We start from the raw sequence: 230,686 nt of genomic DNA on the forward strand, positions 1-230,686 counted from the left end.
ACTTTGCAGGTAAAACACAAAACTTTGGTGATAAAAACAATGTTGATGCTTTAAAAGAACAGGAAGCTATTAACAATGCCACCAGCTAATATTTAACCGCATATGAAATATTTATCTTTAACTGTTGCCTTTTTGCTAGTTGGCTTATTTGCCAGCGCACAGGTACTGCCGTCATTCCAGCTGGGTGTTAAAGCTGGTGCAAATTTTTCGAAATTTGATAGTGAAAACACTTTTAACAGTAACAACCGCACTGGTTTTTATGGTGGCCTTTGGGCCAGGGTAGGTGCAGCAGGCGTTTATTTTCAACCTGAGCTTTACTTATCAGGAAAAAAAGCAGATTTGGTAAGTGATGCAACAGGAGAGGTAAATAAGGTGCGTTTTACGAGCTTGGACGTGCCTTTACTGGTGGGTACTAAATTTGGTGCCGCTGGTGTAGGCCTTCGTTTAAACACCGGACCAATGTTTTCATTGATATTGGACGAAAACCAAAGTTTTGGTCAGGCAGCAGGAAACGTTTTCCGTGCCGACTTTAAAAATCAGGCTTTAGCCTGGCAGTTTGGAGCAGGTTTAGACCTTAAAAAACTAAGTTTTGATGCACGTTATGAACTGGGCTTATCAAAAATAAACAAATCAGGTTATCCTGGTACCAAGTTAAATTTATTTACAATTGGTTTGGGTTATAGAATTTTATAATAAAAATCAATAAAAGCAGAAAGGTGTTCGTTTGTTAAATGAACACCTTTTTTTATGCCTGAGATTTTTTGTGCGCATCTGCTATGGAGATTCTTTACAGATTAATTTGCTTTTTTTAAATAGTTACTTATATTTGTATCGCAAACGATATAATCGTATGCGATAAAAATTAATTTGAAATATATGAAAACGTTATATGAAACAAGCGCTACAGTAACTGGCGGGCGTAATGGAAAAATAACAAGTGAAAATGGTGTTTTAGAACTTGAAGTGAGAATGCCAAAAGAACTGGGCGGTACTAGCGATGGGTTTACTAATCCAGAACAGCTTTTTGCTGCGGGTTATGCAGCTTGCTTTGATAGTGCATTAAACCTGGTGATGCATCAGGAAAAGGTTAAACCTGAACAGCCATCGTCAGTTAAAGCAAATGTATCGCTACATGCTGATGAAAAAGGTGGCTTCAAATTAGGCGTATCTTTACAAGTGAACATCCCTGGAATAGAGACCACGCTGGCTCAACAACTGATAGAAAAAGCACATGCAATATGTCCATACTCAAATGCCACACGTGGAAACATTGATGTTAAATTAGAAGTAATTTAATTATTGAATTAAGCACAGGCGTGAGCGCAGATGGAGATGCCCTTCATTTTAACCATAGTGGAGAAATCTTTAAATAACTTAAAGATTTCTCTGCGCTGTTCCAGTTAAAATAAAACCGATTTTAGTGTTCAACAGCAAATTCGGATAAAATGATTTAATTAGCTGAATATTTATTGATAAAAACAGTGTGATGGAAATAGATGAGTCTTTAAAACTGGAAAATCAGTTGTGTTTTCCGCTTTATGCTGCTTCGAGGTTGGTTACCAAATGTTATCAGCCCGTGCTTGATACCCTGGGCATCACCTACCCACAATATCTGGTTTTAATGGTGTTGTGGGAAAATGATTCCGTTAATTTAAGCCTGCTTGCTGAGAAATTAATGCTGCAATCGAATACCTTAACCCCATTGCTTAAGCGGATGCAGGAAACTGGTCTTGTAGCGCGAGTGAGATCGTTAAAAGATGAGCGAAGCATCGTCATATCACTTACAGAAAAGGGAAAGGCATTAAAAGAAAAAGCCCCGGCTTTACGTGCTCAGCTTGGAGAACAGCTTGGGATAAGCCCTGAAGAAATTATCCAGTTAAAAAGCCTGCTTGATAAATTGATCCAAAACCTGGCGGTATAACGCCAGTTAGTCTTCTTCTTTTTCCTGTTCGATTTCGGTCAGTTCATAAGCAAAAGACCCATTTTTTGGTACAATAGGCGTGGCACGTCCAACGCTTAATGCTTTTATAAAGGAAGCGCCAAAATAGAATATCAGTGAAGAGTAGAATACAAAAAGCATAATCACGATAATGGATCCTGCTGATCCATAAATGTTGCTGATGTTGCTTAGCGGCAGTAAAATCCTTAAGATATACTTTCCGGCAGTGAACAGGCATCCTGTTAACAAACCTCCTGAAATGGCTGCCCGCCAGGTAGGGCGACCATTGGTCAGATACCTGAAAAGTATGGTAAACCAGGTGGTTACGATGATTACAAAAACCAATTGATTAATAACCGAAGTTAAAATTAAACCAAAAGAAGGGGCTCCGTTTTTCAGAAAAGCACCGATATAGGCCTGCACACTATCGGCCAGCAGGCCTATAAAAAATAATATTCCAGCCAATAAAATAATGGTGACAGAGATCGCTCTTGATTTAAGGGTATTAATGATCCCTTTTTTGTCTTTCTGGCCAATATTCCAGATCTGCTCTAAGGAGTTCTTTATTACGTTAAATAGCGTGGTAGCTACAAAAAGAAAAAAGATAAAACTAAACAAGGTAACATACCAGGCTTGATCGATGCCCCGGATGTTTCTTAAGGTAGTTCTGATCTGTAAAATACTTTCATTGTCCAGAATATTCGCTAAACGCTCGAACAGGTGTGTAGCCAATAGTCTTCTATCGGTAAACATACCGAAAAGCCTGATCAGGATAATTAATATTGGAGGTAAAGCGAAATTGGTAAAAAAAGCAGTAGCACCGGCCAACCGTAAGGGATCATTTTGCTGAAATAAATTAAATGCTTTTCTTATGGTCGAGAAAAAAAACTTCAGATCTGGTATTATCGATGGCATTACTCCTGCGTTAAACTCAAAAGGCCGAAAATAGCAAAAATACTTTATTCAGCCTTTTTATGATTGTAAAGATTCTAGTTCGTTTTAGTGAAAACCATTAAGGTTTTATCGCCATTTAACAGTTGTAGCTTATTGTCGGTTATTTTAGCACCATTAACCTGGTTAAGGGCATGTAAATAAGCACGTTCAGCCGCATCAGTGTCCTGACAGAACATTTTTGTGCTGAAAACATTTTTAACGGTTATTTTATTGTCTGCTATTTCTCCTTGTCCGCCGTAACTGTTGCAGAACGATTTTCCGCTGATTTTAAGGCTGTCAGCAAAGTTTAACGTTGCTTTAGCAGTTGAGGGTAAAGTTAATCCCGGCAATGCTGTTAATTCCCATTGGGTATTGGTAAAACTTGCCGGATCTAATTTTTCTTTGCAAGAACTCAATAATAAGATCAATATTCCACAGTAGATAAGGTTTTTCATAACAAAAGGTTTATATTATTTTCTTTTTATCATCAAAAACTAAACCAATAAAAGGTAAATCCGTTTTAGATAAAGCTAAACTGATTTTTCAATTTTCATCCAGTGGTGTTTTGTACCATCATGGTCGAAAATGGAAATCCGTTTTAGCCCCACTTTTTCCAGCACACGGATAGATCCCAGGTTATTAATATCTGCAATACCAATTAGCTCAATTAACTTTAGCTCATTAAAACCATAATCTCGCGCAGCTTTTGCCGTTTCTGTGGCATAACCTTTTCCCCAGAACCGTTTGATAAACCGGTATCCCAGATCGTAATAATTAACATGGTTATTGGTCGTTTCTTTTATGAGTTTTAAACCAGACCACCCTACAAAATCACCTGTTGCTTTTTCGATCACCGCCCATCTCCCAATGCCATTTTCTACATATTGTTTTCTGATAAACTCAATTTCCAGCATACTTTGCTCAATTGACTTTACGGGTCTTTTACCAAGATAAAGTTGAACATCTGGGTCGCTGTTCATTTCAAACATACCCTCCGCGTCAGCGGGCATCAATTCGCGTAAAATTAAACGTTCGGTTTCAGCAAAAATCTTCATACCATGCTCCTTTTTTGATCAAAATTAAGATAAAGTTATGTAAGATGGATGATGTAAGATGGATCATGGAATAATGTTGCGACGTTCTGCAATATTAAGGGGGGACGGGATATTGGCATTTGTTCCTGCAAATCCAATCGAATTTGTGCAGCGGTTTGAGAATGAAAGTTGGGACATAACGACGGAGTATGGACATGAATACTTTTGATCCTATGACCGCTGTGCGTTCGCGCGCTGAATTTGGTGGTGAAAAATTAAGATCAAAATTTCCGGAAAAATTGTCTCAATGCTACTTTAAGTCGAATTTTAAATTTAAGCACTAATTTTCTGTAGGATTTAATTACAGAAAAGCAATAAAGATTTTAAATTAGCGCAAAATATAAATAGCTAAACCATGAAAATTACGCTTTATGCACTCTTACTATCCGTTGTTTTATTTGGCTGCGGAGGCAACCCGGAAAAAACTTTTAAAGCACGCGCATTTGCTGCAGGTGATGATTTTAACGTATTTCCAAAATCAGCAAAAAACATTTTAACCATAGTAAAAACTGATTCCGGGAAAATAGCTGCTGCGGATCGTTTTATCATTAAATCTAAGGATACAGCCGTTATCATAGACGACGCGCCAAATGCTGAAACCAAGAAATTTAAAACAGCATCATTTATCAATACACAAAAAACAGCTGTATTGGTTCAGAGCGACAATGGAAAGGATAAGATGGATCCTTTTTACATCATTTATATAAATGGTGGGAAAACGGAAGTAGTGAGCCTGAACAAGCCTTCAAAAGGTGCTGAAGATAAAAAATATACAAACGGATTGGAAGAGTTAACCAGAAGCAATTGGTTGGTGAACAACGATTTTTTGATCACCACCATCAATTCAAGGGTTTACCCGGTTAAGCGCCAGAAAGAAGATGAGCGTATCCAGGGGAAATTCTTTATGTATTCCAGCGATAAAACTACATTGGCATTTTTGACGGCAAATGCTTTATACCAGGTAAATACTAAAACCGGAGAAACTTTTAACCTGCCCCTGCCTGCATCATTAACCAGTCAGCCTGAAACCTTGGTAGCAAATATCCAAAGAGACTATACTTGGGTGCCAAATGAGCACGGAACCTCTTTTTTAAAGAAAAATGCTGACGACGACCGCATTGTGGATATTAGTGAGTTCAAACGTTAAGATTGTATAAATTATTAACAACGATTGTAAATGTACCTTTAACTCCAATCAAAAATTTGTTATTGGGCCTTTTGAACAATTTTTCCACCGAAACAAAAAGCCTTTTATTATACACTTGCTATTGATCAATTTATAATAAAACTAGTCATTGCGAGGATGAACGACGAAGCAATCTTCATGATAGAGATTGCTTCTCCTATTATATATCAATCTTTTGCTGTAAGTTTTTGTTTTTTTACAGGCTAATTGTCATGCTGATCAGATAGCTGTCAGATTCATTTTACAATTAGCGCTAGCGTTTTCAATTGTCTCGTAGCTACTGCCTGGTCAGCATATTTTTTATAGAACAGAACCCTGAAATAAATTCAGGGTGACGATCGGAAATTAAAAAAGTTCATAAAAAATCTCAAGATCTGATGATTAATTCAAGTGAGGTTATATACCTAAACCACTATTGTTCTAAAGGTGAGGTTTATCCGGGGCTTACTTACCTTTTTGGTTGTAGGTAATCTGTGGAGCCAGTTGGTTTGCGTTTCATCTTTCATCACCAGTAAACTTCCATTTTCTAAAAACAGGGTTATTGTTTCTTTGGTTTTTTTATGTTTAAATAAAAATCTCCGCTCTGCACCAAAACTTAGCGATGCAATGGCAGCATCTTTTGCCAGGGCCTTTTCGTCATCACTATGGTAAGCCATGCCTTCATCACCATTGTGGTATAAATTAAGTAGACAAGAATTAAACGTTGTACCTGTTTGTTCCTCTGATATCTTTTTTAGCGCTAATAACTCCTTTGTCCATCTTAAGGCAGTTTTCGATTGATTGGAATAGGTATAAGAATAGGCTTCATCTCCGTACCAGGCTACTTTTCTTTTAGTAATGATGTGTTTGCCCATGATAAAGGCTTCATCGTTCTTCCATTCAATCGTTTTGATCAGCGCATCAAAATAATGATCGGCTTCTGGCTGCCGGAATAATTTGCCATAATAATTCACTGTTCCATCATATGGGAGCAGGTTTTTGTTAATATCTATTGTGGTATTGAATAAATCCATTTTTTATATTTTTTTAAGCAATGCCCACACGGGCGATAGCCCATGTTGAGTGCTTCTGCTTCAGAACGGAAAAATACGCGGTTTTCTTTCTTCATCCGCTTTCCCGATCTGCATTTAAGTAGTCCGTAAATTTTCAACCTGGCATTTCCGCCGAAGCAAATATGTTTGTTTTTAACATACTTTTTGAACTCTTCAGTTGAAATATCGATATGTTTAATCATTCGTGATCATAATTCGTTTTTGCTGCTTCCCAGCCAATCATTGCTGTTTTTCGGTTTACTCCCCAATGGTAGCCACCCAAGGCCCCGCCTGATTGTATTACCCGGTGGCAGGGAATGAGAAAAGCCACCGGGTTATCGCCAATGGCAGTACCCACCGCCCTTGATGCATTTGGGTTTTGCAGTTGTTTCGCAAGGTTGCCATAAGTGGCTAGTTTACCCATGGGGATTTTTAATAAAGCCTCCCAAACCTTTAACTGGAAGTCGGTACCTTTTAAATGTAGTTTAATCTGTTGCATTTTGCTCCAATCGTGACCGAAAATATATAAAGCATTTTGCTGCTCTTTATCCAATATCTGTTGGTATTGAGCTGCTGGGAACTGGCACTGCAGATTTGCAAAAGCAACATTTTCATCATCATAAAAAGCGATATGGCAAATCCCTTTTGTGGTACTGGCTACGATGATATTCCCGAACGGACTTTCTGCAAAACTATAATTGATACAAAGCTTTTCGCCACCGTTTTTATATTCGCCAGGTGTCATCCCTTCGATATTGACAAAGAGATCGTGCAGCCTGCCCGTTCCAGATAAGCCGGTTGCCAATGCGGTATCGAATAAACTTTGGTTTTCTTTCAGCATTTCTTTGGCATAACCAATGCTGATATATTGTAAAAAACGTTTAGGGGTGGTGCCCGCCCATTCGCAGAATAACCTTTGGAAATGATAGGGACTTAAGTTTACCTTTTCTGCAATTTCTTCTAAACCGGGCTGTGTTTTAAAATTTGTTTTGATATAGTTTATGGCTTCAGCTATCCGGTTGAAATTGATTTCTTCTTGTGCTTTCATGGTATTGAGTAATTTACATCCCAAAAGTAGTTTGGAAAAAACAGGCAAACCACCCGAAACTTGCTAAGTTTAACCAGATTTTGATCGCCTGTTTATTTAATTCCGTTGCCAATTAATTTCTCTGCCCTTGTAAGATCTGTATTTCCGTTGATGTCTATCTGAAGAAAGTAGGGCGCTAGCCATTGTTGGGTTTTCTGGGCCTGTTTATTTACGGCTACATCCCAGGGTGCATAAATCCTGATTCCTCTTTTACCTGCTATGCCATTTGCAGTGATAATTTTATGCTGTACCAAAATTGCTTTTGGAAAAATAAACTGTCCGGATCGTCCGGCATCATTAACAGATATAATCAGCAGGTCAAATTCATCCTGATCAGTAAAAGGAGCCGTAATTCCTGCTTCATTTCGTTTCCAGATAGTTACAAACTGCCCCGCTTTGGTTGGGGTGATTTTAGAAAGTCGGTGTTTGATTTTCAGACCATTTAATTCAAAAGTACAGGCGGCATATTCCAGACTTTCATTTTCTATTTGTAGGTTACTTATTTGATAACCCAGTGGATCGTATACTAAATCGGATGCCGTTCTTAATAGAGATGAAATGCGGTTTGTAACAGTTTCTAATTGCATATGGTTTCCATAGCTTGGTAAGCGAAACTTATTGCTCTTCAATAACAGATTGTCCTGTCGATTGATCTCCTGAGGTCCATTGCCAGGTTTCATGAAGTCTGATTTTGCCATTAGCCAATAACTCTGGCTTTGACCTACATATTCCGGTCATTAATTCACCTTGTTTGTTTACCTGGTGATAGCGCATTTCGATGTTCCCATCCTGATCGACCAATCCAATCAAATGACCAGAAATAATTTTTCCACCCTCATATTCAGCCGTTAGTATATTTCCCTTCTGTTTATACCTGAAAATGGTTTCATCCGATGTTTCGCCATTTTCCGAATTGGTTACAGGTTTAAAAATCTTATTGTCGTAATTTATCATGAGTTGATAAAACTAAGCATCTCCGTTTGAATAAAAAAATCCCAACAGGACTCCGCAAAACTTAAGCCTTTAGCTAAATAGCTTAGCTCAGGCTTTCTTCTCTTTTGACCAACAGATAACTCTCCTCATTTAACCATAAGTAACCATATTCATAACAGAAAACATAGCTATTGCCATTTTGGGTTTCGTACCTGGAGGTATGAAATTCAAAATTAAATCCCGCCGAAACCAGCTTTTTACGGATGACCTTTGTTTTACCGTTTGGATTTAGTGCAGCAAGAATAGCACGATTCTTTTTTAGAATGTTATTTACCCTTTTAATCACGAGATTATCCTCGAAATTTAAACGATTGTTGTAATTGCTGCGGCAAGAATCATCGCAGTATTTTTTATCGGCCCTACCTTTTAGCGGGCTTCCGCAGTCTAAGCATAAACGTTCCATAATAATCGCTTTTTTTATTATGGGATGATGATCTAAGTTATAAAATAAAATAATGAATAAAAAATAAAATGCTGTAGTGCAGCTTAGAGTGTGCATTATCCGATTATAAACGTTTATAAACGGCTATAAATGTTTAACATCCGACTAATTTTTGATGCTGTTTGCAACTTTGTCCTGTCGGTCATCGAGGTGATGACTGTTCGTTAAACATTTAGAAACTTAAAATTTAAAAATCATGGAAAGTGCAGTTAACAAAGTAGTATTAAGTGGATTTGCAGGAGCAGATGCAGAGGTTAAAAATTTCGGAAGTCAAAAATTAGCAAAGGTTAACCTGGCTATAAATGAAAACTACAGAAATTCATCCGGTGAGGAAGTAAAAAGAGTGCAGTGGTTTAATTTGATTTTCTGGAACGCAAAAGCCGAACTGGCAGAAGCGCAGGTTAAAAAGGGTACCGCTTTAACTATCGAAGGTAGGTTACAAACGAATAGTTATGATGGTGCAGACGGGAAAAAACGCTACGCCATCGAAATAGTTGTTGGTGATATCGTAATTAAAGAAAAAGAAAAGAAAGAGATATTTTAGCTAAAGGAAGAATCGCATCATATGGATGAACAATTTATATGATGCGATTTAATCATTACAACCGGATAGAAAGGCCTGTATAAAAATTAATGCCTGTGGCCGGGTTAAAATATCTTCCATTTGCGGCATTTAAGTCATTACCTAAACTATATTGTACATTCAGCAGATTGTTTACTCCCGCAAAAAGGTCTAGACTGATTTTGTTGATGTTTAAATTTCTGATGCCTAATTTGCTTTCAACCAAATGATATCTCTTTGCAAAAACGGTGTTGGCATCATTCAAAGGGATTGAAGAAGTATAATTATGCTGTACAAAAAGGTAAATTGTTTTTGGAAAGTTAAACTCTAAACTATTGATCAGGACATTTTCTGGAACCCCGGTAAGTTTGTTGCCATCAAACATGTTTATGCCACTTGTGAAATTCTCAAATCTAAAATGGCTGTAAGTGTAATTGGTTCTCCAATGTAAACCTGTTAAAAAGGATGCGTTATTGCTGATTATCCAAATGGCCGTTTCCAGTTCAATTCCTCGCTGCCTGGTTCCGCCGGCATTGGTAAAATATTCGGTATCATTTTGATTTAACCTTCTAACGATAGCATCTTTTAATTGGTAGCTGAATAGGTTTCCGCTAGCGTAGAAGCGATTGTTTTTGGTTTTATAACGCGTACCTAATTCGTAATTCCAGCCAAATTCTGCCTGAAGGTCATTATTGATATTGTTATCTGAGGCCCTGACTTCTGCAATGGTTGGTGGCGAATAACCTTTACTGATTGAAGCTCTGGCCGAAAAATCAGACGTGATGAGATAGGATACCGCTGCCTTTGGCATAAACTGGGCATCGAACTTTCTTTGTTTTGAGGCAATAACAACCGGGAAATAACTCTCGTAATGGTATCTGTAGAAATTTAAACTCGAAGCAAGCTCAATCAGTAATTTATTTTTGATATCGAAGTTTAACCTCAGGTAAGCAAAATCCTGACCAGCTTTTAACCGGTCTGAAGCCTGCATTGCGGTAGCTTCACCAGCATTGTTATTAAAATTTTTAATCTGGCTTTTAGTGCCTGAACTTTCTAACCCAATCTGAGCGTTAAGCCTTATGTTTTCTTTAACCTCTGCATAATCCAGAAATGTTCTTAATCCGACTGTACTTTCATAACGTTGTTCGTAATTGGTAATAAAAGGGTTCTTGAAATCGGTATAGGAGGTAAATAAAGCAATGACGTGTTTCAATCGCTTGCTGATTTGATAAGCATTAGATATTCCCCCGAAAATGGTTTTATTATAAATAGCAGCTCGTTGCGAAATGGCTCCAGGTAATGTGGAGGTTGCCGGACGGGCCAGTCTGGGATTTTGATCTGATTGCAAAGCCGTTAATCCACCTGGTGTTTGGTACTTTAAATCGCTATAAAAAGCAAAAGCCTTTAAACTACCGGCATTGTTATAATTCCATTGCTGCAAGGTTTGAAGATATTTTCTATCCATTGCACTGTTCTCCCGATAGCCGTCACTTCTCTGGTATCCTTCGCTAAAACTGAAGCTGTATTTTTTGTATTGCCGTTTGATGGACGCTGTTTGATGGAAGAAGCCGTAAGAACCGCCTGTAGCTGAAAAATTAATTTCATTGCGATTTATAATGGACGGATTAATTAAAATGGCACCGCCGGTATTTGCACCAAAAATATTGGCTTCCGGACCTTTATAGATTTCCATCATTCCTATTGCAGAAGCATCTAAAGCATTTAAGTACGTATTTCCACCTGCGTCAGTTAAAGGAAAATCATCAATGTAAATTTTAATATTTCGTATGCCGAAAGGGGAGCGAAGTAAACTGCCACGGAGCGATAGGCGATAGCTGCCTGGCGAGCGTTCTTCCATACGTACTCCGGGAACCGTATTTAACATACTCACCAATGAGTTGTTGGGTTGATTTTTTATCAGGCTGCTGTCTATCAGGTTTACAGCTGATACTGATCTGAGTAAAGTTTGGTTATTATAATAACCTTTTACGGTAACTTCTTCGAGTTTTTTGATGGAATCGGGTTTGATGGTCTGCGCAAAGGCTGTAGAAAAAAGCAGGATAAACAGTAAGGTAAAGTTCGATTTCAAAATGTAAGAAGGTTTATTGAGCCACAGATTATTGAATAAAATTACTTTATATTCTGCTAATCTGTGGCTAATTTTAAATTATTTCGCCTCTACTTTCCAAATTACACCGCTAACATCATCTGCAACCAGCAAAGCACCATCAGGTGTTAGGGTAACGCCAACCGGGCGGCCATAAACTTCTGCCTTATCCTTGTCGGCGATAAAACAGGTTAAAAAATCTTCCATTTTTCCAATTGGTTTTCCATCTTTAAAAGGTACGAAAGCTACCTTATAACCGGAAATAGCAGACCGGTTCCACGAGCCATGTTGGCCTATAAATGCACCTCCCTGATATTTCTGCGGAAACTTTTTACCTTTATAGAAGGCCAGTCCTAAGGATGCGGTATGCGCACCAACCGCAACATCCGGAGCAATAGCTTTTTTTACCATTTCCGGGTTTTGGCCTTTTAAGCGAGGATCTTCATGTTGGCCATAATAAGAATACGGCCAGCCGTAAAATGCGCCTTGTTTAACACTCGTGATGTAGTCCGGAACCAGATCGTCGCCTAATCCATCGCGTTCGTTAACCGCTGTCCAAAGCATATTTGTGGATGGTGCCCAATCTATACCCACCGGATTTCGCAAACCACTGGCATAAATTTTTTCACCGGTTCCATCTGGGTTAATTTCTAAGATATTGGCTCTTCTTACTTCGTTTTCCATCCCGTTTTCGCCAACATTACTGCCCGATCCAACAGTTACGTAAATCTTACTGTTATCGGCATTGGCAATCAGGTTTCTTGTCCAGTGGTTGTTGTAACCACCTGCCGGGAGACTCAGGATCTTTTTACCTGTTGCCGTAATTTTGGTGTCTCCGGTTTTATAAGGGTATTGCCACAAACCATCGGTATTGGCTACATAAAATGAATTGCCTATAATCAGCATGCCGAAGGGTTGGTTCAAACCATTTAAAAAAGTTGTTACCATTTCGGCTTTACCATCTTTATTCTCATCGCGGTACAGCAGAATAGTGTTGGCACTTTTTCCTGGTACTTCTGATTTTGCTTTACCTGTTACCGTATTGGCCACTGCTTCAGCGGTACTTCTTTCTGAATTGGATAGGACTACCAATACATCACCATTGGGCGCTATATAGGTATTGCGCGGACTTTTAATGTTGGCTGCAAATTTGGTTACCGTAAAGCCTGCTGGTGCAACAGGTGTTTTTCCGTCCGGCCAGCCAATTACCTTGCTGAATTTGTTTTTTGCGGCATTGGTATCCGGAGCTGGCAAATCTACTGCTCCGGCTTTGGTGGTTACAGTGGTATCTTCTCCCTGTTTTTGAGATTTAGAATTGGATTGGCATCCAAATAGGAAGGCAGTAGAAAGCACTGATGCGTAAAAAATCTTATTTTTCATGTTATCCGTTTTTTGATTAAGAACTTATCTTAAAAAATATAACATCGAAAACGGAGAGATGTTTTTAGCGCTGGCATAATTGCCGCAAGGCCAAAATAATAAAAGGAAAGCACCCGGGAGCACCTTCCTGGAGAGCGCATATTATTTCCCCTGTTTTAATGCTATAATGATAGCAGGGAAGTATTTTTATAGTCCTTTAAATTAATTTCTTGATTGATCTAGAAAAATCAGGTCATCAAACGATGATATAATTTGAGCTTGTGGGAGCGAAGTAAAGGAATTTGATCATAAATTTTCCAGCGTTAATTTGAAAGCGATTCATTAGAACTAAATTACAGTATTACACCTAATTTTTTAGTTAAATTTTGTTAATCGTTTTTAACGCTGGATTGGTTCCGCTGATCTTTATTTGACCAGATTTTCCAGTAATTTCTGTTCAATGTCTTTGGCGTTTAGTATCAGCGCAGAAAATTGCGGATCGGATTTTACCAGTAAGAATTTCCCATTAGAAAGCACAATGGCTGAGGTACCGCAGGAAGTAGGCTCTTTAAACAATAATTTTCTCAGAAAGCCTGAATCGGTTTCTATTTCCAAACCCTTGGATTTAATAGGACTGAAACTTTTTCCTTCCTCCCGGTACTGGTAAATGGCAACTTTTGGTCTGGCCTCTGCTTTTTCCTGAATGTTCTTTTGAAAGGCCCATCTTACATTATTCAGGAATTCTGCGTTTTGGTAACTGAGGTCGTTCCAACAGTCGTCTTTATTAAAATCGTACTTAATAATAATGGTGTCTTTTAAAGTGAGCCTTTCATTTTGTTTTAAAAAAGTATGCAGCGAATCAATCTGTGCCTCGGATAATGTACCCGCCTGATAACGTTTATTTTCGTCAAGATATAATTTAGGCGAACAGGCATATATAAAAACGGAAAGAAAGATCAGATTAAATACCTGGAGTTTAATTTTAGAGATACGTTTCATTTGTGCGCATATTAGTAATGTCGAATAAATTTAGAACTAAAAAATTATTAGACGATATTTTTCATTACAAAATTTCGTCATTTCGACTGAAGCGCAGCGAAATGGAGAAATCCGCTTATATAGATATCTCGACTACATTGCACTCCACTACCATTGAGATTCCATTAGCTTATTCGTCATTCCCGCGCAGGCGGGAACCTTAAAGCTTATTGCATTAAGATTCCCAATCGTGTTGGGAATGACGACCCCTCGCGGATATCAATTCTCTAAAATCCAACCGTCATCCATGTTTCTTTATGAAATAAATTGAAACTCAGCATTGAAGATACCTTAAGTAAATCAGCTAAATTGTGGTTTAACCTCAACCTTTCAGAATCTTCGCTTTCTCCGTATCAAATTCTTCCTGTGATAAAATTCCGGCATCCAGTAACTCTTTTAAATCCAATAAGGCCTGTTTTTTGGTTGCCATATCATTTTTTGGAATTTCAACACTATTTTCTGTTGATTTTATATTTGAAGTCTCAATATTTGGATTAGCCGCGGGCCCGTATTTCAAGAGGAGCTCGGTGATTTCATTAAAGCCTTTAATGTTCGAATAATCAATGGCCTTTTGCTCTTTCACATTTACGATGGAGGGGTTGGCAGATTTTTCGAGCAAAAACTTAACGGCATCTTTTTTACCATTTGCTGCAGCATAATGTAAAGCGGTGTTGCCGCTTTCATCCTGGATATTCACGTTTGCACCTTTTTCTATCAGCAGCTTTAACATACTTAAATGGCCACTCTTAGCGGCTACATGCAGCATGCTTTCGCCTCCGTAATTGTAGTTATTATCAAAAGAGAAACTGGCCGAAATGGAAATGTTGTTAGCTGTTTCTACCCACTCCAGATACGAATACATGGAATCATCGTTGCCTGAAATTGGTTTGGCATAATTTACATCCACACCATTTTCCAAAAATAAATCGACAATCTCTTTTTGGTTATTGGCACAGGCATACCAGATTGGCGATAAGCCATTTTTTGAAGAAACAAATACATCTGCTCCTTTTTCTACCAATGTTTTGGTCAGCATGCGGTTGGCATCGTAACAGGCAAGCAATAGTGCCGATTCGCCATTGTGGTTTACCTGGTTGATGTTGGCACCTTTATCGAGGATCAATTCAACCATTGGGGTGTTTTTAGATTTGACTGCAAAAATCAGCGGTGAATCGCCATTTTTATTGGTGGTATTGATATTGGCGCCAAATTCCAGTAGTTTCTGAACCACTTCTTTATTTCTCCAGGCAGATGCGAGAAGCAGGGGCGTTTCTGCCTCGTTATTTTCACTGTCCACATCCAGGCCTTTATCAAGCAACTTTTCTAAAACTTCAATCTGGCCGTTTTGGGCAGTTAAGTGTAATAAACTATTGCCTTTAAGGTCTTTAATATCAACCCTTGCACCTTTATCCAATAAATAAAGCGCCGTTTGTTTCTGTTTTTGCAGACAGGCAAAATAAAAGGGTGTTTCACCGTCATGGTCTTCGTAATCTAAATCTGCACCTCGTTCGATTAACATTTTTACCAGATCCAAGTATCCATGATGTGCAGCGTAATGAAGTGCCGTCCGGCCTTTTTCATCCGTGTAACCTACTTCTACTTCATTATTGGATAATAAGAGTTCGGCTATTTTCCTTTTGCCGCTTTCGCAGGCAATTATAAATGACATCGACATATTTTAAGATTGTTTCATGAGCAGTTCAACAGTTTTTATTTTCAGGTTATCATCTGAAGCCAGCATTAAAGCCGTTTGATCCTTATCGTTGCTTAACATCGTATCTGCTCCGTTTTCGATCAGGAGTTTCACTTTACGATAGGTTTCTTTTGCTTTTTCGGCTTCATAATTGACATTGTAAGCGCAAACTTTATGTAGCAAAGTATTTCCCTGATCATCAGTTCTGTTGATATCTACCTGTCCACTTTCTAACACTGCTTCTAGAATATTGGCCTGTTTTTCGGCAATTACATCCAATGGAGTTTTATCAGCACTGTACCAGGTACTGTTTTGGTATAGATCGGCCCCATCGCCAAGCAATTTTTTAAGGAAGTTGATGCTGCTTTCACTGTTCGACATCATACGCACGTATTCAAACAACAATGTTTCCCCTTTTTTGTTAACCTGATCAAACGCTGGGGAATCAAAATTGCGCAGGGTGTCGTACATACTTTCACTTTGAGCATGTGCCACGGCATAAAAGAAAGCTGAATTACCGTCGCGATCGATATGGTTCGGGTCTGCACCGTTTTCTAACAAGTGTTCGATTAAATTCTTCTTGTTAAACTTTATCGCAATAATCAAAGGCGTTTCCTGTACAATATTGCCTTCATTAATATCAACACCTTCGTTAAGCAGAATATCGATGTACCCTTTAATTAAATCGGTGGTTTGTTCTTCATTCAGGTTATACCTGCGCAGATTGCTTTTTACGACCTGGTGGATGTAGTTTTCTTCCGCATTGTTTTTAAAATTAGTCGTGCAGCCTGCATCAATACATGCTTTTATTACGCCTAAACCAACGCCATTTTCGAAGAGATAACCCAATAAGGTTTTCGCATTTACTTCATCGTTCAGGTTATCGAAGTGACTAATAAATTCGTTGAAGAAGGCAATGTCTTCCTCTTCGTTGCCGAGATTGCGAACAATACTCTGGAAAATACTTTTGTCAAAATTGTCGAATTCATAAATGTCGGTTTCGATGGTCTTATCTTTAACCATCATATTCAGGATTTCGTATTGTTTTTCTTTGATGAGGTTGTCGAAAATTGATGATTTCTGATAATCCTGCAGGTTTTTGGAGAGTTTTTCGCCGTTTTTCATCAAGTTTTTAGCTTCATCAAATTTTCGGGCATTTAACTGTTGATCTAAGGTAGTTTCGGTCATTTCAATTAAAATTTTTAAAATAGATAGATATATGCGCTTCTCGCTACAAAAGTTTAGCCAAAGAATTTGTGTAATCTAAAACTATCGGGAATGTTGCAGTGAATCAGAATGATAAAAAATGTCTTGTTAGCTGCTTAGTTTTTGGAAAGTAATTGAAGTGTTCTATAGGTTAATTTCTTCCTGCTCTGCCTACTGGCGTGAAAAATGGCATCTGTTCGATCAGGTTTAGCTTGGTCGTTTTACTGCTACTAGGCTGGTTTTCCGTGCCACAGGCCCAAGTTTATAGCCCTGATCGGAGCGGGCATCCTGAATTTTTCCATCGGGATAAAGCGGAGAGCAAAGAATAATGGTAAAAGAAGCGAATGGCCTTGCGCTACAAACGATTTACCTTCATTAACATTTTACATTTATTTTTTTGGAAAGCAATTGCAGTATTCCATAGGTTAATTTCCCCCTGCTCTACCTGCTGCCATGAAAAATGGCATTCGTCCGATCAGGTTTAGTTAAGGTAGTTTTCTGCTACGATGTTAATTTTCCGTGCCATAGGCCCCGGTTTATAGCCCTGATCGGAGCGGCATCCCCGATTTTCATCGGGATAAAGCGGAGAGCAGGAGTAACGATAAAAAAAGCGAATTACCCTGCGCTCCAAAACAATTTACCGTCATTAACATTTTATAAAGCAAATATATCTTAATCAGAAATACATAAAAAAGTGGACGGCCCTGTGCTCCAAAACAATTTACCTTGATTAATATTTTACTAAGGGAATAATGCATCTACCTCATAAATAACATTACTGTGTTCCTTAATTCATTCGATTCTTTTATCTTTAGGCGATTTTAAAAAGATTGATTTAAACCAGTCTAATAATTAAACTTAATAAGCAAAATCAATATAACATGTCAAATACATCAAAAATTATCTACACCAAAACCGATGAGGCGCCAATGTTGGCAACCTACTCACTTTTACCTATCGTACAAGCTTTTACCGCTTCAGCGGGTATTGATGTAGAAACCAGAGATATTTCTTTAGCAGGAAGAATTTTGGCCAACTTTCCGGAGTATTTAAAAGACGATCAAAAAATTGGTGATGCGCTGGCAGAACTTGGTACTTTAGCTACCACTCCAGAGGCAAACATTATCAAATTGCCCAATATTTCTGCTTCTATCCCACAATTGGTAGGCGCAATTACGGAGCTTCAGGCGCAGGGCTTTGCTATTCCAAATTACCCTGATAATGCACAGAGCGACGAAGAAAAAGCGATTAAAGCTAAATATGCAAAAGTTTTAGGCTCGGCTGTAAACCCGGTTTTACGTGAGGGTAACTCTGACCGTAGGGCACCTAAAGCGGTTAAAAACTACGCTAAACAAAACCCGCACTCCATGGGCAAATGGTCAGCAGATTCGAAAACCAAAGTAGTCAGCATGACTGAAGGCGATTTTTATGGTTCGGAGAAATCTACCACTGTTGCTGAAGCAAGCCAGTTTAAAATAGAATTTGTAGCTACTGATGGTACGGTAACCGAATTAAAAGGCTTATCCCCACTAAAGGCAGGAGAGGTGATTGATAGTTCTGCATTGAGCTTATCGGCATTGAAAACTTTTGTGGCCAAAGAAATTGCTGAAGCTAAAGCTGAAGGTGTTTTATTATCGGCGCACTTAAAAGCAACCATGATGAAGGTTTCCGATCCGATTATTTTCGGAGCCATTGTAGAAGTTTATTTCGCAGCTGTATTTACCAAATATGCAGACCTTTTTAAGGAACTAAATATCGATACCCGCAATGGTTTAGGTGATGTTTATGCAAAAATTGCAGGCAACCCTAAACAGGCAGAAGTTGAAGCCGCTTTGGCACAGGCCATTGAAAATGGACCAGCCTTAGCCATGGTAAACTCTGATAAAGGCATTACGAACCTGCACGTGCCAAGTGATGTGATTGTAGATGCTTCTATGCCGGCCATGATCCGTACATCGGGACAGATGTGGAACAAGGAGGGCAAACCTCAGGACACGATCGCTTTAATTCCAGACCGTTCTTACGCTGGTGTTTACACGGCAACCATTGATGACTGTAAAGCTAACGGAGCATTTGATGTAACTACCATTGGTTCGGTACCAAATGTTGGTTTAATGGCGCAAAAAGCTGAAGAATATGGTTCACATGATAAAACTTTCCAGGCTACAGGGGCAGGGATTATCCGTGTTACTGATGCTGATGGCAAGGTGTTTTTCGATCAGAAAGTAGAAAAAGGCGATATCTTCCGTATGTGCCAAACCAAGGATGCACCGATCCAGGATTGGGTAAAATTAGCGGTAAACAGGGCGCGTTTATCAGAAACGCCTGCGGTTTTCTGGTTAGATGAGCAAAGAGCGCACGACAGAGAGATTATTGCAAAAGTAAATACCTATTTAAAAGATCACGATACTACAGGTTTAGACATCCGCATTCTGGCTCCTATCGAAGCTACTAAATTTACTTTGGAGCGTATCCGCAAAGGTTTAGATACCATATCGGTTACGGGTAATGTTTTGCGTGATTATTTGACAGATTTATTCCCGATTTTAGAACTGGGAACATCTGCTAAAATGTTATCTATTGTACCTTTAATGAACGGTGGTGGTTTGTTCGAAACCGGTGCCGGTGGTTCTGCTCCAAAACATATTGAGCAGTTTATTGAGGAAGGTTATTTGCGTTGGGATTCGCTAGGGGAGTTCCTGGCACTTCAGGCTTCTTTAGAGCATTTATCGCAAACCCAAAACAATGCAAAAGCGCAGGTATTGGCAGATGCCCTGGATGAGGCAAATGCTAAATTTTTGGCAACTGATAAATCGCCGGGCAGAAAATTAGGAACCATCGATAACCGTGGTTCTCACTTCTATTTAGCCTTATATTGGGCCGAAGCATTAGCTGCACAAAGCAAAGATGCTGATCTGAAAGCCAGATTTGCGCCATTAGCCAAAACCCTGTTGGAAAAAGAGGCGAAAATTAACGAAGAATTGATCGGTGCACAAGGTAAACCTCAAAACATTGGCGGTTACTATAACCCTGATGATGAATTGGCAAGTAAAGCCATGCGTCCAAGTGAAACATTAAATGCGTCTTTAGCTAGTTTATAAGCTAAGTGGTTCACTTTAATGTGCTTCTTTAATTGAGAGTTGACAACTCCTGAAATATTTAGCGTCCTGATGTAAAAAATCGGGACGCTTTTTTTATGATGTATTATTTCCAATTTTTATTCATTTCGCTGGAATTTTATGATTCTTATTCATTTGGAAAGCAGTGGCAGAAGCATTTGGGTTACAGTAGTCCCGCTCCCGCTTCTGCTCCCGATGAAGGATCGGTAGCATCCCGCTTTGATCGGGTTTAGGTGGATGGGACAGCGATACTATTTATGTAGATGTAGACCGAAAAGAAAATCATTTACCATCACCAGGCCAGAAATAAATGGCAAAAAAGAATATAGAAGAGGCAATAGAGAAAAAGAAAAGTAGAAATGAAGTGTTACCGGCATCTTCAGTGTTATCATAAATGATTAATCCATCCGAGTTGATCTGATAGACTTTAACATCATCAGATAAAAGACTTTTCTTTAGTAAAAGACTGAGATTTTTTGAAGTTTTTAAAGCCTCATTCACCGCATCCAATTCGTTTCTACTGTCGTGGATCTTTTCTAGTCTTTGGTTAATTTTAAACGATTGCCTGTTATTTTTTAGTTTAAAACTTAACACGGAAAATTTGTTGGTATCAGCTTCGGAAGAACGGCTTCTTGGAATTATTACGGTTTCAATATCAACCATTGAATGCTCAAGAATGCCGTTGGTTTCTTTAAGTAAGCTCCTGGAAAAAAGAATGTCAACCAAAAGGTAAATGGAGAAAATTAAAGTAACGAAACCTGGTATTAAAGCCCTGAGATTTTTCAATGTTGTAGCGTATCTTTTATTAGCATTTTTACCGTAAATTTAGTAGGATAATCTAACTTACCAAATGGAATTTTCAGGCACTTGGCCTGCGTGAGGAATAGGAACGGAAAGCCCGCAGCCCGGTTTTTTCATCGGGCGAGGACTTGCAGTGTATAGCCCGGCCCTTGCGCAGCCTGGGGCACGCCCTGATCATAACAAAATTCTTTTACGAAGAAAAACCTTATCTACACCGCTTTGTTATAACATTATAAATTATAGGAGACCAATACTATGGCCATTAACGAAAATAAAGGATCGCAGGATAAAATACACAGCACTACCGAAAATAGTGAAATTAACAAAGAGAATCTTGCTTATGATGAAAGTAAGCAGAGTTATGAGCTTGATGTTAAGGGAACGGATAAAGAATATGATCATCCGATGGGATATGAAACTGTTGCTGCAGGTGCAAGAGATGACGATTCTACTTATGATGAAGCAAACCCTTATGTTGGGGATGAGTATGCCCGGAATGAGGACATAGCTGAAGATAATTTAGAAGAACTAGGTATGCATGTAGATAACGGGGAGAGTGTAAAACTTAGTGCAGAAGATGAAATTCTTGCACGTACACCCGAAGATAACCGTGATGATCTGGATGAAGAAGGTTATCCGGTTAATGATGCGCCAAAAGATTAATTAAGAGTTTTCGGTTGGCAGTTTTAATTCAGCTGCCAACTGAAAATTACTAACTGAAAACTGCCTAAGGATTAATATCTAAATTAAATCTTCTCCTCAGTTCGTCCAATTTGGGATTTTTATTGACCAGGTAATCATACTTTTCGCGGTTACCGTAGAGCCTGTTTTCTATCTTCCGTTCGGTTAATTTATAAGTAACTTCGATACCAAAATTTCTAAGTTCGTTCCGTAAGAAATTTAAAAGTTCAACAGATTCTTGTTGTACCAGATGTTCCTGTGTTTTACTCTCTACCGAAATTTCGATGAGCTCAGGATTTAAAAGTTTTGGCGCAAAATTATTTAAGATCGTGAAAAGGTTAATCTTATCGGCAGCCTTCATTTTCTGCGTAAAGGCATTCCATACTTCCAGCAAACGGTCGTAACTAAAAGGCTCCCTTGCTTCTCCGGTTGCTTTTTTCGGTCCCTTATCTTCTTCTTCCTGTGCTATGCGATCAAAATCGTTCAAAGAAGGAATGAGCATACTTGTTGCTTTTGCCTTGGGTATATTGATGCTGATGGAAGTGGTGGATGGTGGGGGATTACTCACTCTCGGGCTTTCCTTTGCTTTTTCTTCTACAGGGATACTGGGCTGTACAGAGATATTAACAGCAGGTGCCGGTACAGAAATAGTCTTTTCACTTTCAGCCTTTAGCTTTGTACTTTCAGCTTGCTCAGCTACGACATTAGTTTTTTTTTTATCCTGATCTCCGTCAGTTGCTGTGTGATTAGGGCTTAAAGGTTGTTGTGCTAAATGGACGACAGATCGGATATGGCACATTTTAATCAATGCCAGCTCTACCTGTAAACGCTGATTTTTAGAGTTTTTATAGTTTAAATCGCAGGTGTTGGCTAAATTCAGCGCGGTTAACAGAAATGATAATTCGGTTTGCCTGCACTGATCAAGATATTTTTGTTTAATATTTTCGCTAACTTCTAACAATTTAATGGTAGCGGCATCTTTACCCACCAATAAATTACGGAAGTGACTGGCTAAGCCATTGATGAAGTTGTTGCCATCAAAGCCATTATTCAGAATTTCGTCGAAAAGGAGCAATGTCTGACTCACTTCTGCTGCGGTTAAATAGGAAGTAAGCTTGAAAAAATAGTCGTAATCTAAAATATTGAGGTTGTCGATTACCGCTTTATACGTAATGTTCTTGTTTGCATAACTGGCAATCTGATCGAACATGGAAAGCGCATCACGCAATCCACCATCTGCTTTTTGGGCAATAATATGCAAACCGTCACTTTCGAAAGCTATATTTTCGCGCTGGGCTATAGTTGACAGATGGTTTGCAATATCTTCTACCTGGATGCGGTTGAAATCAAAAATCTGGCAACGTGATAAAATGGTTGGCAGGATTTTATGTTTCTCGGTCGTAGCCAGGATAAAAATAGCATAAGAAGGCGGTTCTTCCAATGTTTTCAGAAAGGCATTAAATGCACTTTGCGATAACATATGAACCTCATCAATAATATAGATTTTATACTTTCCGGCTTGTGGCGGTATACGTACCTGCTCAATTAAACTGCGGATATCATCAACAGAATTATTTGAAGCCGCATCTAATTCGTGAACATTAAAAGAATGTCCGTTCTGGAAAGAAAGGCAGTTATCGCATTGGCCGCAGGCTTCCATATCCGCTGTAGGATTGGTACAGTTAATGGTTTTGGCCAGGATCCGTGCGCAGGTGGTTTTACCCACTCCACGTGGCCCGCAAAATAGAAATGCCTGGGCAAGCTGATTGTTTTTAATGGCATTTTTTAACGTGCCGGTAATATGCTGCTGACCAACAACGGTTTCGAAGGTGGCTGGGCGGTATTTACGGGCAGAAACGATAAAATTTTCCATCGGCACGAAAATAGGAAAAATTTAGGTGTTGTAAGATTGAAAAGTTGGAATGTGGAAAAGTTGAAATATTGCAATCGGTTACAAAAGATGAAGTAACATTTGATAAGAGATTTAATCTAACCGTAAACTTTTATATATGAGAATATTAATTTTTATCAGCATCATTTTATTTTCGTTTACAGGCGCTTCGATGGCACAGGTTGATACAATAAATGCCCGAAACCATAAATTGCTGATAAATAATCTGAAAGAAGGAAAAAACACCTACCTGGTTTATATGACCGATTCTCTTGAAACAAAGCGCACTATTGGAGATATTTGGGAAAGAACTAGCACTTTTAAAAAAAGAGATCAAACTGAAGTTGTAGAATTTAGATGGAATTGGCTCCATAACGATTCCCTTATCGCTCAAATAACGAATATATGCGAGCGAAAAACAATGTCTCCAATTTATCATTGTGCCAATTATAAACGCAGGGGTATTTTTGCTTACGATTTTAAAAATGGCCTGATGCAGCCATCTGATACGGTTAAAAATAATGATGCCATCAAAAAAGGTCCGGTTAAATTGGATATTCCGGTCATTTCATGGGAACAGGACCTAGAAACCTATGCCTTATTACCAATTAAAAAGGTTGGTCAGCAATTTGATATTTCCTTTTTTGATACCAATGAAAAATCGGCAACCTACCATCGTTATGAAGTGGTTGGTAAAGATGAACTGAAATTAAATGCAGATCTCACCGCCAAATGCTGGCTTTTGAAAATTAATTACAGCCAGGACAGTTATGCCATTTTCTGGCTAACCGAGAAATCAAAAGAGGTGATTAAAATGAAAGAATATTATAAAGGTAACTATCGTATAAAGGTGAAACAATATTAATATTTTAACGATGTAGATTGTAAAACTGTTTATAGCTGGTTTCAAATGCATTAAAGCTGCCGTAAGTAATTGCGATGGCTTTTTCAGTTTCATAACCTTGTGCAGTTAGCCTGACGATGTTTTTTAACGCGGTGGTGCTTTTGTTTTTAACGAAATAATAAATCATGCTATAGGCCGTATTATAATTGTCGTCAATCCCATGGCCATAAAAAGTGGCATCATAGATCCTGAAAAATGTTTTTAGCCTGTCGGTATCCTTATACGCTAAACCTGCTTTTATGCTTTTAATCCGGTTGCCCTGAGGATAGGCGTATAGGTTTCCTTCACTGTCAAAATCCAGGGTTTCAAAAAACTCAGCTAAGCCCTCATTTAACCATTTTGGTGCTTTTTGGTAATTGAACTGGAAAATACTATGACTGGCCTCGTGCAGGGCCACGGGAATAAAATCGCCACTCTTCATAATAAAAGCCTGGTTTATTGCCGGAACGTAGAATCCGGTTGATAATGGCGCGTTATACTTATTTTTTTCTATGCGGTAATCTTTTGATTTTCCATAAAGATTGATTTTAACAGGGGCCGTAATGTTATTGCTGGTTTCGAAAATTTCGTTGCAGAACATGCGCTCGTAAGCAATCAGTTTTTCGATCTTCTTCTGCTCGCTATCGCTTATTTTGCAGTTCATCGTATTAATTTCCACGTATTGGGCAAAGGAGAAGAAACTGATCAGGCTGGCTGCTATTAATAATAGGATTTTGTTCATGTTGAGGAAGTGTAGCCTAATATATTACATAATCGACTATTTCAATCCATTTTTGTACAAAAATATTAATGATGTTTTTCCTGCCAAAAATTAAATCTATCTTTGAAAAAATGATCTTTATGAAACGCCAAACGCTCATCCCTTTCATTTTATCCTGCTTATTGCTAATTGTATGTTCCTGTAAAAAGGATCCGGTTGATGATTTTAAAAGTAAAATTATTGGCGATTGGAAATATGAAAAATTGGTGGAGAAAAACTATGATTATACAGGTAAATTGCTAAATGAAACAACCACGTTGGCAAAAAGAGGGGAGTATTACCACTTTAACAAGGATGGGAAAGCAATTCAATATTTTGATCAGATTTCTAACGATACTTATACCATCATTTCAGAAAGCAGATTTGAACTTAAAACGGGTTTGGTAAACCCATGCAGATTAGTCAGTATCGATAAAAATACTTTTGTCTTTATTGTTGAAGGGCCTAAGCGGGATCAGTTAGATTATAAAGAATATACCCATTATTTGAAGAAATAAATCACTATTTAATTACCGCTTTCAGTTCATTTCTGTACTCCGAAGCACTTTTTCCTGTAAACTCCTTAAATAATTTGTTAAAATGGCTAAAGTTGTTGAAACCGCTTTCGTAGGAGATATTGGTGATGCTGGTTTGTTTTTCGGCCAAAAGTTTAGAGGCATGCACCACGCGATATTCGTTTACGAAATGTGTAAATGTTTTCTTTGTAATCTTTTTAAAGTAGCGGCAAAAGGACGGAACAGTCATGCTCGACATTTCTGCTACATACTTTAAGCTGATTTGCTCCTGGAAGTGATCTTTTACATAATTAAAAATCATATTGATGCGGTCGTTATCCTGCACCTGCATTTCCATTGAAAAACCATCGGCGTTTAATATTTTATAATCTCTGGCCAGTTCGAGTTCTTTTAAAACACGCAATAAGGTTAAAAGCCGATCGAAAGGTGATTGCTCGTCCATCATTTCTATCCGGTGGCCAACTGCCAGCATGGTTTCCCTGCCAAAAGCTATTCCGGCCTTCGCTTTATTAAACAGTTCCTGTATACCTCTGATCTCCTGCAGGCCCAGAAAAATACTACCCAAAAAATCGGGTTTCATCTGGATGACGGTCTCATTTTTATTGCCGGTATTGCTGTCGGTAAAGCCACAATGGGGAAGGTTGCTGCCAATTAAGATCAAGTCGCCTTCCGTGTAATAGGACACATGACTGCCGATCTGCCTTTTTCCGGCACCGCCATTCACAAACACCATTTCAATTTCAGGGTGGTAATGCCAAAGGTGGGCCATGTTATTGGCATTTTCCACGTATTTAGAATAATAGAATGAACTTCCGAAAGAAGGCTCAACAACCTCAAAACTTGGTTTCATATTTTACTAAATTATTTCACCAAAATACATAAAAAATATGCTTTATTGAGTGTTTTGTAAAAATAGGAAGATATCGTGGGTAATATAGCATAGATATTGGAAAATATGCAATCAACTATATGTCCAATGCCTCCTTACCTTAGTAGTGTCATATAATGATTAACTCTTTAAAGATATTGGTTATGAAAAAGTTCTTAAAAATCGGTTTAATAGCAGCGTTGTTTTTTACTGCTACGGGTGTACACGCTAACGATGGTGATTTTACTTTAAAAGTAAAAGGTGAAAAGGAAAAATTTATTCGTTTTTCTGTTGATAAAGCAGAAAATATCAATTTATCGCTGATTGATGCGTATGATGAAGTATTGTTTGAAGAAACCATTCATGCTTCAGCCGCTTCCAGCAAAATCTATGATCTGAACGAACTTCCTGACGGGAAGTATACGCTTAAGGCAGCATCGGATGCAAAGGTTGCTAAATATAATATTGTGATTAAAAATGGTGAAGCAATTGTTTCTGAGCCAAAGATATCTAACGTGTTTAAGCCTGTTTATACTAAAAAAGATCAGGTAATTACGCTTAATCTTGAAAACCTGGAAAACAATCCGGTAGAAGTTAGTGTGTATAACGAATACAATGATGTGGTTTATAATGAGGTGTTCAAGGATAAATCACAACTGGTAAAAAAATTCAATATCAGCAAAACTGATTCTAAAGAATTAACTTTTGTGGTTAAATACAACGATGATAGTTTTGTAAAAACGATAGAAACCTACTAAAACTCTTTACAGCTAATTGATCCAGGGAGATTGTCGGATAGACGAACTCCCTTTTTTATGTTAAATGGGTGATGGAGGATGGGTGATGTAGGATGGATGATGTAAGATGGATGATGTAAGATGGATGATGTAGGATGGATGATGTAAGATGGGTGATGTAGGATGGATGATGTAAGATGGGTGATGTAATGGTCACGGTTTTATTTCATTTTCCATCTTCCGTTTTCATTCTCTCTTATTGTATTTGGTACATAAAATCTAATTAATCATTTGATTTTAAGAAAAATATTGTTACTTTTGCATCCCCGTAATATACCTCGGGATTAAAAAATTAAAAACATAATTTATAACAATGAATCAGTACGAAACTGTTATCGTTCTAACCCCGTTGTTATCTGAAGAGGCTGCGAAAGAGGCATTAGCTAAATTCAAAGCAGTTCTAACTGATAACGGAGCCGAAATTATCCAGGAAGATAATTGGGGTTTGAGAAAATTAGCGTATCCAATTGAGAAAAAATCAAACGGATTCTTCAACTTAACTGAATACAAAGCTTCAGGAGATTTGATCGCAAAATTAGAGCTTGAATTAAAACGCGATGAGCGTGTGTTACGTTTCTTAACAATCCGTTTAGATAAACACGCTGTTGCTTACAATGAGAAAAAGCGTAGTGGTGCTTTTAACAAAAAAACTAAGGAGGTTGCAGCGTAATGGCAAGAGAACAAATACAATACGTAACTGCCCCTAAAGTAGAGGATAACCGTAAAAAATATTGCCGTTTCAAGAAAAACGGAATTAAATACATCGATTATAAGGATGCAAACTTCCTGTTGAAATTTATTAACGATCAGGGTAAGTTATTACCACGCCGTTTAACTGGTACTTCGTTAAAATTCCAGCGTAAAGTGGCTCAGGCCGTTAAACGTGCCCGTCATATCGGTTTGTTACCTTTCGTTGCTGATCAATTAAAATAGGAGGCTAGAGATATGGAAATTATTTTAAAACAAGATATTAAAGGCCTTGGTGAGAAAGATGATGTAGTTACAGTAAAGCCAGGTTTTGGCCGTAACTATTTAATCCCTCAAGGATTTGCAGCACTGGCTACTTCTTCTGCTAAAAAAGTATTGGCAGAAAACTTAAAGCAAGCTGCTTTTAAACAAGATAAAATTAAGAAAGATGCCGAAGGTGTGGCTGAGCGTTTAGCTGATGTTAAACTTTCAATCGGTGCCAAAGCAGGCGAAAGCGGAAAAATCTTCGGAGCGGTTAATACCATCCAGATTGCTGAAGCATTAAAAGCACAAGGCTTTGATGTAGACCGTCGTCGTATTACTTTCGAAACTGAACCTAAATTTGTTGGCGAATATGTAGCTAACTTAAACTTACACAAAGAAGTTAAAGTTCAGGTTCCTTTCGAAGTAATTGCTGAATAAGCATTCTTTAATCAATAAGAAAGGCCTCTTGATCAAATCGAGAGGCCTTTCTTATTGGATGTAAGAGTTAAGAATGTAAGATGGATGATGGTGAAGATTAAGTGAGCAATAATTACTTATCTATTAAGTTTTATTCAATAAATTGTTTAAACTTAACTACATCTTCCATTTTCCATCACACATCATCCTTCCTTTTATCCTTTCGGTGTAGTAGGCCTTATTTCTACCTTGCTAGGCAGTGTTCTTGCCGGCATAGCCAATAAATCAACAATCAGTTTGCCCATGTCCTCCGGCTGGATTTTCCAGGCATCATCTTCAGCATTGGGCTGATGGTCGTTGAAGTGGCTCGCTACCGATCCCGGCATAATGGTACTCACCTTTACTCCATATTTTCTTAAATCAAGCATAACCGATTGCGTAAAACCTGTTAAGCCAAATTTACTGGCATTATAAGCCGATCCTCCGGCAAAAAAGTTTGTGCCTGCCAGGCTGGAAATGGTAAAAATATGTCCTTTGGTCTTTTTGATTTCATCAACCGTAGCTTTAATGCTGTAGAAAACACCTGTTAAATTGGTATCAATGGTTTCTTTCCATAGCTGAATGTCCAATTCATCAACTGGTGCAAAATGACCAATTCCTGCATTGGCAATGAGTACATCCAATTGTCCCCATTTTTCGATGATCAGATTCACAGCATCCTGCTGAGATTTAAAATCAGCAACATCTGCTTCTATAGCCAACACATCACCATGTACCACCAACTGAGCTGCAGCCTGGTTTGCGCCGGCCATTGTTCTGCTTGTAATGGCTACTTTATAGCCTTCTTTTAAAAGTGATTCGGCAATACCGAAACCTATTCCTTTGCTTCCGCCTGTAATTAATGCAACTTTCATGTTCTCTTAACGTATATGTGTTAAAAATGTTTACTTAGATTTTGAAGCGGATGGTACAGGGAGCTGTTTGATTTCGATATCTTTAAAATCAACAGGCTGCCCTTCGCTTTGTAGGGCAATAAAACCAGATTTAAGCGCTTTACCATCTATTTTAATTTTTGGGTCGAAACGGTTAGCCACATCTCCGCCAATTTGGGGCTTGCTATATTGTAATACCGTATCGCCATTGATAATGTGGGTAACCAGTGAATCGCCTAATACAATCAGTTCTGCGAATACCCACTGGTCCCCGTCATAGGTTTTAGATTTGGAGTCCAGGCAATGTCCGTCATACAACTTTCCTTTGTAAAAAATATCGGTACCTGGTGAACACATATTTCCTGTTGGGCGGGGTTTGCCATCACTTAAGCCACCTAAAAACTGCATTTCAATAGATATTGGCCAATCCTGTTCTTTAGGCATTGTTTTCGGATCCTGCGAATGGAACATTACACCGCTGTTGCGTAGCGTATAACTCGGTGCACCTTTTTGCAACTCGCCTACGAAACGGTATTTTAACTTTAAATGATAATAAGAAAACGGTGTTTTATAATAGAGATGTCCGAACTGATCATTAAAATCGCCATATTGATCATATCGCACTTGAATAATGCCATCTTCAACCCTAAAAGTATTACCGTAATTTACATTGTAATCGTGGTGGTGGATTTTAACATTCCAATCCTTAATGTCTTTCCCATTAAAAAGTGTGATCCACTTTTCTGATTGGTTATTGATGTTTTTAGTGGTGCTGCAGCCCCAAAAACAAAGGGCAAGCAATAGGTAGCTTAGTTTTTTCATCTATTTAATTATGGTTGGTTCCGCTATCTGGTTTTTGTGTGGTTTAGGAAATTGAGAATGGTTAATTCACTGTCCCGGACTAAAATACATAAACAAACTTATTTATCAGATATAAGTTGAGTCCGGTATGAAATAATTGCCGTCATGTGCGGTTGCTGATGATTAATACCGGCGTAATTAAGGCCATTATTAGCGCTGGCATTTCCGTCTCTTTAATTACCTTTGCTCCCATGGCAAAAACACGGGCAACCAGAACCAAAAGCAAAGCAAAACATCCCCTGCTAAAGCGGATTACTGATGTGGCTACAAAAGTATTTATATATTTTTTATTGGTTTCTGTGTTTTGGGTTATTGCGCTTCGTTTCATCAATCCGCCCATCACTCTTTTAATGGTGCTGCGGAACATTGAACGTAAAGCAGATGGAAAACCTTTTAAAACAGAAAAAAAATGGGTGAAATTTGATGATATTTCTGATAATATGAAAAGGGCGGCGGTTTCTGCCGAAGATCAGCTTTTTTTAACGCATATCGGTTTTGATATGAAAGCCATTGAAAAAGCTTTTGCCAGTAACGCCAAAGGAAAAAAGATAAAGGGCGGAAGCACCATTTCGCAACAAACTGCTAAAAATGTTTTTTTATGGCCTGGCCGGTCGTGGATCAGAAAAGGTTTTGAAGCCTACTTTACTTTATTGATAGAGTTGTTCTGGAGCAAAGAAAGGATATTGGAAGTTTACCTCAATGTAATTGAAATGGGCGATGGAATTTATGGTGCCGAGGCCGCTGCCCAGGAGTATTATGGCAAATCATGCACGAAATTAACCAAGAAACAAGCCGCTTTAATTGCTTCCTGTTTTCCAAACCCCAGGAGGTGGACGCCCAAAAATGCAACCCCATACATCAGGCACCGCCAATATCTGATCTTAAGAAATATGAACAGGTTGGGGCCGCTGGATTTTTAGTCAACAGTCCAAAGTCCTTAGTCTTCAGCCCATTTATCGACTAAGGACTCTGGATTTCAGACTTGGGACTAATACTAATCATGATCTTTGTTCCACCTGATTTTTATTCCGCCTTTTTCGTCGTCAACGGCTTTCAAGTGCAATACGATACCACGCATACGGGCTTCTCTTTTTTCTGCCCGGGTTAGGTTTTCATCGCCCTTTGGATTTCGCAGTGGAATGTCCATTTGTACATTTGTGCCATTTCCTAATGCATAAGTGCCTTTTACGTTAAAATTTAAGGCGCTGGAGTTGATCTGCATCGGACTGATGTCTACCTTGTCACCGCGGATGTTTAGGGTTCCATCAAGGTTTTTGATTTCAACATTTGATAGGTTCCTGTTGGCAAAAGCAAATTTCCCTACCTTCACCATCGGCTCGAAATTAACCAGGGCAGCATTGTTTAGGTTGAACACGACTTTACCATTGATTGATCGTGGAAGAATTTTTCCTGCGTGCGATATCCTGCCCGAAATGTCGACCAACGATGATAAATAACCTTTTAAATTTTTATTGGTAATGGTATTTTGACCAAAGTTATCAAAAGAATAAAAAAAGTCTTTCACACTTACATGACTGATCCTTGAATTGACCTTAAAACTATTTGATGCCGTTTCCTGCATAATACTTCCATTTAACGATAACTGACCCCCTGCATGCATTACACTAATTTTATTAAAAAATATACCTCCACCGCGTAAAGAAATGTCGGCATCAAGGTTTTTGGCCAGAAAATGATCATAAATGGCCTTATCAACCGTTAAACGAATGTTCATTTTAGAAAGTTCCAGCACATTGCTCAGCTCCTTTGAAACGACTTGCTTATTGCTGCTGGATTTTTTCTTTGCTGTTCTTGGTCCCAGAAAAGGTAAAAACTCTTTGAGGTAGAGTTGGGGGCTCGACATTTTTAAGTTCACCAATATTTTTTCGGGAGCCGTATAATACAGGTTGGCAAAATTGGCAATGCTACAGCTTACATTGAGCTCACTTTTGCCCAATTGGAAATGGCCGTTCTGTATGGATAAATCATTTTGGTTAAAATTGATGTTTAAGGCGCTTTTTACCAGGTGCAGCTTCCTGGGAATATAAAGGATATCAGCGTCGGCAATTTGTATTTTACCCGAAACAACTGGTTTGGTGAACCTGAAGTTATCAATATCAGCCTTGCAATATAACCTTAAGTTGGCTGTTCCGTTTTTAAATTCAAAGTCGTTTGTGCCAAATGAATTGTTTAAATTGGTTAGCGGAAATTGCGAGGTGACCAATCCGGTGGCAATCGGACGAGCTAAATTATTTACCGTGAAGGTGTCTATTTTAAGCGGCGCATTGAAATATTTTGCCGTGAGCCTATGGAATTTGATGGACGAGTTTTCGTCGCCAATAATGCCGCCAACGGTATCACGATTAGTAAAGGATCCATCAAAATTACAGGCTGTTAATTTGCCTGCCGGAATAGAAACCACATTATCCCTCACGGTTATGCCAACATTAATCAAAGGATCTCCATATTTTCCTGATCCGTCGTCAACGATATTTCCCCTGATATTGATCGGTTTTTCAATGCCAAATTTTAGAAGTTTTGAGGAGATGTTAGGTGATAACAGTAAGGCAACATCTCTGAATAAAATATCATCAACAGCAATGCTAATAGCAAAAGCAGATTTAGCCAATTCTATTTTGGCGCCGATTTTAAAAGGGTGACCACCAATGTTCAGGATTTCGGGACTCAATATAATCGCATCCAGATCGCGGCTATAATGCGCCTTTAAGATACCCTCCAAAGTTTTATCTTTCAAAAAGCTACCTTTACGGGTATTAAAGGCAAAGCTGTTTACTTTGGTCAGTAACTTAATTTTACCTGTCCAGCCACTATCCGGGTATTCCATTCTGCCCTGGATCTGATCGATGTTAAAATTGAACAGCTTATACCTTTTTTTGTTGTCTAATATCAGACTCACCCGGTTAAAATCAATTTTTTTAACTTCCAGAGCGGAAGATTTTGGTGATGATTTTTTATCGGGTTTAGGCTTGCTTTTGAAAATGCTGGTGTTGCTATAACCTGTAGAGTCGGTATAGATATAAATGGAAGCATTATTAATGGCAATTTGTTTAATATTGATATTACCCACAATAAGGGAGAGTATATTTAATGATACATCAATATCCTGTGCCTTTAACAGATCGTGTTTGTGCTGCGCCCATAGGCTATCTCTTAACAAAACGCCATTTAATGAAACAGAAACACCCGGAAAGCTTTTCAAAAGCGTAGGCTCCATGCTGGTGGCGGTAATCTGGCCGTTTAAATTTTTATTCAGTTGCGAAAGGATAGAAGCCAATACTTCTTTTTTATTTCTGCTGATGTAAAAAGCGCCTGCCAGCCAGGTTAAGATAACCAGGATAACTAAAACCGATATGATTTTTAAAGAGATTTTGATCCAGCGCTTCATACACATGATTTGATTTAACCAATATAATGTTTTTTGCTAGCTAATTGTTTGGCCCACAATAAAAAATAGCTGCAATATAAAAATCTCCGGTAAATCAGTTAGCCTAAAAGCGATTCCAGATCTGGGTGGTATTGCGAAGTCAGAAAATGTGTAATGGTAAAATCGGCCAATCGGTGTTTATAAAAGGGGTCTTCCATCAGAATTTTCTTTAATTCAGCCTCATCTTTAGCCAGGGCCAAAATAATTCCGCCAGTACGGGGCACCTTTCTGCCCGAAGCCACAAAAATATTTTTCTTATAGTATTTCTTTAAATATTGCACATGCGCTTCCATATGCGCATCTAACTCGGTTAGCGGAACAATATATTTAAGATCTACAATAAACACAGGCTTATAATAAATGTGCAAAAACAGTAGAATGCCAGCTGTTTTTAAAAGGAACTTCCCACTTCGTTTCAAGCTCATCCAGGTTTTGAACCATATTGTTAAATACAATCGTTTCTGGTGTTACCTGTTTTATGATTACCAAAGTTTCAAAATCCTCCTTGTTGTTTACCACCACTTCTCCATTTACTTTATAAGCAATGTTGAAACGGTTAAAAAGATCTATATGGTATTTCTGTTCAATTTCTTTAATTAAGCGAACGGAGCTATCAATAGAACAACCGGTAACGCCCGCCTGACTTTCATCAACGGTTAGGATGATAAAAAAGCCATAGCGTATTTCTGCTTTTGCAAGCAGTTCGTTGCCATGTGCTTTCCATTGGTTGGTAAAAGCTGCCAACATATTTAAGATCTCAGTTTCTTCAGTAGAAGTAAATTTGCGATCGCTTTGGTATATCCAAACTCTTGATTGTGGAGAAAAACTCATATACAAATTTACGATTTTAATTAAATTGCTGTGTTTAAAACGCTAACCCGATGAAAAAGTTTACACGCTGCTTGAAAATATCCCTACTTTCGGCTTTTTGTATGTTTTTATGTGCTTTTTCCGACCCCGAATCCATGGAACAGTGTGCCAGCTATCTCCAAAAAACATTTACTGATCATTATGATAACAGCCAGGAAAGTGATCGGATAAAACGCTATGAGCTAAATGTTACCAACAATGGCTTTTGCCGTTATAAACGATATTTTAATAACGGTAAAACGGAGTATTTCGCATTCAAGCTGTCGAAATTTAAAGATATGGACTATTATGGTACAACCACTTCGGGTAAATTGTATATCCATACCAAAGGTGATGATGTGATTGTGCAGACTTATAAAGACAGGGGAGGAGATGTAGATTCGATGGCTACACAGATAATAATTCCTTTAAAAAATATGGAGGCTGAAGATTTAAACCTCATTCGTGATAATCTGAATAAAATTAATGCAGAGGTTTCGATTCTTCAAAGGCCATAGATAGAGAATTAATATTTGGGATATGGCAATTGCTTTCCAAGAATAAGCAAGATTGCATGGTGATATAAAGATTTTGGTTGCTTTTGGAGCGCAATGTCATTCGCTTTTTTTAAAGTTATTCCTGCGCTCCGCTTTATCCCCGATGAAGGATCGGGGGATGCCGCTCCGATCAGGGCTAGAAACCCGGGCCTGGTGCCTGGAAAACCAGCCTGGTAGCAGGAAATGACAAGCTAAACCTGACCGGACGGAGGCTGTTTTTTATAGCAGGAGGTCGCGCATGAAGATTTTAACCTGTTGAATACTGCAATTGCTTTCTGAAAAATAAGAAACGGTTTTATAGTGATGTTATTTTAGGCATACTGCTTCATTAAAATTCAGTTAAATTTAAAACAGAAAAATTTCGAAGAATAAGTTAAAAGACTTATATTCAGCTATATTTAAACCATCTCATCTTGAAACGTAGAAATTTTATTTATTTAACCGGTGTAGGCGCTGCTGCGGCCATGCTCCCAGCCATTCCGGTTTTTGGGAAAGAGATTTCCCCCGAGCAGGCTTTAGAACATATTGATCCTGCGGCTAAAAAAATCATGTCGGATGTAGCCTTAAATGCGGCACGATCAAAAGGAGCAACTTATACCGATGTACGTATAGGCAGGTATCTGAACCAATATGTGGTTACACGTGAAGATAAAGTAGAGAATATTGTGAATACCGAATCATATGGCATCGGTATCAGGGTAATTTCGAACGGAAGCTGGGGATTTGCAGCAACGGATAAACTGGATAAAGACAGTATCGCCAAAGCTGCTGAACTTGCGGTAACTATTGCCAAAGAAAATGCCCGTTTGTTAAGGGAGCCTGTAAAGCTGGCACCGCAAAAAGGATACGGTGAGGTAAGCTGGAAAGCACCAATTGAGAAAAACACTTTTGAGGTACCTGTAAAGGAAAAGGTAGATTTATTGCTGGCAGTGAATGATGCGGCCCTGAAGGGCGGTGCAGACTACATTAACTCCATCTTATTTGCGGTAAACGAACAAAAATATTTTGCTTCCACTGATGGTTCTTATATCGATCAGGATATCCATCGCATCTGGCCAACTTTCTTTATCACTAAAATAGATAAGGAAAGTGGTAAGTTCGAAACCAGGAATGCCCTAAGTGCGCCTACAGGTAAAGGCTACGAATATTTAAATGCAAGGCCTGAGGATAAGATACAAACGGCTTCCGGTACATTGTATAAAGGCAGGTACGATATGCTTGAAGATGCTAAACAGGCTGCGAGGCAGGTAGGTGAAAAGATGAAGGCAAAATCGGTAGAGCCGGGTAAGTATGATCTGGTATTGGATCCTTCACATTTATGGCTAACCATTCACGAATCATGTGGTCACCCTACAGAGCTCGACCGTGTATTGGGCTATGAAGCCAATTATGCGGGAACCAGTTTCCTGACTTTGGATAAATGGGAATCTAAAAAATTTAATTACGGCAGTAAAGAAGTGAATATCACCGCAGATAAGACCGAAGTTGGCTCTTTAGGCGCTGTTGGTTATGATGATGAAGGGGTGAAATGTGGAAAATGGGATATCATTAAAGACGGTATCCTGGTGAATTACCAGGCGATCAGAGATCAGGCACATATATTAGGCTTAAATGCGTCGCAGGGATGTTGTTATGCCGATAACTGGAGCAGTGTTCAGTTTCAGCGTATGGCCAATATTTCATTACAGCCAGGTAAGGTTAAATTGAGTATAGCCGATCAGATCAAAAATGTGGAAAAAGGTATTTACATTGTTGGCGACGGATCTTTTTCTATCGATCAGCAGCGTTATAATTTTCAGTTCGGCGGTCAGCTTTATTACGAAATTAAAGCCGGCAAAATTGTTGGCATGCTTAAAGATGTGGCTTATCAGGCCAATACGCAGGAATTCTGGAATTCGTGTGTGGCCATTTGCGATCAGAGCGATTACCGCCTGGGCGGCTCGTTCTTTGATGGTAAGGGCCAGCCTGGACAGGTAAGTGCTGTATCTCACGGATCGGCAACCACGCGTTTTAATAAAGTTAATGTAATCAATACCGCAAGAAAAATCTGATAGAAATTATGCCAATCTTAACCAAAGCAGAAGCAAGGGCACTTTTGACCAAAGTACTTTCTTACTCTAAAGCAGAACAATGTGAAGTAAATTTAAATTGTTCAGATAGCGGCAACCTGAGGTATGCCAGAAACGCGGTTTCTACCAGTGGTGGAATTAGTGCCAATAGTTTGGTGGTAAGTGCAGCCTTCGGGAAAAAGCTGGGTACAGCAACCATTAACGAATTTGATGATGTTTCATTAGAAAAAGTAGTGCGCAGGGCGGAAGAACTTGCGCAGCTTGCACCGGAAAACCCTGAATTTATGCCTTTTCTCGGGCCTCAGGAATATGGTCCCGATTCACCCACATTTTCTCCTGCTACGGCGGCTGTTACGCCAAAGGATAGAGCCGATGCCGTACAGGCGAGTTTAAAACAGGCTATGGATAACAAACTGAATGCTGCAGGTTTTTTGTCGAACAGCGTGGGTTGCTCGGCAATAATGAACAGTAAGGGTTTATTTGCCTATAATACTTCAACTGACGTTGCTTTTAACATTACGGTGAGGACTGATGATGGCAAAGGCTCAGGTTATGCCACAAGGGGATATAACGATTTCAGTAAGCTGAATGCAAAGGCCGATACCGCTGTTGCCGCCAAAAAAGCAATGTCATCAGTAACCGCAAAAGCGATAGAACCAGGTAAATACACCGTTATCTTAGAACCAACTGCTGTAGCGGTGATGTTGGAGAACTTATTTTATTCATTAGATGCCAGACAAGCAGATGAAGGGCGGAGCTTTATGAGTAAAACCGGAGGGAAGACGAAATTAGGAGAACAGCTGGTCGATGAGCGGGTGAACATTTATTCTGATCCCTGGAATCCTGAGCTTCCGACTTCAACATGGGCTGGAGATGGGCGGCCACAGGAGAAAGTAAACTGGATAGAAAAAGGAGTAGTTAAAAATTTATACAGCTCGAGATACTGGGCACAAAAAACCGGAATCAAAGCAATACCCACTCCTGGCAGCGCCATTATGAAAGGTGGAACCAAAACATTGGAAGAACTGATCAAAGGAACAGAAAAAGGTATTTTGGTTACGCGTTTATGGTATATCCGTACGGTAGATCCACAAACCTTGTTATTAACCGGGCTAACCAGAGATGGCACTTTTTTTATCGAAAATGGAGAAATCAAGTTTCCGGTCAAGAATTTTCGTTTCAATGAAAGTCCGATTATTATGCTGAATAACCTGGATGAAATCGGAATAGCCGAAAGAACAGTAAGTGCCGAATCGGAAGCAAACTATCTGTTGCCGCCATTGAGAATAAGGGATTTTACTTTTACGTCTTTGTCTGATGCGGTATAGCAAATTATAACTGTGAGTTTATAAAAGAGCTTGTATCATTCATCTCGATTTGTTATCCAGAGGGGGAATTTATGATATTGAAGATTAATATGGTTACAGGAGCATTCAACTATATTGATCTACTCAAAAAATCGTCATTGCGAGAAGGCTTTTTCAGACTACGAAGCAATCTTTCATGCTGGCGATCCTTGCTGCAAAGATTGCTTCGTCGTTCCTTCTCGCAATGACGAAATTTCTAAGAAATTTGTAATTGATAGCTTATCGAAAGCGCTGTTGGCTACAGATTAAAGCGTTTCGATACATTCGTCAAGCTCAGTACAGGTTTAGCTCAACCTGACAGATTGAAGCGGAAATAACGCTTATGATACCACTTTTATTAAGTGAGTTTAAAACGATCGTTACAAGCCGTTTGCCCTTGCCGTAATTTCTGCAATGTCTAGTACCTTAACTTCCTGTTCTTTATCTTTTAATTTAATACCATCGCTGAGCATTGTCATACAGAATGGACAGCCAGCTGCAATAAATTGTGGATTGGTTTCAAGCGCTTCGTCAATACGTTCAACATTGATGTCTTTATTTCCTTTTTCGGGTTCTTTGAACATTTGTGCACCACCTGCACCGCAGCATAAACCATTGCTTTTGCAGCGTTTCATTTCTACTAATTGCGCATCAAGTACTTCCAAAGCTTTTCTTGGAGCTTCGTAAATTCCGTTCCCGCGGCCCAAATAACAAGGATCGTGATAAGTGATTTTTTTACCTTTGAAACTTTCGCCTCCTTCAGCTTTCAGTTTGCCCTCGTTAATTAAGTCTTGGATAAGTTGTGTATGGTGGATCACTTCATAAGCGCCGCCTAAACCCGGATATTCATTTTTAATGGTATTGAAACAATGCGGACAGCCGGTTACGATTTTTTTGATGTTATAAGCATTTAATACCTCAATATTGGTCATGGCTTGCATCTGGAAAAGGAATTCGTTCCCCGCTCTTTTGGCAGGATCTCCTGTGCAACTTTCTTCTGTTCCTAAAACCGCATATTTGATACCTACATGATGTAAGATCTTGCAAATGTCGCGGGTAATTTTCTGTGCTCTTTCATCGTAGCTTCCAGCACAACCTACCCAAAATAATATTTCCGGTTCTTCACCTGCGGCCATTAACTCGGCCATTGTAGGGACTTTAAATTCCATTTGTCTATATCTAGTATCTGGTATCAAGTATGAAGTATCGGGTATCAAGACTTGATATAATTATTTTAATTCATTGCCAACTGCTAACTTTCTTTTGCCCAGTTAAAGCGATCAGCAGGGGAGTATTTCCAGGGTGCCTGGTTATTCTCGATATTGCCTAACATCGCGTTAATACTTCCGGGTGCCTGCGATTCTTCCATCACCGCAAAACGGCGCAGTTCCGTAATAATCTGTAAAGGATCAATATTTACCGGGCAAGCCTCAACGCAGGCATTACAGCTGGTACAGGCCCAGATTTCTTCTCTGCTGATGTAATCGTCCAGTAATGACTTTCCGTCCTGATGTTCTGCACCATGTTTATCAATATTCTGGCCCACTTCGGTAATCCGGTCGCGGGTGTCCATCATTATTTTCCTTGGCGATAAAAGTTTACCTGTAATATTTGCAGGGCATACAGAAGTACATCGTCCGCATTCGGTACAGGTATAAGCGTTCATCAGGTTTACCCAGCTTAAATCGGTTACATCTTTTGCGCCAAACTTACCGGGTTCAGCCTCGGCCGGAACAAAAGAAGGATCGAGCATGGCTTTTACCTCATTGGTAACTGAGGCCATATTGGTAAACTCACCTTTAGGTTCCAGATTGGAAAAATAGGTGTTTGGAAAGGCGAAGAGGATATGAAAATGTTTGGAGTAGGGCAGGTAATTTAAGAAAGCCAGAATACCAATGATATGGAACCACCAGCAGCTGCGCTCTACAATAACCAGCGTACTTTCTGATGATGGCAGGATGTTTATTAAATACTGGCTTACGGGAAATGCACCGGCATTAACATAATGACTGGCCCCCATCAGCTGTAGTTTTGCATCGGCTGCATTCATAAACAAAAAAGCACTCATTAACAAAATCTCGGTGATGAGGATATAGTTGGCATCAGACTTTGGCCAGCTTTTCATCTCTACACCACTAAAGCGTTTAAGTTTTAGAATGTTCCTTCGGACAAGAAAAATAGCACAGGAAACCCAAACCGTAAGGGCCAGGATTTCGAAAGAGCCAATCAGGAAGTTATACAAGCCGCCCAGGCCATTAAAAATACGGTGTGTGCCAAATAATCCATCAATCATGATTTCCAAAACTTCGATGTTGATAATGACAAAGCCGATGTAAACAAAAAAGTGGAGAAAGGCCGGGATAGGGCGAACAACCATTTTAGATTGCCCGAAAGCCACCCGGATCATGGTCATTAATCTTTTTTGCGGTTGATCTTGTCGATTTACCGGTTTGCCTAAGCGGATATTGCGAATTATTTTACGCAGGTTAACTGTAAACAGCGCAATTGCTGCAAGTGTAAGTACTAGAAAAAGGATCTGTGCTACCATGCAATATTAGATTGTCATGCTAAAATAGGATATTAATCCAAATAAATTGCTATGCATGCATAAAAAAATAATAAAAAATATTTGTTTGTATTCATTCTAAGAAACGATGGTAAATTGCTTTTTGAAAAATAAAAAATTAATTAATTGATAATCAGCGTTACAATGAAATAATCAAAAAAAAATTTTGCTTTTGAAAAAAGAACGCTACATTTGCAAACCCAAACGGATGGTGCCATAGCTCAGTCGGTAGAGCAAAGGACTGAAAATCCTTGTGTCCCTGGTTCGAATCCAGGTGGCACCACTTCCAAAAGCCTTTCAGCAATGAGAGGCTTTTTTGGTTTTCAGCTGTTTTTTAAAATGCTCGGTGTTTAGCGGAACCAGTAGGTGTCTTATACAAATAGTTTAAAAAAAAATAATGGATCTTTCTGCTTATCAAAAAGTTGACACGTTATCGCTGCATTGATAGAAAAAAAACTGAAATCCTTTTTTGGATTTGAGAAAAAGAACACTACATTTGCAAACCCAAACGGATGGTGCCATAGCTCAGTCGGTAGAGCAAAGGACTGAAAATCCTTGTGTCCCTGGTTCGAATCCAGGTGGCACCACTTCCAAAAGCCTTTCAGCAATGAAAGGCTTTTTTGGTTTAATGAGATTCTTAAGTCTTATGTTTCAGCATGTTATTTATTTTCGGCAATTTCTTTCACTTTAGCTAAAGCTTTGGGCCACGTTTCCTGAAAATATGCTGTCCATTCTTTAACGATATCCATATCAATCAGTAGTTCGGTTTGTCCACCTTTTTCATTTAAGGTATAGTTTTCGAATGATTCGCCCCAGTTATGCAGTTCTTCTTGGCCATCTTTAATTTCGCCGATATGTTTGATGGACAGGTATTGACCGGGTATATTTTCGTGGATCACCGCAACCATGCCATTTCCTTTCCCATCACTAAAAATTGCCCTGCTTCCTTTTTTCCAGTCGGTTTCCACCTGCGATCCTTCAGCAAATACCGCAGTCCATTCAGGGTAAGTTTTTACACCAAAAAGCACATCCCAAACTTTCTCTCCTGGAGCGTTAATTGTAGTTTTAAATTTAATTTTTTCCATGAGGTTGAATTTAAGTTACCGTTATTCTTCACTAAAATTAATTAGGAACTATATTAATGTTGTTGATTATTAATTTGTTATAACAAATTTGCAAATGATCTGATTGATTAAAGCGGTGTAAAGGCGACAATTTATGGGGGCATAAGGGTTAACATCCGGATACTTTTTAAAATATCTTTTGAAATTTAATAAATATTACAATGAAAAGTAATTTAATCGGTAGATTTACGTACTTCATTACGCAGGCATAGGCATGCCATATTAGAATGTGATTGAGTTTAGAATAGATAAAACTTTATTTTCAAACAACTTTACCATTGCCTGATACGTATATTGAACATTATACTACAATAATTTCTATGAGAAATAAGAAATTCATTTACCTGGTAACACTGGGTTTTTTAAGTTTTGGGGCGATCAGCGGCTGCAAAAAGAGCAATACAGTACCTGAAACCGAAGTCCCGCCTGTTGTAACAACGCCCAGCGGAACGCGGGATGAACTGACCAAAGATTCTATTTTTTTATACGGAAAAGAGCTTTATTACTGGAATACTTCGCTGCCCACCTATGAAGTATTTAACCCAAGGAGATTTAGTTCGAATGAAGCAGAACTATACGCCATGACACAGTATTCCTTGGATCCGGCAACAGGAAAGCCATATGAATATGTGAGTACTTCTGGTGAACCTAAATATTCGTTCTTCGATTACACGGCAGCTACAACAGGAAAAACAGGGTCGCTTAAAGCCGATGTAAACGGTTCTGCCAATGATTATGGTTTTTCTGTTCAGTACAACTACAATAGTACCACAGATCTGATGGTGAAATATGTTTATCCAAACTCACCTGCCGCACTGCAGGGTTTAACGCGTGGCTGTAGAATAACCAGTGTGAACGGAAGAACCGATCTGACTTACCCTGGCGCAGTTAATTTTTTAAATAACGCAATTTTTGGTACAAATGCTACGGTTACTTTAGCTTTTAATGATATTGCCGGTAACCCTAAAACAGCCGTTATATCAAGCGGTATATACACGGTTAACCCGATATTGTTTACAAATGTTTATACAGTTGGTACGAAAAAAGTGGGTTACATCGTATTTAATAGTTTTACCAATAATGCTTCTTCCGCAATAAGTGCAGTTTTTTCTAATTTTGCAACCCAGGGCGTTAGTGAAGTAGTTGTTGATTTACGCTATAATGGCGGGGGCTATGTTTCAACAGCTATTGAAATGATCAATCTGATGGCCCCGGCAGGAGAAAACGGTAATACGATGTTTACTTCTTATTACAACAATTACCTGCAAAACATTACTACTGCCCAACGTAAAACCTCTGTCTTGGCACACCAGCCCTTATTAGACGATGCGGGTAAATTACAGACTTTTACTACGGGCGTAAATGGAAAGTATGCTACTTATGCAGATTTAAATTATTCGCCAACAGCAGCCGATAATGTAGAGAAATTTGCAAAATCTGGCGGCTTAACATTAAACAGGGTTTATTTTATTGTAACGGGCGCAACTGCATCTGCCAGCGAGCTAACCATTAATAGCTTAAAACCGGTAATGGATGTCAAGTTAATTGGCAGAACAACGTATGGTAAGCCTGTGGGTTTCTTCCCCATCAGAATAGATAAGGTAGATATGTATATTCCTGAGTTTGAAACCAAAAACAAACTTGGTATTGGCGGTTATTATTCTGGCCTTACAGTTGATAAAGAATCGCCAGAGGATTTAAGCAAAACATGGGGCGATGAAACCGAGACCTTGCTGAATTACGCATTGACATATGCTAAGAATGGTAATTTTGTAACTACCGTGAAAAAAACATCCAGTTTGAGTACATCAACCACAGCAGTACCAAAATTATCGATCGATCAGTTAAGGGAGCTTGACGAAAAACTGGATCCCAATGGTTTTAAGGGAATGGTTATGACACCTCATAAGAGATTTTAATGAAGCTTTTTGATGAGCATAAGTGGGTTTTGTAAAATAAAATGTCACGTTGAGCCTGTCGAAACGCTTTTGATAACATGATCGAAAGTCCTTCGACAAGCTCAGGATGACACTATTCTTATTACAATATTCTAATTTTTGTTATATTAATGCTTATTTATAACAGTATTTTACTGCTGATATCTTTATTAATCGTAATGTAACCCGGATATTTAACAGGTGTATTGCCCAGCATAAAGGTTGGTTTTATTTTTATGGTCAATAACCCTAATTTTTCATCTTTTGATGATGATCCTTTTTTTGCCGCCTTGATAATATCATTAAAAACGTTACCATTAGAAATCAATCCGTAGATATTGCTCGTTAACTGCACTGGAACAGTAACGGTTTGACCTTGCGCAATGCTTACGTTCTGATTGACAATACCTTCTGCAAGATCGGTGTTGTTAACTAATATCTTATATTCAAACTGATTAATCGCTGCTAAATTGCCCGATGGGTTGGTGATTTCTAAATTCAGGTTCGCTTTTAAAGGAATGTCTTTTCTTAACAAGCCTAGTGCAACACCTGGCAAACTCGTTAAACTAAAGCTTTGCTGATCCATTAATGTTTTAACATCAGTGCCTGCAATCGATATCTGTTTTACTCCGGTAATCTTATAGGTGCAGTCTTCCAGCGCTTTAATCTGCTGCGCCTGCCTGTTTATGCCACAGCCAAAAATGCTTATGGTAAACAAAAAAAGCAATAGTTTCTTTTTCATATCATTCATAACGCCAAAATACCAAAACTATTTCAGCTGCAATATGCGTTTAACCAAAATTAACTTAGGCGCTCGGTGTTGTGGTTTCAATATCGTCCCGTTTATCATCGTCATCGGTTTTACTTTCTTCAGCAGGTTTTGCTGTTGCCTCTGCTTTTTCAACCTGATTGTTAGATTTTGCTTTTTCCTGATCTTCTGCTTCACCGGCTTTTTGTGCCGACTCATTTGGTTGAGCTGTTTCCTTTTCTGTTGATGGTGTTACGGTTTCTATTTCCAGCTGTACATTATCTGTTGGTTTTGGATGATCGTTGCCCAGTGTTGTCTCTTTTTGGTTTTCTTCGTTTTCCATGGTATAAATGTATTTTTAATATTGATAATGGAATTTAATTGTATTTTGTTTGCATTTATTTTAAAACAATGGGTTGTTTTTTAATTTTGAATAAAATGATAAGATATGTCCATTACCCTTAGGAAAATAACTGCGAAAGATAATATGGCTACCGCTTCTATGATTAGAGCGGTTTTAAGAGAATTTAAAGTAGATAAGCCAGGTACCGTTTATACCGACCCAACAACCGACGATTTGTCGGCACTTTTTGAACACCCTAAATCTGCTTATTGGTTAGCCGAAGAGGAAGGGGTTATTATTGGTGGCTGCGGAATTTATCCAACAGCTGGCTTGCCGGAAGGTTGTGTTGAACTTGTTAAATTTTATGCCCTTCCGGCTTCGCGTGGTAAAGGCATTGGCAAAATGCTGATGGAAAAAAGCATCGCATCTGCGCAGCAGTTTGGTTATAATGAAATTTATCTGGAGTCTTTTCCGGAACTTGCCAAAGCCATTACCATGTACGAAAAGGCTGGGTTTAAAAAACTCGATGGTCCGCTGGGCAATTCTGGTCACTATGCCTGTAATATTTGGATGTTACTGGTTTTATAACTGGTTTAATTGACGAAACCGGTCAATCGGTTAACTGCAGAAATCCAGCTCAGTTAACCGATTTTATTTTACTTTTATTTTTAATTTTTGCCTACCCTGTTTTCTTCATCGCTTGTTCCGGTTTGTCTTTTACGGGCAGTTTTGATTTTCATATTCCCGAATTTATAGGTGAAACTTAGGTTTACCCTGCGGCTTTCCCATTCATTTTGCCAGTAAGTTTTAATGTTATTGTATTCGAGGTTGGCCCTAAATTTACTCGTATTAAAAATATCGTTTACTTTTAGTGCCAGTGTGGCATTTTTGTTCCAGAATAATTTTTTAACGCCAACGTTGAGCTGATAACTTTCTAAGTTGCGGAAAAGACCGTTAACGGATGGCGAATCGTAAAAGGCGTAAGCTGATAAACTATAGTTTCTAGGCAAAGTAATGGTATTATCCATAACTACTGACCAGTTCCAGGAGAAAGCATTGAAACCGCTTCCCTGTACAGCTGATTGGGTCCGGTTAAATCCTGCTGAAACTTCGGTGCTGTTGTTCCACCATTTGGTTACATCAAAAGGACTTCCCGTGGCCATGTAAAAGTTTGTGGTGCGGTTTAGGTTTTCCGGTCTGGAAATACTTTCTTTTGTACTATTGTTCTGATAAACCACTTCCGATATCGAACCATTGTTTACGGAATAACTTAAAGTCAATACCCTGAAGTTCTTAATCGAATAATTAAATTCGAAACTATTCGCATATGATGGTTGTAGCAAAGGATTTCCTTGCAGAGCAGTGTATGGATCGGAATAAAAGGTAAACGGATTTAAGCTGCTGTAAGATGGTCTGTTGATACTCTTGCGGTATGCGGCGGTGATGAGGTTGTTCGAGTCGACTTTTAAAGAAACAAAAAGTGTTGGGAAAAGCTTCCAGTATTTGCGGTCAATTAAGGTATTCGTACCTGATGAGCTGCCATTACCTAGAGTTTGTTCTGCACGTAAACCCGCTTTAATCTGTATATTTTTAAAACTTTGGTCGAGGGAAAGATAACCTGCATTAATATTTTCGTTGTATATAAAAGCATTGGTTCTCCCCGGATCGTTAACCCAACCTGCTGTTTTTAAAGAGTCGAAGCGTACATCGCTCTGCGATTTTACCCAGCTGCTTTTCCACCCGGTTTCCATTTTTAGTGTTTTTGAGAAATTTAAGCTATAATCAGCCTTGATAGAATAGATAGAAACATTTCCCATGCCTTTATTGCGTAAATCGATAGGATTCCCGATCAACTGGTCGTTTGCGTCGAGGTAATTATTAGTAAAAGTTTCGTTTTTGCTGTTATCGTATTGAACATAATCTGCATCAAACCCCAATTCTCCGCCCAGCGTATCGGTTTTGAAACGGTAGTTGAGGTTAAAGGCATGGTTTTTCTCTGTATTACTTTGTGGATTAAACATGGATGTTCCGCCCATTTTTATGCCGGCCGCATTATAATTTACCGAGTTGCTGTTTACCTTTGTTTCTTCAGGAGCGGTAAAGCCTTTTACCATTACCCCTAAGGTATGTTTCTCGTTGATAAAATAATCGGCGCCTGTAGAATAATTTAAGCTGTTGGTTATCGGGTGCCAGAAATTAATCTGGTTATACTGCTCAACCCCAATGGTTCTGTTTAATGTTAACCTGTTGTATGAGTTGAAATGTCCGGCGTCTAAACGTACATAAGTACTCACCTTACCGATATTATAATTCAGGTTGGTACCTGCGTAAACTTTTTCATAACGGCCATAACCACCTCCCATATTCATGTTTCCGTTAAATCCCTGCATTTTGTTTCTTTTAAGTTTAATGTTGATGATCCCTGCTGTACCCGCGGCATCAAAAGAAGATGGAGGGTTAGAAATCAATTCTATTTTGCTTAATACAGATCCGGGCAGCGATTTTAAGTAGGTGGTTAACTCCAGGCCCGTCATATAGCTCATCTTACCATCAATCATTACATTAATTCCTTTTTTACCTTTCAGTACAATGTTATCGTCTTTATCCAGTTTTACACCGGGCGATCTGCTGATTACTTCCAGTGCATTATCACCTGCAGTATTCATTTTTTCTACGTTTACAATCACCCGGTCTGCCTTCTGGTCTATTACAGGCATTTTTGATACAATATTTACTTCTTTCAGGTTTTGAGACTGATCTGCCAGTATAATTAATGGGACTTTTACGGCCATATCTTTTACTTCAAATGGTGCAGACTGGTTTTTTTCGAAGCCCATCATTAAGGCCTTAATGAGGTACCTGCCAGGTTTAATATTGCTGAATTCGTATACACCTTGTTGATTGGTAACCTGTAAAGCAACTGAAACCGAATCGGGTAAGTGGATTAATGCAACGGATGCATAATCGAGTGTTTTATTTCTTTTGTCGGTAATGGTTCCAGATACTTTAATGTTTTGAGCAAGCGCAGTTTGAAAATTAAAAATAAGCAGGGCAAAAAGAATGGATTTAAATAAAGGATTCATCATCGTGTTGGTTTTTAATATTGACGATTCAAAGATGATGTGGTTGCGTCACCCTAAAAATTATATGATCCCAACCCTTTAAAATATTATCCCAATCCATTTTTAAAGTATAATTGGCGTTCATCCTTAAAATGTAGCGGTTGGGATAATTATTTGCCCGTTTGGAATAAGAAAATAGGCATTGAAAAAAGCTTTGTCTAGTTTTGGACTATGAAAACAATTAAAATCATTTCTATTCATATTCTTGGCTGGTTGCTTGTTTTGGGCTATTTTTATGGTGGTCATTTAATTGATGGCACAACCTTCAGACAATCTGCTTTTAGCATTTCTATGAATTTTATACAGGTGATAGAATTCTACATTTGTTATGCATGGGTATATCCAAGGTTTTTGAAAAGAAACAAATTACCCCAGTTAATAGGCGGTATTTTATTTACCATGGCCGTTTTTACATCACTTCGGTATTTAATAGAAGAGATTCTCTATAGAAAATGGTTTGGTTTTCATAATTATGATGATGGTGTAACGGCATGGAACTATATATCTGATAATATTTATTGGAGTTTAGCTTTTATTGTGGTACCAGCTGCGGCATATGGAATTGAACAGAGCTTTAAATCAGAACAGGCTAACCGTAAACTGAAGGAGGAAGTGGTTAAGGCCGAACTTTCATTTTTGAAATCGCAGATCAATCCACACTTCCTGTATAATACTTTAAATTATGTTTATTCGCTGGCTATTCCCGTTTCAGATCAGTTGGCCAATGCTGTTTTGCGTTTGTCAGACCTGATGCGTTATACCTTGAACGATAGCCCGGATGGTAAAGTAAGTCTGAGTAAGGAATTGGAATATTTAGAGAGTTATGTAGCACTTTTTAAAATGCGTTTTGAACCCAAGTTTTACGTCGATTTTATAACAGAGGGAATTGCTGATCAAAAAATAGCTTCGCTGGTATTGATCCCGTTTGTTGAAAATGCTTTTAAACATGGTGTGGTCAATGATGAAACTCAGCCAGTGCGCATTAAGCTGAAAGTGCAGAGTAAAAGATTAAGTTTCGAGGTGAGCAATAAGATCAGTCATGCACAGAAAGACCACTCCAGCGGTGTGGGTATGGTGAATATCCACCGAAGGTTAGAACTGATCTATCCTGAAAGACACGAGTTATTAATTTCCAACAACGGTAATACTTATAAAAGTACTTTGATTTTAAATCTCTGATGGATAATTTGTATCATTGAAATATTTTAGTTTCCCAAACGCAAATGATAAACACTAACCCATAACCTTCACCTATGATCCGTTGCCTTGCCGTTGATGATGAGTCTTATGCCTCAGATATTATTGCTGCCTTTATCAATAAAACCCCATTTTTAGATTTGGTTGGAACCACTACCAACGCTTTTGAAGCACTTAATCTGGTTCAGGAGGGTAAAGTGGATCTTGTTTTTTTAGATATACAGATGCCTGAGTTAACGGGGATTCAGTTTTTGAAAATCTGTGGTGGTAAGTGCAAGGTAATCCTCACTACAGCGTATCCTGAATATGCTTTAGAAGGTTTTGATCTGGATGTGGTAGATTATTTGCTTAAACCAATTTCTTACGAGCGTTTTTATAAAGCAGCTACGAAAGCGCAACAGATTCTAATGCCCGTAATGCCTGTTCAACAAGAAATGGTGGTGCAGCCGGTAGCCCAGGTAAACGATTTTATTTTCATTAAAGGCGATACCAAAAACAAGTTTATTAAAGTTGATTATGAAGATATTCTCTATATAGAGGGCTTGAAAAATTATGTTTCGGTTTATACGGGCACACAAAGGATTGTCACTTACCAGGCACTGCGTGAGCTGGAAACAGAACTGCCTCAGCCACCTTTTTACCGCGTCCATAAATCCTATATCATTTCTCTGGAAAAGATCAAAATGATTGATGGAAATACGGTTTATATTGGTGATCAATCTATCCCCATTGGCGAAACCTATAAAGAAGAGTTTTTTAAAGTGGTGAGGGAAGGGAAGAAGAATAATTAATCGATTTCTTCAGTTTTCAGTTTGCGATTTTCGGTTAACCGATTTAAACAATTAACCGATTCAACAATCTATTCAGTTTTCAGTTTGCAATTTTCAGTTAACCAATTAACCGATTAAACAATCTGTGCATAAATTCTCCCCAATATTTCTTCCGTTTTTTTTAAGTTTGCTGCATCAAGTTTAAATTAAATACCACCATGCAAGAAACAAATTCGCTCAACCAGGTTGCAGAATTTCACACTACGTTTAAACATCCCATTTTGGAAAATCCGATAATTCCTTCAAAGCAGCGGGCAAATTTGCGTATTTCGCTTTTAGCGGAAGAGTTGAAAGAATTGCAGGAGGCCGTAGAAAATGATGACCTGGTAGAAGTTGCGGATGCCCTTTGCGATTTGCAATATGTTTTGGCAGGTGCCATTCACGAGTTTGGCCTGGGTGGAAAATTTAAAACTTTATTTGACGAAGTTCATCGCTCTAACATGAGCAAAGCCTGTAAAACGGTAGAAGAGGCCGAACAAACCATCCGGTTCTATTTAGATAAAGACGGAACCGAATCTTATTACAAAGAAATAGATGGACTATTTTTGGTATTCAGAAAGTCTGACGATAAGACTTTAAAATCGATCAATTATTCTCCTGCAGATTTAAAATCGCATTTGGTTTAACCCATAAATAAGCTCGAATTGAAAAGGCTAAAACAAATTGTAAACGAGCTTAAATTAACACAGGCAACGCCTGATGCAGCTTTAATGCGTGAGTTTATTTTTTACTCCCCAAAAATGCCACTACGCCTGCATCAGGAACAGCTTATTGCTGCATCAAAACAGTTTAGCCTTCCCGTTTTTGATACCTATTTTACCAATGCCAACGTAACGATTAACTGTTTTAGCTGGGGAAATGGAAAAAGAAAAGTATTGCTTACGCATGGCTGGGCCTCAAAAGCTTTAGATTTTTATGAGCTGATTGTCGAACTCCGGAAAATAGAAGACCTGGAGATCATTGCTTTTGATGCACCTGGTAACGGAAGTTCGATCTCCGAATTTTCTAACCTGATGTTATATGCCGATTCGGTAAAATCGATTGCTTTAAATTATGCACAACCCGATGTCCTGATTGGACATTCACTTGGTGGTATGGCCAATGTTGTTGCTTTGCAGGCGCTTGGTTCAAAGCCTTATCTGCTCATTAGCATTGCACCATTAATCAGGCTGAAAGAGAATTTTGAGCAAAGTTTAGACACGGTAAATATTGCAACTAAAGATCAGGAGGTGTTTTTTAGTAACTTTGCCAAAGAATTTCCTGTTCCTGCCGATCATTTTAACCTGACTGAACTTTATCAGTTAAGTGCCGATTTAGATCATTTTCTGATTTATGATCCTGCAGATCATATTTCACCATATTTATATCTAAAAGAATTTTTAGCTAAGAATCCTGCAATAAGCGCCAAATCATTTGAAGAAGTCGGGCATTATAAAATTCTAAAATCTGCTGATGTAATTGAAGATATCGTGCAGCGAATTTCTGCAATTCCAATGCCTTAAATCGCCATTGTGATGAAGCATAGGGTAGACCTGTTCTTCACATGATAACATCTGTCGCGCCCGGTAAAAAAAATCTTCCCGTCCATATCAACTAAATTGTGTATAAAAAATCAAAATGGAGTTTTAGCTAAAACTTATTAATGATTACTTTTATCATTCAACTATTTCAGTTTAAATGAGTGAACAGGTAACGGCGTATACAGTATCAGAAGAAAATCCTTACGATTATATTTTAAAGGATTTTAACCTGAAAGATCTGAGCCAGATTGTTATCCTCAAACACTTAAGCGGATTGATCCATACGGATGTTAAGGGTTTTTATCAGCTCTTTCCGGAACAAATTGAGATCGATTTTGCAGCTTTTAGCGATGAAGCTTCCGGATTGCCTTTTCCAGTTGTTCAGGTGCAGCAAAATGAAAATGCTGTTAAACTCTGCTGCCGTTGCGCTACACCCAAAAACAAGCTATGCGAGCACCAGGCGAGGGTTTTGTACAATATCCTTCAACGCCAGGATCTGCTTATTTTTTTCGACAGTAACCTGCGGAAACAAAAGCTTGCCAAAATTGCAATCGATTATGGATTGGAAAAAGAAGATCATCTTGATCTGCTGTTTAATCTCCGTTACGAAAATGGCCAGGTTGCAATCCGGCCGAAAATGGGTAACCTCCAGCCATTCAACAAAGAAGCCCGGCAAAATTTACAGGAACTTTTATTCCCGGCAAATCAATCCAAAGCAAAAGTGCCCATCAAAAGCGAACCAGATAACATGATCCTGGTTTTTGGGCAGCACCGTTATTACAACCATTTAACGGTAGAATTATTCGAAGCTAAAATCACCAAAAATGGTCAGGTTAAAAATCCTGTAAAAGGAATCAACCCGGCTGATTTACTATTTAAAACCAATGATAACGATCAGGTAAAGTTTTATAGTGGCATTGCCACTTTTCAGCAGAACTATCATCAGGATCAAAGCGAGGCAGAAATTGAAGCTTTAAAAGCGATCGTGAAAAATCCTCAACACATTCCTTTTTATTTGCAGGATAGTAAGCAGTCTGGACCTATTCAGGCCTCCACCATTACCGCGGTTGATGCACATCTGCTGGAAGTAGATTTACACCTTTCGGTAAACCAACGTGATGATTATTACGAAATTACAGGCCGGTTGATTATTGAAGGAAAATCATACGAGCTGGATAGCCTGGTATTGGTACACCAGTATTTTGTTAAACTTCACCATCAACTTTATTTAATCGGCCGGCTGGATTTTTTGCGGGTAATCGGGTTTTTCAAAAAACAGAGTAATAGGTTAATCCTGCATAAAACTAAATACCACGAATTTCAAAAGCTTATTCTGGTACCTCTGGAGGGCAGTATTCATGTGGATTATTCTTATTTAAAACCTGCTACCAAAAGCCAGATCGAAGAAAAAGGTTTTGATCTCGAAAACGAGCAATTAATTTATCTTTCAGAATCTGAAGATTATATTTTCCTTACCCCGGTCATGCGATATGGGAACCTGGAAATTCCTGTATTGTCTAAAAAACAGATTCAGGCTCAGGATAAACTGGGCAATCTTTTTACCCTGCATCGTGATGAAGCGGCTGAGTTGCAGTTTATCGGAAACATTTTAAAACAACACCCATATTTCTACGATCAGGAAACCAACGATTCTTTTTATCTGCACCGCAAACGGTTTCTGGAAGAAGCCTGGTTCCTGGATGCTTTTGAAGTATGGCGGAATAAAGGCATTCATATTTTAGGGTTCAACCAGCTCAAAAACAATAAACGGAGTGAATTTCAGGCTAAAATTAACATCGAGGTAATCAGCGGAACAGATTGGTTCGAAACCAAAGTAAAAGTGAAGTTTGGAAAACAACAGGTGGCACTAAAACATCTCCATAAATCGATCAGGAACAAAAGTAAGTTTGTAACACTTGATGACGGAACTCAAGGCATGCTGCCCCAGGAGTGGATCGAAAAATTTGCCGCTTATTTTAGTGCTGGCGAGGTAACTGAGGATGCCATTCTGACGCCAAAAATTAAGTTTGCTTCTATAAACGAACTTTACGAAGATGCTTTGCTGGATGGTGATGTAAAAAATGAATTAAAACTGTACCAGCAGAAATTTGAAGGAACCGGCGCTATCCAGGAGGTTGAGGTACCAAAAGGCTTAACCGCAACTTTGCGTCATTACCAGAAAGATGGCTTAAACTGGCTCAACTTTTTAGATGACTTTAACTTTGGTGCCTGTTTGGCCGATGATATGGGATTGGGTAAAACCATCCAGGTTTTGGCTTTCATTTTATCACAGCGTGAAAAAGTAAAACACAATACCAATCTGGTGGTGGTGCCCGCATCGTTAATATTTAACTGGAAGGCCGAAGTAGAGCAATTTGCACCATCTATAAAAGTAAAAACCATTTATGCCGGCGAACGGACTAAAACAACTGATACTTTTGATGATTACGAAATTATTTTAACCTCATACGGAACCTTGCTTTCTGATATCCGTTTTTTAAAAGATTATCGCTTTAACTATATCTTTTTAGATGAATCGCAGCTGATCAAGAACCCAGATTCGCAGCGTTACAAGGCCGTTAGGATGCTTCAGTCACGAAATAAAGTAGCGATGACGGGAACGCCGGTTGAGAATAATACTTTTGATTTATATGGGCAGCTGTCATTTGCTTGTCCGGGTTTGTTTGGTAGTAAACAGCAGTTTGCCGATTTATATTCTACACCGATCGATCAGTTTAAAGATAGTAGAAGGGCAGAAGAGCTTCAAAAAAAAATAAGGCCGTTTGTGCTCCGCAGAACGAAAGAACAGGTAGCGAAAGAGCTTCCCGATAAAACTGAAATCATACTTTATTGCGAAATGGGAGCGGAACAGCGCGAAGTATACGAAGCGAACAAAAAGGAAATTCAGGATTATATTTTAGGTAAACAGGAAGATGAACTGCCTAAAAGTTCAATGCATGTATTAAAAAGCATTACCACTTTAAGGCAGATCTGTAATTCGGCAGCCTTGCTGGCTGATGGAAAGTCTTATCTGCAGGCTTCCTCAAAAATTGATGTGTTAATAGAGCAGATTGAAGGCAAAGCTGGTAAACATAAAATTCTCGTTTTTTCTCAATTTGTAACCATGCTTGATCTGATTAAAAAGCAATTGGAAAGTAAAGGAATCAGGTATGAATACCTCACCGGGCAAACACGAAAAAGAGCAGAAGCGGTAGCTTCATTTCAGGAGAATGCCGATATATCGGTTTTTCTGATCAGTTTAAAAGCAGGTGGTACGGGATTGAATTTAACTGAAGCCGATTATGTTTACCTGGTTGATCCATGGTGGAACCCCGCGGTAGAAAAACAGGCTATAGATAGAGCATACAGAATTGGCCAGCATAAAAATGTAATGGCTGTCCGTTTAATCTGCCCTGACACGATTGAAGAAAAAATCATGAAACTTCAGGCGACAAAAAAGGATCTGGTTAAAGATCTGATCCAGACAGAGGGTAGTTTCTTTAAAAATTTAACTAAGAAAGAGCTATTGGGCTTGTTGGGTTAAATTTATCTATATTGTCATCCTGAAAAATAATTTGGTATAAAATCAATATGATTGACAGACGAATTTTGTTAGGTGATATCTATAGAAAGATCGTCATTCCCAACTTGATTGGGAATCGTAATGCAAGCGCTTTAAGATTAGCTACGCTGAGCACTTCGTGGTTCCCGCATGCGCGGGAATGACGACCGTACTATAGGGTTCAGGGTTCGGTCAATGGTAGCTTGTCTAAGGACCCGCTAATGAATCTAGGCTTGGTTTGTAGAGAAACTAATGTGTCTTATCTGATCGTCATTTCGAGCGGAGTGCAACGAAGTCGAGAATCTTTAATGTTGTTTAAGTTTCAAAGATTTCCGCTACGCTCGAAATGACGATGCGACTGATAATGTAACTCCTGTAAGGCGAAAATTTAAATTCCCACCTCAAATTCGTAATCCAGGTATTTCGGTACATTCAAACTCTCCACAATTTTCCAGTCTTTCTTTTCTGCAATAAATTCAGGAATGGCTAAACCCGAGGTTTTGGCCGCTTCAACATAAAAATCCATTTTTGCAGGATGGTTTGGTGAGCATGCATTATATGTTCTGCCGAATGCTTTTTTTTCCAGGAGTTTTACCGCAACGCCTACAGCATCTGTTTGGTGAATCAGGTTTACCGGAGCCAAACCATTCGGAATGTTGGTTTTTCCGGCGAAAAATCTTCCAGGGTTACGGTCTGGGCCAATCAAGCCCGCAAAGCGGATAATTGTGCATTTTTCAGCATAAAGTTTCTTAAATAATATTTCAGCAGCTAAAACAACCTTTCCCGAATCTGTATCCGGCATGGTTTCGCTGTCTTCATTTACTGTTCTGTTTTCATCTGCATAAACACTGGTCGAACTGATTAGCACCACCTGTTTCGATTTATCTTTCGCCACGGCCAAAATGGAATTTATCTTATTTGGATAATCAAGCAGTTCAGCAGAGTTGCGCTTTGGCGGGATACAGATAAACAGGGCATCTGCCTCAAAAAAAGTAGCATCTGCCACAATCGATTCTGTCGTAAACTTGACTAAAAATGGCTGTATATGCTCCGTTTGAAGGACGGCTAATTTTTCCTGACTTGTGGTAGAACCTTTAACGGTATAATTTAACCCGATCAGTTTTTTGGCTAAAGCCAGGCCAAACCAACCACAGCCTAAAATCGATACGGTTTTAATACTGCTATCCTTATTACTATCTTGAATCATTTGCGCTAAAGATAATCAGTTAGTATTATAATTTGCACTTACTCACTTTAATTCTGTTTTTTATACATCGTTTTTGATAGTTTCAAAATCCCATCATCATAAGCTGTAGGCTTAAAGTTAAAGGCCTTTTCAAATTTGGTAGAATCGAAGTGGTAATCATGGTTATACTGGTAGTACATCTCTACGGTGCCGGCAACTACTTTTTTAAATAAACCAATCAGGCGTAACATTAGTTTATTAATAATCAGGTACTGAGGTTTGGTATCATAAATTCTTGCAGCCATTTCTAAAAAAGCTTTTCCTTTTAAAGGAGCTGCTGTAGGTAGATGCCAGATTTGGTTGCCTGAACCGGGTGTTTGTCCTAACAGGAATAAAGCTTTCGCAGCATCTTCGATGTAAGTAAAACTGTGTAGGGTATTGGGGTTGCCTATCCATTGTGCTTTTTCTTTTTTGGCAAACTTATCGAGCACCATCATATCAAAAAAGCTGTTCATGGAATCTGCTCCGTAAAAATCTGCCGCACGGGCAATGGTTACATTTATGTTGCCTGCTTCAGCTTCGCCCATTAATTGTTCAGCTACCTTTGCCCTTACTTCTCCTTTTAAACTACATGGATGGTAAGGTGTATCTTCTGTCATTGGACCATTAACCAGGCCATACATATAAACATTATCGAAAAAGATTAATCTTGCCCCAGTATGTTTAGTTAAGTTAATTACATGTTGAATAATAACCGGCCATTGTTCCTGCCATATTTTAATGTCGTAAACCAAACCTGCACACAGGTAAATTACTTCCGAACCTTCGGCTGCAGCAAAAAGTTCAGTTTCATTTAATAAATCGGCCCTGACCCAGCTTACTTTTGGGTTGTTTGTGGATATTGGTTTACGGCTCACCAACCTAATGGTTTCATTAGCGCTGGTTAATTCACTGGTTAGTGCGTTGGCTATTGGTCCGCCGGCGCCAAGTATGGTATGCATATCTTTGTATTTTGATTGATTCAAAGTTATGCTTCAGGTAACCGTGAAAACGTTAACAAAAGATAAGGATTTCAGTTTATTCAGGTTGACACCTTTAATAGCCCGCTTGTTAGAAGGTTGTCAGCTTTTTTAGTACAAGAGTGTTCGTTTACGGATCCGGGAGAGTGAAACGGGCGTAATGCCTAAAAAGTTGGCAATAAAGTGTTGGGGAATGCGCTGGAAAACATCTTTTGCTGTTTTTTCGAGTGCGATGTAACGCTCTTCAGGTGTTTGCGTAATAAAGGCGGTTACGCGGTCTTCGTAACAGCAGATGTAATATTCAGCAATTAAACGACCAAAACGTTCTATTTTTAATGCCAATAGCGGATGATTTAACATTTGCTGGAGATTTTGGTAGGAGATCAACACCAATTGTGTTTCTTCAAGCGCCTGAATATAATTGCTGTTGGGTGTACGTTTCAGGAAACTTTTATAGGCACTCATCAACTCATTTTCAAAGCTAAAGTAGCCGGTTATTTCCTGCCCGTCTTTAATATGGTAATAGCGAACGGCACCACGCGTAATAAAGCACATGTAGTCGCACACTTTTCCTTCAACTGCAAAATGTTCTTTTTTGCTTAGGTTTGAAAAACTAAGGTATGGCGTAAAGATTTCCCATTCTGTATCGTTAAAGGTTACAAATTGGGCAATACCCTTTCTAAATGCTTCCAGTTGAGCTTGTTTATCCATATCCATACAAATATGGGTTAAAGATACAGATTAGTTAATATGCTTATCCTTTGTCGAGATTATAACAAGCCCTGCAACGTGGCTCATAACTTTCTTTTTCGCCCAATAAAACGGTAGCTTCATCGGCAACTGTTCGGTAACTGAACAGTGCGGGGTTACCACAGCAAACACAAACTGCATTTACTTTGGTCACATGCTCGGCAATGGCCATTAAAGCAGGCATCGGGCCAAAAGGTTTGCCTGTAAAATCCATATCCAAGCCGGCAACAATAACACGTATGCCCCTAAGGGCCAGTTTATTGCAAACATCAGGCAATTCATTATCAAAAAACTGGGCCTCATCTATACCCACCACCTGGGTGTTGGTGCCCAGTAATAAAATGGCCGAAGCACTATCTACAGGCGTAGAGTTGATTGAGTTTAAATCGTGCGAAACCACTGCAGTTTCATGGTAGCGCGTATCGGTACGGGGTTTAAAAATTTCGACATTCAGTTTAGCAATCTGTGCCCGCTTTAGCCTTCTGATCAGTTCTTCCGTTTTACCCGAAAACATAGAACCACACACTACTTCTATACTTCCTGAAAATTCGCCCCTTCTCCTAAAATTTTGTTCGCTAAATAACATGCCTGTTTTTATTTCCCTGTCTGTGTTCTATAATTTTTAAACCGAACAAATATGAGAATTATGCACGATTTTTGGCTACTTAGTTACCAACATGATGGGTTAAAATTTTATTTGTTTCGGTAATAAGGGATGGTGTGTGAAGATCTGTGATACTTTTGGACAGAGTTAGATCAGATTTTATAGATGCTTTTTAAAGAAAAAGGAAATAATTATAAATGCAATAATGGGGGTAGTAAATATCCCCAATAATACCGAACCACCAAAACCAAACCATGTATCTCTTCCATACCTGCCTAGAGCGTAGAAGATAGCGATAGAGATTAAAATAAGTAATATTTCTATTAGACCCATAAGTCAAATATAATTATTCTTCCAAAAATTATAAGTATGGCTGATTATGGACAAACAATAAAGATATTAATGGGTTAGTGATATACAATGATCCATTTTGGCAAATGCTAGATTGGTTACAGATATTAAAATGTTACTTTCTAAGGATTACTAATGATAAAATAAATATGAGAATTATGTGTTATTTTTGAACACGTCGTTACCAACATAAATCGGCTAAAAATTCGTTTTAATTTTATGATGAACCAACAAGATATTTTCAGAAAGATTGGCAGTATTTTAACAGAGTTGAATGAGCAATACCAGTTTTTAGCTCAAAACCCTCAACAATTAAACGATTTGGAACTGGAGCTTTTTCTGGCCAATGCGCATTTCCTTTCTGATCATGTTAATATTGTCAAAAAATTAAATGCCACCATAGAAAATAAGCCAGCTGAAGCCGGAAACCGGACCTTGTTGGCCGAACAGAATACCATTATATTGCCAGAAGCTGAAAAAAGTTATGCAGAAGCTGATGCGCTTTCAGATCCAAATAAACTGGAAGAAGTAGTAATGGCCGAGGAAGAGGAAGAACGCGTAGATGTAAAACCGGAACAGGAGGTGATTGATGATGAAAGGATTGAAGAAGAAAAAGCAGCTTCGCTTTTGAATAAGGATTTCTTTAAGCCCGACCAGGACGACCATACCTTCGAATTCGTACTAAATACCCATCATGAAAACGATCAGTTTGATTATGAAGCCAATCCGATAGCTAGCGGATCTGTTGAAGAAATTTTTGACCGTCCTTTAAGTAAAGAAGAAGCAGAGATTTTAGCACGTAAAAAGATCATTCACGAGAAGGAAGATGCTTTAGCTATCCAGGAAGAGCCGCTACAAGCTGAAGAGGATGAAATTGGTCCTGAGCCTTTTTTAATTCCGCACGAAGAAGAAACGCCTGAGGTAATTGAAAAAGAAGAGCCTGTTTCAGCTGAGACTGAAGAGCCGGTTGCGATTAAGGTGGAAGAACCTAAACCTGCAGGTGCTACTCAACCGATTGAGGCACTGAAAGATGTTAAATTTGATGATCCTATTATATCGCCAAGAGTAGAAGAGGATCGCCCTTTATTCAGGCCTGAAGCGGTTCCTGTAAAACCCACTCCGCAGCCCGCAGTAGTTAAGCCTGCACCAAGTTTAAATGAGTTGCTTGCCCAAACAAATGGAAAAAACGATGAGCCCGTTAAAGCTCCGATTGCCGATTTAAAACAGGCCATTAATTTAAATGAGAAATTGCTTTTCATTAAAGATCTTTTTAACGGGTATAATTTAGCCTATTCGGAAGTAATTGATATCATTAACAAAATGAGCAGTTTTGAAGCCGCAGATAGCTTCCTTCAAAATAATTATGCAGCCAAAAATAACTGGGCCAGTAAACAAGCCACTGTTGATCAGTTTTATGAACTGTTAAACAGAAGGTTTAGTAAGTAAGCGGGGAATGACAGGCGTTTAGCGGAGGGCGTTTAGAATAAATTTATAATCGTACTATTAAAAAAGTCGTCATTTCGACTGAAGCGTAGCGAAATGGAGAAATCTAAATCAAAAGCGCTCTTCAAGATTGCGTTGCACTCCGCCCGAAATGAATTATTTTAATAAGGTCACTTACGAGTAATTGTGTTGACTACGGACTACAAACTTAGGACTAAATAAATCCCATACGGTTAGAATCCAGTTTCAAAAATATAAACAACAGGATAGTAAAACTCCATAATGATGAACCGCCGTAACTAATAAAGGGTAGCGGAATCCCGATTACAGGAATAATACCAATGGTCATGCCGATATTGATGAATACATGGAAAAAGAGGATGCAGGCCACACTGTAGCCGTAAATTCTTGAGAAGGTAGACCGCTGCCTTTCTGCCAGATTGATCAATCTGAGCAATAAAAACATATACAAGCCTATTACAACCGAACAACCCACAAAGCCCCATTCTTCGCCTATGGTCGAAAATATAAAGTCGGTGCTTTGCGCGGGTACATAACCGTATTTAGTTTGCGTGCCCTGTAAAAAACCACGACCGGTGGCCTGTCCTGAACCAATGGCAATCTGCGATTGGATGACATTATAACCGGCGCCCTTATTATCGGCTTTAAGGCCTAACATGAGCTCGATACGGCTACGTTGGTGCGGCGCTAAAACTTTTTCGTAGGCAATTTTAACCACAAATAAATAAGCAATGGCAATGATGGTGACCAATACCGTAGAAATAATGATTTTCTGTTTCCGCCTGTTGTTATAGATAAAAAGTCCGCCGATAGTGGTTAGGATAATAACCAGGATGTAAGTGGGTACCAGAAAATCGGCCACAAACAGTACAATCATTCCAAGAAAAATCAAGAGGAAATAACCAGACAGCCCCTCCCGGTATAGAGGGAACATAAAGGCAAGGAAAACCAGTGCAGAGCCCGTATCGGGTTGCAGCATAATTAATAAAAGCGGGGCCAATACAATTAAACCGGCAATGACGATGGATTTAATATCCCTGAATTTGGGGTTAAATGTGCTTACATATCTCGCCAGCAGCAAGGCAGTACCGAACTTGGCAAACTCTGAAGGCTGCAACCTAAAAGAACCAATAGGGATCCAGGCCTGGTTTCCGCCCACATTTCTCCCTACAAAGAGTACCACTACGAGTAAAAATAACGTGGCTCCGTAAATAAAGGGTGCAAATACGTTAAATAACCTACCGTCGAACAATAAGATAGATAAGCCCAGTATCAGGCCGGTAATGACATAAATTAACTGTTTGCCATAACTGCTTGCAAAATCGAACCCAGTTGCTTTATCCGGATTGTAGATAGAAGCATAAACATTGATAAAACCAACTGCACATAAAGCAATATAGATTAAAACAGTAATCCAATCTACATTAAAAAAGAAACGGTTTCCCTGTTGTTGCATTTTTATTTATGGGTTACAGGTTTTTGGTTTACAATGGGTTGATTTACTTTCGGCTTAGAAGCAACGGTTTGTTTTAATACAGCCGGTTTTATTTTTAAGCTGTCTTTAACTTTTTTGAGCGAATCGGCTTTTTTTAGCTTTAAACTGTCTTCTAATTTGGTCAGTTTAATCTTTTTCGTCTTATCAATTAAAGCAGGTAAAAGGTTGGTTTCGGAGAACGCTTTAACGGTATAACCATTCGAACGTGGCTTAATGCTATCGGTTAAATATTTTTCAACGATAAAACTCGATATCGGTGCAGCATATGATCCTCCATAGCCACCGTTTTCTACAATTACGGCAATAGCAATTTTAGGCTTGTCCATAGGGGCAAAACCAATAAAAACCGAGTGGTTTTTACCATGTGGATTTTGTACGGTTCCGGTTTTACCGCACATTACAATATTAGGTATCTGGGATTCTTTTGCTGTTCCCCAGGGACTGTTCACCGCATCCCGCATGCCATCAATTACAATAGGAAAGTATTTTTCATCTACACCCACATAGTTTTTAACCACATACTCTTTCTTTACTACATTTTTATCGCCTATACCTTTAATTAAATGCGGTTTTAAATAATAGCCCCGGTTGGCAATTGCCGCCATTACGTTGGCCATTTGTAATGGGGTTGAGGTAATCTCACCCTGACCAATGGCCTGCGAAATTACTGTGGTGTATCCCCATCGTTTGCCATAAATTTTATCATAATGATCAGCCTGATAAAATATACCCTTTTTTTCAAAAGGCATATCGATACCCAGTTTCTGGCCAAAACCCCATTTAGAAATCTGATCGTGCCATTTTGAGTAGGTTTGACGCTGATTTTTCATTCCATTTTTAGTGATGATGCTCTGAAAAACATGGCAGAAATAGGTGTTGCAGGATCGTGCAATACCGCGTTGCATATTAATGGTCCCATCAACGTGCTCGCATTTTACTTTATGGTTTCCGGCCATATAATAGCCCGGACAGAAAAAGGTTGTATTTGGATCGATGGCACCATCTTGCAGGGCAACCAATGCATCAACCGGCTTAAATGATGATCCGGGAGAATACTGACCGGCAATAGGCCTTACAATCTGTGGGCGGTAAGGGTTTGCGATCAAACTCATGTAGTTTTTCCCCCAATCTTTACCCACTAATTGGTTAGGGTCGTAACCGGGACTACTTATAAATGCCAGAATTTCTCCGGTAGAAGGCTCAATCGCCACAATTGCGCCTACCTTATTTTTCATTAATTCTTCTCCAAGGCGCTGGATTCTGATGTCTAAAGAAGAAATCAACCGGTCTCCCGATACAGCATTGATATCGTATTTTCCATTGGCATAACTACCCTGGGCAATGTTTTTGGCGTCGTACAACGTATTGATTACACCTTTTTCTCCCCTTAAAAAATCTTCATAAGAACGCTCCAGTCCACTTTTTCCGATAAAGTCGCCTGGTTTATAATAACCTTCCGATTTTTCAATATCATCAGGACTTACTTCCTTGACGTATCCAAAAAGCTGGCCGGCTATGCTGTCCGGATAGTGCCTGATCGTTCTGTCCTGTGTTCTGAAACCTGGAAAACGGTACATAATTTCCTGTAAACGTGCATAACTTTGTACCGAAATCTGCCTTTCGAAAAACGTAGATTGATAAGACGATTGTGCCCTTGCTTTTTTTAGTTTTTTACGTACATCTTCAACGGTAATTTCTAAAGCATTAGCTAATCCAAGCGTATCGAATGGTTTAACCTCATTTGGGGTAACCATTAAATCGTAAACGGGTTCGTTCTGCACAATTACCTTCATGTTCCGATCGAGGATGGCACCGCGGGCAGGGTATTTATAAATTTTACGGAGTACGTTACTTTCGGCAGAGCTAAAGGCTTTATCGCTGATAATCTGGATATAGAATAACTTTCCCAATAAAATCAGGGCGATTACGATAAATAATCCCTGAACGATATATTTTCGGTTAAATAACTGATCCATTTAGCGTGGTGTTCTTTTATAGAATATAAACTCTACCAAAAAAATAATAAGCAGTGTAAAGATACAACTTAAGCCGCATCTCATTAAGGTGTAACCCACTTCGGTTAGCCTAAATGTTTCCAGAAAAAATAACACCAGGTGATGTGCCGCTACACAAAGAAAAGTATAAAGTGAAAACCATTGGAAACCCATATAACTTAATGATGGTTCCGGATCATCAATGGCGTCGCGGTTTAAACTGATGGATATAAAAGAAATTCTTACAAAGGCCAGAACCACACAAGCCGTGGCGTGCACACCCATGGTATCGTAGAAAGCATCAAGCGTTAATCCGGTTGCAAAGGCCAGTGCGTACAGTAAAATATTAGGGATGCCGAATGGAAGCAGAAGTAAAAACAATACGTAGATAAAAGGTGTGGAAAGGTCGTAAAAGCCCATATTCTTGAGCAAAAATATCTGCACAAAAAGTAGTAAAAACCACCTGATCATATTTACAATGATGATTCTGCTATTCATTGGGTTTAGCTATGCTTTCTAAAGCTTTTTGCTCATCAGCTCTTTTATCTTTAACTACATATACATATTGCAATGTGCTAAAGTCAGTAAACAAATTTAATTCTGCTGATAAAAAATTATCATTCGTGGCCACATTCGCCTTGCTAATTTTTCCGACCAGAACCCCGGCAGGAAAGGAGCCATAGCCAGAAGTTACAACCGTATCGCCAACATACATTTTAATGTGGTTGGGTACCTCTTTTACAAATGCCTTTTTAATATCGAAATTTCCATCGCCCCAAACCAATGAGCCAAGTGCGTGGTTTTTTTTCAAGGTTACACTGATCTTTGTGTCTTTATGCAATAATGACTGGATGGTGGATAGATGCGCAGAAACATCGCGGATAAAACCGACTACTCCGCGTTGAGGGGCAATAACGGCCATACCACTTTTAATGCCATCAACAGTTCCTTTATTAATGGTCATGATGTTGTTGCGCAAAGTGATCGAATTTTTAATCACTTTGGCAGCCAGATAAGTGTATTGCTGATCGCTCACTGTATCTACTACTTTAACATCTTTCGCTGTATCTACCGTAGTTAACCCCAGTAACTGGCTTTTAAGTTTAGCATTTTCTGCAGCAAGACTATCGTTAACCATGCCAAGGTTTAAATATCGTTTAAAAACATTTAGCCTTTCATATGCAGTGCCTACAACCTCATTACTGGAATTTAAGGTGATGCTTCGCTGATAAGCATTGTTTTTAACCGTTAGGTAAATGCCAACAACAAAAAAAATGATAAATAAGAAAAATGCGTTGTATCTGCTGATGAAAATCCAAAGGTTACGCATATTTTTAGGTAAAATGGAAGATGGGAAATGTATAATGGAGTCAACACATCATCCATCATACATCTTCCATTTTCCGTGTTTTATTGCATTAAAAATTTATATCCGCCAATGTTTTTAAGGGCGATGCCAGTTCCGCGTACTACTGCACGAAGCGGATCTTCTGCAACATGAACAGGTAATTTCGTTTTGGCTGCAACACGTTTATCTAAACCTCTCAATAACGCACCACCACCGGTTAAGTAAATACCAGTTTGGTAAATATCTGCCGAAAGTTCCGGAGGGGTAATCTCTAAAGCTTTTAAAATCGCTTCTTCAATTTTAGAGATAGATTTATCTAAACAGTGCGCAATTTCAGTATAGGAAACGGTAATCTGTTTAGGTACACCCGTCATTAAATCACGGCCTTGAACAGCGAAATCAGCAGGAGCATCCTGTAACTCAGGTAAAGCAGCACCAACTTCAATTTTAATTTTTTCAGCGGTACGGTCACCAATCATGATATTGTGCTGACGGCGGATATAATTTACGATATCAGAGTCGAAATTATCTCCTGCAACGCGGATAGATTGATCGCAAACAATACCAGATAAAGCAATAACTGCAATTTCGGTAGTACCTCCACCTATATCAATAATCATGTTACCCATTGGCTCTTCTACATCAATCCCGATACCTACAGCGGCAGCCATTGGTTCGTGGATCAGGTAAACTTCTTTTGCGCCGGCAATTTCAGCAGAATCGCGCACGGCACGTTTTTCTACTTCGGTAATACCAGATGGAATACAGATGACCATACGTAAAGAAGGAAACATCCAGCCTTTACCACCGTTTAGCATACGGATCATCCCTTTAATCATCGCTTCAGCGGCGTTGAAATCGGCAATTACACCATCTTTTAATGGGCGTACCGTTTTAATATTATCGTGGGTCTTACCCTCCATTTGCATCGCCTGACGGCCAATTGCAATCACTTTATTTGTAGTACGATCGAAAGCTACGATAGATGGCTCATCTACCACTACTTTGTCGTTATGTATAATCAGGGTGTTCGCAGTACCTAAATCAATGGCAACTTCTTGCGTAAACCAGTTAAATAATCCCATGTAAGGTATGTTTTCTTTATTTTGTCAAATCTATACTATTCCTAATGTAAAAATAGCTTTTTTATTGTTTTAAGTTTTATTTTCTTCAGTTATTAAATTCTTTTTAAGTCAATTAAAATGTTTAGAAAATAAAAAAGGTGAAAGACCAAAGGTAAAAGTCCTAAGCAGAAAGGCTAAAGCGATTTGCAATGTGCTTTACGCTTTAATCTTTCTGCTTTAAGCTAAAAACTAGTGTTTAAAGTGTCTAACCCCGGTGGTTACCATGGCAATGCCTTTTTCGTTTGCTTTTGCAACAGAATCGGCATCTTTGATCGATCCGCCCGGTTGTAAAACTGCAGTAATTCCGGCATCCGCAGCAATTTCAACACAATCCGGAAAAGGAAAGAAAGCATCAGAAGCCATTGCAGCTCCCTTAACACTGAAACCGAAAGAGGCCGCTTTTTCAATTGCTTGTCTTAGGGCGTCAACGCGCGAAGTCTGACCAACACCGCTTGCAATCAAAACATCATCCTTAACCAACACGATGGTGTTCGATTTAGTGTGTTTTACAATTTTGTTGGCAAAGAACAGATCCTTCAGCTCTTGTGCGGTTGGTGCTTTATCTGTAACCGTTGTCATTTGCTCCGGACCTTCGATAATTAAATCTTTATCCTGCTCAATTACACCGTTTAATAAGGTTTTAAATTGTTTTTTGCTCAATTCAACCTCATTGCGCTGTAAAATAACGCGGTTTTTCTTTTTGCTGAACAGCTCTACTGCTTCTGCCTGGTAAGAAGGCGCAATCAATACTTCAAAAAACAGGTTATTGATTTCTTCTGCTGTTTCCAGATCAACTTCCACATTGGTGATCAATACACCACCGAAAGCCGAAACCGGATCACAAGCTAAAGCATCGATCCATGCTTGTTTAACTGCTGGGCGCGAAGCAATACCACAAGCGTTGGTGTGTTTTAAGATCGCAAAAGTTGGGTCTTCGAATTCGTCGATCAAAGCAACAGCAGCATCTACATCAACCAAATTATTGTAAGAAAGTTCTTTGCCGTTCAGTTTGGTGAACATGGCATCTAAATCGCCATAAAACACACCACCTTGATGAGGGTTTTCGCCATAACGTAAGGTTTTGGCTTCGGTAACACTTTGTTTAAAAACATCAAGTGGCTCCTCGGTATTAAAATAATTGAAGATAGCAGTGTCGTAATGAGAAGAAGTATGAAATGCTTTTTTAGCGTACGCCTTACGTTGTGCTAAAGTAGTTTCGCCATTCTGTGCGGCCAATTGCGCTTCTAAAGTAGGATAGTCATTTTTTGATGCGATAATCACCACATCGTTAAAGTTTTTTGCAGCGGCACGGATCAGTGAAATACCACCGATGTCTATTTTCTCGATAATTTCTTCCGGTGTTCCGCCTGCTTTTACGGTTTCTTCAAATGGATATAAGTCAACAATAACCAGGTCAATTTCAGGAATTTCATATTCAGCAATCTGCTCTTGGTCGCCAGCTAATGCCCTTCGGTTTAAAATTCCACCAAATACTTTTGGATGTAAGGTTTTAACACGTCCGCCTAAAATAGATGGATAACCAGTTAAATCTTCAACCGCCGTAACAGGCAGGTTTAAATCTTTGATGAATTGTTCTGTTCCGCCTGTAGAAAATAATTGTACCCCTTGTGCGGCCAACAATTTTACCAATGGCTCCAAACCATCTTTATAATATACTGAGATTAAAGCGTTTTTGATTTTAATGGATTGACTCATTCTACTGAAAATTTTGAGCCGCAAAGGTAGTAAAATCGTATGGCTTTTTTATTATGTTAGATGGGCAAAAAAAGAATAAGGTTTGTGATAGTTGTTTCGGTTTTTTCAGGATGTTATTGGAGCCGTTGCTACTGCATAGAGAAGTGAGCCATTTCGCGATATTTTTTTTAAAATAACAGCTATTGTTTTATTGAAAATTCATTGCCTAAGTTAAATCGAATTGACCAGTTATGCTTTTCTTTTTAATCAGATCAAAATTTCTACGCTAACTTTGGTATCCCAATAATTTTCTAATCTGGTATAAAAACCGTTCTATTAACCTTAAATCCTGGGTTACAATTTCTGCGTTGCCTTTTAATTCTTTGTCAAAAGTAAGGGTTTTATGATACGAAGTGGTTAATCCTTTGGGTAAATTCACATCTACATAGTAGTTTCCCTTTTCATCTGGGGTGAAGGAAATATTTTGCACACTACCTTCTAAAATACCATATTCCTGAAAACGATAATTATCCAGTTTGATCAGTACCTTTTCGCCACGTGCTATTTTTCCTGAATTGGTTGCGGGAACAAGTAACCTGCCAATGAGTGCCTTTTTATTATCCGGAAGTATGGTTAATACCGCATCACCCCGTTTTAAAAATTGATTTTCACCCCAAAATTGCTGGAAACTTGCGATACCATCTGTTGAGGAAATGATTAAATAATTTTGCTGCCATTGCCTTAAAGCCTTTTTCAATTGTTCGAATAATTGTAAGGTTTGCAAAGCAAAATTACTTTTGTCTTTCTCATGATTAATATTGATCCCACTTCTGGTTTTATTAAGGTTTGCAATGGCCTCCTGGGTTTGCGACAGGGAAATTTCTATGTTCTGTAAGCTTTGTTCGGCTTGTATAAATTTAATCTTCTCATTTTCAAATTCGGCGGTAGAGATTACTTTTTGATTCACGAGCTGCACGGTCCGCTGATAATTTTTCTTAATCAGCTCAAATTTGGTCAGCTCCAGTTTTTTTTGGTTTTTTAGCGCAAGTTCCCTATTTATATTGGCTGTGATATTTTGCTCAGTAGCTTTGTTTTCTGGTGCATAGGGCTTAAGTGAAGCAAACAATTTTTCATCCTGAAATGCCTTTGCGAAATTATTGTAATCGCTCTGTAGCTCACCCAATTTAAATGTTGATACCTTAGTTACAGGAAAGTGAGCCATCCGGGCCGGAGCTGTTGAATCAATGATGTTGATCAGTTGTAAAATGTCTTCATAGTTTGCGGTTGACTGCAATACCATCAAAACCTGATTTTTATGAACCTGTTCATGATCTTTTATCAAGATTTTTTCCAGTTTGGAATCTATTCTGGCTTCAAGCTTTTCTGGTGGGTTTTGAGAAGTTACTACAATGGTAGCAGGTACAAATTCCGGATACTTGATGAAGTAACTCATGAGCAAAATCATGAGTAGGATACCCAAAATAATGGCATTGCCCCAGCGGAACATCCAGTGGGGAGGATTGGATAATACATCCTGAACAGCTTCAGAACGAAGCTGTATCTCATCTAGTTTATCTTTTTTAGTTTCCAAGTTCGAGCTGATTTTTAATTAATCTGTAGTATTCACCCTTTTTTGCTACCAGTTGGTTATGGTTGCCTTCCTCTACCACAATTCCTTTATCCAGTACTATAATCTTATCGGCATGTTTCACCGTTGATAACCGATGTGCAATAACCACTGCAGTTTTACCCTTAAAAAACTGTGCTAAGTTTTCGATAATGACTTTTTCATTGTTTGCATCCAAGGCACTTGTAGCTTCATCAAAGAAGATATATTCAGGGGTTTTGTAAACTGCCCTGGCAATAAACAATCTTTGTTTTTGGCCGCCGCTCATGCCAATGCCCTCGTTGCCTATTTTAGTATTATAGCTTAAAGGTAAATCTTCAATGAAATCCTGAACATTTGCAATTTCCACTGCTTTTCTGAGTTTTTGTTTATCTATAATATCTTCGCCAATGGCAATATTATTGGCAATGGTATCATTAAATACATAACTTTCCTGCATCACTACACCACAATGTTTCCGCCAATGGCCGGGTGATATACTCTTGAGGTCGGTACCGCCAATCAGAACATCACCTTTTTCAGGTTCGTAGAATTTGGTCAGTAGTTTTAACAACGTAGTTTTTCCACTGCCGCTGGCACCAACAATTGCAGTGGTTTTTTGATAGGGGATAACCAGGTTCAAATCTTGAAAAACGAATGCATCTGAGCCAACATATCTAAAAGATACATGATTTAGCGCAATATCTTTTTGTGGGATTTCGGTTATATATTGTCCATCAATACTTTCCTCATCCGTTTTATCATGAATTTCGCCAAGTCTCTCCAAAGATATTTTGGCATCCTGAGTTTGTCTGATAAAATCTACCAATTGTAATAAGGGACTATTTAATTGACCGATAATATACTGCACGGAAAGCATCATCCCTAATGTAAGATGCCCATCAAGTACCAGTTTTGCCGAGAGGAAACTAACCAAAATATCTTTAATCTGGTTGATAAAGCCACCACCAACAGATTGCCACTGCTCTAAAGAAAGTGCTTTTATCCTGATTTTAAACAACTTTACCTGTAAAAATTCCCATCCCCATCTCTTTTGCTTCTCTGCATTATGCATTTTTATTTCCTGCATGCCATTAATAAGCTCGATTACGGTGCTTTGTTCTTGCGAAACCTGTGAGAACATTTTGTAGTCCAGTTCTTTTCTTTTTTTAAGGAAGAAGGTAATCCATGCCACGTAAAGGACGGCGCCAATTAGATAAACCGCGAACAGGCGATAATCATACATCAGCAATACCATACTAAAAATGATCAAATTAACCATAGAGAATAAGGTATTCAGCGAAGAGCTTGTGAGTAATTGTTCTATTCTGTGGTGATCGTTTATGCGTTGCATAATGTCTCCCGTCATTCTGGTATCAAAGAAACTGATGGGGAGCTTCATTAATTTGATAAAAAAATCGGAAACGATAGAGATGTTTATTCTGGTTGAAAGATGCAATAAAATCCAGCTACGGATAATGTCAATGCCCATTTTGCCTGTAAAAAGCATCACCTGCGCCAATAAAACCAGATAAATAAAATTAATATCCTGATTTTGTATGCCTACATCTACCACACTTTGGGTAAGAAACGGGAAAATTAGCGATAGCAAACTTCCGGCAAGTAAGCCAAAGGCAAGCTGAATGACAAGAGATTTATATTTTAATAAATATCGCGATAGAAAAGTGAAACTTGTCTTTTTTTCTTCCTCATCAAAATCATCCTGGTAGAATGAAGGACTGGTTTCTAAAACAAGTGCAATACCTTCTTCGGTTTGTTCGGTCGCATTTCCCCCGATCCAATGTTTAATAAATTCCTCTTTTGTATAGGTAATTAAGCCATAGCTAGGGTCTGAAATATAAACTTTTTCGGCTTTATCAATTTTATAAACCACCACATAATGGTTTTTGTTCCAATGTACAATGCAAGGTAAAGGCGCATCTGCAACCAGGGTTTTAAAATCTATTTTAACCCCTAAGGTTCTAAAACCTAAATTTTCTGCCGCATTGCTAAGCCCCTGCAGGCCACTTCCTTCTCTGGTGGTTTCCGTAAGTGTTCTTAAATGCTGAAGCGGAATACTTTTATTATAGTGTTTAGCTATAATACGTAAGCACGTAGGGCCACAGTCTTTTGCATCTGGTTGTTTATAAAAAGGGAATTTTTTCATTTTATTCTGCCCAGATTTTATTAAAGGTTTCGGATAATTTATTCTTGTCGATTATACAACCTGATGCAGAAACCGTAATACCAGATTGTTTTAGTGTCAGATAACCTTCTTCATTGTTCCATTTGGAGATATAAGGATTATAAACGCATTCAAGACGATGAAACCAGTATGCAGCTCCCTTTTCAGGTATACGTACATCAGTACACATGTATCTAAATTCGCAGTGTTGGCAAACCAGGGTTTCTTCCTTGCGGATATTGCCAAGCTCCAAAAATAGTTTGCTACTGATGGTTTGATGAAATTCATTATAACCCATTAAATTAACGTTGCCAAAACTTTTGCTGTTATTTAGCCCATTTTTAATATTGCCACTTTGGTCTATATAAATTTTGCCATTGTAGTAAGTATGTTTGTTATAAGCCTCTAGAAAAAAATCCTGGTTTACAAATAACTTATCTATGGTTAGCAGCTTCTGGTAATCCTCAAAACTTTCAGTAAAAAAATTATAATAAATGTTATCTTTCAGTTTGGTTTTCGGCCTATCTAAGCCATAAAAATTAACTGAAAATAGGGCAGTCTGCCCAGCCAGTTCCCGCTCATATTGGTCAAAGCTTTCTGCATCAAATATTTCGATATAAAGGTAGATACTGTCAATTTCCAGATGAGCAAATGACCTAATCATTTGGATAACATCATCATCTAATCGGGGTGAAATGATGCTTAGGTTTTGAAGGTGGGTCTGATGTATAAAATGAATAAAATTGTTGCTGGCATTAACATGTATTACAGCATGGGTGAGTTCGTTAACCTGATGTAATGCTTTAGACATTTTGGGAAATCTTTTCTCTTCCTGAGCAGATGCTACCTCAAAAATGATCTCTAAATTTAAAAGATAACTGATGAGTTCGCTGCGTTCAGCTGGATCGGAGATCAGGTCAAAATTAATAAGGCCATCGGTGTTTAAAATATGGTAATGTGCATTGGAAATAAAATAATAGTCTTTACGGCCCAAATCATAAATTATGGCTCTGTTATAACCACTTACCGGTATGCAAAGCTGGTTTCTGAGGTATGATTTAATCATATAGGAGATTTAAAATATAGATCAAGCTGCAGGCTATTGGTCTGGTAGATTTTAGATGCCCTTGTTTTAACAAGGTAAGTTGGTTTTGGCTTTTTTATCAGTGATTTGATGTGCAATGGCGCTTGTCCGGTAGCGATCAGATCTTTTATTTTTTTCATTGGTTTTATTGATATGGTTAGTGTAAGTGCAAGTGCATTCCAATTTTTTATTGTTTAAATAGAGTTTTCAGACTGCCATTTTTTCGCATTTGAGAACTTAAAGTGCCATTGCAATTTCTTTCTCTAAATTGTAATTACACGGAGCCGATACCATCCCAAATTGACCAACCGGGTTTAAGTCTAAAAAATAATATTTAGCATCATCGCCAGCGTAAATCACATCAAACGACGCACAGTTCAGGCCGTATGCATCAAACATTTTTTTTAGCTTTAGTTCATATGTTTTTTCGAAGGTGAAAGGCGCAACCCTGTTTGGCTTCTCTCTATCGTAATTTCTGAAATCTACACTCGTATTGCTATTGTTCTGAGAGAAGATGGCCATGGCATAAAATTTACCATTCAGGTAAAAAGCCCTGATCTCATAAGCCTTCGAAATGGCGCACTGAAAAAAAGTGGGGACAAATTGCTCTGGGAGTGCATCAATATCTTCGCGGTTAACCATTGAGGTATAGGCCATGTGCGAGAATCCTTCATCATCTTGTAAGGAAAAAGGCGTGCTAATGGGCTTAGAAATAATGTGCTTATGTTGCTCGAAAAAATTAGTGAGTTCTTTTTTGCAACCGGTAACCAGATATTGAGGCGCTAAAATGCCGCATTGCTGGCATAAATCCATTAAATATAACTTATTGATATCGCTGTTTCTGAATTTATTGACAGAAGGTATTTTATCTAGCCTGTGATAGAAATATTCAATAAGTGCGGTATGCTCCGTGCGCAGGTAATTTTTAATTAAATCGTTTTTAAATTTGGCAAAGAGGTCCAATCCGCCCCTGCGGTACCACAATTTGGTAATCTGGCTGCCTAAAACTGTTTCCCCGTTCACCATGATTGCAAAATCTAAAGCGTTGAGCCAAAGAAGCTCCACCAAGGTATCTTCGTTGATTCGGATAAAGGGCTTATTGAGCCTGATAAGCCAGCTAATTACAGCACTGGTAGAATAATCGTTGTTAATGGAGAATATTAATATCACGTTACTCGATGTTATCATTTAAAGTAAACCTGTTAGGCCACTTATATATTTGTTATTTTTTAGCTGTGCAGGCTACCCTGCTTTAAAATTAACATGAGGTTTAACAAAACCATCGAGCTTATAATGCCCGATGGTTAATGGAACTGGTTAATTAAGTTTGCCAAGAGGAAGAAGCCGGATAACCCATTGTCTGGCCCTGGTCGTTATACATTGTTGTGGTTTTATCTGCACAATGATCACCATAGGTGTATTGAGTGCACAATGCTGTGGTTCCCATAGCACGTCCACCATTAACCTGGCAGCTGTTTAGCGCTATTTTCTTTTCCAATAACTTTTTGCTGTTTTTCATGTTCTGTAAATTAAATCATGGTTTAACGGATAGCTACTATGGGCAATTTGAGAAAAAGCATTCTTCAACCAATTGCTTCTTGTCTGTCACTACTTGTGAATGTGTCACCGTACAGCCATGCTCATTTGTATAGGTGTGGTTTACATTTTGGTAAGTCTCAGCCGATGCACGTCCGCCACTGATTTGACTATCCTTTAGTTCGATTTGCTTCTCGAACAATTTGTTGCTGTTTTTCATGTTTTTCTGATTAGATTTTATACTTCATTATTCATTCGATCAAAAACTTTTAAAATCTTGCAACCTTATATATAAGACTGATCGCTTTCGCATGATCGCCTGCTTCACTCATACTTAAGACTGCCGTTTCTTAAAAGTTTAATAAAAAAGCATTACTTCCCTGTTAAAATAGGGTCGTAGACAATAGGTGAACCAGATCCAGGTTGGTCAAAGCCAATGTCTGTGCAGGTGTCGGGGTTATCTCTTGTTCCTGTTTCTGCTACAGAAGTTTGGTTACTAATGCCAAGTTTGCCGCCGTTTATTTGGCAATCTTTTAATTCAATCCTTTTTTCGAATAAGCTTTTGTTTGTTTTCATAATGAAAATTTGATTAGGTAAACTCGCCACCTTACCCTGGCGTTTGGGCTTTTGATAATTGGCTTTTATAACTATGATTTGTACGTCTACAAACAATATATTATAGTAACCAATTTCATTTCGCGATATGGAGAAGCAAGCACGCGTTATTGCTTAACCATATTTAAACTTCCCTAAAAAAGAATACCGATACAAGAGAGAATTGATATACGGGATGATTGAGTCTACATTCGTTAATGTTTTGTATAAAAGCGCTAAACATCAAAATGGCTATGGTTCATCTGAGTTGGATTTTATTTGGTTAGGCAGAGGGGGGGTAATCATTATGTAACCGTTTGAGATTATTTTAGAGACTAACCAGGTGTTCTCCCGGTTAAAAAAACGATCAAACGGCCGATGCTCACGCTGGTCTTGTGTGGACGGTGCAATAGGATTTACTTTAAAGAAAAGTTTGATTTTTTTTAAATGCGAATGGCGAGCAAATCGGATTTTAAATTAACCGACTAAAAAGCAACCGTTGCCCATTAATTTTAGTTGCAAATTAAAATTATGCTTGCCAGCAAATAAAAAGGGTACAAAATAAGGGGAGGAACCTGCCCGAATGGGAGAGCATAGTTTATGGCTGCCCTTTATTGATGTATAAATCGAAATATGCATGGTGGATTTTTATTCCCGGCCTTGCACTGTTTTAGCGGTTTAGCTTAAGTGGCTATTTACTGATTTTTTTGACCAGGCTTTCTACTATTCGTGGATAATGCTGGTGTTCAAGCTGCTGTCCCTTAAATTTTACCATTTCCAGGTTATCATTTTTGTCTATCCTGTAGCGGGCCTGATAAATGTATTCACCTTCATCATAATTTTCATTCACATAATGAATGGTAATTCCGCCTTCGGCTTCGCCTGCAGCCATAACCGCCTGATGTACATGGTCGCCATACATGCCCTTTCCTCCAAATTTCGGAAGGATTGCCGGGTGGATATTTACAATTCTGCCCGGATAAGCATGGATCAGGTTTTTAGGGATCAGCCAAAGGAAGCCAGCCAGTACAATAAAATCAATTTCAAGATTTTTTAGCAGATCGACCACCTCATCGGTTTGGTAGAACTCATTTCGATCAAAAATATGAGTGGGAATTTCGAAATTATCGGCTCTCTGTAATACATAGGCATCGGCATTGTTGGTCAATACCAAAGATATTTCTATTTCATTACTCCGCTTAAAATGCTCCATCAGCTTTTGGGCATTAGAGCCAGAACCTGATGCAAAGATGGCTATTCTTTTTTTCACTCAAAATCGTTTTGCCCAAAAATAGTATTTTTAAGCCTGTTTTCTCCATGGAAAGAAATTTTTATTCAATTATGATAAAGTATTATGAATGAATAATTTTAACTTATTTTTACTGTTCGAAAATAGGGTTAAGTTTTAATTAAAAAAAAGTTAAAAGTGTTTTGTAATTTAAAAACATTAATCCTATATTTGCAACCCGAATTATAGGAAACGAATAAGAAAAATAAAAGGCTAAATAGAAATGGCAAATCATAAATCTTCATTAAAAAGAATTAGAGCAAACGCAACAAAACGTTTACGTAACAGATATCAGGCAAAAACTACGCGTACCTTTATTAAAAGATTACGTGCTGCAGAAGATAAAAAATCTGCATCAGATTTATTGCCTAAAGTAATCTCTATGTTAGATCGTTTAGCTAAAAAGAACATCATCCACAAAAATAAAGCGGCAAATAACAAATCAAAATTAACGAAATTCGTTAACGGTTTAAAATAAGCCATTTTTTTACGATATTAGGAAGGCATCCCAACGATGAGTTTGGATGCCTTTTTTTATCTTAAAAAATGGAAAACTACGAACAGAAGTTAGGTATAAAGTTATGGGCTGAAGAAGACCGGCCCCGTGAAAAACTTTTATTGCACGGCAGACGACATTTAACCGATGCCGAACTGATTGCTATTTTAATTGGTTCGGGCAACAAAAACGAAACTGCCGTAGATTTAAGTAAAAGGATTTTATCTTTTTACGATAACAATTTAACAAAACTTGGAAAAGCTTCTATTCTGGATCTTTCGAGGTTTAAAGGGATCGGAGAAGCCAAAGCATTAACCATTATTGCGGCTTTGGAGTTGGGCTTGCGACGAAAGGAAACTGCAGAGGAGGTGATTACGCATGTAAATACTTCTAAAGATGTGTATAAATATTTACATCAAACCTTTGCTAATCTTAATCACGAAGAGTTCTGGATATTACTGCTAAACAGGTCTAACCGGGTAATCGGTAAATTTTTGATCAGTAAAGGTGGGCAGGCAGGTACGGTAGCCGACCCGAAAATTATCTTTAAAACGGCTTTGGAAAACAATGCGGCAAATATTGTATTGGCGCATAATCACCCTTCTGGAACTCTAAAGCCTAGCGAGAGTGACGATAAATTGACCCGGGATATGGTGGCTTCAGGTAATTTGCTCAGTCTTTATGTTGTTGATCATGTGATTTTTGCCAACAACCGCTATTATAGTTACAGAGATGAAGATTTAATTTAAAAGATATCCGGAGGTTAAAGTATAATTAACGTTAAATTAGTATAATAGCGGCTTAACATTAGGTGTTACTGGCCAACCAGTATTAAATTAAATAGTGAAATTATATTTATGACGACTTTAAAAATCATCCCTGTTTTCCTTTTATTAACGATTATGGCTTTCGCTCAGAAAAAAGCTGTTCCAATTAATATTATTACGTATAACATCCGCTTAAATGTAGCATCAGATGGTGTTAATGCCTGGCCAAACCGAAAAGATAATGTAAAAGCTTTAGTGAAATTTCACGATGCCGATATTCTTTGCGTACAGGAAGCTTTGCCCGAGCAATTTGATGCCCTGCTCGAAAATTCTAATTTCGATGTGGTAGGCGTGGGTCGTGATGATGGAAAACGAAAAGGAGAATTTTCGGCTGTTTATTTCGATAAAGACCGATTTACCAAAAAAGATGGTGGAACATTCTGGCTGTCTCAAACACCCGATGTGCCTTCAAAAGGATGGGACGCTGCGCTTAACCGCGTATGTAGCTGGGTTAAACTGTACGATAAACTGAACCAAAAAGAATTTATCGTTTTTAATACCCATTATGATCATATCGGGGTTCAGGCCAGGATTGAATCGGCCAAATTGTTGAAACAGAAAATACAGCAGATTGCACCAGCATTACCTGTTGTTTTTACCGGCGATTTAAACTTAACACCTGAAACAGAAGCGATTGCAACCATTAAATCTTTCCTGACCGATGCTAAAGAGGTTTCGGTAGAACCACCGTATGGTCCTGCAGGTACTTTTAATGGTTTTCATTTCGATAGCGATCTGAAAGACCGGATCGACTATGTTTTTGTAAATAAGGGTTTTAAGGTGCAAAAGTTTGCCGTTTTAACAGATAGTAAGGACAAAAGGTATTATTCTGATCACCTGCCAGTTTTTTGTAGACTTTTCTTTCCATAAATGCTGCTAAAAATCCTGTCAATCTTTCCATTTCAGTTCGAATTTTATGGTACCCGATACCATTATCATTATATTTTCGAAACCCTGGCATTTATAATCGGTGTCAGGGTTTATTACTATTATAAAAAAGGCATAGTAGATCAGATTTCTGACCAAAACAGGCTGTGGATTATGCTGGGAGCCATGTTGGGCGCATTGATAGGCTCGCGGGCCATAGCGGTACTCGAAACTCCGGAGGTGATCAGTCACTTAACTTTTGCAGTTTTATATCAAAGTAAAACCATTGTTGGTGGCTTGCTTGGGGGATTGTTTGGCGTTGAATTAATAAAAAAGATAATTGGTGTGAAGGTAGCCTCCGGGGATATTTACGTAATCCCCATTTTAGTGGCACTGATTATCGGACGCATCGGCTGCTTCTCTATGGGAATTGATGAACCTACCTATGGCATTCCCACCCATTTTTTTATGGGTATGGACCTCGGCGATGGTGTAATCCGGCATCCTGTTATGCTTTACGAAATAGTTTACCTTGTGCTTTTGATTTTTCTGTTTAACAGCCTGAAAAATCAAGAGCTGATTAATGGCGACCGCTTTAAATTATTTATGGTATTGTATTTCCTGTTCCGCTTTTTAATCGAATTTATTAAGCCTTACCAGTCACTATTTTTAAATTTAAGCAGTATTCATTGGTCTGCATTGTTTATTTTTATCTATTATTATAGATTCATCATCAGGATTTCTAAACAGATTGCTGTTAAAAAGTAAACATTATGGCCAATACCAGAGATTATACATACTACGATTATACCAAGAGCCTTTGTCCGGAATGTTTACAGCTTTGCGATGCAAAAATTGTTTTTCAGGATGCTAAAGTGTTTATGTTGAAAAACTGTAGAACGCACGGGGATAGTAAAGTAATGATTGCCGATGATGTGGAGTATTATAAACAGATCAGAAATTATAATAAACAATCGGAAATGCCACTGAAGTTTAATACCAAGGTGCATTACGGTTGCCCCTACGATTGTGGCTTGTGTACGGATCATGAACAGCATTCGTGTTTAACGGTAATAGAGGTTACTGATCGTTGCAATCTGGCCTGTCCGACTTGTTACGCCATGTCGTCGCCAAGTTATGGCCGGCACCGTACGCTGCAGGAAATAGAGCGCATGATGGATGTGGTAGTGGCTAACGAAGGTGAGCCTGATGTGGTTCAGCTTTCAGGTGGCGAACCAACCGTACATCCTGAGTTTTTTAAGATTTTAGATCTTGCCAAAACCAAACCCATTAAACACTTAATGGTGAATACCAATGGCATCAGGATTGCCAAGGATATTAAGTTTGTAGAGAAATTGGCCAGCTATATGCCTGATTTTGAAATCTACCTGCAGTTTGACAGTTTCAGTCCCGAAGTATTAACAAAGCTAAGGGGCGAAGACCTTACCGAAGTGCGAAGAAAAGCTATCGATCATTTAAATCAGTTTAATGTATCTACTACTTTGGTAGTAACCTTGCAAAATGGGTTAAATGATCATGAAATAGGCGATATTTTAGATTATGCATTAAAGCAGAAATGTGTTCGCGGCGTTACTTTCCAGCCTACACAGGTTGCCGGAAGAAATGATGATTATAACGATCAGCAGGGGAGAATTACCTTAACCGAGGTGCGCAGAAAGATTTATGAGCAATACCCAACCTTTACCCCACAGGATTTAATCCCTGTACCCTGCAATCCCGATGCATTGTGTATGGCTTATGCTTTAAAAATCGGTGATGAGGTGATCCCGATGACGCATTTGATCAATCCCGAAGATTTGCTCAACAATTCAAAAAACACCATCGTTTTCGAACACGATGAAAAATTGAAAGCGCACATGCTCAACTTGTTTAGTACAGGTGTTTCGGTAGATTGTGCCGAAGATACCTTTGGCGAGTTAATGTGCTGCCTGCCCAGGGTAAAATCAGATAGTTTAAGTTATGATAATTTATTTAGAATCATTATCATGAATTTTATGGATCCGCTTGATTTTGATGTGCGTGCAGTCAAAAAATCATGTGTGCACATTGTAAGCGATAAATATAAAATGGTACCTTTCGAAACCATGAACATTTTTTACCGCGATAATAAAATAGATCTGATCAGGGAAAAATTAAATATGAACTAGTATGGGGTTATTTGGCTTATTTGTGATCTATTGTCTTACTGCAATCGTACTTTTTGTGGTGGGGATTATTCAGATTATCATTAAATCATCCAGGAACGAACCGGTAAAACCCGGGTTAAAACTGCTTATTATTTCGGTAGTTATGTCGGTAATCGGTTTTGGCGCCTGTGCCGTATTGCTCGCTAATAGTTAATTTCAACATAAATCATGGGAATTTTTATTGTATATTGGTTAATTGTCGTAGTGTTATTTGTAATTGGCATCATTCAGATCATTATAAAAGCGGCCAAAAATCAGCCCGTTAAACCAGGTCTTCAGTTGGTTATTGCCTCAATTATCATGGTGGTAATAGGTGCAGGCGCATGTGCGGTCATTCTATCCAATCTGAATATTCGCAATTAGTCATTTATATGGTGTGTTTGAACTGGAGTTTTTAGCTTTCGTAAGTCTCAAATCTCACATCTGGAATCTCAAATCTCAATTATTTAACTTTCTCCTTTGACCTTTAAATAATATCTTTGCGTTTTATGAAATTAGAGTGTCCTTCGGGATTTGTCTTGATAGCGGGCACTCACTACTTGATACTCCAAAATGAAAATATCATATAACTGGTTAAAACAATTCGTACAGATTGAGAAAACACCTCAGGAACTTTCGTTAATCCTGACCAATGTTGGTTTGGAAGTAGAAAGTGTTGAAAAAGTACAACCTGTTTTGGGTGGTCTAGAGGGCTTGGTTATCGGCGAAGTATTAACCTGTGTTCAGCATCCCAATGCCGACCGTTTGCGTATTACAACAGTAAATGTTGGCGGAAAAGAAAACCTGCAGATTGTTTGTGGTGCGCCAAATGTAGGCGCTGGCCAAAAAGTTGTAGTCGCTACAGTGGGTACAACAGTATATCCTTTAGCGGGAGAATCTTTTAAAATCAAAGAATCAAAAATTAGGGGTGAACTTTCTCAGGGGATGATCTGTGCCGAAGATGAAATTGGTTTAGGCAAATCGCATGATGGAATTATGATCCTTGCTGAAGATACCGAAGTTGGGATCCGTGCAAAAGATCATTTCAAAATGGAAGATGATTTTGTTTTCGAAATTGGGTTAACACCCAACCGTGCCGATGCAGCTTCGCATTTAGGTGTAGCGAGAGATTTAGCTGCTTATTTCAGGAGTGAATATGAAATGCCTGATATTTCTGCATTCAAAACAGATAACGAAAATCTGGTCATCCCTGTTGAGGTAGAAGATTTGGCCGCTTGTCCACGTTACAGTAGTGTTACCATCTCAGGTGTTACCGTAAAAGAATCTCCGGAGTGGTTAAAGGATAAATTAAAAGTAATTGGTTTACGTCCGATCAATAATGTAGTCGATATCACCAATTATGTGCTTCATGGTTTGGGGCAACCTTTACATGCTTTTGATGCCGATAAAATTACCGGTGGAAAAGTAATTGTTAAGAAAGTTGCCGAGGGAACACCTTTTGTAACCCTGGATGATGTGGAGCGCAAGTTAAGTGCAGATGATCTAATGATCTGCAATGCTGAAGCGCCAATGTGTATTGCCGGGGTTTTCGGCGGAAAATCTTCTGGGGTTGATGCCCACACGCAGAATGTTTTCCTGGAAAGCGCTTATTTCAACTCCGTTTCTGTTCGTAAAACCTCAAAAAGGCACAGCCTAAAAACCGATGCTTCTTTCCGTTACGAGCGTGGTACCGACCCTGAGATTACAGTAACGGCATTAAAGTATGCTGCACTGTTAATTAAAGAATTGGCAGGTGGCGAAATTTCTTCTCCGGTTGCTGATATTTATCCAAGCCACATCAAGCCGTTCGAATTTGAGGTAAGTTATACCAATATCAACAAATTAATCGGTGCAAATATTCCTTCGGCAGAAATTAAACACATTATTACCGCTTTAGGTATTTCTGCAACCAATACATCTGATGATACTTTAGCTTTAAGGGTACCATCATTTAAAGTAGATGTAACCCGCGAATGCGATATTACAGAAGAAGTATTGCGTATTTACGGTTATAACAATATCGAAATTCCTTCAAAGGTAAATGCATCACTTTCTTACAGCATTAAGCCTGAAAAGGAAAATACGCATAATGTAATTGCAGATATGCTTGCCGCTAATGGTTATGCAGAAATTATGTGTAATTCATTAACTAAATCGGCCTATTCGAAAAATTTAGATGAAGCGGTATTTATTTTAAATCCATTAAGCAGCGATTTAAATGTAATGCGCCAGAATTTATTAATGCCGGCTTTAGAGAGTGTTGCATACAATCAAAACCGGAAGAATTCGGATGTGAAGTTTTACGAATTTGGTAAGACCTATCATTTAATTAACGAGAAGTACGTGGAGCGCTCCAGGTTATTATTGTTGATTTCTGGTGCCAGGCAAAGTGAGCAATGGAACCACCATGCTAAACCGGCAACTTTTTATAATTTAAAATCAGCAGTTGATGCCATTATATCTCGTTTAGGTATTACAAGTTATCAATCTGATGTTTTGAACGATGAAAACTTTGCTTATGGAATTAAATATTTCCGTGGAGATAAAACTTTGGTAAGTTTCGGTGCTGTTTCAAAAGCCGATCGTAAAGTGGCTGATGTAAATGCTGAAGTATTTTATGCTGATTTCGATTGGGCTGTTTTATTGGATATTGTAAGAAAAAATAAAATCGTGCACAAAGATGTTGCTAAATACCCGCAGGTTCGCCGTGATCTTTCCTTATTGATTGATCAAAATGTAACTTTCGATACCTTAAAAGGGATTGCATTTAAAACTGATAAAAAGCTGATCAAGGAAGTAGGTGTGTTCGATGTATACGTTGGTGATAAATTGCCAGAGGGAAAAAAATCGTATGCCCTGAATTTTATTTTGCAGGATGAAGAACAAACCTTGACAGATAAGCAGATTGAGCATACCATGCAGAAATTAATCGCGAATTTAACGGCACAAGCTGGTGCAGAAATTAGGAAATAAAATATAAATTCGTATTTTTAGAAATAAATTCATGGCTTCTGTTGCAGATCAGTTAGATAAAGTATTACAAAAAACGGCCCAGGTATTGGCCTTATGTAATACGCTACAGGAAGAAAATGATTTATTAAAGCTTGAAAATCAATCGTTAAAGGTAGCACTCGATACGGCAAAAGGTAAAAATGTAGAACTTGATGAAAAATTAAGGGTTACAAAATTGGCTAAACGTATAGAGGGGGCAAGTGAAAAATCGCTTGACATTAAACAAAAAATTAACGATTTTGTGCGGGAGATTGATAAGAGTATTGCATTATTGAAAAAATAATGATGCAAGGAAATCAGAAACTAAGCTAACAAATGGGAGAAATCTCGATTAAAATAACCATTTCCGACCGTATTTATCCACTAAAGGTGAATACGGAAGAGGAAGAAATTGTGAGACGGGCAGCGAAAATGATCAATGAACGCATAAAAGATTATCAGGATAATTATGCGGTTAGAGATAAGCAAGATCTTCTTTCTATGGCTGTGCTGCACTATGCAACAGCTGTATTAAGAACAGAAAATAAAGTACAAAACCAGGATACTGCTGTTGCCGATAAAGTTGAAGAATTGGATGTTTTACTCAGTAATTTCTTTTCAAAATAAGGTTCGTTCTTTCGGCATTCGTAACGTTGAATTGTTTCAGCGCTAAGGCGATGCCAATATTTAGCATAAAAACATAGCCGTAGCTAGTTTTTGAGTTTCAAATTTTATAAAACTTAACACTTCAATATCTATAGGGTTAAGAGGGCGTATTTCATCTGCTATTGCACCTGAAAATGGCTTAAACCCTAATTATGCTTAGTTGAGGTTTAAAATGTATGAGACTTTAAAAATTAGTTGCGGTTTTTTTTTACATAAAAAACAAAATGGAAATAGTTGAAATATTAGGATATGTATTTGCCGTAATAGCGGGTATAGCTATCGGAGTAGTAATAGGAAGATTTCTCCTGCGTAACCTGCTTAAACAGCAGGAAATTGCTGCACAGAACAAAGTGAAAAAGATTTTAAAAGACGCAGAAAATAATGCAGAGATTTTAAAAAAGAATAAACTTTTAGAAGCAAAAGAGAAATTTTTACAGTTAAAAGCCGAGCACGAACAAGAGGTTAGTGCGAGAAACAATACCATTAACCAGCGCGAAAATACCATTAAGCAGAAAGAGCAATCGGTCAACCAGCGTATGGAAAACTTTAATAAAAAAGAACAGGAACTCGATAAGCACAAAAGCAATCTCGAAAAACAAACTGAACTTGCTATTAAAAAGCAGGAAGAGGTTGAAGTGCTTAAGAATCAACATCTAAAACAATTGGAAACCATTGCTGGCCTTTCTGCTGAAGAAGCTAAAGAACAATTGGTAGAAAATTTGAAACAGGAAGCCCGTACACAGGCCATGATGCAGGTGAAGGATATTGTAGATGAAGCCAAATTAACGGCGAGCAAAGAAGCTAAAAAAGTGGTAATCCAAACCATTCAGCGTACCGCTACCGAGGCTGCGATTGAAAATTCTGTATCTATTTTCCATATTGAAAGTGACGAGATTAAAGGTCGAGTTATTGGTAGGGAAGGTAGAAATATCCGTGCTTTAGAAGCGGCAACCGGTATTGAGATTATCGTTGATGATACACCAGAAGCTATTATTTTATCCGGTTTCGACCCGGTAAGAAGAGAAATAGCCCGTTTGGCTTTACACCGTTTGGTAACAGATGGCCGAATCCACCCGGCGCGTATTGAAGAAATTGTAGCCAAAACCAAAAAACAGATCGAGGATGAGATTGTAGAAATTGGGGAGCGCACGGTAATTGATTTAGGAATCCATGGTCTGCATCCTGAGTTGATCCGGATGGTTGGCCGTATGCGTTACCGTTCATCATATGGACAAAACCTTTTACATCACTCACGTGAGGTAGCTAATTTCTGTGCTACCATGGCTGCAGAACTGGGCTTAAATGCTAAAATGGCTAAACGCGCAGGTTTGTTACACGATATTGGTAAAGTGCCTGACGATAATCCAGAATTGCCACACGCCATTTTAGGGATGCAACTGGCCGAAAAGTATAAAGAACACCCTGAAATTTGCAACGCCATTGGCGCCCACCACGATGAAATTGAGATGACTTCAATGATTTCGCCAATTGTGCAGGCTTGTGATGCCATTTCTGGTGCCCGTCCTGGTGCTCGTCGTGAGGTGGTGGAAAGTTATATTAAACGTTTGAAAGACTTAGAGGAACTCGCTTTATCTTATCCAGGTGTAGAAAAAACTTTTGCCATTCAGGCTGGTAGAGAATTACGTGTAATTGTAGAAAGCGAACGCATTACTGATGCGCAGGCAGAACTTTTAGCGGCTGATATCTCAACCCGGATCCAAACTGAAATGACTTATCCCGGCCAGATTAAGGTAACCGTAATCAGGGAAACCCGTTCTGTAGCCTTTGCAAAATAGATTAAATCGTCATCCTGAACTTGTTTCAGGATCTTAGGATGCTGAACTAAATCAGATAGCTATCGGATCAGCGCGGTGAATAGTTATACTAGCCTCGGTTCGTGTCCCCACGAATGAATGAACAAAAGGTTTGTGAAGACACAAACCTTGGCGGAAACAAAATATAAAGCGATGGATATTCCATCGCTTTTTTTATTTTTACATAATGAGCAAGCAAACCATTAAAATCGAACCAAAGCGATCTGTAGATGTACTATTTGACAAATACGCAGAAAGTCACCGAAATCCAACCAACAAACTGGTACACTGGATCTGTGTTCCATTAATTGTGTTCAGCTTATTGGGTTTAGTATGGCAAATTCCGTTTCCCCATCTAAGTTTTCTGGGCAGTTATAATGGGTTCTTTAACTGGGCTTCATTTCTTTTAGCTTTTAGCCTGTACTATTATTTCACTTTATCACCAGTATTGTTCTTCATGATGATCTGGGTAGTGGGACTAATGAGTTACATCATTGTAAAAATTGAGCAGGCGGTAGGTTTAGGGAGCGGAACCGCTTATACCATTTATGCCTTGATATTTGTAGCGGCCTGGGTAGGGCAATTTATAGGCCATAAAATAGAAGGAAAAAAGCCGTCATTTTTAGATGATGTTAAATTCCTGTTAATCGGCCCGATCTGGTTGTTGCACTTTATTTGCAAAAAAGTGGGTATCCGTTACTGATTGGCAATACTTGTTAATATTTATTTAACTTTAAAGTAAAACAATGTTAATTAACACCTAATTTAGAATTAACATTGTGGTAATAGCTTTGCCCTTATCAAATAAAGGCAAATTGGAATTACTAAACTCTTTTAAAAGAGCGGCACTTACTGTGTTCGCTTTGACGATCAGCATACTTTCGTATGCCCAAACTGGAAAAATTTCTGGAACAGTTACCGATAAAAAAACGGGAGAAACCTTAATTGGTGTAACGGTTAAAATTAAAGGTACAAATAAAGGTACTTCAACAGGTGCTGATGGTAAATATATTATTCCGGCATTACAAGATGGTAAATTTGTAATAGAAGCTTCTTATGTGGGGTATGCTACTAAAGAAGTATCAGCAGTAGAGGTAACCGGAGGTGCAACTACTACATTAAACTTGACACTAGAAGAATCCAATTCTCAGAAATTGGCAGATGTGCAGGTTAAAGGTCAGGCCAGTAGAGAGTCTGAAACCGCACTACTTTCACTTCAAAAAAATGCCATCGAAATAAAACAGGGTATTGGTATTCAGGAATTATCGAGAAAGGGCGTTAGTGATGTGGAAGAGGGATTGACTAAGATTACCGGCATTACCAAAGTTGATGGACGTGGTTTATTTGTGCGCGGTTTGGAAGATCGGTACAATAATTTATTAATAAATGGTTTGGCTGTACCGTCGAATAACCCCTTTAAAAAGATTATCCCACTAGATCTTTTCCCCACCGACATTGTAAGTGTTTTGGAAACTTACAAAACCTTTAACTCAGGCTTGTATGGCGATTTTGCAGGAGGTACATTCAATATTGTGACGGCTAAAGGCGAAAAAGCCGTAACTAAAATTAATATTGGTACCAGCTTTATCTCTAACAGCAGCTTTAGAAAATTCTTGAGACCTGAGGGAGAGACTTCAATTGGAGATTACTTCGGTTTTACCAGTAACGGTCGTGATCTACCAAAAGTTTTCGGTAAAAAACCATCTTCTTATACCATGACGGCTGACGAAGCTAATACGAAATTCGGTTCGGGCTTTGATGTAGAAGAGGGAAATGCGCCTTTAAATACAAATATCGGCATATTACATACACAAAAATTCAGGTTAGAAAACAATCGTTATTTACAATATCTGGTTTCTGTTAATACCGATAACAATTTTCAAATCAGAGAAGGGGTAGATCGTTTCTTCAATACCGTACAAGGTATTTACGATAATAACTTGTATACCACTAAATATAGGTTTTCTACCAACTCCTCTTTATTAGGGGCGGTTAATTATGGTTCCAATAGGTTGAACTTGAATTTAAATGCTTTTTATTTAAAGGGAACAGAAACCATGATCCAAGATCAGTTGGGTTATACCAATAGTCAGGCTACTGCCAACAATTCATTTATTCGCTTAAACCAACTTCAAAAAACTAATTTCTTTACTGGGCAGGTATTTGCCAACTATAAAATAACAGAAGATGACAGACATAGTGTAAGGGCAGGGGCGTCTTACTCAAAAACAGGTTATGAGCTTCCAGATAGAAAATCGTTTAAAGGTGCAATGCTTGATAACAATACGACTTCAATTAGTTATACCGGCAATAGCATAACTAGACAATATATGGATTTTAACGGCGACTTTTTCGGATCTGGCTTGTTAGAATATAACTGGAAGTTTGGAAACGAAGAGCTTGCAAAAGCTCATAAACTTACTGTAGGTTACAACGGCTCTTTCAATAAGATCGAATCTAATTTCAGGTTTTTAGTTTCACAGAACCTGGCTTCTAACAGCGCTACCTTTAATACCAATCAGCCTGATGCTACACTAGCCGGCCAGATTGCCAATGGCGGCTTTACCTATTACGAGGGTACAGGTGCAACCTATATTGCACGCATGCAGGAAAGTGTTAATGCAGGTTATGCCGATTTATCATTGGTTTTGAGCGATAAAATCAACATCAATGGTGGATTAAGGGTAGAACAATCGGAAAGGATAACCAGGTTTAGAAACCAGGGAACCTTTGATGATCCTTTTTTAAGGGTAACTAAGAAAAGAACGGACATTTTACCGGCTATAAATTTTAAATATTCGGTTACCGAAAAAACAAACTTAAGGTTATCACTTTCAAAAACCTTAACCAAACCTGTTATCATGGAGGCTTTCCCTCTGGAGTTTGTAAATCCAGATGCAACCATAGAAAATGGTAATCCTAATGTAGTAAACAGTCAAAACTATAATTTAGATGTGAAATATGAACTTTTTCCATCAAATACTGAGATGTTTGCTATCACAGGATTTGCCAAATATTTGAAAAATCCTATTGAGCGCTTATTTGTACAATCGGCAGGAAGTGGTGGTTTGGCCATTACCTATGATAACTCTAAGAAAGCTATTTTATATGGTGCTGAATTGGAATTTTTATTACAGCTTTCTAGATTCAGCGAATCACTATCTAACTTCTCATTGGGTTTCAATACTTCATTAATGTATACGAAAACGACTATTGATAAGGTAAGAAATAGTGCAGAAACTGCGGCAATCGGTAACGACAATACGCGTAAGCTGCAAGGAGCCTCTCCTTGGTTAATCAATGCTGATATCAAACACGAAAGTAATTTCAGTAAAAACTGGAAAAGTACTTTCACTCTAGCATACAATATTTATGGCGAACGTATTTATGCAGTAGGTACTAATGGTTTAGATAACTATTATGAAAAGCCTTTTGGAAAGTTAGACTTGATATGGAGCAATAAGATCTCTAGCAAATGGGATTTGAAATTTGGAGTAGAAAATATCTTAAATCCTACATACAGAATCAATTTAGGCGAAAAAAGCTTAGTTAAAATATACGAAAACGACTTGACAGTTAAAGACTACAAAAGAGGCGTTGGAGTGTCGTTAGGTCTTGGCTACACATTCTAATCAGCATCCAGGATTTTACTCCCTGGTTAATGCAATGTTAAACTTGGGTTAATATATTAAAAACATAGGAAAACTAAATTTACAATTCAAAGGAAAATTAAAAAAGAGTTAAAATGAAAAAATTACTTTATGCAATTGCTGTATCAGCTACAATTTTTACTGGCTGTTCAAAAGATGAGGATGATGAAATTCCTACAAAAGTTCCGGTAGTAGGTGAAATTACAGGTGATATTACAGCTAACAGAACATTGGCTTTTGGTAATTATACTTTAAAAGGTATCGTTAAAATCCAGTCGGGTGTTACTTTAACCATCGAAGCTGGTTCTACTTTTACAGCAGATAAATCTGATGGTGATGATGGTTTAGTAGTATTAAATGGTGGTAAATTAATCGCTAACGGTACCGCAGATAATCCAATTGTTTTAACTGAAAAATCAAAAGTAGGTGGTTCTTGGAATGGTATCATTATGTATGGTGATGCGCCAATCGTAAATTCATCAACTGCTACAGTAACACAAACTGCATTTTCAGAAGATGGTTTAAATTTATCTTACGGTGGCACTAATGCTACTCACAACGGTGGTTCATTAAAATATGTTAGGGTAGAATATGCAGGTCGTGTAATCACTACCAACTCTAAAGAACAAAATGGTTTCTCTTTCTATTCAGTAGGTAGTGGAACAGTTTTGGAAAATCTAGTTTCTTATAAAGGAAATGACGATGGCTTCGAATTTTATGGTGGTACTGTAAGTGCTAAAAACTTAATATCTTATGGTAATGCTGATGACTCTTTCGATTGGCAAGATGGATGGAGAGGTCAAGACAACACCAACTGGTATGCTTATCAAACTGGTGTGGGTAATTATGGTATGGAAATAGAAGCGAAAGGTGTAAATAATGCGTTTTGGCCTGTAGTAAAAAATATCACCTTGAAAAGGGCGGCTGGTACAACTACTGAAGCACAAAGTGAAATCCAGTTAGATGCCTTTCAGTTTAAAGCACAAGGAAATGGTGATTATAGTAATATTGTAATTGATGGATATGGCAGCCAGACTACGCCAACTTCTTTTAATGGTGGTGCCGTTCAAATCCGTGATTTGGTAACTTATAATGATCAGGTATTAACCGGTAAAATTAAATTAACTAATGTTAAGGTTACCAATACTCCTATCTTGTTTATTAATGGTGTATCTACTGTCAATGTTAATGCAGCTAGTTTCGGTACCAACTGGACTACTTCAACTACTGCAACAGGTGCTTCTTTAACAAAAGGAAAATGGGCAACTGTAGATGGCGTAGATTTATTAGCTAATTTATAGTATTATCCTGGCTATATAATGGAATAAAAAGGGCGTTCATCGTAATGATGGATGCCCTTTTTGTTGTAGAATAGGGTGTTCTTGGGAATAGTCCCATCAAACTGGTATGTTTAATTAATAAAAGCATATTAGAGTAAAAAGCAGTACGATTAATTGCACTACTTTTTACTATACTACAATTGAAATTATGCAAGTTCTAGCCTGCAGCTTCCTCTTCTTTCATTATCACTTTATTGGATGTTGCTTTAGCTGATTTTCTTTTGGTAACTACTGTTGCAGATTGTTCTTCCTCCTTAATAAAAGGTGCAATAGAATTATCTACAGCAGAGACAGTTACCTTTTTGGCAAGTTGTTTTGCAAACTTCTCTATTATTTTATCCGTTTTTTTGGCTTTGCCATATTGATTAATCAGTTCGTTAAAGGCAAAGGTCAATTTGGATTCTAATTCTTTACGTAGCTGTTTATTGGCCGAATGATTTTTCGACTTGGATTTATTCTTTTTCATTTAAATTTATGGGTTTTTACAAAGGTAGAAAAACAGAAAGTTAAGTTAGTATTATGATTATGTTAACGAAAAGCTTCCTCGTTAACATAAAAGTATTGCTATTATTTATCAGATCGGATAATTTTACCAATCAAAGTCTAGCTAGTTTAATTAATCAGCGTTGAGTTTATGGTGTTAGTTGCCGGGCCGATCAACAGGGTGAGACGAAGTTTGATGCAGAGCATATGATTGCAGAACTGCTCAATATATCCTTAAAATTTTAAAAATTAACGCCTGGTGCTACATCACCACCTAAATCCAACGTGTTTTGAAAAGCTTCGAGGTAGCCCAGCAAATGGCGTTCGGCATTGGCATATGAGGTAAATGTTGAAGCGGGTATATTGGCCTCCTGTTCGCTGGTATTTCTAAAGTGCAAATTTACCTGAAAGGTAAAGGATTTATCATCATTAATCGGCGATAGGATCCTGGCCTTAACCGGATGACCGTGAATTTCGATAAAGAATTCTTTGATAACACTATATATAATGGCGGCCATGTGGTTATTTTGCTTTAGCCTTTAAAAATACGGCAAATAAAGTGTTAATACACTTGTTATCGATATGATAATATTATATTAATATTAAATTAACTTTAATTTAATCAATGTCTTATTTTTTGCCAGGCTCATAAGCATATACCACCTCATACTTCAGGTTTTTAAGGTTGTCGGCAATTTGCCCTATTTTTAAGTTTTGTGCCTGTGGTGTAGGTTCACAATAAGAATATTGCTTACCCTTATAATTAACCGCTTCACCAATGGGTTTATCTAACTGTACGGCTATAGTTAAATGTTTGGGATATAGCAATGCAATCATCGGAAGGTTGTATATTTCTTTTACCAGGTAAAAAAATAATGCAGCCCGGTCATCACAATCACTATATGTACTGAGTAATGTTTGTTCCGGAGAGAAACGTTTTTCCTTCCCAAAGTTTTCATTGTCATCTTCATATAGGAAACCATAACGGGTAAATCTCATCAGGTAATCAACGCCTTTTTTCTGATCCATATATTTTAGATTTTCTTTCAGCGTGGGAATAAGAGAACCATAGGTTTCTCTGCTCAACGGAATATTAAAATAACTCTCAAAATCTACTACCGGATAGTTTTTAAAAATGGCCTGAACATCGGGATTAACTTTAAGTTTAAAATGATGTATTTTCTGTCGGTAGCTAAACTCAATATCCTTTTCTTCGTAACTGTCGGGCTTAAAATCGGGCATTCTTGTCACTTTATAAGAGAACGGATTTTTTGCTTCTGGTATCAATATCTTTACCGGTTTGTAAGCATCGGCCTGTTTAAATAGTTTGCCGTAATCATGGTAGTTCAGGCACGTAAACTTTTGCCCGTCAATCATAAAAAATGGAATATCGCTGATATCCTCTTGATTTCTGACATAAAAGATGACCTGATCATTGCCTACCGCCAACCTTGCATCGTAGCCACATTTACTCAATAAAAACCATTTATATAAAGTATAGGCCAAATAGTTTTTGGCTTTCGGACTAATCTGTTCGGCTGTTTTGCGGATCAGCTGATAATAGATCCAGTCGTTTAAATGATGTTTTTTCTGGTACGTTTCTAAAGATGAGATAAGGGGAGCATACCGTCCGGAAGAGATTTGATGATAAAAGTTTGAAACAGCCGACGTTGTTGCCGTTTGAGGTATGGGAAAAACCATTGTGGAATCGACACTGAAATTAAAGCTACCATCATAAAAATCGAAAGCAAATTGTTGTCCCTTTGAGCTGATGGCGTTTATCATCAGGCCAGCAAACAAAATAGTCCTTAAAACATAGATGTAAATTCTCTTTTTCAAACCGTGCCATATTTGGTTATATTAAATTTACCTATAATTAACATAAAATCAACAATTTCTTTATGTAAATAGCATTCCCGCTATTTAACATCCTGTTAACACGTCGTGCTGTTTTTCAAAAACTGGAGTTTTTTGCATTAGGAAATACAGTTGCTGGCAATTCTGCCCGATAAATTAATAAATTCTACAAATAACATTTCATTAATATCAATTTAACATGGCTGATCTACTTTTGTGGCATAAATATTTGGTTAGTATTTATAAAGTTTAGGTTAGTTGATAATAAAAAACCCAGATGGATGTCTGGGTTTTTTTATGGCTTAAATTATAGGTTCTTGCCAAGTTTTTCCAAAATTTCTGGTGGAATACTGTGTGTATCAACCACCAGGAAACCATCTAAACAATCAGAAAACTTAGGGTCGATATTGAACGAGATGATCTTTGCATTCAGGTTCATGTACTGCCTTAACAATACCGGAATTTTAATATGCGTGTTTTCAATGTCTCCGATAATGCTGTCCAGATCCTTAAAAGATTCGCTGCTATCAACCAGGGTATCAGTAGAAATAGGCAATAAATCGGCTTTAAATTTGTTTCTCGGTTTAACGTATTTTGCCATTTCGTAATCGAAATGGTTTTTGGTAATATAATCCACAATTAAAGCCTTGCTGAATTTAGAAAAATTATTGCTGATACTTACCGGACCAAACATATAGCGGTACTGTGGGTTATCGATCAGGTATTTTAAAATTCCTTTCCACAATAAGAACAGTGGTAGGGGTTTGCCCTGGTATTCTTTTCTGATCCACGATCTGCCCAATTCTATACCCTGCCTGAGCATAGGGTAGAACTGATCTTTCATTTTAAAGAGTTCAGAAAGGTAAAAGCCACGGCGCCCCATGCTCTCTAAAATCTCATCACCTTTTCCAATCCGGTAAGCGCCTACAATATTTTCTAAATCTTTATCCCATATAAACAAATGATTATAGTAGATGTCGTAATTGTCGAGGTCGATTTTTTTATTGGTACCCTCGCCAACTTCACGGAAAGTGATTTCGCGCAAACGACCAATTTCCCTTAAAATATTAGGAATTTTTAAGGTTGGGACAATGTATACCTCATAATTTTTCTCTGTCCAAACCCTGAAATCTTCCAGAACCGCAACCTCATTTTTAATTAATAGCCTCGAAGTTTCTTCAATTACCTCAGCAGGTTTCTTTTTAATCTTAAATAAGTTTAATGGGTTAAAGAGCTTTTTTTCTATATCTAAACCAATACCAAGTGCATAGGTACGGGCCCTCAAAAAGTCCATCAGCTTATTGCTGCTGTTCATGTGCGAAATTTCAGATACGGCTATTGGCTTACCAATCCGGACTTTAATGGTGCGCCCATGTTTATTTAAAAATTCAGATGGTAGTTTTGCTGTACGCAGGGTAGGGTGTATAAAGCTGAGAATGTTAAAGAAAACACCGTTATTGCCATGGAAATAAATCGGTACAACCGGAACTTTAGCTTTAGCAATCAATTTTCCGACTACAGGATGCCACATCCTGTCGGTTACCTGCTGAGCATCTAATTTAAAGGTAGAAACCTCTCCTGCAGGGAAAATGCCAATCGGTGTTCCGTTTCTAAGCAGGTCAAAAGTGGTTTTTAATCCGCTGATGCTCGAAGAATGCTGCACATTTTCGAAAGGATTTACAGCCACAAAAAACTCATCCAGGTTTGGTATTTTTTTCAAAATAAAATTAACCATTACCTTGGCATCCGGCCTAACCGTACACAATAGTTTAACCAGGGCCAGGCCTTCTACACCACCGTAAGGGTGGTTTGCAATAGCAATAAAAGGACCTGTTTTAGGAATACTATTTAAATCATCATCATCAAATTCTATAGAAACGCCAATGGTTTCTAATATCTTGTCTACAAATTCTAAGCCTTTAAAGTGTTGGTTTTGAGCAAATACATCGTTAATATCGTTCAGTTTCATGATCTCCATCATCAAACCTGCTAAACCCGGTACACCTAGCTTATCTATCTTTGTTGCTTTCGCAAACTCAGATGTAGTTATGATCTTCATATAAATTCTTAGATTGTTGATAGGCAAAACCTGTTCTGTTTTGCAATCCCAAAAATAAGATTTATATTTATAATCCACATGTCATATCGCATCAATGAGAATTTGGTTCAACAAAAATTTTGGTGTTAGCAAAAGTGAATTCAACGGGCTGTTGTTTCTCGTCTTGATTATTATTGTGATTAAGGCTATACCGGTTGTATACGGCCATTTCCAGTCAGTTTCAAAGGATGATCCTGATCTTTTAGCACAAATTCAGCAGATTAGTATAAAAGATCAGTCGTCTGATCATGCTGTTCGCGATCGGACTGAAGCTTTCATCCGAAAAAAAACAGTTAAGCTTTTTAAATTCGATCCCAATACTTTAAATAAGGAAGGCTGGGAAAATTTAGGCCTGTCGGCAAAACAGGCACAGTCGATTGTGAATTATACCGCTAAAGGCGGTAGATTTTATAAACCTGAAGATCTTCAGAAAATGTATACCATTTCTCCAGAAATGTATAAAAGGATATTACCCTATGCCAACGTACCGGATCAGTCCGTTAAAATTTCCAAAAATGATGCGCTTCATGAAAAAAAGGAATATGTTAAGGAAGCTCCGTTAATGGTTGATATCAATATGGCAGACTCTGCACAATTAGATGAGATTAAAGGTGTCGGCGGGACTTTTGCACTGAGGATTATTAAATACCGTGAACGCTTGGGTGGTTTTTACAAAAAAGAACAACTTCTTGAAGTTTATGGTTTAGATGATGATAAGTATGCGGAAATTAAAGACCAGATTAAAATTGGTAGTGTACCTTTAAAAACAATCAATATCAATACAGCAACTTTTAACGATTTAAAGCGTAATCCCTATCTTACGTTTAAACAAATTAATGCCATTATTCAATACCGCAGGCAGCATGGCAATTATACCGGCGTAGCAGATTTAAAAAAGATCGTTCTTTTAAGCCAGGAAGTGATAGATAAAATTACGCCTTATATCTCTTTTTAAAAGGAATATTAATCTTTTGGTTTCGGAAAGCAAAACCTGTGTTCCATATGGAAGTTTCTTCCTGCTCTTCGCTTTACTCTATTACACTCCGTGTTCGCTGCGATCAGGTTTAGCTACACAGAATAGTGCTGTAAAACTATCGAATGGCTCGAAAGCCACATTTTCTGCACCCTCAAATATGATTACCGGCCGGGCCACTTAAACCCAATGGAAGCGGGCACGCAGTAAAGCGGACAGTGGGACTACATGATCCTAAAATGCTTCCAAACCTGCTTTCCTAAAAAAAATACCCAGATTAAGGGTTTATCTGTTTTTGGAAAGCAAAGCCTGTGTTCCATAGGGAGGTTTCTTCCTGCTCTTCGCTTTACTCCGTTGCACTCCGTGTTCGCTGCGATCAGGTTTAGCTACACAGAACAGTGCTGTAAAACTATCGAATGGCTCGAAAGCCACATTTTCTGCACCCTGCAACCTCAAATATGATTACCGGCCGGGCCACTTAAACCCAATGGAAGCGGGCACGCAGTAAAGCGGACAGTGGGACTACATGATCCTAAAATGCTTCCAAACCTGCTTTCCTAAAAAAACTACCCAGATTAAAGACTTATCTGTTTTTGGAAAGCAAAGCCTGTATTTCATAGGCACATTGTTTCTGCGCTTTGTGCTATTAGTTTTTCCCGTGAGCCATCATGTCGTTTAAAGTTGTAAAAAACATAAAAAAAAATCTTCCTTAATTTTCAACGTTTAAAATTAACCGATAAACTTATTGAACCGAATACCATTTCATTCTGTAACGGCACGAATATTTAATGGTAACTAACTATCAAATAATTGTTTATACTTGCCTCAACTAACTATAAATATATTTTTAATGAGCGTAAGCTTCGATTTTTCAGTAACAGAAACTCAGCAAAGTGTAAAGGCCATGGTCCGCGATTTTGCAGAGAAAAACATCCGTCCACATATCATGGATTGGGATGAAGCACAGCATTTTCCTGTAGAATTGTTTAAACAACTCGGAGAATTGGGGTTGATGGGCGTTTTGGTTCCCGAAGCATACGGTGGCTCAGGATTGGGCTATCAGGAATATGTTGATATTATTGTAGAAGTGGCCCGGGTTTGTGGTTCAATCGGTTTATCATTAGCCGCACACAACTCTTTATGTACGGGCCATATTCTGGCATTTGCCAGCGATGAACAGAAACAAAAATGGCTGCCTAAACTGGCAACAGCAGAATGGATCGGTGCCTGGGGATTAACCGAGGCCAATACCGGCTCGGATGCTTTAAGAATGATGACCACGGCTGTTGAAGATGGCGATGATTACGTTATAAACGGTGCAAAAAATTGGATTACGCATGGTAAAAGCGGCGATATCGCAGTGGTGATGGTAAGGACAGGGGAGCAGGGAAGTTCGAAAGGGATTTCGGCCATTGTGGTAGAGCGTGGTACACCGGGTTTTACCGCGGGAAAAAAAGAAAATAAACTCGGCATGCGGGCATCAGAAACCACAGAAATGATTTTTGACAATTGCCGCGTACCAAAAGCCAATCTGTTGGGCAATGTTGGCGAAGGTTTTAAACAGGCCATGAAGGTTTTGGATGGCGGAAGAATTTCTATTGCCGCATTGGCCTTAGGCATTGCAAAGGGTGCTTTTGACGCCGCGGTGGCTTATTCAAAACAGCGGCAGCAGTTTGGACAGCCCATCTCCAGTTTCCAGGCCATAAGTTTCAAACTGGCTGATATGGCTACAGAGATTGAAGCAGCCGAATTGTTGATCCGCCAGGCAGCAGATTTAAAGAACAGGCATTTGCCTATGACAAAAGAGTCAGCCATGGCAAAATATTTTGCTTCAGAGGTTTCGGTAAGAGTAGCAACCGAAGCGGTTCAAATATTTGGTGGCTATGGTTATACCAAAGATTTTCCGGTAGAGAAATTTTACCGCGATAGTAAATTATGTACAATAGGTGAGGGAACGTCAGAAATACAAAAGATTGTCATTGCCCGAGAAATATTGCAAGGGTAGAAGGTAAAAGGCTTAAGGTTTAAGGCAAATGTCGGTCACCCTATGCCTTACACCCTACACCTTCAACCTTACTAAAAACCAAATATATGAGCATAATCCGGATGGTTTAACCACCTCCGGATTTTTTATTTAAAATTTTAAAACCGTTGATCTTGGTCCCCTGTTCTCACTAAAGACTAAAGACTAAAGACTAAAGACTAAAGACTAAAGACTAAAGACTAAAGACTAAAGACTAAAGACTAAATAAATTAACAATTTTCAGTTGGCGATTGGCAGTTACCAATGAACAAATGACCACTTAACTAATAACTATAAAAAATGGCAAAATATTCAGCAAAAGCTGGTGAGAAAGTAGAAAAAACCATGCACGAAATGAAAGAAGGTAAGCTTAAGAGCGGATCAGGTAAAAAAGTAACTTCCAAAAAGCAGGCAATTGCCATCGGATTATCGGAAGCCAAAAAAGCAGGAGCGAAGGTGCCTAAAAAAGATTAGGAGGTGGAAGGTTTATGGTGTAAGGTTAAAACTAAACGTCAAAATAATAATTTCCTCCTAAACCCTAAACCCTAAACCCTAAACCCTAAACCCTAAACCCTAAACCCTAAACCCTAAACCCTAAACCCTAAACCCTAAACCTATTCTGGTAAATCTTTTGAAGTTAAAATGCTATCGACCACGTAAACACTAAATCCGCGCCATGGTAGGGTATGTTTATATTCTTTGTAGTGTAATTCGAAAAACTTGCCACTGTTGGCCATCATTTTTTCAGCAATTTCCTGATTGGCAATAGAAAATTCGAATTCGTTGTTCTGCAAGGTTCCGGTTTGCCGCGATTTTATGCCACTCTGAATTAATTTGCCTTCATAGGTTTTAAATACATAGCCTTTTTTTACCACATAGTTTAATTCACCTGCTTTAACGCCTTCGCCAAATACAAAGAAATACCGGTAATAGCAAATTGCTATTAGTATAATAACAACTATCACTGCGATAATTGAGCCTACTTTTTTGCCTGTTGTCATAAATATAATGTATATATAAATGTAGGTAAACAATAGTTTAGTTTAATCAATGATATTAAATAATATTTCTTTTTATAAAATCTTTCTCATTTTCAATATTTTGCTTACATTTGCATCCCCGATAACACGGGGTAATTTAAAAAAACCACGAGAGGAGGTATTTCAGCGTTATGATCATTATCAACATTAAAGACGGCGAATCATTAGATAAAGCCCTAAAGCGTTTCAAGAAAAAGTTTGAAAAAACTGGTGTATTGAGAGAACTACGTAGTCGCCAGGCATACGAGAAAAAATCCGTTGCTCGCCGTACTGAAATTAAACATGCTGTTTACATTCAGAATATGAATCAAGATACAACTGCATAGTTGTTTAAGATATAAATACATTAAAATCCTCCCGATGTTAAACCGGGAGGATTTTTTGTTTTAAGGGGAAATCAAAAACTTTACCATAAACAATTCGTTAATGATTTCTTTATATCAAAACTATTTGTAACTTCATATTAATGCCCCATAAAACGTTATTGAATGTTGCAAAAAAGTTTTATCACCTATTTAACTCACGAGAAGCGCTATTCTCAGCACACCATTACCGCTTATCAAAAGGATTTAAATCAGTTTGAAGTATTTATTCAGGCATTGGAAATGGATTTTACCGAAGTTAAACATCAGCAACTTCGTAATTACCTGGTTGAACTGATGGAGGAAGGACATTCCGAAAATACCATTAATAGAAAAATCTCTGCTTTACGGAGCTTTTACAAATTTTTACATAGATCCGGAAAAATTGATCAAAACCCCGCAGTTTTAATTAAGGCACCAAAAATACCTAAAAGGCTACCGGTATTTGTAAATGCGCAAAAAATGGATCTTTTGCTGGATTCGCAGCATTATTTTGATGAAAGTTTCCCTTCCATTCGCGATCATTTGGTTATCGAACTGCTTTTTGGAACAGGTATACGTTTAACGGAACTATTGCAATTAAAAGATACTGATATTGATTGTTACTCTGGAACGATAAGGGTATTGGGCAAAAGGAACAAAGAAAGGATTATACCGATAAATAAACAGCTTATTAATCAGGTAAATACCTATATTGAGTTAAAAAAGTTGCAAAACTTTAATAACAATTTACTAATATTAATCGTTACCAATACAGGTGCAGCGGCGTATCCGAAATTAATATACCGTATAGTTACCTCATACCTAAACCACATATCAACCAATGAAAAGAAAAGCCCCCACGTTTTGCGGCATAGCTATGCCACCAGCCTGTTAAATGCAGGAGCAGATCTAAATGCAATCAAAGAACTCTTGGGCCACGCCAGTTTGGCAGCCACCCAGGTTTATACGCATAATTCGATCGAAAGATTAAAAACAATTTATAAACAAGCCCATCCAAAGGCATAAAAAAAGGAGGAAAAATGAAAATCGGAGTTCAATCAATCCACTTCAATGCAGATAGTAAGTTGTTAGATTTTATACAAAAAAAAGCAAATAAGCTTGATCAGTTTTTTGACCAGATCATTAGCGGAGAAGTGTATTTAAAGTTAGAGAACGTAGAGGACGAGGCAAATAAAATCAGTGAGATAAAACTCATTGTACCGGGAGGTACCCTCTTCGCTAAAGAACAATGTAAATCATTTGAAGAGGCCACAGACCTGGCCATCGAATCGTTAAGGAAGCAGATTACAAAGCATAAAGATAAAACAAGGGTAAAATTAAGTGAGCATAAGGCAATTTTAAATGAAATCGAAGCCACTGATTATTAGTAATTACTCCATCATAAATATAAAATAGCGGTGCAGTTTAATGTACCGCTCTTTTTATTTTTGGTGATAACTTTCCAGGTACCGTCAACAGATAAAAATTGAAAAGATAATTCCCTTCGGCGGCATCATCTCGAGCGGAGTGTAAGGTAGCCGAGAGGTCTATCGTAAGTATACTTTTCATTTAGATCTCTCCTTTCGCTGCACATCAGTAGAGATGACGGCTTCATTATATTAGTTTCTTCAAATAATTTAAATAAATCGGAAGCTATTCGTATAATTTTTATAAACCAATTTTAATTTTCTAAGCAGTTCTTCGCGAAAAAACCATCTTGCCACATAAATTTTAATTTTTATTGAGATTAATACGTTTGTTGTTTTCTGTTTATTATCGTGTTTACAGATGGTAATCCTGTTCTGGAGGAAATTGGGTATAAAAAAATGAAAAAAATATTCAATTTTAAGAGATTGATTATTAAGCCTCTTGAGGCAGATGATGTACATTAACTAAAAGAACTTCGTTATTTTTTTTCAAATTTATTTTGAAGTGAAATATAAGTGTGTATATTTGCATTCCCTTTCGGAAAGGGCGTTAGGCCGGGAAGAAAAGGTTAGTTCTGTGAAAAGATAAAAGTTTTAAAAAAACACGTTAATAGTATGAAAAATGAAGATTTTTCGTATCATTGCAGAAAATTTAAAGCCTCCTTAGCTCAGCTGGTAGAGCAACTGACTTGTAATCAGTAGGTCATTGGTTCGATTCCGATAGGAGGCTCTTTTTATTTTAAAGTGTTAGCATTTTAAAGTAAAAGATGGGGAGATTCCAGAGCGGCCAAATGGGACAGACTGTAACTCTGTTATCGCAAGATTTCGAAGGTTCGAATCCTTCTCTCCCCACACTTTAAATGAATGACCAAATGTTTTAATGATAGAATAATTCTCTCATTCTTTCATTCAATCAATCACTGGTTTTTAAAAGCGGAAGTAGCTCAGTTGGTAGAGCGATAGCCTTCCAAGCTATAGGTCGCGAGTTCGAACCTCGTCTTCCGCTCCAATAAAATTAGAAAGTGGGCAGTTGTCGGTAACAGTTTTAATATAGTTAAAACCAAAGGCTGGAACTGGAAACTAAAAAGCCGACTTAGCTCAGCGGTAGAGCACTTCCTTGGTAAGGAAGAGGTCGTGGGTTCAATTCCCATAGTTGGCTCAGGTATACTAAAGCTTTGTTAAATCTGTTTAATAGGCAGAGTAGACAAGGTTTTTTGTGTTGAAATAACAATAAATAAAAAAATAATAAAAAGTTAACCTACTAATTAGTTATAAATAAAATGGCAAAAGAAAAATTTGACCGCAGTAAACCGCACTTAAACATCGGTACAATCGGTCACGTCGATCACGGTAAAACAACTTTAACAGCAGCTATTACAAAAGTTTTGGCTGATGCTGGTTTAACTGAGGCACGTTCATTCGATTCAATTGACTCTGCTCCAGAGGAAAAAGAAAGAGGTATTACAATCAATACAGCTCACGTTGAGTATTCAACAGCTAACCGTCACTATGCACACGTTGACTGTCCAGGTCACGCGGATTACGTGAAAAACATGGTTACTGGTGCTGCTCAGATGGACGGTGCAATTATCGTTGTTGCTGCTACTGATGGTCCAATGCCACAAACTCGCGAGCACATCCTATTGGCTCGTCAGGTTGGTGTACCTTCATTAGTTGTATTCATGAATAAAGTGGATATGGTTGATGATCCTGAATTATTAGAATTAGTAGAAATGGAAGTTCGTGAATTATTATCATTCTACGAATTCCCAGGTGATGATATTCCTGTAATCCAAGGTTCTGCACTAGGTGGATTAAACGGAGATGCTAAATGGGTTGGTAAAATCATGGAATTAATGGATGCTGTAGATAGCTACATTCCAATTCCTCCACGTTTAACTGATCTTCCTTTCTTAATGCCTGTTGAAGACGTATTCTCAATCACTGGTCGTGGTACTGTTGCTACCGGTCGTATTGAGCGTGGTGTAATCAACTCTGGAGATCCGGTTGAGATCTTAGGTATGGGTGCTGAGAACTTAAAATCTACAGTAACTGGTGTTGAGATGTTCCGTAAAATCTTAGATTACGGTGAGGCTGGTGATAACGTAGGTTTATTATTACGTGGTATTGAGAAAACTGATATCCGTCGTGGTATGGTAATCTGTAAACCAGGTTCAGTAACTCCTCACACTGATTTCAAAGCTGAGATCTATGTATTATCAAAAGCAGAAGGTGGTCGTCACACTCCATTCTTCAACAAATATCGTCCTCAATTCTATTTCCGTACCACAGACGTAACTGGTGAGATCTCACTAGCTGAAGGAACTGAAATGGTTATGCCAGGTGATAACGTTACAATCACTGTTAAATTAATTAACGCGATTGCAATGGAAAAAGGTCTGCGTTTCGCTATCCGTGAAGGTGGTAGAACAGTAGGTGCTGGTCAGGTAACTGAAATCTTAGCTTAATTTTAAGCTGCAACAATACAAAAAGAGCTGGTTTAGGCTAGCTCTTTTTTTAACACACGGGAATAGTTCAACGGTAGAATAGAGGTCTCCAAAACCTTTGATCAGGGTTCGAATCCTTGTTCCCGTGCTAATATAGTGATTGAGTACTAGAATGAGTGAATGGTTAAATTTGAAGCTTAGTTTCAAATAATATCATCCACTCATTTACTCATTCATTCATTCAATAATTTGATATGGCTAAAGTAGTTGAGTTTATAAAAGAATCGTACGATGAGATGACCAATAAGGTTACCTGGCCTACCTGGGGCGAACTGCAAAGTTCTGCAATCCTGGTATTGGTAGCTTCTTTAATTATTGCATTGGTTATTTTTGCAATGGATAAAGGATCAACATTTGTGTTAGATACTTTTTATAAATCACTTTCTAATTAATATTTACTAATGAGCGATCTAAAGTGGTACGTTGTAAGGGCTGTTAGCGGTAAGGAAAAGAAAGTAAAACAATACATTGATGCTGAGATCAGCCGTTTAGGTTTCTCTCATTTGGTTCCACAGGTATTAATTCCTATGGAAAAATATTACCAGATGAAAGATGGTAAAAAGATTGCCAAAGAACGTAACTTTTATCCAGGTTATGTTTTAATCGAAGCTACATTAGATGGAGAATTAGAGCACATCATTAAAGGGATCAACAGTGTCATCGGTTTCTTAGGCGATAAAGCCGGTAACCCAATCCCAATGCGCCAGGCAGAGGTGAACCGTATTTTAGGTGTGGTTGACGAGATGAGCGAGCAGGGTGAAACCATGAATGTTCCTTATTATGTTGGCGAAGGCATCAAAGTAATGGACGGGCCTTTCAATGGTTTCTCAGGTATTATCGAAGAGGTAAACGAAGAGAAGAAAAAACTGAAAGTAATGGTTAAGATTTTTGGACGTAAAACGCCACTTGAACTTAACTACATGCAGGTAGAAAAAGAATAACAGCCACATTAAAATATTAAAAAGCTCCGAATACTCCGGGGCTTTTTTTATGATCATGAAGTTGTTGAGATTGCAAGCGTAACAGGTAATAAATTTTAGTATCTGTTCGTTAAATACGTAGCGGGTAAATTTCGGATCTTGGTCCTGCATTAAATTACAATAAAATTAATTTTATCAATGCTATTGTTTTACTGTAAGTTAATCCATATCTTTGCAGTCCTTTAAGCTTTATAGGAGCTATAAGGAAATAAATGTTACATGCTTCCAATATTTAACATTGAGTTTTAAATAAACAAAAAACACAAAATGGCAAAAGAAGTCAGTGCAATGATCAAATTACAGATCAAAGGCGGAGCGGCAAATCCATCGCCACCAGTAGGACCTGCATTAGGTGCTAAAGGGGTGAACATTATGGAGTTTTGCAAACAGTACAACGCTCGTACCCAAGATAAAGCAGGTAAAGTATTGCCAGTTGTAATTACTGTTTATGCTGATAAGTCATTCGATTTCATCATCAAAACCCCTCCGGTAGCTATCCAGTTAAAAGATGCTACTAAATTACAGAGTGGTTCTGCTGAGCCTAACCGTAAGAAAGTTGGGTCGGTGACCTGGGACCAGATTAAAGTTATTGCTGAGGATAAAATGCCTGATTTAAATGCATTTACAATCGAATCAGCAATGAGTATGGTTGCTGGAACAGCACGCAGTATGGGAATCACCGTTTCTGGTGACGCACCCTGGAACAATTAATTAAAAAACAGTTTACAACAGTGGCGAAATTAACTAAAAATCAAAAAAAGGCACATGCTAAAATAGAAGCTGGTAAAGCTTATACTTTGAAGGATGCTGCTGCTTTGGTAAAAGAAATCACTACTACTAAATTCGATGCTTCAGTTGATATTGATGTATCTTTAGGAGTAGATCCGCGTAAAGCCAATCAAATGGTGCGTGGTATTGCTACTTTACCACATGGAACAGGTAAAACTGTACGTGTTTTAGCTTTGGTAACTCCTGATAAGGAAGAAGAAGCAAAAGCAGCTGGCGCAGACTTCGTAGGTTTAGACGAGTATGTAGCTAAAATTGAAGGTGGTTGGACCGATGTAGACATTATTATCACTACACCAGCTTGTATGGCTAAGGTAGGTAAATTGGGCCGTGTTTTAGGTCCAAGGAACTTAATGCCTAATCCAAAATCTGGAACAGTAACTAACGAAGTTGGTAAAGCTGTAACAGAAGTTAAAGCAGGTAAAATTGATTTTAAAGTAGACAAAACGGGTATCATACACGCCTCGATAGGAAAAGTATCATTCCCAGCAGACAAAATTTATGAGAATGCACTTGAGATTATTCAAGTAATTTCTAAATTAAAACCATCTGCTGCAAAAGGAACTTATTTTAAGAGCATTCACGTGTCTTCTACAATGAGTCCTGGAATTGCAATTGAAACAAAATCAGTAGCGGGGATCTAATCATGAACAGAGAAGAAAAAAACGAAGTAGTTTTAGAACTACAAGGACAAATGCAGGAATTTGGCAATTTTTATATTGCTGATACTTCCAGCCTTTCTGTTGAGCAGATCAATAACATCCGTCGCAAATGTTTTGAAGGTGATATCGTAATGAAGGTTGCTAAAAACTCTTTAATCCGCAAAGCGATTGAAGGTTTGGATGGCGATGCTTCTGAGATATACGAAGCACTTAAAGGTTCATCATCATTATTATTCTCAAAAACAGCTAATGCTCCGGCTAAGCTGATCAAAGCTTTGAGAAAAACATCTGATAAACCAGTGCTTAAAGCAGCGTTCATAGATTCATCAGTATATGTTGGCGATGACCAATTAAATAACTTAGTAAGCTTGAAATCAAGAGAAGAGCTTATCGGAGATATCGTTGGATTATTACAGTCACCAGCTAAAAATGTTCTATCTGCACTTCAATCAGGCGGTAGCAAAATTGCAGGAATTGTTAAAACTCTTCAGGAAAGAGAAGGTTAACGAACACCTTAAGTTCGCAAATTAAACAAAATTATTACACACGTAAATTTTTAAAATCTTAATAAAATGGCAGATTTAAAAGCGTTTGCTGAGCAATTAGTAAACTTAACAGTAAAAGAAGTTAATGAATTAGCTCAAATCTTAAAAGATGAGTATGGTATTGAGCCTGCAGCTGCTGCTGTAGTTGCTGGTCCTGCTGCTGGTGGTGATGCACCTGCTGCTGCTGCAGAAAAAACATCTTTTGATGTAATCTTAAAAGAAGCTGGTGGTCAGAAATTAGCAGTTGTAAAACTGGTTAAAGACTTAACTGGTTTAGGTTTGAAAGAAGCTAAAGACTTAGTAGACGGAGCACCAAAAGAATTAAAAGCTGGTGTTGCTAAAGACGAAGCAGAAGCTCTTAAAAAACAATTAGAAGAAGCTGGAGCAGTAGTTGAGATTAAGTAATCACTTAACTTAGCTAAGCTAAAAATGTATTAGACACCGACTGAAAATGTCGGTGTCTTTACCTGTTTATAAACACCTCATTTTGTTTGGTTAATGAGCTTGTTTGAAATTCGAACCAAACAAATAGTTTATTCTTAAACTAAAATCTTTTAGTCCATTGGCAAAGACAGTCGAACAAAGAGTAAATTTTGCAACTAGTAAGCACATTATAGACTATCCGGATTTTCTGGATGTGCAATTGCAATCATTCAGAGAATTTTTCCAGATAGATACCACATCAGACGATCGCTCTAGCGAAGGTTTGTTTAAAGTGTTTGCTGAAAACTTTCCAATAACAGATTCAAGAAATATCTTCGTATTAGAGTTTCTTGATTATTTTGTTGATCCGCCACGTTACGATATACATGAGTGTATTGAGCGTGGATTAACCTACAATGTTCCATTAAAAGCAAAGCTTAAGCTTTCTTGTAATGATGTAGAACATGAAGATTTTGAAACCATTATCCAGGATGTGTATTTAGGTACAATCCCGTATATGACACCAAAAGGTACATTTGTTATCAACGGTGCAGAACGTGTTATCGTTTCGCAGTTACACCGTTCTCCAGGCGTGTTCTTCGGCCAAAGCCGTCACACCAACGGAACCAAATTGTACTCTGCACGTGTAATTCCTTTCAAAGGTTCATGGATCGAATTCGCTACAGACGTTAATAACGTGATGTACGCTTATATCGATCGTAAGAAAAAATTCCCGGTTACCACTTTATTACGTGCTATCGGTTACGATTCTGATAAAGATATCTTGGAACTTTTTGATCTTGCTGACGAAGTAAAAGTTAGTAAGTCTGGTTTGAAGAAATATATCGGTCGTAAACTGGCGGCAAGGGTATTGAAAAAATGGGTTGAAGATTTTGTTGATGAAGATACTGGTGAGGTAGTTTCTATCGACCGTAATGAAGTGATTCTTGAAAGAGAAACCGTTTTAGAAGACGAACACATTGATATGGTTATCGAAGCTGGCGTAAAAAGCATCATCTTATCAAAAGAAGATGGCGCAAGTCAGGCTGATTATACCATTATATATAATACCTTACAAAAGGATACCTCAAACTCAGAAAAAGAAGCTGTAGAAAATATCTATCGTGCTTTGCGTAACGCAGAACCACCTGATGAGGAAACAGCCCGTGGTATCATTGATCGTTTATTCTTTTCAGATAAACGTTACGATTTAGGAGATGTTGGTCGTTACCGCATCAACCGTAAATTGAAAATGAATACCCCTGATGAGGTTAAAGTATTAACAAAAGCAGATATTATTGCGATTGTGAAATACCTGATCAAATTGATCAACTCAAAAGAGGAAGTGGATGATATCGATCACTTATCTAACCGTCGTGTACGTACGGTAGGTGAGCAATTGTACGCACAGTTTGGTGTTGGTTTAGCCCGTATGGCCAGAACCATCCGTGAGCGTATGAACATTCGCGATAACGAGGTGTTTACACCAACTGATTTGATTAACGCCCGTACGTTATCATCAGTGATCAACTCTTTCTTTGGTACCAACCAGTTATCTCAGTTCATGGATCAAACCAATCCATTGGCAGAGATTACGCACAAACGCCGTTTATCGGCCTTAGGTCCAGGTGGTTTATCGCGTGAGCGTGCCGGTTTCGAGGTACGTGACGTTCACTATACCCACTATGGTCGTTTATGTACGATTGAAACACCAGAGGGACCGAACATTGGTTTGATTTCATCACTTTGTGTGCATGCAAAAATCAATAATTTAGGTTTCATTGAAACACCATACAAACGTGTTGAAGATGGTAAAGTAGTTGTAGATTCAGACGTTATTTATCTATCTGCCGAGGATGAAGATGGTAAAACCATTGCTCAGGCCAATGCAGAGTATGATGATAAAGGTAACTTTACCACACCACGTGTTAAAGCGCGTTATGAGGGTGACTTCCCGATTATTGAGCCTGAGAAATTAGACTTAATGGACGTTGCGCCTAACCAGATTACGTCAATTGCTGCTTCGTTAATTCCGTTCCTGGAACATGATGATGCGAACAGGGCTTTGATGGGATCGAACATGCAACGTCAGGCCGTACCTTTGTTACGTCCTGAAGCACCAATCGTGGGTACAGGTCTGGAAGGTCGCGTTGCCCGTGACTCTAGAACTTTGATCAATGCAGAAGGTGACGGTGTGGTAGAGTATGTTGATGCTAATGAAATTACCATTAAATATGAACGTAACGAAGATGATCGTTTGGTTTCATTTGAAGGTGATAGCAAAACTTACCGTTTAATTAAATTCAAAAAGACCAACCAGAATACTTGTATCAACTTAAAACCGATCGTTAAGAAAGGTCAGAAAGTAACTAAAGGACAAGTACTTTGCGAAGGTTATGCAACTGAAAATGGTGAACTGGCATTAGGAAGAAACTTAAAAGTGGCGTTCATGCCATGGCAAGGTTTCAACTTTGAGGATGCGATTGTAATCAACGAGCGTATTGTTCGTGATGACGTTTTCACTTCATTGCATATTGAAGAGTTTGAATTAGAAGTACGTGATACTAAACGTGGGGAAGAGGAATTAACACCAGATATCCCTAACGTTTCTGAAGAGGCGACTAAAGACCTTGATGAAAATGGTATTATCCGTATTGGTGCTGATGTAAAAGAAGGTGATATTTTAATTGGTAAGATTACGCCAAAAGGAGAGTCTGACCCTTCACCGGAAGAGAAATTACTACGTGCTATTTTTGGTGATAAAGCAGGCGACGTTAAAGATGCGTCTTTAAAAACTCCTCCTTCTATCCAGGGTGTGGTAATTGACACTAAATTATTCAGCCGTGCTAAGAAAACGACAAAAGCTGAGGAAAAATCGGCAATTGAGAAATTAGACAAAGGATATAACAATATCACGGAGAAACTAAAAGCAGAATTAGTTGACAAATTATTCACTATTGTAAATGGAAAAACATCACAAGGTGTATATAACATTTATAAAGAATTGTTAGTTGCTAAAGGTGCTAAGTTTACGCAGAAAATTTTAGCCGAGCTTAATTATGATCACATCAGCCCTAACAAATGGACTACTGATGATGATAAAAACGAGCTGATTAAAATGTTGCTTCACAACTACGGTATCCGTGTTAACGAAGAGCTGGGTGCTTACAAACGTGATAAATTCGCGATCAGTGTAGGTGATGAGCTTCCTTCGGGAATTGTACAGATGGCTAAAGTTTATGTGGCTAAAAAGCGTAAATTAAAAGTAGGTGATAAAATGGCAGGTCGCCATGGTAACAAAGGTATTGTTGCACGTATTGTACGTGATGAAGATATGCCTTTCTTAGCTGATGGTAGCCCGGTTGATATCGTGTTGAACCCACTGGGTGTACCTTCACGTATGAACCTTGGTCAGATCTATGAAACCGTATTGGCATGGGCCGGTAAAGAATTGGGTGTTAAATTTGCCACTCCGATTTTTGATGGTGCTACGCATGATGAGGTTGAAGAGTGGATTGCTAAAGCGGGTGTTCCTGCTTCAGGAAAAACCTACCTATACAATGGTTTAACAGGTGAGCGTTTCGATCAGACTACAACTGTAGGTATTATCTACATGCTGAAATTGGGTCACATGGTTGATGATAAGATGCACGCCCGTTCAATCGGACCATACTCATTAATTACACAACAACCATTGGGTGGTAAAGCCCAGTTCGGTGGTCAGCGTTTTGGTGAGATGGAGGTTTGGGCATTAGAGGCATTCGGTGCAGCTAATATTCTTCAGGAGATCTTAACCGTTAAGTCGGATGATGTGATCGGAAGGGCCAAAACTTACGAAGCCATTGTTAAAGGTGAAAACCTACCAACGCCAGGTGTGCCAGAATCGTTCAACGTATTGGTACATGAGTTACGTGGATTAGGTTTAGATATTACATTAGATTAATTAAGGTAGAGGGTTAAAAGGTAGAAGGTTGAGGGTTCAAACGCCCTCCGCCTTCCGCCTTCCGCCTTTCGCCTTTAACCTTACATAAGTATGTCTTACAAAAAGGATAATAAATTAAAAAGCAATTTCACATCCATCACGATTAGTTTATCGTCTCCTGAAATTATTCTGGAACGATCAAGCGGTGAGGTGTTGAAACCGGAAACCATTAACTACCGTACTTACAAACCTGAGCGTGATGGTTTGTTCTGTGAGCGTATTTTTGGTCCGGTAAAAGATTACGAATGTCATTGCGGTAAATATAAACGTATCCGTTACAAGGGTATTGTTTGTGACCGTTGTGGTGTTGAAGTAACTGAAAAGAAAGTACGTCGTGAGCGTATGGGGCACATCGCTTTGGTGGTTCCTGTTGCACACATCTGGTATTTCCGATCTTTACCAAACAAAATCGGTTATTTATTAGGTTTACCTACTAAAAAATTAGATTTAATTATCTATTACGAGCGTTATGTAGTGATTCAGTCAGGCTTAATGGCCGAAGAAGGGATCAACTATATGGACTTCTTAACGGAAGAAGAATATTTAGATATCTTAGATAAATTACCTAAAGAAAATCAATATTTAGACGATAAAGATCCTAATAAATTCATCGCCAAAATGGGGGCTGAAGCATTAGAAGATTTATTAAAACGTATTGATTTAGATACTTTATCTTATGATTTGCGTCACCAGGCAGCTAACGAAACTTCTCAGCAACGTAAAAATGAGGCTTTAAAACGTCTTCAGGTTGTTGAAGCTTTCCGAGGTGCCAATACACGTATTGAGAATCGTCCGGAGTGGATGATTGTTAAAATCGTTCCGGTTATTCCACCAGAATTACGTCCGTTGGTTCCATTAGAAGGTGGCCGTTTCGCTACTTCAGATTTAAATGATTTATACCGTCGTGTAATTATCCGTAACAACCGTTTAAAACGTTTGATCGAGATTAAAGCACCAGAGGTAATTTTACGTAACGAAAAACGGATGTTACAGGAAGCTGTAGATTCGTTATTTGATAACTCACGTAAAGTTAACGCGGTAAAAACTGAAGGTAACCGTGCTTTAAAATCACTTTCAGATATCCTGAAAGGTAAACAAGGTCGTTTCCGTCAGAACTTATTGGGTAAACGTGTGGATTATTCAGCACGTTCGGTAATTGTTGTAGGGCCTAGCCTTAAATTACACGAGTGCGGTATCCCTAAAGATATGGCTGCTGAGCTTTACAAACCATTCATCATTCGTAAAATGATTGAGCGTGGTGTGGTGAAAACAGTTAAATCTGCGAAGAAAATCGTGGATAGAAAAGACCCATTGGTTTGGGATATTTTAGAAAATGTATTAAAAGGTCACCCGGTATTATTAAACCGTGCACCTACGCTACACAGACTAGGTATCCAGGCCTTCCAGCCAAAATTAATTGAAGGAAAAGCGATCCAGTTACACCCATTAGTTTGTACCGCATTCAACGCCGATTTTGATGGTGACCAGATGGCTGTGCACTTACCGTTAGGTAATGCCGCAATTTTGGAAGCCCAGGTGTTAATGTTAGCTGCACACAACATCTTAAACCCTGCAAACGGTACACCGATTACAGTACCATCACAGGATATGGTTTTGGGTCTTTATTATATTACTAAAGGCCGTAGAACAGATGAAACCAGAGTGGTTAAAGGACAGGATTCTGCTTTCTATTCTCCGGAAGAAGTTATTATTGCTTATAACGAGAAAGAATTAGACTTGCACGCATTTATCAAAGTAAGGGTAAATGTTAAACAAGCTGACGGTTCTATCGTTAATAAATTGACTGAAACCACTGTAGGTAGAGTATTGTTCAACCAGATGGTTCCTGAAGAGGTTGGTTATATCAATGAACTATTAACCAAAAAATCTTTAAGAGATATTATTGGTGAAGTTGTGAAAATGACTGGTATGGCCCGTGCTTCTCAATTCTTGGATGATATCAAAGAATTAGGTTTCAAAATGGCCTTCCAGGGAGGTTTATCGTTCAACTTACAAGACGTAAACATTCCGGTAGAGAAACATACTTTATTAGAACAGGCTGCTGCAGAAGTTGAAGAGGTAAGAAACAACTATAACATGGGTTTCATTACCAACAACGAGCGTTACAACCAGATTATCGATATCTGGACCCGTATCAACAACAGGTTAACTACTTTCGTTATGACTCAGTTATCTTCAGATAACCAAGGTTTTAACTCAGTTTACATGATGCTTGATTCTGGTGCACGTGGATCTAAGGAGCAGATTCGTCAGCTTTGCGGAATGCGTGGTTTGATGGCGAAACCTCAAAAATCTGGTTCAGGTGGTGATATCATCGAAAACCCGATCTTATCAAACTTTAAAGAAGGTTTATCGGTATTAGAGTACTTTATCTCTACTCACGGTGCCCGTAAAGGTTTGGCGGATACGGCGTTAAAAACGGCTGATGCGGGTTACTTAACCCGTCGTTTACATGATGTAGCCCAGGATATGATTGTTAACGATAACGATTGTGGCACCTTAAGAGGTATGTATACCACTGCGTTAAAAGATAACGAAGATATTGTTGAACCATTATACGATAGAATTTTAGGTCGTACTTCATTACACGATGTGTATAATCCTTTGGATAATACATTATTGGTAGGTGCAGGCGAAGATATCAACGAAGAGGTTGCTAAATTGATCGATGAGTCGCCATTAGAAGGTATCGAAATTCGTTCAGTATTAACCTGTGAGTCTAAACGTGGTGTTTGTGCATTGTGTTATGGCCGTAACTTGGCATCAGGTAAACGTGTTCAAAGAGGTGAGGCAGTTGGTGTAATTGCAGCACAATCGATCGGTGAGCCGGGTACACAGTTAACACTTCGTACTTTCCACGTGGGTGGTACTGCATCAAACATTGCTGCGGAATCAAACATCGTAGCTAAGTTTGATGGTGTTATCGAATTCGAAAATATCCGTACAGTAGATACACAAACCGAAGATGGTACCGTACAGGTTGTATTGGGACGTTCAGGTGAGTTTAGAATTGTTGAGCCAGGAAGCGGTAGAGTGATCGTAACCAACAACATTCCTTATGGTGCTTTCTTATTTGTTAAAGAAGGAGATAAAGTAACCAAAGGCGATAAAATCTGTTCATGGGATCCGTACAACGCGGTAATTCTTTCAGAATTTGCCGGTAAAGCACAATTTGATGCCATTATTGAAGGTGTTACCTTCCGTGAGGAATCTGATGAGCAAACTGGTCACCGTGAAAAAGTGATTATCGATACACGTGATAAAACTAAAAACCCATCTGTTCAGATCGTTGATAAAAAAGGCGAAATGATCAAAGGTTATAACATCCCGGTAGGAGCACACGTTTCAGTTGATGAAGGTGAAACCATCCAAACTGGTCAGATTATCGCTAAAATTCCACGTGCAACTGGTAAAACCCGTGATATTACGGGAGGTTTACCTCGTGTAACGGAATTATTTGAAGCACGTAACCCGTCTAATCCAGCTGTAGTAACTGAAATTGATGGTGTGGTGACTTTAGGTGGCGTTAAACGTGGTAACCGTGAGATCACCATCGAATCGAAAGATGGTGAAGTTAAAAAATACCTTGTTCCATTGTCTAAACACATCCTTGTACAGGATAACGACTTTGTGAAAGCAGGTATGCCATTATCTGATGGTTCAATTTCTCCAGCCGATATCTTGTCAATTAAAGGCCCTGCAGCGGTTCAGGAATACTTAGTAAATGGTATTCAAGAGGTTTACCGTTTACAAGGTGTGAAAATTAACGATAAACACTTCGAGGTGATTGTTCACCAGATGATGCAGAAAGTTCACATCGAAGATCCGGGAGATACTATTTTCTTAGAAAACAATGCAGTAGACCGTTGGGATTTCTCAGAAGAAAACGATGCCATGTACGACAAGAAAGTTGTTGAAGATGCGGGCGATTCGACTGAATTCAAACCAGGTCAGATTGTATCATTACGTAAATTAAGAGATGAGAATTCTCAGTTAAAACGTAAAGATTTAAAACAGATTACGGTAAGAGATGCAAGACCGGCAACTGCAAGTTCTATCTTACAAGGTATTACCCGTGCGTCATTAGGTACTAAATCGTTCATTTCTGCGGCTTCGTTCCAGGAAACCACGAAAGTATTAAATGAGGCGGCGATTGCAGGTAAACGCGATAATATGTTAGGCTTGAAAGAAAACGTGATCGTTGGTCACTTAATCCCTTCAGGTACTGGTGTACGTGGTTACGAAAGAATCATCGTTGGTTCACAAGAAGAATACGATAAATTATTAGCTTCGAAACAAGAAGAAGTAGAAGCTTAATATTTTTTGATATTTTGTTTTAAAACTCCCTCAATATTGAGGGAGTTTTTTGTTGGGAATAGATTTTGTAACTTTAATAAATTAAAAATAAACCATGAGTGTTACAGAAATTTAACTTTTTCAGATTTTAAAAGCTAAGCCTGGCAACCAGGAAGCTGGGCAATTGGTCTTTTTTGTGAAAGAAGAAGTTAAATCTGAGTTTGATCCTAAAAGAGAAACTTTAGCGACGAAAGAAGATATAGCAAACACGAAAGAATATATTCTTCAGGTAAAGTCTGAACTTTCAAAATCTATTTATCTTGTAGGGCTTATTCAATTTCTGGTAATAGTAGGATCAGTAATTGGTATCATCAGTTTTATGCTAAAATAATTTAACTTAAAATAAGCTTAATATTATATTTTAATTCCGCCATTAAGCAGCGGAATTTTTTATTTTTGAAGCATTATGGAAGAACAACAAAACGAGAATCAGTTAAACATAGAATTATCAGAAGAAATTGCCGAAGGAATTTTTTCTAACCTGGCCATTATTACCCATTCTAATACAGAATTTGTATTGGATTTTATCCGCGTAATGCCGGGTATTCCGAAAGCAAAGGTAAAGTCGAGAATTATTTTAACTCCGGAACATGCAAAACGCTTATTATCAGCATTAGAGGATAACATACAGAAATTTGAAGCTGTAAACGGGCGCATTAAGACTCAGGAAGAACCACCTTTTCCAATGGGTTTTGGTGGACCGACTGCCCAGGCTTAAAACACATAAAATTCTTACACACAAATATTTGCTTACTATGTTAGCATAGTATATATTTGTATATAACCATTTATAAATGAAAAAAATTTTATTGAGCGTATTACTTTCTGCCCCACTATGGGTTTTGGGGCAGGGTTTCCAGGTTAATTTACAAGGTCAGAAGCAAATAGGTATGGCGGGTGCAGGTTCTGCACTGGCTTTAGATGAGGCTTCTGTGTTTTATAATCCGGGTGCAGTATCTTTCTTAGAGAAAAACTCAGTGTCAGCAGGTGTAAACCCATTATTATTTAAGTCAGCTTTTAAGCAATCAGGTTCGAATATAACCGAGAATGTAAAGAATAAAATTGCTCCTCCTTTCGAATTTTATGCAGTTTGGGGACCAAAATCAAATAAATGGAAACTGGGTTTAGGCGTTTATACCCCATTTGGTGGTTTGGTTGACTGGGGAAATGACTGGTCTGGCAGATATGCACTAACCTCATTAAATTTAAAAGCCATTTATTTCCAGCCTACTTTAAGTATAAAAATTACCGATCGTATTGGTATTGGTGCTGGTTTTGTGTATAACCATGGTGATGTTAACCTTCAGCGGGCTTTACCGGTTAATTTTCCTGACGGCCGCTCTGGCCATGCTACCTTAGAAGGCACAGGAAAAGGTTATGGCTGGAATGCAGGTTTATACATTAAAACTTTGAGCAATATTTCATTTGCTCTGGTGCATAAATCGAAAGTAATTACGAAATTAGATAATGGTACTGCTGAGTTTGATGTGCCAAATTCATTGAGGTCATCTTTCCCTGCAGGAAACACTTTCAATGCAGAATTACCTTTGCCAGCAACCACAAGCTTAGGTATAGGCATTCCGTTATCTCAAAGCACCACATTAGCGTTTGATGCCAGCTGGGTACAATGGCATATTTACCAGGATCTATCATTTGATTATGCAACCAATACTCCGGCACTGGCCGATACAAAATCGGCCCGTAACTACCGCGATGGTTCTTCGTTCAAACTAGGTATTAATCACCAGGCGTCTGAAAAATTAGCTTTAAGAGCTGGTGTAGGGTATGCACTTTCACCTGTACAGGATGGTTATGTAACTCCCGAGGCACCGGATGCTGATCGTTATATTTTAAGTGCCGGTATAGGCTATACACCTACCCGCCATTTCGAAGTAAACGCGTCATTCTTTTTTGAGGATGTTAAATCGCGTAAACAAAAGAATATAGAAACTGGCCTGGATGGTACTTTTAAAACTTTGGTTTATGCGCCAGGTATTTCGTTAACTTATAAATGGTAGGAGACCTTACAAATGAAAAAATACATATTAAATAGTTTCGTAGCTGCTGCCATTCTTTTTACCGCAGCCTGCAAACCAGAAATTGAAACTCCCGCAGGTACCTCGGCCGGACAAGCGAATTTTAGTAAATACATTGCTGTAGGTAATTCATTAACTTCAGGTTATGCTGATGGCGGATTATATTTAGAAGGCCAGAAAGTGGCATATCCAAATTTAATTGCCGCGAAGATGACTTCGGTAGGAGGTGGAGCTTTTACTTCTCCATTTTTTACCGATGCACAAGCTAATGGTTCAGGATACATTTCACTTACAGCTTTAGTAAATGGCATTCCAACTTTGACGCCAGTAGCAGGGGATGGTTGGCGAAATGCACCGACAAATAGTCGTTTATTTAAGTACTCAGGTGATATCCAAAACTTAGGTATCCCAGGTATGCGTGTCGATATATCTTTCGATCCAACACTTACTTTTAGTGCTGCCAATCCTTTTTTTGAGCGTTTATTAACTGATGCACAAGTAGGTAAAACCAATTATTTTCAATATATCCAGGGAAGAAACCATACCTTTTTCTCCATCTGGCTGGGCAATAACGATGTGTTAGGTTATGCTTTAAATGGTGCAGTAACCGTTACCGGCGATCCCACTACAGTGTTAACAGATAAGGTAACCTTTTCTTCATTATATGCTAATTTGTTAAATGCCTTAACCGCTGGTGGCCAGAAAGGCATTGTAGCCACTATACCTGATGTAACAGCTATTCCTTATTTCAATACCGTAAAGCCTTCTGTGCTGCTTGCTGCTGCAAAGGCTGCTAATCCCGCTGCTCAGGCTGTATTTATTCAAACGGGTACTGGTGCTGTAAGGGTGGCTACTGATGAAGATTTAATCCGTTTACCATTTCAATCGGCCGGTTTATTTGGTCAGGGTACTATTCCTTATGGTCTACATCCGTTAAATCCAATCGCAAACAATTGGGTACTGGATAAAGATGAGGTAATTAAGGTGAAAGATTATGTAAATAGCTATAACAGCAGTATTAAGTCTATTGCCACCAGTAAGGGTTTAGCTATAGCAGATACCTATGCATATTTTAATCAGGTAAAAGCCGGATTAATGGTACAAGGCATTGGCATCAATGCTGCATTTATCTCTGGTGGGGCTTTCTCTTTAGATGGGATTCACTTAACGCCGCGTGGAAACGCTGTAATTGCCAATGTATTTATTGATGCCATTAATGCAAAATATGGTTCTACTATTCCAACCATTGATGTTACACAATACAGGGGAGTGAAATTTCCTGACAAATAACCTTTTGTTGCCTAGTAATAAAGCCAATCCTATTTTAGGGTTGGCTTTATTTATTTAAAATCTTTTGAAATTAATAATGGATGTTCGCAACCATTGATTTGATTTCTGTGGTCGCATTACAATCTGATATATAGGCTTTCATGATTATATCTCCTGTAAATTGTCCATTGGGCTTGACTACTACTTGAGAGGTTCCCTGACCACTGATCAGATCAACGCCCGGAGGCATTACCCAATTTAGAGAAGAATATCTGAAAGGGGGTTGATTATTAGGGTTATAAGTCATGATAGGTGGGTTGCCAATCGGAGAGAATATATAATCATACCCGTAAAAAAGTGTGAAAGTTACTTCTTGGCCAACAGGCATATCAAGGTTACCGATCATGCCATTCTCGTAATTTGGATTATTGCCATAAATTGTTCTGGATCCAACTACATCGTCAATACTTAAAGTTCGCATGCCTAGTCCAAAATAATAAGGTGTCATTGTTGCGTTAGTGCATTCGGAATGGTCTAACCCGATAGTATGGCCAAATTCATGCGCCGCTACAGAAGCTAAGTCTATTGTGCCTGGTTCAGGGCCAAATAACGATGCAGACCAATTTTCTTCATCATCGAAGTGAATAACGCCATTTGTTGGATAAAAGGCATGAGCAAGCGTTCCTCCTGGGCCATCGAATGCATTATTTGCTCCGTCACCATGATTTCCTTTGTACCAACCAACTTTAACATCAGCGTATTGAACCGAAGTAATGTAACTAATACTAACGCTGATATTGGGAACATTAATGGCAAACCAAGCTCTAATTCCGTTAAAAACCTGATCCCGGGCTGTTGTTGCATCCATTACGCTTGGATTATTTAAAAATCCTACTTTTAAATTTTTACCCGGCTGAAAATACTTCCCTGAGCAACCCACGAAGTTAAAATGTCATTTAATGGACTACCTTTAATGGTGGCAAGTTTAGCTGGCCCCTTGGATAATGCGACTCCTGCCTGGGGAATCCAATCGTTAACAAACTTAATATTCTTATAAATGTCTGGCTTTTCTTTTTCAGCTAAAGTTTCATTTTTTTTACAAGAATATAGAAATGTCAGGCTTAGTAATAATAAAGCCAAAAGCGTAAGGGGATTGTTTTTGTTTTTCATAGGTTTATATTTAAGTTTTCCTTACCAAACTTAAATATTATATTGGAGATGCTGTAAATGTAACTAGATTATTAATGTCTTGTAATCTTACTATTTTGTAGTCTTAATTTTGTTATTTGCAATGTTTGAATTGACGTAGCTAATTATCATTTTATGTTCATCAGGTTCAAACCAGTTAATCTCATCATCTCTCCTAAACCAGGTGAGCTGACGCTTGGCAAAACGGCGGGTATTCTGTTTAATGGCAGCGATGGCATCTTCAAAAGAGATTTTTTCGTCCAGGTAATCGAAAATTTCACTGTAACCTACTGTATTTAAAGCATTATATTTTTTAAATGGTATGAGTGATTTAACTTCTTCTACTAAACCATCCGCCATCATTTGATCAACTCTGCTGTTAATCCGATCATAAAGAACGGCCCGATCGGTATTTAACCCAATTTTGATGATATTAAACGGTCTTTCCTTTTTGGTTGCCGAAAGCATGGAAGAAAGTTTTTGACCTGTTGATAAATACACCTCCAAACCCCTGATCATTCTTTGTGGATTTTGTTGGTCTACTTTTGCAAAATATGCCGGGTCTAATTCGGCCAGTTGATTTTGGATGGCCGCCAAACCTTCTTCTTCAAATTGTTTATTTAGTTTTTCCCTGATTGATAAATCGATATCGGGCATTTCATCTAAACCATTTATTAAAGCGTTTACATATAATCCAGAACCTCCTACCATAATGGCAAGATTGTGGTTTTGGAAAATTTCTTCTAATTTTTTTAATCCTTCTACTTCAAAATCGCCTGTACTAAACAGTTGCGTTACCGAATGTGAATCGATAAAATGGTGTTTAGCTGCTGCTAATTCCATTGCATTGGGTTTTGCAGTGCCTATTGCCATTTCCTTAAAAAACTGGCGTGAATCTGCAGAGATAATTTCTGTGCCGAAATGTTGCGCCAGTTGAATGGCTAAGGCTGTTTTACCTATGGCAGTAGGGCCAACAATGGATATTAGGGTTTTTGCTTCCGGCATGATGGTTTGTATAAAATAAAAGCTGCCAAATTTAAATATTTGGCAGCTTTTTGCATTTATTATTTTGTTGCTAATTAATAATCGTCTTTTTGGCTATCATCTTCGAAGTGATCATCATCTGAAAATTCATCTCCAAACTCGTCTTCTTCATTTTCTTCATCTTCGTCTCGCTCTTCCTCGTTGATACCCATTTCGCCCATGGCCTCTAATTCGTCGGTATCTTCAGGTACAAAGTTCATTTCATTTAAGAAATCAAATTCGCTGGCCGCCGCCGCAGCACCTCTGGGATCAACAGCTTGCGGACTATTTTGCTCCATTATTTTTGGCGCTTCACCAACGCTTTTTGCCAAAAATGGATATTCGATATTAGGGTCTGCATCCAGTATGATTTTTACCAGTTCTACATGGAAATCATAAGGGCGATCGAAATTATAGATATAATAAAACTTTTGATGTGGATCTTCAATAAAACCGCTCAGTTTAGAGTTTTCCATTAAAACTACACGGTCTTTTTTACGTTCGTTTGGTAAATAAGCAATTTCGTCACCTTTTAACCAATTATCGGTACTTACATAAAAAGAAGAAGGTTTCTCGGCATTATAACCGGTAGATCTGTGAATGGCCTTATGGAGGTCTTCAAATGTTTGGTTTGATTTAATGTCGATCTCTCTCACAACATCATCAAAATCTTCAAAAGTAATTCTAAATTTATAAATAGCCATTATTGTATTTTGGAACCGTAAAAATAAGTTAATTTATAATTACCACAAACATGATGTGCCCTAAAAGGCACCATAATCACATGGTTACGGCAATTAAATTATTTATTAACAGGATTTAATCCCATTTGTTTTGCCTGATTGAGCATAAAATTATACGCTTCCTGATAATCATTTGTGATCTCACCTTCCAGTATGGCCTCACGAATGGCATTTTTAATGATGCCCACTTCTTTGCCTGCATTCAGGCCAAAAGTTTCCATAATATCGTTACCGGTAATTGGAGGTTGCCAGTTTCTGATTTTATCTCGTTCTTCAACATCCCTGAGCTTTTGTTTTACCAGTTCAAAGTTGTTTCTGTATTTTGTTTTCTTGTATTCGTTTTTGGTGGTTACATCGGCATTGCATAACAACATTAGGCTTTCAATTTCTTCCCCGGCATCAAAAAGTAACCGCCTTACGGCAGAGTCTGTAACGGTTTCCTGTGCCAGTACAATCGGGCGTAAATGAAGCTGAACCAATTTTTGCACAAATTTCATCTTTTCGTTTAAAGGAAGTTTCAGCTGTGCAAATATTTTCGGAACCATTCGTGCTCCTCTATCTTCGTGGCCGTGGAATGTCCAACCGTGGCCTTCTTCAAAACGTTTGGTAGCAGGCTTGGCTATATCATGTAAAATGGCTGCCCAGCGCAACCATAAATCATCTGTATCAGCACAAATATTATCCAAAACTTCAAGTGTATGATAAAAATTGTCTTTATGCCCTTTGCCTTTGATAATTTCCACACCATAAAGCTGTGCCATTTGAGGAAAAATGATAGATAGCAATCCGGTATCGAAAAGGTATTTAAAGCCAACAGATGGTTTTTTGGAGAGAATAATTCTATTCATCTCGTCGGTAATACGTTCTTTTGATACAATACCGATACGCTGTTTTTGTGTTTTTATCGCATTTAGCGCAGCCTGATCAATATCAAAATTAAGTTGTGAAGCAAAACGGATGGCCCGCATCATGCGTAATGGGTCATCAGAAAAGGTAATTTCCGGATCGAGTGGTGTACGGATCAGCTTATTTTCGAGATCTTTAACCCCGTCAAAAGGATCCAGCAATTCACCAAAACGATCGGCATTTAAATTGATTGCCAAAGCGTTGATGGTAAAATCCCTGCGGAGCTGGTCGTCTGCTAAAGTACCGTCTTCCACAATGGGTTTTCGCGAATCAGAGCGATAAGATTCTTTCCGGGCCCCAACAAACTCAATCTCTAAATCCTGAAATTTAATGTTTGCTGTGCCGAAATTTTTAAAAACGGCTACCCTGGCGTTCAGCTTTCTCCCAACAGCTTCAGCATATGCTATTCCGCTGCCCACAACAACCACATCAATATCTTTTGAAGGGCGATCTAAAAATAAATCGCGAACAAATCCGCCGATTACATAGGCTTCGGTTTTGTTCTTATCTGCAATTTGTGATAAGGTTTTAAATATAGGGTTTTGTAGATGTTGTTGCATGAAGTTGGTTGTTTTATCGTGCTGAGATCAAAAGCATCTGCGAGTTGTGAAAAAACAGATCCTTCGTGACTCAGGACGACAATAAGCATTGCAAAAGTAATAAAATTATCTACGGATAAATTCAAACTGTCCGCCAGGTGAAAGTTTCATGATGGTTGAGGGTTTTTTGCCGGTTCGGTTTTCCTGTTCAAAATCTACCACATAATCAACAGCATTGATAATTTCGGGATCAATGTCGTCAAAGAATTTTGGCGAAGGCTGTCCGCTTAAATTTGCAGAGGTAGAAACGATAGGTTTTCTAAAACGTTGGATTAATGGTGTACAAAAATCGTGTTTAACAATTCTGATGCCTACACTACCATCTGCGTTAATTACATTTGGAGCCAGATTTTTGGCATCTGAAAAAACAACGGTAAGTGGGTTTTCTGCATATTCGATCAGATCGTAAGCTACTTCTGGTATTTCTGCCACATAACTCTGCAGTTTGCTGTCTACATCCAATAGAACGATTAAGCTCTTTTCGGCAGGGCGGTTTTTTATTTTTAATACCTTGTCTACTGCTTCCGGATTTGTGGCATCGCAGCCTATTCCCCAGATCGTATCGGTAGGATAGAGGATCACCCCGCCCGATTTTAATACTTCTAAAGCTTTGTTAATCTCATCTTTTAGCATTTTGCAAAGTTAATTGATAAAGCTGAAGTTAGATAACCTACCTATAAAAGAATTTTAGGAGATTAAAATATTCATTATTATTTATTTTCTTCCGGCGGATGTGCTTTAATCCGATAAAACCAACATTTTTAGCAACCGGTTATTCCATGAAATAGATTTAAACCGTGGTTAGGTTTATCAGGGATAACTTCACGATTAATCCAATTGTAAAATATTTAGTCTGAGTGATATAACGGTAAAACATAATCATACTGAAATCGTTTTATTGATAACAATCTGATTGTAAAAAAATGTTAAATGATTTACCATTTGGTTTGCAAGATCGTTATATTTATGTCAGGTTATTTATACAACAACGCACAAAATGAGAACAGCACAAAAATTATTAATGCTTTTTACAGTGGTATTGGCATTAGCAGGATGTACAACACTCCGCACCGCATCAGATTATGATAAAGATGTTGATTTAAGCGGTTACAAAACTTACAATTTTTACGATAAAGGTATCGCAAGGATTAAGCTCAATAATTTAGACAAGCGCAGATTAATGGCTGCGGTTGAATCTGAAATGAATGCAAAAGGTTTTACAAAATCAGATCGCCCTGATATGTTGGTTAACCTGGTAGTGGTTGCACGGGAAAAAACCGATGTATATGGCCCGGGTTATTATGGCGGCTGGGGATGGGGCTGGCGTGGTGGCTGGGGAAATCCTTTCTGGGGTGGGGGAACCTACGTGAACCAGTATATTGACGGTACCATTGTTATTGATTTTCTGGATCCGGCTAAAAAGATTTTATTCTGGCACGGACAGGGATCAGGTTTTAACCTTGATAACTTTAATAAAAGAGAACAACGTTTGTATACCGGCGTGAAAGAAATATTGGCACAATATCCATCAAATGGTGTTACTGCGAAATAATTAGTAACAATTAATTTTACAGGAGGGCTGTTGAATTTTTAAATAAATTGCGGCCCTTTTTCTTTTATGGATTTTTTAGCTTGTATTGGTTAATGGTTACTACAGTCTGTCCCAATCTAAACCTGACATTCGCGGAAAGCCCGGAATCCGGTCCTTCATCGGATGAGGACTTGCAGCATTGGCAGGACTAACATTTCACAGCAGCACTAACCTTGCTTTTCAAATATTAAACGAAATTTCTTAAAATCGATCTGAATAAATTACACATTCATTATGCGCTAAGCTATTATGAATATAATTTAAGGATTATTAAAGAGATAAGTAGCAATCCATCAATTGCTGCGTAACCAAATTGCTGTTAAATTTTTGAACAAATTCCAGTCCTTTTTCCTTCATCTCTTTTTGGAGCTGAGGACGCTCCAGTATTTGATTAATGGCTTTTGCTAATCCGGTAGCATCATGTGGTGATATATATAAGCTATCTGGTCCGCCTGCTTCTTCTAAGCACGAACCCGTTGCTGCCACCACCGGAACACCCGAATACAAAGCCTCAATGATGGGGATGCCAAAGCCTTCGTAAAAGGAAGGATAAACAAAAATACTGGCCATCTGGTAAATGCCAGGCAGATCGGCAAAAGGAATGTTTCTTAAAAATAAAATCCTGTTTTTAAGCCCAAGCTTTTCTATTTCTTTCTCTATACCGGTAAAATAAGCAGTCTGCTTACCTATCACTACCAATTTATATTCATCGTTTACATCCTTTAAAGCCCTGACAAGCAGTTTTAGATTTTTACGCTCTTCAATAGTGCCAACGTTCAGTATATATTTATCGGGTAGTTTGTAGGTTGCCTTAATCCTGCTTAATGTTTCTTTCGGGAAAGGTGTTTTGAAACAATCATCGCAGCTTTGATAAATTACTTCAACCTTTTCTGGGTTAATTCCATATAGATCAATAATATCTTCCCTGGTTTTTTCGCTGATGGCAATAATCTTATTGGCGCGTTTGCAAGCAGATTTACTTTTCCATTCGTATAATTTCCGGTCGATAAATTTATAATACTGCGGATACCGAAGGAAAATTAAATCATGTATGGTCACAATTGACTTAATTCTGGTATGCTCTATGGCTAATGGAATTTCTTGACTCAGGCCATGAAAAATCTGGCATCCATCCCGGGTTAAATCTTTTAGAATATTTAACGTTCTCCATAAAAAAGTCCCGTTTTTAGGAAGCTTCAGTTCGATGTTGTCTTTTTCAAAAAAAGTATCTATCTGTTTCGCCGGCTTTACTTTTGGGGCATAAACCAAATACTCATGTTCAGGAAACTGATTTGCCAGGTGCTCAATTAAAGAACGGCTGTAATTACCCAGGCCAGTTAAATTATTGGCAGCACGTTTTCCATCGTATCCTATTTTCATTAGAGGTTTATGGTTTGAGGCATAAGGTGTAAGGTCCTGATGTTACCTTACACCCTAAACCTTACGCCTTTTACCGTTTTAAACGGCTACATTATTTTCCCTTAACGCATCGTTAAGCGAAGTTTTCTTATCTGTACTTTCTTTACGCTTACCAATAATTAAAGCGCAAGGAACCTGAAATTCGCCAGCAGGGAATTTTTTAGTATAGCTTCCCGGTATGACAACTGAACGTGCAGGAACAATGCCTTTATATTCAACAGGAGTTGGGCCGGTAACATCAATAATTTTGGTCGATGCGGTTAAAACCACATTGGCACCAAGAACTGCTTCTCTTTCTACTTTAACACCTTCTACAACAATAGCCCTTGAACCTAAAAAGGCATCATCTTCGATAATAACCGGTGCTGCCTGTACTGGCTCTAAAACACCACCAATACCTACACCACCACTTAAGTGAACACGTTTACCAATTTGTGCACAAGAGCCAACAGTAGCCCAGGTATCGACCATGGTACCCTCATCAACATAAGCACCAATGTTTACGTAAGATGGCATCATGATTACACCTTTTGCCAAAAATGAACCGTAACGGGCGCTTGCCATCGGCACCACACGAACACCAGTTGTTTTGTAATCGGTTTTTAATTCCATTTTATCATGGTAAACAAACGGACCGCTTTTAATTTCCTTCATCTCGCGGATCGGGAAATATAAAATTACTGCCTTTTTTACCCATTCATTAATGCCCCAGGAGTTTAAAACAGGTTCAGCCACACGAATTTCGCCTTTGTCCAAACCTTGAATTACAGTTTCGATGGCTTCGCAATAGTTGCTATATTGTAAAAGTGTTCTGTCTTCCCAAGAGGCTTCAATTAATTTCTTTAAATCTGAATACATGATGTTTTTTAATTTTACGCAAAATAAATCAATTTTTGTTTATTAATGGGTTTATTATATAAATTGTTTGTTCTTTTGGTTAATCGGTTAAGCATTTAAATCGGTTGATTGCTGAAATATTATCTGGGAGATTAACCGCTCAACCAGTTTAAACAGTTAACCAAAATACGTATTTTTGAACCTTTATGACAGAGACAGAAAAACTTCGGATAGATAAATATTTATGGGCAATCAGGCTGTTTAAAACAAGGAGCCTGGCTACTGATGCCTGTAAAGCGGGTAGGGTGAAACTTAAGGGACAGAATATTAAACCTTCGGCTATTGTGAAAGTTGGCGATGTTTACCAGGTATCTAAAGGTATTGAGAAGAAAATTATTGAAGTGGTAGAACTCTCATATAACAGAACAGATTCGCCGACAGCCTTAACCAGATATAAAGATTTAACGCCTGTGGAAGAAACCCACGCTTTTAAATCGATGTTTCATTCGCCAAATCTAAAAAGGGATAGAGGTACAGGCCGCCCAACTAAAAAAGACAGAAGGGAAACTGATGATTTATTGGGTGGAATGTTTGAAGAAGAATAGTTAGTTGCCAGTTTTCAATTTACCGTTTTCAGTTTCTTGCGAACTGATAACTGCATACTGCAAACTGAAATACCTCATTCTATAACTCATGATGGCTGTTTTGCCTAGTTTTTCGATCAGTTTATAATTGGCAATGGCACCAACTGCTGCGCCCACAAAAGGAAGCATCTGCGCAAGTTTGGCTAAATCTATATAATCACGGTATTGCTGCTGGAAGGTAAGCCAGTCAAATTCATCTATGTTGGTCGGTAATTGATGTGCTTTATCGTCCCAATTCTGCATTTTAATGAAAACATTCTGGCTTTCTTCTTTACTGGAAAAGGCCAGCTGGAAGATGTGTAGGATATATAAACGTTCACGGTAATCTTTAACATTATACCCGTAAACGGCGGCTATGTCAAAAAGCATTTTCATTTTTATGCCCAGTAGTAAAGGGAAATCAGCCAGACTCATTAAAAAACCACCTGCGCCTGTAATTCCACCTTCTGCAGCACCCGTTTTTTTATAATTTTCAATTTTTTGCTTAATTAATGCCTCCCTGTGCATCAAAGTTAAATCGGTAACGGGTTTTGATGTGGTAAAGGTTGAGCCAAATAATACAGCCTTAACCATTTGCTTTATGGCAGCGGTTATGGCATCATGAACCCTGTCAGGTATGTAGCTGTTTATTTTCTTCTGAACTTTATCAGTTACCTTATTTAAAAGAGAAGGTTTCTGTAAAGTTTTAAACTTCCAGAAATCCAGTTCGCCCTTTATCTTTTGTTCGTAGGTCATGCTCCTTACCCTGCAATAATTATTCCTTAAAATTTAACATAAAATAACAATGAAAAACAATAAATAAACTATATATTTAGTTTACCTAATTCAATCTTAATCCTTTCAATATGAAAACCTTAAAAATGTTCTGTTTACTGGTGTTGGCTGCGGGAGTGGCTGATGCTCAGGGGGTGAAATTTTCTGCTGATCAACCTGCGGCAGGAAGTACCGTTAAATTTACCTACGATCCAAAAGGAACCAATCTGGAAAACCTGGCCGATGTAAAATGTACAGGTTATACCTTTTTTACCTCCACCAATCCAAAAAGCAACAAAATTAACCTCGTAAAAGAAGGGACAATTTATAAAGGAGAAATTGCAACTCCGGATAGCGTTACCGTGATTGGACTTGCTTTTTCTGTTGGCGATCAGAAAGATGAAGCGCCTGCGGGGTACATCCTTGAGTTTACCAATGATGGAAAAATACCTCCTGAAGCCTATCTAAACGAAGCCTTCTTATATGGATTGGCCGGGAATTACTATCTCGGACTGACCATTGATGCTGAAAAAGCAGTTTCATTATATCATCAGGCATTTGCCTTAAAGCCCGCGCTGAAAAAGAAAAATCTGCAACAATACCTTTCGCTTGAGTATAAGGCAGATAAAGATAAGGGAACAAAGCTTATCAATGAGCATATTGCGGCTTTATCTAAAATAAAAGAACCTAAAGAAGAAGATTTTAGCGCTTTGATCGGGCTTTATTCGCTGTTAAAGAAAAAAACACAGGCCGATTCAGTTAAAGCCATCGTGCTTAAAAAATATCCGACAGGAAATTATGCCTGGGGAAATGATATGAATGTGCTATATGGTACAAAAGATTTTGCAGCACAGGAGAAAAAAGCAGCAGATATGATTGCCAAATTTAAATTAGATGCCAGCAAAAAAGCAGATGCCGATAAGTTAAATTCGATTTAAGGTATTTTGGCAAACGCAAGTATACAGGCAAAAAATGCCGATAAATTTGAACTTTATGCTGGTAAAGTAACTAATAAGCAAACCAAGGCTAATTTGTATAATTCTTTTGCCTGGCCGTCGGCTGAGAAAAAAGAAAACCTGGAGCTAGCAACACAACTCTCTAAAAAATCGCTCGATTTGATAGAAGAGGCTAAAAATGGTGAAGTACCGGTTTATTTCTCTTCAAAAGATGAGTACATAAAATCACTTGATCGGGCTTATGCCATGTATGCCGATACCTACGCACTATTGCTGCATCATCAGGGTAATAACAAAGAAGCATTGGCTTATCAGGAAAAAGCTAAGGCTTATAATGACGCTAGTGGAAATGAACGGTACATCACGTATTTAAATTTAACGGGCAATAAAGATAAAGCTTATGCTGAAGCCGAAAAGATCATAAAAGAAGGGAAAGCTACTGACTCTTTGAAAACAATATTCAAAACGCTTTACACTTCATTAAAGAAAGAAGGGACTTACGAAACCTATATCGCCAAATTAGAAAAAGCAGCACTAGAAAAAGAAAGAGCTGAGTGGACCAAAAAAATGATCAGTATCCCTGCGCCTGCGTTTTCTTTAACCAATCTTAAAGGAGAAAAGGTAAGCTTAGCCAGCTTAAAAGGAAAGATCGTGATTTTAGATTACTGGGCAACCTGGTGCGGCCCTTGTGTAGCTTCTTTTCCGGGAATGCAGAAAGCCATGGCGAAATATTCGGCTAATCCAAATGTGGTATTCTTGTTTGTAAATACCTGGCAAAATGAAGATAACAGGGAAAAAGTAGTGACCGATTTTATTGCCGAAAAGAAATATCAATTTAATGTGCTTTACGATACTAAGAATGCTAAAGACCCTTCAAAATTTGATGTAGTCAGTGCTTATAAGGTTGATGGAATCCCTACCAAATTTATCATAGATGGTGATGGTAATATCAGGTTTAAAGCTGTGGGTTTTTCAGGCTCTGATGAAGGAGTGGTGAAAGAAATAGATTCGATGATCAGTTTGTTGGCTCCTAAAGAATCGGGTAAATAACGCCTCAATTTACCAACAAAAGGTGCTGAATGATGGCACCTTTTGTTATTTAATAATCTATCCGCATCGGCGATGTTTCCCATAGTTTGAAGGCTGCCAGCGCTTCATCGCGCATCAGCTGGATTACTGGCAGGCTTCTGTTTTCCATCGGCTTATCCAGCTCTTCGTAAATGAATTTATCGCTGAAACCAATATCATCAGCATCGGCTTTGGTATTTGCATAATAAATGGTATCAATTTTTGCCCAGTAAATGGCCCCCAAGCACATTGGGCAAGGTTCACAGCTGGTATAAATGATACAACCACTTAAGTCGAAAGTATTTAATTCGGTACAGGCCAGTCTGATGGCCGAAACCTCCGCATGTGCCGTTGGATCGTTGGTTGAAGTTACTTTGTTGGCCGATTTGGCAATCAGTTTACCATTTTTTACGATTACCGCACCAAATGGCCCGCCAATGCATCCGCTTACATTCTTTACCGATAGGTCTATGGCCATCTGCATATATTTGTGGTGTTGTTTTTCCATATTTCTTTGATTTGGTGTTCAGGGCTGTTTACCTGATTATGTAATAAGTATAGCACAAAAAAAATGCCCCGATTTTGTCGGGGCATCCAGATTTAACTATCTTTTAGTTTATTTTTTATTGTATTCTGCGTTTAAGCCTTTGATTACTTCTGAGGTAACATCTAAACTTTCATCGGCAAATAAAATAGCGCTGTTACCTTTAGAGTAAGTTAATACCATTTTATAACCTTTTTCTTTGGCATAACCTTTCAGGTAATCTGCTACTTTATCATACAATTTTTCGTTTTCAGCCGCTTGCTCATTCTGTAAAGCACCACCAGCATTTTGTTGGTAAGTTTGTAATTCCTGTTGTTTACGTGCTAAACGTTCTTCAGTACTTTTACGTTGATCGGCCGATAAAGTCTGTGCCGATTGTTGGTATTGTGCCACCTCTCTTTGAAAAGCCTGGCCTTTAGCCTGCATGTCTGCCTGAGCACTTTTGCTTTTACCTTCAAATTTTACTTTAAGATCTTTGAAGTATTCATATTTTGTAAGTAACGAGTCGGAGTTTACATACACAATTTTCTCAGTTGGAGAAACCGGTGTAGCAGTACCCTCTGTTTTCTTAGTTTCAGTAGTTTTAGTGTCTTTGTTCTGGCATGCAGAGAAAGCAGTTATCAAGGTTGCCGTTGCAAGTAAACCAAAGGTTTTAAAGGTTCTTCTTTCCATTCTTGTTTAATAAATTTTAGCAAACTTATATAAATTAGTTTTGATATGCAATTTAAAGAAAGGCCTATTGCGCTCCAAGGGTGTTTTTACGTTTGGCGCGGGGCGTAAAGCGTTTAATTTTACTTATCGCTAAGCGCCTTACGCCAGCCACTCAATCTGGATAGTGGTGATTTGAAAAGCAGTGGCTGTGTTTTAAACGGTTGTTTGCCCTGCTGTACGCTTTATTGCATGCCCGCTTCCATCAGGTTTGGGTGACACGGAATACGCTACTATTTGGGGCTGTATGGCGCCTGGCAGATTAGCAACACCAAACGTTCCTACGCAACGAAAACGCCAATTAAACCATTGGCTACCCACGAGTCGTCCCTAAGGGACGTTTTGTTTGCTGAAATACGGGCTCCGATGTAGGCAGGTCTCACCATTATAAATAGATATTGTTTATGGGCTATAATAATATGCCCAAACTAAAGTGTATAAAACCGGGAACAATAGAAAGCAACAGGGAACCCTGATAGGGATACAGGATTTGCATTTTGAACCCCTTTTAACCCAATGGCAGAGGCTTTTGCCTCAATCCCCTAACAGCCCAAAAATTATCCACATATTAGTTTAAGTGGCAAAATTTCCGTATTTTTGATACTTATTGTTTTTAATTAAAATATGAGCGAAGAACAGGATTTAAAGTCAAATTATTCGGCAGATAATATACAGGTTTTAGAAGGTTTAGAAGCGGTGCGTAAGCGCCCTTCAATGTATATAGGTGATACTGGTGTAAAAGGTTTGCATCACTTGGTTTACGAAGTTGTAGATAACTCTATTGATGAGGCTTTAGCCGGTCATGCAGATACCATTGATGTTCGCATTTTAGAAGGCAACTCCATCAGGGTTGAGGATAATGGTCGTGGTATTCCGACCGGAATTAACACAAAAGAAAATAAATCTGCGCTTGAAATCGTAATGACGGTTTTACACGCCGGTGGTAAATTTGATAAAGATACCTATAAAGTATCCGGAGGTTTGCACGGTGTGGGGGTAAGTTGCGTTAACGCCTTGTCTACCGATTTAAAAGCCGAGGTTCACCGCGAAGGTAAAATCTGGATGCAAGAGTATAAAATTGGTGTTCCGCAGTATGATGTTAAAGAAGTTGGAACTACTGACAAACGTGGTACGATTGTAACATTCACGCCAGATCCTACCATTTTTACCCAAACGACCGAATACAAATACGATACTTTAGCTGGCCGTTTGCGTGAATTATCTTTCTTAAATAAAGGGATTAAATTAACGCTTACCGATGAGCGTGAGAAACTGGATGATGGTACTTTCTTTTCCGAAACTTTCCATTCTGAAGGTGGTTTAAAAGAATTTGTCGCTTTTTTAGATGATACACGTACTTCTATTCTGGCCGAGCCGATTTATATTGAAGGGATTAAAAATGGTGTTCCTGTTGAGCTGGCTTTCCAGTACAATGACAGTTATGCAGAAAATGTTCACTCTTACGTCAATAACATCAACACCCACGAGGGTGGTACGCATATTGCCGGTTTTAGGCGGGGATTAACCCGGACTTTAAAAACCTATGCCGATAAGGAAGGTTTATTGAAGAACGTAAAGATGGAAATCACCGGGGATGACTTTAGGGAAGGTTTAACCGCAGTGGTTTCGGTAAAAGTACAGGAGCCACAATTTGAAGGACAGACCAAAACCAAACTTGGAAACAGTGAGGTGATGGGGTCGGTTGATGTTGCGGTAGGAGAGGCTTTAGGTAATTATCTTGAAGAAAATCCTAAAGAAGCCAAAATGATTATCAATAAGGTAATTTTGGCGGCTACTGCCCGTGCTGCAGCACGTAAAGCACGCGAAATGGTGCAACGTAAAAGCGTAATGGGTGGATCTGGTTTACCAGGTAAATTAGCCGATTGCTCTGACAGTGATCCTGAGAGATGTGAGATTTTCCTGGTTGAGGGTGATTCTGCGGGTGGTACCGCTAAACAGGGCCGTGACCGTAACATTCAGGCCATTTTGCCCCTAAAAGGTAAGATTTTGAACGTGGAGAAAGCAATGGAGCATAAGATCTATGAAAACGACGAGATCAAAAATATGTTTACCGCCATTGGGGTAAGTATTGGTACTCCGGAAGATAACAAAGCTTTAAATTTAACCAAGCTCCGTTACCATAAAATCGTGATCATGACGGATGCTGATATCGACGGGTCGCACATTACTACATTGATTTTAACATTTTTCTACCGTTACATGAGGGCCTTGATCGAAGCCGGATATGTTTATATTGCATCTCCACCACTTTATCAGGTTAAAAAAGGTAAAGAGTTTGAATACTGCTGGAATGATGTACAACGCGATGCAGCTGTACAACGTTTAAAAGGTGCTGGTAAAGAAGATAGTGTACATATACAACGTTACAAAGGTTTGGGTGAGATGAACGCTGAGCAACTTTGGGATACCACGTTAAATCCTGCTACACGTACGTTAATGCAGGCTACAATTGAAAGTGCAGCGGAATGTGATCATACTTTCTCTATGTTAATGGGTGATGAAGTTGCTCCTCGTAGAGAATTTATTGAGCGTAATGCAAAATATGCGAAAATTGATGCTTAAATATTAGATTCTTTTAAAAGAAAGTTAATATACAAACCCTCTTCAAGTTAAGCTTGGGGAGGGTTTTTTCTTTGCGGCGCCATTTGTTTCCAACTTGTACCACAGGCATGATAGCCGTTTAAGATGTTACCTTTTAAACTGCATCGGATTTTTGGATCATTTAGTGGCACGCCAGATGGTAACTGGCTACAAAACAACAAAGCCATTCAAAAAAATGAATGGCTTTATATTATACACTATGGCAAATGGTCAGCCTTTATCCAAAGAGCAAGCCATTGCGCTTAACTAACCATCTCAGTAACGAGATTTATCTTTAGACTTTTGTGGCGGTTACAAAATGTAATACGATCCCACTTGGGCCAATTCGGTTTGAGGTTTGTCCTCGTAAATTTTATTATCGTCTAACATCTGGCAAAGATCGCGCTCAATAGTTCTGCAGATGGTTGTAGTTGGGGTATCTGTAGGCTTATTCTCAAAAGGATCCTGAAGATGAACAGCCATTTTTTCTACCAGTAAAAAGAATGCTGCAATAGCCACTACTAACGGAATTTCCATGTAACCAAAGTATTCGATCAATCCGAAAGGCAGTAATACAATGAATAAATGGATAGACATGTTGATATACTTACTATATGTTACCGGGAAAACGGTGTTTTTAATTCTTTCCGATCCGCCCATATGGTTACATAAACCGGTTATGGTTTTGTCTATTTCTATCTGCTGGTATTTATTGATCCAGCCTTCAAGCAATGCCCTTTTTAAATCCATCGCATGTAATTCCAATATGGTTGCCGTAACATTTTTACGTTTTTTGATGAATTCGAATTCCTCTGCTGAAAGGTATTCTTCTAAACCTTTTCGGGGATTGAACCCCCGCAAGGCCTGACTCAAGGCATAACACCAGGCAATTTGCCGTTTAATAAACCTGGCCTTAAATTCCTCAATTTCATCTAATCCATATGGATTTTCCACGAACGATAAGATCTGGCGTGATAGGGTTCTCGAATCATTAACGATGGCACCCCAAAGAATCCTCGCTTCCCACCATCTGTCATAAGCCTGGTTAGAGCGAAATGCCAATAGAAGGGAAATGATTGTTCCTAATAATGCGGGTACAGCAACAGGAATGGAAATACGGGTAACATGAAAGTTCTCGTATAAGATCACAATACCTATAGAGTAACCAATAACGAACAGGAGTTCTTTTTTGATCTTTCCGAATATATAGGTGAGCGGAATATTATTTCGTAATAGCATAATATATAGTTTAAAAGGTGGTTATTAAGAATTTGCTTCTTGCAGCTGCGTTTCGTGTATTTTTGTGTTGATTAAATTTTCATTGTTATGAACAGTCAACGTGTTTAGCAATATTACTTCACAGCCAGCACGTGCTGTCAATATTTTAGGGTCAATACTATATTTGTTGATAGGAGTAAAGTTATATCCCTTTAAGTAGGCAATGCATGTTACATCAAAAGCTTCAATAAAATTTTTAAAAGCCGCTACTGTACTTCCATAAAAATATTCAATCCCAATGGTATTGATCTGAGTAGGATACTTTGTCTTTGCCTGATTGATTTGCTGGTAAAATTCTTCGCTAACATTTTCGTAATCGCGGCTGCGGCGACTCAACATTAACATATCAGTTATAGAATCAGATAATTTAAAGGCATGTACAAAAATGATATTCCATATTTCATTTTTTTGATGTTGAACGAGCGCATCAATAATTTTAATACTTTCTAATTTAAAGTCGGTTGGAACTAATACTGTTTTCATCGCTATATCTTGTTTAATGAATTGAAATATTATTTATACAAGTTTAGTCTGATGTTATTATAGCGAAATAAGAGCGAGATTAGAATGAGATTAGAATGTACTCCTTTTTAGAATAGTTGGTAGTTCATCGGTTCATTAGCCATTAGTTCATTTGTGCGGAAGCCGAAAGCATAGTCTCGATGCGAAATTGATGAATTATTTTATTGTTGAATTGTTAAGGCTGATCTACAATTAACCAATGTAAAATAATAACCGATTAACTGATTAACACTTTGCACTATACCCCAATGACTATTGAACTAATGACTATTGAACTAATGGCTAATGAACCAATCAACCCATCGTTGGTAACAACACTTTAATTTCTGTTCCAATTCCTTCCTGCGATTTAATGGCGATACTTCCCCTGTGCAAACGGATAATGTTTAAGGAAAGCGGCAAACCAACTCCATAACCTTTAAAATTATTGGTGTTCGATGCCCTGTAGAAAGGCTCAAATATATGCTGGATATCGGTTTGTGGAATACCGATACCACGGTCGGTGACCGATATGGAAAGCATATTGGCATTACTTTCTATACTAATGCTTACCAAATTCTCATTAGAATATTTGCAGGCATTGTTTACAATGTTACTGATGGCCAGTTTAATCAGATTTTTATTTACCCGCAGTGAAAGCAGTTCATCATCATCAGGAAGTTTACTGAAATCGATCTCTATTTTACTATTGGGATGTACCTGGTTTACCGAATCTTTAATTTCCCATAATAATTCGTCCATCCGTACTTCTTCCCAAGGTTGGTTTTTTCCATTGAAACCCGATTGGGCTAAACCCAGTAAACTGGTTAAGATATGTTCTAATCTTTCAGCTTCATTCTTGATTTTTGATAATGCTTTTTCCTGTTTGGTCGTATCCGCTATGTGTTTCATCGCCAGTTCAACCTCTCCGCTAATGATGGTTAAAGGTGTTCTGAGCTCATGTGAGGCATTGCTGATAAAATTATTCTGTGTTTCGAAAGCCGTCTCCAAACGATTGAGCATGTTATTAAAGGTTTGGGCCAATTGCGACATTTCATCATTGCCTTTTTTAACATCCAGCCTTAAGTGCAAATTTTCGGCTTTTATTCTTTTTACGCTTTTAATGATATTTCGCAGCGGCATTAACATGTAATTGGAAAATTTCCAACCCACCACAAATGACAGTATGACAGAAAGGAAAAAGCCAATAATTAAAATTCTTTGCAGGTCTTTTAGCTCGCGGAAGCCAACCGGATCATTTGCAGAAACGATGACGATGTATCCTGCATTCGAATTTTTAAAGAATTTACCGGCATAAAAGTGATTATCCGTACGGTACCGGGCCACATAACCGGCACGTATACGATTATAAAAACTTGCGGGTAATTCGCGGTCTAATTTATTGGTTGGTTTACCTGCTTCAATGATGTATTCTTTTTCAGATGGCAAACGTTCCAGGTATCTGTTGCGCATTTTCGCGTACACCTTATTATTATCGTCTTCATAAAGTTTAATCTGAGCCGCAATATTAACCCTTGCTTCTAAACGTTTATAAAAATCCTCAAAGGCAAATTCGTTAGAGAAATACCAAACAAAACCACTTAATAAGGAGATAATAACTGCCGATAAAATGGCGAAGAGTAAAGTGATTTTCTTGGCTATCTCCATTTATTTTTCCTTTAATATATAACCTAAACCTACCGCGGTATGGATAAGCTTTTGATCGGCATTTTTATCTATTTTTTTACGAAGATAATTCACGTAAACATCAACTACATTGGTGCCCAGGTTAAAATCTATGTCCCAAACGTTTTCTAAAATATCTATCCGTGATAAAATTTTAGATTTGTTTTTGGCCATGTATTCAATCAGCCGATACTCTGTTGCGGTGAGTACGATTTCCTGTTGGTTTCGTTTTACAGTTTTTGCGCTTAAATTTAGCTGTAAGTCGCCTACAGAAATAATCTGATCTTGTGAAACTGCACCATGGTATCGCCTCAAAAGCATTCTGATTCTTGCAAAAAGTTCAGCAAATTTAAACGGTTTTATTAAATAATCATCTGCGCCATTATCCAGCCCGTTTACCACATTTTCGGTAGTGCCCAAAGCCGTAAGCATGATAATAGGTGTATTTGGTTTTTGTTCTTTTATGATTTTGCAGAGTTCCAGGCCATTTATTCCAGGTAGCATGATATCAAGGATAATCAGGTCGAACTGGTTTTCTAAGGCCATTTGTTTTCCGATTAAACCATCAGGGGCAATACTTACGGTAAATCCCTCATCTGCTAAACCTCTCGAAATTACAGATACAACACTTGGTTCATCTTCTACAAGTAATAAATTCATTTGCTGGCAAGTAATCTAAAAAGTAGGAAATTACAAAATATTAATTGATGGTTAAGCGACTTCAATACTTTTTTAACCACGAGCCGGGATAATTGTTTGATGGGGGTTCTTCAAAAGATAGAAAGAACTCTCTGCAGAATATACAAATTCGGTCGTCATTGAGAGGAGAAACGACGAAGCCATCTTTCATGTTAGTGATTTTTGCTGTAAAGATTGCTTCGTCGGCTGAAAACCTTTACAGCAATGACGATCACTGGAGGGGATTTTTACATGAAAATTAATTGCTATTGATTATTATAAAATAAATTATGCTTAAGACTGACAATCCTTTATTATCTAGTTAAAACTGCTAAACCCTTTTCTCCGATTTTTCTTTCAGGAATTTTAACCCCTCTTCAAAATCTTTGCCGATCATTTTATCCATAAATAAGCAAAACCATTTATTGATTATTCCTTTGCTTTCTCCGCTCATGGTCCAGGTTACCTTATTTCCATTTTCAACTTTTTCTATGTCAAAGCGGTTCTTTGCTACGCTTTCCATAGGCTTAATGAATTTTAATTCCATGTCAACCATCTTATTTACCGCTACTTTATTGATCAGCATTTGTCCGGTGCCGCTTTTTTCTCCATTCCATTGGTACAAGTGACCTGGCTGCGCCACAGTACCGGTAATGGTAATTTTGGCCTGTGGATCCATTTTAGACCAGGCGTTCCACTTGTAGAATTCATGATAATCGGCAATATTTTTATAGATAATACTGTCTGGTGCAAGGATGGTGATCGTCCGGTTAACGGAATAGCTTTTTGGTAGAAAAAAACTACCTCCAATAACGATTACTGCCAGTACGGCAATAATACTTAAAAAGATTTTGAGAAATTTCATAACATGAATTTAGTTTGGTTAACTAAATTTATAAAGAAAGCAGTTGATCTCAAAGTAAATTAAACTAAACAATTTTGATCTTTGAGGGGGCATTGATCTTAAAGTGCATTAAATCGGCAATAGATTGAGCTTTTTGTTTAATGAGTGCTGCATTGCTGCCTGTAAACAGGTTGTCGACTGTTTGGAAAAAGAGATTTTTCCATACCTCAAACTGTTCACGCTGCAATGGCGTTTGTTCGTTAAGTGCAAAATGGCTTAGCATGGGGTTGCCCTTATAAGTAGCGCTCCCGAAAAGAATACTTTCCCAAAAATCGTACATTTTGGGCAGGTGGTGTGTCCAATCTACTTTAGCAACATCGGTAAATATCGGGCCGATCTGTGGGTTTAGCGCAACATTTTTATAAAAAGTATCCACTAAAACGATAATATCTGCGCTATTATGAATATCTTTTTTCATGGTACAGCGATTTTAAATTTAAGAAACCTAGCGTAATCAATAGCAGGAATTTGGTCGTTTCGACAACGATATACAAAATATGATGATAACTTTGAGCTGGGGGATGTTGAGCCAAAACCAGTTTTGCCCTTTCATCGAGTAATGGCAATAACCAAAAAGTATCAACCATTAACAGTATGGTTACCGAGAAAAGTAAAATACTGCAAATGTTTTTTAATGGTGCCGGTAAGGAGCAGGCTAAAATAATAAGGAGCAATACAATTTCTATTTTGTTAAGTGCCTGAAAAACCAGTTGCCCGATACCCAGGCCAAGTGGGATGGTAATTCCCGGCGCCTGGAATTTTAAAGGAGCTTCCAGAAAACTAATTCCGCTAATTAATCCTGCCCAAAAAATAACACAAAAGATTGAGATCAACTTTTTCATTAGACTCAAAGATCATTTAAAATATGTTAATAAAAATGACTGATGTCATAAAGAAAAGTCACATTTATTTATACAGCCTAAGTACCATTTTCGGGTAATTAATAACAGCTTTATATTGCATTAAGATATCTCCGCCGATAATACCCATAACAGGCGGATGACCAAACTGTTGGTAGGTTTCACTAACCGATTGCAGATCAAAAGCTACGGTTTCATAATTATTGATTTTTAAGGCACCGATTTTTAGCTGAGGAAGAGTAGCCTGGATAGTGGTGGTAGTGGTAAAAAGGGTAGCCGCATTAATTTCGTCAGATACCTGAAGTGTTTCTGACACATGTTGTTCGATCAATGATTTATCGAAAACACTCCGCGATGCCCCGGTATCTAAAACAGCAAGATGTTTTTCCTTAAAAACAACAACTTCCACTAAAAGGTGGAAGCCATCGTCTTGTAAGTTGATTAGTTTTAAGGGGATGGAGATGGCTTTCATAATAACTATTTATAAGCCTAAATTAGGCTAATTAGCCGAAAACCATGTCAGGAGTTCGTTATTTGTTTTTGATAATGGTTTTTACATGTTCCATTTCTGCATCATAGCCGCTTAAATATTCTTCAATTTTTGGCTGTACTTCATCGTCTGGCATTAAGCCATGTCCAAATGGAATACTGTTTTGTTTTTCTTCAATAACAAATTTAATGAGTGGGATACGGCCGGTTAATTTGGAATTGGGTAAGGTATAATTGATGAAAAAGCCACTGGTATTACCATAATAGCCACCTCCTGTTTCTTCGCCGATAAAACGGGCGCTGGTATAGTTTTTTGCTAAAGCGGCAAATTCTGATCCTCCGGAGAAAGATAAACCACTGATCAGGATATACAAGTTGCCTTTAAAATAATTGGTTTGAGGGGTGTCGCTCTTATATTTTCCAGGGAGATCCAGAAAACGCCCGTCGGTACTGTGGTAAAATTCAGCTTTTAATTCCTTTTCAAAATCATCCCGCGATTTTTTATCCCGATAGGCTGTATAATCTAAAAACGAATAAGTAAAAGATGGAATTTCGGCATATTTATATTTTGGATATTCTTGGCCGACCAGGTACGACATCAGGTGGTCTTCCATGGCTTGCGCACCGCCTTCATTTTTCCTGATGTCAATAATCAGATGTTTTATTTTACGATCGGCAATGTTCTGAAAACTCTTTGCCAAAAATTCTTTAAAACCTTTTCTGCCACCTGGGTAACTGTTGGTAGAAAAAGTATTAACGGTTAGTGTTGCTATGCTGTTTAATGTATCTATCTTTAATGCAGCAGGTTCCTTAAAGTTATAGTTTGGGATAAATTTTGTTTCTTTTGCTACGAATTTTCCATATTGTTTAAAAGTTAAAGCCGGAATCTGATTATAGTTAATCTTTTCACCGGTTTTGGGATTAACCAGTTCGAGATCAAAGGCAATGGGCTGCTGTTCGAAAAAACGCAGGTAATATTTGGAGAAAGCTGTTTCTATCCAGCGGTATTTACTTGTCATATTATAACCATCGGCCGGTTCTATCGTTAAAAACTTCTCCAGAATACTTTCAATGCTATTTCCATTAATTTTAGAAATTGACATTCCTTTGGTTTTGTAATGGTCCAGATCGTTGAGGATATAAACTTTTTTATCCAGAATCTTCACTAAAAAAGGAAAATACTGACCATGTTGCCTGATGTAATTACTCGTTTCTTCGGAAGTCTGGATTGCACAATGACCCTCTTTGGTATAGGTAACTACCGGCGCAATGATCTGGTAAAAATCCAAAGCGTTCATTTGATCTTTTATTTTGCTTTTTTGTACATTGCAGAGGCTATCAAATTGCGTGTAGGTATTGTACCACAAGCCAATATGGGTTTCTATGAAAGCATTTTTCAGGATATCAAAATCCTGTTGGAGGGCTTTGTAGCTGATGTTTTTTAACTTTTTTGGCGGGCTTTGTACCACAACCGAATACAGGCCCTCTTTTGAATTGGTGCTTTCGGATAGTGGTTTAACCGTAAGGATAAAATAGTTCGTGCTATCTGGTGAGAAGACGATTTTTTCGCTGCCGAAACGGCCGTTTGGCGAATCTACTTCCTGTATGGTTTTGCCATGATGATCTTTTAATGCGATCGTAACATCTATTCCTTTTTGCTCAACAGTGATCGAATAGTAAAAATCTTTTTTTAACTGGAAGCTGAATGAAGTCTCTTCGCCCTGTTTGATATTTAAATCGGTAGTCGTTCTATCTATTTTGATCGGAATGAGGTGTTGACCTGCTTGCGCCTGTACTGTGAGACTGAAAAATAAAATAATTAGGGTGATAAAGCTATATTTCTTCATTTTTTTGTGAGATATGACAGCAAAATTAAAGCTTAAATGCCTTGATCTGTTGTACGATATTGCAATTGGATTTAAGCCTTTTTATATTCGGATGGTGTTACGCCGGTAAATCTTTTGAAATGCCTGGAGAAGTGCGCCACATCATAAAAGCCGTTTTCGATGGCAACCTCCATTAAATCAGTTTCTTTATTGAGCAGTTTTTTGCATTTTTCTATCCGCTGTAAAAGGATGTAATGGTTTGGGGTTAAGCCTGTTTCGTGTTTAAATAAACGCAGAAATTTATATTTGTCCAATCCGAAACGTTTTGCGGTGTCGGTTAACGAAAATTTTTCCATTAAATTTTCGCTGATAAAATCTTGAAATAACACCGTTTTCTGCTCACTAAAATACATACTTGAAGCATAACGGGCAACCAGTTTTTCCAGAACATTTAATAACTCCTTTTCGAGATTAAGCGCTGGATTGCTAAAGTGTTCTGATAAATAATGGAAGCGGTTCACCAGGTCACGATCGTAAATGATTTTATCTTCAAAAAAAACATCATGGCCTTTGTTTAAGGTTTTGAGCACATCAGGCGCAACGTAAAACGTAAAAAATGTGTTGCCCAGTTTATTGTCGCATGGGGTTGCATGTACTTCGTTCGGGTTGGTAATGGATAGCGTACCGGTTGGTGCCTGTAAAAATTTATCGTTTAGTTTTGTGTAAAAGGTCTGATTTAAGATCAGCGTAATATTGAAATTATTGTGCGTATGAAAGGGGAAATCAATAGTATGTTTTTTAGCATTTAACAACTCTAAACCATCCAAAATCGGAATTTTATGGTAGGTGCTGATGTTGTGTGTATCAGTTAATATATTATCTATGTATTTGATATTCAATGATTAAAGCTTCTTTTAATATTTTGAGAAAAAATCTTCAACTCGATTAGAAGACCCTGAAACAAGTTCAGGGTGACGATATGCCGGGGAGGAACGGCGAAGCAATCTTAAAGCGCTGGCTAGTATCGATCGTTTTAAGATTGCTTCGCCGGCTGAAAAAGCCTTCTCAGCAATGACGATTCAATAATTTTAAACCAGTTTCATTTCTGCCAGTACACTGTTCATGTTTCTTACCGCATCGGCACTTTTGTTAAATGCCGCCTGTTCATCTTCTGTTAATTTAAAATCGATGATTTTTTCCCAACCGCTACGGCCGATAACTACCGGTACACCTAAACAGATATCTTCCTGTCCGTATTCTCCTTCAAGCGAAACGCAGCAGGTAAATAGTTTTTTCTCATCGCGTAAAATGGCTTCAACCAGCGCCGCACCTGCAGCACCTGGTGCATACCAGGCCGATGTTCCGATTAAACCTGTTAAGGTAGCACCACCAACCATCGTATCTGAAGCGACCTGATCAAGCGTAGCTTTATCCAATAAATTACTTACCGGTAAACTTTGGTAAGTGGCTAAACGGGTTAATGGAATCATGGTGGTATCACCATGGCCACCAATTACAAAACCCTGTAAATCGTTCGGATTACAGTTTAAAGCCTGTGATAAATAAAATTTGAAACGTGAACTATCTAAGGTTCCCCCCATACCAATAATACGGTTTTTGGCTAAACCCAACGATTTTAAAGCCAGGTAGGTCATCGTATCCATCGGATTACTGATCACGATAAAGATTGCCTCTGGAGAGAATTTTAAAATATTTTCGGCAACGCCCTTAACAATCCCCGCATTAATGCCAATGAGTTCTTCACGGGTCATCCCAGGTTTACGTGGCAAACCCGAAGTAATTACCACCACATCCGAACCAGCAGTTTTACTATAATCGTTCGTTACGCCTGTAATTTGGGTATCGAAGCCTAAAAGGGTAGCGGTTTGCATCATGTCGATTGCCTTACCTTCCGCAAAACCTTCTTTAATATCCAGTAATACAAGTTCGTTCGCCAATTCTTTGCGGGCAATATGATCTGCACAAGTGGCACCAACTGCGCCTGCGCCAACAACGGTTACTTTCATATATCTATACTTTTTGGTTCGCTTTCGTTAAATACCTGTCGAAGGTATAAATAAATATAAGGTTAAAAAATGCATTTCAAAACTTTATAATTTAATCCGGGTTTACTTAGTAATTAATAAACTGCAATTTTTGTGCTCATAAATTATGGAAAACAAACCCATTTCTAATATCGATTATAAAGCCTTTGAGGGTAAATGGTATTCGTTATATTCTATACCAACTCTGATGGATAAAAATTGGAAACAGACTACCGAAACATACACATTGGCAGACGATGATCATTTTGATGTCTATACGACTTACCATAAGGATGGCAAACCCGAAGAAAAATCGATCACTTCAAAACTATTTTTTGACGAAGAGAAAGCTGATGGCGATATGAAAGCTCAGTTTTTATGGCCTTTTAAAATCGGTTATTGGATCATAGAGCTGGCTGATGATTATAGTTATGTGGTTGTAGGGCATCCTGATGAAAAATACCTCTTTATTATGGCCCGTGAACCAAAAATGGAAGCCGATTTATTGGTACAAATTATTGAAAGGTGCAGGCAAAAGGGATACGAAGTAAGCGAGTTGGTTAGTCAGGAACATTTTTAACCTGCTCACTTGTCATTCTGAGCGTAGCGAAGAATCTTCTCATTGTTTTAAGTGCTAAAAATTTATCAATTTGTTGTGGAAAGCAATTGCAGAAGTGTTTGGGTGTATGCAGTCACGCCATTCGCTATAGGCCCGATGAAGAATCGGGCGCTGCCGCTGCTGTCGGGTTTAGGTGGCGCGGACTCTGGTACTATCAATCGTAAATAAATCTCAGGAAAAGGATACAAGATGAATGAGTTGGTGGGCCAGCAACATTTTTAACAAATTTTAAGTTGGCGGTTTTCAGTTTCGCATTACTAAAATGTTTACCATTCTGAGGGATAATTTATTATATAAAAATCAATACGGTTGACATCTAAAATTTGATTAGGTAATATTTCGCGAGAGATCGTCATACCCGCGCATACTACTGGATTCTATCAATGGTAAGGGAACCGGACGTTGCTCGGCTACAGCGAAGTAGAGAAATCTGTGTAAAGTAGATCTTTCCACTACACTGCATTTCGGTCGAGAAGACGACTTCTTTTAGGAGAATTAGCTCCTTTTTGCAAAGAATAACTATTTAAAGATTTATTGCATTCGCTTTTTAAATGTGCTTTTTGAAGTTTTGATCACCGCATTTTGTTATCTAAACCCGATAGTAGCGAACACGTAGTAAAGCGTATAGCGGGGCTGAAGACCCGATGAAAAGCTGAATATTCATTTCCAAAAAACAGAGACCTATTGAATGGAGATGATAAGTTTATCCTTACTTCAGTTCTGTTATATTTTGTTGATAATTTACTGACAACTTCAACCCTCAAATTCCCTATTTTTGAAAAACCGTTATTATTTTACAACGGTTAATTCTTTGCCGCACCATATGTACTTAATTTTTGATACTGAAACCACGGGTTTGCCCCGCAATTACAATGCACCCATTACCGATACGGATAACTGGCCACGTTGTATACAGATTGCCTGGCAGCTGCACGATGAGATGGGGAGATTGGTTGAACATCAGGATTATCTGGTAAAACCAGAGGGGTTTAACATTCCATATGATGCAGAGCGGATCCATGGCATCTCTACCGAACTTGCGATGGAGCAGGGGATTGGTTTCGACGAAATGTTGGCCAGGTTTAACGAAGTTTTAAACAAAGCCAAATTTATCGTCGGGCAAAATGTTGGTTTCGATGTGAACATTATGGGCTGCGAGTTTCACCGTTTCGGTGTAGCCAACCGCCTGGCCGAAATACCTGTTTTAGATACCTGTACCGAAGTTACCGCACAACTTTTACAATTGCCCGGAGGTAGGGGTGGTAAATTTAAATTGCCAACCTTAACCGAATTGCATTCTTATTTATTTGGTGAACCATTTAATGAAGCCCACAATGCTACTGCCGATGTGGAGGCAACTACGCGTTGTTTTCTAGAGCTGATCAAGAGAGAGGTTTTCAAAAAAGAAGAACTGCTTGTTGATGTAGAATATTTCCCTCGTTTTAGGGAGGTAAACCCTGGCCTAATTGAAGGCATTGGATTAAAACACATCAATTTAAAGGCCGCATCCGATGAAATCCGAAAACGCCAGCAGAAAACCGAAGGCAGCGGAATTTCTAAACAAACACTGGCCGATAATAAACAAGAGCTTGCTGCGGCAACTTTTGTGCATTTGCATAATCATACGCAGTTTTCGGTATTACAGAGTACCATCAGCATTTCTGATCTGGTAAAAGCCGCTGCCGCACAGAAAATGCCTGCTGTAGCCATGACCGATCATGCCAATATGATGGGAGCTTTCCACTTTGTTAACCATGTTTTAAACCATAACAAGGCTGCCGAAGCTAAAAACGCTGCTGCTATTGAAGCGGGCGAGCGCCCTACTGAAGTGGTGATGACACCCATAGTAGGGGTAGAGTTTTTCGTGTGTACAAACCATTTAGACCGTACGGCAAAAGACAACGGCTACCAGATGGTATTGCTCGCTAAAAATAAAAGGGGCTATCATAACCTCGCCAAAATGTCGTCCATTGCTTATACCAAGGGTTTCTATTACGTACCCCGTATCGACAGGCAGATTATTGAGCAATATAAGGAAGATATCATTGTTTTATCGGGTAACCTCGGTGGTGAGATTTCCAGTAAGATCTTAAACATGGGCGAAAGCCAGGCAGAAGAGGCGTTGATCTGGTGGAAGGAAATGTTTGGCGACGATTTCTATTTAGAGGTAATGCGCCATAAACAGGAAGATGAAGACCGGGTAAACGAAACATTGATTGCTTTTGCCCGTAAACATGCCGTTAAACTGGTGGCAACCAACAATACTTATTATGTAAATAAGAAAGATGCGAATGCACACGATATTTTACTCTGTGTAAAAGACGGCGAAAAGCAAGCCACACCAATAGGCCGCGGCCGTGGTTATCGTTATGGTTTACCTAACCAGGAATACTATTTCAAATCGGCTGATGAAATGAAGGCACTTTTTGCTGATCTGCCCGAAGCGATTTTAAATATTCAGGATATTCTGAATAAAGTTGAAACCTATAAACTGGCCCGAGAGGTACTGTTACCTAAATTTGATATTCCTGAAGAATTTTTGGTTGCAGAAGATGAAGCCGATGGCGGTAAACGTGGGGAGAATAAATTTTTAAGGCACTTAACCTACGAAGGTGCAAAACGACGCTACGGAACCTTAACCGATGGTGTAATTGAACGTCTGGACTTTGAGTTGGCCACGATAGAAAAAACCGGTTATCCGGGTTATTTTTTGATTGTACAGGATTTTATTGCCGAGGCGCGTAACCTTGATGTATCAGTAGGGCCAGGCAGGGGTTCAGCTGCAGGTTCGGCGGTAGCTTATTGCCTTGGGATTACCAATATCGACCCGATTAAATATGATCTCCTTTTTGAGCGTTTTCTAAATCCCGACCGTGTATCCATGCCCGATATTGATATCGATTTTGATGATGAGGGGCGTGGCCGTGTAATGGATTATGTAATTAATAAATATGGTGCCAACCAGGTAGCGCAGATTATTACTTATGGTACCATGGCCGCCAAATCGTCTATCCGCGATACTGCGCGCGTATTAGATTTGCCATTGTTTGAGGCCGATAAAATTGCCAAGCTGATTCCGAACATGAAGCTGGCCAAAATCTTTAATCTCGACGAGAAAAGCTTAAAAGATGCTTTACGGCCTGATGAATATGAGAAAGTTGTAGAACTGAAACACCTGGGCAGTCAGAAAGATTTAAGTGCCGAAACCATTCAGCAGGCACAGGTTTTGGAAGGATCGTTGCGGAATACGGGGATCCACGCCTGCGGTGTGATTATTACACCGAGTGATATTACCAATTTTGTTCCCGTATCCGTAGCTAAAGATTCTGATTTATATGTTACCCAATTTGATAACTCGGTTGTAGAAAGCGCCGGTTTATTAAAAATGGACTTCCTGGGGTTAAAAACCTTAACCCTGATTAAGGATACAGTGAAACTGGTAAAGAAACGACATGGTATCGACCTCAATCCCGATAATTTCCCGATTGATGATGTAATGACGTATGAACTTTTCCAGCGTGGTGAAACCATCGGTATTTTCCAGTACGAGAGTCCGGGGATGCAGAAATACATGAAAGAGCTTAAACCTACGGTTTTTGACGATTTAATTGCCATGAATGCCTTATACCGCCCGGGGCCAATGGAATACATTCCGAGTTTCGTTCGCCGTAAAAATGGCGAGGAAGAAATTAAGTATGATCTGGATGCCTGCGAAGAATATTTAAAGGAAACTTACGGAATTACGGTTTACCAGGAGCAGGTAATGCTTTTATCGCAAAAGCTGGCTGGCTTTACCAAGGGCGAGGCCGACGTTTTGCGGAAGGCCATGGGTAAAAAACAGAAAGACGTTTTGGATAAAATGAAACCTAAGTTTGTAAAACAGGCTTCGGAAAAAGGTCATGATGCTACCGTTTTAGAAAAAATCTGGAAGGATTGGGAAGCATTTGCATCTTACGCCTTCAACAAATCGCACTCTACCTGTTACGCATGGATTGCTTATCAAACGGCTTATTTGAAGGCACATTATCCTGCCGAATATATGGCTGCAGTACTGTCCAATAACATGAGCGATATTAAGCAGGTGGCTTTCTTTATGGAAGAGTGTCGCCAGATGAGTGTTACCGTATTAGGCCCCGATGTAAACGAATCTGATCTTAAATTCTCGGTAAATGCCAAAGGTGAAGTCCGTTTTGGGATGTCGGCTGTTAAAGGTGTGGGTGAGAAGGCTGTAGAAAGTATAATCGAAGAACGCTCAGCCAATGGACCTTATGCCAGCGTTTATGACTTTGCCAAGCGTTCCAATACGCGTATCGTAAATAAAAAAGCGTACGAAAGTTTTGTATACAGCGGTGCTTTCGATGCATTTGGCGGGCACAGGGCACAGTATTTTTATATTGGCCCAAATGACAAAATGAACGGCATTGAAAAAATTATTAAATATGCCAACGATTTTCAAAACAATGAAAGCACTTCGCAGGCATCGCTCTTTGGTGGCTCAAAGGCCGATCTGATTTTAGAGCCAAGTTTGCCTGTTTCACCAGAATGGGCCTTAATGGACCGGTTGAAATATGAAAAAGATGCAATCGGGATTTTCCTTTCCGGTCACCCGTTGGATAACTATAAACTCGAACTCGATAAATTTTGTACCAATAGTGTTCGGCAGCTTAGTATCATCAATAAGGTACGTATGGGCGATAGCAACGAAGAGGTTTTGGCCGAATTTGAAAAACTGAAAAACCGCGAGCTTTGTGTAGGCGGACTGGTGGTAACGGCATCGCAACGGATTACCAAAACAGGTAAACCTTTTGGAACATTTGTTTTTGAAGATTATGATGATGCCTGCGAAATGGCTTTGTTTGGCGAAGATTTTTTAAAGTTTAAATCATTTTTAACCGAGGGGTATTTCTTACAGATCAGGGGAAGGGTAGGCGAACGTTTCGGAAAAGCCGGCGATTGGGAATTTAAAATCACCGCAATTAATCTCATGTCCGAACTGCGTGATAAATTAGCGAAAAGTTTAACTATCCAGGTACCCATAGAGCGGGTTAACGATCAGTTAATGAGAGAAATTGAGGCCATATTAGCAGACAATAAGGCAAATTCCGAGCAGCAAAACTGCCAGCTTAATTTTGCTGTTTTTGATAGCGAAAAACAGATTATGCTTGATTTGCCTTCGAAGAATTTAAAAATAAACCCCAACAACAAGTTCTTAGAACAATTAATGGGAATGAATGTTGTAAACTATAAATTGAATTAGCGTTCTGCGTTTGGCCCTAAGCGTTTTCGAATGATCTTTACGCTCAACGCCAGCCGCTAAGCGCTCAGCACAATTACTAAAATAATGTCAAATTGGCATTACAGAATTGGTGGCATTACAATTGAATACATATATTTGAACATAAAAAAAATAATTATGGCATTAGAAATCACAGATGCAAACTTCGAGGAGCTTGTATTAAAATCAGATAAACCCGTATTAGTAGATTTTTGGGCAGAATGGTGTGGCCCTTGTCGCATGGTTGGTCCAGTTGTAGAAGAGATCGCTAAAGAATATGATGGTAAAGCGGTAGTTGGAAAAGTAAACGTTGATAACAACCCTCAAATTTCAATGCAGTTTGGTATCCGTAATATCCCTGCTTTATTATACTTTAAAGGTGGCGAAGTGGTTGACAAACAAGTTGGCGCTGTTCCAAAATCGGTATTAGCAGAAAAATTAAACAAGCAATTGGCTTAATTTAAGTTAAAGCAGATACATCAGGGCCGAAAGGCTTGTAACATATTTAAAACCCAGGTTCATATCAGGAATTTGGGTTTTTTATTGCAAACATAATTTTGTTTCTTTAATCAAAAAACTAACCATCATGTCGATTCAATTATTTAATAATAAAACTTTAGTGATTTTATTGGGAGGCCTGGCCCTAAACTGTGCAAATATTGCTTGTGTATCGGCGCAAAATCCGGTTGAAACTAACCCTCCATCTGCTGATTATAAGCCAGCTTTTGCCGGGCAGACCAGAATTGCAGGCGTAAAAACCAAAACACCTTTGGATTTTACAGTCATCAATGAAAAATTGGAAAATCCATGGGCCATATCTGTACTTCCTGATGGCCGGTTTTTAATTACCCAAAAACAAGGTACTATGGTAATTTTAAATGCCAATGGTGAACTAAGTAAAAAGATTACCGGTTTACCAAAAGTAGATCCATCCGGTCAGGGTGGTTTACTGGATGTAACTTTAGACCCAAACTTTGCCAAAAATAGAATGATTTACTGGGCTTATTCAGAGCCACAGGATAAAGGCGTTTTATTAGCCATAGCCAAAGGTAAACTGGCTGCAAACGAAACTTCGATAGAAAACCAGACCATTATTTACCGTGCTACGCCAGCTTATACAGGCAAACTTCAGTACGGATCGAGAATTGTTTTTGATAAAAACGGAAATTTATTTGTAAGTACAGGCGAACGTTCTGGTAACGATATCAGAATACAGGCACAATATTTAAATTCTTCATTGGGTAAAATTTTGCACCTTACCCCAGACGGAAAAGCGGTTGCAAACGGCCCGTTTGCAGCTAAAGCCAATGCCCGACCTGAAATTTATGCCTATGGTCTCCGTAATCCGGATGGTTTGGCCATTAACCCTCAAACGGGCGATTTATGGGAAGCCGAATTTGGACCTAAAGGTGGTGATGAAGTAAACATTATTAAACCGGGAAAAAATTATGGCTGGCCGATTATTACCTACGGAACAGAATACAGCGGTAAAAAAGTAGGAGATGGCATTCAGCAAAAAGAAGGAATGGAACAACCGGTTTATTACTGGAATCCAAGTATTTCTCCCGGTTGTATTGCTTTTTACAACAGCAACAGCATAGCCGAATGGAAAGGTAATTTATTTGTAGGCGGTTTAGGCGGCTCTCATATTATCAGACTGGTGATCAAAAATGATAAAATTGTTGGCGAAGAGCGTTTATTGGAAGGTAAAGGCGAACGTTTCAGAGATATGGTAGAAAAAGATGGAGCACTTTATTCAGTAACCGATAACGGACATTTATATAAGATTGCTAAGAAATAATATTTAATAAAACTGTTTGGATAAATTTTTAATCTGAATATTTAGACCTTGCAGGTTTCAAAACCTGCGAGGTCTTTTTTGTTATATGTCGAAAAAAAAAGATTTTGAGTTAGTTGTTTAAATTGATTTTATTGTTTTAGGAAATGTGCGTTCAGTTTTTCATCGCATTTTCAGTCCCGCTGTCCGTTTGTAGTGCCTGCGCGAGGCCGGCAGCTACCACTACCATCGGGTTTATTTACCACGGATTGTAGCGCTTCGGTACCCACTTAAACCCCTACTGTTGCAGGAGCACGACCTTAGCGAGATGCCGGTTTTTTATGGACAGATATTGAATATATGTAGTGATTAATTACTCTATATCTTAAAAGTTTGGATTGTCAAGGATTTGAAGCAATAAGAATTTTAATTATTTTAAGCCTGTCTAGCGTATTAATTTTCTAATTCACTTGGTAATACAGACTTAAAAAAATGAAAAGTAGCTTAAAAGGATTTTTAATATTATTGATAGCCATTATTTGCAGTAGCTATAATACTTTTCCCGCTTATAAAAATTCAGTTAACGATACTATAGATAGCGTGGCTGGAATCAAGAAAATCAAATCAGATTTTACATTAATCAATAATCAACTGAAATTTTATAAAAAGAAAACGAAAGATGCTTTCGGCATGTCGGCAGAGGGTGGTGTGGTGACCGGCTATTACAATAAAGCTGCACTTAAAAAAATACATTGTGTTTTTTATGGTGAAACCGGAAAGGCTGAAATTGATTACTACTTTAACAACAAAAACTTATTTTTCTTTTATAAAAAAGAGACGGTTTACGATAAGCCGATTTATTTGAAAGATTTTAAAATTAAGAATAGCATAGAAAACCGTTATTATTTGTCTGGCAATAAGGTGATTAAAGCCATAATAAAGCCGAATACGTCATTAGTACTGTCATATGCAGAAATAAAAGCTGAGCTTCAGCCAATTCTGGATATTTTAAATAAACAATAGATTGGAGTATATCAGTTTATATATTCAAAATACAAAAGGTTTTGCGTTGGATATTCAAATAATTTTAATTGTTTTGGGAAATGTTTGTCCAGTTTTTATTGCATTTTCAGTCCCGCTGTCCCACTATAGTGCCTGCATAAAGGCTGCAACTACCACTACCATCGGGTTTATTTACCACTGACAGTTGCACAATCTTGGCCACCTAAACCCGACCGTAGCGAGATGCCGGTTTTTTCAATCGGCAGAAGCGGGGGCGGGGCTACATGAGCCTTTAAGTACTGCAATTGCTTTCCAAATCACTTAAAAATATTCCTGCACCTCAGAACTATGCTTATTGATAAAATATATTTTCGCCATCCAAACCTGATTTTTGTACAAGTATTTTATTAGCTTTACCATATGCAGGTTGTAAACTACGAGAACGAAACAAGTTATGGTAATTTAGAATTGCTTGCCCGGCAAGTGGTAGAGGGCTTTATTACCGGCCTGCATAAAAGTCCTTTTCATGGCTTTTCAGTTGAGTTTGCCGAACACCGTCAATATAATAACGGAGATAACGTTAAAAATATCGACTGGAAATTATATGCTAAAACCGATAAACTGTACAGCAAACGTTTCGAAGAGGAAACTAACCTGCGTTGTCAGTTTGTGATTGATGTTTCCTCATCCATGTACTTCCCCCAGCCTAAAGACAATAAATTGATATTTTCTATACAGGCTGCGGCATCTTTAATGTACCTGTTAAAGAAACAACGGGATGCTTTTGGACTGAGCTTATTTACCGATGAGATCTTGTTCAATTCTACTGCAAAATCCACTACGGTACATCAGAAATATTTATTTGCCCAGCTGGAAGAACTGCTCCAGCAACCAAAGGTAAATGCACGGACCAATCTAAGTGAGGCGCTGCACCAGGTGTCAGAACTGATCCATAAACGTTCTCTGGTGATTATCTTTAGTGACCTGTTTAACACCCAAACCAGTGCCGATAAAACCGATCAGTTTTTTGATGCACTGCAACACCTGAAGTTTAATAAACATGAGGTAGTGGTTTTTAATGTGGTTGATAAAACGAAAGAGGTAGATTTTAATTTTGAAAACCGCCCTTACCAGTTTATTGATATGGAAACCGGAGAAACGATTAAAGTCCATACCAGTCAGGTAAAGGAGAATTATGTCGCAGCGGTTTCTACTTACCGGCAGCAGATTATGCTAAAATGTGCTCAATACAAAATCGACTTAATTGATGCCAATATAAAGGAGGGTTTTTATCCAATCCTGCAGTCTTATTTAATCAAAAGGCAAAAATTGGGTTAAAATTTGTTACAAAACAAGACGGTTTTAGTACTGTTCTATTAATGATTTACATTTTAAGCTTGCTAATATGTTACAAAAAGGCGATACCGCACCAGATTTCGAATTAAATGCTACCCCCGATCAGAAAATAAAACTTAAGGATTTTAAAGGAAAAAATGTGATACTCGCTTTTTATCCTGCCGATTGGAGTCCGGTATGCAGCGACCAGATGGCACTTTATAACGAAATGCTCAAGTATTTTAACAAATATGATGCGCAGATTTTTGGTGTGTCTGTTGATAGTTTCTGGTGCCATTTGGCTTTTGAAGAAAATCGAAAACTACATTTCCCGCTATTGGCTGATTTTGAACCAAAAGGTGCTGTGTCTAAAGCTTATGGCGTATATGATGATGAAGTTGGAGAGAGTAAACGGGCCTTGTTTGTGATTGACAAGGCGGGTAAAATTGCCTGGAGCTATTTGTCACCGGTGGCCGTTAATCCTGGTGCGGATGGTATTTTGGATGCATTGGAAGAATTAAATAAGAAATAAGCCATGAGTATATTAAAACCCGAAATAAACCATCAGGATCATATTCAGGGAGATGAGTCTGCAAGTATTACCATTGTTGAGTTTGGTGATTATCAGTGTCCATATTGTGGCAATACCCACCCGATTATGAAAGAAATTGAGGAAACGTTTGGCCATCAGATCAGATTTGTTTTTCGCCATTTCCCTTTAACAAATGCACATGAATTTGCTTTTCCGGCTGCAATAGCGGCAGAAGCTGCGGGTTTACAAGGTAAGTTTTGGGAAATGCACGATGCACTTTATGAAAACCAGTACCGCTTAAATGCTGAGCTATTTGACGAACTTGCCGAAACCATTGGGTTGGATTTAGAGCAATTTCAGAAAGATAGTGCTTCAGAAGAGATTAAACGAAAAATAGAAGATGATTTTGATAGTGGCGTACGAAGTGGTGTAAACGGAACCCCTTCATTTTATGTAAACGGAACCAAATTTGACGGCGGCGCGACCGATCTTTATCAAATGCTTAAAGAAAGTGCTGAATAAAAGATGCAAATTAGTATCAGTCTTTATATACAAGCCCTTAGTGTTTTCTAAAGCAAGCCTTTAATCGAGCGTAAAATTAACATTTATAGTGAATCTGATTCGAATGTTTTTAATGACGTGAGCCTCGCAATCATCTTCAGCTAAACGCTGGGAGATGGTGAGTAATTGATTAGGTTTTAGGTTAATTTTCTGCTTTATTTCGTAAGACTTATTACAACCTTTAGGTACATGACCATCCAAGATAAATGAAATATCGGTTATTGTTTCTTTGGTTGTGTTTTTGAAAGTGATTTTGGCAAATGTTCCCAAATCGCCATCACGTGTATATTTAATATTTTTTACGTAAACTGTGTTTCGCCTGTTGGTGGTGTCATTTAACATCGGTCTTAATGGTTGTGGACTTTGAACAAAATTGGTTTTAGCCTGCAATGCCGCTCTGCTTATTTCCTTAAGCGGCATTTTTAAAGCTCCGCAACAGACGATCACAAATATTCCTAATACTTTGGTGAGCATAATTTAACTATGTTAATATTAAATGTAAGTTATTGCTTTTTTAGAAATAAAGCGATTGCAAGTGTATCGCTTTGTAAAATTTAAATAAAAAAACCTCATGTATTTTGCAATACATGAGGTATCAGATAAGGGTAACCGGAAAACTAAAAAACTAATTATGAGTTTTTAGAATTTAACAAAATTGAAATCGCTTCGTGTTTTGTTATTTCAAAGGTGCACTTCATTTATGAAGTTTTAGTGAAGAAACTTCATGCAGCTATCATCGCTTTACTGATGTTACATTTGATCTAAAGTCTTTTCAAGGTCAGATTGGTTCTTTTTGCTTTTAGGATAAAACAATACATCAGTTTCTGCTATTTATTAGCTATATAAAATCCATCATTTAAAAATATTTTCATGGGTAAAAATGTTGCAGAACAACTGGTTGAAATGCTGGTTGAGGTTGGTGTAAAAAGAATTTATGCCGTTACAGGAGATAGTTTGAATTATTTTAATGACGCAGTAAGAAGAAATGGCAAGATAAAGTGGATCCACGTACGCAATGAAGAGGTGGGGGCTTTTGCTGCCGCAGCCGAGGCTGAACTTGACGGGATTGCCTGTTGTGCGGGTAGTTGTGGACCAGGCCACGTGCATTTGATTAATGGCCTCTACGATGCACACCGAAGCCATGTTCCGGTAATTGCGATTGCCTCAACCATTCCGACTGGTGAATTTGGGATGGACTTTTTTCAGGAAACCAATACCATCAAATTATTTGACGATTGCAGTTACTATAACCAGGTAGCCACTACTGCCGAGCAGGTGCCCAGGATGTTTCAAACAGCTGTTCAGCATGCCATTCATAAAAAAGGTGTTGCTGTTTTTGGCCTGCCCGGCGATGTAGCCCAACTGGATGCGGTGGAAAGCGTAACTTCTATGCAATTATTCACCAATAAGCCTGTCATCCGTCCGTCTGATCAGGAGTTGAAAGGTTTAGCAGAACTGCTTAATGGTGAAAAGAAAATTATGATTTACTGTGGCATAGGTGCCGCCGAAGCACATGATGAGGTGGTCGCGTTAGCCGCTAAACTAAAAGCGCCTGTGGGGTTTTCTTTCAGGGGGAAGATGGGGATCCAATACAATAATCCTTACGAGGTAGGGATGACAGGGCTTTTAGGGCAACCATCCGGCTACCATGCCATGCACGAGGCTGATGTGGTGTTTTTACTGGGGACCGATTTTCCTTATGTAAATTTTATGCCTGTTAAGAACAAAATTGTGCAAATTGATGAAAAACCCGAACGTTTGGGCAGGAGAGCTAAACTTACCATGGGTTTGTGTGGCAATATCAGCGATTCGATAACTGCATTATTGCCGCTGCTTACGGAAAAGAAAAACGATGATTTTTTAAAATCTCAATTAGAATTTTATCAGAAAGTGAAGGAAAGACAGCAGGTTTATGTTAAAGATCAGGGTGAGGAAAATAAAATACAACCCGAATTTGTGGCCGAAACCATAAACCGCTTAGCGGCTGATGATGCCATTTTTACGGTAGACACCGGGATGTGCTGCGTTTGGGGAGCACGTTTTATAGACGGAACGGGTAAACGCAAAATGCTGGGTTCTTTTAACCATGGCTCCATGGCGAATGCGATGCCGATGGCCATTGGTGCTGCATTGGCGCATCCGGCACAACAGGTCATTGCGCTGTGTGGTGATGGTGGCTTATCGATGCTTTTAGGGGATCTGGCTACCATTAAGCAATATAACCTGCCGGTGAAACTGATTGTATTTAACAACAGGGCTTTAGGCATGGTAAAACTGGAAATGGAGGTTGATGGTTTGCCTGACAATGAAACAGATATGATCAACCCTGATTTTGCCTTGGTGGCACAGGCTATGGGATTTAAAGGAATAACGGTAACCAAACCTGAAGAAGTGGAAACAGCCATTAGTCATGCGTTGATTGAAAATGGTCCTGTTTTGTTAAATATCATGACCAATCCGAATGCTCTGGCCATGCCGCCAAAAATAGAATGGGCACAGGTTAAAGGCATGACCGAATCGATGGCGAAATTAATGCTCGGTGGAAAAATGAGCGAAGTTCTGGATACAATAAAATCGAATTATAAACATTTAGGGGAGGTGTTGTAGGTGATAATTAGCCGTCATCTCGATCCGATAGCTATCGGATGAAGCGAAGCGAAATGGAGAGATCTATCTGAGCAGATCTCTCGACTACGTTGCACTCCGCTCGAGATGACGGAATTACTATTACACTATAAATTACCTCTCAATTCCTGCTCACGTTCCAGCGATTCAAATAAGGCTTTAAAATTACCGGCACCAAAACTCTGCGCACCTTTACGCTGAATAATCTCGAAGAAAAGAGTAGGACGGTCTTCAACTGGCTTGGTGAAAATCTGTAGAAGATAACCTTCTTCATCACAATCCACCAAAATACCCAGGCTTTCCAATAAGGCTATTTCTTCGTCAATTTTGCCTACACGCTCAGGCATCATATCATAATAGGCTTCTGGTGGAGCGCTTAGAAATTCAACACCACGTGATTTTAATTCTTTAACGGTTTTAACAATATCTTTTGTCGCTACGGCAATATGCTGAACGCCTTCGCCCTCGTAATATTCCAGATACTCTTCAATCTGTGATTTCTTTTTACCTTCTGCAGGCTCATTGATCGGGAATTTTGAAAAACCGTTGCCATTACTCATTACTTTACTCATCAAAGCCGAATATTCAGTATTAATCTGCTTATCATCAAAAGATAAAATATTTACGAATCCCATTACATCCTCATACCATTGTACGGCTTCGTTCATCCGGTTCCAACCCACATTGCCCACACAATGATCAATGTATAACAGACCGGCATCAGCAGGTTGATAATCGCTTTCCCAAACACGGTAACCTGGCATAAAAGTTCCATGATAGTTTTTACGTTCAATAAACATGTGCACCGTTTCGCCGTAAGTGTAAATGCCGCTCATTTTAACTTCGCCATGTTCATCTGTTAATGTTTTAGGCTCCATATAGGACTTGGCACCACGTTTTGTAGTTTCTTCAAAGGCACTATAAGCATCATCTACCCAAAGTGCCAATACTTTTACACCATCGCCATGCTTTTTAACATGTTCTGATATGGGATGATCAGATTTTAGTGCTGTAGTTAAAATTAGCCTGATTTTACCCTGTTGTAATACATAAGATGCACGATCGCGCACACCGGTTTCTGGCCCGGCGTAAGCTAAACTTTGAAAACCAAATGCCGTTTTATAGTAATGAGCGGCCTGCTTAGCATTACCTACATAAAATTCGATATAATCTGTTCCGTTAATAGGCAGAAAATCAGGTGCTTTTGATATTTTTTCTGCGAATGTTTGTGTTTCCATTTCTATGTTGTTATTTAAGTCCGAGGTCGGAGGTCCGAAGTCGGTTATGTTATTGTTTATTGTAAAGTCTAAATGTTATTAAGTCCGAGGTCAGAGGTATGAAGTTGGATGTGATATGTTCTTTCAGAATTTTAGAAGTTGAGTTTTTGATCATCATCATTATTTACCGCCATGCACCTGATCTTCGGACCCGGGGGCTCCGGACTTCTGACTCATTTATTCTACGTTAATCTGCCAGCTTTTGTGATAATTCTCGTCCTCAATATCCAGGGCATCCTGCGTAAGCATTAAAGGCTTAAACGGATCGATCATTACCGCCAGCTCATCAGTTTTTTCTTTTCCAATTGATTTTTCTACGGTACCTGGATGCGGTCCGTGTGGAATTCCGCCAGGGTGCAGGGTAATCTGTCCTTTTACCACACTTTTGCGGCTCATAAAATCACCATCTACATAATAAAGCACTTCATCACTATCAACGTTGCTATGGTTGTAGGGCGCAGGAATCGAATCAGGATGGTAATCGTATTTGCGGGGAACAAATGAACAAACTACAAAATTGTGCCCTTCGAAAGTTTGGTGAACCGGAGGTGGTTGGTGTAACCGGCCTGTTATCGGCTCAAAATCGTGGATAGAAAAAGCATACGGATAATGATAACCGTCCCAGCCCACATAATCAAAAGGGTGTGTACCATAAGTGTACGGATAGATCAAGCCCTGTTTTTTAATGAGTACTTTAAAATCACCATACTCATCATGTGTTTGCAGGTGCTCCGGTAGCCTTAAGTCGCGTTCACAATAAGGTGCATGCTCCATTAACTGTCCATATTGATTTAAATATCTTTTGGGCGCCCTTAAAGGGCTAAAACTTTCTACAATGAACAACCTGTTTTGTTCATTATCAAATTCCATCTGATAAATGGTGCCCCTTGGGATAATCAGATAATCACCATAAGCAAATTTAATTTCTCCGAATCCTGTTTTCAGCTTTCCGGAACCTTCGTGTACGAAGATCATCTCATCAGCCTGACTATTTTTGTAGAAATAATCGGTCATTGATTTTCTTGGCGCAGCCAGAACGATATGCAGATCGCTATTGACGAGAATGGCTTTTCTGCTTTCCAGAAAATCATCTTCCGGTTTTATATTGAAGCCAATTAAACTAGTATGTTTCAGGTGCTTTTCGCGCGCTATTTTGGGTTCAACACTGTAAGGCTCACCCAAATGTTTTACAATAGTTGGCGGGTGGCAATGATAAACCAATGAATATAAACTGGAAAAACCTTCGGTTGATACCAATTCTTCGGCATATAGATTTCCATCAGGTTTACGAAAAACCGTGTGACGTTTAGCTGGAATCTGCCCCAATTTATGATAAACAGGCATAATTAAATGGTGTTATGGTTAGAAAGAAAAAATCCTAATGAATTAACAATTAAAACGGCAATGCGTTTAAATTTGAAAAGAAGAGTGAATGAAAATTACAGTGAATACTGCGCCATGATCAGCTTGGATAGCATATTATAGCGACGGGCCGCGATAGCGTCGTTTACCAGATTAATATGTAATGCTTTTAAGATCATGGTTTTAATGGTACCAAGGTAAGTATTTTATTTAAAAGTTAAAATTTTAATTATCTTTAGTTGCATACTACAATCATCCCAATGAAATTTATTTTTACAAGTTTAATTTTTTTAGCCTTTGGCTATAACACTTTTGCGCAACAAAAGTCCAGGTACAACATTAGGGTTATAGACCAAAATGGAAAAGGAGTAAGAGGATCTTTTTACGCCGCGGCTGATGATGGCCTGACGATTATCAGAAATAGAAAGGATACCCTAAAATTGAGCGCCGACAGCATCAGTGCATTATATATACACCGCAAAGGGATTGCTGCACCACTGGCCATTGCCGGAGGTTTAACCTTCTTTGTTTTAGCGGCCAAGAGTGATAAATTGGCAGAATCAGTGGTACTTATTGCTGCGGGTGTGCCGGCGGGCGTGTCTGGTGGCTTATTGATCGGTGGATTACTTTCCAACAAAAAACATTATAAAGGACTTCAGGCAAAAGATTTTCCATTAATTAAATCAAACCTTCAAAAATATACCGTATTAAAATAATAACGTTTATGTTTTATTTTGAATGGGCTAATTTCTTAGCTTTACCGCGTATTTAACCAAATCATATATGAAACTAGTATCTTATAAGACCGAAGACAGGGAGCATCTTGGCATATTTATCGACGGACATATTTATAACTTAAATAGTTGCGATAAATTGCTTCCGGATAATATGAGTATGTTTTTGCAGGGCGGAGAAGTGTTAATGGAAAGAGCGAAAAGGATAGACGATCAAATAAAAGACGGTAGTTTAGTCGCTAAAGAAGAGATTTTTTACGAACTTTTGGCACCTGTTCCACATCCTACCAGTTGCCGTGATGGTTACGCTTTCAGGCAACATGTTGCTGCGGCGCGCAGAAACAGAAAGGTAGATATGATCCCTCAATTTGATGAGTATCCGATCTTTTATTTTACTAATCATAATGCTATTCAGGGAACAGGGGAAATTGAATGCATGCCAGATCATTTTGATAAGTTGGATTTCGAACTGGAACTTGCCATTGTTATTGGTAAAAAAGGTAGAAACATTAAAGCTGCCGAAGCTGATGAATACATTGCAGGTTATATGGTAATGAATGATATGAGCGCCCGTACTTTGCAGATGGAAGAAATGTTGTTGAATTTAGGTCCTGCAAAAGGAAAAGATTTTTCTACCGTAATTGGTCCATGGCTGGTTACACCTGATGAATTGTTGCAGTATAAGGTTTCACCTAAAGCAGGACACGTTGGCAATGCTTACGATCTTAAAATGACCTGCAGGGTAAATGGCATTGAAGTTTCTAAAGGAAATGCAGCTGATATGGACTGGACTTTTGCCGAAATTATAGAACGCTGTGCTTATGGAGTAGATATTCTTCCGGGTGATGTAATCGGTTCAGGAACAGTAGGAACGGGTTGTTTTTTAGAGTTAAACGGTACAGGCTTACTTAACGATCCAAATTATAAAGTACAATGGCTGCAGCCTGGTGATGTGGTGGAGATGGAGATAACGGGTTTAGGTGCATTAACCAATACGATTACGAAAGCTGATACGGATTTTTCGATCCTGGCGTTGAAGAAGTAAGAAGGTTTCTTAAATTAATTGTAATTATTTAGCAGTTAATATGTTTAATGCTGGATTATTATGCAATCGTCATCCTGAATTTATTTCAGGATCTACAGGTTAGATGCTGAAACAAGTTCAGCATGACGATCGTTGCTAAAAAAATAAAGAACTATATAATTAGAACGGATTCAGGTTTAGATTACTTTATTCAACTTTATTAGATAAAGCAGACAGCAGTTTTCATTTCGATCAGAATAATAGCGTATGGAAATTCAGCTGTTTCCGAATAACTATTGCTTTTGCGCTTCAAAAAAGAATCATTATCAATTTAATAATTTCAAGTTTTGGTATCACTTAAGACCTCCGATTTAACTCCGGTAGAACTACAAAACTACCTGCAGTACGCCATCGCTCCGCGACCGATCTGTTTTGCCTCAACTATTGATGCTGAAGGAAATATAAATTTAAGCCCTTTCAGTTTCTTTAACATGTTCAGCACTAATCCACCGATCTGTATTTTTTCGCCATCGAGGAGAGTGCGCGATAATACCACCAAACATAGCCTGGAAAATGTATTAGAGGTTCAGGAATGTGTGATCAATATTGTAAACTACGATATGGTGCAGCAAATGAGTTTGGCCAGTACCGAATATGCCAAAGGCGTAAACGAGTTTGAGAAGGCTGGGTTTACGATGTTAGAATCTGATCTTGTCCGGCCACCAAGAGTGGCAGAAGCGCCAGTGCAGTTTGAGTGTGTAGTGAATGAAGTCATTTCTTTAGGTGATAGCCATGGTGCCGGAAACCTGGTACTGGCTGAAATAAAAGTGATTCATATTAATGAAGCGGTTTTAGATGAAAATGGCAAGATAGATCAACATAAAATGGATCTCGTTGCACGTCTGGGCGGCGATTGGTATTGCAGGGTTACCAGCGATAATTTGTTTAAAGTGGCAAAGCCCCTGGCCAAATTGGGGATTGGTGTAGACCGTTTACCACAATCAGTCCGCTTTTCGAAAGTGTTAACCGGAAACGATCTGGGCATGCTCGGTAATGTGGAGCAAATACCTGCTGGTGAAGAAATTGATCTGATCAGCACAAATCCCGAAGTAAAAGAAATACTTGATGCCACTATTGGCGACAGCACTAACCGTGAAAGGGAACTGCATGAATTTGCTAAGAAACTGCTGCAGACAGGGGATGTAGATCTTGCTTTAAAAGTTGTTTTGTTGTAGATTTATAAACTAAATTTTTGGCTATGCATACCAGTGTTCAGGTAGACCAGTACATTATCAATTCGGCAGAATTTGCCATTCCCATTTTAGATCATTTAAGAAATCTGGTACATAAAGCCGATGCCCGGATTGAAGAGAAAATTAAATGGGGAATGCCTTTCTTTGACTATAAAGGTACGGTTTGCCACATGGCTTCTTTTAAGCATCATTGTGCCTTTGGTTTTTGGAAAGGGGCATTAATAAATGATGAGTATGGTATTTTTAAAGAACGGTCTGAATCCATGGGCGCATTAGGCAAAATAAAATCTTTTGACGATTTGCCTGCAGATGAAATCCTGATCGCCTACATTCAACAGGCTATTCAGTTAAATGAAGAAAATATAAAGTTGCCTTCAAAACCAAAATCTACAGAGAAAAAAGAAATTATTGTACCTGAATATTTTATGGAAGCTTTACAGGAAGATCCTGCAGCATTAGCGGTATTCCAGAATTTTAGTCCTTCTAATAAAAAAGATTATATTCTATGGCTTGAAGAAGCCAAAACGGAAGCTACCAGATTAAAAAGATTGGAAACGACCTTGTTATGGCTTGCCGAAGGCAAAACAAGGATGTGGAAATATAAAAAGTAATCAAAGGATACTTACAATTTTCATGAAACGGTCTTTGTAATGGCCGTTAAGATCGGTGATGGTTACCTGGTGGGCTTTACCCGAGGAGGCATGAATAAATTTAATCCCGTTTTCATCAATAGAATAAACAATCCCTACATGACCGATTCTTCTTATCCTGGAATTAGTGCCTGTAAAAATCAACACATCACCTACTTTTGCATTTTCTAAACTGGTTTCTTTACCTGCATAGCTAAACTCTCTGGAAGAACGTGGAACTTTGAAACCGAAATTACTAAATACATAACTTACAAAACCTGAACAATCGAAACCAACTTTTGGGTTGCTTGTTGCATAACGATAGGGGATACCTAACATGCTTTTGGCAAAATCGATAAGGGTTGTAGAATTTGTAGTAGAATTGTTTTCCGTAATCGTAGTATTTTTTGGAAGACTGGCTACTAATTTCTTTACCAGTTCCTGGTATTGCGCGGGTAAGATTGTTTGGGCTTTTCCTGCCGTGGCAGACAAAATGAAAAACAAAATCGGGACTATTATTTTCTTCATATGTTGGCACCAAAGATATGAAAAATATATAAAGTGTATTAAAATGTTGAAAACCAGTTAAAACAAAAAAAAAGTCTGGGTAATTATCCCAGACTTAAATAAAAATAATGAGCTTCGATTAAATACTTGGAAACATGGTTTGCGCTTTGTCGCCAATTAACGGAAGCGGTTTTAGTTCGCTGTTATTTGCACTTATAGCACCTATGATAATTAAAATCAGGTAGGCAATGTAAACTACATAACTTAAGTAACCAAATATTGCAGTTGGTATGATCATAACTAATATGGTTACTGCCACATTAAGTACAATTATAGCCAGATGGAGCAATAAAGATTGCCTTAAATGATAACTGGAAAGTGCTGTTTTATTGTCTTTGTACATGGCAAAGTACGATATCAGCCAGCCAATTAGAAAGATGTAACTCACAACAGCAGCATTTTTTCCATTGTCGGCTGTTTTAAAAGGAGAATTTGTTTCCATAGATTTTTTTAGTTTTTCGATGCTGCAAATTACTAAAAATTATCACATTATGGTGTAGTAACTGCCACCGGTAAAATTTTTCCATTAAAAAATTTATGTCCGGTTTTTGCAAAATCGGCTACATACTTCCCCATTTCAAAAGCCATCACCGGGCTTTGGTAACCCGGGAAAGCTGCTTCCAGCATTTCTGTCTGTGCTGATCCTAAAGCAAGGCAATTAATTTTGATTCCTGTTTCTGCCAATTCAAAAGCCAAACATTCTGTTAACGTGTGCAAAGCAGCCTTACTTGCTGAGTAAGCAGAAAGTCCGGGGAATTTAACGCTTCCCTGAAAACCACCCATGCTACCAATATTAACGATGTGGCTTCCACTTTGCATTAATGGTAAAATGTGCTGGATCATCCTGAAATGTGAAATCACATTGCTCTGTAACATCTCGCCCAGATCCATTTCTGTAGTGTCTAAAAACGGTTTGTTAATTAATGCACCCGCATTGTTGATCAGGATGTCTATAGTACCTAAGCGTTCTTTTAGAAAAGGGATCAGCGCGGCATAATCATCATTTACGATGTCAAATTCTACCGGTAAAAGTGTACAGTCGGGATTAATGCCACGGGCTATCTCCAGCAGTTTACGCAGTTTATCTGCCGAACGGGCAATGGCAACAATTTTATTTTCTTTATGTAAGCTAAACGCTAAAGCCGTTTCGAAACCGATTCCGCTGCTGGCACCTGTAATTATAATGTTCATTAAAAAATGTTAAAAATTGTTGTAAAGTTAAAAGGTTGAAATGTTTTCGACCTGATGAAATCAAAGTTAGGAAAAAAAGAGTAAGTCAACCAGAACCTTGTTTGACGACAAGGATTCGAAAATAGCGATTACATCCCTTGATTTACGCATTATATTGCAAATGTGGTTGTCAGTCGTCCTCATTATAAATAATGATGATTGAAATTAATAAGTAATTTAAGGTTTTGGACGATAAGTCGTCATGCTGAATTTATTTCAGCATCTATTTTGCATTAAGACCCTGAAATAAATTCAGGGTGAAGACCACTTTTAACCCCTTCCTCACTGCAACCTATCAGTAATTTCCCACTCATCTCTTAAATTACTTTGTCATGTAGATGGATCTTTAATATCCTTAAACATTAAATTACCTTCAGTATTTTCAATTGCTTTTTTTAATTTCTGATAAGATCCCCTGGGCTACTCAACCATATTGGGCTGATGGGTTTTGATATCAACATCTTCTACAAAAGATAATGCCTTATGCATCTTTTCAACAAGCGCAGCATTTTGTTCATAATCTACTTGTACTGTGATCGTTGTCATAACGTAAAGTTAATGAAATTTAAGCTAAAATTCAATCTTCCATAAGGAGCTGACTTACCGGATTTTTAATTACATGTAAGCCGTCATTAATCAGTTTGGTGTGGTCTAACTCTTTGCCTGCTTTAATTTCAAGATAAACCTGAATTTCCTTTTCCAGCTGAGGATAAATCTTTTTATGGTAAATAATCTCCAGAATTTCCAAGGCACAAAGCCAGTCTTGCCTGTGGCTTGTTTTTAATTGTAAGAAAATTTCGCCAAGCTGATCCAGGTTTTCACCACTTTCCCTGATCGCTCTAACTGCTCGGTATAAACCATGCAGTTGTAAAGTTTTATCATTATAAATAATGTGATGCGTTTTCTCTTTACTGATTAAAGTAATCTCTTCATAAGCATCTTTATCAGCTGCTCCGTTAAAAACAGAAACAATTTTTTCCCCAACAGCCATGTCGTAAGTACCCCATTCTGGTTTAAACAGTATATTTCCGTTACTTTCGGTAACCATACAATCGTTAAAGGCAATTAAAAGGAGCTTATCGTTTTCGATAATCATATCCTTAACTGTACCTGTTACGCTAATACCGCTTTCAAATGTTAGTACAGTTTTCTCGCCCTGGATGATGTTCATAGATTGTAGTTCTGATAGGCTATAATCCTCAAATGGTTTGTCTGCTTCCTTTAAGCGTCCCACTGGCGACGAAAAACCATCTGCGTGGTAATCTTTTCCATGTCCGGTAAGTTGTTTGTTATCAAAGGCCAGTGCAGATGCTCCTGTGGTTTTAATAAAAGTTACTTCATCATTAGGATTAATACCCATATCGGTAAAAATGCCGCTAACCTGTAACCCGGAACTGTAAACAGCAGTGGCTACATTTTTACAGGCAATGGCTTTCATTATACTTTCAGCACCACCTTTTCTAAAGGCCATGGTATTGGCAAAGGTTTCCAAAACATCAATCAGGTTTTGAAATGTTTCAGTTACAAAAAGCTGCGGCTGGGGCTTGGTAATATCGTAAGCGTAGTTAACCGTGTCCATGGTGTACCAAAGTTTTTCCACATCATTTTGCATACAGGTTGCACTTTCGCCAATAGACGAAAGTAACCCCGCACCATAAATTTTCGGGTTTTCCAAAGTACCGATCAGGCCATATTCAACCGTCCACCAGTGCAAACGGCCAAGTAATGCCATTTCAGAAGGTTCACCCATATGCTCGCTAATGTAACGCAGTTCTTTTTCTGCCCGGGCAATCTGCAATTCGTCAGTAGCTACAGCTTCTTTCAGAATGGATAATTTTCTAATGGCTTCATAAAGTTCAAAATCTTTTGCCGAAAACATGGCTTTTGCACCAATTGAGCCAAAATAACTCAAATAATTATTGTAATCGGTATCGGCAATGATAGGTGCATGTCCGGCACTTTCGTGTATAATATCCGGCGCAGGGGTATATTCAATGTGGTTAATCTGGCGGATATCAGCAGCAATAACCAATACCCGATAGGCCTGATATTCCATAAAAGCTGCGGGCGGAATAAAGCCATCAACCGTTACTGCGCCCCAACCAATCTTACCCAGGTTATCATTCATCGTTTGTAAATCGGGGATGTATTCTATACTCAAACCAGCCCGTTGTAAACCTTTTATATAAGGATAGTAAGCCACATTTTTAAGATAACTATAATTCTGGCGCATTACGTACCGCCATACCGCCTGGTCTACAGGTGTATATTTCTCGTAATTTTGTGCAACAATAAATTGCTTTAAATGATTGGGCAATTTAGCTACCTGCGCATTATTAAAATCATTAAAATGGCTCATGGTTATTTATGAAATAAGTTGGTCGGCAGCTAAGTTAGGATGTTGTTTTTATCTTAACAAGAAAGCACCCGCATAAATTAACAGGTTAACGTAATAAAGGTTTCGGGTGGTTAATATAATGGATTTATAATTTGGAAAGGTGCTGTAGCATTTCATCGGAAAGCTCCGGACGGGCTGTCCGCTATATCTTTTGTTGCCCTTCGACTCCGCACATGCTAACAACAAAAGTATGCCGCTTCCATCCCGTTTAGCTACCGCGGTTTATGCTGGTAAGGCTGTTTTTAATCGTAACTCTGGCACGAAACCATTAATAAGCGCACAGTTTTGGCCACCTAAACCCGACTGTTGCGTAAAGCCCGGAGCGAGGCACGAGTGAGGACTTGAAGTTAAGGCGGGCCTGAATAAACCGAAAAGCTTGTGTAGCTGCTTTCCAAAAAGAAGAAAGATTAATCATTTGGAAAGGTGCTGTAGCATTTCATCGGTCAGGTTTTGCCGCTTCCATTCCGTTTAGGTACTAAGGTTTGTGGTGATGACCTCAGGATAGTAGTACACGCCATCATTGTTCTGTGTTAATCAATACCTAAGGTGGCTAAAAATGGGTTGGGTTATAATCGCGGCTGATTAATCCTGCTTTCCTTTTTTATCCCCGATTTTTTTCACGCTGAAAGTGAAGTAATGCTGATACAGGTAACTGAAAAGTGCCATTGAGACGGAGACCAGTATTCTAGATAAAACGGATAAAGTCGGATAATCTCTTAAAAGTTCTAATAAAAACTTCAAAAAAACATAAGTAGCCAGTATATTGATAAACTGAAGGTTTAAAAACCTAAAAAGCTGTACCCTGCCCTTTAATTCGCTATGCGTAAATATAACATATTTGTTGAGCAAAAAACTGGTTGGAATGGCTACAGAATAGTCTACCAATAAAGAGGCGGTTTCTCTTTGAAGTACAATTGCTCCAAAATTTACTTCGGCTGTTTTAAAAATTATAAAATAAGCGAAATAATAGACCAGAATACCGAGTAACAAGGTGCTGCCACCGGTAGCCATATACCTGAAATTATGGGGGGAAATAAACTTTTTAAAAGGGGGGTAAAAAAAATCTATTATGGCTAAAATTGCTTTGCGCATTATTTAAACTATTCGTTGTTATTTTTGGGCGCAATTTACAATTAAATTTTTATTGCCCGGTAGTATGATCATTTTTGTATTTACTCTTTATAAATATCAGCCGGAGGTAAGGCTACAAAATCAATCACTGCACACCAGCTGTAAGATGGGTGGGGCTGAATGCTTACACCAACGGCGTTTAATTTAAACTTTTGGTCTAACAGGTTAAACCGGTGGCCAAGGGAAGGTACACCACAATCTAACAACAGGTGACACACAATATCCAAACTGTTTGAAAAACCAAAATCGATATTTTCGCTCATTGCTTTATTTGGAAAATATTTGGATAAACGCTTCGAAAACTTATCGCCGTTGCTGCTTTCGTGTGTGTCGAGGTTATTCCGGTTAAGGTCCTGGGCATGATTTCGGCTTAAAGCAGATAATTGATCATTAGGGTAAAATACCGGTAGATTTTTTATGCCCTTTAAATGCTTTAATAAAGAGGTATAATAGCTGTTGGTACGGGTAATCCGCAATTCATTGTAATTTCTGTATTGTCTTACTTTAGCGTTGTAGTTATTAATGTAATCTTCCAGAAAAGTGTAATAAAACTTTTCACCATCAATGCGGATCAGGTTCATATACATCACCACATTTTTTTCTTCGTTAGTTAAATAAGTAGCATTTGCTGCGGTATTGGCCCTGCGGAACTCCGCATCGGTCCATTTTTGGGCATTTGCAGTGGTAACAATAATTAAAAATAAAAAGGTAGGCAGAAGTATCTTACGCATCTGATGGTTTTGATGGATAACGCCTTTTGATGCAGATTATTTTCTGGTTGGCGATTTAGATAGTGTTTAGCGTGGCGTTTAACGGTTCGCGTTGGCTAACTACCGTCGAAAAAATAACTACCAGGGCAAAAGAGCACAAAGAAGATAATCTTTGTGCCCTCGTGTCTTGGTGATTAACCCTAGCGAAGAGTTTATAAAAACATACCGCCAGATGCTTCAATGCGCTGTGCGTTAATCCATCTAGCATCTTCAGTACATAAAAATGCCACCACTCCTCCAATATCATCTGGCAAACCTACACGGCCTAGCGCGGTATTGGCAGCTATCCCGGCATTGAGCTGATCATTGTCTCTCACCACTCCACCGCCAAAATCGGTTTCAATTGCACCCGGAGCAACAATGTTCGATCTGATTCCTCTTGCACCCAATTCTTTGGCCTGGTATTTTGTTAAGGTTTCCATGGCGCCTTTCATCGAGGCGTAGGCCGCATACCCAGGGGTTGCAAAACGTGCCAATCCGGATGAAACATTAATGATTCCGCTGCCATCATTTAATAACGGCAAAGCTTTCTGGGTTAAAAAAAAGGCGCCTTTGTAATGGATGTTTACCAAGGTGTCAAATTGTTCTTCAGTAGTATCTGCAAATGAAGCATGGATGCCAATCCCTGCATTATTGATCAGGAAATCGAATTTTTCTGCATTGAAGACAGATTTTAACACACTTTCAACTTCGCTGAAAAAAGCATCAAAAGTTTTAGCATCTCCAACATTTAACTGTATTGCTGCTGCTGGCACACCCATCGCTTTTATTTCGTTAACTGTATCTTTTGCTTCCTCTTTTTTCGATTGATAGGTAACGAGTACACCGATTCCTTTTGCAGCAATTTTTAAGGCTGCGTTTTTTCCCAGTCCGCGGCTACCACCGGTTACCAGGGCAATTTTATTTTGTTTTTCCATTTTATTTTTATCAGTTAAACAAAATTAAATGGAAATCGGCTGTTAAAATGGTGACTGTTTAAGTAAAAATGGTGATTGTTTAAGTTTTCTATATGTTGACCGTTTTCTTGTCTGTAACTAAAGACTCCAGATAAGCCTCCCGATACTGTTTCGGTGTTTGGCCGGCAAAGTGTTTAAAAAACTTGGTAAAGTTGGATGGATCGTAGGTTAAAATTCTGGCTATTTCAGCAATAGGCATGCTCACATGCTCTAACATCGATTTCGAAATCTCCATTAAACGTTCTTCGAAAAAGAAACATGGCGAGTGACCGGTAGCGGCCTTAATGGTATTGCTTAAATGCGTGGGATGTACATGGATTAAATCGGCGAAATCCCTTACCTCAAACATTTCTGTAGTACGGCCAGATACAATGTCTTCAAGGTGTTTGTCTAATTCTTTTAAATAATCTGCCGCAATTTCATGTCGGCGGGCAAAAAACTGCTGCGGAATTTTCATATCAATGATTTTAATTGCTAAACAAATATACCAATCGAGTCATTGATTAAGAAATTACCTAATTTGTATTTGTTTTTTGTGACTGAAGGTTTACCCTCGAAAACCTCCATCAAAACAAAAGCCGCTGATCGTTAAATCAACGGCTTCCATATTTTAAAATTTAGCTTTTTAAAATTTACTAAAAGGTAAATCAAAAGTCCCGTCTGTAATATTTACCGACGTCTTTATGGTGGTATTCTGGTTACCGCCACTGAAGAAAAATGTTCCTTTCAACTTATTTCCGGCTTCGCTTGTAATCACTAAAGTGCCCGCATCTGCATAAAATGAACCGGTTTGACCTTGGTCTTTCATATAAACACCGGTCCCGTCCTTCGCTATATCGTAAGTACCTACGCCCTTGTAGTCAATTATTGAAATAAGCAGGCGTTTATCTCCGTTAACCGTTGTAATGGTTAATAATTTGCCAAGGGGAGACATTACTGATGAAGCCTCGCCGGTAAAACCCGTTACAGTGCCATCAACCTTTGCACTTAAGTTATTTGTACTATTATTAGATTCAGGGCTTTTTGCTGGCACTAAACTAATGCTAAACTGGCCTTCGCTAATGGTTTTCGTGGCTGAAGTCACATAATTTTGTCCTTTAAATTCGAAAGTACCTTTAATATATTTGTTCGCTAAATAACTGGTTACCTTAATTATACCGTTAGAGGTACTAAGGTAAGCATCTTGTAAGCCAGCTACATTTGGTAGATAGGTAGCTATGTTACTGTCGGATATAGTATATGTTCCAGCGCCTTTAAAATCACTAATTACCAAGCTAAAACCACTGGTTACTTTATTTCCCAAAATCTGTAAAGTTGTTTTATCGCCTGTCACATAAGTTTGGGCCGTTGTAAAGGTACACTGCAATAAAACACCATCAACTTTTCCGCTCATAGAGGATGAATCCCACTCAGGATGATAATTAATTTCTTTTTTGCAGGATGAAGTAATCAGAAGGCATACTAATGCCAATAAGGATAGTTTAAAAGGTACTTTCACGAGGGCTAATTTGTTATGGTTAATAAATTTGTGCAAAGATAAAGAATTTAGTTAAGTCCTAATGAAAAGGTTTGCAGCTTTTTAACGAATTTTTCCCGCTGATACCAGTCGTTATAAACCAGTTCAATCTGTTTTACTTCGAAAGTGCCGAAATCGAAATCCCTGTATTTTTCGATCAGCTTAACTAGGGCATCTCTATTCTCCAGTTCAGACCTGAAACGGATCACGGTAGAGTGGGCTGTTTTTATGGCATATCTTTTATCCATACTCTGTTGCAGACCTGAATTTTTGAAGATGGTTCGCAGGTCATTCCTGATCTCATTTAATGTATCGGTTAAAAAGCCCTGTATTAAAATGCACGATGAGGATGCAGTTAAGCCCTTAAACCGGATTTTAAAACTCTTATACCTGGCTAAAACCTGTTGTATAAGTGCTACATAACCCTTAACGTTAATACTCTGTAGATCAAAACCATCATAACAGGAAATGATAGACATTAAGGTAATGTGGATATCCGGATTCTGATAAAAATATTGTTCAGGTTCAATGGCTTTTGCTTCATTTACAAACTGTTGAATTTTGACTTTGGTCGCAGCATCTGGCCTGATCACCAATGTGATTCCAAAACGCTGATCAGTGTCAGAATCTATTAAATGATCAATTTCATAGTTTCCATCAGCTATTTTGGCAATCGAATCTTTGTACAGTTGATTATAATATTCAGCTAAATTCATTTTTATGATACAAAAAAGTCGCAGGTGTAAAACCTGCGACTAAATATTATTTATTTAGATGCTGAAATAAATCCGGCAGCTATCGGATCAGCATGAAGATTTTCGTTTAAGCCAACAATGCCTTCCAGCTGGTTGCCTTACCAATAATACCAGTTAAATCGGCAATGGCTACACGTTCCTGCTCCATGCTGTCGCGGTGGCGAATCGTAACTTTATTGTCTTCTAAACTCTGGTGATCAACTGTGATACAGAAAGGCGTACCCACTGCATCCTGACGGCGGTAACGTTTACCAATCGCATCTTTCTCCTCGTAAATACAATTGAAATCGAATTTCAGCTCATCCATAATTTCGCGTGCTTTTTCCGGTAAACCATCTTTTTTGGTCAATGGGAAAATAGCTACTTTATATGGGGCCAAAGCAGGGTGTAAGCGCAATAAAGTACGGCTGTCCTGTTTGTCGTCTGTACTTAAATCCTGCTCTTCAAAAGCATTGATCATCGTTAACAGGAACATACGGTCTAAACCGATAGATGTTTCGATTACATATGGAACGTAATTGCCATAAGGTTTACCTTCTTCGTTTAAATCGTTATCGAAATACTGCATTTTCTTGCCAGAATATTCCTGGTGCTGTGTTAAATCGAAATCGGTACGGCTGTGGATTCCTTCCACCTCCTTAAATCCGAATGGAAATTCAAATTCGATGTCAGTGGCTGCATTGGCATAATGCGCCAGTTTCACGTGGTCGTGGTAACGGTATTTTTCAGGATTGGTACCTAAAGCTTTATGCCATTTTAAACGTGCTTCTTTCCAGTATTCGAACCATTTTTTGTCTTCGCCCGGGCGAACGAAAAACTGCATTTCCATTTGTTCAAACTCGCGCATACGCATAATAAACTGGCGGGCAATTACCTCATTTCTGAAAGCTTTACCAATCTGCGCAATACCGAAAGGGATTTTCATCCTTCCTGATTTTTGAACATTCAGGAAGTTAACAAAAATTCCCTGGGCGGTTTCCGGACGCAGATAAACCTCATCACTGCCCTCAGCCATTGCACCAAACTGTGTACTGAACATCAGGTTAAACTGACGGACATCTGTCCAGTTTGAAGTTTTGGAAATCGGGCAGATTACCTTATAATCAACAATTAAATCTTTTAGCTGGGCTAAGTTTTCTGATTTAAGTGCCAGGTTCATTTCTACTTCAAGCGCTAAACCTTTTTTTACAAATCTCCAGCTGGCCTCATCAACAAATGGATATTTTGAATGGTCTAAAATCGTTTCCTCATCTTTAAATCCAGGAATCCAGGCGGCTTGTCCTTCATCACTTAAACCCGATATTTCTTGCTGAAACTCCTCAAATTTAACTTTGTTTTCTGCGCTGAAATTGGCTAATTCTGAGTATAATTCATCAATTTTATTTTCTAATAACTGATCGGCGCGGTAACGTTTTTTCGAGTCTTTATTGTCAATCATCGGGTCGTTAAAACCATCTACGTGTCCGCTGGCTTTCCAAACCTTTGGGTGCATAAAAATTGCAGAGTCAATTCCCACAATGTTTTCATGCATTTGCACCATGGCTTTCCACCAGTAGGTTTTAATGTTGTTTTTTAATTCGGCACCCAACTGGCCGTAATCGTAAACAGCACTTAAGCCGTCATATATTTCGCTGCTTTGGAATACAAAACCGTATTCTTTCGCATGTGATATTACATTTTTAAATTGTTCGTCGTTATTCTTTTGAGCCATAATGCAGCAAAGATAATAAATAAGGTAAAAGGTAAGAGGTAAAAGGTAAAAGGTTTTTGATCAGGCTAAAATGGGCTGCATAATTAAAAGAAACATCGTCATTGCGGGAAGGCTTTTTCAGCCGACGAAACAATATATTGTTGGATAATCCTGGTTTAAAGATTGCTTCACCCAATGAAAAATTGGCTTCGCAATGATGATCTCTGCTCATAAAAAAATCGATGCAGCTAAAGCCACACCGATTTATATTGGTCAATGATGAGGTGTTTTAAGCTTAAATGCTAACGTCCCTTTCCTCCTCAACATTTAATACACCATCAATCTTTTTGATATCTGCTATTTTATGGTTGCCCGGAACAATAACAATGACACCGATCGAATCCAGTTTTTCCAAATTGTCGATCTTCATTTGTTTCAATTGAGCGGCAACCGCATCCATAGCGTCATCTTTTACAGATATTAACCATTTTGTACTCATCTTATTATTTTTTCAATAGGGCCAATCGGGTCGATGGGGAATTTCGGATTAACCAAAATCGGGGTTCTTTCAATTGGAAATTTAATCAACCTGGTTTTTGTTGGCGCTTGTACCAAACCTGCACCTACGTCCCTGCCGTGTAAAGGTAGTGCTTTTGCAGTCGAAGTTAATTTTCTCCAGAGGTTAATGCCCCTTAAACCCGTTGCCTGTGCCCATAAGGCAGCAATGCCTGCAACATGAGGCGTAGCCATACTCGTGCCATTCCAGCTGGCATATTTGGTTGGCAGTTTGGTAGAAGAGTATACATTAACGCCTGGGGCAGCAATATCTACAGCGCCGTAAGTTGGATAAAGGCCTCCGTTAGAGAAACTGGCGATGTTCATGTTCACATCAACCGCACCAACAGCCATGATCGACGGACAGTTTGCAGGATGCATTACTTGTTTTACCACACCTGGTCTTGCTGAGTCGTTACCGGCAGCAGCAATAATCAAAGTGCCCTGTGCCAAAGCCCTCGCCGCTGCAGTTTCAAAAACGGCAGAATATCCAGTTCCGTTTACCAAACCCCTTAACGACATGCTTACTACATCGCAGCGGTTGGCAATGGCCCAGTTAATACCGGCAAGAATTCCTCCATCACCGCCCGAACCGCCGTTACTTAACACTTTGCCGATATAAATACTTGCTGCATACGCAATGCCATATCTTTCAACTGCCGATGGTGAACTTGCAGGACCACATGAGGTACCGGTACAATGGGTACCATGGCCATGACCATCCTGTGTAGTTTCGCCGGTGATAAAACTTTGGTGAACAATTGGCCTGCCGGCAAAATCAGGATGGTTAAAATCGAAACCAGTATCCAATATTGCTACTTTAATACCTGCGCCGTTATAAGGGTTGTATCTTAAAATGCTTGCAGGTACAACATTGGTGGCTTTTAAACCCCAGGTGGCACCAACCGATTCTACTTCCGATTCCTGTCCTTCGTAGTTATAATCTTCCACTTCGGTACCAACCAACGTGCTGGTTAACTGGTTTATTGCATCTCTGTAGCCTTCAACATAGTTTTGGGTACTTTCATCAAGCATGCCTATAGCGTAAACTACCCTTTCTTTTTCTACAATCATTTCATTTTCGCTAAAACTGCTGATTGAATTTTCAATTTTTGGCTTTTCGTTTACAATCGCGATTCCCAGTTTATCCAATACAATACCATCTGTTTTAGCCAGATCTTTATCTGTAAAAAATTCATTTTCAAACTCCATAGAGCTTTTTAAGTTTAGTCCGCTGATGGAACTGATAGCACTGATCGAATCTGAGGTGCTGGATCCTTCCGGTAGTAATACAAGGTACCTTCCTGTGTACGCTACTTGGTCTTCTTTTTTCAATGTTTTTGACATGGTTTTAAGGTTTTAAGTTTTGCCTACTTTATTTAGGATTTTCGGCTTGTTCCTTTTGTATTCTGTGGTGTTAAATCACACCCAAAATTGAACCAGCAACGCTTAAAAAACCATAGTTAAAACACTAAAAACCAGTAGTGAATGCAACAGAATAATAAGTAGTAAAAACAGCAGTAAAATATGGGGAAAACCCCATCCGTTATCCTTGAAAATTTTATCACTTTTGGTTATTAACATTAACTTTAATCAGAACCAAACAATTATGAACATGAAAGATTTTCTTATTTATGCCATCGTATTTTTATCCGGTGCATTCGTACTTTATCTGGTACAAAAACTGATCGGTTTAATAAAGACCGGGGATAGGAGCCAGCCCAATACCATGGATACGCGGACAATTAAGCAGATGGTTGATCAGTACCGCAATAACCATTTGGATGCCATCAACAGGACTTTGGGTTTAAATGATGCCCATTCGGTTTCATTTGGCTTAAAAACACTTAAAAAATTTATAGATGATATCGAATATCAAACCAAAAAGAGAAATCCGGGAATTGATGCGGGTGCTCTGGGCGTACGTTTCTATTATGCCGCATATCCTCAAGAAAGCGAATGGAAAAATTCCGAAAATGAAAAACAGATGGGAAAAAATTATGCCGGGAAACATACACTTGTGATGATTCCAACTTTAAAAAAGAGAATCAGTAATGGAAGTTTTGAAGATTACGATTTTAACCCGTTAGATAAGGCTACCTACTTCATCAATAACCGTGAAATAGAACGCCCGGTGGCCATGATGGCGATGGATTCTACTAACAACGATAGTCAGTCGAAACAGGTAATGGCGCAAAACCACGGGCAATTAATTCCTCCGGCCGAGGCAGTACAGGAAACTTATTAATATAAATATGTCGGGTTTTCAATCATTTTTAAGTAATGCACTCCTGTGGGTTGAAGGGCTTGCTGCCATAATTTCCATTTTTTCTTACTATAAAAACGCGGCCAATAATTTTTGGAAGTACTTTGTTTTTTACCTCGTTTTCGTTTTTTTATGCGAGTTATTTGGTAAATACGGAGCGCATTGGATCACCTACTCTAAAGCTCAATTTTATAACTATTTAGTAATTCCTTTACAGTTTTTCTTTTTTTATTGGTTATATGCTGTAAAATCTTTAAAAAACAAAGGTTTATTTATCCTTCTTTCTTTATTATATTTAATTTCTTTTATTCCAAGCGAGTTTTATTTTAAGGGAAGCAAGATTATCTTTTCCTTCAATTATACTTTTGGCTGCCTCATTTTAATGTTTTTGGTATTGTTGGAATATTATAAGCAGATTACCTCGTCGGATATCATTAATTTTAACAAGAACAGAATGTTTTATATCAATTTGGGCGTAACACTATTTTACATCGGTACCTTGCCCTTTTGGACCTTTTATTACTTGTTGCTAAAATACCATCAGATGTGGAATGTTTATTATGATTACTTCCTTATTTCGGGTATTGTGATGTATGTATTATTCTCAATTTCATTTGTATGGGGAAAACAGAACTCTTAATTACCATTATCCTGTTTAATCTGTTTTTTGTGCTATTTGTGGTTGCCGTTATGGTGTATATCAAAAAATATAAACAGCGGAAACGGGAATATCTGAAAGAAATTGAGATTACGAACGAAGTTCATCAAAAAGAACTTTTAACTACGCAGTTAGAAATTCAGCAGGCAACAATGCAGCAGATCGGGCGTGAATTACATGATAACATCGGACAAAAATTGACCCTGGTAAGCCTTTATACCCAGCAGCTGGTATATGAAAATAAAGTGCCGCAGGAGAATGAAAGAATTGAGCAAATTTATCAGATCATCAATTCATCCTTGCAGGATTTAAGAAGTTTGTCAAAATCCCTTACAAATGATAATGTAATTGAAAATGAAATGGTAACTTTATTACAGGAAGAAGTAAACCATATTAATGCTTTAAAAAGGTGTAAAGTAACTTTTGAACATAATTTTGAGAAAATTGACCTCGAATTTGTAAAAAAAAATGTGTTGCTTAGGATTACGCAGGAATTTCTTCAGAATAGTTTAAAACATGCACATTGCAATAACATCGCTATCACGTTAAAATCGTCTCCTGATATTTTTTTAGCATTATCTATACGGGATGATGGAGTAGGTTTTGATTATGCGGGGTTAACAGCAGATGGCATTGGATTAAAAAACATGAAAAAAAGAGCCGAAATAATCGGCGGGCATTTTAACCTGCATAGTAAACCCAGTTTTGGCACCACGCTTACCATTTTACTAGATAAACAATCATGAAAAAAACAATAGTTGTTGTTGATGATCATATCCTTATCGCGAAGGCGCTTCAGGGCATTATTAATAACTTTGCAGCGTTTGAGGTGATCTATGTATGTGAAAACGGGAGAGACCTGATGGAGAAATTTGAAAGCAACTGTAAAATCCCTGATATAATCCTTTTAGATATCAGCATGCCTATAATGGATGGTTTTGAAACCGTAAGCTGGTTAAAAGTGCATTATCCGGATATTAAAGTGATGGCCCTGAGTATGCAGGGCGAAGAAAAAAGTGTAATCAAAATGGTAAGCAACGGTGCCACAGGCTATTTGCTCAAAAATGCACATCCGGTAGAACTTGAAAATGCGCTGACTAAACTAAGTGCAAATGGTTTTTTTTACCCGGATTGGGCATCAAAAATCATCTTCTCCAGCTTAAATAAAACAAAGGATCACGAAATCAAAATCTCAGACCGGGAGAAAGAATTTTTAAAATATACCGTTACTGAGCTCAATTACAAAGAAATAGCCGATAAGATGTTCTGCAGTCCACGTACTGTAGAAAGTTACCGTGATCAGTTATGCGAAAAACTAGAACTCAAAACCCGTGTAGGACTGGCTGTTTTTGCCATTAAAAATGGATTTGCTTAGTTAGGTTAATCGTATAAAATGAATAAACAGGTTAACTGTTCAAGATGTTAGTTGGGTTAATTGTCTAAACTAAATGGGTTAACTGGCGTGATGACACGATTAACCGATTTCAGCAATTAACAGGTAACCTTTTTGAACAATTAACCAATTAGCCATTTAACATTCCATTTTCCCGCTTCCGTTTTCCATTTTTTCCTAATTTTGAAACATGAAATTCCATCATTTGCTATTCCTGGTTATTGTTGTCGTTTTTACCTCATGCAAACCAAAAGAGAAAAAACATCGCTATATTAAATTCAATACCATTACGGAGTTATATCAATTTCTAAAATGGACACCTGAAAACCGTTTTCCACTCATTAGTGCGCACCGCGGTGGGCCAATGCCAGGCTATCCTGAAAACTGTATCGAAACATTCGATAACGCCACTACCTATAATCCGGTGGTAATCGAATTTGATATTGCTTACAGTAAAGATTCCGTCATGGTGATTATGCACGATGATCAGCTCGACCGTACTTCCACAGGAAAAGGGCCGATTGGCAATTATACCTATGAAGAGTTGAAAGCTTTTAACCTTAAAGATGATGAAGGCAAGGAAACAAAGTTTAAAATCCCGACTTTGGATAGCGTGCTCAGCTGGAGCAAAGGAAAAGTTTTATTAACCATCGATTTGAAAAAAGGCGTTTCGTACGCAAAAGTGATCGAAAGAGTAAGGCAATATAAAGCAGAAAGTAACGCCATTATCATTACCTATACTGCAGATCAGGCAAAAGAAGTGCACCAATTGGCACCTGATTTAATGATTTCTGCATCTGTTCAAAAGAAAGCAGAATTAAAACGGTTAAATAATATGGGTATCCCAAATAACCGCATTGTCGCTTTTGTTGGTGTTTCCGCACCAGATAAAGAATTATATCAGTACTTACACAATAAAGGCATTACCACTATTTTAGGCACGATGGGGAATATTGATAAAAGTGCGATAGCCAGTCCGGTAAAAAATGTTTATTATCATTTGGTTAATAACGGTGCAGACATATTATCTGGAGATAATTTACCCCAGGCAGCGGAAGAACTGGATAAGTTTAGATACAATAAAAAAATAAGTTCACCGCATATTAATTAGTTTTGTCGTTATTATAAGGTACAAAGCAGTCTTATATTTCGATTAATGCGATCGCATTAAGATTGCTTGGTTGTTCCGCCTCAATGAAGATATTTCTTAATTTAACTTCACTAATTTGTAGGGAATTGGGTTTAAACATACAAAATGAGTATTTCGGTTAAAAATCTTTCTAAACATTACGATAAGCAAAAAGCTGTCGATTCGATCAGTTTTGAAGCCAGTCCGGGACGTATTCTCGGGTTTTTAGGACCTAATGGCGCTGGTAAATCTACAACCATGCGTATGCTTACCGGTTATTTGACACCAACATCCGGTGAGGCTGAAATTTCTGGCAAAAGCATGCTTACCGATGCCATTGAAGCGAAAAAGCATATAGGCTATCTTCCCGAAAACACGCCGCTGTATGCTGATATGTATGTAAAGGAATTCTTAAGTTTTGTTGGTCAAACCTATAAAATGATCAATTTACCTGCACGGATTGACGAAGTGATCAAAATGGTAGGCTTAACATCAGAGCAACATAAAAAAATTGGTATGTTATCTAAAGGTTATCGTCAAAGGGTGGGACTGGCCCAGGCCATCATCCACAATCCGGCGGTTTTAATTTTAGATGAGCCTACTTCCGGCCTCGATCCGAACCAACTGGTCGACATCAGGCAGCTCATCAAAACGCTTGGTACAGCTAAAACGGTTGTTATATCTACCCACATTATGCAAGAGGTTGAAGCCATCTGTGATGACATCATTATTATTAACCAAGGTAAAATTGTAGCAAAAGATTCACTTGAGGGACTTAAAAAAGCGCATCAGCAACAATCATTAGAAGATATTTTCAGAAAATTAACGGCTTAAATTTCATGCGGAGCATCAAAATAATATTTACAGTTTTTTTATTTTCAAGTCCGGCACTTTTAAAAGCTCAAAATAGACCCGATGTTGGTATCGCAGCGGAAATTGGTCTGCCATCGGGCAATTTCTCTAACCTTTCAGCAATTGGCCTGGGCGCTTCTGTTAAAGCTGATCTGCCGGTTGCAGAAAATTTTGCCATTACTTTAAATGCTGGTTTTATGAATTTTTTTGGAAGAAGGAACCAGCTTTTGAATGTGCAGGACTTAACCTATATTCCTGCAAAGGCCGGACTAAAATACCAATTAAGCGAAAGCTTTTATGCCGAAGGTCAATTAGGAACAGCCTTACCTTTACATAAATACCAAAAAACATTATTTGTCTGGTCGCCCGGCATTGGAAACCAGTTTAAATTATCTGGTGAGAATAAACTCGATCTTGGAATCAGATACGAAGGCTGGACGGGTAAAAATAATGTTGTTGGCCTTAATAAAACCAATACCAAAGGATTCGTCGGAATTAGGTTTGCTTATATATTCGGACTATAAGTTATACTCAGCGATGCTAACCCAGGTAAGCTAACGAAAAAATATTTCTTAACTTCGGCATTTAAAATTAACTATGTACGCAGTTTTTAAACGCGAGTTATTCAGTTTCTTAAGTTCGATGGTGGCTTACATCACCATTGGTATTTTTCTATTAGTTTCCGGTCTGTTACTTTGGTTTTTTCCTGATACCTCGGTGCTTGATTATGGTTATGCCGAACTTGATGGCTTTTTTAGTTTAGTGCCTTATCTCTTTATGTTTCTTATTCCGGCCATTACGATGCGCTCTTTTGCTGAAGAAAGGAGAGAAGGCACTTTCGAACTTTTAATTACCCGGCCCATCCGGATCTGGCAGATTATTGTGGCAAAGTATTTAGCCAGCCTGGTTTTGGTGCTGTTTGCCTTAATCCCAACCTTAGTTTATTATTACAGCATCTCAAAATTGGGTTTTCCTGAAGGAAATATCGATTCAGGCGCCGTTATTGGTTCCTATACCGGTTTATTTTTATTAGGGGCTGCCTTTACATCCATTGGAATTTTCTCTTCTGCATTAACCAAAAATCAGGTTATTGCCTTTGTTATCAGTGCGGCTTTATGTGCATTTGCTTTTTTAGGATTCGATTACAGCAGTCAGATCGCTGCATTTCAAAGCATTGACAATATCATCCTTAACTTAGGGATTAATCAACATTACACTTCCATAAGCCGTGGTGTGTTGGATACCAGAGATCTGGTTTACTTTATTTCCTTTTCAGCCTTTTTTTTATTGCTCACCAAATTAATCATAGGAGGGAAACGATAATGATGCTGAAGCATAAATGGATTAATTTTATCATTATAATAACTGTATTGGTTATTGTAAATATTTTAGGCCAGTACGTTTTCTATCGTTTTGATTTTACAGCCGATAAACGTTTTACACTGAGTGAGAAAACAAAAACTTTGCTACAGCAAAATCAAAAGCCGGTTATTATTACTGTATTTTTGGCTGGAGAGTTACCGCCTGCATTTAAGCGCCTGCAAGCTGCAGTATCTGATATTTTATCTGATTATAAAGCCTATGCCAGAACGGAAGTTAAGGTGGTTTTTGTAGACCCTTTGGCAGGACTTAACCAGGCCGATCAGGATACGGTGATCAATCATCTGTACGAAAGAGGCATAGAAGCTACCAATTTAAGCATTAAAACAGAAAGTGGGTTAACGCAGAAACTTGTATTTCCAATGGCCATGATGGAAAGCGATGGAAAGGAATTTCCCATTAAACTTTTTCAGAATTTAGATACCCGCGGAAATTATGAAGACAATATAAACCGCGCGATTGAAAACCTGGAGTATATTTTTACTTCGGGTTTAAAGAAGGTAATTTCGGGTGATAACCCGCGGATCGGCTTTTCTGAATCAAATGGTGAGCTTTCTGATCTGCAACTGGCTGATGCCATTCATACCCTATCTAATAGTTATTTGGTTGGCCGTATTGATTTAAATAGTATTGATAAAGCAGGGCTTGATAAATTAAAAATGCTCATCATAGCCAAGCCCAGGAAACCTTTTACAGAATCGGAAAAATATAAAATCAACTATTTTGTAATGAACGGCGGGAGGGTGCTCTGGAGTATCGATCAGGTTAATGCCGAATTGGACAGTTTGCGCGGTAAAAATGGGCAAATGGCCATTAATAGTAATCTGAACCTGGATGATATGCTTTTTATGTATGGCGCAAGGGTTAATTATAATATCATTGCCGATCCGGCAAACAGTGCCGAAATTCCCGTTTCCACAGGAGTTGTAGGCGGGCAAAACCAGATGCAGTTGGTTCCCTGGATTTATTATCCGATTTTGTTACCCGATACAACTGAAAGTGTGGTGAAAAAGCTGGACGGTGTAAAATCTGAATTTCCAAGTACGGTAGATACTATTGGGGTTAAAGGTGTAAAGAAATCATACATTTTAAGTACATCTCCATATAATAAAGTATATAATGTGCCAAAATTGTTCAGTTTGCAAATGTTAAGTGAACAATTGGATCCGCGTTCTTTCCAAAGTAAACCGCAACATGTTGGTTTGATGTTGGAAGGTAACTTTCCTTCGGTTTTTGCAGGGCGCCCATTACCAGCTGCTATTACGCAGCCTTATACCTCAGCAAGTATAGGCAAACCGGCTAAAATGATTGTGATAGGTGATGGTGATATTTTTAAAAACCAGGTGTCTGAGCAAAACGGAACGCCGTTTCCATTAGGTTTCGACCGTTATTCGCAGCGTACTTTTGGAAATAAAGCCTTGCTGCTTAATATTGTTGATTATTTTACAGATAACGATAACTTAATTGCACTGCGGAATAAAGAAGTAAAAATCAGATTGCTGGATAAAGCCAAAATTAAGCTCGAAAAAACAAAGTGGCAATTTATAAATGTTGTGGCACCCTTGCTATTGTTAATATTCTTTGCGATTTTTCAACATTATTATCGCAAATACAAGTACGCTAAATAATTTTTATATTTTTGAAGAAGACTAAATAATATCATGAGATTTATTGTATCCACATCAACGCTGTTAAAACACTTACAAACCGTAAATGGTGCATCTAGCAGCAGTACGGTTTTGCCTATACTAGAAAATTTTCTCTTCGAAATTAAAGATGGAAACTTAACTATCTCTGCTACCGATCTGCAAACCAGCATGACAACTGCTTTGGCTGTAGAATCAAAGGAAGAAGGTAAAGTGGCTGTTCCATCTAAAATTTTATTAGATACGCTTAAAACATTACCGGATCAACCTATTGCATTTAATATCGACGATAGTACTTTTGCGATTGAGATTAGCGCTGGTGATGGTAAATATAAATTGAGTGGTGAAAACGGGGATGATTTTCCAAAGATTCCGGTAGTAGAAAATGCATCTTCTGTAAATTTGCCAGCATCAGTTTTAACCGAAGCCATTACCAAAACGATTTTTGCGGTAAGTAACGATGAATTGCGCCCGGCGATGACAGGTGTGTTTTGTCAGTTATCTCCTCAGCACATTACTTTTGTGGCTACAGATGCACATAAATTGGTGAGATACCGCCGTATGGATAGCAAGGCAGATAAAGCAACCTCATTTATACTTCCTAAAAAAGCTTTAACACTTTTAAAAGCTGCTTTGCCATCAACTGATATTAATGTATCAGTAGATTATAATGCAACCAGCGCTTTCTTTAAATTCGAGAATATCAACCTGGTGTGTCGTTTAATAGACGAGCGCTATCCAGATTATGAGGCAGTTATTCCAACCAATAATCCTAACAAATTAATTATTGATAGAAGTTTGTTTTTAAATACACTTCGTAGGGTTGTAATTTTTGCCAATAAAACTACGCATCAGGTCAGGTTGAAAATCAGCGGAAGTGAATTAAATATCTCGTCTGAGGATTTGGATTTTGCCAACGAGGCTCACGAGCGTTTAAGTTGTCAATATGATGGAGAAGACCTCGAAATAGGCTTTAATGCACGTTTTTTAATCGAAATGTTGAGTAATTTAAGTGGTGATGAAGTTACTTTAGAACTTTCCACACCAAACAGGGCCGGGCTTTTAATTCCGCAAACCAATGATGAAAATGAAGACGTTTTAATGTTGGTGATGCCTGTGATGCTGAACAATAGTTATTAAGAAAAACTAATTCATTAGTTTAAATGTAAAATGGCTTGGTTTTTGACCAGGCTATTTTTGTTTTTAACCAACAACTAACCAACACAAACCAATGAAAGTCTACAACTACCGCTCTACCATACTTTTTTTGCTGATTGCTTCGTGTAGTATTGCCTTATCATCTTGTCAAAAGGATAATCCTGGTGATGTGGTAAAAGGGCAGGCTAAATTAAAAATTGTCAATGCTTCGGCGGCTGATGTGCATCAGGATGTTTATCTGGATAATGAAAAACTAACCACTTCGGCTTTAGCTTTTGGCGAAACCAGTGAATATGTAAAAATTCCTTCAGGCAATAGAAGTGTATCTTACACCGGCACCAACAATACGAGTGTTGATACCTTGCTAAACTTTACACCGTCTATTACCTATACTACTTTTTTAATTACCAATAAAAAAGGCGAACTGGAAATTGTTAATTACGAAGATAATCTGAGCAATACAGAATCAACGAAGGCAAAAATCAAATTGATTAATCTTACCCCTACTTTTGCAACGGGTATAAATGTTATGGTAGAGGGAGGTACACAATTTGTTAATGGCCTGGCTTTTAAAGAAGCATCAAACTATTTTACAGTCAATACCGGTGTAAATTTGAGATATTCCGTAGTAGGGGCTGGTAGTATCAAAACTATTGATGCCAAAAGCTTAGAGGGAGGTAAAATTTATACCATTTGGTTTAGTGGTGCTACCGCTGTTACTTTAACTGCACATATCATTACCGATAATTAATTTCACAGTTTAATGCGCTTTCTGCTATCTTTACGTTTTAATAGCATTGGTAATTTATATGAAAAATACAGTATTGTTTTCCAAAATATTCTTTCTTTTTGCGTGCGCTATTTTAATCAGCTCCTGTATCAAAAACAATAATTTCATTAAAGGTGATGCTAAAATCCGCTTTTTTCAGGCGGCTTCTACAGATACAACTCAGAACTTTTATTTAAATGGACGACAGATTGGTGCTTCGGTAGCTTATAATACCAATACAAGTTATGTGGTTATACCTGGCGATTCTGTTGTTAACATCACAAGCAAAAATATTGGTACTGGTGTAGATGTTGCTTCTTTGACAGATCAGAAATTTAAAATCGGTCTGAATTATTCTGTTTTTTATCTGAAAGAAGCAATCGATAAGCCCGCTAAGTTAAAGGTATATCAAGACGATGTAAAACCAGATCTTGATTCTGCTAAACTTACTTTTTTGAACCTGGGTTACACCCTCGGATCTAAAGTGGTGATTACAGATAGTACAAATACAGCCAAACCAGCCGAATCCTTGCTTGGTTATGGTGAGACCAAGACTTTTAAAGTAAAAGTAAACAAGGTTATGAAGTATGCTTTTAAATTGTCTAGCCCAACAGCAACAAACCCACCACCGGTAGTCACCCGATTAGATTCGCTGACGATTAATAATGGAAGGGTTTATCTGATATTATTTGACGGGGATAAAAAAGGTGAGCTTAAAAATAGGATTATCCCTGCAAACTAATTATTTATTTATTACAATTTAAAGCATATAATTCTTTTACTATACTTACTTTTGCCCAAAATCAGATAAATTGGAATTACTACAGCAGCTTTTAGATTTTATTCTCCATATTGATGTTCATTTAGCCCAAATTGTTAACGAATATCGTACCTGGACCTATCTCATTTTATTCCTGATCATTTTTGCTGAAACGGGTTTTGTGGTCACACCGTTCCTTCCTGGCGATTCGTTACTTTTTGCAATGGGTGCTTTAATTGCTGGCGAACATGAAACGGGCTTAAATGTGTGGATAATGCTCCTGATATTAATTGTAGCAGCCATTTTGGGCAATACGGTTAATTACAAATTAGGAAGTGTTTTGGGTGCCGGGGTGTTTAAAGAGAAAAACAAAATCTTAAAACTCAAATATTACCATCAATCTCACGAGTTTTTCGAAAAACATGGTGGTAAAGCCATTATGCTGAGCCGGTTTTTACCAATTTTCAGGACAATTGCTCCTTTTGTTGCCGGTATCGCTAAAATGCCTTTCGGTCGTTTTACCTATTACAATATTATTGGTGGGGTTGCCTGGATTTTTGCCTTATTAATTGGCGGCTACCTGTTAGGACAGATTCCTGCAATTAAAAATAACTTCGAACTCGTCATCATTTTTATTGCCGTGGTTACATTTGTCCCTGCCATTTGGGCGGCTGTTAAAAGCCGCCTGGAGCCTAAAAAAGTGGAAAAAATTATTGAAGGCGAAGATCCAAAGGCCTAACTAAAGTTCTCTGCCGATCAGTATTCCTTTTTGGTATTTCTTCTCGATCTCTTTTTCTACTTTTTGTTCATCTGGCAATATTTCGGTTTTAACCAGATTTTTAAGCGCTGGTTGCCCGGCATCCACCCAAGCTGAATACCAAAACGAACCTGTAGTTAATATGGCAGCACGCATTTGTTTTTCGACCATATTGTTCATCTTATCGTGATAGGCTTTTGCATATTCACTGGAATATTGCTTAAGCACGGTATGGTTCCGTTCCGAGAAACTATACTTTTCCCCCGAAGGAAATGAGGCATTCAAATTCGCCTCAGAGCTAAGAACCGTATCAACCAAACTATGGGTATGTTTGAGTACTTTCCAGATTTCCTGTAATGGGTTTTCAATATAATGAGCCCGGCCTACAACAAAATTGTATTTTGTGGAAAACAATTCGGGCAAACGGCTTTCCCAAAAAGCATGGATACCAACCTGATTGGTGAGTTGTCCGTTGTGATTGGCAGTAGTGTGTAATGGAACATGCGCATCGCCAATGTAATGACCCAGATCTGCAGCATATTTTAGGATTTTTACTGAATCACGCATTTTAAAGGCTTTCACCAAACCATAATAGCTGCGCTGTATTTGCCATGGAAGGATACCATCAGTATTGAGCTTTTTAAGTCCGTATTTTGCCAGGGCATCATCCCACTTTTCTGGAATGCTATCGATATTCTGCTCATAGTTTTCTACATCAAGGTAGTGCCTTGGTGCTTCAAGGGTATCCGCATATCTGCGTTTATCTGCATCAACAGCATGTTCGGTAATGTATTTGATATTCCTTTTATAGAAGCCGATCATTTCTGCAGGCAAAGTGAAGACAGCAAGGTTGTTTATCCTTTGATGTGCAAAGAAACCCCAGGAGGTACAAAGAAATATAGGGATGATTAACGCGGCTAAAATCGTTAATCTTTTCATGTTCAAATATAAAAAACAATCTAATTTGTTACTTAATAAAGAACAAAAAAAGTTTTTAAATAAATTAATGAAAAAATACAATAACGGAGATTTCCGTGTCTTAACAATTCGAGTTTTGACTCCTGTAGCTTAAACTAAGTCGTAATTTAATTTACGATCATCAGCATACCTTTAAGATTATTGCCGGAGAAATTGCTTTAGCGTATTAAATAACAAACAGTTAGGGGTTTCCACGTTTAATTACATGAATAATATATCTCCATTCATCGTCTAGTATGGTGTCTTTCGCTGTTGATTTCAGCGGTAAATTTTCCGGAGCATTCCAAACAAGGCTTTGGTAAATGTCAGAATTGTGTTTTTCATCAAAACTATGGCCCACCGACATCTCAATCATTCCGTTTCTATTTATGCTATATCCAGTAATTTTACCTTTTTTTATAGCATAAAAAGCACTGTCTAGTTTTGGCAAAATAAATTCAGGTACGTTATCGAAGTTAATATCTTTTTGAATAAAACTGTTTTCCTTACTATTATCATGTAAAAAGGTAAACTCTTCAATCTCTTCGGAATGGTTAAGTTGAGCTTTCCTAAACTTTATGATGGTATCCATATGCTCAACTACCAGATCGTTTAGTTTTTTGTATGCAGTTAAATCATTAATCACATCCTGATCAAAATGAGTTTGTTGCAGTATTTCAATTTGTTTAGTTTCGTTTTTACATGAAGCAATTATAACGATCAGGAAAGTAAGTGTGATAATTAGCGCATTTTTAATCTGCATTTGGGAGGGTTAATTTTAGATCTGTATTTAATGATGATTTCTTATGCGTAAAAATATCAATTTAGATTAATAAATAAAATCTGGAATGATATGTTTAGGTTTTACATGCTGCATAAATTAGCTTTTTTTAATTTTTTAAGCAACATCACCATCATACTTTCGATCATTTACTTCTTCAACGCTTTTCTCACTTCCGGAGCAATTTTCGTCCCGAAAATCTCTATTGATTTCATCATTGCGGCATGAGATGGTCCGCCAACATCCATATGGGCAGAAAAACGGGTTAAACCAAAGGTTTCTTCCATGGCCAAAATTTTATCTACCGATTCGTTTGCATCGCCGATAATTAACGCCCCGCTACTGCTTCTGCCACCATCAAACTGATTGCGTTGGTAAGGTGCCCAACCGCGCGAACGGCCAATGCGGTTCATTTGTGCTGAATAAAGAGGGTAGTAGTAATCTGCAATGTCGCTGCTGTTTTCGCCAAACAAGGCATGCATGTGAACCCCAACTTCAAATTTACGCATGTCGTGTCCGTGCGCTTCATAAACGCGCTTATAATAATCAAACAGCGGTTTAAATTGTATAGGTTGCCCTCCAATAATGGCAAACATGACAGGTAATCCTAATCTGCCGGCACGTTCTACTGATTCTGGTGTACCACCAACGGCTACCCAAATTTTTAAATTATTGTTAACCGCTCTTGGCAAAACTTCCTGGTTTTTGAGTTCTGCTCTGAATTTGCCTTTCCAGCTAATTTTGGGCTCCCTGTTTATTTTAAGGAGTAATTCCAGCTTTTCTTCATAAAGTTCGTCGTAATCCTGGAGGTGATAACCAAATAATGGAAAAGATTCGATAAAACTTCCGCGACCAGCCATTAATTCGGCTCTTCCATTCGAAATTAAATCTATGGTAGCAAAGTTTTGATATAATTTAACGGGATCAGCTGAACTTAAAACCGAAACGGCACTGCTTAATTTAATATTTTTGGTTACCGTAGCTGCAGCGGCCAGTACAATTTCAGGACTAGATACGGCATAATCAGGGCGATGATGTTCACCAATACCGTAGAAATCTAAACCCACTTCGTCCATGAGTTTTATTTCTGCTATAATTTCCTGAAGCCTTTGCTTTGCGGGTTGAATTTCTCCTTTTGCATTGATCTGCAAATCGCCAAACATTCCGATACCTAATTCCATATTGTTAAAATAATTTTAACAAAGTTAAGGCCTGAAGGTTTATTGGTTTTTGATGTATGGTAAGAAATTGGGTGTTAAATGCTATTCTAAAAACTATTTATTATATAATTAGTAGTAGAAATTAGCTATATTACCTAATGCGACCGTCATGCTGAATTTATTTCAGCATCTTCCGAGAGAAAAGAGTTTATTTGTCTTAATAGTTGGAAAGATTCTGAAACAAGTTCAGAATGACGCAACTCTATTAAAGTACAATTAAGAAATTTTGTGCAAACTGAAACTAGAGTTTTTTATGCTTGCCCATATTAGCTATAGTCAAGGCTATGGAAACTGGTAAGCATTTTATTGTTTTCAAAGAAGATCTGAATCAGATTGCACCATGTAAGTAAAATAAATTCAATATTAGCTGATACCTGGCGATTCTGAAAAGATTTCAGCAGAACGTGTCTAAATTTAAACTACGAACCGAAAATTGGCAACCGCTAACTGAAAACTACTCTATCTTCTTGCCTTTCATCGCGGTAGAAATCGCAGCATCCATTACGCGTTCGGCAAAAGGACGGGTAAATTCGTTCAGTTCATCTGCTTTTTTAAGGATGGTGTCTTTATCCTGACTGGCCAAAGCCATTTTAAGCGCTTCTATATGTGTTTTAGTTTCCGATATTTCTGCTTCGGTCAAATGCTCACCATGTTTTTCGATGAAGCGCTCGGCAGTATATTGCAATTGCTCTCCCTCGCTTCGGGCTTCGATCAGCATTCTTTGTGTTACATCACTTTGTGCGTGCTCAATGCTGTCTAAAAGCATTTTCTCAACGGTATCGTCACTTAAGCCGTAGCTTGGTGTAATTTCGATCTCTTGTTTTACGCCAGAACGCAATTCTATAGCCTGTACGGTTAAAATACCATCTGCGTTGAGCAGGAAATTGATATCTACTTTAGGCAACCCTGCCGGCATAGCGGGGATTCCCTTTAAATCGAATTCAGCAAGTTTACGGTTTTCTTTAACCAGATCGCGCTCACCCTGGTAAACAGAAATTTTCATGTTTACCTGGCCATCAACTGAAGTGGTGTACTGCCGTCCGGCTTTAGTAGGCACTTTGCTGTTACGTGCAATAATGACATCCATTAAACCACCCATGGTTTCGATACCTAAAGAAAGGGGGGTCACATCCAACAATAAGATATCTGAGCGGTTTCCGGCCAAAACATCCGCCTGGATGGCTGCACCTAAAGCCACTACTTCATCGGGGTTAATGTTGTCTTGAGGTTTTTTGCCAAAGAAATTTTCTACTGCCTGCTTTACATACGGCGTACGGGTAGAACCTCCTACTAAAATAACCTCATCTATATCAGTGGCAGTTAAATCAGCATCTTTTAATGCGTTTTTACAGGCAGTAATGGTTTCTTCCACTTTGGCAGCAATCAATCGCTCAAAAGTTTGCTTATCAAGTGTGCACCAGATTTCGCCAATTTTTTCATTGTATAAATTTTGGCTCGATAATGCTTTTTTTGCTGCCTCAGCCTGTAACCTCAGCGTTTGCATCAGAATATTGTTTTGGGCCAGCACAGTTACGTCAATTTTGTTCTGAGCGATCCAGTATTCTAAAATTGCACGGTCGAAATCGTCGCCGCCTAAGTAGGTATTTCCGTTGGTGGCCAACACCTCAAAAATTCCATTCTGAATCTGTAGGATAGAAACATCAAAGGTACCTCCACCTAAATCGTAAACGGCAATGGTTTGCTGTTGGGAAGGATCTAAACCAATGCCATAAGCCAGACTGGCGGCAGTAGGCTCGTTCACAATACGCATTACATCTAAGCCAGCCAGTTTTCCCGCGTCGCGGGTAGCCTGCCGCTGACTATCGTTAAAATAAGCAGGAACAGTGATTACGGCCCTGTTAACAGGTGTTTTTAAGGCATGTTCGGCTCTGGCTTTTAGCTCTTTTAAGATTTCTGCAGATAATTCGATCGGCGTGTAAAAACGGTTTCCGGCCTGAATTTTTACCAATGCATCGGTATCATCATCAATAATTTTATAAGAAAAAGTAGCCGCATGATCGGCTACGTCTTTATACGAACGACCTAATAATCTTTTAACTGAAAATATGGTGTTTGATGGGTCGGTGGTTAAAAATTCTTTAGCCTCATTACCTACAATGGCTTCGTTCTGGTTATTGAAATAAACTACTGATGGTACCAATACGCCCTTGCCCGAATCATTAATTACCTGTGGGTTTTTATCAGGATTAATAAATGCAACCAGGCTATTGGTGGTGCCTAAATCTATTCCTACGATAATTTCTTCCTTTTGAAACGAACCTGTAGCAAGGTTAATTGATATTTTTGCCATAGCCGCAAATTTACAATATTGTTCCTAGGTTTCAGAACCTGAATGTTTTTTAAAAGTCAATAGTTTTTAGTCGGAAGTCCGGAGACCGAATTCAGAAGATCGGGTGTGTTATTGGTTGGGAGTTTAAGTTGAAGTTTTATGCCGCGACATCTTCGTACCTCTTACTTTCTGACTTCTGACTCTATTTATTCTTCTCTTCAATCCAAAGGCTCATATACTTTGTGCTCTGAGCGGTATGGTGATTTAAAAGCTGTCCGAAAAAGTTATTCTGGCGGTGTTTAATTAAACCAGAAAACAATTCATTGATCCTCTGCATAAAAGCATCAGCAAAAGTAGTGGAGTCGTAACGTTGGTTGATAATTTGAATACCCTTTTGCTGTGCCGTCTGCCATTCAGCTTCATGCTGGTATAGTTGAGCAGCCTGCTCGGCAAAAGCAGCTAAATCATCTTCGATAATGCCATTCCAGGGTAGGTCGCCTTTCATAGCTTCGGCACCAATAGTTGTAGTAACAGATGGCGTACCGGTTAACATGGCATCAATAAATTTGCCTTTAACACCTGCACCAAACAGGATTGGGGCAAGTAAAATTTTGTGCCTGGCAATGGTTTCCAGTGCGTTTCCGGCCCTACCTTTAATGAAAAACCGTTCTGCTTTATTCTCGAGCTGTAATACCTTTTGCGTGGGATAGGCTCCATAAATATTCAAGCTGGCTTCGGGTAATTTTTTACGGAGCAAAGGCCATACTTTGGTTTTTAAGGTTTGTACAGTATGCCAGTTGGGCTCGTGAAGAAAATTACCAATGAAAACGAAATTGGCCCTTTCTGCAAAAGGAACCCATTTTTGAATGGTATCTGCCGTGATTTTCTGCTCTAAAAATGGCAGATAATACAGCAAACTAGGGTCAATTTTAAATTGCTCTTCAAGCAGCTTTATTTCTGCTTCAGAAATAATTAAAGACAGATCGCAACGCAGGATAGCCGCAATTTCGCGCTTGGCGATATCCGAAAACAGGTTTAGCGCTTCCAGCTTTTTAGTGCTTTGCTGGCGGGCCTGCCGTAAAAAATGTAAATCTTCAGTGTCTAGAATCCGCAAGGCACCTGGGCATTCCTGCTGTACCCGCCAACCGTATTGTTCTTCAATCATAAAACGATCGAACAACACAATATCGGGGTTTAGCGCTTTTAAAAAAGCATTGAAGCTTTCATCATTTAACTTTATCTCCTGTTCAATAACCGGGGTATGACTAAAATCGTAGCTGAATTCGCTTTTTGATGCTGCCGAAGCAAAAGTGACCTGATAGCCGTTGGCCAAAAATAAATCAACCAATTGGACCATTCTGGTGCCTGCGGCCGACGATGCGGGTTCTGGCCAAACCAATCCAATAATTAATAATTGCTTAGGGATCATGATTTAATTTTCTGCAAAATAAATGGTTTTTAGCTCACAATTTTAAAACCGTGCCGATTATTTCTAATTTTGCAGCTCAGTTACAAAGCATCAGATGTTAGGATTAAAATTATTGACAGACCCGCGTTGGGCAAATATTGCGGAATCGAATTTGGAAGAAATTTTATCTGACCATGCCTGGTGCGAACAAAAAGCGGCCAGTAATGCAATTACCTTAATTACACAGAATTCTGAACACCAGGATCTTGTTGATGAGTTAACGGCCATTGCCATTGAAGAAATGCAGCATTTTCAGATGGTAATTGAAATTATTAAAAAACGGGGTTATACTTTAAGCCGCGAGCGGAAAGATGATTATGTTGGACGTTTGGTGAAATTCAGTAAAAAAGACGGAAGCCGTAACCAGGCTTTTATCGACAGGCTTTTGTTTGCAGCCATGATCGAAGCCAGGAGTTGCGAACGTTTCAGGGTACTTTCATTAAATATTAAAGATCAGGAACTGGCTAAATTTTATCACGAGCTGATGGTTTCGGAAGCCGGACATTATACTACATTTTTAAATTTTGCACGTAAGTACAGTACCGATGTAGATGTGGATAAACGCTGGAAAGAGTGGCTGGATTTTGAAGGAGAACTGATCCAGAGTTTTGGTACAAAAGAGGCGATACACGGTTAAGTCATTTGAAATATCTCAGGGAAAATGAATGATGGAGGTATTTATCGCTTGATCTTCTGACTTTCGGACCCCTGACTTTCAGACTTATAAATATTCCACAGCCAGATCACAATGTCCTGATAGCTATCGATCCCTTTTTGCTGGTTATTTAATTTTAAGAAACGATCGAAAGCGGCATCCATATAACCGAACATATCGCCATTGTATTTACGCCAGAATTCTTTTTCGGTTTTAAAATCAGCCAGCACCTGTGGCAAAAGTTTTGCACGAAGTGTTTTGTAATCTTCAGGTGATTTCATTCTGATTTCGAATAAAATATACCGTAACATTTCATAATTGGCAGAATATCGGTAATTCACGTCAGGACTGTTACTTGCGGTCAGGTATCCCAAAAGATTAGCTTCATCTTCGTAAGCAATGCCTAATTGGTGCCCAATTTCATGGCAGCTCACATAAGGTTTTACGAAGTCAGGCAAATTCATGTTCATATTGGCTTCACCTGAAAGCGGTGCATAGTAACCCTCAATACCGATTTTACTGATGATCCATGAATTTAAAACCGATTTTAAGCAAGGATTGGAATAGCTGAATACTGAGTTTCTTTTCTCCATAGATGAATAAGCAGCCGCAGATTTAGATTCCAGCTGATTAACCGTATAAACGGGCACTTTATTTTGTTTCAATTTTAGGGCATTGGTTTTATCAACGAAATAATTGCCCAGAACAACTAATTCTTTAACATTATATTTTTCATTTCCTATGCCCAATTCTTCACTTATACTTGGTCGACTGTAATTTAAGCCCCATACGATTTTGAAAATGATATAGAGAATGAAGAAGAAGTTTAAAATCTGTAAGGGGACAATAATTCTATCCTGCTTTTTTAGCGATTTACGCCTTTTGTAAAATCTAACGATTTTATAAAGTACAAAGCCAATAAGCAGAACATAAATAATATCTCCTATTGCAAAAGGAAACAGAGCAGATATAAACCTTAATGTTGAAGAAATATAAGGATAAAAGCCGGTTGAGTAATATTGCTGGACAAGGGTAGGGAAGAAGCCAAAAACATAAATCAGGATAGCTAAGCCTAGAATTACAGTTGATTTAATAATTATAGGTTTAGTCATTATTTACTGAAATGGCCTTTTGGAATGAATGAATGAAGATTTCTCTAGTTAGTGGTATCACTTTTAGTCATCTTTAGGTCCTCAATATATTCATTATTTGGTTCGCCATTCATTTAATGATTTTCTTGTTTTTTTGATTTTTTGAATTTGCGCATCAGAAAAGACAGGGCCGTTTAAAAGTATATCTGAAAATTTTTTGCCGTATTTTGGGGTAGGCTCTTCAACTTTGTTGTCAAAAAATAAATTTTTATTCTTTGCTTTTTCTTTCAAATGAGTAACCAAATCAAATACCTCCTGGTTCAGGTTTGAAGGCAGGGCCAAAATTTCTGAAAATAATTGTGCATCTGTCATGACAAGTTGTTAATCTAAACAAATATAACAAATCTATCTGGTAAAAGTTAAACGCTTACCTGTCTGATCGGTAGTGAATTTTCCTTTAACATAAGCCAGATTTCCTGATACAAAAGTGTGTGTAATACTGGCCTGGAAAGTATCTCCATCGAAAGGGCTCCAGCCGCATTTGTAAAAATTGTTAAGCTTGGTTACTTTCCATGAATCTTTTAAGTCTACCAGTACCAAGTCTGCCCAGTAGCCTTCGCGAATGAAACCGCGTTTTTCAATATCGAAGCAGATCGCCAGGTTGTGAGCTGTTTTTTCAACAATTTTCTCTAACGAGATTTTACCCTGCAAATGCATTTCTAATAAAGCCGGTAAAGCATGCTGTACCAACGGGCCGCCGGATGGAGCTTGAGCGTAAGGCTGCTGCTTTTCTGCCAGTGTATGTGGGGCATGATCTGTGGCAATCACATCAATATAGTCTTCAAGAAGACCTTTAAGTACACCTTTTTGATCGGCTTCCGTTTTTACCGCAGGATTCCATTTAATGAAATTTCCTTTTGAAGCATAATCTTTATCGTTAAACCAAAGGTGATGGACACAGGCTTCAGCCGTAATTTTTTTATCCTTTAATGGCGTAATGTTATCAAATAAGGCTATTTCTTTTGCCGTAGAAATATGTAAAATATGCAAACGCGTTTGGTAAGTTTTTGCCAGTTCGACTGCTAATGAAGAAGATTTATAACAAGCCTCAGCGCTGCGGATTAAAGGATGCATCTCAATCGTGAGGTCATCACCATATTTAGTTTTATATTCAGCCAGGTTATGGCGGATGGTTGCTTCATCTTCACAGTGGGTGGCTACCAATATTGGTGCTTTGCTGAAGATGTTTTCTAAGGTTTTCTCGTTATCAACCAGCATATTGCCAGTCGATGAACCCATGAAAACCTTAATACCACACACGTTTTTTGGATCCGTTTTTAAAACCTCCTCAATATTGTCGTTACTGGCACCCATGTAAAAGGAGTAGTTAGCCAGCGAGGTTTGTGCTGCAATTTCATATTTATCGGCCAATAAATCCTGAGTTAAAGTATTGGGTACCGTGTTGGGCATTTCCATAAATGAGGTAATTCCTCCGGCTACAGCAGCCATACTTTCGGTAAAAATATCGGCCTTATGGGTTAATCCCGGCTCGCGGAAATGAACCTGATCGTCAATCATTCCTGGTAAAAGGTATTGTCCTTCTGCATTAATTTCCTGCGCACCAGGTGCAGCTAAATTTTGCCCGATTTTGGCAATTAATCCATCTTTTATCAATACATCAGCAACAATTTTTTGTCCTTCGTTTACAATTGTAGCAGCTTTTATCAGGTAAGTATTCATGGTTTCAAAGGTAATAATTTGGGTTAACTGTTTAAATTGGTTAAGCGTTTAAAATGTAAATTAGCTGATTTAACCTGAGGATTTATAGCTTTAATTTTTTTTAAAAGTAAGACTCAAGACTGAAGACTCCGAACTCTGGACTATATTTGAGCCTTTTCGGCTCAAATAAACTATCTTTGTGCGCTATGGCAAAATCGTTCGAAGAATTTAAGTTAAACAGGCAAATTTTAAATGCAGTTGCCGATGCAGGTTACACCGTTGCCACACCAATACAGGAAAAAGCAATCGCTCCGGTATTATCCGGACAGGACATTTTTGGTATTGCAGAAACGGGTACAGGAAAAACCGCGGCTTTTGTATTGCCGATCTTAATGCAGCTGAAATATGCGCAAGGCGAAAATATACGTGCTTTGATCTTGTCGCCAACGCGCGAACTGGCCATGCAGATTGAAGAACAGGTAAAATTATTTTCTACCTATACCGATTTACGTTCCTTAGTTATTTTTGGCGGAATTGGTCCGAAAACACAGAAAGAGCAGTTGGCTAAAGGTGTTGATATCCTGATTGCTACACCGGGCCGCTTCCTTGATTTATATTTAACAGGCGATATCAATACCCAGAGTTTAAAGTTTTTGGTGCTGGATGAGGCCGATAAAATGATGGATATGGGCTTTATTGGCTCTATTCACCGGATTTTGGAGATTGTTCCACGCAAACGCCAGAATTTGTTGTTTTCTGCAACCATGAGCGATTTAGTGCAGAAAATTGCAGGCGATTTCCTGAATAATCCACTTGTAATTGAGGCATCTGCACAGGCAACCCCTGCGGCAAATGTAACGCAGACTTTATATTACGTTCCGAATTTTAAAACGAAAATTAACTTATTGCAGCATTTACTGAAAAATGATGAGACTTTTAACCGTCTGATTATTTTCTGTAAAACCAAAACAGTTGCCGATAATATTTTCAGTTTTATTGAGAGAAGATATGGTGCTGAAAATGTTCGTGTAATCCATGCCAATAAAGGACAGAACACCAGGATTAACTCTATAAATAGCTTTAAAGAAGGTAATGTCAGGGTGCTGGTGGCTACAGATGTGGCCAGTAGGGGGATTGATGTGAGTGATGTAAGCCATGTGATCAATTTCGATGTACCCATTATTATAGAAGATTATGTACACCGTATCGGCCGTACCGGAAGAGCATTTGCTAAGGGAGATGCAATAACTTTTGCTACCGAAGCTGAAAAATATTATATCCGTAAAATTGAAAAACTAATCCGCCAATCCATCCCGGTGGAAGTTATACCGCAGGGTGTTTTCATTGAGGAAACCCTTTATGAAGAGCGCCAGCAGATAGCGAAAGAAATTGATTTGCAAAAACGTAAGGAAGATCCTGATTTTAAAGGGGCTTTTCACGAGAAAAAGCATGCTGCGGCAATCGAAAAAAAGGTGAGGGAGAAAGCCAAAGCAAAAGCCGGTAAACAGATAAAGAGTTTTAAAAAAGGCAAAAAATTCGATAAGAAAAAGTAATGAACCCGACACAATTAAAATAATTATTAATTTTCTAAATAATTATTTCAATTGTCAAAGGCTCCATCTGACAATTGAAAACAAATAAATAAACACAGATGAACTTTAGGATTACGCCTTTAAATATTGTAAGCGCAGCAGGGCTTGGCCTGGTGGTTGTAAATCTTATTACGGAGAAAAGTGCAGCACCAAGACACATCAACCTGGATGGTTTTTATCTCCTGATATTGGGTTGTTTAATTGTGGTAACATTTATAACAGATATGATTTTTCGCTTTACCCTCAAGGATATTAAAAGGATTTGGATTATTGAATTGGTTTTTATTGTTATTGCCGCTGTATTGATATTAATCTTACAAAAGATAGCGTAATTAAACCGTAAAAATATCTCTGCCATGTGAATCAGTATGATCTACTCATCCATGGAATCAAATTAATTAATCATCTTTGCACCCGGAAAATTAGACTGATAGGCTAAGCATCCTTTTATCGGTGTAATCCATTAATCGGTGAATCAAATTAGAAAAATGAAAAAAGCAGAAATAAAATTAACTGTTGAGTTAGATGAAGGCAACAACCCGGATAATATACTTTGGGAGAGTACAGATTCTGGAAATGCTGATAAAGTGCCTGCAAAGGCTTTGTTTTTATCCGTTTGGGATCATAATTATAAAAATACCTTAAAAATAGATCTTTGGACAAAAGATATGCCCGTTGATGAAATGAAACGTTTTTTCTATGAAACGCTTCAAACTATGGGCGATAGCTTTTTAAAAGCAACGGGCGAAACGCTGATTGTAGAAGATCTGCGCGACTATTGCGCTCACTTTGCAGATAAAATGGGGATTATTGAAGGGCAGTAGATTAGTCTTTAGTCTTTAGTCTTTAGTCTTTAGTCATTAGTCTTTAGTCTTTAGTCTTTAGTCTTTAGTCTTTAGTCTTTAAAAAATACGAGGTAAGTTAGCGATTTAACCATTAACTTCCATTACAAACAAATACCAATTAATGGAATCTTTAAAATCAGTGTAATCATTTTTAACGATGTTAGTATTAAATAAATTCAGGGCTTGGTTAGGCATTTTGTTATGTGTTATCGCAGGTTTCTGCCCAATGTTGAAAGTACCGATCAAGGGTAACTGGAACTTGTATCAATCTGATGCGCGTTTATTTTTAATCACATATGCCATTATCGCTGTTTCAGTATTGTTCCTGTTTATCAGAAAGGTTGGAGCATTTAGGTTTATGAGTTTCATTATGGCTATCTGGTATATTCTAGCTGTTATTGCTGTTTATTTTACGGCAAATAATTACACTAAATATGGCTTCGCCAATAAATTGATCGGCAAAGTTGTTCATTTCCAATGGGGCTGGATTGTATTGCTGGTGGGTGTTATATTGATGCTTTTCAGTGTTAAACGTGGCGAAAAAATAGCAGCTTAGACTTTTTCATGCAACTGCGAGGTTAATTTAGTCACATCATACCCTTTAGCTTTGCATCTGGCTACAATTTCATCATGGGTTTTCTTCGGTATTGTCTGATTGCGGCTCATGATGAATAAAAATTTATGATCGGGATGACCCACCACTACATAAGAGTAGTCAGCTGCAAGTTCTATAACCCAGTAGTCAACTTTTATTGGCCAGATAAATTGTGCCTGTAACTCGCCTTTGTCTCCATCTTCGGATGGGAACATTTTCGAACTTCTGGAATAAACCTTCTCATCCCCGGGTTTTTTATAAGTGGTGAGAACATTGTAATAGCCATCTTTATTTAAGGTATATCTGGTTGTGGTTTCACGGCTTCCTCTATCAAAAACGGTAGGGATAGAGTATAGCGAGTACCAGGTTCCGGCATATTTTTTTAAATCTAATTTGGCTACCGGAACATTTTTTTCCATTGGCAAACAGGTAAAAAGAACAAAAAGTAGGGCGCAGATCGTTTTCATCATCTCATCGGTTTTGATAGGATTTACGAAACTGACCGGATTCTGGTTTTGTATACCTTAATCAGCTATAAAATAATCATCGGTACCTTCATCCAACGGAATATAAATTCTTTCCCACTCATTACCGTCCACAATTTCCCAGGTATGCCCATCTCCTGCAGTATCATTTGCAATGAGTACAATTCCTGGCTCGATGATAAAAGTTTCGCCACTGCTTACGGTAAAACGGAGTTTACCCTTCAGTGTAATTACATATTGACGGCGCGGGGCAGGATGAGGAATTTTCTCTAAAGCGGATACATCGGTTTGGGCGAAAAAATAATTAGCATTGATATGTTGACGGATAGGAATTTTGCCAATTTCGAAGGTACATTTATCTTCTTCGATGTTAATTAAACGGATTGCTTTCAGGTAATTGTTAGGTGTTCCGGCTTGATCTGTATTCATCTTCAAAAAAATATGGTTTTAAAATTTTAGTTCAGTTTGTCCTTTCCGGGCAACTTCACGTTCGTGTTGCAACAGCCATTGTTTACGCCATAAACCACCGGCATAACCAACAAGTTTGCCATTGCTGCCAATTACCCTGTGGCATGGCACTACAATCGCTATATTGTTCTTTCCGTTTGCAGCGGCAATAGCCCTTATCGCTAATGGATGATGAACCGAAAATTTAGCATAAGAAATCGTTTCGCCAAAAGGTATGGTCAATAAATTCTGCCAAACCTCCCGCTGAAATTCGGTTCCTTTCTGTTTCATCGGGAAATCGAAATCCTTAAGATTTCCATTAAAATATTCTTTTAATTGGTTGGCAACTTTTATGGTCAGTTCGTTTTCTTTCAAATCAGCAATATCCTTTTCTTCAAAGGTAACGGCATGCACAAAATCCTCATCAGAAAGGATGATTAATCTGCCGACAGGTGTTTCTATAACTGATGCGTAGTTCATATTTATGTTTTACCACAGATTTACACGGATGAACTCAGATCGTTGTGCACCATATTTCATTCCGTTTTTTTGTGCTTCCATGACTAAAATGTCCAGCTTAACCTCTGAACAAAATTACAACAATACAACAATAAAGCCATCCAACAATAAAGCAATTATTTATCTTTGCGGTTATGCAATTGGCCAAAGAGGTTAAATATTTAATTCACAAGGAAGTATTGTTAGAGTGGCGCTCCAAATATACCATTAACGGTGTGTTGCTTTATGTGGTTTCTACTATTTTTACCTGTTACCTCTCTTTTGTTAGCCTGGGCGATAAATTAACGTGGAATGCGTTGTTCTGGATCATCATGCTTTTTGCCTCCATCAATGGCGTATCAAAAAGTTTTTTACAGGAAACCAAAGGTCAGCAATTGTATAGTTACGTTTTGGCAAGTCCGGCTGCGGTTTTAATTTCTAAAACGGTATATAATATACTTCTCATGTTGGTCTTGACCACAATTGCTTTAGGCTTTTATACACTGGTTTTCGATTCTTTTACCCCGCCCGATTTATTGCTTTATTATGTAGCCGTGGTATTGGGCAGTATCAGTTTCTCTACCGTTTTTACTATGGTTTCGGCCATTGCAAGTAAGGCGGGTAATGGGGGAATGCTAATGGCGATCTTAAGCTTTCCGATTATTATTCCGGTATTGATCTTATTAATCAAACTGGCTAAAAATGCAGTTGATGGCTTGCCATGGGAGAATAGTTACGATGAAATTGCGATGTTGCTGGTGGTGAATGTACTCATGGTGGCAACGTCTTTATTGTTATTTCCTTACCTTTGGAGAGACTAAATATGGAAGACGGAAAACGGATGGGGAAATCTACATTCAATAATTAAATATAAATATGCATAAAACTTGGTGGAAAATTTTAGGTTCAATATTGGTGATCTATACTGCAATTGCAGGTTTATTGCTGGGCGTACCCCGTTTACCAATATTAAATGAAACAATCAGAAATCTTTATTTCCACGTACCCATGTGGTTTGCGATGATTGTACTGTTTTCGATCTCTGTTTTTTACAGTGTAAAATCGTTGAGCACCAAAAGTGAAATCGATGATATGAAAGCTGTAGAGAGTGTTAATGCCGGTATTGTTTTTGGTCTTTTAGGTTTAATAACGGGTGCCATCTGGGCGAAATTTACCTGGGGACAGTTTTGGAGTTTCGATCCTAAACAAAATTTTGCCGCCATTTCTATCTTGCTTTATTTTGCTTATTTAATTCTCCGGAATGCGATTGATGAAGAACAAAAAAGAGCAAAGATTTCTGCCATTTACAATATTTTTGCCTTTCCAATGATGGTGGTATTACTTTTTGTTTTACCCCGCTTAAAAGATTCTTTACACCCGGGCAATGGCGGTAATCCCGGTTTTAACAGTTATGATTTAGATAGCCGCATGCGCATGGTATTTTACCCGGCATGTTTGGGCTGGATTTTAATTGGTTACTGGGTGTATACCATCCGTTTCAGAATACGTACTATTGAGAACAAACAACAACATAACTAAAATGAAGAAGATATTTTTCTCCCTGATATTAATGATGGCTACGCTACAGTTATTTGCACAGGATAATGGCGTAGAAATGGCCGATAAGCTACGTAGCGACGGAAAAATTTACGTCATCGTTATCTGCATCGTCATTATACTGGTAGGTTTGCTTGCCTACCTTTTCTTCATTGATAAAAGATTGAAGAAGATCGAAAAAGAAAATCAGATCGGTAAATAAATAAAAGGTCGTTATTGCGATGGCCTGGATAGTTTTTTAGAGGGATCAAATTACATTGATCTCCTTTTTTCTTGCTTTATTTCAGGATGCGAAATTATGATATTCGTAATTAAGATGGTGTTTTTGACTTTCGATTGATCAGTATCGTAATAAAATGGTCATGTGGATATTTTTTTTATAATTTTTTTTGCTAAGATTTGGCCGTTATTAAACCTATCAAAATAGTCGTTTTATTCCTGCTGACAGATGTACATATCATTGTTTAAACCTGTTTAAATGTTGTTTTTGAACATATTTGCATAATTGGTATAAAGCCTTTTACCTGTTCTCTGTAAGGTGGTGTTAGCTGTACACTAAGTATTTTTGCATTTGGATATGTGCGTTTTTTTTAGGCAATTTTGCACCGAAAACTTATTCAATATAAAAAATAAATAATGGCTAATCTAGCAGACGAGAACAAGTTCTTTGCAGATGTTTGTAAGAACTTTGACAGTGCGGCTCAATTTACCAATCATCCTGAAGGTTTATTGAACCAGATTAAAACATGTAATAGTGTATATCGTTTCCAGTTCCCCATCCGCCGCGGAAATGGTTTTGAAGTAATTGATGCCTGGCGCGTAGAGCACTCTCACCACATGAGCCCTACAAAAGGTGGTATCCGTTACAGTGAAATGGTAAACGAAGATGAAGTTATGGCGCTAGCGGCCCTGATGACTTACAAATGTGCTATTGTTAACGTTCCATTTGGTGGTGCAAAGGGCGGTATTAAAATTAACACTAAACAATACAGTGTTGCAGAGTTAGAAACCATTACCCGCCGTTATACTACAGAATTAATCAAGAAAAACTTTATTGGTCCTGGTATTGATGTTCCTGCTCCTGATTATGGATCTGGTGAGCGCGAAATGAGCTGGATTGCAGATACTTATATGACGATGAACCCGGGGCAGCTTGATGCATTGGGTTGCGTTACGGGTAAGCCAATTGCTTTACACGGTATCCGTGGTCGTAAAGAGGCAACAGGCCGTGGTGTGGCTTACGCTGTACGTGAGTGTGTTGAAGTTGCAGAAGATATGGCTAAGCTGGGCTTTAAGGCTGGTTTAGGTGATAAAAGAATAATTGTTCAGGGTTTAGGTAACGTGGGCTATCACTCCGCTAAATTTTTAGCCGAATTTGGTGCAACTATTGTTGGACTTTGCGAGTTTGAAGGTGCTATCTACAATCCTAACGGGTTAAATGTTGATGAGGTTTTTGCACACCGTAAAAACACAGGTTCAATTTTAGATTTCCCTGGTGCTACCAGCTTTAAAAATTCCATGGAAGGTTTGGAGCAGGATTGCGATATCATTGTTCCGGCGGCTTTAGAAAACCAGTTTACTGAGCAAAATATCCGTAATATTAAAGCAAAAATTATTGCAGAAGGTGCCAACGGACCAACTACGCCAGAAGCTGAAGCTATTTTTACCGAAATGGGTGGTATTATCATTCCAGATATGTATTGCAACGCGGGTGGTGTTACGGTTTCTTATTTCGAATGGTTGAAAAACCTTTCTCACGTGGCTTTTGGACGTATGGAAAACCGTTATGCGGCTAATTCAAATGCTAATCTGATCAATACTTTAGAGAACTTAACCGGAAAAACCATTCTTCCGGAGCACCGTTTAATGATTGTTAAAGGTGCATCTGAAATGGAGCTGGTTAACTCTGGACTAGAAGATACGATGATTCATTCGTATCACGAAATCCGCGAAACTTTAATGACAAAACCAGGTACGCAAACGTTAAGAACTGCTGCTTTCGTTAATTCGATCGATAAAATTGCGGTTTCTTACATGAACCTGGGCGTTTGGCCATAAGGGCACAAAGCTGAAAGACTAAAGCTTAAAGCAAAAATCCCTGCAGATGTAACATTTGCAGGGATTTTTTATTACTTGCCAGTTTGCTTACTGTTCTTTAATAACCAGACCTTTTCTATTTATTTAGCTTTAAACCGGCCTTAAGATGTAATGCTCAACTCTTCTAAATCCAGCCGCCATTCTTCTTTTCTGATCACGTCATCGTCGTATTTTTTGTTGCGCTTTAAATGATGTAATTCCTCGCGCTGAAGTTGAATTAAGTCCAGCACAATTTCCCGATAGGCTTTTAAATCTTCTTTATCAATTTCGCCTCTTCTGTAAGCATGGATATTGTCCCTTTTTTCTTTTAAAGAATGGTGTAGCTCTGCTTTTAAATTAACCATTAACTCATTGTGTGTACATTGGAGCTGATAATCTGTATTTAATTTATCTAAGGAAAGATCAATCAATTTTAGTTTAATCTGATTAGCCTGTTCTTGTTCAGTTAACTTACTTTTTGGCTCCGGAATTTTAAGCCATTTAATCACCAGTGGTAGGGTAAGGCCTTGTAAAACCAATGTAATGAAAATGACCACGAAAGTAATGAACAAGATCAGGTTTCTTAAAGGAAAGGCTACCGAATCAGAGATCATTACCGGAATGGAAAGTGCGGCGGCCAAAGATACCACACCTCTCATACCCGCGTAAATAATGATCACATAAGAATGCCATGTCATATCACGATAACGGATCCGTGTTTTTTTATTAAACAGTAGTGTAATCTGAGCTGTTGAAACCAACCATACCAGGCGGACAATAAGAGCCAGTATACTAATCCCAAATCCATAACCGATAGCTTTTGTTATCGGATAATCAGGGCCTAAACCACTTACAATATCTGGTAAGGCCAGGCCAATCAATATAAATACAACACCATTAAGCATAAATACTAATGACGACCATACATTGACGGTTTTTATCCTGGAATTTGAGGTTAGGATGATATGCGATTGACTGGAGAGTAACAAGCCACCTGATACTACAGCCATTACTCCGGAAGCTTCGAAATGCTCGGCAATAATGTACATAAAGTATGGTGTGAGTAAGGTAAGTACAGTATCAATATTGTCGGTTGTTGGTAACCAACGGTGGATAACATAAAATATGCCGCCAATAGCAAGGCCAATTAAAATACCCAGGCCGGCAACAGTAACGAAACTTACCGCCGCATCCTGCATTACAAATGAGCCGCTAACTACAGTAGCTAATGCAAATTTAAACACAATTAAACTGGAAGCATCATTTACCAAACTTTCTCCTTCCAGTAAAGTACTTACAACCTTCGGAATCTTCATGCCTTTTAATACTGCTGCTGCGGCAACGGCATCGGGCGGTGAAACAATGCCCCCCAATAAAAAGCCCAGCGCCAGGGTAAAACCTGGTATAAACACTACAGATGCATAAGCAACAGCCATTGAGGTAATGAAAACCAAACCCACGGCCATTAAAAATATGGCTCCCTTATATTCCCAAAAATCTTTCCACGAAGTAAACCAGGCCGCTTCATAAAGTAAGGGTGGCAAAAAAAGTAAGAAAACAATATCCGGATCGATTTTAATATGTGGAATACCAGGAATAAAGCCAATCAGTAAGCCGGCCAATACCAAAAAGATAGGATAGGAGATTTTTATCTTCTGGCCAACCATCACCAATAGGGTTACACCTAAAAGTAAAACCAAAATAAGAATCAAATTATCGTGAAGCATTTAAGATGTTTTTGGGTTATTAACTTACGAATATACCAACGTTTAGTTAATAAAATAAAGAACAAATATAACAGCGCATGTTTCGGTTTTATTTTGGAAAGGAGAAGTCTGTGTTTTATAAGAGCAGATTAGGCTTGCTGTACCTCCTGCCAATTGAAGGAACCGGCATACGTCCCATCAAGGTTTGGATGCGAAGGTTTGTTTTTAATTTCTCCATTGTATTGGGGTGCAGAACGTTTTTAAATCACCTTACCGATACGGGAAATACTTTACTTGCTTACCGGAATATCAACAGATAAATTAAGATCCAGGGAATGGTTGAAGCCATTTTTAAATACGTTTAAAAGCTGCATAAGGGCATTGGCATCCCTGTTTACGAATAAAAGTTCCGATTCTAATTTAATTTTATCTTTTCCTGAACTTTTTGCATTCAGCTCTATCTGACTGAAGATATTCAGATTATTGCTAACTGTTAGGAAGGGTATTTGGTTAATCAGCTTTTTTATATCCACTTTCAAGTAAAAGAAATTATCTGCTGCTTCCATTTTAAGGTCTGACTTAGTGTTTGACAATGTGCTCAATTGAATGTTACCATTGTAACCCTTAAAGTAAACCTGGTACAGCGGAATCATTGTGGCACTAATTTTTCCTGTTGCTTGATCAAGTAGCCCTGACGATTTAAGGTAGTTACTTACCTCCTGGTCATTTGCACTCATATTTAGGGTCATGCCCGGAATCTTCCGCTCTCTGGCCACTTTCTTTTCTACCTGTTCAAAGTCATCATTGTATTCGTAAGTGATAACAGTGTCAATCTGCTTTACAGTACTGGTCCATTCAAAATCCAGATAACCTTTATAAAACTTGAAAAAGTTATCCTTAGAAAATGCTGAAGAGCTAGCGGTAGTATTTTTTTTAGATGAATCAGGTTTGAATTTGCCGTTTAACCACATACTTACTGTACTTTCTGGATTCAAAATTCGGTGTTTGGGTTGTGCAGCAGGTTCGAACCACTTGTTCATCAAATCACTTTTCAAAGTAATTTTTCCATCATTAAAATTAATCTTGCTTAAGTTTTCTGCATCTTGAAAAGAAAAGTGATCGGATAGTCCAGCCATTTGCTCAAACTGGCTATCGCTAATTTTAACCATGTTTTTCTGAGCCAATATTTCTTCCATAGCTTTTTTAACAAGTTCCTTTTTAGGCGTAAATGCTAGTACTAAAGTTTTTTTGTTAAACAAAAGGCAAAGTGTTGAGTCGGCTGACTGGAAAAAATTAGTGTCTTTTTTTATTAATGAGCGTTTTTTTAGTATAAAGCGTTTAAAAGCCAAACAATCAGCTATTGCTAGACGCGAAAAAAATGTATTTTTAAGCTTTCCTTTTAAAGCATAGATGTAAATGCTGGCAGGAATTTTTAAGCCTGTATTTAAATCATTAACCTTTTCTTTAATTCCTTTCTTATCTGCTCCATATTCATTGGGGTGTTTGAGGTAACTAACCGCCATAGTTTTGTATAACTCATCCACGTTTATTTTAAATAAAGTTGCTGTAGTTGCAGGAATTAATACATTATTGGCCTGGATTTGCCTGTATTTAAAAAAACCAAAATAAAAAACAAGCAGCAATACGACTATTACTGCTGTTATTTTTAAAAATTTCACCATAATCAGGTTAATCGGTTAATTGTTTATATCGGTAATTAGCATTTGTATACTGCCAGTTGTAAACCGCAAACTGAACTACTTTGCCGCGTTTTCAATTAACGAGAACAAATATTTCAATGCATTTTCATGTCCGTTCGGAATTTCTGCGCTGATATCTGCCGATACCACATTACCTTTAATTGGGTTAGATTTCATATATATATTACCCATTTTTTCTAAGGTACTGTTGAATTTTTTAGCAGTTTCCTCACCACCAATTTCTGAGGCGGGTACTTTACCTACCAGGTTTTGGGCATTAAATAAAAAGCTGAAATTGTTCCTGCTCAATAGCTGCTTATGCATTTTACTTAATTTATTGCCACTGTATTGATTGTTTTGAATGCCCTGCATTTCGGTTAATGAATTGCCAAAAAACACAATACCATCTTTAATCTGGAAATAAATATCAATCGGACTTTTCTTTTCCATTATTTTATAAATGGTGCCCTCTGCACTGACAAAGTTTTTGTTTACCCCATATTTAATCAGTTTATTGATCAATCTGGTATCTTCAGAAGAAAACATGAAAAGGAAATCAGGTAAAGTTTCATTTTTGGTTTTTGTTACTTCTTTCTGTTTATAATCGTCATCATACTCATAAGAAGTATAAGTAATTTCTTTTGTATTTAAGCCATTAATTACAAACAACGCATCGCCCTTAATTACTTTGCTAACAGCTTCTTCATCCAACAAAAGAGAAATCAGATCAGCGGCCAGGTCCATTTCTTCATCCATTTTAGCACCCATAAAAGAGCCATATGTTTGTTTCAATAATTTAGGAAATTCTTCCAGGTAAGCTTTGGTATCAATAGAATAGCTCATAAAACCAAGTGCTTTTTCGCTGTTCACATATTTCAGGAACTTTTTGTTCAACTTTCTGTTCAGGATTTTTTTATAGGAATCTGCTTGTTCCTGTGATAATTCCAGTCCCGTTGAGATGCGAAAACTTTTGTTGTCCATAAAAAGCTTGGCATTTAGACTACGATAACCTTTCATCAATCCAGCTTTACCGTAAGTTCCGAAGTTTGGGGAAATCGCATTATATGCATCTTGAAGGCTTGAAACCCAAAGTTCTGCAATAGCTTTATTATCTAAACTCGCAGTGTACGATTTATTACTTTCGATAGACTTATCCGTACCATTAAAAATCTGGTCAGCCTGAGCGGTCATCCAAACCAGTGCCAGCCTTTTTTTCTTGGCATCCTGTTCTGCCCGTTCCTGCTGATAGGTATCGTATTGCTTATCAATCATACCGGGAGCTGTGGCCATATCGCTTACCGTGTCGGTTGCTAATGCTACAGGCTGATCAAAATCTGTATCGTTTTCGGCGATCTTTTTAGCTTTTTTGGTAGTTTTCTTTTTGCCTGTTTTTTTTGTTCTAACAGGTTTTCGGGCATTTTTTTTAACTACAGGTTTTTTCTCAGCTTTTACTTTTTCTACTATTGGTGTTGCATCAACCGTCTCCACCATAGGCTCGTCTGTTGTTGCATAGGTAGAATCAACAGCCACACTATCCGTAACCATGGCATCGTCATGCATAAACCTGATATCTTTAATTCCATAACGGGCAGATTTGGCAGAATCGGCAAAAAAAGAACTGCTAATGCTCCCTGTTACAAAATAGAGCATGTTATTGTCCCATTTAATTATGCTCGTGCTATCAGGCATAACCATCGTCCGGATGTTGCCCTGTTGCGTAAATTTTTTCTCTTTATTTTCAATCAGGCTTTCAAATTTTTTAGCATCTTTTATTGGAATCAGAAAACAGTTGTAGATAATACTATCACTTAACTGGTTAAAGTAATACATGGTTTTTTCCACGTTAATTCCAAAATCTTCTATACTGGTAAAATTCTTATCAAGTGATTTTGAAGTTTCGGTCAGTAATTTCTTGCCCAGAAAAGATTCGTTAAAATCTTTAACAAACATGAGTTTGAAAACGTTATCGCCTTTAATGGTCGCAACCGTAAAAGCATCTGCAGGTATTTTTTTAACCAGATCCTGCGCTTTGGCCAAATTAAATAATAGCAGAAGGGAGAAGGAAAATAGAATTTTTTTCATTTAGACAGATTTTTTAGAGATAAGCCCTTTGTCTTGTTCATGAGATAAAAGACAAGGGCGATTTTATTTAGAAAGTTGGATAGTGTTAGATACGTTAATTTTACCGTTAATTAAATCCGTAATGTTGCTTTTTAACATCACTGCTTTTTTAGATTTTGATACATTTGATGCCGGATTGCTAGTACTTGTTACAACAGATTCGAAACGATAGATGCTGGTGTAGGTTGCACCATTAAAAACGGCCTTGTCTTTAGCTTTTAATTTATTGAATTCTGTTTTAGCAGTACCAATGGACTGATATTTCCGGCTAAAGGTTTTTGTGGCCTTATTATAGGTATAAGACGAGGTATTGGCCGCCTTAATTTTTTGCCGGGCAAGAATATTTTTAGTAATGTTATTGATATTGGAAACATCTTTAAAAGAAAAGCTAATGGTTGCGATGTAGTTATTAAAGTCACTTGTACTTTTTACATTGGAAATACCTTCTGATTTTCTTAAATAAGCAACTGCTTCATTTAATTCTTGCTGGATTTTCTGTTTACCCGGTACTTTATAGCCCTGTACACTATCCAGCAGCATGATCGAAGCCACCTTGGTTTTACTCTGACTGAGGTTGATGGTCAGAATAACATCACCGTTACCATCGTTTTTCATCGAAATTTCTTCAATTACCTCAAAGCAGGAGCTTAAAAAAGGTATTAAAATGATAAATAACAAAAGCTTGTAAAACTGTTTCAAGTTCATATTAATCCGGTTTATGTTTTACGGTAGAATGTAAATGGGAATGATTATCTGAAAGGCCAAACTTAATAATTTCACGACAAACTTTTCAACGATTTAGCATATTCATTTAGATTGATTATAAATATGGGCTTACGTAAAAAATATTTCCTTCCAAAAATCAGATGATTGTCAATATAAAGACAAGAAAAATGTAAAAGAATGCTTGCTAAGCCTATTTTTCTATCTTTGTTGCCAGCTTTTACAACAAGTATAACCATGAAGAAAAGTGCAATCATTGGATTAATTACCATCGCAATTTCTGTAGGAATTTTATTTAGCTTAAATGCAAATACCGATACCTATTCTAATTTTAAACAGGCGACGCTTTCCGAAAAGGAAGAACATGTGATGGGCTATTGGGTAAAATCGATGGGTACTTATTATGATGCGGTAAAAGATGCGAACCATTTTTCATTCCACATGAAAGATGAAAAGGGAGAAGTGAGAGAGGTAATTTACGCGGGTACCAAACCACAGGATTTCGAAAAATCAGAAAAATTAGTGCTTATTGGTAAAATGGATAAGGACAAATTCTACGCATCGAAAATTTTAATGAAATGCCCTTCTAAGTATAATGATAATCTGGTAGAGATTAATAAAGATGGCAAAGTAGACACCGTAGGTAAGTACGGCGAGAAAAAATATAACTAAGTTTAATGGATATTCAATTTGTAGGCGAACACCTGTTACCAGGTAAAATCGGACAGTTTTTTATTGTACTGGCTTTTAGTGCATCATTATTATCAACTATATCGTATTTTTTTGCCAGTCGCGATAAAAATTTAGAAGACAAATCCTGGCGTAACTTAGGCCGGATTGGATACCTGGTTAATTTTGCCGGTATTATCGGTATTGGCGCCATTTTGTTCTACCTGGTATTGGGCCATTATTTCGAATATTATTACGTTCAATCCCATTCTTCAAAGCAACTTCCGGTATATTATATCATATCTGCCTTTTGGGAAGGGCAAGAAGGGAGTTTTTGGCTCTGGGCTTTCTGGCAATCCTTTCTAGGTACATTATTAATCTGGAAAGCAAAATCATGGGAAAGCCCTGTTATGACGGTTGTTGCTTTCTCTCAGGTGTTTTTAACCTCCATGCTTTTAGGTGTAGAGATTTTTGGCGAGCGGATTGGAAGCTCTCCCTTTATTCTATTGAGAGATGCATTGGATTTAAAAGCACAGGCTCCGGTCGTTTTTGCAAATCCTGAAAATTACAAAAACTACCTGAAGTTCATCACCGATGGAAAAGGCTTAAATCCATTGCTGCAGAACTATTGGATGGTGATCCACCCGCCAACCTTGTTTTTAGGTTTTGCCAGTATGGTGGTTCCTTTTGCTTATGGAATTGCAGCTTTGTGGCAAAAAAGATATAAAGAGTGGATTAAGCCCGCTATGCCATGGACGCTTTTTGCCGTAATGGTTTTGGGAACAGGTATTATTATGGGGTCTTTCTGGGCTTACGAAGCATTAAACTTTGGTGGTTTCTGGGCTTGGGATCCTGTTGAAAATGCTTCCCTAATTCCGTGGTTAACCTTAATCGGAGCATTGCACGTGATGATTGCCTATAAAAATACAGGACATGCTTATTTCACCGCAATTGCTTTGGTCTTCTTAAGTTTCTTGTTGGTATTGTATGCCTCGTTTTTAACCCGAAGCGGGATTTTAGGTGATACATCTGTACACTCATTTACTGACATGGGCATGTTTGGACACTTGATTTTATACAATGTGGTATTCGCGGTGTTGGCTATTGTGCTGATTGTTGTGAGATGGAAAGAATTGCCGATCACGACTAAAGATGAAGAAACATACTCCCGTGAATTCTGGATGTTTGTGGGTGCTTTGATCGTTACAATGGCCTGTATTCAAGTTATTTTTTCTACATCTGTACCGGTATTCAATAAAGCATTTGGTACAAGTTTTGCCCCTCCTCCTGACGCAATAAAATATTATAACCAATGGCAGGCACCGTTTGTAATCATAATTATTTTAATCTCCGGATTTTCTCAGTATCTGAAATACAAAAGAACTGATCCCCGTAAGTTTTACAGTAGCCTGGTTTCAGCCATTTTATTTGCAGTTGTTTTATCAGGAGGTTTGGTCTACATAACGAATATTTATACCAATACCATGTACATACTGATTACTTTCAGTTGCATGTTTGCTATTTTATCTAATGCAAGTATTTTATATCAGGCTTTTGGTGGTAAGGCTAAGCTAGCTGGAGCTGCGGTGGCACATATTGGTTTTGCATTGTTAATTTTAGGCGCTTTAATTTCTGCGGCTACCAACAAACCTTTATCCATTAATGCAAATAATTTTATTCCGGTAAAGGATTTTGAGAAAACAGAGAAGCCCGGAGAAAACATTATGTTGTATAAAAACGAACCTAAACAAATGGGTAAGTACACGGTAACTTATGTGAGCGATACCACTCAGGCCCCGAATACTTTTTATACGCTTAATTTTAAGATTGTGGATAAAGATGGTAAGGTTAAAGAAGATTTTGATTTGCACCCCCATACGCAGGATAATGAAAAAATGGGTTTAATTGCCTCTCCTGATACTAAACATTACCTTACATATGATGTGTACACGCACATTACCAGTGCAGCAGTTAAACAAACCGCTCATGATGACCATGAAGGACATTCTGATGATGAAAATTACAAAGCACCACGTATTGTTAAGGTTTCTGCAGGAGATACTATTCATACCTCCAGCGGAGTTGTTACGGTTAAAGATTTAGATCGAAAACCTACCGCAAAAGATTTAGCATTGGCTCAGGGAGATTATGCTGTGGGCTTACCGTTAGAGGTTAATGCTGCAGGTAAAATTTATAATACAGAGCCTATTTTCTTAATTAAAGGAAATAATACTTTCGATTTTGCACGTAAGATTGATGAATTGGATCTGAAATTCCGCTTTTCAAGAGTTTTACCAGATGAGAAAAAAGTAGAGCTTCAAATTTTTGAGAAACCACAGCAGGCTAAAGACTGGGTAGTTTTTAAAGCGATAGAATTTCCTTTCATCAATTTATATTGGGCTGGTACCATTGTAATGGTTGTGGGTTTCTTACTGTCAATTTTCAGGAGGAGAAAAGAGGCCAAAACTGCATAAAATTATGAAGATCGTTTTATTGGGGTCGGGGAATGTTGCCACACATTTAGCAAAGGCACTAAAAGCCAAAGGTGAAGAGGTGATACAGGTATACAGCCCAAATTTAAACCATGCAAAATTATTGGCTGAAGCGATTGAAGCCGATGGTATAAACGATCTTAACGACCTTGAACAAAGTGCTGATTTATATATCATCTCTGTAAAGGATGATGCCATTGAAAGCGTTGCAAAATCATTAAAAAATGTAACTGGCCTGGTGGTACATACCTCTGGCACTGCCGACATTGATATTTTATCATCACAAATTAAGAATGCAGGCATTTTTTATCCTTTGCAAACTTTTTCAAAAGATAAAGAGGTTTCATTTGAGAATATTCCGCTCTGTATCGAAGCAAACGGTGAAAATCAATTAACGGTTTTAAAAAAACTCGCTGCTAAAATAAGTAGGGAGGTGCATGAGTTAAATGGCGGGAAGCGAAAAGTATTACACCTTGCAGCCGTATTTGCCTGTAATTTCCCGAATCACCTGTACGCTTTAGCCAATAAAATTTTAAATCAGAATGGCTTGGATTTCCAAATCATCAGGCCTTTAATTGCAGAGACAGCAGAAAAGGTAATGGGCAACCTGCCCGAAAATGTGCAAACCGGGCCGGCAATCAGAGCTGACGAAAGTACATTAAATAAGCATTTGAGCATGTTAACCGATATGCCCGAATTGCAGAACATTTATCAAACATTGAGCAATAGCATAAAATTAACGCTGAAATAGCATAATTACGGCTTTTGCTTATTACTTTTGCAAAATAATTATGAGCATTTTTAAACTGAAAATAAATTTTGAAGAAGCAGATCACGAATCTATTGAATTACCAATAGCCGCGGGAGAATCTGTTTTAGATGTTTGCCTCGACAATGGAATCGAATTACAGCACAATTGTGGAGGTGTTTGTGGTTGCAGTACCTGCCATGTGTACGTAACCAGGGGAATGGATAATATCGAAGAAATTTCTGATAAAGAAGAAGACTTTATTGATAGGGCTGTTCGACCAAAAATTACTTCGCGTTTAGGTTGCCAGTGTGTGGTAATTAACGGCGATATCGAAGTAACCATTCCAGATCAGTCTGGTTTTATGGGGCACTAGTTAGTTTGGAGTTTGGAGTCCTTAGTTTGGAGTCTGAAACTTTACAACATTAAAACAAACATTCAACTTTACAACAACAAACGAACAAAACATGAATAACGATAAATTTGCTTTACCTTTTTACTGGAACGATTATGAAGATATTGCCATGTCTTTATATGAGAAATTTGGTGATGATTTTACAGAAGCCAAAATCTACCGTATTCGCTTCACCGAACTTTTAGAATGGGTTTTATCATTGCCTAACTTTAAAGGAACTCGCGAAGAAAGCAATGAAGGCCATTTGGAGCAAATTCAATCTGCCTGGGTTTACGAATGGAGAGATAACCAGTAATTAGTCCTGAGTTCGGAGTCCTCAGTCCTGAGTCGGCACCGAGCGCTTAACCCTAAACGCTAAACGCGACAATGTTTCTCCAGAAATTAAAAGAAATTTCCACTTTCATTTTTGATGTAGATGGTGTACTTACTGATGGATCAGTTCAGGTTACTGATAGTGGTCAATCGTTGCGCACTTTTAACATTAAAGACGGTTATGCCATGCAACTGGCCGTAAAAAAAGGCTATAATATTTGTATTATATCTGGTGGAGATGGTGTTGCGATGGGTAAGCGTTTCTTTAACCTGGGTATAACCGATGTTTTCCTGGGAACTGGAGATAAGGTAGCTATTTTCAAGCAATATCTTCAGGATAAGAATATCACTGCAGGAGAAGTGCTTTACATGGGCGACGATATCCCTGATTTAAAAGTAATGAAACTCGTAGGGCTTCCTACCTGCCCGGCTGATGCTGTAGAAGAAATAAAAGCGATTTCCACGTTCATTTCTCCATATTACGGTGGCAAAACTGCTGTGCGCGATATTATTGAGAAGGTGATGAAAGTACAGGGCAGGTGGCACGACGACAAGCCAAACGCTGCCGATTCGGGAAAATAGATTGATTTCTTAGCTCCATAGTGATTAGCCAATGTTCATTCGTCATCAGTTGACTGATAATGAGTTCATCTATAACTTTTATTAGATAATATCCCTAAAGAAATCGTCATTCCTAACTTGATTGGGAATCTTCGTGTAAGCTTTAAGATTAGCTTCGCTGAGCACTTTGTAGTTCCCGCATGCGCGAGAATGACGGCCATTCTATTAGATTCTGCGAATGGTAGCGTAATAGAAGCATCTGCCTCTAATGTATTATAGCTTTCTTTGTTCCGCTTCCACTTCTGCAAAAGAACTAAACTAAGAAGTAGAATGACGTTTCCATTATAAATCTCCAGGATAAAAATTTGCAATACAGTACATTATATACGAAATTTACATCAATAAACTAATCAATCGATTGATTAGTTTATTGATGTAAAAAAACATAATAATCTTGATCATATGAGTACCTATCTTGTGCCTGTCGATTTTTCTAAAACAGCTGATCATGCCGCTAAATATGCGGCCAGACTAAGCTTCACTATGGAGAATGCTAAAATTATCCTGCTTAACGCTTACTACGTTTCTGAATATGAGAGTATTCTCCCAACACCAGATATGGTGATCACCACCAACTCACAAATTGAGGATGAAATTAAGAGCAGACTGGAAGCTTTGGAGAAATTAAAGGCGAAAATGCTGGAGATTAACCCGGATGCCGAAATTGAGGTATCATTAACAAGGGAAACCATACTGAGATCCATTATCAATCGGATTAATAAGGAAGAAATCGATTTGATTATTATTGGCAGCAATGGTAAAAAAGCCAAGGATGAAAGCGATATCGGTTCAAATGCCATTAAAATTTCTAAATCAAGCCCTGTACCGGTTTTGGTTGTGCCACCTAAGGCGGTTTACCAATCCATCAGAAAGGCCGTTTTAGCCTGCGATTTTAAAAAGGTTCGTGAAGTAATTCCGATGCAAGCCTTAAAAAACATCCTGAGTAAACATGCCCTCGAGCTTTTGGTACTCAACATCAATTCCGGTCGTGCCATCGATTCGAAAGAAGAACATTTTCTGCAGGAAATGCTAAAAGATTTTGCACCTGCGTACCATTATGCTGATCATCCCGATACCATAAAAGGAATCGTCAAATTTGCTAAAAGTGAAGAGGCTCAGTTAATTATTGCGCTTCCAAAAAAATATAGTTTTTTCGAAAGTTTATTGCACGAAAGTGTATCTCAAAGGTTAACCATTAAATCGCATGTTCCGGTGTTATTGTTAAAAGATTGATATATTTTATTCTGCAACAGCTAAGTTACATGGAGCTGTTAAACTTTCATTTTCTTTTGCACTCCAATAAACTCAATTTGAACCAAAAACAACAAAAGAAAAACATGAAAAAGTTAATGATGATTTGCGGATTAATGCTAGGTATAGCTGGTTTCGCTAATGCGCAACAAGGCGGTGGACCAGGTAGAATGATGATGAAACCTGAAGAGAGAGTAAAACTGTTAGACGAAAAATTAAAGTTATCTGATGATCAGAAAACAAAGCTGACCACCGTTTTTACGGAGCAGGCCGAAACCATGAAAAAAATGCGTGAAGAAATGCAAGGTGGTGGCGACAGAGATGCCATGAGAGAGAAAATGCAAAAAATGCGTGCTGATAATGATGCAAAAGTAAATGCAGTACTAACTGATGATCAGAAAAAAACTTACGAAGCCTGGCAAAAAGAGCAACGTGCAGAGATGGAAAAGCGTAGACAAGGTGGTGGAAATAACTAATCTTCATAAAATATAAAATAAGAAAGCGGCTTTAGGTCGCTTTTCTTATTTTAGCAAAAAAATAAATATGCCAGCCAATTTTCCCCCCATTATTTTAGCCTCTAAATCTCCCCGCCGGCAAGAACTTTTAAGCCTTATGGGCTTGGTTTTTAAAGTCGAACTGAAGGACGTTGATGAAAGCTATCCATCCGGTTTAAGTCCGGCAGAAATAGCCGTTTATATTTCTGAAAAAAAGGCCATGGCCTTTACCGCTGATGATGAAATAGTGATTACAGCTGATACCATTGTTGCCTTAAATGGAGAAATTTTAGGTAAACCAGAAGATAGGAGACATGCGCAGGAAATGTTGAAAAAGCTATCAGGCAGTAAACACGAGGTTTTTACAGGTGTAACGCTTGCTAAGGAAGGCCGGATTCATTCATTTTATGATCGCACTATAGTTTATTGCAAGGCCGTAACAGCAGAAGAAATTGACTTTTATATCGATCATTACAAGCCCTTCGACAAGGCAGGTAGCTATGGTGTGCAAGATTGGTGGGGTATTGTTGTGGTAGAACGCATAGAGGGCTCATATACAAACGTAATGGGCTTGCCAACAGAAAAGTTATACAATGAACTTTTAAAGTTTATTTAAAAACCCTTTGTGGAATCATCCTGAAAGTTTCATCATCTATGAAAATTAGCATGATGAAAAACAAAATTAACGAAGTTAGCATTGCCGGCCCCTGTACACAAAACTGGGATGAAATGGCTCAAAGTGAAGGCTTTAATTTCTGTAAAGTTTGTAGCAAAAATGTGATCGATTTTTCTGGCTATACCAATGCCGAAATCATTGGCGTGTTGGCAAATGCTGGTTCTGCTCTATGCGGCCGCATGAGCCAAAGCCAGTTAAACCAGCTCAACTATCATTTAGCTATTGTTCCTGCAAATAATAAAAACCGGATGAAGTACCTTGGTGTACTGGCTATCGGCATGAGTATTTTTATGACGGATGCCAAGGCTGAAAATTTGAAGGAACCATTTGAAATAGTTAAAAGCGTTAATGAAAAAAGAGACCATAAAAAACCAATTGTACCTAAAAGAATATTTGGATATGTTATTGGAGCAGATAAAAAGCCGGTTGTAGGGATTAAGTTATCTATTCTAGATACTAAATATGCTACCTTAACGGACAAGAACGGTCGCTACGAAATTATTTTACATGATAAGTTCGATACCACTAAAAACCAACTGGTGGTTGAAAGTATCCTTTATCCGGCATTTTTAAGACTCGATTTTTCTAAAGAGAAACAAACTAACCTTCAAATTAAAAAGGCAGAACCGATGATTATGGGTAGAATGATCATAACATCAAAAAAGAAATAACCCTTAAATTAATACGTTTAACGCTGTTTAAATCATGCTGGCCAGAACACCCATTTTTAAATCATAGGTTGAGAGCATTAACCGGTTTATTTTCACTCTGCCTAATATATAGTTTGTAATTAAAGCGGCCATTACAATCATATCAACCCGTAACGGAATAATGCCTGGCATTTCCACGCGCTGCTGATGGGTAGAGTTGATCAGTTTTAGTGCAATGTCATTGTAATCATCATAGTTAAACTCATAAGTTTTAAGCTGTTCAAGCGCTATACTTTGGTGATGCTTTCTGGTAACCAATTCGGCAAATGTTTCGAATGCACCGGCCGAGCCAATTAAGATTTGAGGCCTGTATTTTTCACAAATTTCGAAAAGATCTGACATTTGTTCCTGGATGTGGAAAAGAATGTCGTGTTTGTCTGCATCAGAAAGCGGGTCTGATTTAAAGAATTGTTGCATTAACCGTGCTGCGCCGATGTTATAACTCTTCTTCCAGATCAATTTTTCGGTGTCGCATAACATAAACTCCACGCTACCACCACCAATATCCATAATTAATGATAGTTCCTGTATAGCACCGCTGAGTTTTACGCCCTGATAAATCAATTGGGCTTCTTTCTCACCGCTGATGGCTTCGATGCTTATTCCAGTTCTTTTATTGGCTGCATCTACGAAATCTTTTCCGTTTGCTGCACTCCTCACCGCTGAAGTTGCTGCAGCCCTAACCACATCAACCTGGTAATCAAGGATGGTTTGGCTAAAATCTTTAAGACAAACAATTCCTCTTTCAAAGGCTGCCGGAATGATGATGTTGTCGTTAATTCTCCCTTCTCCCAATTTAACGGGCACATTGGTTTTATATAAAATTTCTGGCTGGTTTCCAGCTATTTCAGCAATAAGTAAGTGGAAGGTATTGGTTCCAAGATCAATAACGGCAACACGCATATTTTTTATTTTATTTTTTTTTGGAAAGCAGAAACAGTATTTCTTCGGGAGCTGCAGTCCTGCTATCCATTAAATTTCGTTAATGTTAGAGCTAAATTAATTTAGTGCAACGAAATATCATTGCTATCAGGTTTATTTTTTTTAGTCTGTGGGCTTTGGCAAAATAGCGAAGCGTATAAAAATTTGGACTATTGTCAGGTTTCAAAAAAATACCTTGGTGTAAAACAAAATAACAATATTCACCCAAATTATTAATATGATCGAAGGAGTCAGATGGTAACATTTAACTTCACAAATAAACCTATTTCACCAATTCCTGCAATTGTTTTGCATTGTGTAATGCGCCAACGCCCCATGTATTATTAAAGTACACAAAAACCTCTTTCTCCTTATCTCCAATCTGGTTTTTAAAATCATTTATCACTTTAATATCGTATTCAGATTTGTACAAAACAGGTTTTCCATGAAAACGGTAATAAATAGTTTCTGTATTCCGAATTGCATCATCAGGTAGAGCAGAAGGATAACTTTGTCCACTAAACGTAATGTTGTTTTTAGCTAACTTTTTATAAATCTCTTCATTAAACCAGCTGATGTGGCGAAATTCTACCACATTTTTAAAATCTGAGTTTAAATTTTCGATCAATAGATTTAACCGTTCTTTACTGTAATCAAACTTTGGTGGAAACTGAAAAAGTACACAACCTAATTTTTCCCTCAATCCACTTTGAATAGCTTCGTAAAAATCATTTATCAGTTGCTTACATTCACGGAGTTGTTGATTATGCGTAATTAACCGTGGAGCCTTGATCGTAAATAAAAAATCATCCGCACTTTCATCGTACCATTTATGTAATGATTTTAGAGTGGGCATTTTATAAAAGGTAGAATTGATTTCTATGGTATTAAAGTGCTCGCAATAGTATTTAAACCATTCTTTTTGCGCCAAACCTCTCGGGTAGAAAATCTCTTTCCATTCGCGGTAATAGAAACCAGAACAACCAATTCGCCATTTCATATATAAGAAACAGGCATTAGGTAGAAAGGTTTATGAGCCGTTAGATATAGCTATAAAAATGATCAGAGAAATACCAATATAAGCGGATAGCTTTAAATAAATGGTGTCTGTTTTACTTATAAAACTTAAAGTAAGATTAACCCGAAAATGAAGTTGTCAATTTAGTATCTTTTTCCTATCCTTTCGTCATGCTGAACTTGTTTCAGCATCTTTCTTGCTTGACTAGACCCTGAAATAAATTCAGGGTGACGAACTTAAGTGAATACATTACTGAAAAAACTTCTGTAAAGGCGTTTTATTAATCGAATCAGGGTTTACAATTTTTGGTAACCTTAATTCCAATTAGTTTGAGTAATTGGTAAACATCTAAAAAGATGTCAATGGCATAAAACTCTTAACCTGTTACAACTTTTTGGTTTAAAAATTGCTCTGATCGGAGATCAGATTTATGAAAACAATTTATACGATGAAAACGATCTTAAAATTAACTGCCCTTGCGCTTACACTATCTTTTACGGCCTGTAAAAACGATAAGAAAAAAGATGATAATGCTAAAACTGCTTATGCCGAAGCAGATGAAAAAGATGTAAACGCTATTATTGAATATAATAATGTGATGGTTGGCTTTACGGATAAAAACAACGATTACATCAAACGTATGGAGGGCAACCTCATTAAAATTGAAAAAGGACTGAAAAATCCAAATGATCACTTTGCCTTTATTGGTTTGATCCAGCCATTTTCGATACCTACAATTGGTAGAAGCGGGTTAAAGCCTGATACCCCACCTCGTGCTTTAAATAAGGACGATCAGAAATTTTTTAAAGAAAATGTAACCGCAATGACTGGTTTATTGGATAAAATCAAAGAAACGTATAAATCTTTAGATGAATATATCAAGGCAGAAGACTGGAAAGATGATCAGGGAAGTAAAGGAAAAACCTTGGTGGATTCTATTTACGGCATGGGCAAAAAATACTACACGCATGATGAGTTGGTTTTAGCTAAATTAAACCTGATCGGAGACGATGCAGAACGGGTAATTTTAAAAACTCATCCTTTAAAAGAATATATATATGCGCTAAAGGATGACCGTAGTGCGACCGCTGCATTTACCAAATTAATGGCGGGTAATAAAAATTATAAAGCTATAGCGACTAAGGCTAAAGCTGCTTATCAGGCCCTTGAGGATCAGCATCATAAACATGCAGCTATGGCTGCACCCGATGCAACAAAATATCCTGGTAAGGACGGTTATTTTAGAAATTTTAATGAGAGGTTAAATGACTATTTAATTGCTGCAAGAAAAATGATGCGCGATGCTGCTGCATCTGGTCAGTTAACCGATTATAATATTGAAGAATTAGCACGCCACCAAGACAATATGCGTTCTGCCTACAACAATTTTGTAGATTAACTTTTAAAAATTAGGTTTCCTGACAATCTTTTTATGCTGAGACCAGCCTGTACTGAACTTAAAGAATTATTGAAAAGCCTTCAAATGAAGTTAAGGCCAGCTAACATTGACAGACCTTAAAAGAAGCGTCACTGTGAGGAGGAACGACGAAGCAATCTATTATGCTAACGATCCTTGCTATAGACATTGCTTCCCTGAAACTCGGGCCAGGCTGTCGGCTGAAGAAGCCTTCTCAGAGTGACAATCCATCAGGTATAATTTATTTCCATTAAATGTTAATATCATTTATATAGGTTTTTATAAAATAAATTAATGGTAAGGATGACTATCTGATTTTTGAACATATTTTAAAACAAAAAAGCCGATGCTAAAAACATCGGCTTCTCCATATACTGGATTAATTACTCAAAGTATTCTTTCATTCTTTCGAAAAAGCTCTTATCATTTTTACCTGGCTGAGGTTTAAAGTTTGGCGATTCGCGTAATTTCTCCAAAACATTTCGTTCTTCGCTACTTAAGGCTTTTGGTGTCCAGATGTTAATGTGGATAATCTCATCGCCTCTGTGGTAAGAATTTACCTCTGGTAAACCTTTGCCCTTTAAGCGTAATAATTTTCCGCTTTGGGTGCCTGGATCAATTTTAATTTTAGCTTTGCCATCAATTGTTGGTACTTCGATACTCATGCCTAAAGCAGCATCAACAAAACTTAAATGCAAATCGTAAACCACATTGTTGCCTTCGCGTTTCAAGGTTTCGTGTGGAATCTCTTCAATTAAAATAATCAAATCGCCCGGAATACCACCATTTGGCGCCGCATTTCCCTTACCGCTCATGCTTAATTGCATGCCTTCACTTACACCTGCAGGAATGTTGATGGTTATGGTTTCTTCGCCGCGTACAACACCATCACCGTGGCATACATTACATTTAGCGGTAATTTGCTGACCGCTTCCGTTACAGGTAGGGCAGGTAGATGCAGTTTGCATCTGCCCTAAGATGGTATTGGTTACCCGGCGTACCTGGCCACTACCGCCGCAGGTGCCACAGGTACTTACAGATGATTTATCTTTTGCACCAGAGCCATCGCAGGTTTTACAAACAATTAGTTTATTAACCTTGATTTTCTTTTCAGCACCATGTGCAATTTCTTCAAGGGTTAATTTAACTTTTATACGGAGGTTAGTGCCTTTAGCTACACGACGGCCACCACGTTGCTGGCCACCGCCGCCGCCACCACCAAAAAAGCTTTCGAATGGGTTGTGTCCACCAAAAATATCTCCGAAATTACTGAAGATATCATCCATGTTCATATTGCCACCACCATAGCCACCCGAAGCACTACTACCTACACCGGCATGGCCAAACTGATCGTAACGCTGTTTCTTTTCCGGGCTGCTTAAAACTTCATAGGCTTCGGCAGCTTCCTTAAATTTATCTTCAGCCGCTTTATCTCCCGGATTTTTATCCGGGTGATATTTGATCGCCATCTTACGGTAAGCTTTCTTAATCTCGTCAGCACCTGCGCTTTTGGTTACACCCAATACGTCGTAATAATCTCTTTTACTCATCTTCTTTATAAAATGATCAAATGATTAAGTGATGGGATGAATGAATATCAATTCAATCATTCAAAATTCAACCATTCAATAATTATGTCTTATGCTCCAACAACTACTTTAGCGAAGCGGATCACATTCTCGTTTAAGGTATAACCTTTTTCAACCTCGTCTATCACCTTACCCTTTAAATCTTCTGTAGGGGCCGGAATATTGGTAATAGCCTCATGGAAATCTGTATTAAAAGGCTGGTTGATACTTTCTACATCTTTTAAGCCTTTTTGTGCTAAAGTGCCCTTCAGTTTATTGCTAACCAATAAAATACCTTCTTTAACCGGAGCCACTTCGGTGGCACTTTCCATTGCTTTTAACGCACGGTCAAAATCATCTAAAACAGGTAAAAGCGAAACAATCACATCTTTACCTGCAGTTTGTAACAACTCTACACGCTCTTTTTGCGTACGGCGTTTGTAATTGTCGAATTCTGCATATAAACGCAGGTATTTATCGTTAAGCTGTTGAACCTCTGCCTGCAGTTTCTCTTCGGCAGATAATTCCGGTGCTTGCTCAGTCTCATTAGCAGTGGCATCAGCATTTTCTACATTTTCCGTAGTGTTTTCTGATGTGTTTTCAGGATTCATTATATTTTCTTCTTTATCGTGATTTTTCTTCTTATTAAACATAATATAAGGCTGAATTTTTTGGTGTTAATCTCAACTATTTTGCCATAAACGTAAATCAGCCAAGCTGTCAGATTTATTTGCGATTATCTGAACAGATTGGCTGATTAGCTGACGGATGTCAGAATTTTTATGCTATTTGTGCATCTTCGTGAACGATGCCATTTTCGCATTTGATAATGCGTGATGGGAAGGTGCGGATGATGTGGTAATCATGTGTGGCCATTAAAACTGCTGTTCCTGCCTGACTGATCTGCTTCAAAAGTGTTACAATTTCTTCAGAGGTTTCGGGATCCAAGTTGCCCGTTGGCTCATCTGCCAGGATAATTTCAGGATCGTTAAGCAAAGCCCTTGCAATTACAATACGTTGCTGCTCGCCACCCGAAATTTCGTGTGGCATTTTTTTGATCTTAGAACGCAAACCCACTTTGTCCAAAACATCTTTAATACGCTCATTAATCAGCTTTTCATCTTTCCAACCCGTAGCTTTAAGCACGAATTCGAGGTTTTTTTCAATAGTCCTATCGGTAAGCAATTGAAAATCCTGGAAAACCACCCCTAATTTACGGCGCAAAAATGGTACCTGGCTTTCTTTTAGGTTTTTAAGGTCGAAGCCGGCAATGTTGCCGTCGCCATTGCCAATATGCAGGTCGCCATATAATATTTTAAGCAAACTACTCTTACCTGAGCCTGTTTGGCCGATCAGGAACACGAATTCGTCTTTTTCGATGTGTAAATTTACATTGGAGAGGACTAAATGTTTCTGTTGAAAAACATCAACATTGTTTAAATGAATTACTGAATTGCCTGCCATATTATATTTCTAATTTTGCAATCTGCCCGAAAGGCAAATCTTTAACCATTTCCATAATGTAATCCTGCTTGTCGCCAAGTCCGAGTTTTTCCAGCGATTTATCAGGTCTATCTACCCTAAAATAAGCTAAAAGTGTAAACTTGTCATCTCTTAACTGTACGTAATCCGGAATTTTGGCTATGCCTTTAACTTTTACGATATACATTGTGTCCAAAAATAGCTATTTAAGCTGAAAGACCAAAGGAGAAAGCTGAAAGACTAAAGCGGAGAAATTTAATTAAGGTTGTTTAAGAACTCAATTGTATTCACGTTATCTGCATAATCCCAAAGTTTTGGATGCTGGCTTTGGCCAAAGCTAAAAGTGTTTAAATGTAAAGGAGATTTTGTAATGATGCATTGGATATTCTCTGATTTAGCCGCTAATTTATCTTCCACTTCCTGAAGATCATTGTATTCCTCATAAAAAAGCACTGCCAGGGGCGATGTAAAGTTTTCGTCTTCTTTTAACAATAAAAACCCGTTATCGAAATGTTTGGCAGCATTCACCAGGTAAATAGATTTATTATAATCGTAATTGTTCTGGTATTTAAAGTGGTTAATAATGGCTTGAAAACTTTCTATACCCTCATAGAAATTAGCAATGTTATATCGTTTAGGAAGATATATTTTAGAAACATTTCTACAGCCTAATCCAAAATAATCAAAAATATCGTTGCCCAGATTTTGGATATCCTCGAAACTTTCAGAACCATCTAATACTGCTACACTATTTCTGTTTTTGCGGATAATGTTAGGTACTTTACCGAAATAGTAATCGAAATACCTGGATGAATTATTACTTCCGGTGGCGATGACGGCATCGAAATCTTTTAAACGTTCTACATATTCAATTTTATCTGTAAAAGCAGGTTCAATATTGATCAATTCGGCAAGAACCGTTTTAATTAATTTATCATCTGATGAAGAAAGCTTGATTAAGGCTATATTTCCTGTTGCTAAAACGCATAAAACATCATGTAAGCCTACCAGTGGAATGTTTCCAGCCAGAATTAAACCAACCTTTTTGGGTGATTTACCAAGCTTTACCGTTTGGAACCAAAGGGCCAGATCAGGCTGATTTAACATCTCTGCAAATGATAAGACCGACTTTTTAATATTTTCCTGGGTAAACCATGCATTGGCACTTTCTGCACTGTAAAGTGTATTTCCCAGTATGTCAGTAGGGTTTGTAAGCTTTCTGCCGAGTTCACTAAATGCGATTATTGCTTTTTCTTGAGTTAATGCTGACATATTTAGAATTATTATTAATGGATTATATCTTATATTTGCAGCGCAAAGGTAAACTAAGCAAAAGAATTAGACGAAAACATGGCAATTAAAATAACAGATGAGTGTATAAATTGTGGGGCTTGCGAACCGGAATGTCCAAATAACGCAATTTACGATGCCGGTACTGCATGGCGTTTTTCTGATGGTACAAACTTAAATGGTATCATTGATTTTGGTAATCAACAAATTGAAGCAGATGCTGCTCAGGAAGCAGTTTCGGATGAAGTGTATTATATTGTATCAGATAAGTGTACAGAATGTAAGGGCTTTCATGATGAGCCTCAGTGTGCGGCAGTTTGCCCGGTTGATTGTTGCGTAGATGACGAAGATATCCGTGAAACGGAAGAAGAATTATTGGCTAAGAAAGCCTGGTTACACCAGGAAGGATAAGCTTTAAAAATATAACAAAAAGGCGCTATTTTTAAGCGCCTTTTTGTTTTAAAGACATTTCATTATTTTCTGAATCCGTTCTTCTATACTAAAATCTCCTCTGATCTCCAATACTTCCCTTTT

Annotated in this window: 226 protein-coding genes and 7 tRNA genes (2 of these 233 only partly in view); 118 read left to right on the plus strand and 115 right to left on the minus strand. The window is 38.2% G+C overall.

Going from position 1 to position 230,686, the window contains the following annotated elements:
- The 4 genes from ABEG20_RS01980 to ABEG20_RS01995 form a co-directional block, all read left to right on the plus strand.
- Positions 1-89, plus strand: partial view of a hypothetical protein gene (locus tag ABEG20_RS01980; protein ID WP_090499133.1) — the 3' end only. The gene continues 208 nt to the left of window position 1, outside the view; 89 of the gene's 297 nt are visible here — the last part of the coding sequence; the start codon falls outside the window, past its left edge; the stop codon is at positions 87-89.
- Between the two features lie 13 nt (positions 90-102).
- The gene (locus ABEG20_RS01985; RefSeq protein ID WP_406825744.1) at positions 103-693 is read left to right on the plus strand and encodes a porin family protein; all 591 of its coding nucleotides are present in this window, start codon (positions 103-105) and stop codon (positions 691-693) included.
- A 183-nt stretch (positions 694-876) separates the two neighbouring features.
- Positions 877-1,296, plus strand: a complete 420-nt coding sequence (locus ABEG20_RS01990) for an organic hydroperoxide resistance protein (protein ID WP_406825745.1) — start codon at positions 877-879, stop codon at positions 1,294-1,296.
- Positions 1,297-1,486: 190 nt separating this feature from the next.
- Complete coding sequence (locus tag ABEG20_RS01995) at positions 1,487-1,921, plus strand: MarR family transcriptional regulator (RefSeq protein WP_205056655.1); 435 nt, start codon at positions 1,487-1,489, stop codon at positions 1,919-1,921.
- 6 nt (positions 1,922-1,927) lie between these two features.
- On the opposite strand, the gene ABEG20_RS02000 is transcribed toward ABEG20_RS01995, so the two are convergent.
- The 3 genes from ABEG20_RS02000 to ABEG20_RS02010 all read right to left on the minus strand — a co-directional run bounded on the left by ABEG20_RS02000 (position 1,928) and on the right by ABEG20_RS02010 (position 3,927).
- Positions 1,928-2,854, minus strand: coding sequence for a YihY/virulence factor BrkB family protein (locus ABEG20_RS02000; protein ID WP_406825746.1), 927 nt, complete (start codon positions 2,852-2,854; stop codon positions 1,928-1,930).
- 74 nt (positions 2,855-2,928) lie between these two features.
- Positions 2,929-3,327, minus strand: coding sequence for an META domain-containing protein (locus ABEG20_RS02005; RefSeq protein WP_406825747.1), 399 nt, complete (start codon positions 3,325-3,327; stop codon positions 2,929-2,931).
- Between the two features lie 75 nt (positions 3,328-3,402).
- The gene (locus ABEG20_RS02010) at positions 3,403-3,927 is read right to left on the minus strand and encodes a GNAT family N-acetyltransferase (RefSeq protein ID WP_406825748.1); all 525 of its coding nucleotides are present in this window, start codon (positions 3,925-3,927) and stop codon (positions 3,403-3,405) included.
- Between the two features lie 394 nt (positions 3,928-4,321).
- Between ABEG20_RS02010 and ABEG20_RS02015 the strand changes: the two genes are divergently transcribed.
- Positions 4,322-5,113 carry a hypothetical protein gene (locus ABEG20_RS02015; RefSeq protein ID WP_406825749.1) on the plus strand — a complete coding sequence of 264 codons (792 nt, stop codon included), beginning with the start codon at positions 4,322-4,324 and terminating at the stop codon, positions 5,111-5,113.
- A 443-nt stretch (positions 5,114-5,556) separates the two neighbouring features.
- On the opposite strand, the gene ABEG20_RS02020 is transcribed toward ABEG20_RS02015, so the two are convergent.
- The 6 genes from ABEG20_RS02020 to ABEG20_RS02045 form a co-directional block, all read right to left on the minus strand.
- Positions 5,557-6,165 carry an alpha-ketoglutarate-dependent dioxygenase AlkB family protein gene (locus ABEG20_RS02020; protein ID WP_406825750.1) on the minus strand — a complete coding sequence of 203 codons (609 nt, stop codon included), beginning with the start codon at positions 6,163-6,165 and terminating at the stop codon, positions 5,557-5,559.
- Positions 6,141-6,386, minus strand: coding sequence for an Ada metal-binding domain-containing protein (locus ABEG20_RS02025; RefSeq protein ID WP_406825751.1), 246 nt, complete (start codon positions 6,384-6,386; stop codon positions 6,141-6,143). Before ABEG20_RS02025 ends, ABEG20_RS02020 begins: the two co-directional genes overlap by 25 nt.
- Entirely contained in the window at positions 6,383-7,231 is an 849-nt protein-coding gene (locus ABEG20_RS02030) for a bifunctional helix-turn-helix domain-containing protein/methylated-DNA--[protein]-cysteine S-methyltransferase (protein ID WP_406825752.1), read from the minus strand. Before ABEG20_RS02030 ends, ABEG20_RS02025 begins: the two co-directional genes overlap by 4 nt.
- A gap of 92 nt (positions 7,232-7,323) precedes the next feature.
- Positions 7,324-7,857: a MepB family protein gene (locus ABEG20_RS02035; RefSeq protein ID WP_406825753.1), complete on the minus strand. Its 534-nt coding sequence runs from the start codon at positions 7,855-7,857 to the stop codon at positions 7,324-7,326.
- Positions 7,858-7,885: 28 nt separating this feature from the next.
- Positions 7,886-8,224 carry a n-acetylglutamate synthase gene (locus tag ABEG20_RS02040; protein ID WP_406825754.1) on the minus strand — a complete coding sequence of 113 codons (339 nt, stop codon included), beginning with the start codon at positions 8,222-8,224 and terminating at the stop codon, positions 7,886-7,888.
- Positions 8,225-8,306: 82 nt separating this feature from the next.
- On the minus strand, positions 8,307-8,666 hold the full coding sequence (locus tag ABEG20_RS02045; RefSeq protein WP_406825755.1) for a hypothetical protein: 360 nt from the start codon (positions 8,664-8,666) through the stop codon (positions 8,307-8,309).
- A gap of 235 nt (positions 8,667-8,901) precedes the next feature.
- Between ABEG20_RS02045 and ABEG20_RS02050 the strand changes: the two genes are divergently transcribed.
- Positions 8,902-9,249 (plus strand): single-stranded DNA-binding protein, encoded by a 348-nt coding sequence (locus tag ABEG20_RS02050; RefSeq protein ID WP_406825756.1) that lies wholly within the window; start codon positions 8,902-8,904, stop codon positions 9,247-9,249.
- Positions 9,250-9,304: 55 nt separating this feature from the next.
- On the opposite strand, the gene ABEG20_RS02055 is transcribed toward ABEG20_RS02050, so the two are convergent.
- From ABEG20_RS02055 to ABEG20_RS02075, 5 genes are all read right to left on the minus strand, one after another.
- Positions 9,305-11,356, minus strand: a complete 2,052-nt coding sequence (locus ABEG20_RS02055; protein ID WP_406825757.1) for a TonB-dependent receptor — start codon at positions 11,354-11,356, stop codon at positions 9,305-9,307.
- A 78-nt stretch (positions 11,357-11,434) separates the two neighbouring features.
- Positions 11,435-12,754 carry a PQQ-dependent sugar dehydrogenase gene (locus ABEG20_RS02060; RefSeq protein WP_406825758.1) on the minus strand — a complete coding sequence of 440 codons (1,320 nt, stop codon included), beginning with the start codon at positions 12,752-12,754 and terminating at the stop codon, positions 11,435-11,437.
- 405 nt (positions 12,755-13,159) lie between these two features.
- Positions 13,160-13,732 carry a hypothetical protein gene (locus tag ABEG20_RS02065; protein WP_406825759.1) on the minus strand — a complete coding sequence of 191 codons (573 nt, stop codon included), beginning with the start codon at positions 13,730-13,732 and terminating at the stop codon, positions 13,160-13,162.
- A 361-nt stretch (positions 13,733-14,093) separates the two neighbouring features.
- Positions 14,094-15,440 (minus strand): ankyrin repeat domain-containing protein, encoded by a 1,347-nt coding sequence (locus tag ABEG20_RS02070; RefSeq protein WP_406825760.1) that lies wholly within the window; start codon positions 15,438-15,440, stop codon positions 14,094-14,096.
- 9 nt (positions 15,441-15,449) lie between these two features.
- Positions 15,450-16,652, minus strand: coding sequence for an ankyrin repeat domain-containing protein (locus tag ABEG20_RS02075; RefSeq protein WP_406825761.1), 1,203 nt, complete (start codon positions 16,650-16,652; stop codon positions 15,450-15,452).
- A gap of 899 nt (positions 16,653-17,551) precedes the next feature.
- On the opposite strand from ABEG20_RS02075, the gene ABEG20_RS02080 reads away from it, so the two are divergent.
- A complete protein-coding gene (locus tag ABEG20_RS02080; RefSeq protein ID WP_406825762.1) occupies positions 17,552-19,771 on the plus strand; it encodes an NADP-dependent isocitrate dehydrogenase in 2,220 nt (739 codons plus the stop codon).
- A 300-nt stretch (positions 19,772-20,071) separates the two neighbouring features.
- On the opposite strand, the gene ABEG20_RS02085 is transcribed toward ABEG20_RS02080, so the two are convergent.
- A complete protein-coding gene (locus ABEG20_RS02085) occupies positions 20,072-20,575 on the minus strand; it encodes a hypothetical protein (protein WP_406825763.1) in 504 nt (167 codons plus the stop codon).
- Between the two features lie 270 nt (positions 20,576-20,845).
- On the opposite strand from ABEG20_RS02085, the gene ABEG20_RS02090 reads away from it, so the two are divergent.
- Entirely contained in the window at positions 20,846-21,253 is a 408-nt protein-coding gene (locus ABEG20_RS02090) for a hypothetical protein (protein ID WP_406825764.1), read from the plus strand.
- Positions 21,254-21,317: 64 nt separating this feature from the next.
- Here the strand turns inward: ABEG20_RS02090 and ABEG20_RS02095 are convergent, their stop codons facing one another.
- Entirely contained in the window at positions 21,318-23,144 is a 1,827-nt protein-coding gene (locus tag ABEG20_RS02095; RefSeq protein ID WP_406825765.1) for a DNA polymerase III subunit gamma/tau, read from the minus strand.
- A gap of 136 nt (positions 23,145-23,280) precedes the next feature.
- On the opposite strand from ABEG20_RS02095, the gene ABEG20_RS02100 reads away from it, so the two are divergent.
- Positions 23,281-24,027, plus strand: coding sequence for a hypothetical protein (locus tag ABEG20_RS02100; protein WP_406825766.1), 747 nt, complete (start codon positions 23,281-23,283; stop codon positions 24,025-24,027).
- A gap of 4 nt (positions 24,028-24,031) precedes the next feature.
- On the opposite strand, the gene ABEG20_RS02105 is transcribed toward ABEG20_RS02100, so the two are convergent.
- On the minus strand, positions 24,032-24,787 hold the full coding sequence (locus tag ABEG20_RS02105; protein WP_406825767.1) for a DUF1570 domain-containing protein: 756 nt from the start codon (positions 24,785-24,787) through the stop codon (positions 24,032-24,034).
- Positions 24,788-24,906: 119 nt separating this feature from the next.
- On the opposite strand from ABEG20_RS02105, the gene ABEG20_RS02110 reads away from it, so the two are divergent.
- A complete protein-coding gene (locus ABEG20_RS02110) occupies positions 24,907-25,323 on the plus strand; it encodes a hypothetical protein (protein WP_406825768.1) in 417 nt (138 codons plus the stop codon).
- A gap of 4 nt (positions 25,324-25,327) precedes the next feature.
- Here the strand turns inward: ABEG20_RS02110 and ABEG20_RS02115 are convergent, their stop codons facing one another.
- Positions 25,328-26,191, minus strand: coding sequence for an AraC family transcriptional regulator (locus tag ABEG20_RS02115; protein ID WP_406825769.1), 864 nt, complete (start codon positions 26,189-26,191; stop codon positions 25,328-25,330).
- Between the two features lie 182 nt (positions 26,192-26,373).
- Between ABEG20_RS02115 and ABEG20_RS02120 the strand changes: the two genes are divergently transcribed.
- The 4 genes from ABEG20_RS02120 to rplI all read left to right on the plus strand — a co-directional run bounded on the left by ABEG20_RS02120 (position 26,374) and on the right by rplI (position 28,395).
- A complete protein-coding gene (locus ABEG20_RS02120; protein WP_406825770.1) occupies positions 26,374-26,967 on the plus strand; it encodes a hypothetical protein in 594 nt (197 codons plus the stop codon).
- A 352-nt stretch (positions 26,968-27,319) separates the two neighbouring features.
- Positions 27,320-27,676: a 30S ribosomal protein S6 gene (gene rpsF / locus ABEG20_RS02125; protein ID WP_086545075.1), complete on the plus strand. Its 357-nt coding sequence runs from the start codon at positions 27,320-27,322 to the stop codon at positions 27,674-27,676.
- Complete coding sequence (gene rpsR, locus ABEG20_RS02130; RefSeq protein ID WP_010599582.1) at positions 27,676-27,939, plus strand: 30S ribosomal protein S18; 264 nt, start codon at positions 27,676-27,678, stop codon at positions 27,937-27,939. Before rpsF ends, rpsR begins: the two co-directional genes overlap by 1 nt.
- Before the next feature lie 12 nt (positions 27,940-27,951).
- Positions 27,952-28,395, plus strand: coding sequence for a 50S ribosomal protein L9 (rplI, locus tag ABEG20_RS02135; protein WP_090499059.1), 444 nt, complete (start codon positions 27,952-27,954; stop codon positions 28,393-28,395).
- Between the two features lie 194 nt (positions 28,396-28,589).
- On the opposite strand, the gene ABEG20_RS02140 is transcribed toward rplI, so the two are convergent.
- Both ABEG20_RS02140 and ABEG20_RS02145 read right to left on the minus strand, forming a co-directional pair.
- Positions 28,590-29,288 (minus strand): SDR family oxidoreductase, encoded by a 699-nt coding sequence (locus ABEG20_RS02140; RefSeq protein WP_406825771.1) that lies wholly within the window; start codon positions 29,286-29,288, stop codon positions 28,590-28,592.
- Between the two features lie 30 nt (positions 29,289-29,318).
- A complete protein-coding gene (locus ABEG20_RS02145; RefSeq protein ID WP_406825772.1) occupies positions 29,319-30,128 on the minus strand; it encodes a DUF1080 domain-containing protein in 810 nt (269 codons plus the stop codon).
- A gap of 230 nt (positions 30,129-30,358) precedes the next feature.
- Here ABEG20_RS02145 and mtgA point away from each other — a divergent pair, with 230 nt between their 5' ends.
- Positions 30,359-31,087, plus strand: coding sequence for a monofunctional biosynthetic peptidoglycan transglycosylase (mtgA, locus tag ABEG20_RS02150; protein WP_406825773.1), 729 nt, complete (start codon positions 30,359-30,361; stop codon positions 31,085-31,087).
- Between the two features lie 74 nt (positions 31,088-31,161).
- On the opposite strand, the gene ABEG20_RS02155 is transcribed toward mtgA, so the two are convergent.
- From ABEG20_RS02155 to ABEG20_RS02165, 3 genes are all read right to left on the minus strand, one after another.
- A complete protein-coding gene (locus ABEG20_RS02155) occupies positions 31,162-33,573 on the minus strand; it encodes an AsmA-like C-terminal region-containing protein (protein WP_406825774.1) in 2,412 nt (803 codons plus the stop codon).
- A 98-nt stretch (positions 33,574-33,671) separates the two neighbouring features.
- Entirely contained in the window at positions 33,672-33,959 is a 288-nt protein-coding gene (locus tag ABEG20_RS02160) for a YciI family protein (RefSeq protein ID WP_138820569.1), read from the minus strand.
- Between the two features lie 4 nt (positions 33,960-33,963).
- The gene (locus tag ABEG20_RS02165; protein ID WP_406825775.1) at positions 33,964-34,443 is read right to left on the minus strand and encodes an ABC transporter ATPase; all 480 of its coding nucleotides are present in this window, start codon (positions 34,441-34,443) and stop codon (positions 33,964-33,966) included.
- 50 nt (positions 34,444-34,493) lie between these two features.
- Between ABEG20_RS02165 and ABEG20_RS02170 the strand changes: the two genes are divergently transcribed.
- The 3 genes from ABEG20_RS02170 (at position 34,494) to ABEG20_RS02180 (ending at position 38,415) form a co-directional block, all read left to right on the plus strand.
- Positions 34,494-34,979, plus strand: a complete 486-nt coding sequence (locus ABEG20_RS02170) for a hypothetical protein (RefSeq protein WP_406825776.1) — start codon at positions 34,494-34,496, stop codon at positions 34,977-34,979.
- Positions 34,980-35,431: 452 nt separating this feature from the next.
- Positions 35,432-37,069, plus strand: a complete 1,638-nt coding sequence (locus tag ABEG20_RS02175) for a TldD/PmbA family protein (protein ID WP_406825777.1) — start codon at positions 35,432-35,434, stop codon at positions 37,067-37,069.
- An 8-nt stretch (positions 37,070-37,077) separates the two neighbouring features.
- The gene (locus ABEG20_RS02180) at positions 37,078-38,415 is read left to right on the plus strand and encodes a TldD/PmbA family protein (protein WP_406825778.1); all 1,338 of its coding nucleotides are present in this window, start codon (positions 37,078-37,080) and stop codon (positions 38,413-38,415) included.
- Between the two features lie 398 nt (positions 38,416-38,813).
- Here the strand turns inward: ABEG20_RS02180 and ABEG20_RS02185 are convergent, their stop codons facing one another.
- Together ABEG20_RS02185 and ABEG20_RS02190 are read right to left on the minus strand one after the other, a co-directional pair.
- Positions 38,814-39,602 carry a (Fe-S)-binding protein gene (locus tag ABEG20_RS02185; protein WP_406825779.1) on the minus strand — a complete coding sequence of 263 codons (789 nt, stop codon included), beginning with the start codon at positions 39,600-39,602 and terminating at the stop codon, positions 38,814-38,816.
- An 83-nt stretch (positions 39,603-39,685) separates the two neighbouring features.
- Entirely contained in the window at positions 39,686-40,981 is a 1,296-nt protein-coding gene (locus tag ABEG20_RS02190; RefSeq protein ID WP_406825780.1) for a 4Fe-4S dicluster domain-containing protein, read from the minus strand.
- Between the two features lie 228 nt (positions 40,982-41,209).
- Between ABEG20_RS02190 and ABEG20_RS02195 the strand changes: the two genes are divergently transcribed.
- Both ABEG20_RS02195 and ABEG20_RS02200 read left to right on the plus strand, forming a co-directional pair.
- Positions 41,210-41,282, plus strand: a tRNA-Phe gene (locus tag ABEG20_RS02195).
- A 231-nt stretch (positions 41,283-41,513) separates the two neighbouring features.
- Positions 41,514-41,586 (plus strand) — tRNA-Phe (locus ABEG20_RS02200).
- Positions 41,587-41,658: 72 nt separating this feature from the next.
- Here the strand turns inward: ABEG20_RS02200 and ABEG20_RS02205 are convergent.
- On the minus strand, positions 41,659-42,084 hold the full coding sequence (locus ABEG20_RS02205) for an SRPBCC domain-containing protein (RefSeq protein WP_406825781.1): 426 nt from the start codon (positions 42,082-42,084) through the stop codon (positions 41,659-41,661).
- Positions 42,085-42,443: 359 nt separating this feature from the next.
- On the opposite strand from ABEG20_RS02205, the gene ABEG20_RS02210 reads away from it, so the two are divergent.
- Complete coding sequence (locus ABEG20_RS02210) at positions 42,444-44,042, plus strand: S41 family peptidase (protein WP_406825782.1); 1,599 nt, start codon at positions 42,444-42,446, stop codon at positions 44,040-44,042.
- Positions 44,043-44,199: 157 nt separating this feature from the next.
- Here ABEG20_RS02210 and ABEG20_RS02215 read toward each other — a convergent pair whose 3' ends face one another.
- On the minus strand, positions 44,200-44,802 hold the full coding sequence (locus ABEG20_RS02215) for a hypothetical protein (protein ID WP_406825783.1): 603 nt from the start codon (positions 44,800-44,802) through the stop codon (positions 44,200-44,202).
- A 64-nt stretch (positions 44,803-44,866) separates the two neighbouring features.
- Positions 44,867-45,151: a hypothetical protein gene (locus ABEG20_RS02220; RefSeq protein WP_293741782.1), complete on the minus strand. Its 285-nt coding sequence runs from the start codon at positions 45,149-45,151 to the stop codon at positions 44,867-44,869.
- A 105-nt stretch (positions 45,152-45,256) separates the two neighbouring features.
- Here ABEG20_RS02220 and ABEG20_RS02225 point away from each other — a divergent pair, with 105 nt between their 5' ends.
- A complete protein-coding gene (locus ABEG20_RS02225) occupies positions 45,257-45,739 on the plus strand; it encodes a GNAT family N-acetyltransferase (RefSeq protein WP_406825784.1) in 483 nt (160 codons plus the stop codon).
- Between the two features lie 80 nt (positions 45,740-45,819).
- Here ABEG20_RS02225 and ABEG20_RS02230 read toward each other — a convergent pair whose 3' ends face one another.
- The gene (locus ABEG20_RS02230; protein ID WP_406825785.1) at positions 45,820-48,237 is read right to left on the minus strand and encodes an outer membrane beta-barrel family protein; all 2,418 of its coding nucleotides are present in this window, start codon (positions 48,235-48,237) and stop codon (positions 45,820-45,822) included.
- 207 nt (positions 48,238-48,444) lie between these two features.
- On the opposite strand from ABEG20_RS02230, the gene ABEG20_RS02235 reads away from it, so the two are divergent.
- The 5 genes from ABEG20_RS02235 (at position 48,445) to ABEG20_RS02255 (ending at position 55,364) form a co-directional block, all read left to right on the plus strand.
- The gene (locus tag ABEG20_RS02235; RefSeq protein WP_406825786.1) at positions 48,445-49,452 is read left to right on the plus strand and encodes a sensor histidine kinase; all 1,008 of its coding nucleotides are present in this window, start codon (positions 48,445-48,447) and stop codon (positions 49,450-49,452) included.
- 74 nt (positions 49,453-49,526) lie between these two features.
- Entirely contained in the window at positions 49,527-50,261 is a 735-nt protein-coding gene (locus tag ABEG20_RS02240) for a LytR/AlgR family response regulator transcription factor (RefSeq protein ID WP_406825787.1), read from the plus strand.
- A 197-nt stretch (positions 50,262-50,458) separates the two neighbouring features.
- Positions 50,459-50,926, plus strand: coding sequence for a hypothetical protein (locus ABEG20_RS02245; RefSeq protein WP_406825788.1), 468 nt, complete (start codon positions 50,459-50,461; stop codon positions 50,924-50,926).
- Positions 50,927-50,944: 18 nt separating this feature from the next.
- Complete coding sequence (locus ABEG20_RS02250; RefSeq protein WP_406825789.1) at positions 50,945-51,802, plus strand: alpha/beta fold hydrolase; 858 nt, start codon at positions 50,945-50,947, stop codon at positions 51,800-51,802.
- A 175-nt stretch (positions 51,803-51,977) separates the two neighbouring features.
- Positions 51,978-55,364, plus strand: coding sequence for an SNF2-related protein (locus ABEG20_RS02255; protein WP_406825790.1), 3,387 nt, complete (start codon positions 51,978-51,980; stop codon positions 55,362-55,364).
- Positions 55,365-55,770: 406 nt separating this feature from the next.
- On the opposite strand, the gene ABEG20_RS02260 is transcribed toward ABEG20_RS02255, so the two are convergent.
- The 4 genes from ABEG20_RS02260 to ABEG20_RS02275 form a co-directional block, all read right to left on the minus strand.
- The gene (locus tag ABEG20_RS02260) at positions 55,771-56,589 is read right to left on the minus strand and encodes an SDR family oxidoreductase (protein WP_406825791.1); all 819 of its coding nucleotides are present in this window, start codon (positions 56,587-56,589) and stop codon (positions 55,771-55,773) included.
- Positions 56,590-56,636: 47 nt separating this feature from the next.
- Positions 56,637-57,569 carry an NAD-dependent epimerase/dehydratase family protein gene (locus ABEG20_RS02265; protein ID WP_406825792.1) on the minus strand — a complete coding sequence of 311 codons (933 nt, stop codon included), beginning with the start codon at positions 57,567-57,569 and terminating at the stop codon, positions 56,637-56,639.
- 129 nt (positions 57,570-57,698) lie between these two features.
- Entirely contained in the window at positions 57,699-58,298 is a 600-nt protein-coding gene (locus tag ABEG20_RS02270) for a Crp/Fnr family transcriptional regulator (protein WP_406825793.1), read from the minus strand.
- Between the two features lie 43 nt (positions 58,299-58,341).
- Complete coding sequence (locus tag ABEG20_RS02275) at positions 58,342-58,923, minus strand: thymidine kinase (RefSeq protein WP_132395000.1); 582 nt, start codon at positions 58,921-58,923, stop codon at positions 58,342-58,344.
- 588 nt (positions 58,924-59,511) lie between these two features.
- Between ABEG20_RS02275 and ABEG20_RS02280 the strand changes: the two genes are divergently transcribed.
- On the plus strand, positions 59,512-60,738 hold the full coding sequence (locus ABEG20_RS02280) for a hypothetical protein (protein WP_406825794.1): 1,227 nt from the start codon (positions 59,512-59,514) through the stop codon (positions 60,736-60,738).
- 211 nt (positions 60,739-60,949) lie between these two features.
- Here ABEG20_RS02280 and rodA read toward each other — a convergent pair whose 3' ends face one another.
- The 15 genes from rodA to ABEG20_RS02355 all read right to left on the minus strand — a co-directional run bounded on the left by rodA (position 60,950) and on the right by ABEG20_RS02355 (position 76,687).
- Entirely contained in the window at positions 60,950-62,212 is a 1,263-nt protein-coding gene (gene rodA / locus ABEG20_RS02285; RefSeq protein WP_406825795.1) for a rod shape-determining protein RodA, read from the minus strand.
- Between the two features lie 2 nt (positions 62,213-62,214).
- Positions 62,215-64,227: a penicillin-binding protein 2 gene (mrdA, locus tag ABEG20_RS02290; protein ID WP_406825796.1), complete on the minus strand. Its 2,013-nt coding sequence runs from the start codon at positions 64,225-64,227 to the stop codon at positions 62,215-62,217.
- Complete coding sequence (locus ABEG20_RS02295) at positions 64,228-64,743, minus strand: rod shape-determining protein MreD (protein WP_406825797.1); 516 nt, start codon at positions 64,741-64,743, stop codon at positions 64,228-64,230.
- Entirely contained in the window at positions 64,736-65,575 is an 840-nt protein-coding gene (gene mreC / locus ABEG20_RS02300; RefSeq protein WP_406825798.1) for a rod shape-determining protein MreC, read from the minus strand. Before mreC ends, ABEG20_RS02295 begins: the two co-directional genes overlap by 8 nt.
- 80 nt (positions 65,576-65,655) lie before the next feature.
- On the minus strand, positions 65,656-66,678 hold the full coding sequence (locus ABEG20_RS02305) for a rod shape-determining protein (protein ID WP_010601761.1): 1,023 nt from the start codon (positions 66,676-66,678) through the stop codon (positions 65,656-65,658).
- 228 nt (positions 66,679-66,906) lie between these two features.
- Positions 66,907-68,433 (minus strand): bifunctional phosphoribosylaminoimidazolecarboxamide formyltransferase/IMP cyclohydrolase, encoded by a 1,527-nt coding sequence (gene purH / locus ABEG20_RS02310; protein ID WP_406825799.1) that lies wholly within the window; start codon positions 68,431-68,433, stop codon positions 66,907-66,909.
- A gap of 265 nt (positions 68,434-68,698) precedes the next feature.
- Positions 68,699-70,003, minus strand: coding sequence for an HlyD family secretion protein (locus tag ABEG20_RS02315; protein WP_406825800.1), 1,305 nt, complete (start codon positions 70,001-70,003; stop codon positions 68,699-68,701).
- Positions 69,993-72,185: a peptidase domain-containing ABC transporter gene (locus tag ABEG20_RS02320; RefSeq protein WP_406825801.1), complete on the minus strand. Its 2,193-nt coding sequence runs from the start codon at positions 72,183-72,185 to the stop codon at positions 69,993-69,995. Before ABEG20_RS02320 ends, ABEG20_RS02315 begins: the two co-directional genes overlap by 11 nt.
- A gap of 1 nt (position 72,186) precedes the next feature.
- Positions 72,187-73,269: a hypothetical protein gene (locus ABEG20_RS02325; protein WP_406825802.1), complete on the minus strand. Its 1,083-nt coding sequence runs from the start codon at positions 73,267-73,269 to the stop codon at positions 72,187-72,189.
- Positions 73,266-73,427, minus strand: a complete 162-nt coding sequence (locus ABEG20_RS02330) for a hypothetical protein (protein WP_406825803.1) — start codon at positions 73,425-73,427, stop codon at positions 73,266-73,268. The genes ABEG20_RS02325 and ABEG20_RS02330 overlap by 4 nt, the downstream gene beginning before the upstream one ends.
- Before the next feature lie 97 nt (positions 73,428-73,524).
- Positions 73,525-74,457 (minus strand): grasp-with-spasm system ATP-grasp peptide maturase, encoded by a 933-nt coding sequence (gene gwsG / locus ABEG20_RS02335; RefSeq protein WP_406825804.1) that lies wholly within the window; start codon positions 74,455-74,457, stop codon positions 73,525-73,527.
- Between the two features lie 151 nt (positions 74,458-74,608).
- A complete protein-coding gene (locus ABEG20_RS02340) occupies positions 74,609-74,806 on the minus strand; it encodes a hypothetical protein (RefSeq protein WP_406825805.1) in 198 nt (65 codons plus the stop codon).
- 36 nt (positions 74,807-74,842) lie between these two features.
- The gene (locus tag ABEG20_RS02345; RefSeq protein WP_406825806.1) at positions 74,843-75,043 is read right to left on the minus strand and encodes a hypothetical protein; all 201 of its coding nucleotides are present in this window, start codon (positions 75,041-75,043) and stop codon (positions 74,843-74,845) included.
- 152 nt (positions 75,044-75,195) lie between these two features.
- Positions 75,196-75,495 (minus strand): hypothetical protein, encoded by a 300-nt coding sequence (locus ABEG20_RS02350; protein ID WP_406825807.1) that lies wholly within the window; start codon positions 75,493-75,495, stop codon positions 75,196-75,198.
- A 613-nt stretch (positions 75,496-76,108) separates the two neighbouring features.
- Complete coding sequence (locus ABEG20_RS02355) at positions 76,109-76,687, minus strand: phosphoribosylglycinamide formyltransferase (protein WP_265850381.1); 579 nt, start codon at positions 76,685-76,687, stop codon at positions 76,109-76,111.
- A 241-nt stretch (positions 76,688-76,928) separates the two neighbouring features.
- On the opposite strand from ABEG20_RS02355, the gene rpsT reads away from it, so the two are divergent.
- The 14 genes from rpsT to ABEG20_RS02425 all read left to right on the plus strand — a co-directional run bounded on the left by rpsT (position 76,929) and on the right by ABEG20_RS02425 (position 91,503).
- A complete protein-coding gene (gene rpsT, locus ABEG20_RS02360; protein WP_029277289.1) occupies positions 76,929-77,183 on the plus strand; it encodes a 30S ribosomal protein S20 in 255 nt (84 codons plus the stop codon).
- Positions 77,184-77,251: 68 nt separating this feature from the next.
- Positions 77,252-77,950, plus strand: a complete 699-nt coding sequence (gene radC / locus ABEG20_RS02365) for a DNA repair protein RadC (protein ID WP_406825808.1) — start codon at positions 77,252-77,254, stop codon at positions 77,948-77,950.
- A gap of 108 nt (positions 77,951-78,058) precedes the next feature.
- Positions 78,059-78,898: an endonuclease/exonuclease/phosphatase family protein gene (locus ABEG20_RS02370; RefSeq protein ID WP_406825809.1), complete on the plus strand. Its 840-nt coding sequence runs from the start codon at positions 78,059-78,061 to the stop codon at positions 78,896-78,898.
- Positions 78,899-79,663 (plus strand): prolipoprotein diacylglyceryl transferase, encoded by a 765-nt coding sequence (locus tag ABEG20_RS02375; RefSeq protein WP_406825810.1) that lies wholly within the window; start codon positions 78,899-78,901, stop codon positions 79,661-79,663.
- A 5-nt stretch (positions 79,664-79,668) separates the two neighbouring features.
- Positions 79,669-81,063, plus strand: coding sequence for a radical SAM protein (locus ABEG20_RS02380; RefSeq protein WP_406825811.1), 1,395 nt, complete (start codon positions 79,669-79,671; stop codon positions 81,061-81,063).
- A 1-nt stretch (position 81,064) separates the two neighbouring features.
- The gene (locus ABEG20_RS02385; RefSeq protein ID WP_406825812.1) at positions 81,065-81,256 is read left to right on the plus strand and encodes a hypothetical protein; all 192 of its coding nucleotides are present in this window, start codon (positions 81,065-81,067) and stop codon (positions 81,254-81,256) included.
- A 14-nt stretch (positions 81,257-81,270) separates the two neighbouring features.
- Positions 81,271-81,465 carry a hypothetical protein gene (locus ABEG20_RS02390; RefSeq protein WP_406825813.1) on the plus strand — a complete coding sequence of 65 codons (195 nt, stop codon included), beginning with the start codon at positions 81,271-81,273 and terminating at the stop codon, positions 81,463-81,465.
- Between the two features lie 189 nt (positions 81,466-81,654).
- The gene (gene pheT, locus ABEG20_RS02395) at positions 81,655-84,054 is read left to right on the plus strand and encodes a phenylalanine--tRNA ligase subunit beta (RefSeq protein WP_406825814.1); all 2,400 of its coding nucleotides are present in this window, start codon (positions 81,655-81,657) and stop codon (positions 84,052-84,054) included.
- Positions 84,055-84,085: 31 nt separating this feature from the next.
- Complete coding sequence (locus ABEG20_RS02400; RefSeq protein WP_205056582.1) at positions 84,086-84,376, plus strand: hypothetical protein; 291 nt, start codon at positions 84,086-84,088, stop codon at positions 84,374-84,376.
- Positions 84,377-84,408: 32 nt separating this feature from the next.
- Positions 84,409-84,699 (plus strand): cell division protein ZapA, encoded by a 291-nt coding sequence (locus ABEG20_RS02405; protein ID WP_406825815.1) that lies wholly within the window; start codon positions 84,409-84,411, stop codon positions 84,697-84,699.
- Positions 84,700-84,962: 263 nt separating this feature from the next.
- A complete protein-coding gene (gene rny / locus ABEG20_RS02410) occupies positions 84,963-86,534 on the plus strand; it encodes a ribonuclease Y (protein WP_406825816.1) in 1,572 nt (523 codons plus the stop codon).
- A 205-nt stretch (positions 86,535-86,739) separates the two neighbouring features.
- A complete protein-coding gene (locus tag ABEG20_RS02415; protein WP_406825817.1) occupies positions 86,740-87,255 on the plus strand; it encodes a DUF962 domain-containing protein in 516 nt (171 codons plus the stop codon).
- A gap of 112 nt (positions 87,256-87,367) precedes the next feature.
- Positions 87,368-90,184, plus strand: a complete 2,817-nt coding sequence (locus ABEG20_RS02420; RefSeq protein ID WP_406825818.1) for a carboxypeptidase-like regulatory domain-containing protein — start codon at positions 87,368-87,370, stop codon at positions 90,182-90,184.
- Positions 90,185-90,297: 113 nt separating this feature from the next.
- The gene (locus tag ABEG20_RS02425; protein ID WP_406825819.1) at positions 90,298-91,503 is read left to right on the plus strand and encodes a hypothetical protein; all 1,206 of its coding nucleotides are present in this window, start codon (positions 90,298-90,300) and stop codon (positions 91,501-91,503) included.
- Between the two features lie 196 nt (positions 91,504-91,699).
- Here the strand turns inward: ABEG20_RS02425 and ABEG20_RS02430 are convergent, their stop codons facing one another.
- From ABEG20_RS02430 to ABEG20_RS02445, 4 genes are all read right to left on the minus strand, one after another.
- Positions 91,700-92,008 (minus strand): hypothetical protein, encoded by a 309-nt coding sequence (locus ABEG20_RS02430; RefSeq protein WP_406825820.1) that lies wholly within the window; start codon positions 92,006-92,008, stop codon positions 91,700-91,702.
- Between the two features lie 259 nt (positions 92,009-92,267).
- Positions 92,268-92,543, minus strand: coding sequence for a hypothetical protein (locus ABEG20_RS02435; protein ID WP_406825821.1), 276 nt, complete (start codon positions 92,541-92,543; stop codon positions 92,268-92,270).
- Positions 92,544-92,655: 112 nt separating this feature from the next.
- Positions 92,656-93,864, minus strand: coding sequence for a hypothetical protein (locus tag ABEG20_RS02440; RefSeq protein ID WP_406825822.1), 1,209 nt, complete (start codon positions 93,862-93,864; stop codon positions 92,656-92,658).
- Positions 93,865-94,189: 325 nt separating this feature from the next.
- On the minus strand, positions 94,190-95,941 hold the full coding sequence (locus ABEG20_RS02445; RefSeq protein ID WP_406825823.1) for a lysophospholipid acyltransferase family protein: 1,752 nt from the start codon (positions 95,939-95,941) through the stop codon (positions 94,190-94,192).
- Between the two features lie 94 nt (positions 95,942-96,035).
- Between ABEG20_RS02445 and ABEG20_RS02450 the strand changes: the two genes are divergently transcribed.
- The 3 genes from ABEG20_RS02450 to ABEG20_RS02460 all read left to right on the plus strand — a co-directional run bounded on the left by ABEG20_RS02450 (position 96,036) and on the right by ABEG20_RS02460 (position 99,450).
- The gene (locus ABEG20_RS02450) at positions 96,036-96,935 is read left to right on the plus strand and encodes a ComEA family DNA-binding protein (protein WP_406825824.1); all 900 of its coding nucleotides are present in this window, start codon (positions 96,036-96,038) and stop codon (positions 96,933-96,935) included.
- Positions 96,936-97,803: 868 nt separating this feature from the next.
- Positions 97,804-98,958 (plus strand): acyl-CoA dehydrogenase family protein, encoded by a 1,155-nt coding sequence (locus ABEG20_RS02455; RefSeq protein WP_406825825.1) that lies wholly within the window; start codon positions 97,804-97,806, stop codon positions 98,956-98,958.
- A 318-nt stretch (positions 98,959-99,276) separates the two neighbouring features.
- A complete protein-coding gene (locus ABEG20_RS02460) occupies positions 99,277-99,450 on the plus strand; it encodes a DUF6496 domain-containing protein (protein ID WP_406825826.1) in 174 nt (57 codons plus the stop codon).
- Positions 99,451-99,590: 140 nt separating this feature from the next.
- Here the strand turns inward: ABEG20_RS02460 and ABEG20_RS02465 are convergent, their stop codons facing one another.
- Complete coding sequence (locus tag ABEG20_RS02465; RefSeq protein ID WP_406825827.1) at positions 99,591-99,977, minus strand: hypothetical protein; 387 nt, start codon at positions 99,975-99,977, stop codon at positions 99,591-99,593.
- A 170-nt stretch (positions 99,978-100,147) separates the two neighbouring features.
- Between ABEG20_RS02465 and rpsU the strand changes: the two genes are divergently transcribed.
- From rpsU to ABEG20_RS02570, 21 genes are all read left to right on the plus strand, one after another.
- Complete coding sequence (gene rpsU, locus ABEG20_RS02470; protein ID WP_086549247.1) at positions 100,148-100,342, plus strand: 30S ribosomal protein S21; 195 nt, start codon at positions 100,148-100,150, stop codon at positions 100,340-100,342.
- A gap of 162 nt (positions 100,343-100,504) precedes the next feature.
- Positions 100,505-101,386, plus strand: coding sequence for a tyrosine-type recombinase/integrase (locus ABEG20_RS02475; protein WP_406825828.1), 882 nt, complete (start codon positions 100,505-100,507; stop codon positions 101,384-101,386).
- Positions 101,387-101,400: 14 nt separating this feature from the next.
- Positions 101,401-101,748 carry a ribosome hibernation-promoting factor, HPF/YfiA family gene (hpf, locus tag ABEG20_RS02480; RefSeq protein WP_406825829.1) on the plus strand — a complete coding sequence of 116 codons (348 nt, stop codon included), beginning with the start codon at positions 101,401-101,403 and terminating at the stop codon, positions 101,746-101,748.
- 696 nt (positions 101,749-102,444) lie between these two features.
- Positions 102,445-102,517 (plus strand) — tRNA-Thr (locus ABEG20_RS02485).
- 39 nt (positions 102,518-102,556) lie between these two features.
- Positions 102,557-102,639, plus strand: a tRNA-Tyr gene (locus ABEG20_RS02490).
- Positions 102,640-102,720: 81 nt separating this feature from the next.
- Positions 102,721-102,796: transfer RNA gene (locus ABEG20_RS02495), tRNA-Gly, on the plus strand.
- 78 nt (positions 102,797-102,874) lie between these two features.
- Positions 102,875-102,946 (plus strand) — tRNA-Thr (locus ABEG20_RS02500).
- A 121-nt stretch (positions 102,947-103,067) separates the two neighbouring features.
- Positions 103,068-104,255 (plus strand): elongation factor Tu, encoded by a 1,188-nt coding sequence (gene tuf / locus ABEG20_RS02505; protein WP_010601091.1) that lies wholly within the window; start codon positions 103,068-103,070, stop codon positions 104,253-104,255.
- Between the two features lie 56 nt (positions 104,256-104,311).
- A tRNA-Trp gene (locus ABEG20_RS02510) sits at positions 104,312-104,382 on the plus strand.
- Positions 104,383-104,488: 106 nt separating this feature from the next.
- Entirely contained in the window at positions 104,489-104,686 is a 198-nt protein-coding gene (secE, locus tag ABEG20_RS02515; RefSeq protein WP_025143264.1) for a preprotein translocase subunit SecE, read from the plus strand.
- A gap of 9 nt (positions 104,687-104,695) precedes the next feature.
- Positions 104,696-105,235 carry a transcription termination/antitermination protein NusG gene (nusG, locus tag ABEG20_RS02520; RefSeq protein ID WP_025143263.1) on the plus strand — a complete coding sequence of 180 codons (540 nt, stop codon included), beginning with the start codon at positions 104,696-104,698 and terminating at the stop codon, positions 105,233-105,235.
- A gap of 306 nt (positions 105,236-105,541) precedes the next feature.
- Complete coding sequence (gene rplK, locus ABEG20_RS02525; RefSeq protein WP_010601094.1) at positions 105,542-105,985, plus strand: 50S ribosomal protein L11; 444 nt, start codon at positions 105,542-105,544, stop codon at positions 105,983-105,985.
- A gap of 20 nt (positions 105,986-106,005) precedes the next feature.
- The gene (gene rplA, locus ABEG20_RS02530) at positions 106,006-106,704 is read left to right on the plus strand and encodes a 50S ribosomal protein L1 (protein ID WP_025143259.1); all 699 of its coding nucleotides are present in this window, start codon (positions 106,006-106,008) and stop codon (positions 106,702-106,704) included.
- A 2-nt stretch (positions 106,705-106,706) separates the two neighbouring features.
- Entirely contained in the window at positions 106,707-107,228 is a 522-nt protein-coding gene (gene rplJ, locus ABEG20_RS02535; RefSeq protein WP_090502367.1) for a 50S ribosomal protein L10, read from the plus strand.
- A gap of 66 nt (positions 107,229-107,294) precedes the next feature.
- Complete coding sequence (rplL, locus tag ABEG20_RS02540; protein ID WP_010601097.1) at positions 107,295-107,672, plus strand: 50S ribosomal protein L7/L12; 378 nt, start codon at positions 107,295-107,297, stop codon at positions 107,670-107,672.
- 157 nt (positions 107,673-107,829) lie between these two features.
- Positions 107,830-111,633 (plus strand): DNA-directed RNA polymerase subunit beta, encoded by a 3,804-nt coding sequence (rpoB, locus tag ABEG20_RS02545; protein WP_169502003.1) that lies wholly within the window; start codon positions 107,830-107,832, stop codon positions 111,631-111,633.
- Positions 111,634-111,723: 90 nt separating this feature from the next.
- Positions 111,724-116,010, plus strand: a complete 4,287-nt coding sequence (gene rpoC / locus ABEG20_RS02550) for a DNA-directed RNA polymerase subunit beta' (RefSeq protein WP_406825830.1) — start codon at positions 111,724-111,726, stop codon at positions 116,008-116,010.
- Positions 116,011-116,185: 175 nt separating this feature from the next.
- On the plus strand, positions 116,186-116,380 hold the full coding sequence (locus ABEG20_RS02555) for a hypothetical protein (protein WP_406825831.1): 195 nt from the start codon (positions 116,186-116,188) through the stop codon (positions 116,378-116,380).
- Positions 116,381-116,455: 75 nt separating this feature from the next.
- Entirely contained in the window at positions 116,456-116,767 is a 312-nt protein-coding gene (locus tag ABEG20_RS02560) for a DUF3467 domain-containing protein (RefSeq protein ID WP_029279713.1), read from the plus strand.
- Positions 116,768-116,843: 76 nt separating this feature from the next.
- On the plus strand, positions 116,844-118,067 hold the full coding sequence (locus ABEG20_RS02565) for an OmpP1/FadL family transporter (protein ID WP_406825832.1): 1,224 nt from the start codon (positions 116,844-116,846) through the stop codon (positions 118,065-118,067).
- Positions 118,068-118,079: 12 nt separating this feature from the next.
- Positions 118,080-119,375, plus strand: coding sequence for an SGNH/GDSL hydrolase family protein (locus ABEG20_RS02570; RefSeq protein ID WP_406825833.1), 1,296 nt, complete (start codon positions 118,080-118,082; stop codon positions 119,373-119,375).
- A 70-nt stretch (positions 119,376-119,445) separates the two neighbouring features.
- Here the strand turns inward: ABEG20_RS02570 and ABEG20_RS02575 are convergent, their stop codons facing one another.
- The 6 genes from ABEG20_RS02575 to ABEG20_RS02600 all read right to left on the minus strand — a co-directional run bounded on the left by ABEG20_RS02575 (position 119,446) and on the right by ABEG20_RS02600 (position 124,446).
- Positions 119,446-120,222 carry a matrixin family metalloprotease gene (locus tag ABEG20_RS02575; RefSeq protein ID WP_406825834.1) on the minus strand — a complete coding sequence of 259 codons (777 nt, stop codon included), beginning with the start codon at positions 120,220-120,222 and terminating at the stop codon, positions 119,446-119,448.
- A 29-nt stretch (positions 120,223-120,251) separates the two neighbouring features.
- Positions 120,252-120,524, minus strand: a complete 273-nt coding sequence (locus ABEG20_RS02580) for a hypothetical protein (RefSeq protein ID WP_406825835.1) — start codon at positions 120,522-120,524, stop codon at positions 120,252-120,254.
- A 90-nt stretch (positions 120,525-120,614) separates the two neighbouring features.
- A complete protein-coding gene (miaA, locus tag ABEG20_RS02585; RefSeq protein WP_406825836.1) occupies positions 120,615-121,547 on the minus strand; it encodes a tRNA (adenosine(37)-N6)-dimethylallyltransferase MiaA in 933 nt (310 codons plus the stop codon).
- 74 nt (positions 121,548-121,621) lie between these two features.
- Entirely contained in the window at positions 121,622-122,269 is a 648-nt protein-coding gene (locus ABEG20_RS02590) for an IS1096 element passenger TnpR family protein (protein WP_406825837.1), read from the minus strand.
- A 98-nt stretch (positions 122,270-122,367) separates the two neighbouring features.
- Positions 122,368-123,774 carry a CCA tRNA nucleotidyltransferase gene (locus ABEG20_RS02595; RefSeq protein WP_406825838.1) on the minus strand — a complete coding sequence of 469 codons (1,407 nt, stop codon included), beginning with the start codon at positions 123,772-123,774 and terminating at the stop codon, positions 122,368-122,370.
- 105 nt (positions 123,775-123,879) lie between these two features.
- Positions 123,880-124,446, minus strand: coding sequence for an L-threonylcarbamoyladenylate synthase (locus ABEG20_RS02600; RefSeq protein WP_406825839.1), 567 nt, complete (start codon positions 124,444-124,446; stop codon positions 123,880-123,882).
- A 364-nt stretch (positions 124,447-124,810) separates the two neighbouring features.
- On the opposite strand from ABEG20_RS02600, the gene ABEG20_RS02605 reads away from it, so the two are divergent.
- Positions 124,811-125,365, plus strand: coding sequence for a DUF4136 domain-containing protein (locus ABEG20_RS02605; protein ID WP_406825840.1), 555 nt, complete (start codon positions 124,811-124,813; stop codon positions 125,363-125,365).
- A 309-nt stretch (positions 125,366-125,674) separates the two neighbouring features.
- Here ABEG20_RS02605 and ABEG20_RS02610 read toward each other — a convergent pair whose 3' ends face one another.
- On the minus strand, positions 125,675-126,784 hold the full coding sequence (locus tag ABEG20_RS02610; RefSeq protein ID WP_406825841.1) for a glycosyltransferase family 4 protein: 1,110 nt from the start codon (positions 126,782-126,784) through the stop codon (positions 125,675-125,677).
- Between the two features lie 78 nt (positions 126,785-126,862).
- Positions 126,863-127,681 (minus strand): 2,3,4,5-tetrahydropyridine-2,6-dicarboxylate N-succinyltransferase, encoded by an 819-nt coding sequence (locus ABEG20_RS02615; RefSeq protein ID WP_406825842.1) that lies wholly within the window; start codon positions 127,679-127,681, stop codon positions 126,863-126,865.
- Positions 127,682-127,866: 185 nt separating this feature from the next.
- On the opposite strand from ABEG20_RS02615, the gene ABEG20_RS02620 reads away from it, so the two are divergent.
- The gene (locus tag ABEG20_RS02620; protein ID WP_406825843.1) at positions 127,867-128,265 is read left to right on the plus strand and encodes an RNA-binding S4 domain-containing protein; all 399 of its coding nucleotides are present in this window, start codon (positions 127,867-127,869) and stop codon (positions 128,263-128,265) included.
- Here the strand turns inward: ABEG20_RS02620 and ABEG20_RS02625 are convergent, their stop codons facing one another.
- Entirely contained in the window at positions 128,266-129,039 is a 774-nt protein-coding gene (locus ABEG20_RS02625) for an EcsC family protein (protein WP_406825844.1), read from the minus strand. It abuts the gene before it with no gap.
- 110 nt (positions 129,040-129,149) lie between these two features.
- Between ABEG20_RS02625 and ABEG20_RS02630 the strand changes: the two genes are divergently transcribed.
- Together ABEG20_RS02630 and ABEG20_RS02635 are read left to right on the plus strand one after the other, a co-directional pair.
- Entirely contained in the window at positions 129,150-129,995 is an 846-nt protein-coding gene (locus tag ABEG20_RS02630) for a hypothetical protein (RefSeq protein WP_406825845.1), read from the plus strand.
- A 6-nt stretch (positions 129,996-130,001) separates the two neighbouring features.
- The gene (locus ABEG20_RS02635; protein WP_406825846.1) at positions 130,002-131,063 is read left to right on the plus strand and encodes a TlpA family protein disulfide reductase; all 1,062 of its coding nucleotides are present in this window, start codon (positions 130,002-130,004) and stop codon (positions 131,061-131,063) included.
- Between the two features lie 49 nt (positions 131,064-131,112).
- Here ABEG20_RS02635 and ABEG20_RS02640 read toward each other — a convergent pair whose 3' ends face one another.
- Positions 131,113-131,589, minus strand: coding sequence for a nucleoside deaminase (locus tag ABEG20_RS02640; protein ID WP_406825847.1), 477 nt, complete (start codon positions 131,587-131,589; stop codon positions 131,113-131,115).
- A 108-nt stretch (positions 131,590-131,697) separates the two neighbouring features.
- Complete coding sequence (locus ABEG20_RS02645; RefSeq protein ID WP_406825848.1) at positions 131,698-132,297, minus strand: OmpH family outer membrane protein; 600 nt, start codon at positions 132,295-132,297, stop codon at positions 131,698-131,700.
- 660 nt (positions 132,298-132,957) lie between these two features.
- Here ABEG20_RS02645 and gyrB point away from each other — a divergent pair.
- The gene (gyrB, locus tag ABEG20_RS02650) at positions 132,958-134,916 is read left to right on the plus strand and encodes a DNA topoisomerase (ATP-hydrolyzing) subunit B (protein WP_406825849.1); all 1,959 of its coding nucleotides are present in this window, start codon (positions 132,958-132,960) and stop codon (positions 134,914-134,916) included.
- Between the two features lie 330 nt (positions 134,917-135,246).
- On the opposite strand, the gene ABEG20_RS02655 is transcribed toward gyrB, so the two are convergent.
- The 11 genes from ABEG20_RS02655 to ABEG20_RS02705 all read right to left on the minus strand — a co-directional run bounded on the left by ABEG20_RS02655 (position 135,247) and on the right by ABEG20_RS02705 (position 145,183).
- Positions 135,247-136,173, minus strand: coding sequence for a bestrophin family protein (locus ABEG20_RS02655; RefSeq protein ID WP_406825850.1), 927 nt, complete (start codon positions 136,171-136,173; stop codon positions 135,247-135,249).
- Between the two features lie 24 nt (positions 136,174-136,197).
- Positions 136,198-136,695: a hypothetical protein gene (locus ABEG20_RS02660; protein WP_406825851.1), complete on the minus strand. Its 498-nt coding sequence runs from the start codon at positions 136,693-136,695 to the stop codon at positions 136,198-136,200.
- 333 nt (positions 136,696-137,028) lie between these two features.
- Complete coding sequence (locus ABEG20_RS02665; protein ID WP_406825852.1) at positions 137,029-138,381, minus strand: ATP-binding protein; 1,353 nt, start codon at positions 138,379-138,381, stop codon at positions 137,029-137,031.
- Positions 138,382-139,059: a response regulator transcription factor gene (locus ABEG20_RS02670; RefSeq protein WP_406825853.1), complete on the minus strand. Its 678-nt coding sequence runs from the start codon at positions 139,057-139,059 to the stop codon at positions 138,382-138,384.
- A gap of 349 nt (positions 139,060-139,408) precedes the next feature.
- Positions 139,409-139,942: an SRPBCC family protein gene (locus ABEG20_RS02675; RefSeq protein WP_406825854.1), complete on the minus strand. Its 534-nt coding sequence runs from the start codon at positions 139,940-139,942 to the stop codon at positions 139,409-139,411.
- A 64-nt stretch (positions 139,943-140,006) separates the two neighbouring features.
- Positions 140,007-140,399, minus strand: a complete 393-nt coding sequence (locus ABEG20_RS02680) for a group III truncated hemoglobin (RefSeq protein WP_406825855.1) — start codon at positions 140,397-140,399, stop codon at positions 140,007-140,009.
- Positions 140,380-140,823, minus strand: coding sequence for a hypothetical protein (locus ABEG20_RS02685; protein WP_406825856.1), 444 nt, complete (start codon positions 140,821-140,823; stop codon positions 140,380-140,382). The genes ABEG20_RS02680 and ABEG20_RS02685 overlap by 20 nt, the downstream gene beginning before the upstream one ends.
- Positions 140,824-140,887: 64 nt before the next feature.
- Positions 140,888-141,313, minus strand: a complete 426-nt coding sequence (locus ABEG20_RS02690; protein ID WP_406825857.1) for an aspartyl protease family protein — start codon at positions 141,311-141,313, stop codon at positions 140,888-140,890.
- 58 nt (positions 141,314-141,371) lie between these two features.
- Complete coding sequence (locus tag ABEG20_RS02695) at positions 141,372-143,177, minus strand: S41 family peptidase (RefSeq protein ID WP_406825858.1); 1,806 nt, start codon at positions 143,175-143,177, stop codon at positions 141,372-141,374.
- 71 nt (positions 143,178-143,248) lie between these two features.
- Positions 143,249-144,055 carry a helix-turn-helix domain-containing protein gene (locus tag ABEG20_RS02700; protein WP_406825859.1) on the minus strand — a complete coding sequence of 269 codons (807 nt, stop codon included), beginning with the start codon at positions 144,053-144,055 and terminating at the stop codon, positions 143,249-143,251.
- A 189-nt stretch (positions 144,056-144,244) separates the two neighbouring features.
- On the minus strand, positions 144,245-145,183 hold the full coding sequence (locus ABEG20_RS02705) for a malate dehydrogenase (RefSeq protein WP_406825860.1): 939 nt from the start codon (positions 145,181-145,183) through the stop codon (positions 144,245-144,247).
- 145 nt (positions 145,184-145,328) lie between these two features.
- Between ABEG20_RS02705 and ABEG20_RS02710 the strand changes: the two genes are divergently transcribed.
- The 8 genes from ABEG20_RS02710 (at position 145,329) to ABEG20_RS02745 (ending at position 156,263) form a co-directional block, all read left to right on the plus strand.
- On the plus strand, positions 145,329-145,781 hold the full coding sequence (locus ABEG20_RS02710) for a lipocalin family protein (RefSeq protein WP_406825861.1): 453 nt from the start codon (positions 145,329-145,331) through the stop codon (positions 145,779-145,781).
- Positions 145,782-146,643: 862 nt separating this feature from the next.
- Positions 146,644-151,077: a DNA polymerase III subunit alpha gene (gene dnaE, locus ABEG20_RS02715; protein WP_406825862.1), complete on the plus strand. Its 4,434-nt coding sequence runs from the start codon at positions 146,644-146,646 to the stop codon at positions 151,075-151,077.
- A 156-nt stretch (positions 151,078-151,233) separates the two neighbouring features.
- Entirely contained in the window at positions 151,234-151,554 is a 321-nt protein-coding gene (gene trxA, locus ABEG20_RS02720) for a thioredoxin (protein ID WP_039482143.1), read from the plus strand.
- Between the two features lie 127 nt (positions 151,555-151,681).
- The gene (locus tag ABEG20_RS02725; RefSeq protein ID WP_406825863.1) at positions 151,682-152,896 is read left to right on the plus strand and encodes a PQQ-dependent sugar dehydrogenase; all 1,215 of its coding nucleotides are present in this window, start codon (positions 151,682-151,684) and stop codon (positions 152,894-152,896) included.
- A gap of 468 nt (positions 152,897-153,364) precedes the next feature.
- Entirely contained in the window at positions 153,365-153,895 is a 531-nt protein-coding gene (locus ABEG20_RS02730) for a hypothetical protein (RefSeq protein ID WP_406825864.1), read from the plus strand.
- Positions 153,896-154,294: 399 nt separating this feature from the next.
- Positions 154,295-155,212: a DUF58 domain-containing protein gene (locus ABEG20_RS02735; RefSeq protein ID WP_406825865.1), complete on the plus strand. Its 918-nt coding sequence runs from the start codon at positions 154,295-154,297 to the stop codon at positions 155,210-155,212.
- 67 nt (positions 155,213-155,279) lie between these two features.
- Positions 155,280-155,741 (plus strand): redoxin domain-containing protein, encoded by a 462-nt coding sequence (locus ABEG20_RS02740; RefSeq protein ID WP_406825866.1) that lies wholly within the window; start codon positions 155,280-155,282, stop codon positions 155,739-155,741.
- A 3-nt stretch (positions 155,742-155,744) separates the two neighbouring features.
- Positions 155,745-156,263, plus strand: coding sequence for a DsbA family protein (locus ABEG20_RS02745; protein WP_406825867.1), 519 nt, complete (start codon positions 155,745-155,747; stop codon positions 156,261-156,263).
- A 60-nt stretch (positions 156,264-156,323) separates the two neighbouring features.
- On the opposite strand, the gene ABEG20_RS02750 is transcribed toward ABEG20_RS02745, so the two are convergent.
- Positions 156,324-156,776: a hypothetical protein gene (locus ABEG20_RS02750; RefSeq protein ID WP_406825868.1), complete on the minus strand. Its 453-nt coding sequence runs from the start codon at positions 156,774-156,776 to the stop codon at positions 156,324-156,326.
- Positions 156,777-157,172: 396 nt separating this feature from the next.
- On the opposite strand from ABEG20_RS02750, the gene ABEG20_RS02755 reads away from it, so the two are divergent.
- The gene (locus ABEG20_RS02755) at positions 157,173-158,909 is read left to right on the plus strand and encodes a thiamine pyrophosphate-dependent enzyme (RefSeq protein WP_406825869.1); all 1,737 of its coding nucleotides are present in this window, start codon (positions 157,173-157,175) and stop codon (positions 158,907-158,909) included.
- Between the two features lie 125 nt (positions 158,910-159,034).
- Here ABEG20_RS02755 and hppD read toward each other — a convergent pair whose 3' ends face one another.
- Positions 159,035-160,165 carry a 4-hydroxyphenylpyruvate dioxygenase gene (gene hppD / locus ABEG20_RS02760; protein ID WP_406825870.1) on the minus strand — a complete coding sequence of 377 codons (1,131 nt, stop codon included), beginning with the start codon at positions 160,163-160,165 and terminating at the stop codon, positions 159,035-159,037.
- Between the two features lie 216 nt (positions 160,166-160,381).
- On the minus strand, positions 160,382-161,548 hold the full coding sequence (locus tag ABEG20_RS02765; protein WP_406825871.1) for a homogentisate 1,2-dioxygenase: 1,167 nt from the start codon (positions 161,546-161,548) through the stop codon (positions 160,382-160,384).
- 278 nt (positions 161,549-161,826) lie between these two features.
- On the opposite strand from ABEG20_RS02765, the gene ABEG20_RS02770 reads away from it, so the two are divergent.
- The 4 genes from ABEG20_RS02770 (at position 161,827) to ABEG20_RS02785 (ending at position 165,188) form a co-directional block, all read left to right on the plus strand.
- Entirely contained in the window at positions 161,827-162,282 is a 456-nt protein-coding gene (locus ABEG20_RS02770) for a hypothetical protein (protein ID WP_406825872.1), read from the plus strand.
- 67 nt (positions 162,283-162,349) lie between these two features.
- Complete coding sequence (locus ABEG20_RS02775) at positions 162,350-163,345, plus strand: fumarylacetoacetate hydrolase family protein (protein ID WP_406825873.1); 996 nt, start codon at positions 162,350-162,352, stop codon at positions 163,343-163,345.
- A gap of 326 nt (positions 163,346-163,671) precedes the next feature.
- Complete coding sequence (locus ABEG20_RS02780) at positions 163,672-164,559, plus strand: flavin reductase family protein (RefSeq protein ID WP_406825874.1); 888 nt, start codon at positions 163,672-163,674, stop codon at positions 164,557-164,559.
- A 23-nt stretch (positions 164,560-164,582) separates the two neighbouring features.
- Entirely contained in the window at positions 164,583-165,188 is a 606-nt protein-coding gene (locus tag ABEG20_RS02785; protein WP_406825875.1) for a YdeI/OmpD-associated family protein, read from the plus strand.
- On the opposite strand, the gene ABEG20_RS02790 is transcribed toward ABEG20_RS02785, so the two are convergent.
- The 14 genes from ABEG20_RS02790 to ABEG20_RS02855 form a co-directional block, all read right to left on the minus strand.
- Positions 165,189-165,734 carry a C40 family peptidase gene (locus ABEG20_RS02790; RefSeq protein ID WP_406825876.1) on the minus strand — a complete coding sequence of 182 codons (546 nt, stop codon included), beginning with the start codon at positions 165,732-165,734 and terminating at the stop codon, positions 165,189-165,191.
- Positions 165,735-165,852: 118 nt separating this feature from the next.
- Complete coding sequence (locus ABEG20_RS02795; protein ID WP_406825877.1) at positions 165,853-166,215, minus strand: DUF4870 domain-containing protein; 363 nt, start codon at positions 166,213-166,215, stop codon at positions 165,853-165,855.
- 47 nt (positions 166,216-166,262) lie between these two features.
- Positions 166,263-166,964 (minus strand): SDR family oxidoreductase, encoded by a 702-nt coding sequence (locus ABEG20_RS02800; RefSeq protein WP_406825878.1) that lies wholly within the window; start codon positions 166,962-166,964, stop codon positions 166,263-166,265.
- Between the two features lie 459 nt (positions 166,965-167,423).
- Positions 167,424-167,549, minus strand: coding sequence for a hypothetical protein (locus ABEG20_RS02805; protein ID WP_406825879.1), 126 nt, complete (start codon positions 167,547-167,549; stop codon positions 167,424-167,426).
- A gap of 31 nt (positions 167,550-167,580) precedes the next feature.
- Positions 167,581-169,362, minus strand: a complete 1,782-nt coding sequence (locus ABEG20_RS02810; RefSeq protein ID WP_406825880.1) for an aromatic amino acid hydroxylase — start codon at positions 169,360-169,362, stop codon at positions 167,581-167,583.
- A 621-nt stretch (positions 169,363-169,983) separates the two neighbouring features.
- Positions 169,984-170,493 carry a GtrA family protein gene (locus ABEG20_RS02815; RefSeq protein WP_406825881.1) on the minus strand — a complete coding sequence of 170 codons (510 nt, stop codon included), beginning with the start codon at positions 170,491-170,493 and terminating at the stop codon, positions 169,984-169,986.
- Between the two features lie 80 nt (positions 170,494-170,573).
- Positions 170,574-171,263 (minus strand): CAP domain-containing protein, encoded by a 690-nt coding sequence (locus ABEG20_RS02820; protein ID WP_406825882.1) that lies wholly within the window; start codon positions 171,261-171,263, stop codon positions 170,574-170,576.
- A 191-nt stretch (positions 171,264-171,454) separates the two neighbouring features.
- The gene (locus ABEG20_RS02825; RefSeq protein ID WP_406825883.1) at positions 171,455-172,219 is read right to left on the minus strand and encodes an SDR family NAD(P)-dependent oxidoreductase; all 765 of its coding nucleotides are present in this window, start codon (positions 172,217-172,219) and stop codon (positions 171,455-171,457) included.
- A gap of 88 nt (positions 172,220-172,307) precedes the next feature.
- Complete coding sequence (locus tag ABEG20_RS02830; RefSeq protein ID WP_406825884.1) at positions 172,308-172,715, minus strand: helix-turn-helix domain-containing protein; 408 nt, start codon at positions 172,713-172,715, stop codon at positions 172,308-172,310.
- A 168-nt stretch (positions 172,716-172,883) separates the two neighbouring features.
- Complete coding sequence (locus ABEG20_RS02835; protein WP_406825885.1) at positions 172,884-173,756, minus strand: DUF6252 family protein; 873 nt, start codon at positions 173,754-173,756, stop codon at positions 172,884-172,886.
- A gap of 47 nt (positions 173,757-173,803) precedes the next feature.
- Positions 173,804-174,490: a 2'-5' RNA ligase family protein gene (locus tag ABEG20_RS02840; protein WP_406825886.1), complete on the minus strand. Its 687-nt coding sequence runs from the start codon at positions 174,488-174,490 to the stop codon at positions 173,804-173,806.
- Positions 174,491-174,596: 106 nt separating this feature from the next.
- Entirely contained in the window at positions 174,597-176,240 is a 1,644-nt protein-coding gene (locus ABEG20_RS02845; RefSeq protein WP_406825887.1) for a glycine--tRNA ligase, read from the minus strand.
- Between the two features lie 274 nt (positions 176,241-176,514).
- A complete protein-coding gene (locus tag ABEG20_RS02850; RefSeq protein WP_406825888.1) occupies positions 176,515-176,718 on the minus strand; it encodes a hypothetical protein in 204 nt (67 codons plus the stop codon).
- On the minus strand, positions 176,715-178,121 hold the full coding sequence (locus ABEG20_RS02855) for a S8 family peptidase (RefSeq protein ID WP_406825889.1): 1,407 nt from the start codon (positions 178,119-178,121) through the stop codon (positions 176,715-176,717). Before ABEG20_RS02855 ends, ABEG20_RS02850 begins: the two co-directional genes overlap by 4 nt.
- A gap of 268 nt (positions 178,122-178,389) precedes the next feature.
- On the opposite strand from ABEG20_RS02855, the gene ABEG20_RS02860 reads away from it, so the two are divergent.
- The 13 genes from ABEG20_RS02860 to ABEG20_RS02920 all read left to right on the plus strand — a co-directional run bounded on the left by ABEG20_RS02860 (position 178,390) and on the right by ABEG20_RS02920 (position 189,524).
- Positions 178,390-179,022, plus strand: coding sequence for a hypothetical protein (locus ABEG20_RS02860; protein ID WP_406825890.1), 633 nt, complete (start codon positions 178,390-178,392; stop codon positions 179,020-179,022).
- Between the two features lie 7 nt (positions 179,023-179,029).
- Positions 179,030-179,680: a hypothetical protein gene (locus ABEG20_RS02865; protein ID WP_406825891.1), complete on the plus strand. Its 651-nt coding sequence runs from the start codon at positions 179,030-179,032 to the stop codon at positions 179,678-179,680.
- Positions 179,659-180,444, plus strand: a complete 786-nt coding sequence (locus ABEG20_RS02870) for a sensor histidine kinase (protein ID WP_406825892.1) — start codon at positions 179,659-179,661, stop codon at positions 180,442-180,444. The genes ABEG20_RS02865 and ABEG20_RS02870 overlap by 22 nt, the downstream gene beginning before the upstream one ends.
- On the plus strand, positions 180,441-181,073 hold the full coding sequence (locus ABEG20_RS02875; protein ID WP_406825893.1) for a response regulator: 633 nt from the start codon (positions 180,441-180,443) through the stop codon (positions 181,071-181,073). Before ABEG20_RS02870 ends, ABEG20_RS02875 begins: the two co-directional genes overlap by 4 nt.
- Positions 181,074-181,281: 208 nt before the next feature.
- Positions 181,282-182,202: a glycerophosphodiester phosphodiesterase family protein gene (locus ABEG20_RS02880; RefSeq protein WP_406825894.1), complete on the plus strand. Its 921-nt coding sequence runs from the start codon at positions 181,282-181,284 to the stop codon at positions 182,200-182,202.
- Between the two features lie 144 nt (positions 182,203-182,346).
- The gene (locus tag ABEG20_RS02885) at positions 182,347-183,054 is read left to right on the plus strand and encodes an ATP-binding cassette domain-containing protein (protein ID WP_406825895.1); all 708 of its coding nucleotides are present in this window, start codon (positions 182,347-182,349) and stop codon (positions 183,052-183,054) included.
- Positions 183,055-183,059: 5 nt separating this feature from the next.
- Positions 183,060-183,596, plus strand: coding sequence for a hypothetical protein (locus ABEG20_RS02890; RefSeq protein ID WP_406825896.1), 537 nt, complete (start codon positions 183,060-183,062; stop codon positions 183,594-183,596).
- A gap of 73 nt (positions 183,597-183,669) precedes the next feature.
- Positions 183,670-184,395: a gliding motility-associated ABC transporter permease subunit GldF gene (gldF, locus tag ABEG20_RS02895; RefSeq protein ID WP_406825897.1), complete on the plus strand. Its 726-nt coding sequence runs from the start codon at positions 183,670-183,672 to the stop codon at positions 184,393-184,395.
- Entirely contained in the window at positions 184,395-186,080 is a 1,686-nt protein-coding gene (gldG, locus tag ABEG20_RS02900) for a gliding motility-associated ABC transporter substrate-binding protein GldG (RefSeq protein ID WP_406825898.1), read from the plus strand. The genes gldF and gldG overlap by 1 nt, the downstream gene beginning before the upstream one ends.
- A gap of 33 nt (positions 186,081-186,113) precedes the next feature.
- Positions 186,114-187,238 (plus strand): DNA polymerase III subunit beta, encoded by a 1,125-nt coding sequence (gene dnaN / locus ABEG20_RS02905; RefSeq protein ID WP_086545224.1) that lies wholly within the window; start codon positions 186,114-186,116, stop codon positions 187,236-187,238.
- Between the two features lie 91 nt (positions 187,239-187,329).
- Positions 187,330-188,007, plus strand: coding sequence for a DUF4397 domain-containing protein (locus ABEG20_RS02910; protein ID WP_406825899.1), 678 nt, complete (start codon positions 187,330-187,332; stop codon positions 188,005-188,007).
- A gap of 58 nt (positions 188,008-188,065) precedes the next feature.
- Entirely contained in the window at positions 188,066-188,767 is a 702-nt protein-coding gene (locus ABEG20_RS02915) for a DUF4397 domain-containing protein (protein ID WP_406825900.1), read from the plus strand.
- A gap of 70 nt (positions 188,768-188,837) precedes the next feature.
- Complete coding sequence (locus tag ABEG20_RS02920) at positions 188,838-189,524, plus strand: DedA family protein (protein ID WP_406825901.1); 687 nt, start codon at positions 188,838-188,840, stop codon at positions 189,522-189,524.
- Here ABEG20_RS02920 and ABEG20_RS02925 read toward each other — a convergent pair whose 3' ends face one another.
- From ABEG20_RS02925 to ABEG20_RS02945, 5 genes are all read right to left on the minus strand, one after another.
- On the minus strand, positions 189,525-190,481 hold the full coding sequence (locus ABEG20_RS02925) for a zinc dependent phospholipase C family protein (protein WP_406825902.1): 957 nt from the start codon (positions 190,479-190,481) through the stop codon (positions 189,525-189,527).
- A gap of 220 nt (positions 190,482-190,701) precedes the next feature.
- A complete protein-coding gene (locus tag ABEG20_RS02930; protein ID WP_406825903.1) occupies positions 190,702-191,262 on the minus strand; it encodes a hypothetical protein in 561 nt (186 codons plus the stop codon).
- 167 nt (positions 191,263-191,429) lie between these two features.
- On the minus strand, positions 191,430-192,461 hold the full coding sequence (locus tag ABEG20_RS02935; protein WP_406825904.1) for an Atu2307/SP_0267 family LLM class monooxygenase: 1,032 nt from the start codon (positions 192,459-192,461) through the stop codon (positions 191,430-191,432).
- 493 nt (positions 192,462-192,954) lie between these two features.
- Positions 192,955-194,811 (minus strand): molecular chaperone DnaK, encoded by a 1,857-nt coding sequence (gene dnaK / locus ABEG20_RS02940; RefSeq protein ID WP_406825905.1) that lies wholly within the window; start codon positions 194,809-194,811, stop codon positions 192,955-192,957.
- A 181-nt stretch (positions 194,812-194,992) separates the two neighbouring features.
- Positions 194,993-196,219, minus strand: coding sequence for a glycosyltransferase family 4 protein (locus ABEG20_RS02945; RefSeq protein ID WP_406825906.1), 1,227 nt, complete (start codon positions 196,217-196,219; stop codon positions 194,993-194,995).
- A gap of 94 nt (positions 196,220-196,313) precedes the next feature.
- On the opposite strand from ABEG20_RS02945, the gene ABEG20_RS02950 reads away from it, so the two are divergent.
- Positions 196,314-196,895, plus strand: a complete 582-nt coding sequence (locus ABEG20_RS02950; RefSeq protein ID WP_406825907.1) for a tRNA-(ms[2]io[6]A)-hydroxylase — start codon at positions 196,314-196,316, stop codon at positions 196,893-196,895.
- 41 nt (positions 196,896-196,936) lie between these two features.
- Here ABEG20_RS02950 and ABEG20_RS02955 read toward each other — a convergent pair whose 3' ends face one another.
- The 3 genes from ABEG20_RS02955 to ABEG20_RS02965 all read right to left on the minus strand — a co-directional run bounded on the left by ABEG20_RS02955 (position 196,937) and on the right by ABEG20_RS02965 (position 199,744).
- Positions 196,937-198,025, minus strand: a complete 1,089-nt coding sequence (locus ABEG20_RS02955; protein ID WP_406825908.1) for a DUF3810 domain-containing protein — start codon at positions 198,023-198,025, stop codon at positions 196,937-196,939.
- Between the two features lie 93 nt (positions 198,026-198,118).
- Positions 198,119-198,376, minus strand: coding sequence for a hypothetical protein (locus ABEG20_RS02960; protein WP_406825909.1), 258 nt, complete (start codon positions 198,374-198,376; stop codon positions 198,119-198,121).
- A gap of 33 nt (positions 198,377-198,409) precedes the next feature.
- On the minus strand, positions 198,410-199,744 hold the full coding sequence (locus ABEG20_RS02965; protein ID WP_406825910.1) for a dihydroorotase: 1,335 nt from the start codon (positions 199,742-199,744) through the stop codon (positions 198,410-198,412).
- 185 nt (positions 199,745-199,929) lie between these two features.
- Between ABEG20_RS02965 and ABEG20_RS02970 the strand changes: the two genes are divergently transcribed.
- The 4 genes from ABEG20_RS02970 (at position 199,930) to ABEG20_RS02985 (ending at position 202,716) form a co-directional block, all read left to right on the plus strand.
- Positions 199,930-201,276, plus strand: a complete 1,347-nt coding sequence (locus tag ABEG20_RS02970) for a DEAD/DEAH box helicase (RefSeq protein ID WP_406825911.1) — start codon at positions 199,930-199,932, stop codon at positions 201,274-201,276.
- A 98-nt stretch (positions 201,277-201,374) separates the two neighbouring features.
- On the plus strand, positions 201,375-201,647 hold the full coding sequence (locus tag ABEG20_RS02975) for a hypothetical protein (protein WP_406825912.1): 273 nt from the start codon (positions 201,375-201,377) through the stop codon (positions 201,645-201,647).
- A 156-nt stretch (positions 201,648-201,803) separates the two neighbouring features.
- Complete coding sequence (gene gldC, locus ABEG20_RS02980; protein ID WP_090499491.1) at positions 201,804-202,139, plus strand: gliding motility protein GldC; 336 nt, start codon at positions 201,804-201,806, stop codon at positions 202,137-202,139.
- Between the two features lie 178 nt (positions 202,140-202,317).
- Entirely contained in the window at positions 202,318-202,716 is a 399-nt protein-coding gene (locus ABEG20_RS02985; RefSeq protein ID WP_406825913.1) for a hypothetical protein, read from the plus strand.
- Here ABEG20_RS02985 and ABEG20_RS02990 read toward each other — a convergent pair.
- The 3 genes from ABEG20_RS02990 to ABEG20_RS03000 all read right to left on the minus strand — a co-directional run bounded on the left by ABEG20_RS02990 (position 202,713) and on the right by ABEG20_RS03000 (position 204,167).
- Entirely contained in the window at positions 202,713-203,174 is a 462-nt protein-coding gene (locus ABEG20_RS02990) for a lipocalin family protein (protein WP_406825914.1), read from the minus strand. The two genes, ABEG20_RS02985 and ABEG20_RS02990, sit on opposite strands and share 4 nt — an antisense overlap.
- 105 nt (positions 203,175-203,279) lie before the next feature.
- The gene (locus ABEG20_RS02995; RefSeq protein ID WP_406825915.1) at positions 203,280-203,669 is read right to left on the minus strand and encodes a hypothetical protein; all 390 of its coding nucleotides are present in this window, start codon (positions 203,667-203,669) and stop codon (positions 203,280-203,282) included.
- Between the two features lie 18 nt (positions 203,670-203,687).
- Entirely contained in the window at positions 203,688-204,167 is a 480-nt protein-coding gene (locus ABEG20_RS03000; RefSeq protein WP_406825916.1) for a methylated-DNA--[protein]-cysteine S-methyltransferase, read from the minus strand.
- Positions 204,168-204,340: 173 nt separating this feature from the next.
- On the opposite strand from ABEG20_RS03000, the gene ABEG20_RS03005 reads away from it, so the two are divergent.
- From ABEG20_RS03005 to ABEG20_RS03020, 4 genes are all read left to right on the plus strand, one after another.
- On the plus strand, positions 204,341-205,006 hold the full coding sequence (locus ABEG20_RS03005; RefSeq protein ID WP_090499499.1) for a heme exporter protein CcmB: 666 nt from the start codon (positions 204,341-204,343) through the stop codon (positions 205,004-205,006).
- 55 nt (positions 205,007-205,061) lie between these two features.
- Entirely contained in the window at positions 205,062-205,724 is a 663-nt protein-coding gene (gene ccsA / locus ABEG20_RS03010) for a cytochrome c biogenesis protein CcsA (protein WP_406825917.1), read from the plus strand.
- Position 205,725: 1 nt separating this feature from the next.
- A complete protein-coding gene (locus tag ABEG20_RS03015) occupies positions 205,726-205,944 on the plus strand; it encodes a CcmD family protein (RefSeq protein WP_406825918.1) in 219 nt (72 codons plus the stop codon).
- A 434-nt stretch (positions 205,945-206,378) separates the two neighbouring features.
- On the plus strand, positions 206,379-207,800 hold the full coding sequence (locus ABEG20_RS03020; protein WP_406825919.1) for a Glu/Leu/Phe/Val family dehydrogenase: 1,422 nt from the start codon (positions 206,379-206,381) through the stop codon (positions 207,798-207,800).
- A 140-nt stretch (positions 207,801-207,940) separates the two neighbouring features.
- On the opposite strand, the gene ABEG20_RS03025 is transcribed toward ABEG20_RS03020, so the two are convergent.
- From ABEG20_RS03025 to ABEG20_RS03040, 4 genes are all read right to left on the minus strand, one after another.
- Positions 207,941-209,545 carry a Na+/H+ antiporter gene (locus ABEG20_RS03025; RefSeq protein ID WP_406825920.1) on the minus strand — a complete coding sequence of 535 codons (1,605 nt, stop codon included), beginning with the start codon at positions 209,543-209,545 and terminating at the stop codon, positions 207,941-207,943.
- A 269-nt stretch (positions 209,546-209,814) separates the two neighbouring features.
- Entirely contained in the window at positions 209,815-211,206 is a 1,392-nt protein-coding gene (locus ABEG20_RS03030; RefSeq protein WP_406825921.1) for a hypothetical protein, read from the minus strand.
- A 75-nt stretch (positions 211,207-211,281) separates the two neighbouring features.
- Entirely contained in the window at positions 211,282-213,306 is a 2,025-nt protein-coding gene (locus ABEG20_RS03035) for a hypothetical protein (protein WP_406825922.1), read from the minus strand.
- Positions 213,307-213,369: 63 nt separating this feature from the next.
- On the minus strand, positions 213,370-214,050 hold the full coding sequence (locus ABEG20_RS03040; protein WP_406825923.1) for a hypothetical protein: 681 nt from the start codon (positions 214,048-214,050) through the stop codon (positions 213,370-213,372).
- Positions 214,051-214,305: 255 nt separating this feature from the next.
- On the opposite strand from ABEG20_RS03040, the gene ABEG20_RS03045 reads away from it, so the two are divergent.
- From ABEG20_RS03045 to ABEG20_RS03090, 10 genes are all read left to right on the plus strand, one after another.
- On the plus strand, positions 214,306-214,740 hold the full coding sequence (locus tag ABEG20_RS03045) for a cytochrome c maturation protein CcmE (RefSeq protein ID WP_108200707.1): 435 nt from the start codon (positions 214,306-214,308) through the stop codon (positions 214,738-214,740).
- 5 nt (positions 214,741-214,745) lie between these two features.
- A complete protein-coding gene (locus ABEG20_RS03050) occupies positions 214,746-217,211 on the plus strand; it encodes a heme lyase CcmF/NrfE family subunit (protein WP_406825924.1) in 2,466 nt (821 codons plus the stop codon).
- A gap of 4 nt (positions 217,212-217,215) precedes the next feature.
- Positions 217,216-217,980 (plus strand): Rossmann-like and DUF2520 domain-containing protein, encoded by a 765-nt coding sequence (locus ABEG20_RS03055; RefSeq protein ID WP_406825925.1) that lies wholly within the window; start codon positions 217,216-217,218, stop codon positions 217,978-217,980.
- Between the two features lie 40 nt (positions 217,981-218,020).
- A complete protein-coding gene (locus ABEG20_RS03060; RefSeq protein WP_406825926.1) occupies positions 218,021-218,353 on the plus strand; it encodes a 2Fe-2S iron-sulfur cluster-binding protein in 333 nt (110 codons plus the stop codon).
- Positions 218,354-218,444: 91 nt separating this feature from the next.
- Entirely contained in the window at positions 218,445-218,687 is a 243-nt protein-coding gene (iscX, locus tag ABEG20_RS03065) for a Fe-S cluster assembly protein IscX (RefSeq protein ID WP_293744473.1), read from the plus strand.
- Between the two features lie 71 nt (positions 218,688-218,758).
- Positions 218,759-219,286, plus strand: coding sequence for a KdsC family phosphatase (locus ABEG20_RS03070; RefSeq protein WP_406825927.1), 528 nt, complete (start codon positions 218,759-218,761; stop codon positions 219,284-219,286).
- A 441-nt stretch (positions 219,287-219,727) separates the two neighbouring features.
- Complete coding sequence (locus ABEG20_RS03075) at positions 219,728-220,558, plus strand: universal stress protein (RefSeq protein ID WP_406825928.1); 831 nt, start codon at positions 219,728-219,730, stop codon at positions 220,556-220,558.
- A 104-nt stretch (positions 220,559-220,662) separates the two neighbouring features.
- Positions 220,663-221,052: a hypothetical protein gene (locus tag ABEG20_RS03080; RefSeq protein ID WP_406825929.1), complete on the plus strand. Its 390-nt coding sequence runs from the start codon at positions 220,663-220,665 to the stop codon at positions 221,050-221,052.
- A 67-nt stretch (positions 221,053-221,119) separates the two neighbouring features.
- Positions 221,120-221,686: a Maf family protein gene (locus ABEG20_RS03085; protein WP_406825930.1), complete on the plus strand. Its 567-nt coding sequence runs from the start codon at positions 221,120-221,122 to the stop codon at positions 221,684-221,686.
- 50 nt (positions 221,687-221,736) lie between these two features.
- Positions 221,737-222,417, plus strand: a complete 681-nt coding sequence (locus ABEG20_RS03090) for a hypothetical protein (RefSeq protein WP_406825931.1) — start codon at positions 221,737-221,739, stop codon at positions 222,415-222,417.
- Between the two features lie 27 nt (positions 222,418-222,444).
- Here the strand turns inward: ABEG20_RS03090 and ABEG20_RS03095 are convergent, their stop codons facing one another.
- Both ABEG20_RS03095 and ABEG20_RS03100 read right to left on the minus strand, forming a co-directional pair.
- Positions 222,445-223,359 (minus strand): exopolyphosphatase, encoded by a 915-nt coding sequence (locus ABEG20_RS03095; protein ID WP_406825932.1) that lies wholly within the window; start codon positions 223,357-223,359, stop codon positions 222,445-222,447.
- Between the two features lie 301 nt (positions 223,360-223,660).
- Entirely contained in the window at positions 223,661-224,377 is a 717-nt protein-coding gene (locus tag ABEG20_RS03100; RefSeq protein ID WP_406825933.1) for a DUF72 domain-containing protein, read from the minus strand.
- A gap of 466 nt (positions 224,378-224,843) precedes the next feature.
- Here ABEG20_RS03100 and ABEG20_RS03105 point away from each other — a divergent pair, with 466 nt between their 5' ends.
- On the plus strand, positions 224,844-225,794 hold the full coding sequence (locus ABEG20_RS03105; RefSeq protein WP_406825934.1) for a hypothetical protein: 951 nt from the start codon (positions 224,844-224,846) through the stop codon (positions 225,792-225,794).
- 401 nt (positions 225,795-226,195) lie between these two features.
- Here the strand turns inward: ABEG20_RS03105 and dnaJ are convergent, their stop codons facing one another.
- The 5 genes from dnaJ to ABEG20_RS03130 form a co-directional block, all read right to left on the minus strand.
- Positions 226,196-227,362, minus strand: coding sequence for a molecular chaperone DnaJ (gene dnaJ / locus ABEG20_RS03110; protein ID WP_406825935.1), 1,167 nt, complete (start codon positions 227,360-227,362; stop codon positions 226,196-226,198).
- A gap of 89 nt (positions 227,363-227,451) precedes the next feature.
- Positions 227,452-228,033: a nucleotide exchange factor GrpE gene (locus tag ABEG20_RS03115; protein WP_406825936.1), complete on the minus strand. Its 582-nt coding sequence runs from the start codon at positions 228,031-228,033 to the stop codon at positions 227,452-227,454.
- A 127-nt stretch (positions 228,034-228,160) separates the two neighbouring features.
- Positions 228,161-228,844, minus strand: a complete 684-nt coding sequence (locus tag ABEG20_RS03120; protein ID WP_205058426.1) for an ATP-binding cassette domain-containing protein — start codon at positions 228,842-228,844, stop codon at positions 228,161-228,163.
- A gap of 1 nt (position 228,845) precedes the next feature.
- Positions 228,846-229,049, minus strand: a complete 204-nt coding sequence (locus ABEG20_RS03125; RefSeq protein WP_039476747.1) for a hypothetical protein — start codon at positions 229,047-229,049, stop codon at positions 228,846-228,848.
- 68 nt (positions 229,050-229,117) lie between these two features.
- Positions 229,118-230,134 (minus strand): acyl-CoA reductase, encoded by a 1,017-nt coding sequence (locus tag ABEG20_RS03130; RefSeq protein WP_406825937.1) that lies wholly within the window; start codon positions 230,132-230,134, stop codon positions 229,118-229,120.
- Between the two features lie 78 nt (positions 230,135-230,212).
- On the opposite strand from ABEG20_RS03130, the gene ABEG20_RS03135 reads away from it, so the two are divergent.
- Positions 230,213-230,563 (plus strand): 4Fe-4S dicluster domain-containing protein, encoded by a 351-nt coding sequence (locus ABEG20_RS03135; RefSeq protein ID WP_025143125.1) that lies wholly within the window; start codon positions 230,213-230,215, stop codon positions 230,561-230,563.
- A gap of 48 nt (positions 230,564-230,611) precedes the next feature.
- Here the strand turns inward: ABEG20_RS03135 and ABEG20_RS03140 are convergent, their stop codons facing one another.
- Positions 230,612-230,686: the 3' end of an adenylate kinase gene (locus tag ABEG20_RS03140; RefSeq protein ID WP_406825938.1), read on the minus strand. The gene runs 468 nt beyond the window's last position; only the last 75 of its 543 coding nucleotides appear in the window; its start codon lies beyond the right edge, outside the window; the stop codon is at positions 230,612-230,614.

Source organism: Pedobacter sp. KACC 23697 (genome assembly GCF_045348445.1).
Classification (GTDB): domain Bacteria; phylum Bacteroidota; class Bacteroidia; order Sphingobacteriales; family Sphingobacteriaceae; genus Pedobacter.

Excerpts from the sequence above, each read along its gene's own strand:
- ABEG20_RS01985 (WP_406825744.1), top strand. The coding sequence starts at position 103 with ATGAAATATTTATCTTTAACTGTTGCCTTTTTGCTAGTTGGCTTATTT.
- ABEG20_RS01990 (WP_406825745.1), top strand. The coding sequence starts at position 877 with ATGAAAACGTTATATGAAACAAGCGCTACAGTAACTGGCGGGCGTAAT.
- ABEG20_RS01995 (WP_205056655.1), top strand. The coding sequence starts at position 1,487 with ATGGAAATAGATGAGTCTTTAAAACTGGAAAATCAGTTGTGTTTTCCG.
- ABEG20_RS02000 (WP_406825746.1), bottom strand. The coding sequence starts at position 2,854 with ATGCCATCGATAATACCAGATCTGAAGTTTTTTTTCTCGACCATAAGA.
- ABEG20_RS02005 (WP_406825747.1), bottom strand. The coding sequence starts at position 3,327 with ATGAAAAACCTTATCTACTGTGGAATATTGATCTTATTATTGAGTTCT.
- ABEG20_RS02010 (WP_406825748.1), bottom strand. The coding sequence starts at position 3,927 with ATGAAGATTTTTGCTGAAACCGAACGTTTAATTTTACGCGAATTGATG.
- ABEG20_RS02015 (WP_406825749.1), top strand. The coding sequence starts at position 4,322 with ATGAAAATTACGCTTTATGCACTCTTACTATCCGTTGTTTTATTTGGC.
- ABEG20_RS02020 (WP_406825750.1), bottom strand. The coding sequence starts at position 6,165 with ATGGATTTATTCAATACCACAATAGATATTAACAAAAACCTGCTCCCA.
- ABEG20_RS02025 (WP_406825751.1), bottom strand. The coding sequence starts at position 6,386 with ATGATTAAACATATCGATATTTCAACTGAAGAGTTCAAAAAGTATGTT.
- ABEG20_RS02030 (WP_406825752.1), bottom strand. The coding sequence starts at position 7,231 with ATGAAAGCACAAGAAGAAATCAATTTCAACCGGATAGCTGAAGCCATA.
- ABEG20_RS02035 (WP_406825753.1), bottom strand. The coding sequence starts at position 7,857 with ATGCAATTAGAAACTGTTACAAACCGCATTTCATCTCTATTAAGAACG.
- ABEG20_RS02040 (WP_406825754.1), bottom strand. The coding sequence starts at position 8,224 with ATGATAAATTACGACAATAAGATTTTTAAACCTGTAACCAATTCGGAA.
- ABEG20_RS02045 (WP_406825755.1), bottom strand. The coding sequence starts at position 8,666 with ATGGAACGTTTATGCTTAGACTGCGGAAGCCCGCTAAAAGGTAGGGCC.
- ABEG20_RS02050 (WP_406825756.1), top strand. The coding sequence starts at position 8,902 with ATGGAAAGTGCAGTTAACAAAGTAGTATTAAGTGGATTTGCAGGAGCA.
- ABEG20_RS02060 (WP_406825758.1), bottom strand. The coding sequence starts at position 12,754 with ATGAAAAATAAGATTTTTTACGCATCAGTGCTTTCTACTGCCTTCCTA.
- ABEG20_RS02065 (WP_406825759.1), bottom strand. The coding sequence starts at position 13,732 with ATGAAACGTATCTCTAAAATTAAACTCCAGGTATTTAATCTGATCTTT.
- ABEG20_RS02070 (WP_406825760.1), bottom strand. The coding sequence starts at position 15,440 with ATGTCATTTATAATTGCCTGCGAAAGCGGCAAAAGGAAAATAGCCGAA.
- ABEG20_RS02075 (WP_406825761.1), bottom strand. The coding sequence starts at position 16,652 with ATGACCGAAACTACCTTAGATCAACAGTTAAATGCCCGAAAATTTGAT.
- ABEG20_RS02080 (WP_406825762.1), top strand. The coding sequence starts at position 17,552 with ATGTCAAATACATCAAAAATTATCTACACCAAAACCGATGAGGCGCCA.
- ABEG20_RS02090 (WP_406825764.1), top strand. The coding sequence starts at position 20,846 with ATGGCCATTAACGAAAATAAAGGATCGCAGGATAAAATACACAGCACT.
- ABEG20_RS02095 (WP_406825765.1), bottom strand. The coding sequence starts at position 23,144 with ATGGAAAATTTTATCGTTTCTGCCCGTAAATACCGCCCAGCCACCTTC.
- ABEG20_RS02100 (WP_406825766.1), top strand. The coding sequence starts at position 23,281 with ATGAGAATATTAATTTTTATCAGCATCATTTTATTTTCGTTTACAGGC.
- ABEG20_RS02105 (WP_406825767.1), bottom strand. The coding sequence starts at position 24,787 with ATGAACAAAATCCTATTATTAATAGCAGCCAGCCTGATCAGTTTCTTC.
- ABEG20_RS02110 (WP_406825768.1), top strand. The coding sequence starts at position 24,907 with ATGAAACGCCAAACGCTCATCCCTTTCATTTTATCCTGCTTATTGCTA.
- ABEG20_RS02115 (WP_406825769.1), bottom strand. The coding sequence starts at position 26,191 with ATGAAACCAAGTTTTGAGGTTGTTGAGCCTTCTTTCGGAAGTTCATTC.
- ABEG20_RS02120 (WP_406825770.1), top strand. The coding sequence starts at position 26,374 with ATGAAAAAGTTCTTAAAAATCGGTTTAATAGCAGCGTTGTTTTTTACT.
- rpsF (WP_086545075.1), top strand. The coding sequence starts at position 27,320 with ATGAATCAGTACGAAACTGTTATCGTTCTAACCCCGTTGTTATCTGAA.
- rpsR (WP_010599582.1), top strand. The coding sequence starts at position 27,676 with ATGGCAAGAGAACAAATACAATACGTAACTGCCCCTAAAGTAGAGGAT.
- rplI (WP_090499059.1), top strand. The coding sequence starts at position 27,952 with ATGGAAATTATTTTAAAACAAGATATTAAAGGCCTTGGTGAGAAAGAT.
- ABEG20_RS02140 (WP_406825771.1), bottom strand. The coding sequence starts at position 29,288 with ATGAAAGTTGCATTAATTACAGGCGGAAGCAAAGGAATAGGTTTCGGT.
- ABEG20_RS02145 (WP_406825772.1), bottom strand. The coding sequence starts at position 30,128 with ATGAAAAAACTAAGCTACCTATTGCTTGCCCTTTGTTTTTGGGGCTGC.
- mtgA (WP_406825773.1), top strand. The coding sequence starts at position 30,359 with ATGGCAAAAACACGGGCAACCAGAACCAAAAGCAAAGCAAAACATCCC.
- ABEG20_RS02155 (WP_406825774.1), bottom strand. The coding sequence starts at position 33,573 with ATGAAGCGCTGGATCAAAATCTCTTTAAAAATCATATCGGTTTTAGTT.
- ABEG20_RS02165 (WP_406825775.1), bottom strand. The coding sequence starts at position 34,443 with ATGAGTTTTTCTCCACAATCAAGAGTTTGGATATACCAAAGCGATCGC.
- ABEG20_RS02170 (WP_406825776.1), top strand. The coding sequence starts at position 34,494 with ATGAAAAAGTTTACACGCTGCTTGAAAATATCCCTACTTTCGGCTTTT.
- ABEG20_RS02180 (WP_406825778.1), top strand. The coding sequence starts at position 37,078 with ATGCCAATCTTAACCAAAGCAGAAGCAAGGGCACTTTTGACCAAAGTA.
- ABEG20_RS02185 (WP_406825779.1), bottom strand. The coding sequence starts at position 39,602 with ATGGAATTTAAAGTCCCTACAATGGCCGAGTTAATGGCCGCAGGTGAA.
- ABEG20_RS02190 (WP_406825780.1), bottom strand. The coding sequence starts at position 40,981 with ATGGTAGCACAGATCCTTTTTCTAGTACTTACACTTGCAGCAATTGCG.
- ABEG20_RS02205 (WP_406825781.1), bottom strand. The coding sequence starts at position 42,084 with ATGGAAAAAATTAAATTTAAAACTACAATTAACGCTCCAGGAGAGAAA.
- ABEG20_RS02210 (WP_406825782.1), top strand. The coding sequence starts at position 42,444 with ATGAGAAATAAGAAATTCATTTACCTGGTAACACTGGGTTTTTTAAGT.
- ABEG20_RS02215 (WP_406825783.1), bottom strand. The coding sequence starts at position 44,802 with ATGAAAAAGAAACTATTGCTTTTTTTGTTTACCATAAGCATTTTTGGC.
- ABEG20_RS02220 (WP_293741782.1), bottom strand. The coding sequence starts at position 45,151 with ATGGAAAACGAAGAAAACCAAAAAGAGACAACACTGGGCAACGATCAT.
- ABEG20_RS02225 (WP_406825784.1), top strand. The coding sequence starts at position 45,257 with ATGTCCATTACCCTTAGGAAAATAACTGCGAAAGATAATATGGCTACC.
- ABEG20_RS02230 (WP_406825785.1), bottom strand. The coding sequence starts at position 48,237 with ATGATGAATCCTTTATTTAAATCCATTCTTTTTGCCCTGCTTATTTTT.
- ABEG20_RS02235 (WP_406825786.1), top strand. The coding sequence starts at position 48,445 with ATGAAAACAATTAAAATCATTTCTATTCATATTCTTGGCTGGTTGCTT.
- ABEG20_RS02240 (WP_406825787.1), top strand. The coding sequence starts at position 49,527 with ATGATCCGTTGCCTTGCCGTTGATGATGAGTCTTATGCCTCAGATATT.
- ABEG20_RS02245 (WP_406825788.1), top strand. The coding sequence starts at position 50,459 with ATGCAAGAAACAAATTCGCTCAACCAGGTTGCAGAATTTCACACTACG.
- ABEG20_RS02255 (WP_406825790.1), top strand. The coding sequence starts at position 51,978 with ATGAGTGAACAGGTAACGGCGTATACAGTATCAGAAGAAAATCCTTAC.
- ABEG20_RS02260 (WP_406825791.1), bottom strand. The coding sequence starts at position 56,589 with ATGATTCAAGATAGTAATAAGGATAGCAGTATTAAAACCGTATCGATT.
- ABEG20_RS02265 (WP_406825792.1), bottom strand. The coding sequence starts at position 57,569 with ATGCATACCATACTTGGCGCCGGCGGACCAATAGCCAACGCACTAACC.
- ABEG20_RS02270 (WP_406825793.1), bottom strand. The coding sequence starts at position 58,298 with ATGGATAAACAAGCTCAACTGGAAGCATTTAGAAAGGGTATTGCCCAA.
- ABEG20_RS02275 (WP_132395000.1), bottom strand. The coding sequence starts at position 58,923 with ATGTTATTTAGCGAACAAAATTTTAGGAGAAGGGGCGAATTTTCAGGA.
- ABEG20_RS02280 (WP_406825794.1), top strand. The coding sequence starts at position 59,512 with ATGATGAACCAACAAGATATTTTCAGAAAGATTGGCAGTATTTTAACA.
- rodA (WP_406825795.1), bottom strand. The coding sequence starts at position 62,212 with ATGCAACAACAGGGAAACCGTTTCTTTTTTAATGTAGATTGGATTACT.
- mrdA (WP_406825796.1), bottom strand. The coding sequence starts at position 64,227 with ATGGATCAGTTATTTAACCGAAAATATATCGTTCAGGGATTATTTATC.
- ABEG20_RS02295 (WP_406825797.1), bottom strand. The coding sequence starts at position 64,743 with ATGAATAGCAGAATCATCATTGTAAATATGATCAGGTGGTTTTTACTA.
- mreC (WP_406825798.1), bottom strand. The coding sequence starts at position 65,575 with ATGCGTAACCTTTGGATTTTCATCAGCAGATACAACGCATTTTTCTTA.
- ABEG20_RS02305 (WP_010601761.1), bottom strand. The coding sequence starts at position 66,678 with ATGGGATTATTTAACTGGTTTACGCAAGAAGTTGCCATTGATTTAGGT.
- purH (WP_406825799.1), bottom strand. The coding sequence starts at position 68,433 with ATGAGTCAATCCATTAAAATCAAAAACGCTTTAATCTCAGTATATTAT.
- ABEG20_RS02320 (WP_406825801.1), bottom strand. The coding sequence starts at position 72,185 with ATGAAAAAATTCCCTTTTTATAAACAACCAGATGCAAAAGACTGTGGC.
- ABEG20_RS02325 (WP_406825802.1), bottom strand. The coding sequence starts at position 73,269 with ATGATTAAATCATACCTCAGAAACCAGCTTTGCATACCGGTAAGTGGT.
- ABEG20_RS02330 (WP_406825803.1), bottom strand. The coding sequence starts at position 73,427 with ATGAAAAAAATAAAAGATCTGATCGCTACCGGACAAGCGCCATTGCAC.
- ABEG20_RS02340 (WP_406825805.1), bottom strand. The coding sequence starts at position 74,806 with ATGAAAAACAGCAAAAAGTTATTGGAAAAGAAAATAGCGCTAAACAGC.
- ABEG20_RS02345 (WP_406825806.1), bottom strand. The coding sequence starts at position 75,043 with ATGAAAAACAGCAACAAATTGTTCGAGAAGCAAATCGAACTAAAGGAT.
- rpsT (WP_029277289.1), top strand. The coding sequence starts at position 76,929 with ATGGCAAATCATAAATCTTCATTAAAAAGAATTAGAGCAAACGCAACA.
- radC (WP_406825808.1), top strand. The coding sequence starts at position 77,252 with ATGGAAAACTACGAACAGAAGTTAGGTATAAAGTTATGGGCTGAAGAA.
- ABEG20_RS02370 (WP_406825809.1), top strand. The coding sequence starts at position 78,059 with ATGACGACTTTAAAAATCATCCCTGTTTTCCTTTTATTAACGATTATG.
- ABEG20_RS02375 (WP_406825810.1), top strand. The coding sequence starts at position 78,899 with ATGCTGCTAAAAATCCTGTCAATCTTTCCATTTCAGTTCGAATTTTAT.
- ABEG20_RS02380 (WP_406825811.1), top strand. The coding sequence starts at position 79,669 with ATGGCCAATACCAGAGATTATACATACTACGATTATACCAAGAGCCTT.
- ABEG20_RS02385 (WP_406825812.1), top strand. The coding sequence starts at position 81,065 with ATGGGGTTATTTGGCTTATTTGTGATCTATTGTCTTACTGCAATCGTA.
- ABEG20_RS02390 (WP_406825813.1), top strand. The coding sequence starts at position 81,271 with ATGGGAATTTTTATTGTATATTGGTTAATTGTCGTAGTGTTATTTGTA.
- pheT (WP_406825814.1), top strand. The coding sequence starts at position 81,655 with ATGAAAATATCATATAACTGGTTAAAACAATTCGTACAGATTGAGAAA.
- ABEG20_RS02400 (WP_205056582.1), top strand. The coding sequence starts at position 84,086 with ATGGCTTCTGTTGCAGATCAGTTAGATAAAGTATTACAAAAAACGGCC.
- ABEG20_RS02405 (WP_406825815.1), top strand. The coding sequence starts at position 84,409 with ATGGGAGAAATCTCGATTAAAATAACCATTTCCGACCGTATTTATCCA.
- rny (WP_406825816.1), top strand. The coding sequence starts at position 84,963 with ATGGAAATAGTTGAAATATTAGGATATGTATTTGCCGTAATAGCGGGT.
- ABEG20_RS02415 (WP_406825817.1), top strand. The coding sequence starts at position 86,740 with ATGAGCAAGCAAACCATTAAAATCGAACCAAAGCGATCTGTAGATGTA.
- ABEG20_RS02425 (WP_406825819.1), top strand. The coding sequence starts at position 90,298 with ATGAAAAAATTACTTTATGCAATTGCTGTATCAGCTACAATTTTTACT.
- ABEG20_RS02430 (WP_406825820.1), bottom strand. The coding sequence starts at position 92,008 with ATGAAAAAGAATAAATCCAAGTCGAAAAATCATTCGGCCAATAAACAG.
- ABEG20_RS02435 (WP_406825821.1), bottom strand. The coding sequence starts at position 92,543 with ATGGCCGCCATTATATATAGTGTTATCAAAGAATTCTTTATCGAAATT.
- ABEG20_RS02445 (WP_406825823.1), bottom strand. The coding sequence starts at position 95,941 with ATGAAGATCATAACTACATCTGAGTTTGCGAAAGCAACAAAGATAGAT.
- ABEG20_RS02450 (WP_406825824.1), top strand. The coding sequence starts at position 96,036 with ATGAGAATTTGGTTCAACAAAAATTTTGGTGTTAGCAAAAGTGAATTC.
- ABEG20_RS02455 (WP_406825825.1), top strand. The coding sequence starts at position 97,804 with ATGAGCGTAAGCTTCGATTTTTCAGTAACAGAAACTCAGCAAAGTGTA.
- ABEG20_RS02460 (WP_406825826.1), top strand. The coding sequence starts at position 99,277 with ATGGCAAAATATTCAGCAAAAGCTGGTGAGAAAGTAGAAAAAACCATG.
- ABEG20_RS02465 (WP_406825827.1), bottom strand. The coding sequence starts at position 99,977 with ATGACAACAGGCAAAAAAGTAGGCTCAATTATCGCAGTGATAGTTGTT.
- rpsU (WP_086549247.1), top strand. The coding sequence starts at position 100,148 with ATGATCATTATCAACATTAAAGACGGCGAATCATTAGATAAAGCCCTA.
- ABEG20_RS02475 (WP_406825828.1), top strand. The coding sequence starts at position 100,505 with ATGTTGCAAAAAAGTTTTATCACCTATTTAACTCACGAGAAGCGCTAT.
- hpf (WP_406825829.1), top strand. The coding sequence starts at position 101,401 with ATGAAAATCGGAGTTCAATCAATCCACTTCAATGCAGATAGTAAGTTG.
- tuf (WP_010601091.1), top strand. The coding sequence starts at position 103,068 with ATGGCAAAAGAAAAATTTGACCGCAGTAAACCGCACTTAAACATCGGT.
- secE (WP_025143264.1), top strand. The coding sequence starts at position 104,489 with ATGGCTAAAGTAGTTGAGTTTATAAAAGAATCGTACGATGAGATGACC.
- nusG (WP_025143263.1), top strand. The coding sequence starts at position 104,696 with ATGAGCGATCTAAAGTGGTACGTTGTAAGGGCTGTTAGCGGTAAGGAA.
- rplK (WP_010601094.1), top strand. The coding sequence starts at position 105,542 with ATGGCAAAAGAAGTCAGTGCAATGATCAAATTACAGATCAAAGGCGGA.
- rplJ (WP_090502367.1), top strand. The coding sequence starts at position 106,707 with ATGAACAGAGAAGAAAAAAACGAAGTAGTTTTAGAACTACAAGGACAA.
- rplL (WP_010601097.1), top strand. The coding sequence starts at position 107,295 with ATGGCAGATTTAAAAGCGTTTGCTGAGCAATTAGTAAACTTAACAGTA.
- rpoC (WP_406825830.1), top strand. The coding sequence starts at position 111,724 with ATGTCTTACAAAAAGGATAATAAATTAAAAAGCAATTTCACATCCATC.
- ABEG20_RS02560 (WP_029279713.1), top strand. The coding sequence starts at position 116,456 with ATGGAAGAACAACAAAACGAGAATCAGTTAAACATAGAATTATCAGAA.
- ABEG20_RS02565 (WP_406825832.1), top strand. The coding sequence starts at position 116,844 with ATGAAAAAAATTTTATTGAGCGTATTACTTTCTGCCCCACTATGGGTT.
- ABEG20_RS02570 (WP_406825833.1), top strand. The coding sequence starts at position 118,080 with ATGAAAAAATACATATTAAATAGTTTCGTAGCTGCTGCCATTCTTTTT.
- ABEG20_RS02575 (WP_406825834.1), bottom strand. The coding sequence starts at position 120,222 with ATGGATGCAACAACAGCCCGGGATCAGGTTTTTAACGGAATTAGAGCT.
- ABEG20_RS02580 (WP_406825835.1), bottom strand. The coding sequence starts at position 120,524 with ATGAAAAACAAAAACAATCCCCTTACGCTTTTGGCTTTATTATTACTA.
- miaA (WP_406825836.1), bottom strand. The coding sequence starts at position 121,547 with ATGCCGGAAGCAAAAACCCTAATATCCATTGTTGGCCCTACTGCCATA.
- ABEG20_RS02590 (WP_406825837.1), bottom strand. The coding sequence starts at position 122,269 with ATGGCTATTTATAAATTTAGAATTACTTTTGAAGATTTTGATGATGTT.
- ABEG20_RS02595 (WP_406825838.1), bottom strand. The coding sequence starts at position 123,774 with ATGCAACAACATCTACAAAACCCTATATTTAAAACCTTATCACAAATT.
- ABEG20_RS02600 (WP_406825839.1), bottom strand. The coding sequence starts at position 124,446 with ATGCTAAAAGATGAGATTAACAAAGCTTTAGAAGTATTAAAATCGGGC.
- ABEG20_RS02605 (WP_406825840.1), top strand. The coding sequence starts at position 124,811 with ATGAGAACAGCACAAAAATTATTAATGCTTTTTACAGTGGTATTGGCA.
- ABEG20_RS02610 (WP_406825841.1), bottom strand. The coding sequence starts at position 126,784 with ATGAAAATAGGATACGATGGAAAACGTGCTGCCAATAATTTAACTGGC.
- ABEG20_RS02615 (WP_406825842.1), bottom strand. The coding sequence starts at position 127,681 with ATGTATTCAGATTTAAAGAAATTAATTGAAGCCTCTTGGGAAGACAGA.
- ABEG20_RS02620 (WP_406825843.1), top strand. The coding sequence starts at position 127,867 with ATGACAGAGACAGAAAAACTTCGGATAGATAAATATTTATGGGCAATC.
- ABEG20_RS02625 (WP_406825844.1), bottom strand. The coding sequence starts at position 129,039 with ATGACCTACGAACAAAAGATAAAGGGCGAACTGGATTTCTGGAAGTTT.
- ABEG20_RS02630 (WP_406825845.1), top strand. The coding sequence starts at position 129,150 with ATGAAAACCTTAAAAATGTTCTGTTTACTGGTGTTGGCTGCGGGAGTG.
- ABEG20_RS02640 (WP_406825847.1), bottom strand. The coding sequence starts at position 131,589 with ATGGAAAAACAACACCACAAATATATGCAGATGGCCATAGACCTATCG.
- ABEG20_RS02645 (WP_406825848.1), bottom strand. The coding sequence starts at position 132,297 with ATGGAAAGAAGAACCTTTAAAACCTTTGGTTTACTTGCAACGGCAACC.
- gyrB (WP_406825849.1), top strand. The coding sequence starts at position 132,958 with ATGAGCGAAGAACAGGATTTAAAGTCAAATTATTCGGCAGATAATATA.
- ABEG20_RS02655 (WP_406825850.1), bottom strand. The coding sequence starts at position 136,173 with ATGCTATTACGAAATAATATTCCGCTCACCTATATATTCGGAAAGATC.
- ABEG20_RS02660 (WP_406825851.1), bottom strand. The coding sequence starts at position 136,695 with ATGAAAACAGTATTAGTTCCAACCGACTTTAAATTAGAAAGTATTAAA.
- ABEG20_RS02665 (WP_406825852.1), bottom strand. The coding sequence starts at position 138,381 with ATGGAGATAGCCAAGAAAATCACTTTACTCTTCGCCATTTTATCGGCA.
- ABEG20_RS02670 (WP_406825853.1), bottom strand. The coding sequence starts at position 139,059 with ATGAATTTATTACTTGTAGAAGATGAACCAAGTGTTGTATCTGTAATT.
- ABEG20_RS02675 (WP_406825854.1), bottom strand. The coding sequence starts at position 139,942 with ATGAAATTTCTCAAAATCTTTTTAAGTATTATTGCCGTACTGGCAGTA.
- ABEG20_RS02680 (WP_406825855.1), bottom strand. The coding sequence starts at position 140,399 with ATGAAAAAAGATATTCATAATAGCGCAGATATTATCGTTTTAGTGGAT.
- ABEG20_RS02685 (WP_406825856.1), bottom strand. The coding sequence starts at position 140,823 with ATGAAAAAGTTGATCTCAATCTTTTGTGTTATTTTTTGGGCAGGATTA.
- ABEG20_RS02690 (WP_406825857.1), bottom strand. The coding sequence starts at position 141,313 with ATGAAAGCCATCTCCATCCCCTTAAAACTAATCAACTTACAAGACGAT.
- ABEG20_RS02695 (WP_406825858.1), bottom strand. The coding sequence starts at position 143,177 with ATGAAGAAATATAGCTTTATCACCCTAATTATTTTATTTTTCAGTCTC.
- ABEG20_RS02705 (WP_406825860.1), bottom strand. The coding sequence starts at position 145,183 with ATGAAAGTAACCGTTGTTGGCGCAGGCGCAGTTGGTGCCACTTGTGCA.
- ABEG20_RS02710 (WP_406825861.1), top strand. The coding sequence starts at position 145,329 with ATGGAAAACAAACCCATTTCTAATATCGATTATAAAGCCTTTGAGGGT.
- dnaE (WP_406825862.1), top strand. The coding sequence starts at position 146,644 with ATGTACTTAATTTTTGATACTGAAACCACGGGTTTGCCCCGCAATTAC.
- trxA (WP_039482143.1), top strand. The coding sequence starts at position 151,234 with ATGGCATTAGAAATCACAGATGCAAACTTCGAGGAGCTTGTATTAAAA.
- ABEG20_RS02725 (WP_406825863.1), top strand. The coding sequence starts at position 151,682 with ATGTCGATTCAATTATTTAATAATAAAACTTTAGTGATTTTATTGGGA.
- ABEG20_RS02730 (WP_406825864.1), top strand. The coding sequence starts at position 153,365 with ATGAAAAGTAGCTTAAAAGGATTTTTAATATTATTGATAGCCATTATT.
- ABEG20_RS02735 (WP_406825865.1), top strand. The coding sequence starts at position 154,295 with ATGCAGGTTGTAAACTACGAGAACGAAACAAGTTATGGTAATTTAGAA.
- ABEG20_RS02740 (WP_406825866.1), top strand. The coding sequence starts at position 155,280 with ATGTTACAAAAAGGCGATACCGCACCAGATTTCGAATTAAATGCTACC.
- ABEG20_RS02745 (WP_406825867.1), top strand. The coding sequence starts at position 155,745 with ATGAGTATATTAAAACCCGAAATAAACCATCAGGATCATATTCAGGGA.
- ABEG20_RS02750 (WP_406825868.1), bottom strand. The coding sequence starts at position 156,776 with ATGCTCACCAAAGTATTAGGAATATTTGTGATCGTCTGTTGCGGAGCT.
- ABEG20_RS02755 (WP_406825869.1), top strand. The coding sequence starts at position 157,173 with ATGGGTAAAAATGTTGCAGAACAACTGGTTGAAATGCTGGTTGAGGTT.
- hppD (WP_406825870.1), bottom strand. The coding sequence starts at position 160,165 with ATGGAAACACAAACATTCGCAGAAAAAATATCAAAAGCACCTGATTTT.
- ABEG20_RS02765 (WP_406825871.1), bottom strand. The coding sequence starts at position 161,548 with ATGCCTGTTTATCATAAATTGGGGCAGATTCCAGCTAAACGTCACACG.
- ABEG20_RS02770 (WP_406825872.1), top strand. The coding sequence starts at position 161,827 with ATGAAATTTATTTTTACAAGTTTAATTTTTTTAGCCTTTGGCTATAAC.
- ABEG20_RS02775 (WP_406825873.1), top strand. The coding sequence starts at position 162,350 with ATGAAACTAGTATCTTATAAGACCGAAGACAGGGAGCATCTTGGCATA.
- ABEG20_RS02785 (WP_406825875.1), top strand. The coding sequence starts at position 164,583 with ATGCATACCAGTGTTCAGGTAGACCAGTACATTATCAATTCGGCAGAA.
- ABEG20_RS02790 (WP_406825876.1), bottom strand. The coding sequence starts at position 165,734 with ATGAAGAAAATAATAGTCCCGATTTTGTTTTTCATTTTGTCTGCCACG.
- ABEG20_RS02795 (WP_406825877.1), bottom strand. The coding sequence starts at position 166,215 with ATGGAAACAAATTCTCCTTTTAAAACAGCCGACAATGGAAAAAATGCT.
- ABEG20_RS02800 (WP_406825878.1), bottom strand. The coding sequence starts at position 166,964 with ATGAACATTATAATTACAGGTGCCAGCAGCGGAATCGGTTTCGAAACG.
- ABEG20_RS02805 (WP_406825879.1), bottom strand. The coding sequence starts at position 167,549 with ATGACAACGATCACAGTACAAGTAGATTATGAACAAAATGCTGCGCTT.
- ABEG20_RS02810 (WP_406825880.1), bottom strand. The coding sequence starts at position 169,362 with ATGAGCCATTTTAATGATTTTAATAATGCGCAGGTAGCTAAATTGCCC.
- ABEG20_RS02815 (WP_406825881.1), bottom strand. The coding sequence starts at position 170,493 with ATGCGCAAAGCAATTTTAGCCATAATAGATTTTTTTTACCCCCCTTTT.
- ABEG20_RS02820 (WP_406825882.1), bottom strand. The coding sequence starts at position 171,263 with ATGCGTAAGATACTTCTGCCTACCTTTTTATTTTTAATTATTGTTACC.
- ABEG20_RS02825 (WP_406825883.1), bottom strand. The coding sequence starts at position 172,219 with ATGGAAAAACAAAATAAAATTGCCCTGGTAACCGGTGGTAGCCGCGGA.
- ABEG20_RS02830 (WP_406825884.1), bottom strand. The coding sequence starts at position 172,715 with ATGAAAATTCCGCAGCAGTTTTTTGCCCGCCGACATGAAATTGCGGCA.
- ABEG20_RS02840 (WP_406825886.1), bottom strand. The coding sequence starts at position 174,490 with ATGAATTTAGCTGAATATTATAATCAACTGTACAAAGATTCGATTGCC.
- ABEG20_RS02845 (WP_406825887.1), bottom strand. The coding sequence starts at position 176,240 with ATGGCTCAAAAGAATAACGACGAACAATTTAAAAATGTAATATCACAT.
- ABEG20_RS02850 (WP_406825888.1), bottom strand. The coding sequence starts at position 176,718 with ATGAGTACAAAATGGTTAATATCTGTAAAAGATGACGCTATGGATGCG.
- ABEG20_RS02855 (WP_406825889.1), bottom strand. The coding sequence starts at position 178,121 with ATGTCAAAAACATTGAAAAAAGAAGACCAAGTAGCGTACACAGGAAGG.
- ABEG20_RS02860 (WP_406825890.1), top strand. The coding sequence starts at position 178,390 with ATGAAAGATTTTCTTATTTATGCCATCGTATTTTTATCCGGTGCATTC.
- ABEG20_RS02865 (WP_406825891.1), top strand. The coding sequence starts at position 179,030 with ATGTCGGGTTTTCAATCATTTTTAAGTAATGCACTCCTGTGGGTTGAA.
- ABEG20_RS02870 (WP_406825892.1), top strand. The coding sequence starts at position 179,659 with ATGGGGAAAACAGAACTCTTAATTACCATTATCCTGTTTAATCTGTTT.
- ABEG20_RS02875 (WP_406825893.1), top strand. The coding sequence starts at position 180,441 with ATGAAAAAAACAATAGTTGTTGTTGATGATCATATCCTTATCGCGAAG.
- ABEG20_RS02880 (WP_406825894.1), top strand. The coding sequence starts at position 181,282 with ATGAAATTCCATCATTTGCTATTCCTGGTTATTGTTGTCGTTTTTACC.
- ABEG20_RS02885 (WP_406825895.1), top strand. The coding sequence starts at position 182,347 with ATGAGTATTTCGGTTAAAAATCTTTCTAAACATTACGATAAGCAAAAA.
- ABEG20_RS02890 (WP_406825896.1), top strand. The coding sequence starts at position 183,060 with ATGCGGAGCATCAAAATAATATTTACAGTTTTTTTATTTTCAAGTCCG.
- gldF (WP_406825897.1), top strand. The coding sequence starts at position 183,670 with ATGTACGCAGTTTTTAAACGCGAGTTATTCAGTTTCTTAAGTTCGATG.
- gldG (WP_406825898.1), top strand. The coding sequence starts at position 184,395 with ATGATGCTGAAGCATAAATGGATTAATTTTATCATTATAATAACTGTA.
- dnaN (WP_086545224.1), top strand. The coding sequence starts at position 186,114 with ATGAGATTTATTGTATCCACATCAACGCTGTTAAAACACTTACAAACC.
- ABEG20_RS02910 (WP_406825899.1), top strand. The coding sequence starts at position 187,330 with ATGAAAGTCTACAACTACCGCTCTACCATACTTTTTTTGCTGATTGCT.
- ABEG20_RS02915 (WP_406825900.1), top strand. The coding sequence starts at position 188,066 with ATGAAAAATACAGTATTGTTTTCCAAAATATTCTTTCTTTTTGCGTGC.
- ABEG20_RS02925 (WP_406825902.1), bottom strand. The coding sequence starts at position 190,481 with ATGAAAAGATTAACGATTTTAGCCGCGTTAATCATCCCTATATTTCTT.
- ABEG20_RS02930 (WP_406825903.1), bottom strand. The coding sequence starts at position 191,262 with ATGCAGATTAAAAATGCGCTAATTATCACACTTACTTTCCTGATCGTT.
- ABEG20_RS02935 (WP_406825904.1), bottom strand. The coding sequence starts at position 192,461 with ATGGAATTAGGTATCGGAATGTTTGGCGATTTGCAGATCAATGCAAAA.
- dnaK (WP_406825905.1), bottom strand. The coding sequence starts at position 194,811 with ATGGCAAAAATATCAATTAACCTTGCTACAGGTTCGTTTCAAAAGGAA.
- ABEG20_RS02945 (WP_406825906.1), bottom strand. The coding sequence starts at position 196,219 with ATGATCCCTAAGCAATTATTAATTATTGGATTGGTTTGGCCAGAACCC.
- ABEG20_RS02950 (WP_406825907.1), top strand. The coding sequence starts at position 196,314 with ATGTTAGGATTAAAATTATTGACAGACCCGCGTTGGGCAAATATTGCG.
- ABEG20_RS02955 (WP_406825908.1), bottom strand. The coding sequence starts at position 198,025 with ATGACTAAACCTATAATTATTAAATCAACTGTAATTCTAGGCTTAGCT.
- ABEG20_RS02960 (WP_406825909.1), bottom strand. The coding sequence starts at position 198,376 with ATGACAGATGCACAATTATTTTCAGAAATTTTGGCCCTGCCTTCAAAC.
- ABEG20_RS02965 (WP_406825910.1), bottom strand. The coding sequence starts at position 199,744 with ATGAATACTTACCTGATAAAAGCTGCTACAATTGTAAACGAAGGACAA.
- ABEG20_RS02970 (WP_406825911.1), top strand. The coding sequence starts at position 199,930 with ATGGCAAAATCGTTCGAAGAATTTAAGTTAAACAGGCAAATTTTAAAT.
- ABEG20_RS02975 (WP_406825912.1), top strand. The coding sequence starts at position 201,375 with ATGAACTTTAGGATTACGCCTTTAAATATTGTAAGCGCAGCAGGGCTT.
- gldC (WP_090499491.1), top strand. The coding sequence starts at position 201,804 with ATGAAAAAAGCAGAAATAAAATTAACTGTTGAGTTAGATGAAGGCAAC.
- ABEG20_RS02985 (WP_406825913.1), top strand. The coding sequence starts at position 202,318 with ATGTTAGTATTAAATAAATTCAGGGCTTGGTTAGGCATTTTGTTATGT.
- ABEG20_RS02990 (WP_406825914.1), bottom strand. The coding sequence starts at position 203,174 with ATGGAAAAAAATGTTCCGGTAGCCAAATTAGATTTAAAAAAATATGCC.
- ABEG20_RS02995 (WP_406825915.1), bottom strand. The coding sequence starts at position 203,669 with ATGAATACAGATCAAGCCGGAACACCTAACAATTACCTGAAAGCAATC.
- ABEG20_RS03000 (WP_406825916.1), bottom strand. The coding sequence starts at position 204,167 with ATGAACTACGCATCAGTTATAGAAACACCTGTCGGCAGATTAATCATC.
- ABEG20_RS03005 (WP_090499499.1), top strand. The coding sequence starts at position 204,341 with ATGCAATTGGCCAAAGAGGTTAAATATTTAATTCACAAGGAAGTATTG.
- ccsA (WP_406825917.1), top strand. The coding sequence starts at position 205,062 with ATGCATAAAACTTGGTGGAAAATTTTAGGTTCAATATTGGTGATCTAT.
- ABEG20_RS03015 (WP_406825918.1), top strand. The coding sequence starts at position 205,726 with ATGAAGAAGATATTTTTCTCCCTGATATTAATGATGGCTACGCTACAG.
- ABEG20_RS03020 (WP_406825919.1), top strand. The coding sequence starts at position 206,379 with ATGGCTAATCTAGCAGACGAGAACAAGTTCTTTGCAGATGTTTGTAAG.
- ABEG20_RS03025 (WP_406825920.1), bottom strand. The coding sequence starts at position 209,545 with ATGCTTCACGATAATTTGATTCTTATTTTGGTTTTACTTTTAGGTGTA.
- ABEG20_RS03030 (WP_406825921.1), bottom strand. The coding sequence starts at position 211,206 with ATGGTGAAATTTTTAAAAATAACAGCAGTAATAGTCGTATTGCTGCTT.
- ABEG20_RS03035 (WP_406825922.1), bottom strand. The coding sequence starts at position 213,306 with ATGAAAAAAATTCTATTTTCCTTCTCCCTTCTGCTATTATTTAATTTG.
- ABEG20_RS03040 (WP_406825923.1), bottom strand. The coding sequence starts at position 214,050 with ATGAACTTGAAACAGTTTTACAAGCTTTTGTTATTTATCATTTTAATA.
- ABEG20_RS03045 (WP_108200707.1), top strand. The coding sequence starts at position 214,306 with ATGAAGAAAAGTGCAATCATTGGATTAATTACCATCGCAATTTCTGTA.
- ABEG20_RS03050 (WP_406825924.1), top strand. The coding sequence starts at position 214,746 with ATGGATATTCAATTTGTAGGCGAACACCTGTTACCAGGTAAAATCGGA.
- ABEG20_RS03055 (WP_406825925.1), top strand. The coding sequence starts at position 217,216 with ATGAAGATCGTTTTATTGGGGTCGGGGAATGTTGCCACACATTTAGCA.
- ABEG20_RS03060 (WP_406825926.1), top strand. The coding sequence starts at position 218,021 with ATGAGCATTTTTAAACTGAAAATAAATTTTGAAGAAGCAGATCACGAA.
- iscX (WP_293744473.1), top strand. The coding sequence starts at position 218,445 with ATGAATAACGATAAATTTGCTTTACCTTTTTACTGGAACGATTATGAA.
- ABEG20_RS03070 (WP_406825927.1), top strand. The coding sequence starts at position 218,759 with ATGTTTCTCCAGAAATTAAAAGAAATTTCCACTTTCATTTTTGATGTA.
- ABEG20_RS03075 (WP_406825928.1), top strand. The coding sequence starts at position 219,728 with ATGAGTACCTATCTTGTGCCTGTCGATTTTTCTAAAACAGCTGATCAT.
- ABEG20_RS03080 (WP_406825929.1), top strand. The coding sequence starts at position 220,663 with ATGAAAAAGTTAATGATGATTTGCGGATTAATGCTAGGTATAGCTGGT.
- ABEG20_RS03085 (WP_406825930.1), top strand. The coding sequence starts at position 221,120 with ATGCCAGCCAATTTTCCCCCCATTATTTTAGCCTCTAAATCTCCCCGC.
- ABEG20_RS03090 (WP_406825931.1), top strand. The coding sequence starts at position 221,737 with ATGATGAAAAACAAAATTAACGAAGTTAGCATTGCCGGCCCCTGTACA.
- ABEG20_RS03095 (WP_406825932.1), bottom strand. The coding sequence starts at position 223,359 with ATGCGTGTTGCCGTTATTGATCTTGGAACCAATACCTTCCACTTACTT.
- ABEG20_RS03100 (WP_406825933.1), bottom strand. The coding sequence starts at position 224,377 with ATGAAATGGCGAATTGGTTGTTCTGGTTTCTATTACCGCGAATGGAAA.
- ABEG20_RS03105 (WP_406825934.1), top strand. The coding sequence starts at position 224,844 with ATGAAAACGATCTTAAAATTAACTGCCCTTGCGCTTACACTATCTTTT.
- dnaJ (WP_406825935.1), bottom strand. The coding sequence starts at position 227,362 with ATGAGTAAAAGAGATTATTACGACGTATTGGGTGTAACCAAAAGCGCA.
- ABEG20_RS03115 (WP_406825936.1), bottom strand. The coding sequence starts at position 228,033 with ATGTTTAATAAGAAGAAAAATCACGATAAAGAAGAAAATATAATGAAT.
- ABEG20_RS03120 (WP_205058426.1), bottom strand. The coding sequence starts at position 228,844 with ATGGCAGGCAATTCAGTAATTCATTTAAACAATGTTGATGTTTTTCAA.
- ABEG20_RS03125 (WP_039476747.1), bottom strand. The coding sequence starts at position 229,049 with ATGTATATCGTAAAAGTTAAAGGCATAGCCAAAATTCCGGATTACGTA.
- ABEG20_RS03130 (WP_406825937.1), bottom strand. The coding sequence starts at position 230,134 with ATGTCAGCATTAACTCAAGAAAAAGCAATAATCGCATTTAGTGAACTC.
- ABEG20_RS03135 (WP_025143125.1), top strand. The coding sequence starts at position 230,213 with ATGGCAATTAAAATAACAGATGAGTGTATAAATTGTGGGGCTTGCGAA.